Source organism: Streptomyces sp. NPDC096048 (assembly GCF_044763415.1).
Taxonomy (GTDB): Bacteria; Actinomycetota; Actinomycetes; order Streptomycetales; family Streptomycetaceae; genus Streptomyces.
Map to the genome: position 1 here is coordinate 1 of NZ_JBIWGG010000009.1, position 227787 is coordinate 227787.

Annotated in this window: 206 protein-coding genes, 1 tRNA gene, 1 rRNA gene and 4 pseudogenes (1 of these 212 only partly in view); 136 read left to right on the top strand and 76 right to left on the bottom strand. The window is 72.3% G+C overall.

Going from position 1 to position 227787, the window contains the following annotated elements; genetic code table 11:
• From rrf to ACIQ6R_RS24595, 3 genes and pseudogenes are all read left to right on the top strand, one after another.
• Positions 1-92, top strand: a 5S ribosomal RNA gene (rrf, locus tag ACIQ6R_RS24585); the annotation flags it as partial.
• 145 nt (positions 93-237) lie between these two features.
• Positions 238-1200, top strand: a pseudogene (locus ACIQ6R_RS24590) (hypothetical protein); the annotation flags it as partial.
• 150 nt (positions 1201-1350) lie between these two features.
• Positions 1351-2124: a hypothetical protein gene (locus tag ACIQ6R_RS24595; RefSeq protein ID WP_404223841.1), complete on the top strand. Its 774-nt coding sequence runs from the start codon at positions 1351-1353 to the stop codon at positions 2122-2124.
• A 67-nt stretch (positions 2125-2191) separates the two neighbouring features.
• Here the strand turns inward: ACIQ6R_RS24595 and ACIQ6R_RS24600 are convergent, their stop codons facing one another.
• On the bottom strand, positions 2192-3484 hold the full coding sequence (locus ACIQ6R_RS24600) for a DUF1015 domain-containing protein (protein WP_404223449.1): 1293 nt from the start codon (positions 3482-3484) through the stop codon (positions 2192-2194).
• Positions 3485-3556: 72 nt separating this feature from the next.
• On the opposite strand from ACIQ6R_RS24600, the gene ACIQ6R_RS24605 reads away from it, so the two are divergent.
• The 4 genes from ACIQ6R_RS24605 (at position 3557) to ACIQ6R_RS24620 (ending at position 7764) form a co-directional block, all read left to right on the top strand.
• Complete coding sequence (locus ACIQ6R_RS24605) at positions 3557-4594, top strand: HAD hydrolase-like protein (RefSeq protein ID WP_404223451.1); 1038 nt, start codon at positions 3557-3559, stop codon at positions 4592-4594.
• A gap of 91 nt (positions 4595-4685) precedes the next feature.
• On the top strand, positions 4686-5732 hold the full coding sequence (locus ACIQ6R_RS24610) for a FecCD family ABC transporter permease (RefSeq protein ID WP_404180103.1): 1047 nt from the start codon (positions 4686-4688) through the stop codon (positions 5730-5732).
• A gap of 98 nt (positions 5733-5830) precedes the next feature.
• Positions 5831-6874, top strand: a complete 1044-nt coding sequence (locus ACIQ6R_RS24615; RefSeq protein ID WP_404223843.1) for a FecCD family ABC transporter permease — start codon at positions 5831-5833, stop codon at positions 6872-6874.
• Positions 6871-7764: an ABC transporter ATP-binding protein gene (locus ACIQ6R_RS24620; RefSeq protein WP_404223453.1), complete on the top strand. Its 894-nt coding sequence runs from the start codon at positions 6871-6873 to the stop codon at positions 7762-7764. The genes ACIQ6R_RS24615 and ACIQ6R_RS24620 overlap by 4 nt, the downstream gene beginning before the upstream one ends.
• Here the strand turns inward: ACIQ6R_RS24620 and ACIQ6R_RS24625 are convergent.
• Entirely contained in the window at positions 7748-8095 is a 348-nt protein-coding gene (locus tag ACIQ6R_RS24625; protein ID WP_404223455.1) for an SCP2 sterol-binding domain-containing protein, read from the bottom strand. The genes ACIQ6R_RS24620 and ACIQ6R_RS24625 overlap by 17 nt on opposite strands.
• A gap of 42 nt (positions 8096-8137) precedes the next feature.
• Between ACIQ6R_RS24625 and ACIQ6R_RS24630 the strand changes: the two genes are divergently transcribed.
• The 6 genes from ACIQ6R_RS24630 (at position 8138) to ACIQ6R_RS24655 (ending at position 14291) form a co-directional block, all read left to right on the top strand.
• A complete protein-coding gene (locus tag ACIQ6R_RS24630; RefSeq protein WP_404223457.1) occupies positions 8138-8434 on the top strand; it encodes a hypothetical protein in 297 nt (98 codons plus the stop codon).
• A 7-nt stretch (positions 8435-8441) separates the two neighbouring features.
• On the top strand, positions 8442-9257 hold the full coding sequence (locus ACIQ6R_RS24635; RefSeq protein WP_404223459.1) for a hemolysin: 816 nt from the start codon (positions 8442-8444) through the stop codon (positions 9255-9257).
• Positions 9254-10159, top strand: a complete 906-nt coding sequence (locus ACIQ6R_RS24640) for an NAD kinase (protein ID WP_375924702.1) — start codon at positions 9254-9256, stop codon at positions 10157-10159. Before ACIQ6R_RS24635 ends, ACIQ6R_RS24640 begins: the two co-directional genes overlap by 4 nt.
• A 222-nt stretch (positions 10160-10381) precedes the next feature.
• Entirely contained in the window at positions 10382-12100 is a 1719-nt protein-coding gene (recN, locus tag ACIQ6R_RS24645; protein WP_404223845.1) for a DNA repair protein RecN, read from the top strand.
• Positions 12101-12195: 95 nt separating this feature from the next.
• Positions 12196-12957, top strand: coding sequence for a hypothetical protein (locus tag ACIQ6R_RS24650; protein WP_404223461.1), 762 nt, complete (start codon positions 12196-12198; stop codon positions 12955-12957).
• 188 nt (positions 12958-13145) lie between these two features.
• The gene (locus ACIQ6R_RS24655) at positions 13146-14291 is read left to right on the top strand and encodes a glycosyltransferase family 4 protein (RefSeq protein WP_404180082.1); all 1146 of its coding nucleotides are present in this window, start codon (positions 13146-13148) and stop codon (positions 14289-14291) included.
• A gap of 9 nt (positions 14292-14300) precedes the next feature.
• Here the strand turns inward: ACIQ6R_RS24655 and ACIQ6R_RS24660 are convergent, their stop codons facing one another.
• Positions 14301-15935 carry a PucR family transcriptional regulator gene (locus tag ACIQ6R_RS24660; RefSeq protein ID WP_404223463.1) on the bottom strand — a complete coding sequence of 545 codons (1635 nt, stop codon included), beginning with the start codon at positions 15933-15935 and terminating at the stop codon, positions 14301-14303.
• 322 nt (positions 15936-16257) lie between these two features.
• The gene (locus ACIQ6R_RS24665) at positions 16258-18060 is read right to left on the bottom strand and encodes a glycoside hydrolase family 15 protein (RefSeq protein WP_404223846.1); all 1803 of its coding nucleotides are present in this window, start codon (positions 18058-18060) and stop codon (positions 16258-16260) included.
• A 557-nt stretch (positions 18061-18617) separates the two neighbouring features.
• On the opposite strand from ACIQ6R_RS24665, the gene ACIQ6R_RS24670 reads away from it, so the two are divergent.
• From ACIQ6R_RS24670 to ACIQ6R_RS24720, 11 genes are all read left to right on the top strand, one after another.
• Positions 18618-20285 (top strand): CTP synthase, encoded by a 1668-nt coding sequence (locus tag ACIQ6R_RS24670; RefSeq protein ID WP_404223465.1) that lies wholly within the window; start codon positions 18618-18620, stop codon positions 20283-20285.
• 86 nt (positions 20286-20371) lie between these two features.
• The gene (locus ACIQ6R_RS24675) at positions 20372-21007 is read left to right on the top strand and encodes an NUDIX domain-containing protein (RefSeq protein WP_404223467.1); all 636 of its coding nucleotides are present in this window, start codon (positions 20372-20374) and stop codon (positions 21005-21007) included.
• A 163-nt stretch (positions 21008-21170) separates the two neighbouring features.
• Positions 21171-23198: a tetratricopeptide repeat protein gene (locus ACIQ6R_RS24680; RefSeq protein ID WP_404223468.1), complete on the top strand. Its 2028-nt coding sequence runs from the start codon at positions 21171-21173 to the stop codon at positions 23196-23198.
• 132 nt (positions 23199-23330) lie between these two features.
• Positions 23331-24455 (top strand): alanine dehydrogenase, encoded by a 1125-nt coding sequence (gene ald / locus ACIQ6R_RS24685; protein WP_404223470.1) that lies wholly within the window; start codon positions 23331-23333, stop codon positions 24453-24455.
• Positions 24456-24947: 492 nt separating this feature from the next.
• Positions 24948-25970: a ParA family protein gene (locus ACIQ6R_RS24690; protein ID WP_079160517.1), complete on the top strand. Its 1023-nt coding sequence runs from the start codon at positions 24948-24950 to the stop codon at positions 25968-25970.
• A gap of 41 nt (positions 25971-26011) precedes the next feature.
• Positions 26012-26524: a hypothetical protein gene (locus tag ACIQ6R_RS24695; protein ID WP_404223472.1), complete on the top strand. Its 513-nt coding sequence runs from the start codon at positions 26012-26014 to the stop codon at positions 26522-26524.
• Between the two features lie 342 nt (positions 26525-26866).
• Positions 26867-28027 carry a segregation/condensation protein A gene (locus tag ACIQ6R_RS24700; protein WP_404223847.1) on the top strand — a complete coding sequence of 387 codons (1161 nt, stop codon included), beginning with the start codon at positions 26867-26869 and terminating at the stop codon, positions 28025-28027.
• Positions 28024-28677, top strand: coding sequence for an SMC-Scp complex subunit ScpB (gene scpB, locus ACIQ6R_RS24705; protein ID WP_404223474.1), 654 nt, complete (start codon positions 28024-28026; stop codon positions 28675-28677). The genes ACIQ6R_RS24700 and scpB overlap by 4 nt, the downstream gene beginning before the upstream one ends.
• On the top strand, positions 28677-29792 hold the full coding sequence (locus ACIQ6R_RS24710) for a pseudouridine synthase (RefSeq protein WP_404180064.1): 1116 nt from the start codon (positions 28677-28679) through the stop codon (positions 29790-29792). Before scpB ends, ACIQ6R_RS24710 begins: the two co-directional genes overlap by 1 nt.
• A gap of 68 nt (positions 29793-29860) precedes the next feature.
• Positions 29861-30580: an NUDIX domain-containing protein gene (locus ACIQ6R_RS24715; RefSeq protein WP_404223476.1), complete on the top strand. Its 720-nt coding sequence runs from the start codon at positions 29861-29863 to the stop codon at positions 30578-30580.
• Positions 30577-31599, top strand: coding sequence for an ADP-ribosylglycohydrolase family protein (locus ACIQ6R_RS24720; protein WP_404223478.1), 1023 nt, complete (start codon positions 30577-30579; stop codon positions 31597-31599). Before ACIQ6R_RS24715 ends, ACIQ6R_RS24720 begins: the two co-directional genes overlap by 4 nt.
• A gap of 117 nt (positions 31600-31716) precedes the next feature.
• On the opposite strand, the gene ACIQ6R_RS24725 is transcribed toward ACIQ6R_RS24720, so the two are convergent.
• Positions 31717-32469: a DNA polymerase beta superfamily protein gene (locus tag ACIQ6R_RS24725; RefSeq protein ID WP_404223480.1), complete on the bottom strand. Its 753-nt coding sequence runs from the start codon at positions 32467-32469 to the stop codon at positions 31717-31719.
• A 22-nt stretch (positions 32470-32491) separates the two neighbouring features.
• Positions 32492-32896 (bottom strand): Rieske (2Fe-2S) protein, encoded by a 405-nt coding sequence (locus ACIQ6R_RS24730; RefSeq protein ID WP_404223482.1) that lies wholly within the window; start codon positions 32894-32896, stop codon positions 32492-32494.
• Between the two features lie 135 nt (positions 32897-33031).
• On the opposite strand from ACIQ6R_RS24730, the gene aroH reads away from it, so the two are divergent.
• From aroH to der, 5 genes are all read left to right on the top strand, one after another.
• A complete protein-coding gene (aroH, locus tag ACIQ6R_RS24735; RefSeq protein ID WP_121746120.1) occupies positions 33032-33394 on the top strand; it encodes a chorismate mutase in 363 nt (120 codons plus the stop codon).
• Positions 33391-34476, top strand: a complete 1086-nt coding sequence (locus tag ACIQ6R_RS24740; RefSeq protein WP_404223484.1) for a prephenate dehydrogenase — start codon at positions 33391-33393, stop codon at positions 34474-34476. Before aroH ends, ACIQ6R_RS24740 begins: the two co-directional genes overlap by 4 nt.
• A gap of 111 nt (positions 34477-34587) precedes the next feature.
• Positions 34588-35283: a (d)CMP kinase gene (cmk, locus tag ACIQ6R_RS24745; RefSeq protein ID WP_121746118.1), complete on the top strand. Its 696-nt coding sequence runs from the start codon at positions 34588-34590 to the stop codon at positions 35281-35283.
• Positions 35280-35987, top strand: coding sequence for a lysophospholipid acyltransferase family protein (locus tag ACIQ6R_RS24750; protein WP_404223486.1), 708 nt, complete (start codon positions 35280-35282; stop codon positions 35985-35987). The genes cmk and ACIQ6R_RS24750 overlap by 4 nt, the downstream gene beginning before the upstream one ends.
• 74 nt (positions 35988-36061) lie before the next feature.
• Positions 36062-37534 carry a ribosome biogenesis GTPase Der gene (gene der / locus ACIQ6R_RS24755; protein WP_404223488.1) on the top strand — a complete coding sequence of 491 codons (1473 nt, stop codon included), beginning with the start codon at positions 36062-36064 and terminating at the stop codon, positions 37532-37534.
• A gap of 68 nt (positions 37535-37602) precedes the next feature.
• On the opposite strand, the gene ACIQ6R_RS24760 is transcribed toward der, so the two are convergent.
• Both ACIQ6R_RS24760 and ACIQ6R_RS24765 read right to left on the bottom strand, forming a co-directional pair.
• A complete protein-coding gene (locus ACIQ6R_RS24760) occupies positions 37603-37890 on the bottom strand; it encodes a hypothetical protein (protein ID WP_404180039.1) in 288 nt (95 codons plus the stop codon).
• A 74-nt stretch (positions 37891-37964) separates the two neighbouring features.
• On the bottom strand, positions 37965-38762 hold the full coding sequence (locus tag ACIQ6R_RS24765) for a hypothetical protein (RefSeq protein WP_404180036.1): 798 nt from the start codon (positions 38760-38762) through the stop codon (positions 37965-37967).
• Between the two features lie 462 nt (positions 38763-39224).
• Here ACIQ6R_RS24765 and ACIQ6R_RS24770 point away from each other — a divergent pair, with 462 nt between their 5' ends.
• The 3 genes and pseudogenes from ACIQ6R_RS24770 to ACIQ6R_RS24780 all read left to right on the top strand — a co-directional run bounded on the left by ACIQ6R_RS24770 (position 39225) and on the right by ACIQ6R_RS24780 (position 41255).
• Positions 39225-40043 carry a hypothetical protein gene (locus ACIQ6R_RS24770; RefSeq protein ID WP_404180033.1) on the top strand — a complete coding sequence of 273 codons (819 nt, stop codon included), beginning with the start codon at positions 39225-39227 and terminating at the stop codon, positions 40041-40043.
• 46 nt (positions 40044-40089) lie between these two features.
• A pseudogene (locus ACIQ6R_RS24775) lies at positions 40090-40715 on the top strand (transcriptional regulator).
• Between the two features lie 324 nt (positions 40716-41039).
• On the top strand, positions 41040-41255 hold the full coding sequence (locus tag ACIQ6R_RS24780; RefSeq protein WP_404180030.1) for an I78 family peptidase inhibitor: 216 nt from the start codon (positions 41040-41042) through the stop codon (positions 41253-41255).
• 40 nt (positions 41256-41295) lie between these two features.
• Here the strand turns inward: ACIQ6R_RS24780 and ACIQ6R_RS24785 are convergent, their stop codons facing one another.
• The gene (locus ACIQ6R_RS24785) at positions 41296-42312 is read right to left on the bottom strand and encodes a phosphatase PAP2 family protein (protein ID WP_404180027.1); all 1017 of its coding nucleotides are present in this window, start codon (positions 42310-42312) and stop codon (positions 41296-41298) included.
• A 238-nt stretch (positions 42313-42550) separates the two neighbouring features.
• Positions 42551-43789 carry a mannosyltransferase family protein gene (locus tag ACIQ6R_RS24790; protein WP_404223490.1) on the bottom strand — a complete coding sequence of 413 codons (1239 nt, stop codon included), beginning with the start codon at positions 43787-43789 and terminating at the stop codon, positions 42551-42553.
• A gap of 259 nt (positions 43790-44048) precedes the next feature.
• Here ACIQ6R_RS24790 and ACIQ6R_RS24795 point away from each other — a divergent pair, with 259 nt between their 5' ends.
• Together ACIQ6R_RS24795 and ACIQ6R_RS24800 are read left to right on the top strand one after the other, a co-directional pair.
• Positions 44049-45647: an MFS transporter gene (locus ACIQ6R_RS24795; protein ID WP_404223492.1), complete on the top strand. Its 1599-nt coding sequence runs from the start codon at positions 44049-44051 to the stop codon at positions 45645-45647.
• Between the two features lie 182 nt (positions 45648-45829).
• On the top strand, positions 45830-47020 hold the full coding sequence (locus ACIQ6R_RS24800) for an acyl-CoA dehydrogenase family protein (protein ID WP_404180018.1): 1191 nt from the start codon (positions 45830-45832) through the stop codon (positions 47018-47020).
• Positions 47021-47069: 49 nt separating this feature from the next.
• On the opposite strand, the gene ACIQ6R_RS24805 is transcribed toward ACIQ6R_RS24800, so the two are convergent.
• Positions 47070-47507, bottom strand: coding sequence for a cell division protein SepF (locus ACIQ6R_RS24805; protein ID WP_121746110.1), 438 nt, complete (start codon positions 47505-47507; stop codon positions 47070-47072).
• A 288-nt stretch (positions 47508-47795) separates the two neighbouring features.
• Between ACIQ6R_RS24805 and ACIQ6R_RS24810 the strand changes: the two genes are divergently transcribed.
• From ACIQ6R_RS24810 to ACIQ6R_RS24825, 4 genes are all read left to right on the top strand, one after another.
• Positions 47796-48977, top strand: coding sequence for a DUF5685 family protein (locus ACIQ6R_RS24810; protein WP_404180015.1), 1182 nt, complete (start codon positions 47796-47798; stop codon positions 48975-48977).
• A 28-nt stretch (positions 48978-49005) separates the two neighbouring features.
• Positions 49006-49791 (top strand): DUF1684 domain-containing protein, encoded by a 786-nt coding sequence (locus ACIQ6R_RS24815; protein WP_404180012.1) that lies wholly within the window; start codon positions 49006-49008, stop codon positions 49789-49791.
• A 205-nt stretch (positions 49792-49996) separates the two neighbouring features.
• Entirely contained in the window at positions 49997-50902 is a 906-nt protein-coding gene (locus tag ACIQ6R_RS24820) for a S1 family peptidase (protein WP_404180009.1), read from the top strand.
• Between the two features lie 427 nt (positions 50903-51329).
• Complete coding sequence (locus ACIQ6R_RS24825) at positions 51330-52412, top strand: S1 family peptidase (RefSeq protein ID WP_404223494.1); 1083 nt, start codon at positions 51330-51332, stop codon at positions 52410-52412.
• A gap of 119 nt (positions 52413-52531) precedes the next feature.
• On the opposite strand, the gene ACIQ6R_RS24830 is transcribed toward ACIQ6R_RS24825, so the two are convergent.
• Positions 52532-53590 carry a DUF3533 domain-containing protein gene (locus ACIQ6R_RS24830; protein WP_404223496.1) on the bottom strand — a complete coding sequence of 353 codons (1059 nt, stop codon included), beginning with the start codon at positions 53588-53590 and terminating at the stop codon, positions 52532-52534.
• A gap of 154 nt (positions 53591-53744) precedes the next feature.
• On the opposite strand from ACIQ6R_RS24830, the gene ACIQ6R_RS24835 reads away from it, so the two are divergent.
• Both ACIQ6R_RS24835 and ACIQ6R_RS24840 read left to right on the top strand, forming a co-directional pair.
• On the top strand, positions 53745-57284 hold the full coding sequence (locus ACIQ6R_RS24835) for a DNA polymerase III subunit alpha (RefSeq protein WP_404180000.1): 3540 nt from the start codon (positions 53745-53747) through the stop codon (positions 57282-57284).
• On the top strand, positions 57281-58249 hold the full coding sequence (locus tag ACIQ6R_RS24840; RefSeq protein ID WP_404179997.1) for a DNA polymerase thumb domain-containing protein: 969 nt from the start codon (positions 57281-57283) through the stop codon (positions 58247-58249). The genes ACIQ6R_RS24835 and ACIQ6R_RS24840 overlap by 4 nt, the downstream gene beginning before the upstream one ends.
• Positions 58250-58261: 12 nt before the next feature.
• Here ACIQ6R_RS24840 and ACIQ6R_RS24845 read toward each other — a convergent pair whose 3' ends face one another.
• A complete protein-coding gene (locus ACIQ6R_RS24845) occupies positions 58262-58636 on the bottom strand; it encodes a cupin domain-containing protein (protein ID WP_310874113.1) in 375 nt (124 codons plus the stop codon).
• Positions 58637-58753: 117 nt separating this feature from the next.
• Here ACIQ6R_RS24845 and ACIQ6R_RS24850 point away from each other — a divergent pair, with 117 nt between their 5' ends.
• On the top strand, positions 58754-59200 hold the full coding sequence (locus tag ACIQ6R_RS24850; protein WP_404223497.1) for a MarR family winged helix-turn-helix transcriptional regulator: 447 nt from the start codon (positions 58754-58756) through the stop codon (positions 59198-59200).
• Positions 59201-59305: 105 nt separating this feature from the next.
• On the opposite strand, the gene ACIQ6R_RS24855 is transcribed toward ACIQ6R_RS24850, so the two are convergent.
• Entirely contained in the window at positions 59306-60409 is a 1104-nt protein-coding gene (locus tag ACIQ6R_RS24855) for a lytic polysaccharide monooxygenase (protein WP_404223499.1), read from the bottom strand.
• A 177-nt stretch (positions 60410-60586) separates the two neighbouring features.
• Between ACIQ6R_RS24855 and ACIQ6R_RS24860 the strand changes: the two genes are divergently transcribed.
• On the top strand, positions 60587-61072 hold the full coding sequence (locus tag ACIQ6R_RS24860; protein ID WP_404223501.1) for a GNAT family N-acetyltransferase: 486 nt from the start codon (positions 60587-60589) through the stop codon (positions 61070-61072).
• Between the two features lie 26 nt (positions 61073-61098).
• Here the strand turns inward: ACIQ6R_RS24860 and ACIQ6R_RS24865 are convergent, their stop codons facing one another.
• Positions 61099-61233 carry a hypothetical protein gene (locus ACIQ6R_RS24865; protein ID WP_404179986.1) on the bottom strand — a complete coding sequence of 45 codons (135 nt, stop codon included), beginning with the start codon at positions 61231-61233 and terminating at the stop codon, positions 61099-61101.
• Between the two features lie 152 nt (positions 61234-61385).
• Here ACIQ6R_RS24865 and ACIQ6R_RS24870 point away from each other — a divergent pair, with 152 nt between their 5' ends.
• A complete protein-coding gene (locus tag ACIQ6R_RS24870; protein ID WP_404223504.1) occupies positions 61386-62003 on the top strand; it encodes a class I SAM-dependent methyltransferase in 618 nt (205 codons plus the stop codon).
• 10 nt (positions 62004-62013) lie between these two features.
• Here ACIQ6R_RS24870 and ACIQ6R_RS24875 read toward each other — a convergent pair whose 3' ends face one another.
• Together ACIQ6R_RS24875 and ACIQ6R_RS24880 are read right to left on the bottom strand one after the other, a co-directional pair.
• On the bottom strand, positions 62014-62514 hold the full coding sequence (locus tag ACIQ6R_RS24875) for a DUF402 domain-containing protein (RefSeq protein ID WP_404179980.1): 501 nt from the start codon (positions 62512-62514) through the stop codon (positions 62014-62016).
• A complete protein-coding gene (locus ACIQ6R_RS24880) occupies positions 62495-63424 on the bottom strand; it encodes a GNAT family N-acetyltransferase (RefSeq protein WP_404179977.1) in 930 nt (309 codons plus the stop codon). The genes ACIQ6R_RS24875 and ACIQ6R_RS24880 overlap by 20 nt, the downstream gene beginning before the upstream one ends.
• 71 nt (positions 63425-63495) lie before the next feature.
• On the opposite strand from ACIQ6R_RS24880, the gene ACIQ6R_RS24885 reads away from it, so the two are divergent.
• Positions 63496-63864 carry a GntR family transcriptional regulator gene (locus ACIQ6R_RS24885; RefSeq protein ID WP_404223506.1) on the top strand — a complete coding sequence of 123 codons (369 nt, stop codon included), beginning with the start codon at positions 63496-63498 and terminating at the stop codon, positions 63862-63864.
• A 63-nt stretch (positions 63865-63927) separates the two neighbouring features.
• Here the strand turns inward: ACIQ6R_RS24885 and ACIQ6R_RS24890 are convergent, their stop codons facing one another.
• The 5 genes from ACIQ6R_RS24890 to ACIQ6R_RS24910 all read right to left on the bottom strand — a co-directional run bounded on the left by ACIQ6R_RS24890 (position 63928) and on the right by ACIQ6R_RS24910 (position 68598).
• Positions 63928-64695, bottom strand: a complete 768-nt coding sequence (locus ACIQ6R_RS24890) for a DUF72 domain-containing protein (RefSeq protein ID WP_404223508.1) — start codon at positions 64693-64695, stop codon at positions 63928-63930.
• A gap of 29 nt (positions 64696-64724) precedes the next feature.
• Positions 64725-65819 carry a DUF5925 domain-containing protein gene (locus ACIQ6R_RS24895; RefSeq protein WP_404179969.1) on the bottom strand — a complete coding sequence of 365 codons (1095 nt, stop codon included), beginning with the start codon at positions 65817-65819 and terminating at the stop codon, positions 64725-64727.
• A gap of 91 nt (positions 65820-65910) precedes the next feature.
• Positions 65911-66729 (bottom strand): polysaccharide deacetylase family protein, encoded by an 819-nt coding sequence (locus tag ACIQ6R_RS24900; RefSeq protein ID WP_404223510.1) that lies wholly within the window; start codon positions 66727-66729, stop codon positions 65911-65913.
• A complete protein-coding gene (locus ACIQ6R_RS24905) occupies positions 66722-67723 on the bottom strand; it encodes a glycosyltransferase family 2 protein (protein WP_404223512.1) in 1002 nt (333 codons plus the stop codon). The genes ACIQ6R_RS24900 and ACIQ6R_RS24905 overlap by 8 nt, the downstream gene beginning before the upstream one ends.
• Positions 67720-68598 carry a glycosyltransferase family 2 protein gene (locus ACIQ6R_RS24910; protein ID WP_404223514.1) on the bottom strand — a complete coding sequence of 293 codons (879 nt, stop codon included), beginning with the start codon at positions 68596-68598 and terminating at the stop codon, positions 67720-67722. The genes ACIQ6R_RS24905 and ACIQ6R_RS24910 overlap by 4 nt, the downstream gene beginning before the upstream one ends.
• A gap of 619 nt (positions 68599-69217) precedes the next feature.
• Here ACIQ6R_RS24910 and ACIQ6R_RS24915 point away from each other — a divergent pair.
• Positions 69218-70024: an SGNH/GDSL hydrolase family protein gene (locus ACIQ6R_RS24915; protein ID WP_404179957.1), complete on the top strand. Its 807-nt coding sequence runs from the start codon at positions 69218-69220 to the stop codon at positions 70022-70024.
• On the opposite strand, the gene ACIQ6R_RS24920 is transcribed toward ACIQ6R_RS24915, so the two are convergent.
• The 4 genes from ACIQ6R_RS24920 to ACIQ6R_RS24935 form a co-directional block, all read right to left on the bottom strand.
• Positions 69994-71628 (bottom strand): serine/threonine-protein kinase, encoded by a 1635-nt coding sequence (locus tag ACIQ6R_RS24920; protein ID WP_404223849.1) that lies wholly within the window; start codon positions 71626-71628, stop codon positions 69994-69996. The two genes, ACIQ6R_RS24915 and ACIQ6R_RS24920, sit on opposite strands and share 31 nt — an antisense overlap.
• Positions 71629-71733: 105 nt before the next feature.
• Positions 71734-73251 (bottom strand): nickel transporter, encoded by a 1518-nt coding sequence (locus tag ACIQ6R_RS24925; RefSeq protein WP_404223516.1) that lies wholly within the window; start codon positions 73249-73251, stop codon positions 71734-71736.
• Entirely contained in the window at positions 73248-74729 is a 1482-nt protein-coding gene (locus ACIQ6R_RS24930; protein WP_404223518.1) for a tetratricopeptide repeat protein, read from the bottom strand. Before ACIQ6R_RS24930 ends, ACIQ6R_RS24925 begins: the two co-directional genes overlap by 4 nt.
• Positions 74730-74879: 150 nt before the next feature.
• Complete coding sequence (locus tag ACIQ6R_RS24935) at positions 74880-76409, bottom strand: DUF4331 domain-containing protein (protein WP_404223520.1); 1530 nt, start codon at positions 76407-76409, stop codon at positions 74880-74882.
• Positions 76410-76602: 193 nt separating this feature from the next.
• Here ACIQ6R_RS24935 and ACIQ6R_RS24940 point away from each other — a divergent pair, with 193 nt between their 5' ends.
• From ACIQ6R_RS24940 to ACIQ6R_RS24955, 4 genes and pseudogenes are all read left to right on the top strand, one after another.
• Positions 76603-77193 (top strand): sigma-70 family RNA polymerase sigma factor, encoded by a 591-nt coding sequence (locus tag ACIQ6R_RS24940; protein ID WP_404179945.1) that lies wholly within the window; start codon positions 76603-76605, stop codon positions 77191-77193.
• Positions 77190-78002 (top strand): anti-sigma factor domain-containing protein, encoded by an 813-nt coding sequence (locus ACIQ6R_RS24945; RefSeq protein ID WP_404223522.1) that lies wholly within the window; start codon positions 77190-77192, stop codon positions 78000-78002. Before ACIQ6R_RS24940 ends, ACIQ6R_RS24945 begins: the two co-directional genes overlap by 4 nt.
• Before the next feature lie 115 nt (positions 78003-78117).
• A complete protein-coding gene (locus tag ACIQ6R_RS24950; protein ID WP_404223524.1) occupies positions 78118-78387 on the top strand; it encodes a hypothetical protein in 270 nt (89 codons plus the stop codon).
• A gap of 264 nt (positions 78388-78651) precedes the next feature.
• Positions 78652-78983, top strand: a pseudogene (locus ACIQ6R_RS24955) (TetR/AcrR family transcriptional regulator); the annotation flags it as partial.
• 79 nt (positions 78984-79062) lie between these two features.
• Here ACIQ6R_RS24955 and ACIQ6R_RS24960 read toward each other — a convergent pair.
• The 3 genes from ACIQ6R_RS24960 to hmgA are packed head-to-tail and all read right to left on the bottom strand — an operon-like array spanning position 79063 to position 82362.
• Positions 79063-80223 carry a type ISP restriction/modification enzyme gene (locus tag ACIQ6R_RS24960; RefSeq protein ID WP_404223525.1) on the bottom strand — a complete coding sequence of 387 codons (1161 nt, stop codon included), beginning with the start codon at positions 80221-80223 and terminating at the stop codon, positions 79063-79065.
• Between the two features lie 22 nt (positions 80224-80245).
• Positions 80246-80995, bottom strand: a complete 750-nt coding sequence (locus ACIQ6R_RS24965) for a GntR family transcriptional regulator (RefSeq protein ID WP_375909383.1) — start codon at positions 80993-80995, stop codon at positions 80246-80248.
• Positions 80996-81021: 26 nt separating this feature from the next.
• The gene (gene hmgA / locus ACIQ6R_RS24970; protein WP_404223527.1) at positions 81022-82362 is read right to left on the bottom strand and encodes a homogentisate 1,2-dioxygenase; all 1341 of its coding nucleotides are present in this window, start codon (positions 82360-82362) and stop codon (positions 81022-81024) included.
• A gap of 180 nt (positions 82363-82542) precedes the next feature.
• Between hmgA and ACIQ6R_RS24975 the strand changes: the two genes are divergently transcribed.
• The 8 genes from ACIQ6R_RS24975 (at position 82543) to ACIQ6R_RS25010 (ending at position 93580) form a co-directional block, all read left to right on the top strand.
• Positions 82543-83157 (top strand): hypothetical protein, encoded by a 615-nt coding sequence (locus ACIQ6R_RS24975; protein WP_404223528.1) that lies wholly within the window; start codon positions 82543-82545, stop codon positions 83155-83157.
• Between the two features lie 64 nt (positions 83158-83221).
• A complete protein-coding gene (locus ACIQ6R_RS24980) occupies positions 83222-83839 on the top strand; it encodes a TetR family transcriptional regulator (RefSeq protein ID WP_404223530.1) in 618 nt (205 codons plus the stop codon).
• A 342-nt stretch (positions 83840-84181) separates the two neighbouring features.
• Positions 84182-86446: a molybdopterin oxidoreductase family protein gene (locus tag ACIQ6R_RS24985; RefSeq protein WP_404223532.1), complete on the top strand. Its 2265-nt coding sequence runs from the start codon at positions 84182-84184 to the stop codon at positions 86444-86446.
• Positions 86447-86586: 140 nt separating this feature from the next.
• Positions 86587-88065: a CitMHS family transporter gene (locus ACIQ6R_RS24990; protein WP_404223534.1), complete on the top strand. Its 1479-nt coding sequence runs from the start codon at positions 86587-86589 to the stop codon at positions 88063-88065.
• A gap of 71 nt (positions 88066-88136) precedes the next feature.
• Positions 88137-89384 (top strand): MFS transporter, encoded by a 1248-nt coding sequence (locus tag ACIQ6R_RS24995; protein WP_404223536.1) that lies wholly within the window; start codon positions 88137-88139, stop codon positions 89382-89384.
• Positions 89385-89610: 226 nt separating this feature from the next.
• The gene (locus tag ACIQ6R_RS25000; RefSeq protein ID WP_404179917.1) at positions 89611-90948 is read left to right on the top strand and encodes an ABC transporter ATP-binding protein; all 1338 of its coding nucleotides are present in this window, start codon (positions 89611-89613) and stop codon (positions 90946-90948) included.
• A 123-nt stretch (positions 90949-91071) separates the two neighbouring features.
• A complete protein-coding gene (locus tag ACIQ6R_RS25005; protein ID WP_404223538.1) occupies positions 91072-92460 on the top strand; it encodes an aldehyde dehydrogenase family protein in 1389 nt (462 codons plus the stop codon).
• A gap of 22 nt (positions 92461-92482) precedes the next feature.
• On the top strand, positions 92483-93580 hold the full coding sequence (locus tag ACIQ6R_RS25010) for a zinc-binding dehydrogenase (protein ID WP_404223541.1): 1098 nt from the start codon (positions 92483-92485) through the stop codon (positions 93578-93580).
• Positions 93581-93927: 347 nt separating this feature from the next.
• Here the strand turns inward: ACIQ6R_RS25010 and ACIQ6R_RS25015 are convergent, their stop codons facing one another.
• The 3 genes from ACIQ6R_RS25015 to ACIQ6R_RS25025 all read right to left on the bottom strand — a co-directional run bounded on the left by ACIQ6R_RS25015 (position 93928) and on the right by ACIQ6R_RS25025 (position 96353).
• On the bottom strand, positions 93928-94887 hold the full coding sequence (locus ACIQ6R_RS25015; RefSeq protein ID WP_404223542.1) for a DMT family transporter: 960 nt from the start codon (positions 94885-94887) through the stop codon (positions 93928-93930).
• Positions 94888-94950: 63 nt separating this feature from the next.
• On the bottom strand, positions 94951-95664 hold the full coding sequence (locus tag ACIQ6R_RS25020; protein ID WP_404223545.1) for an ArsR/SmtB family transcription factor: 714 nt from the start codon (positions 95662-95664) through the stop codon (positions 94951-94953).
• A 47-nt stretch (positions 95665-95711) separates the two neighbouring features.
• The gene (locus ACIQ6R_RS25025; protein WP_404223547.1) at positions 95712-96353 is read right to left on the bottom strand and encodes a TetR/AcrR family transcriptional regulator; all 642 of its coding nucleotides are present in this window, start codon (positions 96351-96353) and stop codon (positions 95712-95714) included.
• Positions 96354-96480: 127 nt separating this feature from the next.
• Here ACIQ6R_RS25025 and ACIQ6R_RS25030 point away from each other — a divergent pair, with 127 nt between their 5' ends.
• From ACIQ6R_RS25030 to ACIQ6R_RS25040, 3 genes are all read left to right on the top strand, one after another.
• Complete coding sequence (locus ACIQ6R_RS25030; protein ID WP_404223550.1) at positions 96481-97632, top strand: acyl-CoA dehydrogenase family protein; 1152 nt, start codon at positions 96481-96483, stop codon at positions 97630-97632.
• 88 nt (positions 97633-97720) lie between these two features.
• Positions 97721-98011, top strand: a complete 291-nt coding sequence (locus ACIQ6R_RS25035) for a YiaA/YiaB family inner membrane protein (protein WP_404223552.1) — start codon at positions 97721-97723, stop codon at positions 98009-98011.
• A gap of 86 nt (positions 98012-98097) precedes the next feature.
• Complete coding sequence (locus ACIQ6R_RS25040) at positions 98098-98742, top strand: TetR/AcrR family transcriptional regulator (RefSeq protein ID WP_404223554.1); 645 nt, start codon at positions 98098-98100, stop codon at positions 98740-98742.
• Here ACIQ6R_RS25040 and ACIQ6R_RS25045 read toward each other — a convergent pair.
• The gene (locus ACIQ6R_RS25045) at positions 98733-99194 is read right to left on the bottom strand and encodes a MaoC family dehydratase (protein WP_404223556.1); all 462 of its coding nucleotides are present in this window, start codon (positions 99192-99194) and stop codon (positions 98733-98735) included. The genes ACIQ6R_RS25040 and ACIQ6R_RS25045 overlap by 10 nt on opposite strands.
• A 130-nt stretch (positions 99195-99324) precedes the next feature.
• Here ACIQ6R_RS25045 and soxR point away from each other — a divergent pair, with 130 nt between their 5' ends.
• Positions 99325-99852, top strand: coding sequence for a redox-sensitive transcriptional activator SoxR (soxR, locus tag ACIQ6R_RS25050; RefSeq protein ID WP_404223558.1), 528 nt, complete (start codon positions 99325-99327; stop codon positions 99850-99852).
• Positions 99853-99875: 23 nt separating this feature from the next.
• On the opposite strand, the gene ACIQ6R_RS25055 is transcribed toward soxR, so the two are convergent.
• Together ACIQ6R_RS25055 and ACIQ6R_RS25060 are read right to left on the bottom strand one after the other, a co-directional pair.
• Complete coding sequence (locus ACIQ6R_RS25055) at positions 99876-100613, bottom strand: 3-keto-5-aminohexanoate cleavage protein (RefSeq protein WP_404223560.1); 738 nt, start codon at positions 100611-100613, stop codon at positions 99876-99878.
• 97 nt (positions 100614-100710) lie between these two features.
• Complete coding sequence (locus ACIQ6R_RS25060; RefSeq protein ID WP_376675161.1) at positions 100711-101313, bottom strand: hypothetical protein; 603 nt, start codon at positions 101311-101313, stop codon at positions 100711-100713.
• 221 nt (positions 101314-101534) lie between these two features.
• Between ACIQ6R_RS25060 and ACIQ6R_RS25065 the strand changes: the two genes are divergently transcribed.
• The gene (locus tag ACIQ6R_RS25065; RefSeq protein WP_404223562.1) at positions 101535-104366 is read left to right on the top strand and encodes a penicillin acylase family protein; all 2832 of its coding nucleotides are present in this window, start codon (positions 101535-101537) and stop codon (positions 104364-104366) included.
• Between the two features lie 16 nt (positions 104367-104382).
• Here the strand turns inward: ACIQ6R_RS25065 and ACIQ6R_RS25070 are convergent, their stop codons facing one another.
• A complete protein-coding gene (locus ACIQ6R_RS25070) occupies positions 104383-105648 on the bottom strand; it encodes an exo-beta-N-acetylmuramidase NamZ domain-containing protein (protein ID WP_404223564.1) in 1266 nt (421 codons plus the stop codon).
• 172 nt (positions 105649-105820) lie between these two features.
• Here ACIQ6R_RS25070 and ACIQ6R_RS25075 point away from each other — a divergent pair, with 172 nt between their 5' ends.
• Genes ACIQ6R_RS25075 through ACIQ6R_RS25085 form a run of 3 tightly spaced genes read left to right on the top strand, consistent with a single transcriptional unit; the run spans position 105821 to position 108895 of the window.
• The gene (locus tag ACIQ6R_RS25075; protein WP_404179876.1) at positions 105821-106591 is read left to right on the top strand and encodes an SDR family oxidoreductase; all 771 of its coding nucleotides are present in this window, start codon (positions 105821-105823) and stop codon (positions 106589-106591) included.
• Positions 106588-108279 carry a class I adenylate-forming enzyme family protein gene (locus tag ACIQ6R_RS25080; RefSeq protein ID WP_404223566.1) on the top strand — a complete coding sequence of 564 codons (1692 nt, stop codon included), beginning with the start codon at positions 106588-106590 and terminating at the stop codon, positions 108277-108279. Before ACIQ6R_RS25075 ends, ACIQ6R_RS25080 begins: the two co-directional genes overlap by 4 nt.
• A 22-nt stretch (positions 108280-108301) precedes the next feature.
• Positions 108302-108895: a TetR/AcrR family transcriptional regulator gene (locus tag ACIQ6R_RS25085; RefSeq protein ID WP_404180138.1), complete on the top strand. Its 594-nt coding sequence runs from the start codon at positions 108302-108304 to the stop codon at positions 108893-108895.
• A 106-nt stretch (positions 108896-109001) separates the two neighbouring features.
• Here the strand turns inward: ACIQ6R_RS25085 and ACIQ6R_RS25090 are convergent, their stop codons facing one another.
• From ACIQ6R_RS25090 to ACIQ6R_RS25100, 3 genes are all read right to left on the bottom strand, one after another.
• Positions 109002-110216, bottom strand: coding sequence for an acyl-CoA dehydrogenase family protein (locus ACIQ6R_RS25090; RefSeq protein WP_404223568.1), 1215 nt, complete (start codon positions 110214-110216; stop codon positions 109002-109004).
• A 6-nt stretch (positions 110217-110222) separates the two neighbouring features.
• The gene (locus ACIQ6R_RS25095) at positions 110223-111248 is read right to left on the bottom strand and encodes a phosphotransferase family protein (protein ID WP_404223570.1); all 1026 of its coding nucleotides are present in this window, start codon (positions 111246-111248) and stop codon (positions 110223-110225) included.
• Between the two features lie 205 nt (positions 111249-111453).
• On the bottom strand, positions 111454-111750 hold the full coding sequence (locus tag ACIQ6R_RS25100; RefSeq protein WP_375909331.1) for a hypothetical protein: 297 nt from the start codon (positions 111748-111750) through the stop codon (positions 111454-111456).
• Between the two features lie 73 nt (positions 111751-111823).
• Here ACIQ6R_RS25100 and ACIQ6R_RS25105 point away from each other — a divergent pair, with 73 nt between their 5' ends.
• The gene (locus tag ACIQ6R_RS25105; RefSeq protein WP_404223572.1) at positions 111824-112756 is read left to right on the top strand and encodes an NADP-dependent oxidoreductase; all 933 of its coding nucleotides are present in this window, start codon (positions 111824-111826) and stop codon (positions 112754-112756) included.
• A 34-nt stretch (positions 112757-112790) separates the two neighbouring features.
• On the opposite strand, the gene ACIQ6R_RS25110 is transcribed toward ACIQ6R_RS25105, so the two are convergent.
• From ACIQ6R_RS25110 to ACIQ6R_RS25120, 3 genes are all read right to left on the bottom strand, one after another.
• Positions 112791-113114, bottom strand: a complete 324-nt coding sequence (locus tag ACIQ6R_RS25110) for a DUF202 domain-containing protein (protein ID WP_404179858.1) — start codon at positions 113112-113114, stop codon at positions 112791-112793.
• Between the two features lies 1 nt (position 113115).
• The gene (locus tag ACIQ6R_RS25115; protein ID WP_121746060.1) at positions 113116-113508 is read right to left on the bottom strand and encodes a YidH family protein; all 393 of its coding nucleotides are present in this window, start codon (positions 113506-113508) and stop codon (positions 113116-113118) included.
• Positions 113509-113847: 339 nt separating this feature from the next.
• Entirely contained in the window at positions 113848-114357 is a 510-nt protein-coding gene (locus ACIQ6R_RS25120; protein ID WP_404223573.1) for an NUDIX hydrolase, read from the bottom strand.
• A 219-nt stretch (positions 114358-114576) separates the two neighbouring features.
• Between ACIQ6R_RS25120 and ACIQ6R_RS25125 the strand changes: the two genes are divergently transcribed.
• Complete coding sequence (locus ACIQ6R_RS25125) at positions 114577-115527, top strand: hypothetical protein (RefSeq protein ID WP_404223575.1); 951 nt, start codon at positions 114577-114579, stop codon at positions 115525-115527.
• A gap of 33 nt (positions 115528-115560) precedes the next feature.
• On the top strand, positions 115561-117099 hold the full coding sequence (locus ACIQ6R_RS25130; RefSeq protein ID WP_404223577.1) for an APC family permease: 1539 nt from the start codon (positions 115561-115563) through the stop codon (positions 117097-117099).
• Positions 117100-117139: 40 nt separating this feature from the next.
• Here the strand turns inward: ACIQ6R_RS25130 and ACIQ6R_RS25135 are convergent.
• The 3 genes and pseudogenes from ACIQ6R_RS25135 to ACIQ6R_RS25145 form a co-directional block, all read right to left on the bottom strand.
• Positions 117140-117526 (bottom strand): annotated as a pseudogene (locus ACIQ6R_RS25135) (SDR family NAD(P)-dependent oxidoreductase); the annotation flags it as partial.
• 34 nt (positions 117527-117560) lie between these two features.
• Complete coding sequence (locus tag ACIQ6R_RS25140) at positions 117561-118958, bottom strand: GntP family permease (protein WP_404223578.1); 1398 nt, start codon at positions 118956-118958, stop codon at positions 117561-117563.
• 91 nt (positions 118959-119049) lie between these two features.
• Complete coding sequence (locus ACIQ6R_RS25145; RefSeq protein ID WP_404179844.1) at positions 119050-119577, bottom strand: gluconokinase; 528 nt, start codon at positions 119575-119577, stop codon at positions 119050-119052.
• 137 nt (positions 119578-119714) lie between these two features.
• On the opposite strand from ACIQ6R_RS25145, the gene ACIQ6R_RS25150 reads away from it, so the two are divergent.
• Positions 119715-120416 carry a FadR/GntR family transcriptional regulator gene (locus tag ACIQ6R_RS25150; protein ID WP_404179841.1) on the top strand — a complete coding sequence of 234 codons (702 nt, stop codon included), beginning with the start codon at positions 119715-119717 and terminating at the stop codon, positions 120414-120416.
• Positions 120417-120431: 15 nt separating this feature from the next.
• Here ACIQ6R_RS25150 and ACIQ6R_RS25155 read toward each other — a convergent pair whose 3' ends face one another.
• Together ACIQ6R_RS25155 and ACIQ6R_RS25160 are read right to left on the bottom strand one after the other, a co-directional pair.
• Complete coding sequence (locus ACIQ6R_RS25155) at positions 120432-120806, bottom strand: YchJ family protein (protein WP_404223580.1); 375 nt, start codon at positions 120804-120806, stop codon at positions 120432-120434.
• Positions 120807-120886: 80 nt separating this feature from the next.
• Positions 120887-120974 (bottom strand) — tRNA-Leu (locus ACIQ6R_RS25160).
• 195 nt (positions 120975-121169) lie between these two features.
• On the opposite strand from ACIQ6R_RS25160, the gene ACIQ6R_RS25165 reads away from it, so the two are divergent.
• The 3 genes from ACIQ6R_RS25165 to ACIQ6R_RS25175 all read left to right on the top strand — a co-directional run bounded on the left by ACIQ6R_RS25165 (position 121170) and on the right by ACIQ6R_RS25175 (position 123938).
• Positions 121170-122495 carry a M20/M25/M40 family metallo-hydrolase gene (locus tag ACIQ6R_RS25165; RefSeq protein ID WP_404223582.1) on the top strand — a complete coding sequence of 442 codons (1326 nt, stop codon included), beginning with the start codon at positions 121170-121172 and terminating at the stop codon, positions 122493-122495.
• A gap of 221 nt (positions 122496-122716) precedes the next feature.
• A complete protein-coding gene (gene chpH / locus ACIQ6R_RS25170) occupies positions 122717-122950 on the top strand; it encodes a chaplin ChpH (RefSeq protein ID WP_055416097.1) in 234 nt (77 codons plus the stop codon).
• A gap of 178 nt (positions 122951-123128) precedes the next feature.
• Positions 123129-123938, top strand: a complete 810-nt coding sequence (locus ACIQ6R_RS25175; RefSeq protein WP_404223584.1) for a chaplin — start codon at positions 123129-123131, stop codon at positions 123936-123938.
• Between the two features lie 94 nt (positions 123939-124032).
• Here ACIQ6R_RS25175 and ACIQ6R_RS25180 read toward each other — a convergent pair whose 3' ends face one another.
• A complete protein-coding gene (locus ACIQ6R_RS25180; protein WP_055416095.1) occupies positions 124033-124221 on the bottom strand; it encodes a DUF5703 family protein in 189 nt (62 codons plus the stop codon).
• A gap of 47 nt (positions 124222-124268) precedes the next feature.
• Here ACIQ6R_RS25180 and ACIQ6R_RS25185 point away from each other — a divergent pair, with 47 nt between their 5' ends.
• A complete protein-coding gene (locus ACIQ6R_RS25185) occupies positions 124269-125039 on the top strand; it encodes a hypothetical protein (RefSeq protein ID WP_404223587.1) in 771 nt (256 codons plus the stop codon).
• Between the two features lie 206 nt (positions 125040-125245).
• Here the strand turns inward: ACIQ6R_RS25185 and ACIQ6R_RS25190 are convergent, their stop codons facing one another.
• Positions 125246-127558, bottom strand: coding sequence for a helix-hairpin-helix domain-containing protein (locus ACIQ6R_RS25190; protein WP_404223851.1), 2313 nt, complete (start codon positions 127556-127558; stop codon positions 125246-125248).
• Between the two features lie 302 nt (positions 127559-127860).
• The gene (locus ACIQ6R_RS25195; RefSeq protein WP_404179823.1) at positions 127861-128847 is read right to left on the bottom strand and encodes an aldo/keto reductase; all 987 of its coding nucleotides are present in this window, start codon (positions 128845-128847) and stop codon (positions 127861-127863) included.
• 112 nt (positions 128848-128959) lie between these two features.
• Here ACIQ6R_RS25195 and ACIQ6R_RS25200 point away from each other — a divergent pair, with 112 nt between their 5' ends.
• Positions 128960-130015: an LLM class F420-dependent oxidoreductase gene (locus ACIQ6R_RS25200; protein ID WP_404179820.1), complete on the top strand. Its 1056-nt coding sequence runs from the start codon at positions 128960-128962 to the stop codon at positions 130013-130015.
• Between the two features lie 259 nt (positions 130016-130274).
• The gene (locus ACIQ6R_RS25205; protein WP_404223588.1) at positions 130275-131063 is read left to right on the top strand and encodes a ferritin-like domain-containing protein; all 789 of its coding nucleotides are present in this window, start codon (positions 130275-130277) and stop codon (positions 131061-131063) included.
• A 25-nt stretch (positions 131064-131088) separates the two neighbouring features.
• Here ACIQ6R_RS25205 and corA read toward each other — a convergent pair whose 3' ends face one another.
• Entirely contained in the window at positions 131089-132084 is a 996-nt protein-coding gene (gene corA / locus ACIQ6R_RS25210) for a magnesium/cobalt transporter CorA (protein WP_404223590.1), read from the bottom strand.
• A 61-nt stretch (positions 132085-132145) separates the two neighbouring features.
• On the opposite strand from corA, the gene ACIQ6R_RS25215 reads away from it, so the two are divergent.
• The 4 genes from ACIQ6R_RS25215 to mshC all read left to right on the top strand — a co-directional run bounded on the left by ACIQ6R_RS25215 (position 132146) and on the right by mshC (position 135635).
• The gene (locus ACIQ6R_RS25215; protein ID WP_404179811.1) at positions 132146-132832 is read left to right on the top strand and encodes a histidine phosphatase family protein; all 687 of its coding nucleotides are present in this window, start codon (positions 132146-132148) and stop codon (positions 132830-132832) included.
• A gap of 76 nt (positions 132833-132908) precedes the next feature.
• Entirely contained in the window at positions 132909-133499 is a 591-nt protein-coding gene (locus tag ACIQ6R_RS25220; protein ID WP_404179808.1) for a DUF3090 domain-containing protein, read from the top strand.
• Entirely contained in the window at positions 133463-134293 is an 831-nt protein-coding gene (locus ACIQ6R_RS25225; RefSeq protein WP_404223592.1) for an SCO1664 family protein, read from the top strand. The genes ACIQ6R_RS25220 and ACIQ6R_RS25225 overlap by 37 nt, the downstream gene beginning before the upstream one ends.
• A 112-nt stretch (positions 134294-134405) precedes the next feature.
• On the top strand, positions 134406-135635 hold the full coding sequence (gene mshC / locus ACIQ6R_RS25230) for a cysteine--1-D-myo-inosityl 2-amino-2-deoxy-alpha-D-glucopyranoside ligase (protein WP_404223594.1): 1230 nt from the start codon (positions 134406-134408) through the stop codon (positions 135633-135635).
• Positions 135636-135694: 59 nt separating this feature from the next.
• On the opposite strand, the gene parJ is transcribed toward mshC, so the two are convergent.
• The 6 genes from parJ to ACIQ6R_RS25260 all read right to left on the bottom strand — a co-directional run bounded on the left by parJ (position 135695) and on the right by ACIQ6R_RS25260 (position 142796).
• Positions 135695-136687 carry a filament polymerization regulator ParJ gene (gene parJ, locus ACIQ6R_RS25235; RefSeq protein WP_404179799.1) on the bottom strand — a complete coding sequence of 331 codons (993 nt, stop codon included), beginning with the start codon at positions 136685-136687 and terminating at the stop codon, positions 135695-135697.
• 153 nt (positions 136688-136840) lie between these two features.
• Complete coding sequence (locus tag ACIQ6R_RS25240; protein WP_404223596.1) at positions 136841-137512, bottom strand: FadR/GntR family transcriptional regulator; 672 nt, start codon at positions 137510-137512, stop codon at positions 136841-136843.
• 146 nt (positions 137513-137658) lie between these two features.
• Positions 137659-139275, bottom strand: coding sequence for an FAD-dependent oxidoreductase (locus tag ACIQ6R_RS25245; protein ID WP_386323113.1), 1617 nt, complete (start codon positions 139273-139275; stop codon positions 137659-137661).
• Positions 139276-139283: 8 nt separating this feature from the next.
• A complete protein-coding gene (glpK, locus tag ACIQ6R_RS25250; RefSeq protein WP_386323115.1) occupies positions 139284-140822 on the bottom strand; it encodes a glycerol kinase GlpK in 1539 nt (512 codons plus the stop codon).
• Between the two features lie 85 nt (positions 140823-140907).
• On the bottom strand, positions 140908-141702 hold the full coding sequence (locus tag ACIQ6R_RS25255) for an MIP/aquaporin family protein (protein ID WP_404223599.1): 795 nt from the start codon (positions 141700-141702) through the stop codon (positions 140908-140910).
• Between the two features lie 329 nt (positions 141703-142031).
• Entirely contained in the window at positions 142032-142796 is a 765-nt protein-coding gene (locus ACIQ6R_RS25260) for an IclR family transcriptional regulator (protein WP_404179787.1), read from the bottom strand.
• A 454-nt stretch (positions 142797-143250) separates the two neighbouring features.
• On the opposite strand from ACIQ6R_RS25260, the gene metH reads away from it, so the two are divergent.
• The 3 genes from metH (at position 143251) to ACIQ6R_RS25275 (ending at position 149649) form a co-directional block, all read left to right on the top strand.
• On the top strand, positions 143251-146763 hold the full coding sequence (metH, locus tag ACIQ6R_RS25265; protein ID WP_404223601.1) for a methionine synthase: 3513 nt from the start codon (positions 143251-143253) through the stop codon (positions 146761-146763).
• Positions 146764-146902: 139 nt separating this feature from the next.
• Positions 146903-147604, top strand: a complete 702-nt coding sequence (locus tag ACIQ6R_RS25270) for an HAD family hydrolase (protein WP_404179781.1) — start codon at positions 146903-146905, stop codon at positions 147602-147604.
• A gap of 443 nt (positions 147605-148047) precedes the next feature.
• Positions 148048-149649 (top strand): ABC transporter substrate-binding protein, encoded by a 1602-nt coding sequence (locus ACIQ6R_RS25275; RefSeq protein ID WP_404179778.1) that lies wholly within the window; start codon positions 148048-148050, stop codon positions 149647-149649.
• 114 nt (positions 149650-149763) lie between these two features.
• Here the strand turns inward: ACIQ6R_RS25275 and ACIQ6R_RS25280 are convergent, their stop codons facing one another.
• Together ACIQ6R_RS25280 and ACIQ6R_RS25285 are read right to left on the bottom strand one after the other, a co-directional pair.
• Complete coding sequence (locus tag ACIQ6R_RS25280) at positions 149764-150435, bottom strand: response regulator (RefSeq protein WP_404179775.1); 672 nt, start codon at positions 150433-150435, stop codon at positions 149764-149766.
• A gap of 14 nt (positions 150436-150449) precedes the next feature.
• A complete protein-coding gene (locus tag ACIQ6R_RS25285; RefSeq protein ID WP_404223602.1) occupies positions 150450-151427 on the bottom strand; it encodes a RecB family exonuclease in 978 nt (325 codons plus the stop codon).
• A gap of 174 nt (positions 151428-151601) precedes the next feature.
• Here ACIQ6R_RS25285 and ACIQ6R_RS25290 point away from each other — a divergent pair, with 174 nt between their 5' ends.
• The 3 genes from ACIQ6R_RS25290 to ACIQ6R_RS25300 all read left to right on the top strand — a co-directional run bounded on the left by ACIQ6R_RS25290 (position 151602) and on the right by ACIQ6R_RS25300 (position 155237).
• Positions 151602-153485: a site-2 protease family protein gene (locus ACIQ6R_RS25290; RefSeq protein ID WP_404223604.1), complete on the top strand. Its 1884-nt coding sequence runs from the start codon at positions 151602-151604 to the stop codon at positions 153483-153485.
• 58 nt (positions 153486-153543) lie between these two features.
• The gene (locus tag ACIQ6R_RS25295) at positions 153544-154446 is read left to right on the top strand and encodes a tRNA (adenine-N1)-methyltransferase (RefSeq protein ID WP_189230504.1); all 903 of its coding nucleotides are present in this window, start codon (positions 153544-153546) and stop codon (positions 154444-154446) included.
• 212 nt (positions 154447-154658) lie between these two features.
• Positions 154659-155237, top strand: coding sequence for a hypothetical protein (locus ACIQ6R_RS25300; RefSeq protein ID WP_404179765.1), 579 nt, complete (start codon positions 154659-154661; stop codon positions 155235-155237).
• Between the two features lie 73 nt (positions 155238-155310).
• Here the strand turns inward: ACIQ6R_RS25300 and ACIQ6R_RS25305 are convergent, their stop codons facing one another.
• On the bottom strand, positions 155311-155616 hold the full coding sequence (locus ACIQ6R_RS25305; protein WP_375915025.1) for a ferredoxin: 306 nt from the start codon (positions 155614-155616) through the stop codon (positions 155311-155313).
• A 245-nt stretch (positions 155617-155861) separates the two neighbouring features.
• On the opposite strand from ACIQ6R_RS25305, the gene arc reads away from it, so the two are divergent.
• From arc to prcA, 6 genes are all read left to right on the top strand, one after another.
• A complete protein-coding gene (arc, locus tag ACIQ6R_RS25310) occupies positions 155862-157628 on the top strand; it encodes a proteasome ATPase (RefSeq protein ID WP_310874198.1) in 1767 nt (588 codons plus the stop codon).
• 232 nt (positions 157629-157860) lie between these two features.
• A complete protein-coding gene (gene dop / locus ACIQ6R_RS25315; RefSeq protein ID WP_404223606.1) occupies positions 157861-159372 on the top strand; it encodes a depupylase/deamidase Dop in 1512 nt (503 codons plus the stop codon).
• A gap of 177 nt (positions 159373-159549) precedes the next feature.
• On the top strand, positions 159550-159768 hold the full coding sequence (locus tag ACIQ6R_RS25320) for a ubiquitin-like protein Pup (protein WP_043374843.1): 219 nt from the start codon (positions 159550-159552) through the stop codon (positions 159766-159768).
• 329 nt (positions 159769-160097) lie between these two features.
• The gene (locus tag ACIQ6R_RS25325; protein WP_404223853.1) at positions 160098-160331 is read left to right on the top strand and encodes an endonuclease VII domain-containing protein; all 234 of its coding nucleotides are present in this window, start codon (positions 160098-160100) and stop codon (positions 160329-160331) included.
• Positions 160283-161128, top strand: coding sequence for a proteasome subunit beta (prcB, locus tag ACIQ6R_RS25330; protein ID WP_404223608.1), 846 nt, complete (start codon positions 160283-160285; stop codon positions 161126-161128). The genes ACIQ6R_RS25325 and prcB overlap by 49 nt, the downstream gene beginning before the upstream one ends.
• 63 nt (positions 161129-161191) lie before the next feature.
• The gene (gene prcA, locus ACIQ6R_RS25335) at positions 161192-161968 is read left to right on the top strand and encodes a proteasome subunit alpha (protein ID WP_404223611.1); all 777 of its coding nucleotides are present in this window, start codon (positions 161192-161194) and stop codon (positions 161966-161968) included.
• 60 nt (positions 161969-162028) lie between these two features.
• Here prcA and ACIQ6R_RS25340 read toward each other — a convergent pair whose 3' ends face one another.
• Positions 162029-163051, bottom strand: a complete 1023-nt coding sequence (locus tag ACIQ6R_RS25340; protein WP_404223614.1) for a LacI family DNA-binding transcriptional regulator — start codon at positions 163049-163051, stop codon at positions 162029-162031.
• 123 nt (positions 163052-163174) lie between these two features.
• Here ACIQ6R_RS25340 and ACIQ6R_RS25345 point away from each other — a divergent pair, with 123 nt between their 5' ends.
• The 16 genes from ACIQ6R_RS25345 (at position 163175) to ACIQ6R_RS25420 (ending at position 179581) form a co-directional block, all read left to right on the top strand.
• Positions 163175-164434 (top strand): MFS transporter, encoded by a 1260-nt coding sequence (locus tag ACIQ6R_RS25345; protein WP_404179748.1) that lies wholly within the window; start codon positions 163175-163177, stop codon positions 164432-164434.
• A 9-nt stretch (positions 164435-164443) separates the two neighbouring features.
• Positions 164444-165805, top strand: a complete 1362-nt coding sequence (gene pafA, locus ACIQ6R_RS25350) for a Pup--protein ligase (protein WP_109033662.1) — start codon at positions 164444-164446, stop codon at positions 165803-165805.
• Positions 165806-165949: 144 nt separating this feature from the next.
• A complete protein-coding gene (locus tag ACIQ6R_RS25355; RefSeq protein ID WP_404179745.1) occupies positions 165950-166951 on the top strand; it encodes an FKBP-type peptidyl-prolyl cis-trans isomerase in 1002 nt (333 codons plus the stop codon).
• A gap of 60 nt (positions 166952-167011) precedes the next feature.
• A complete protein-coding gene (locus tag ACIQ6R_RS25360) occupies positions 167012-167383 on the top strand; it encodes an FKBP-type peptidyl-prolyl cis-trans isomerase (RefSeq protein ID WP_121746021.1) in 372 nt (123 codons plus the stop codon).
• A gap of 136 nt (positions 167384-167519) precedes the next feature.
• On the top strand, positions 167520-168497 hold the full coding sequence (locus tag ACIQ6R_RS25365) for a helix-turn-helix transcriptional regulator (RefSeq protein ID WP_404179742.1): 978 nt from the start codon (positions 167520-167522) through the stop codon (positions 168495-168497).
• An 18-nt stretch (positions 168498-168515) separates the two neighbouring features.
• Positions 168516-169568: a helix-turn-helix transcriptional regulator gene (locus tag ACIQ6R_RS25370; protein ID WP_404179739.1), complete on the top strand. Its 1053-nt coding sequence runs from the start codon at positions 168516-168518 to the stop codon at positions 169566-169568.
• Positions 169569-169597: 29 nt separating this feature from the next.
• Positions 169598-169858, top strand: a complete 261-nt coding sequence (locus ACIQ6R_RS25375; protein WP_404180135.1) for a hypothetical protein — start codon at positions 169598-169600, stop codon at positions 169856-169858.
• A gap of 10 nt (positions 169859-169868) precedes the next feature.
• Positions 169869-170063 (top strand): hypothetical protein, encoded by a 195-nt coding sequence (locus tag ACIQ6R_RS25380; RefSeq protein WP_375915063.1) that lies wholly within the window; start codon positions 169869-169871, stop codon positions 170061-170063.
• A gap of 278 nt (positions 170064-170341) precedes the next feature.
• A complete protein-coding gene (gene tatA, locus ACIQ6R_RS25385) occupies positions 170342-170629 on the top strand; it encodes a Sec-independent protein translocase subunit TatA (RefSeq protein ID WP_404179736.1) in 288 nt (95 codons plus the stop codon).
• A gap of 47 nt (positions 170630-170676) precedes the next feature.
• Positions 170677-171627: a twin-arginine translocase subunit TatC gene (tatC, locus tag ACIQ6R_RS25390; protein WP_404179733.1), complete on the top strand. Its 951-nt coding sequence runs from the start codon at positions 170677-170679 to the stop codon at positions 171625-171627.
• Positions 171628-171682: 55 nt separating this feature from the next.
• Positions 171683-174535: a DEAD/DEAH box helicase gene (locus ACIQ6R_RS25395; protein WP_404223616.1), complete on the top strand. Its 2853-nt coding sequence runs from the start codon at positions 171683-171685 to the stop codon at positions 174533-174535.
• Positions 174536-174918: 383 nt separating this feature from the next.
• Positions 174919-176541, top strand: coding sequence for a sensor histidine kinase (locus tag ACIQ6R_RS25400; protein WP_404179727.1), 1623 nt, complete (start codon positions 174919-174921; stop codon positions 176539-176541).
• A 26-nt stretch (positions 176542-176567) separates the two neighbouring features.
• On the top strand, positions 176568-176945 hold the full coding sequence (locus ACIQ6R_RS25405) for a roadblock/LC7 domain-containing protein (protein ID WP_247696687.1): 378 nt from the start codon (positions 176568-176570) through the stop codon (positions 176943-176945).
• A complete protein-coding gene (locus ACIQ6R_RS25410) occupies positions 176942-177358 on the top strand; it encodes a DUF742 domain-containing protein (RefSeq protein WP_404179724.1) in 417 nt (138 codons plus the stop codon). Before ACIQ6R_RS25405 ends, ACIQ6R_RS25410 begins: the two co-directional genes overlap by 4 nt.
• On the top strand, positions 177339-177959 hold the full coding sequence (locus ACIQ6R_RS25415) for an ATP/GTP-binding protein (protein ID WP_310874209.1): 621 nt from the start codon (positions 177339-177341) through the stop codon (positions 177957-177959). Before ACIQ6R_RS25410 ends, ACIQ6R_RS25415 begins: the two co-directional genes overlap by 20 nt.
• Positions 177960-178072: 113 nt before the next feature.
• A complete protein-coding gene (locus ACIQ6R_RS25420; protein WP_404223619.1) occupies positions 178073-179581 on the top strand; it encodes a cytochrome P450 in 1509 nt (502 codons plus the stop codon).
• Here ACIQ6R_RS25420 and ACIQ6R_RS25425 read toward each other — a convergent pair.
• Positions 179575-180540, bottom strand: coding sequence for an RluA family pseudouridine synthase (locus ACIQ6R_RS25425; RefSeq protein ID WP_404223620.1), 966 nt, complete (start codon positions 180538-180540; stop codon positions 179575-179577). The genes ACIQ6R_RS25420 and ACIQ6R_RS25425 overlap by 7 nt on opposite strands.
• A gap of 79 nt (positions 180541-180619) precedes the next feature.
• On the opposite strand from ACIQ6R_RS25425, the gene ACIQ6R_RS25430 reads away from it, so the two are divergent.
• A complete protein-coding gene (locus tag ACIQ6R_RS25430; RefSeq protein WP_404223622.1) occupies positions 180620-181201 on the top strand; it encodes a GNAT family N-acetyltransferase in 582 nt (193 codons plus the stop codon).
• Between the two features lie 478 nt (positions 181202-181679).
• Here ACIQ6R_RS25430 and ACIQ6R_RS25435 read toward each other — a convergent pair whose 3' ends face one another.
• Complete coding sequence (locus tag ACIQ6R_RS25435; protein WP_404223625.1) at positions 181680-182525, bottom strand: siderophore-interacting protein; 846 nt, start codon at positions 182523-182525, stop codon at positions 181680-181682.
• Between the two features lie 139 nt (positions 182526-182664).
• A complete protein-coding gene (locus ACIQ6R_RS25440; RefSeq protein WP_404223855.1) occupies positions 182665-183570 on the bottom strand; it encodes a 5'-3' exonuclease H3TH domain-containing protein in 906 nt (301 codons plus the stop codon).
• A 241-nt stretch (positions 183571-183811) separates the two neighbouring features.
• Here ACIQ6R_RS25440 and ACIQ6R_RS25445 point away from each other — a divergent pair, with 241 nt between their 5' ends.
• The 4 genes from ACIQ6R_RS25445 to ACIQ6R_RS25460 all read left to right on the top strand — a co-directional run bounded on the left by ACIQ6R_RS25445 (position 183812) and on the right by ACIQ6R_RS25460 (position 189256).
• A complete protein-coding gene (locus ACIQ6R_RS25445) occupies positions 183812-184903 on the top strand; it encodes a glycine betaine/L-proline ABC transporter ATP-binding protein (RefSeq protein WP_404179705.1) in 1092 nt (363 codons plus the stop codon).
• Positions 184896-187511: an ABC transporter permease/substrate binding protein gene (locus ACIQ6R_RS25450; RefSeq protein WP_404223627.1), complete on the top strand. Its 2616-nt coding sequence runs from the start codon at positions 184896-184898 to the stop codon at positions 187509-187511. The genes ACIQ6R_RS25445 and ACIQ6R_RS25450 overlap by 8 nt, the downstream gene beginning before the upstream one ends.
• A gap of 439 nt (positions 187512-187950) precedes the next feature.
• Entirely contained in the window at positions 187951-188520 is a 570-nt protein-coding gene (locus ACIQ6R_RS25455; protein ID WP_404179700.1) for a helix-turn-helix domain-containing protein, read from the top strand.
• A 10-nt stretch (positions 188521-188530) separates the two neighbouring features.
• Positions 188531-189256, top strand: a complete 726-nt coding sequence (locus ACIQ6R_RS25460) for a helical backbone metal receptor (protein ID WP_404223629.1) — start codon at positions 188531-188533, stop codon at positions 189254-189256.
• Here the strand turns inward: ACIQ6R_RS25460 and ACIQ6R_RS25465 are convergent.
• Entirely contained in the window at positions 189183-190340 is a 1158-nt protein-coding gene (locus ACIQ6R_RS25465) for a TDT family transporter (protein WP_404223631.1), read from the bottom strand. The two genes, ACIQ6R_RS25460 and ACIQ6R_RS25465, sit on opposite strands and share 74 nt — an antisense overlap.
• A gap of 70 nt (positions 190341-190410) precedes the next feature.
• Here ACIQ6R_RS25465 and ACIQ6R_RS25470 point away from each other — a divergent pair, with 70 nt between their 5' ends.
• Positions 190411-191364, top strand: a complete 954-nt coding sequence (locus tag ACIQ6R_RS25470) for a LysR family transcriptional regulator (RefSeq protein ID WP_404223633.1) — start codon at positions 190411-190413, stop codon at positions 191362-191364.
• A gap of 199 nt (positions 191365-191563) precedes the next feature.
• Here the strand turns inward: ACIQ6R_RS25470 and ACIQ6R_RS25475 are convergent, their stop codons facing one another.
• Positions 191564-192256 carry a gamma-glutamyl-gamma-aminobutyrate hydrolase family protein gene (locus tag ACIQ6R_RS25475; protein ID WP_404223634.1) on the bottom strand — a complete coding sequence of 231 codons (693 nt, stop codon included), beginning with the start codon at positions 192254-192256 and terminating at the stop codon, positions 191564-191566.
• Between the two features lie 79 nt (positions 192257-192335).
• Complete coding sequence (locus ACIQ6R_RS25480) at positions 192336-193070, bottom strand: FadR/GntR family transcriptional regulator (protein WP_404223636.1); 735 nt, start codon at positions 193068-193070, stop codon at positions 192336-192338.
• A gap of 74 nt (positions 193071-193144) precedes the next feature.
• On the opposite strand from ACIQ6R_RS25480, the gene ACIQ6R_RS25485 reads away from it, so the two are divergent.
• The 4 genes from ACIQ6R_RS25485 to ACIQ6R_RS25500 are packed head-to-tail and all read left to right on the top strand — an operon-like array spanning position 193145 to position 197727.
• Positions 193145-194509 (top strand): glutamine synthetase family protein, encoded by a 1365-nt coding sequence (locus ACIQ6R_RS25485; protein WP_404223637.1) that lies wholly within the window; start codon positions 193145-193147, stop codon positions 194507-194509.
• A gap of 7 nt (positions 194510-194516) precedes the next feature.
• On the top strand, positions 194517-195917 hold the full coding sequence (locus ACIQ6R_RS25490) for an aldehyde dehydrogenase family protein (RefSeq protein ID WP_404223639.1): 1401 nt from the start codon (positions 194517-194519) through the stop codon (positions 195915-195917).
• A gap of 6 nt (positions 195918-195923) precedes the next feature.
• The gene (locus ACIQ6R_RS25495; protein ID WP_404179677.1) at positions 195924-196706 is read left to right on the top strand and encodes a 3-oxoacyl-ACP reductase; all 783 of its coding nucleotides are present in this window, start codon (positions 195924-195926) and stop codon (positions 196704-196706) included.
• 37 nt (positions 196707-196743) lie between these two features.
• Positions 196744-197727, top strand: a complete 984-nt coding sequence (locus ACIQ6R_RS25500) for a DUF2510 domain-containing protein (RefSeq protein ID WP_404223856.1) — start codon at positions 196744-196746, stop codon at positions 197725-197727.
• Positions 197728-197758: 31 nt separating this feature from the next.
• Here the strand turns inward: ACIQ6R_RS25500 and ACIQ6R_RS25505 are convergent, their stop codons facing one another.
• Positions 197759-198961, bottom strand: coding sequence for an amino acid deaminase/aldolase (locus tag ACIQ6R_RS25505; RefSeq protein WP_404223641.1), 1203 nt, complete (start codon positions 198959-198961; stop codon positions 197759-197761).
• Between the two features lie 1230 nt (positions 198962-200191).
• On the opposite strand from ACIQ6R_RS25505, the gene ACIQ6R_RS25510 reads away from it, so the two are divergent.
• Together ACIQ6R_RS25510 and mycP are read left to right on the top strand one after the other, a co-directional pair.
• The gene (locus tag ACIQ6R_RS25510) at positions 200192-201004 is read left to right on the top strand and encodes a hypothetical protein (protein ID WP_404223858.1); all 813 of its coding nucleotides are present in this window, start codon (positions 200192-200194) and stop codon (positions 201002-201004) included.
• Between the two features lie 59 nt (positions 201005-201063).
• Positions 201064-202257: a type VII secretion-associated serine protease mycosin gene (gene mycP / locus ACIQ6R_RS25515; RefSeq protein ID WP_404180129.1), complete on the top strand. Its 1194-nt coding sequence runs from the start codon at positions 201064-201066 to the stop codon at positions 202255-202257.
• On the opposite strand, the gene ACIQ6R_RS25520 is transcribed toward mycP, so the two are convergent.
• Positions 202242-203045 carry a serine hydrolase gene (locus tag ACIQ6R_RS25520; RefSeq protein WP_404223642.1) on the bottom strand — a complete coding sequence of 268 codons (804 nt, stop codon included), beginning with the start codon at positions 203043-203045 and terminating at the stop codon, positions 202242-202244. The genes mycP and ACIQ6R_RS25520 overlap by 16 nt on opposite strands.
• A gap of 307 nt (positions 203046-203352) precedes the next feature.
• On the opposite strand from ACIQ6R_RS25520, the gene ACIQ6R_RS25525 reads away from it, so the two are divergent.
• Entirely contained in the window at positions 203353-204096 is a 744-nt protein-coding gene (locus ACIQ6R_RS25525) for an SseB family protein (protein ID WP_404223644.1), read from the top strand.
• Here the strand turns inward: ACIQ6R_RS25525 and ACIQ6R_RS25530 are convergent.
• Positions 204087-204443 carry a DUF1844 domain-containing protein gene (locus ACIQ6R_RS25530; protein ID WP_310874228.1) on the bottom strand — a complete coding sequence of 119 codons (357 nt, stop codon included), beginning with the start codon at positions 204441-204443 and terminating at the stop codon, positions 204087-204089. The genes ACIQ6R_RS25525 and ACIQ6R_RS25530 overlap by 10 nt on opposite strands.
• Positions 204444-204829: 386 nt before the next feature.
• On the opposite strand from ACIQ6R_RS25530, the gene infC reads away from it, so the two are divergent.
• The 9 genes from infC to ACIQ6R_RS25575 all read left to right on the top strand — a co-directional run bounded on the left by infC (position 204830) and on the right by ACIQ6R_RS25575 (position 214787).
• Entirely contained in the window at positions 204830-205483 is a 654-nt protein-coding gene (infC, locus tag ACIQ6R_RS25535; RefSeq protein WP_404180126.1) for a translation initiation factor IF-3, read from the top strand.
• A gap of 108 nt (positions 205484-205591) precedes the next feature.
• Positions 205592-205786 (top strand): 50S ribosomal protein L35, encoded by a 195-nt coding sequence (gene rpmI, locus ACIQ6R_RS25540; protein WP_003977225.1) that lies wholly within the window; start codon positions 205592-205594, stop codon positions 205784-205786.
• A gap of 96 nt (positions 205787-205882) precedes the next feature.
• On the top strand, positions 205883-206266 hold the full coding sequence (gene rplT / locus ACIQ6R_RS25545) for a 50S ribosomal protein L20 (RefSeq protein WP_003977226.1): 384 nt from the start codon (positions 205883-205885) through the stop codon (positions 206264-206266).
• A 181-nt stretch (positions 206267-206447) separates the two neighbouring features.
• On the top strand, positions 206448-207296 hold the full coding sequence (locus ACIQ6R_RS25550) for a TrmH family RNA methyltransferase (protein WP_404223646.1): 849 nt from the start codon (positions 206448-206450) through the stop codon (positions 207294-207296).
• Positions 207297-207346: 50 nt separating this feature from the next.
• Entirely contained in the window at positions 207347-208486 is a 1140-nt protein-coding gene (locus tag ACIQ6R_RS25555; RefSeq protein ID WP_404179659.1) for an ATP-binding protein, read from the top strand.
• A gap of 158 nt (positions 208487-208644) precedes the next feature.
• The gene (gene pheS, locus ACIQ6R_RS25560) at positions 208645-209790 is read left to right on the top strand and encodes a phenylalanine--tRNA ligase subunit alpha (protein ID WP_404179656.1); all 1146 of its coding nucleotides are present in this window, start codon (positions 208645-208647) and stop codon (positions 209788-209790) included.
• Complete coding sequence (pheT, locus tag ACIQ6R_RS25565) at positions 209790-212330, top strand: phenylalanine--tRNA ligase subunit beta (RefSeq protein WP_404223647.1); 2541 nt, start codon at positions 209790-209792, stop codon at positions 212328-212330. Before pheS ends, pheT begins: the two co-directional genes overlap by 1 nt.
• A gap of 470 nt (positions 212331-212800) precedes the next feature.
• A complete protein-coding gene (locus tag ACIQ6R_RS25570; protein ID WP_404223649.1) occupies positions 212801-214141 on the top strand; it encodes a transcriptional regulator in 1341 nt (446 codons plus the stop codon).
• Positions 214142-214259: 118 nt separating this feature from the next.
• Positions 214260-214787 carry an NUDIX hydrolase gene (locus tag ACIQ6R_RS25575; protein WP_404223651.1) on the top strand — a complete coding sequence of 176 codons (528 nt, stop codon included), beginning with the start codon at positions 214260-214262 and terminating at the stop codon, positions 214785-214787.
• Here the strand turns inward: ACIQ6R_RS25575 and ACIQ6R_RS25580 are convergent, their stop codons facing one another.
• On the bottom strand, positions 214788-215045 hold the full coding sequence (locus ACIQ6R_RS25580) for a hypothetical protein (protein ID WP_404179644.1): 258 nt from the start codon (positions 215043-215045) through the stop codon (positions 214788-214790).
• Between the two features lie 182 nt (positions 215046-215227).
• Positions 215228-216100 carry a 3-hydroxybutyryl-CoA dehydrogenase gene (locus ACIQ6R_RS25585; RefSeq protein ID WP_307852130.1) on the bottom strand — a complete coding sequence of 291 codons (873 nt, stop codon included), beginning with the start codon at positions 216098-216100 and terminating at the stop codon, positions 215228-215230.
• A gap of 178 nt (positions 216101-216278) precedes the next feature.
• Between ACIQ6R_RS25585 and ACIQ6R_RS25590 the strand changes: the two genes are divergently transcribed.
• Positions 216279-217568 (top strand): glycoside hydrolase family 10 protein, encoded by a 1290-nt coding sequence (locus ACIQ6R_RS25590; RefSeq protein WP_404223653.1) that lies wholly within the window; start codon positions 216279-216281, stop codon positions 217566-217568.
• A gap of 12 nt (positions 217569-217580) precedes the next feature.
• On the opposite strand, the gene ACIQ6R_RS25595 is transcribed toward ACIQ6R_RS25590, so the two are convergent.
• Both ACIQ6R_RS25595 and ACIQ6R_RS25600 read right to left on the bottom strand, forming a co-directional pair.
• On the bottom strand, positions 217581-217775 hold the full coding sequence (locus ACIQ6R_RS25595) for a DUF1918 domain-containing protein (RefSeq protein WP_404179638.1): 195 nt from the start codon (positions 217773-217775) through the stop codon (positions 217581-217583).
• 38 nt (positions 217776-217813) lie between these two features.
• Positions 217814-218770: a DMT family transporter gene (locus ACIQ6R_RS25600; RefSeq protein ID WP_404223656.1), complete on the bottom strand. Its 957-nt coding sequence runs from the start codon at positions 218768-218770 to the stop codon at positions 217814-217816.
• On the opposite strand from ACIQ6R_RS25600, the gene ACIQ6R_RS25605 reads away from it, so the two are divergent.
• Together ACIQ6R_RS25605 and ACIQ6R_RS25610 are read left to right on the top strand one after the other, a co-directional pair.
• Entirely contained in the window at positions 218769-220244 is a 1476-nt protein-coding gene (locus ACIQ6R_RS25605) for a PLP-dependent aminotransferase family protein (protein ID WP_404223657.1), read from the top strand. The genes ACIQ6R_RS25600 and ACIQ6R_RS25605 overlap by 2 nt on opposite strands.
• A gap of 228 nt (positions 220245-220472) precedes the next feature.
• Positions 220473-221051, top strand: coding sequence for a histidine phosphatase family protein (locus ACIQ6R_RS25610; RefSeq protein ID WP_404179629.1), 579 nt, complete (start codon positions 220473-220475; stop codon positions 221049-221051).
• Here the strand turns inward: ACIQ6R_RS25610 and ACIQ6R_RS25615 are convergent.
• Positions 221048-221524 (bottom strand): DUF6314 family protein, encoded by a 477-nt coding sequence (locus tag ACIQ6R_RS25615; RefSeq protein ID WP_404223660.1) that lies wholly within the window; start codon positions 221522-221524, stop codon positions 221048-221050. The two genes, ACIQ6R_RS25610 and ACIQ6R_RS25615, sit on opposite strands and share 4 nt — an antisense overlap.
• A gap of 139 nt (positions 221525-221663) precedes the next feature.
• Here ACIQ6R_RS25615 and ACIQ6R_RS25620 point away from each other — a divergent pair, with 139 nt between their 5' ends.
• A complete protein-coding gene (locus ACIQ6R_RS25620) occupies positions 221664-224138 on the top strand; it encodes an alpha-L-arabinofuranosidase C-terminal domain-containing protein (RefSeq protein ID WP_404223662.1) in 2475 nt (824 codons plus the stop codon).
• A 24-nt stretch (positions 224139-224162) separates the two neighbouring features.
• Here ACIQ6R_RS25620 and ACIQ6R_RS25625 read toward each other — a convergent pair whose 3' ends face one another.
• A complete protein-coding gene (locus ACIQ6R_RS25625) occupies positions 224163-225362 on the bottom strand; it encodes a hypothetical protein (RefSeq protein ID WP_404223664.1) in 1200 nt (399 codons plus the stop codon).
• 233 nt (positions 225363-225595) lie between these two features.
• On the opposite strand from ACIQ6R_RS25625, the gene argC reads away from it, so the two are divergent.
• The 3 genes in view from argC to argB are tightly spaced (each overlapping or abutting the next) and all read left to right on the top strand, a layout consistent with a single transcriptional unit that may run on beyond the window.
• The gene (gene argC / locus ACIQ6R_RS25630) at positions 225596-226624 is read left to right on the top strand and encodes an N-acetyl-gamma-glutamyl-phosphate reductase (RefSeq protein ID WP_404223665.1); all 1029 of its coding nucleotides are present in this window, start codon (positions 225596-225598) and stop codon (positions 226622-226624) included.
• A complete protein-coding gene (gene argJ, locus ACIQ6R_RS25635) occupies positions 226621-227772 on the top strand; it encodes a bifunctional glutamate N-acetyltransferase/amino-acid acetyltransferase ArgJ (protein WP_404223666.1) in 1152 nt (383 codons plus the stop codon). Before argC ends, argJ begins: the two co-directional genes overlap by 4 nt.
• Positions 227769-227787, top strand: partial view of an acetylglutamate kinase gene (gene argB, locus ACIQ6R_RS25640; RefSeq protein ID WP_404223667.1) — the start only. The gene runs 884 nt beyond the window's last position; 19 of the gene's 903 nt are visible here — the first part of the coding sequence; the start codon lies at positions 227769-227771; its stop codon lies off the right edge, out of view. The genes argJ and argB overlap by 4 nt, the downstream gene beginning before the upstream one ends.

A 227787-nucleotide genomic window follows, 5' to 3' on the forward strand; every position in this document is an offset into this window, starting at 1 on the left:
CGCCCGGTTACATTTCGAACCCGGAAGCTAAGCCTTACAGCGCCGATGGTACTGCAGGGGGGACCCTGTGGGAGAGTAGGACGCCGCCGAACAATCTTTGGAAAGGACCCCTGGTCCCCAGCGTTCAGCTGGGGACCAGGGGTCCTTTCGTTTTTCCAGGGCGCACCGGGTACCCGGTTGCGCGAGAATGACTTGCAGTACCGAAGACAGGAGTCACCGATGTCCCCCAACTCTCCCGACGACCGACCGGAGCGCGACCAGCGGCGACGGGACAGTGGTGACCGCGGTGACCGGAGCGGTCAGCGCGGGGACCGTGGCGGCTTCCGTCGTGACAACGACCGCGACCGCGGCGGATTCCGCCGTGACGACAGCCGTGGCAGTGACCGTGGCGGGCAGGGTGGTGGATTCCGTCGGGATGACCGTCGGGATGACAGCCGTGGTGGTGGGTTCGGGCGTCGTGACGACCGTGACCGCGGGCCGCGTCGTGACGACCGCGACCGTGGGCCGCGTCGTGATGACCGTGACCGCGGCGGGGACCGTGGTGGTTTCCGTCGCGACGACCGGAGCGGTGACCGTCCCCCCTTCCGTCGCGATGACCGCGGTGACCGTGGTGACCGTCCCTCCTTCCGTCGTGACGACCGCCGTGACGACCGAGGCGAGCGTGGTGGCTTCGGCCGGCGTGACGACAGCCGTGGCAGTGACCGTGGCGGGCAGGGTGGTGGATTCCGTCGGGATGACCGTCGGGATGACAGCCGTGGTGGTGGGTTCGGGCGTCGTGACGACCGCGACCGTGGGCCGCGTCGTGATGACCGTGACCGCGGCGGGGACCGTGGCGGTTTCCGTCGCGACGACCGGAGCGGTGACCGTCCCCCCTTCCGTCGCGATGACCGCGGTGACCGTGGTGACCGGCCGTCCTTCCGTCGTGACGACCGCGGTGACCGTGGTGACCGGCCCTCTTTCCGTCGGGACGACCGTCGTGACGACCGGGGTGACCGGCCCTCTTTCCGTCGGGACGACCGCGGTGACCGTGGTGACCGGCCGTCCTTCCGTCGGGACGACCGTCGTGATGACCGCGGTGAGCGCCCCCCTTACCGTCGTGACGACCGTGGCGATCGTGGTGGCTTCCGTCGTGACGACAATCGGGGCGAGCGCGGCGGCTTCGGTCGGCGTGATGACAGTCGCGGTGGTGAGCGTGGCGGGTACCGAGGTCGGGACGACCGTGGGAGCCGTGGGCCGCAGCGTGATGACCGAGGCGGGCGTCCCGGTGGTTTCCGTGGGCGGGACGACCGGCACGGCGGCGGTGGCCGTTTCCGTGAGGAGCGGGACCGGGACCGCGAGCCGATCAAGCGCCTGCCGATTCCCGAGGAGGTCACGGGCGACGAGATCGACAAGGACGTACGGCAGGAGCTTCAGAGTCTGCCCAAGACGCTTGCGGAGGACGTCGCCAGGAACCTGGTGATGGTCGCCCGGCTTCTCGACGAGGACCCGGAGACCGCGTACGCCTACTCCAAGATCGCTCTGCGTCTGGCGTCCCGTGTCGCCGCCGTACGGGAGGCGGGCGGGTTCGCCGCGTACGCCAACCAGAAGTACAGCGAGGCTCTGGCCGAGTTCCGGGCGGCGCGGCGGATGACCGGGTCCGTCGAGCTGTGGCCGGTCATGGCCGACTGCGAGCGCGGGCTCGGCCGGCCGGAGAAGGCGCTGGACATGGCCGGTGCCCCCGAGGTGCACAAGCTGGACAAGGCCGGTCAGGTCGAGATGCGGCTCGTCGCGGCCGGCGCCCGGCGTGACATGGGACAGCTGGACGCGGCCATCGTGACGCTGCAGAGCCCCGAGCTGGCCTCCAACTCCGTGCAGCCCTGGACCGCGCGACTGCGGTACGCCTACGCCGACGCGCTGCTGGCCGCCGGCCGGGAGCAGGAGGCGCGGGAGTGGTTCGCGAAGGCCGTGGAGGCCGACCGGGACGGCAGCACGGACGCCTCCGACCGTCTCGCCGAGCTGGACGGCGTCGAGTTCATGGACGCCCTTGACGAGGGCGAGGGCGAGGGCAACGTGGAGGGTCCCTCCGCCGAGGACAAGGGCACGGACGGGGACGCGGACGGGAACGAGGACGGCGAGAAGGACTGACGTCCGTGGCATGACGGCGAAGGGGCGGGACCGGCGTACGGTCCCGCCCCTTCGTCGTCGTGTCGACCTACAGGTCCAGCGTGCGCAGCACCAGGCCCGAGGCCGGTTTCGGGCCGAAGGACGTCGACTTGCGGGGCATAGTGACGCCTTGTTGGGCCAGCTCGCGGACGACCTCCTCACGGACCGGGTGCATCAGCACCGCCGTACCGCCGTCGCGTTCGGCCTTCTCGACGGTGGCCGCCGTGTCGTGGATGTAGGAGATGTGGGTGGCGGAGTCGTCCGGGACGCGCCAGACGTGGGCGAGGAGGGTGGCGTGCAGGACCGTGGCGTCCAGGGTGCGCCAGGCCTCCGGGCGGTCGGTGGGGACCGTGCGGGCCAGCAGCCCGGGGTCCGGCCGGTCGACGAGGTGGAAGGCGCCGTCGCCGGCGAGCAGGAAGGCGTTGCCCGCGTCGGCCGCCTTCGCCAGGGCGTCCATGGACTCGGCCCGCGGCGTGTCGAGGCGGCGGACGCGGAAGTGGCCGTCCAGGGCGGCCACGGCGTCGCTCACCGGGAGATCGTGCAGCAGGCGGTGGATGGCGCGGACCCGGAGCGGGTAGCGGGCCGTGTCGACCAGGAGGACCAGACCGTGGTCCCAGGGGCTGGGGGAAGGGTGCTCGGCGCGGAGCGTGCGATAGGTCGCCCAGCGGTGGTGGCCGTCGGCGATGAGGGCCTGGTGCCGCGCCAGCTCGGACCGGACGCGGGACAGGGCGTCGGGGTCCGTCACCGACCACAGGCGGTGGCAGAAGCCGTCCTCCGTGGTCGTCGAGAGAAGCGGCGGCTGTTCGGCGGTGCGTTCCACGACGGTGGTCGTGGCCGCGGTGGGGCCGTCGCCGCGGTAGGTGAGGAGCAGGGGCTCGAGGTTCGCCCAGGTGGTCCGCATGAGCGCCGCGCGGTCGGCGACGACGTGCGGCATGACGTCCTCGTGCGGCAGGACGACCTGCTCCGACGGGTCCGACACGCGCAGGGCGCCGATGATGCCGCGTTGCAGCATGCCCTCGCCGTCGCGCTGTTCGTAGACGTACAGGCCCGGTTCGGGGTCGGCGGTCAGGACGCCCTCGGCCATCCATCGCCGCAGGGTGTGGGCGGCCTGGTCGTTGCGCGCCTCGGGCGTGGCGGCCTGGGGCAGGATCAGCCGGACGATGTTGTACGGGTCTGCGGACTCGAGGTGGAGCAGGCCGTCGGGGCGGACCACGACGTCGTAGGGCGGGGACGTCACGGCGGCCAGGCTGCCGACCCGGTCGGGGTCGTAGCGGAGGCCTCGGAACGGGGTGAGTTCCAGGCCCCGGCGCGCCGTTGCTTCCGGGTGACCTGCTGAGTTCATCCCGGCATCGTACGTGTGTCAGTGGCATGGGGGATGATCGGGGGAAAGGCACCGAACGAGGAGCGATGTGCAATGAGCCGGAGCGTCAGGACGAGGCCCGAGGGCAGTGGGCGGGGCCTGAGCGAGGCGTACGACACGGCGCTGCTCGACCTGGACGGCGTGGTGTACGCCGGGGGGAACGCGATCGCTCACGCGGTCGACTCGCTCGCCACCGCCCGCGCGGGCGGCATGCGTCTGGCGTACGTCACGAACAACGCGCTCCGGACCCCCGACGCGGTCGCCGAGCATCTGACCGAGCTGGGCATACCGACGGGTGCCGACGACGTCATCACCTCGGCCCAGGCGGTGGCCCGGCTGATCGCCGAGCAGGTGCCGTCGGGTGCCCGGGTGCTGGTGATCGGCGGCGACGGGTTGCGGGTGGCGCTGCGGGAGCGCGGCCTGGAGCCCGTGGAGTCCGCGGAGGACGATCCGGCGGCCGTCGTGCAGGGATTCGGCGGACCCGAGCTGCCGTGGGGGCGGTTCGCGGAGGCCTGCTACGCCATCGCGCGCGGCGTGCCGTGGTACGCCTCCAACACCGACCTGACGATTCCGGGCGCCCGCGGCATCGCACCGGGCAACGGTGCGGCGGTGGAGGTCGTGCGGATCGCCACCGGGGCCGATCCGCAGGTGGCGGGGAAGCCGTTGCCTCCCATGCACCGGGAGACGATCCTGCGCACCGGCGCGCAGCGGCCGTTGGTGGTGGGCGACCGGCTGGACACGGACATCGAGGGCGCGTTCAACGGGGAGGTCGATTCGCTGCTCGTCCTGACCGGCGTGACCGACGGAGCGCAGCTGCTGGCGGCACCGCCGCAGCACCGGCCCACGTATGTCGACGCCGATCTGCGCGGGATGCTCACCGGGCAGCCGGAGGTCACGGGCGGCGCGGACGGGGGCGGCGGGTTCCATTGCGGCGGCTGGACGGCCACGGCCGGCGAGCAGCGTCTGGAGCTGGAGGGCGAGGGCGCGGCGCTGGACGGGTTGCGTGCGCTGTGCGCGGCGGCCTGGACAGCGGGCGGGGAGGCCGGGTGCGGACTGGACTCGGGGAAGGCGTTGGCGCGACTGGGGTGGTGAGCCGTCGTACGGGGAAGGCGCCCGGCCGAGGGCGGAGCGAGGAAGATCCTCGGGATCGTGAGCGGTTGGCAGGGTAGGCTAACCTAACCGGGTGTTGGTCGACAGTCCCCCCGAACAGCGCGCGGAGACCGCCCCCGCGCCGCCCCCCAAGCGCCGTGTCCTGCGTGCCGTCGGGCTGCCCGTCTCGGCGGCGGTCCTGGTGCTCATCGCGTTGACGAGTATCGCGATCGGCGCGAAGGACCTGTCCCTGGCGCAGGTCTGGCACGGCTTGTTCCACGACTCGGGCACGTACGGCGATGTCGTGGTGAGCGAGCGGCTGTCGCGAACCGTGCTCGGTCTGCTCGCCGGTGCCGCGCTCGGCCTCGCGGGAGCCGTACTGCAGGCGCTCACCCGCAATCCGCTGGCCGATCCCGGGCTGCTCGGCATCAACGCGGGCGCCTCGGCGGCGGTCGTCACGGCCATCACCTTCTTCGGCGTCACCTCGCTGACGGGATATGTGTGGTTCGCCTTCGCCGGTGCGGCGGGTGTGGGCGCGCTGGTCTGGTTCCTGGGCGGCAGCCGGGGGGCCACGCCGGTGCGGCTGGTGCTGGCCGGCACCGCGATCAGCGCGGCGCTCTTCGGCTACCTGCAGGCCGTGATGATCATGGACGACGCGGCGCTGGGCAGGATGCGTTTCTGGACGGTCGGTTCGCTCTCGTCGGCGACGAACGGCACCATCAAGGAGGTGCTCCCGTTCTTCGTGGCGGGCACGGTCCTGGCCCTCGCGCTCTCCCGGCCGCTCAACGCCATGGAGATGGGCGACGACACCGCCAAGGCCCTCGGTGCCAATCTCAACCGCACCCGGGCGCTGTCCATGCTCGCGGCGACCGTGCTGTGCGGGGCCGCGACCGCCGCCTGCGGGCCGATCGTGTTCGTCGGACTGATGGTCCCGCACATCGTCCGCTCCTTCACCGGGCCCGACATGCGCTGGATCCTGCCGTACGCCGCGATCCTGTCGCCCGTGCTGCTGCTGGGCGCGGACGTCCTCGGCCGGATCGTCGCACGGCCCTCGGAGCTTCAGGTCGGGATCGTCACCGCCGTCCTGGGCGGGCCGGTCTTCATCTATCTCGTACGACGGCGGAGGACGGCCCAGCTGTGAGGAACGGGAAAGTCGTGAAGACCGATAAGACCGGTAAGCCCGCCAAGACTGGTAAGACTGGTAAGACCGGTAAGGCAGGTAAGGCCGGTACGACCTCGATGGCCGGGAAGACCAACCGTGCGGTGCGGAGCCCGGGTGGGCTCTCGTTCCGGGTGGATGTCCGGGCCGTCGTCGTCGTCGCGCTGCTGATGGTCGTCGCGTTGGCGGCGAGCGTCGTACTCATCGGCACCGGCGACTTCGAGATACCGGCCGCCGACGTGCTCAGGACCCTGGTCGGCGAGGGCAACGCCAGCCAGGAGTTCATCGTCAACGAACTGCGGCTGCCGCGCGTCCTGGTCGGACTGCTGGTCGGCGCCGCGCTCGGGCTGGGCGGTGCGCTGTTCCAGGCCATCTCGCGCAACCCGCTCGGCAGCCCGGACGTGCTCGGCCTCGGGCAGGGCGCGACCGCCGGCGCCCTCACGATGATCGTCCTGTTCTCCGGCAGCTCGGCGCAGGTCACCGTCGGTGCGCTCGTGGGCGGCCTGGTGACCGGCCTGGCCATCTATCTGCTCGCCTGGAAACGGGGCGTGCACGGGTACCGGCTGGTCCTGGTCGGCATCGGCGTGTCCGCGATCGTCACGGCCGTCAACGGGTATCTGCTCACCCGCGCGGACATCGTCGACGCGTCCCGCGCCGTCGTCTGGATGACCGGCTCCCTCAACGGCCGCGACTGGGACCACGTCTGGCCCCTGCTCGCGCTGTGCGCCGTGCTCGTCCCGCTCGTCCTCACCAACGGACGGGCGCTGCGGATGATGGAGATGGGCGACGACGTCTCGTACGCCCTCGGAGTGCGCGTCGAGCGTGTGCGGGCGCTGCTGATGGTGGCGGCCGTGCTGCTCACCGCCGCGGCCACCGCCGCCGCGGGGCCGGTCAGCTTCGTCGCGCTCACCGCGCCGCAGCTCGCCCGGCGCCTCACCCGTTCGCCGGGCCCCAACCTGCTGCCGTCCCTGTGCATGGGCGCCGCCCTGCTGGTCAGCGCCGACTGGGTCTCGCAGCGGGCCTTCGGCGCCGACCAGCTGCCCGTGGGCGTGGTCACCGGTGTGCTCGGCGGCGTCTATCTGCTGTGGCTGCTGGTCACCGAACGCAAGGCGGGCCGGATATGAGCGCCGGCGCCGGTACCCGCAGCGGCCTGAACAACCGAAGGAGCAACGTGAGCCGCCTGACCGCCGAGAACGTCACCCTCGCCTACGACCAGCGGGTCATCGCGGAGAAGCTGTCGGTGGAGATACCCGACAACTCCTTCACCGTGATCGTCGGCCCGAACGCGTGCGGCAAGTCCACGCTGCTGCGGGCCCTGTCGCGGATGCTGAAGCCCACCCAGGGCCGGGTGCTGCTCGACGGATCGGTCATCCAGTCGATGCCCGCCAAGCACGTGGCACGGACCCTCGGCCTGTTGCCGCAGTCGTCCATCGCGCCCGACGGGATCACCGTCGGCGACCTCGTCGGCCGGGGCCGCTACCCGCACCAGGGCATCCTGCGCCAGTGGTCGGCCGAGGACGAGCGGGTGGTCCAGGAGTCGATGGCCCAGACCGGCATCTCGGAACTCGCCGAGCGCTACGTCGACGAGCTCTCCGGCGGTCAGCGCCAGCGCGTGTGGATCGCCATGGCGCTCGCCCAGCAGACCCCGCTGCTGCTGCTCGACGAGCCGACGACGTACCTGGACATCCAGCACCAGATCGACGTCCTCGACCTCTGTGCGGAACTCCACGAGGAGCAGGGCCGCACGCTCGTGGCCGTCCTGCACGACCTCAATCACGCCGCCCGGTACGCCACCCACCTCATCGCCCTGCGCGACGGGCAGGTCATCGCCGAGGGCGCGCCGAAGGACATCGTCACGGCCGAACTCGTCGAGCGGGTCTTCGGGCTGCGCTGCCAGGTCATCGACGACCCGGAGACGGGTACGCCGCTGGTGGTGCCGGCCGCGCGCAAGGCACGGGCCGGGGCCGGGGCCCGCGCGACGCTCGAGAAGGTGGCGGCTACAGAAGCTTCCTGAGGCGGAACAGGTCCCGCAGGCCTGCCTCCAGCTTCACCCGGCCCGAGCCCCAGGCCTTGGCGAAGTTCAGCTCGCCGCCGACCAGGGCCACCAGGTCGTCGCCGGCCATCGCCAGCCTGATCTCGGCCTTCTCCCGCGGCGGCCCCTCAAGGGTCTCGCGCACGTCGATCCGGCCGTCCGCCATGCGTCCGGCGAAGGTGACGTCCAGATCGGTGATGTGGCAGCTCACCGAGCGGTCCAGCTCGGCGGCCGACCGCACGTCCCCTTCGGCGCTGCGCATGTTGTCCGAGAGCTTGTCGAGTGCGGCGCGGCACTCCTCAGTCGTCGCCATCGGGACCGACCGTACCCCAGTGGTACGCGGTAGCGTCGGGGCATGAGCGACGCAGTACCGGAGCCGAGGGCACAGGCGACCGACGGGGAGCCGACCGAAGCGCGGGCGCCGGAGCACGACCCCGCCGCGCCCGCCCCCCTGGACGTCCCCCGCGCCCCCACCGGAAACGCCGAGGTGGACGCCCGGCTGGCGCGGCTGGCCGACGCCGACCACCTGGCCACGGACGGACATGTCGAGGTGTACGAGGATGTACACCGGGGGCTGCGCGACGCGCTCACCGCGCTCGACGCCCGCCCGGGACCTCCGGCGCCCCCATCGACGTACGTCCCTAGGAGCTGAACCGAACGTGGCAGGAGTCGCACGCCGCCGTCTCGACGCGGAGCTGGTCCGCCGCAAGCTGGCGCGCTCGCGCGAGCACGCCAGCCAGCTGATCGCCGCCGGGCGGGTCACCGTCGGCAAGGCCGTCGCGACCAAGCCCGCCACGCAGGTGGAGACCGCCGCCGCGATCGTGGTGACCGCCGACGACAGCGACCCCGACTACGTCTCGCGCGGCGGCCACAAGCTCGCCGGCGCCCTGGACGTCTTCGTACCGCAGGGGCTCGTCGTCGAGGGACGGCGGGCGCTGGACGCCGGCGCGTCCACCGGAGGCTTCACCGACGTACTGCTGCGGGCGGGGGCGGGGCACGTCGTCGCCGTCGACGTCGGGTACGGACAACTCGCCTGGTCTCTCCAGCAGGATGAACGCGTCACCGTCAAGGACCGTACGAACGTACGCGAGTTGACGCCGGAAGCGATCGATGGGGAGCCCGTGGACCTTGTCGTGGGGGATCTGTCCTTCATCCCGCTCGGACTGGTACTGCCCGCACTGGTGCGGTGCACGCGGCCGGACGCCGACCTGGTGATGATGGTGAAGCCGCAGTTCGAGGTGGGCAAGGAGCGGCTGGGCAGCGGGGGAGTGGTACGCAGTGAGCAGCTGCGGGCCGAGGCCGTACGGGGAGTCGCCCGCAGGGCCTGGGAACTGGGACTCGGGGTGAAGGGGGTCACCGCCAGTCCGCTGCCCGGTCCCTCCGGGAACGTCGAGTACTTTCTGTGGCTGCGGGCCGGGGCCGACGAACTGGACCCGGCCGACGTTGACCGTGCAGTGGCGGAGGGGCCGCGTTGACACAGAACCGAGCTCGTACTGTTTTCCTGCTCGCCCACACCGGGCGCCCGGCGGCCATCCGCAGCGCGGAGCTCGTGGTCAAGGGGCTGCTGAACGCCGGGCTGGGGGTGCGTGTCCTGGAGGCGGAGGCGTGCGACCTGCCGCTGCCGGGCGAGGTGGAGCTGGTCGGCGAGGCCACCCCGCAGTGCCTCGACGGCTGCGAGCTGCTGATCGTGCTGGGCGGTGACGGGACGCTGCTGCGCGGCGCCGAGTTCGCCCGCGCCTCCGGGGTGCCGATGCTCGGCGTCAACCTGGGCCGGGTCGGCTTCCTCGCGGAGGCCGAGCGCGACGACCTCGACAAGGTCGTCGACCGGGTGGTGAGCCGGGCGTACGAGGTCGAGGAGCGGATGACCGTCGACGTCGTCGTGCACCGCAACGGCGACATCGTGCACACCGACTGGGCGCTGAACGAGGCCGCCGTGCAGAAGGCCGGCGCGGAGAAGCTCCTGGAGGTCGTGCTGGAGATCGACGGGCGGCCGGTGACGGGGTTCGGCTGCGACGGCATCGTGCTGTCGACGCCGACCGGGTCGACGGCGTACGCCTTCTCGGCCGGGGGGCCGGTGGTGTGGCCCGAGGTCGAGGCGCTGCTGATGGTGCCGATCAGCGCCCACGCGCTGTTCGCGAAGCCGCTGGTGACCTCGCCGGACTCGGTGCTCGCGGTGGAGGTGCTGCCGCACATTCCGCCGGGGGTGCTGTGGTGCGACGGGCGGCGGACGGTGGAGCTGCCGCCGGGGGCGCGGGTGGAGGTGCGGCGGGGGGCGGTGCCGGTGCGGTTGGCTCGGCTGCACCACGCGTCGTTCACGGACCGGCTGGTGGCGAAGTTCGCTTTGCCGGTGTCCGGGTGGCGCGGGGCGCCGCACTAAGCCTGACCCGGCGCGGCGCCCGGATCCCCGCGTTTGCGGGGAGCGACGTATCCGGAACTCGCCGAGTACGGACACGACCGGACCATTCCTGCGGCAGCGGGGAGCAGTACCCGTGCAACGAGCGACCCGTCCGCAGGTGACGGCCTGCGGCTGCCCCGGTCGGGTGGGGTGGCGTCGCACACCGCGGGCGAAACCTCGTATGGTCGGTGCGTGCTTGAGGAGATGCGGATACGGTCGCTCGGAGTCATCGACGACGCCGTGGTCGAGCTGTCGCCCGGGTTCACCGCTGTCACCGGTGAGACGGGTGCCGGCAAGACCATGGTGGTCACCAGCCTGGGGCTGCTGCTGGGCGGACGCGCGGACGCGGCGCTCGTGCGGATCGGGGCGAAGAACGCGGTCGTCGAGGGGCGGATCGCCGTGCCCGAGGACGCCGCGGTCGCCGTCCGGGCCGAGGAGGCCGGGGCCGAGCTGGACGACGGAGCGCTGCTGATCAGCCGGACGGTGTCCGCCGAGGGGCGGTCGCGCGCGCACCTGGGCGGGCGGTCCGTGCCCGTGGGGATGCTCGCCGAGCTGGCCGACGAACTGGTGGCCGTGCACGGGCAGACCGACCAGCAGGGGCTGCTCAAACTGTCCCGGCAGCGGCAGGCCCTGGACCGGTACGCGGGTGACGCGGTCGCCGGACCGCTCGCCAAGTACGCCGAGGCCTACCGGCGGCTGCGGGCCGTCGCCACGGAGCTGGACGAGATCACCACGCGCGCGCGTGAGCGCGCCCAGGAAGCCGATCTGCTGCGCTACGGCCTCGACGAGGTGGCGGCCGTCGAGCCGCGCGCCGGTGAGGACGTGGAGCTGGCCGAGGAGGCGGAGCGGCTGGGCCACGCCGAGGCGCTCGCGTCGGCCGCCACGGCCGCTCACGCCGCCCTGGCGGGCAACCCGGAGGACCCCGAGGGCGTGGACGCGGCGACGCTCGTCGCGGGCGCGCAGCGGGCCCTGGACGCCGTGCGGTCGCACGACCCGGCGCTGGCCGCGCTCGCCGAGCGGATCGGCGAGGTCGGGATCCTGCTGCGCGACGTGGCCGGGGAACTGGCCGGGTACGCGGACGACCTCGACGCCGACCCGCTGCGGCTGGCGGCGGTCGAGGAGCGCCGGGCCGCGCTCACCGCGCTGACGCGGAAGTACGGCGAGGACGTCACCGCCGTCCTGAACTGGGCCGAGCGGAGCGCCGCGCGGGTGACCGAGCTGGACGGCGACGACGAGCGGATCGGCGAGCTGACCGCCGAGCGGGACGCGCTCCGGACGGAGCTGGGCGGGCTGGCACAGGCACTGACGGACGCGCGCACGGAGGCCGCCGAGCGGTTCGCCGCCGCGGTGACCGCGGAGCTGGCCTCGCTCGCCATGCCCCACGCGCGCGTGTCGTTCGAGATCCGGCAGACCGACGACCCGGAGGGCGTGGAGGTCGCCGGACGCACGGTCGCGTACGGGCCGTCGGGCGCCGACGAGGTCGAGCTGCTGCTCGCCCCGCATCCGGGCGCGCCGCCGCGGCCGATCGCCAAGGGCGCGTCCGGCGGTGAGCTGTCGCGCGTGATGCTGGCCGTGGAGGTCGTGTTCGCGGGCACGGATCCGGTGCCGACGTACCTCTTCGACGAGGTCGACGCCGGGGTCGGCGGCAAGGCGGCGGTGGAGATCGGGCGGCGCCTGGCGCGCCTCGCGAGGAGCGCGCAGGTCGTGGTCGTCACGCACCTGCCGCAGGTGGCCGCGTTCGCCGACCGGCAGCTGCTGGTGGAGAAGACGAACGACGGCTCGGTGACCCGCTCCGGAGTGAAGGTGCTGGAGGGTGAGGATCGGATCCGCGAACTGTCCCGGATGCTGGCCGGCCAGGAGGACTCGGAGACGGCCCGGGCCCACGCGGAGGAACTGCTCGCGACGGCACGGTCGGACGCGTAGGCCCGGCCGGACGCGCAGGCCCGGCCGGCGGGCCGCGTCGCGGGACGCCGTCGGCGCCCGCCGACGGCGCGGGAGGGGCCCCGTAGGGTGGCCCGATGATCGACCGCGCTCGCCGGACCGGCTCCTCCTTCGCCCTCGCCGCCGCTCTCGCGCGGACCGGCCTGTCCGCGCTGCGCGCCACGGCACCGGGCGGCCGGGAACGCTGGGAGCGGAAGAACCACGCCGGACGGGCCGTGGAGCTGTACGCCGGGCCCGCGTCCGCCGTGGCGGCGGCGGTGGGGACGGCGCGGGTGCGGCCCGCCGCCGGGTTCGCGGTGCTCGCCGCCGGGGCCTGCGGGGCCTACGACGACGTGGTGGGCGCCGGGGACTCCCGGCGCGGGTTCCGAGCGCATCTGTCGGCGTTGCGGGACGGCGAGGTCACCAGCGGGGCGGTGAAGCTGCTGGGGATCTCCGCGGCCGGGCTCGCCGCGGGTGCGGTGATGAAGGAACGGCCGCTGGACAAGGTGCTCGCGGGCGTCGTCATCGCGGGGGCCGCGCACTTCGTCAACCTCGTGGACGTACGCCCCGGGCGGGCCGGTGCGGCGGTCCTCGCGCTCGGTGCGCCGGGGCTGCTGAGGAAGGGGCCCGGAGCGGAGGCCGTCGCCGTCGCCATGGGAGCCGCCGCGGCTGTACTGCCCGACGACATCGCCGAGCGCACGATGCTCGGTGACACGGGAGCGCACGCGCTGGGCGCGGCCCTGGGGGTCGCGGTGGTGGCCGGGAACGGCCGGGCGGCGCTCGCCGCGCACGCCGTCGCACTCGTGGCCGCGGCGGCGTACGGGGAGAAGGTGAGCGAGGCGGCACGCTCACTCGTGTGAGTGAAGTGGCCCGTCCCGTTGCCCCCACGGTCGCCCGCGCGGGACGGTCGTCGTTCCCGGAACACCCGTACGGCCTGGCATCCTTGACGGAGCAGCGCGCTGGAAACCGCGAGGCGCGCCCCCTCCGCGGCATCCTTCTGTACGTTCTTCGTGACCGTCCCCCGCCGAAACCAGGAGTTCCCGGCCACGTGACCCCCGTGAGCAGCCACGCACCGCACGGCCAGACGTCGCTGCGCACCGTGCAGGTGCTGGGCGGCGGCAACGCCGGCAGCAGCACCCACGTGCGCTCCCTGGCCGCGGGGCTCGTCGCGAGGGGCGTGAAAGTGACGGTGTGCGCCCCCGCCCATGCGGAACGCACCTACGACTTCACGGGCGCCGGAGCCGACCACGTGCACGTGCCGCGCAGCAGTGATCCCGTGTCCGTTGCCGCGCTGCGGGCGGTGTGCGCGGAGGCCGACCTGGTGCACGCGCACGGGCTGCACGCCTCCTTCCGCGCCGCGCTGGCCCTCGGCGGACGCCGGGTGCGCACTCCGCTCGTCGTCACCTGGCACGACCGGGTCCACGCCGAAGGAGCCCGCGCCCAACTGCTGCGCGTGCTGGAACGACGGGTGATGAAGGCCGCCACCGTGGTGCTCGGCGCCACCTCGGAACTGGTCGACCGGGCACGGCGAACAGGCGCGCGGGACGCCCGGCTCGGCCCCGTCGCGCTCCCCGCCCGGCCGGGCCGGCCGGCCGACCCCGACGACCCCGACCGGCGGCGCCCGAAGGTCCGGGCCGAACTCGGCGCCATCGGCCGCCCGTTGCTGATCGCGGTCGGCTCCCTGGAGGGGCACCGGGGGTACGACGTCCTGCTCGACGCCGCCCGTGTCTGGCGCCGGCACGACCCCGTACCGTTGGTCGTCGTCGCCGGGGAAGGCCCGCTGCGCGCGGAGTTGCAGCGGCGGATCGAGGACGAGGGACTGCCGGTGGTGCTCATCGGCAGCCGCGAGGACGTCACCGACCTTCTCGCGGCGGCCGACCTGGCCCTGCTGCCGAGCCGCCGGGAGGCACGCTCCCTCCTCGCCCAGGAGGCCCTCCACGCGGGCGTGCCGCTCGTCGCGAGCGACGTCGGCGGCATCCCCGAACTCGTCGGCGACGCCGCCGAACTCGTCCCGGACGGGGACGCGGAGGCCCTCGCCGACGCCGTCGTCCGACTGCTCGCCGACCCGGGGCGGTGCGAGGAGCTGAGGGACAGGGGCGCACGGCAGGCGGCCACCTGGCCGACCGAGGACGAGACAGTCGCCCAGGTCCTCAGCGTCTACGACGAGTTGACGCAGCCCACGCCGCTGCTCTAGGCGTACTGCCTAGGGCACGTGCCGACGTGCGCGCAGCGCCAGGCTCAACGCCAGGACGGTCTGCGGGTCGTCGAGGTCCGTCCCCAGCAGCTCCCCGATCCTCGCCAGCCGGTTGTACAGCGTCTGCCGGTTGAGGTGGAGTTCGCGTGCCGTCTCCGCCTTGCGGCCGGCGTGCGCCAGGTACGCCTGGAGGGTGGGCAGCAGGGGCGGCTTGGAACGGTTGTCGTGGTCGCGGAGGGGGCCGATCGCCCGGTCCACGAAGGCCGCGAGGTCCGGTTGGTCACGCAGCCGCCACAGCAGCAGGTCGATGTCGAGGCGTCGGGCGTCGAACCAGGGCCGGTCGGGGAGACCCTGCGCCGCGGTGGCCGTCTCCGCCGCGTGCCTGAGGCCCGAGGCCGCCGCCGCCCAGCCGCCGGCCACGCCGACGACCACGACGGGCGGCTGCGCCCCCGGCGCCTGCATTCCGGCCCGCTCCACGCCCGCCCGCAGCGCCGCCGCGACCCGGTCCGCGACCGCCGCCCGCTCCGTCTCCAAGCGCAGGCCCAGCAGAAGCGGCACCCTGCCCTCCACCGGCCGTACGCCCAGCAGGACCGGCACCCCGACCGACGCGAGTTCCTCGGCGACCGCGCGCGCCAGCACCGCCCAGCCGCCACCGGCGGGGGACAGGGTGTCACCGAGCCGCATCACCACCGGGAGCAGCGGGCCGGCGCCCGGTTTGAAGCCCAGGACGCGGGCCTGTGCCGGGGCGTCCTCCGGGGCGATCCGGCCCTCGGCGAGGTCGGTGAGGAAGTCGCCGCGACCGCGCGCCGCCAGTTCCTCCTCCTGACGGGCCTGCATCAGCACCACGGCGAGGATGCCGGCCGCCCGCTCGGCCGCCATCCGGTGCACCGGCGCCAGCGGGGACCGTACGGGCAGCAGAACGAGCCGGGCGCGCACCGCCCCGGTGCCGGGCCCGCCGCCGGGCACGTCCACCAGGACCGAGCCCGCCGGGGGCGGGGCCTCCTTGTGCGGGCCGCGCAGCCCCTCCCACACCTGGAGCGGGTCGGCGCCCTCGGGGCCGGAGCCGGCGGCGTACAGCAGTCGGCCGTCGGGGGTCTCCAGGAAGACCGGGTTGTCGCCGAAGTCGGCCAGGATGCCGAGTACCTGCGGCACCCCGCCGCCGCCGAGGAGCGCCTCCGTGCAGCGGCGGTGCACCTCTTCGGCCCGCTGGAGCAGTGTGTAGTGGCCGTTGACGATCTCGGTGTGGATCTCCTCGGTGACCGTCACGAACGGCACCTCGCGGTGCAGCTGGACCAGCGGCAGTCCGGCCGCGCGGGCGGTGTCCACGAGGGCGGCCGGCAGGCGGCCGAAGCGCGGGCCGAGTTCCACGACGAGGGCCGCGATACCGCGCTCGGCGAGGGTGCGGACGAAGGCGCGCTGTTCGGCGGGGCGGGTGCCGAGGCCGTAGCCCGTGGTCAGGAGAAGCTCGCCGCCCTTGAGGAGGGAGGCGATGTTGGGTACCTCGCCGGCGTGGACCCAGCGCACGGTGCGGTGCAGACGGTCGGCGCCGGCGAGGATCTCCGGGAGGCCGCTGCGGAGGCCGGGGAGTTCCAGGGCCCGCTGCACGGTGATCCCCGAGGGCGGGGGTGCGCTGGGGGTGTTCATGGAGCGGACGGTACCTGGGGGCGCCGGGCGGGCACATCTTCGGAGGCCGGTGCCTCTGCCGTGAGCGGCTGGGGGCGGAGGGTGGGCCTGCCGCCCGGCGCTGGACGGCTGCCCGGCGTGGGAGTGGCCGGGGGGTGGGGCACGCGGCCCCCGGCGCTGGCGAGGCGCCGCTGCGCCCACCCGTGCCGCCCTGGGGCCTCCCAGGCCGTTCAGGCACTGGGGGAGGGGCGACTGAAGGGGCGACCGCCCGCGTGCGGCGACTGCCCGCGGCGGCGGCGCACGACTGCCCGCAGCTGAGCGGCTGCGGGCAGTCCGCTGTGCGTCAGCCCCCGTACGCCCCGCTCGCCGTCAGCCTCAGTGCCGTGTCGATCAGCGGGACGTGGCTGAAGGCCTGGGGGAAGTTGCCGACCTGGCGTTGGAGGCGGGGGTCCCATTCCTCGGCCAGGAGGCCCAGGTCGTTGCGGAGGGAGAGGAGCTTCTCGAAGAGCTTCCGCGCCTCGTCCACCCGGCCGATCATCGCCAGGTCGTCGGCCATCCAGAACGAGCAGGCCAGGAAGGCGCCCTCGTCGCCGGGCAGGCCGTCGACGCCCTCGCTGCCGCCCTCCGTCGGGTAGCGCAGGATGAAGCCGTCCGACGTGGACAGCTCACGCTGGATGGCCTCGATGGTGCCGATGACCCGCTTGTCGTCCGGCGGCAGGAAGCCCATCTGCGGGATCAGCAGCAGCGAGGCGTCCAGCTCCTGGGAGCCGTAGGACTGCGTGAAGGTGTTGCGTTCCTTGTCGTAGCCCTTCTCGCACACGTCCCGGTGGATGTCGTCGCGCAGCTGCTTCCAGCGCTCCAGGGGGCCGTCGGCGTCGCCGGACTCGATCAGCTTGATCGTGCGGTCGACGGCGACCCAGGCCATCACCTTGGAGTGCACGAAGTGCCGGCGCGGGCCGCGCACCTCCCAGATGCCCTCGTCCGGCTCCTGCCAGTGGTCCTCCAGGTAGCGGATCAGCTTGAGCTGGAGCAGCGAGGCGTAGTCGTTGCGGGACAGGCCCGTCATGTGGGCCAGGTGCAGGGCCTCGGTGACCTCGCCGTAGACGTCCAGCTGGAGCTGGTGCGCGGCGCCGTTGCCGACCCGGACCGGGGTGGAGTTCTCGTAGCCGGGCAGCCAGTCCAGCTCCGCCTCGCCCAGCTCGCGCTCGCCGGCGATGCCGTACATGATCTGCAGGTTCTCCGGGTCGCCGGCGACCGCGCGCAGCAGCCACTCGCGCCAGGCGCGGGCCTCCTCGCGGTAGCCGGTGCGCAGCAGCGAGGACAGGGTGATCGCCGCGTCGCGCAGCCAGGTGTAGCGGTAGTCCCAGTTGCGGACGCCGCCGATGTCCTCCGGCAGGGAGGTGGTGGGCGCGGCGACGATGCCGCCGGTGGGGGCGTAGGTGAGGGCCTTCAGGGTGATCAGGGAGCGGACCACGGCTTCGCGGTAGGGGCCGTGGTACGTGCAGTGCTCGACCCAGCCGCGCCAGAAGTCCTCGGTGGCCTCCAGCGACTGCTCGGGCTCCGGCAGCGCCGGCGGCTCCTTGTGCGAGGGCTCCCAGGAGATGGTGAAGGCGATCCGCTCACCCGGCGAGACGGTGAAGTCCGCGTACGTGGTGAGCGCCTTGCCGTAGGTCTCGGCCTCTGTGTCGAACCACACGGAGTCGGGGCCCGCGACGGCCACCGTGCGGCCCTCGTGCTTGTGCACCCACGGGACCACGCGGCCGTAGCTGAACCGCATCCGCAGCTCCGAGCGCATCGGCACCCGGCCGGAGACACCCTCCACGATCCGGATCACCTGCGGCGCGCCGTCGCGCGGCGGCATGAAATCGGTCACCCGGACCGTGCCGCGCGGGGTGTCCCACTCGGATTCCAGGATCAGCGAGTCGCCGCGGTAGGTCCGCCGGGCCGCGGTGGGCGGTTCGGCGCCGGGGGCGTAGGCGGGTCCGAGCCGCCAGAAGCCGTGTTCCCCGGTGCCCAGCAGACCGGCGAAGATGGCATGCGAGTCGAAGCGGGGCAGGCACAGCCAGTCGACTGTGCCGTCCCGGCAGACCAGGGCGGCGGTCTGCATGTCTCCGATGAGTGCGTAGTCTTCGATGCGCCCGGCCACGTGCAACTCCAGTCGAACGGCCACGTCACCCCGCGTGGGGGCGGTCGCTAGTGCGGTCAAGGGTGGGGTCAGGGGTGTGTGTCAGGGGATGTGTGTCATGCGTCGTTGAGCCATGAAGCAAAGCAGCCGTCCGGCCGTGAAGCCAAACGCTGTGCCGCAAACGACAATTGTTGCTCAACGAACTGACGAGCTCTCGTTGTTCCGGTGCTGACGGGCGAGGGGTGGTGCCGTGTCGCCGGGCTGGCTCGGCAGCGAACGTCCGAGCAGGATACGACGCACGTAGATGATCTGTGTGCCGCTCCGGGCAACCCGGGTCCGCCGAACGGGTGACCATCGGGTGAGGAAACGGTGAGCCGCGCGCCTGGGTGTCCGGGCGTACGCGGAGGGTGGCCGGAAGCCACCGCCCCGAGGCGCTGATACGCTGGTAGCCCGTGGACCGGTGGGAGAAAAACCCCGGAACCGCAGCGACGGCGCCGCCGACGGCAACCCGGGAACAACGGGTGGCACGACGAGCGCACCGCACCCCAGATCGCGACCACGGGAGCCCCCTCTTGGCCATGCCGCCCGCCGTTTTTCGAAACAGCACAGCCTCGACGACCAAGCACATCTTCGTCACCGGGGGTGTCGCCTCCTCGCTCGGCAAGGGGCTGACCGCCTCCAGCCTCGGCATGCTGCTCAAGGCACGGGGTCTGCGCGTCGTGATGCAGAAGCTCGACCCGTACCTCAATGTCGACCCTGGCACGATGAACCCCTTCCAGCACGGTGAGGTGTTCGTCACCAACGACGGCGCCGAGACCGACCTGGACATCGGCCACTACGAGCGTTTCCTCGACCGCGACCTCGACGGCTCCGCGAACGTCACCACCGGCCAGGTGTACTCGACGGTGATCGCCAAGGAGCGGCGCGGCGAGTACCTGGGCGACACGGTGCAGGTCATCCCGCACATCACCAACGAGATCAAGCACCGCATCCGCCGCATGGCGACGGACGAGGTGGACGTCGTGATCACCGAGGTCGGCGGCACGGTCGGCGACATCGAGTCGCTGCCGTTCCTGGAGACCGTCCGTCAGGTCCGGCACGAGGTCGGCCGCGACAACGTCTTCGTCGTCCACATCTCGCTCCTGCCGTACATCGGCCCCTCGGGTGAGCTGAAGACGAAGCCGACCCAGCACTCGGTCGCGGCGCTGCGCAACATCGGTATCCAGCCGGACGCGATCGTGCTGCGCTGCGACCGCGAGGTGCCGACCGCGATCAAGCGCAAGATCTCCCTGATGTGCGACGTCGACGAGGCCGCCGTGGTGGCCTGCCCCGACGCCCGCTCGATCTACGACATCCCCAAGGTCATCCACGCCGAGGGCCTGGACGCCTACGTCGTCCGCAAGATGGACCTGCCGTTCCGCGACGTGGACTGGACGACCTGGGACGACCTGCTCGACCGCGTCCACAAGCCCGAGCACGAGATCACCATGGCGCTGGTCGGCAAGTACATCGACCTGCCCGACGCCTACCTGTCGGTGACCGAGGCGCTGCGTGCGGGCGGCTTCGCCAACAAGGCCCGCGTGAAGATCAAGTGGGTCACGTCCGACGACTGCAAGACGGCGGCCGGCGCCAAGGCGCAGCTCGGTGACGTGGACGCCATCTGCATCCCGGGCGGCTTCGGCGACCGGGGCGTGCTCGGCAAGGTCGGCGCGATCCGCTACGCCCGCGAGAACAAGATCCCGCTGCTGGGCCTCTGCCTGGGCCTGCAGTGCATCGTGGTCGAGGCCGCGCGGAACCTGGCCGGCATCACGGACGCCAACTCCACCGAGTTCGACCCGGCCACCTCGCACCCGGTCATCTCGACCATGGCCGAGCAGCTGGACATCGTGGCCGGCGAGGGCGACATGGGCGGCACGATGCGGCTCGGCATGTACCCGGCGAAGCTGGCCGAGGGCTCCATCGTGCGTGAGGTCTACGACGGCAAGGAGTACGTCGAGGAGCGGCACCGTCACCGCTACGAGGTGAACAACACCTACCGCGCGGAGCTGGAGAAGAAGGCCGGCATCCTCTTCTCGGGCACCTCCCCGGACGGCAAGCTCGTCGAGTACGTCGAGTACCCCCGTGACGTCCACCCCTACCTGGTCGCCACGCAGGCGCACCCGGAGCTGCGCTCGCGCCCGACCCGCCCGCACCCGCTCTTCGCCGGGCTGGTCAAGGCCGCGGTCGAGCGGAAGACGTCGAAGTAACACACCAGTTGTACGGTGGCCGGGGCGCGCGCATTCAAACGCGCGGGCCCCGGCTTTTCGCGTACGTCTGGAAGGGCAGGTCAGGCATGACGGGCAGCACGATCAAGGACATCCCCGAGGAGTGGGAGGTCCGGGGCACCGAGACCCCCTTCCGGGGCAAGAAGACCTCCGTCCGCACGGACGACGTGGTCATGCCCGACGGCTCCGTGGTGACCCGCGACTACCAGGTCCACCCCGGCTCCGTGGCCGTCCTCGCCGTGGACGACGAGGGGCGGGTCCTGGTCATCCGGCAGTACCGGCACCCCGTGCGCGAGAAGCTGTGGGAGATCCCGGCCGGTCTGCTCGACGTCCCCGGCGAGAACCCGCTGCACGCCGCGCAGCGCGAGCTGTACGAGGAGGCGCACGTCAAGGCCGAGGACTGGCGGGTGCTGACCGACGTCTACACCACCCCCGGCGGCTGCGACGAGGCCGTACGGATCTTCCTCGCCCGGAACCTGTCGGAGGCCGAGGGGGAGCGCTTCGAGGTCGAGGACGAAGAGGCCGACATGGAACTGGCCCGGGTGCCCGTGGCGGACCTGGTCCGGGGTGTGCTCGCGGGCGAGCTGCACAACAACTGCCTGGTCGTGGGCGTGCTCTCGCTGGTCGCGGCGGAGCGGGGGGACGGGCTCGACGCGCTCCGCCCGGCGGAGGCGCCGTGGCCGGCGCGTCCGTTCGAGGCCTGAGGAACCCTCTCGCCCGTCGTGGTGTGACCATCGGTTGATCCGATCGGGGGATGTGCCCGCCGCGCTCCGCAGGGAACGTAGCAGAGCGTGAACTAGGCTCTGCAAACGCCCGAACCGGGGTTCCGGCGGGCGCCGGCGTGCGGTGGGATCGGGAGTGTGGCCCGTGACGGATCAGGCGGTGGACACGGACGGCGTACGGCTGTCGGAGGACCCTGCTGAGGAGAGTCGGTTCCTGGGCCGCACCCGGGAGTTGAAGGAGCTGCGCGCCGACATCGAGCGCGCGGGACTGGACACCCTCTCCGGCCGCAAGGCCCCCCGCGCGCGCGTGCTGCTGATCGCGGGCCGCCCCGGATCCGGCCGCACCGCACTCGCCGAGGAGCTGGCCGCCCAGGTCGCGGACGGTTACCCCGACGGCGTGCTGCGCGCCCGGCTGAGCGAACCGGACGGCATGCGCGTGCCCGTCGGGCGGCTCGCCCGGGAACTGCTGGGCGAGCTGGACCGCCCCGCCCCGCCGGGGGCCGACGAGGACGACCTCACCGAGGCGCTCCGCGCCGCCCTCGCCGACCGCAAGGTCCTGCTGCTGCTCGACGACGCGGCCGACGCCGAGCAGGTCGACGCCCTGCTGCCGGACACTCCGGAGTGCCTGGCCGTCGTCGTCGCCGAGGGCCCGCTCACCGGAATCGCCGACGTCCGCCCGTGCACGCTGGGCGGCCTGGACACCAAGACGGCCGTGGAGCTGCTCTCCCGGCACACCGGATCCGTGCGCATCACCGTCGACCCCCGGGCCGCCGAGCAGCTGGTCGAGGTCTGCCAGGCCCAGCCCGCCGCGCTGGCCCTGGCCGGCGGCTGGCTCGCCGCCCGTCCCCAGGCGGCCGTCGCCGACCTCGCCAAGCACGTGCACGCCGAGGGCGACGAAGGCACCGCCCTCAGCCGCGTCTTCCGCCTCGCCTACGCGTCCCTGCCCAGCCCCGCCGCCCGGATGCTGCGGCTGCTCTCCCTCGCCCCGGCCGGCCTGGTCGACCCGCACACGGCGTCCGCGCTCGCCGGCTGCTCGGTCAACGGCGCCCGCACCACCCTGGACGACTTCGTCGCCCTCGGCGTGCTGCGGGCGGTCGACTCGCCGCTGCCCGAGTACGAGGTTCCCGGGTGCCTGCACGACCTGCTGAGGGCTCTCGCCGAGACCCACGACCGCCCCGCCGAGCTCCAGCTCGCCCGCGCCCGCATGCTGGAGCGGACGGTGCGGCTGCTCCAGTCCTGCCGGGCGGTCACCGAGACCGACAGCCCGCAGGCCCGCGAAAAGCTTCTCGGCATGCCGCGCGCCCTGCGCTTCCCGCATCCGAGGGCCGCCGCCGACTGGCTGCGCGTCCGCCGGCCCGCCCTGCTGGCCGCGGCGCGGCTCGCGGTCGCCGACGGAGAGCTGGACACCCTCGCCCGGAGACTGATGTCCCAGCTGGTGCGGACCATGGTGGCCCACTTCGGCACCCAGGCGGCGGCCCCCGACCTGTACGGCATCCACCGCCTCGTCCTCGACGTGGCCGAGCGCCGCGAGCTGCCCCGGGAGAAGGCGGCGGCCCTGCTGAACCTGGCCGACCTGGACGCCCGTACCGGCCGCACCGCCGAGGCCCTGGTGCGCTACCGGGCGGCGCTGGACGCCGGTCGTGAGGCGAACGACCCGTACGCGACCGGCCGCGCGATGGAATCCGTAGGCGGCGCCCATCTGGAACTCGGCGACTACGACCGGGCCGCGGACTGGTTCGGCAGGGCGCTGGCCCAGCGGCTCGCCCGGGACGAGCGCGCCGACGCCTCCCGCGTCTACGGCCGCCTCGCCACCGCCCACACCTACGCCGGCCGCTACGGCGAGGCGCTGCGGGGCTGGCGCGCCGCGGCCGCCGGGTACCGCAAGGCGGGCGACGTGGCCGCGCACGCGCGGGCGTTGAGCGAGCTGGCCCGCGTCCAGGAGTACGCGGGACGCCCCGAGGAGTCGCTGCGCACCTGCCAGGAGGCCGTCGACTGGGCCCGCCGGGCCGAGGACGTCCGGCTCCAGGCCGCGCTGCACCTGCGGCTGGCCGACACGCTCGACCGCCTCGGCGATCCCACCGCTGCCGGGCTGCAGCGGAGCGCAGCAGATCGCATGCTGAGGGAAGATCCCGCCGAGGCCTGCGAAATCCGCAGCGCAGTGACTGAAGATTGATGCTTTGAAAGGCTGGACAGCGGGAACACCTTCATTAGACTGGCTCTGCCGCACGTTCTTGCGGACTCTCCCGTTGTGCCCACGTGTGCGCGGGTATGTGTAGATATAGCCCAACCCTCTGAGCCAAGGACCGTGATCGACGTGAAGGTCGGTATCCCCCGCGAGGTCAAGAACAACGAGTTCCGGGTGGCCATCACCCCCGCCGGCGTGCACGAGCTGGTGCGCCACGGTCACCAGGTCGTCATCGAGCGTGACGCCGGTGTCGGCTCCTCGATCCCCGACGAGGAGTACGTCGCCGCCGGCGCGCGGATACTCGACACCGCCGACGAGGTCTGGGCCACCGCCGACCTGCTGCTGAAGGTCAAGGAGCCCATCGCGGAGGAGTACCACCGCCTCCGCAAGGACCAGACGCTCTTCACCTACCTGCACCTGGCCGCCTCCAAGGAGTGCACGGACGCGCTCATCGAGTCCGGCACCACCGCCATCGCCTACGAGACGGTCGAGCTGCCGAACCGCGCGCTGCCGCTGCTCGCCCCGATGTCCGAGGTCGCGGGCCGGATCGCCCCGCAGGTCGGCGCCTACCACCTGATGGCCCCCAACGGCGGGCGCGGCGTGCTGCCCGGTGGCGTGCCCGGCGTGACCCCCGCCAAGGCCGTCGTCATCGGCGGTGGCGTCTCCGGCTGGAACGCCACCCAGATCGCCGTCGGCATGGGCTTCGACGTGACCCTGCTCGACCGCGACATCAACAAGCTGCGCGAGGCCGACAAGATCTTCGGCACCAAGGTCAAGGCCGTCATGTCCAACTCCTTCGAGCTGGAGAAGGCCGTCGTCGACGCCGACCTGGTCATCGGCGCGGTGCTCATCCCGGGCGCCAAGGCCCCGAAGCTCGTCACCAACGAACTGGTCTCCCGGATGAAGCCGGGAAGTGTTCTTGTCGACATCGCGATCGACCAGGGCGGCTGCTTCGAGGACTCGCACCCCACCACGCACGCCGAGCCGACCTTCAAGGTCCACAACTCGGTCTTCTACTGCGTCGCCAACATGCCGGGCGCGGTGCCCAACACCTCCACCAACGCGCTCACCAACGCCACGCTGCCGTACATCGTCGAACTGGCCGACCGCGGCTGGGCCGAGGCGCTGCGCCGTGACCCCGCGCTGGCCAAGGGCCTCAACACGCATGACGGCAAGGTCGTCTACCGCGAGGTCGCCGAGGCGCACGGTCTGGAGTACGTCGACCCGGCCACCCTGCTCGGCTAAGTCACCAACCGGAAAAGGCGATACGTCAACAGACGCCGTCAACCCCACACACCCGGCCGGACCTTGCCCGACAAGGTCCGGCCGGGTGTGTGTATGGTCACTTTGCGATTCTCGGCCAACTCGCCTCGAACGTAACGCTTCAACCGATTCGCGCACCGGTGAAACCTGCTGTGCGACGGCCGTACGCCCTTGACAGAGGGATGTTTCATTGCCGACACATCGGGCCGGGTCCGGCGGATTGTGTTGCTGCGGACGCCCGACACGCCATAGAGTCGCCGAACGTCGGCATGGTGCCACGCTGACCTGTCTAGAAGTTTCCTGGTCACCAAGGAGGTAAGACGACTTGTGAATGAGTCGACATTTACTCCCGGGGGTGGTCAACCAGGAACGCCTGCACGGGCCCACGGCCCCGGGCGTCTCGAGGCTGTCGGCTCCGTCGCTGTACGCACCTTCGCAGCCCACCAGAGTCCGCAGGCAACTCAGACAGCACACATGAGTATGGATGGCCAACACGTGAACGCCATGGCCGGCAACGGAAGTGGCGCGTCCCGCAACCACTTCGCCGACTACGACGAACTGCCCGAGGGGCACTTCTACGACCCGGACGCGGAGTACGAGCCCGATCCCGAGTACGCCGCCACGCTCGCGCCCGACGCGGCCCGCCAGCGCCGTGAGCGCATCGGTCCGACCGGACGCCCGCTGCCCTACTTCCCGATTCCGGGCCCGCTGACCGAGCACGGCCCCGCGAAGATCATCGCGATGTGCAACCAGAAGGGCGGCGTCGGCAAGACCACGTCGACCATCAACCTGGGTGCCGCGCTCGCCGAGTACGGGCGCCGGGTGCTGCTCGTCGACTTCGACCCGCAGGGCGCGCTCTCGGTCGGTCTCGGCGTCAACCCGATGGAGCTCGACCTCACCGTCTACAACCTGCTCATGGAGCGGGGCATGGCGGCCGACGAGGTGCTGCTGAAGACCGCGGTCCCCAACATGGACCTGCTGCCCAGCAACATCGACCTGTCGGCGGCCGAGGTGCAGCTGGTGAGCGAGGTCGCGCGCGAGTCCACGCTGCAGCGGGCGCTCAAGCCGCTGATGGACGACTACGACTACATCGTCATCGACTGCCAGCCCTCGCTCGGCCTGCTCACGGTCAACGCGCTGACGGCCGCGCACAAGGTGATCGTGCCGCTGGAGTGCGAGTTCTTCGCGCTGCGCGGTGTGGCGCTGCTGACCGAGACGATCGAGAAGGTCCAGGAGCGGCTCAACCCCGACCTGGAGCTGGACGGCATCCTCGCCACGATGTACGACTCGCGCACGGTGCACAGCCGTGAGGTGCTCGCGCGTGTCGTCGAGGCGTTCGACGATCACGTCTACCACACGGTCATCGGGCGTACGGTCCGCTTCCCGGAGACCACGGTCGCCGGTGAACCGATCACCACGTACGCCTCCAACTCCGTCGGTGCCGCCGCCTACCGCCAGCTCGCCAGGGAGGTGCTCGCCCGGTGTCACGCCGAGTGAGTCTGCCGGGGGCCGACGAACTCTTCCGTACGACAGGGGGGATGGGGCTCCAGGCGTCCTCCCCGCGGCGACCGGCCAACGGCGAAGCCCGGGTGCCGGCGCCGGCGGGGGAGAGTGACCAGGCCGCCGCCGAGGACGCACCGCAGTCGGTGCCCGCCCAGGGCGGTGACGGCGGGGGCGCGGAGCACGCCGCGGCGGACGCGGAGCCGGGCTCGGCGGGCGAGTCGCGCAGCCGGAGCGCGGAGCGCTCCGCGCGGGGCGCCGTGCCGAGCGTGGGCGCGCAGGAAGGTTCTGCCGCCGCCCAGCCGCGCAAGCGCGGGCGGTCCCCCTCGCGCCGGCCCAGCGGCCGGGAGCGCCACGACGAGAAGATCACCGTGTACGTCTCCGCCGAGGAACTGATGGACCTGGAGCATGCCCGCCTGGTGCTCCGGGGCGAGCACGGACTGGCCGTCGACCGCGGCCGCATCGTCCGCGAGGCGGTCGCCGTGGTCCTCGCCGACCTGGAGACCCGCGGGGACGCCAGCATCCTCGTACGACGGCTGCGCGGGCGGTAGCGGTAGCCTGCGGGGGCCATGACCTCGAACGACGCCCCCCGCCCCGGCGCCCGCGCCGGCCGCCGGCGTGCGCTGGGGCGCGGACCGACGCAGCCACGGGTGGTTCCGCCGGTGCCGTCGCTCCCCGGGGTGCCCCAGGCGCCCGAGGCGGTGCCGTCCGGCGCCGAGCCCCCCGAGCCCGCGGTCATGCGGGCGGCGCCGTCCGGGGAGCCGTCGGAGACCACGGCTTCGCCGGCTCCGCCGCCGACTGACGCGGCCTCTCCGGAGTTCTCCCGTGCGGCAACCGAGCCGGAGGCGGAGCGTGTCGGCCCGGACGCCGGGACACGTGGCGAGCCGGAAGCGGTGGCGGGCCCTCGGCCGGACGCCGCGCCGCGGCCGTCCGCCGTGGCACCGGAGGCCGCCGAGGCGGTGTCCCGGCTCACGCCGGGGACCGGGCCGCAGGCGCCCGCCGTCGCTCCGCAGGCCCCCGGGGCGGCGCACGGCCCCGCGGGCCGCGAGAGCGCGGCGCAGGGTGCCTCAGAGGCCGGCGGGGCGGTGGGAGAGGCCGGGACGGCGGGGGCGGGTTCCCTGTCCGCCGCGCCGGTGGCTCCGCAGGGGGCACCGGGGGTTCTGCCGCGAGGCGGGACCGAGCGCCCGCCTCAGGACGGAGCGGCGCCCCACGCGCTCCCCGAGGGCGCGCCCGACGACGGTCGCGACGGTGTCTTCAAGGTGCGGCTGGCCAACTTCGAGGGGCCGTTCGATCTGCTCCTCCAGTTGATCTCCCGGCACAAGATGGACGTCACCGAGGTCGCGCTCTCCAAGGTGACCGACGAGTTCATGGCGCACATCAGGGCGATGGGCCCGGACTGGGACCTCGACGAGACGACCGAGTTCCTGGTGGTCGCGGCCACGCTGCTCGACCTGAAGGCGGCCCGGCTGCTGCCCGCCGCCGAGGTCGAGGACGAGGCCGACCTGGCGCTGCTGGAGGCCCGCGACCTGCTCTTCGCGCGGCTGCTGCAGTACCGCGCGTACAAGCAGATCGCGGAGATCTTCAACGAGCGGCTCGAAGCCGAGGCCCGGCGCTACCCGCGTGCCGTCGGGCTGGAGCCCCACCACGCCGAGCTGCTGCCCGAGGTCGTCATCAGCATCGGGCCGGAGGGCTTCGCCAAGCTGGCCGTCAAGGCGATGCAGCCCAAGCCCAAGCCGCAGGTGTACGTCGAGCACATCCACGCGCCCCTGGTCAGCGTGCAGGAGCAGGCTGGGCTCGTCGTCGCCCGGCTCAAGGAGCTGGGTGAGGCCAGTTTCCGGGTGCTGGTCGAGGACACCGACGACACCCTGACCGTCGTCGCCCGCTTCCTCGCCCTGCTGGAGCTGTACCGCGAGAAGGCCGTCGAACTGGACCAGGAGACCGCGCTCGGCGACCTGCTGGTGCGCTGGACGGGCGGGGACGCGGACACCGAGCCGGTGGTGACCGACGAGTTCGACCGGCCGCCCGAGAAGACCGAGGAGGAGCGGAAGGCGTGAGTGAGGAGACCACGGAGGCCCTGGGCGGGCCGGGGGCCGTCGCCGACCTCGAACTGGGGCCCGCCCTCGAAGCCGTCCTCATGGTCGTCGACGAGCCCGCGACCGAGGAGCACCTCGCCCGGATACTCCAGCGGCCCCGGCGGCAGATCGCCGACGCGTTGCGCGAGCTGGCCGACGAGTACACCGTCCAGGGCCGCGGCTTCGAGCTGCGCCTGATCGCGGGCGGCTGGCGCTTCTACAGCCGTCCCGCCTACGCCGCGGCCGTCGAGGGCTTCGTCCTGGACGGTCAGCACGCCCGTCTCACCCAGGCCGCGCTGGAGACCCTCGCCGTGGTCGCCTACCGCCAGCCGGTCAGCCGCGGCCGCGTCTCCGCCGTGCGCGGCGTGAACTGCGACGGCGTGATGCGCACCCTCCTGCAACGGGGTCTGGTCGAGGAGGCGGGCACGGAACCCGAAACAGGTGCGATCCTGTACGTGACGACGAACTACTTCCTGGAGCGGATGGGCCTGCGCGGCCTGGACGAGCTCCCGGAGCTCGCGCCCTTCCTCCCGGAGGCGGCGGCGATCGAGGCCGACACACTGGAAGGGGTCCCGTCGTTCGATCCGGACGCCCCGGATTCCGAGGACGCAGACGACAAGACGGAACTTTGATGCGAAGCAGCAGCGGCAGGAACAGCAGCGGAAACAACGGCGGGAGCCGTGGTGGCAACAGCGGCGGCCGCGGCGGGAGCAGCGGTGGCCGCGGTAACCCCCGCGGTGCCGGTGGCAACCGCGACAACAAGCAGGGCGGCCGTCCGAAGAACCCGCGCCCCGAGGAGCGGCGCTACGACGTGGGGCCCGGCGCCACGCACGAGGGCCCGAAGTCGGGCCGCGGCCCGGCGGCCCGCGGCGGCGCCAAGGGCGGGCCGAAGAAGCCCCTGCAGCGGGGGCGCTCGGTCCCGGCCACGTCCCGCGAGTACGAGGCACGGGCCGAGGAGCGCAACCGCGAGCGGTACGCGGGCAAGAAGGACGTCAAGCCCCCCAAGACCTTCCCCGGCGCCGAGCAGGAGGGCGAGCGGCTGCAGAAGGTCCTCGCGCGCGCGGGCTACGGTTCCCGGCGTTCCTGCGAGGAGCTGATCGAGCAGGCGCGCGTCGAGATCAACGGCGAGATCGTCCTCGAGCAGGGCCGCCGCGTCGACCCGGAGAAGGACGAGGTCAAGGTCGACGGCCTGACCGTCGCCACGCAGTCGTACCAGTTCTTCTCGCTCAACAAGCCCGCCGGTGTCGTCTCCACCATGGAGGACCCGGACGGCCGGCAGTGCCTCGGTGACTACGTCACCAACCGCGAGACCCGGCTCTTCCACGTCGGCCGGCTCGACACCGAGACCGAGGGCGTCATCCTGCTCACCAACCACGGTGAGCTGGCGCACCGCCTGACCCACCCCCGGTACGGCGTGAAGAAGACCTACCTCGCGCACATCGTGGGCCCGATCCCGCGCGACCTCGGCAAGCGCCTCAAGGACGGCATCCAGCTGGAGGACGGGTACGCGCGCGCGGACCACTTCCGGGTCGTGGAGCAGACCGGCAAGAACTACCTGGTCGAGGTCACTCTCCACGAGGGCCGCAAGCACATCGTCCGCCGGATGCTGGCGGAGGCGGGCTTCCCCGTCGACAAGCTGGTGCGCACCGCCTTCGGCCCGATCACCCTGGGCGACCAGAAGTCGGGCTGGCTGCGCCGGCTGTCCAACACGGAGGTCGGGATGCTGATGCAGGAGGTCGAGCTCTAGCCCCGAGGGTTGTGAACGGTCGGCCACCCTCTTTATAGTCTCAGTGACTATTAAGGGGGTGGCCGCCTGTGCACGGCTACGACAAGTACGCCTTCGAACCCTTCGCCGTCACCGTTGACCTCGCCGTCCTCACGCTCCGCGCGGGCGCGCTGCACGTGCTGCTCGTCGAGCGGGGGCAGGAGCCGTACGCCGGCCGCTGGGCCCTGCCCGGCGGCTTCCTGCTGCCGGACGAGTCGGCGGAGGCGGCGGCCCGTCGGGAGCTGGCCGAGGAGACCGGTCTGGCCGACGTGAGCGCGCCGCACCTGGAGCAGCTGCGGACCTACAGCGAGCCCGGCCGCGATCCCCGGATGCGGGTCGTGTCGGTCGCGTTCGCCGCCCTGCTGCCCGACGCTCCCGAACCGCACGGCGGCGGTGACGCGGCCGAGGCCCGCTGGGTGCCGTACGACAAGGCCCGCGACCTCGCCTTCGACCACGACCGGATCCTGGCCGACGCCCGGGAACGCGTCGGCGCCAAGCTGGAGTACAGCTGCCTGGCCACCGCCTTCTGTCCGGCCGAGTTCACCCTCGGCGAGCTGCAACAGGTCTACGAGACCGTGTGGGGCACCGCCCTCGACCGGCCCAACTTCCGCCGCAAGGTCCTCGCCACCCCCGGCTTCGTCGAACCCGTCCCGGGCGCCGCCCGCCTCACCGGCGGCCGCGGCAAACCGGCCGCGCTCTACCGCGCCGGTCCGGCCACCACCCTGCACCCGCCGCTGCTCCGCACCCCTCGGGAAGGACGCCCCGCATGACCACGACCACCGTCACCAAGCGCGCCGCCACCGGGGCCCTCACCGGCCTCGCCCTCGGGGACGCGCTCGGCTTCCCGACCGAGTTCGAGGACGTCCCGTCGATCCTCGCCAAGTGCGGCCCCTGGCGGGAGATGGAACTGCCCCGGCCCGCGATCGTCACCGACGACACCCAGATGACGCTGGCGCTCGGGAAGGGGCTGCGGACCGCCATGGAGCGCGGGCTGCTCGGGCCCGAGCGCATGGAACGGCCGGTACGCGAGGAGTTCGTCGACTGGTACCAGTCGCCGGAGAACAACCGGGCTCCGGGCCACACCTGCCTCCGGGCCTGCGACCTCCTCAAGACCCCGGACCGCCCCTGGCAGGACGCCAGCCAGGTCCACTCCAAGGGCTGCGGCGCCAACATGCGCGTCGCCCCGGTCGGACTCGCCCCCGGCCTGAGTGACGAACAGCGGTCGGGCGCCGCCCAGTTGCAGTCCGCGCTCACCCACGGGCACCCGACCGCGCTCGCCGCCTCCGACCTCACCGCGCACGCCGTACGGCTGCTCGCGGAGGGAGCCGAGCCGACCGGACTGGTCGGGCTGCTGCGGTCGTACGCCTACGACAACCGCACCCGCTACCACGAGCGCTGGCTCGGCGACCTGTGGACCCGCGCCCAGGACCCCACGCCCGAGCACTTCATCGCCCGCGGCTGGGACGAGTGCCTGGCGGTACTCGACCGCCTCCAGCAGGCGGCGCGCACCGTCTCGCCGGAGACCGATCCCTGCCTCGCGGTCGGTGAGGGCTGGATCGCCGAGGAGGCCATGGCGGCCGGGCTGCTCTGCTTCCTGCTCTTCGTCGACGAGCCGCTGACCGCCCTGCGCCGCGGTGCCTGCACCTCGGGCGACTCCGACTCCATCGCGTGCCTCGCGGGCGCCTTCGCGGGCGCGTACCTGGGCGCCGACGCCTGGCCCGCCGAGTGGGCGGACCGTATCGAGTACCGGGGCGACCTGGTGGCCCTCGGGGCGCTCTGGGACGCTTGAGCCCGTGATCGACGCCCTGGAGGCGGAGCGCGAGCCCGGGGACGCCGGCGTCGACCACGCGCGCGTGCGCCCGACGTGGAGCGGCTGCACGGCGTACTGGACCAGGCGCGGGCGGCGTCAGCCCCGCCCGACGCCGCCACCTCGTACGACGCCCCGCACGACTTCGTCGTACGGATCCGGCTGGACCGCCCGGAGGGCTGAGGCGCGGCGCGTGCGGACGAGGAAGTCCTCGACGCGGCGCCGGTCCGGTTCCTCGGGCAGCGGACCGCGCCGCGCGGCCTCCTCGCCCTCCTCGGCCAGGCGGGTCATCCGGGACTCGACCTCCGGCCAGGGCACCTCGCCGCGCCTCACGGCGAGCAGCGACTCGCGCCGGTCGCCGACGTCGATGGTGAGGGTGCCCGTGCGCAGCAGGTCGCGGGCGGACATCAGCAGCCGCAACAGGTGCATCGCGTGCTTCCAGCGCGGGGCGCCGTGCGTGCGCACGTCGGCTTCGAGCTTGCGGCGTTGGCCGTGCGCGTACCCGGTGAACGTCGCGTGGACCCGGCGGGAGAGGAACGCCTCGCGCAGGGCGAGCAGTTCGCGGCCCGTGTCGTCGGCGTACTCCACGAGTGGGGAGTGCAGGCACTCCAGGATGTTCGGGTTCGCGCGCAGGGCCAGCTCGCAGAAGCGCTCCAGCTCCCAGCCGAACTGCTCCTCGGCCGGTCCCTCCACGTGCGTCGGCGGCTTCTCGAAGCGCCAGAACAGGGGGGTCGGGGCGAGGAACACGCCCCGGCGGTCGGTGTCGCTGCCCTCCGTCGCCAGACCGAAGGCGCGCGAACCCATGACACAGGCGTAGATCGTGTGGTCGCGTACCAGGGTCTCGGGGTGCATGCCGGGAGCGTACGCGGGCGCCTCACGCCAGGCGGACCGTATTTCCGTCCACCGCGATCCGCTCCTCGGGCAGCGGTCTCGTGGCCGGGCCCTGCTCCACCGCGCCGTCGGTGATGCTGAACCTGCTGCCGTGGCAGGCGCAGTCGATGGTGCCGTCCCGCACGTCCGACACCAGGCAGTTCTGGTGGGTGCAGACCGCCGAGAACGCCTTGAACTCGCCCTGCTCCGGCTGGGTCACCACGATCCTCCGGTCCGCGAGGATCTTGCCGCCGCCGACCGGGATGTCGCTCGTCGGCGCCAGCTCCTGACCGGGCGAGGCGGCCGAGGAGTCGCCGCCGCCGTCCTCGCCTCCGTCGCCGCAGCCCACGGAGAGCGCCGCGGCGCCCGTGCAGAGGAGGACCGTACGGCGGGTCGGGGTGTGGGTCATGTCGCAGCTCCGGGGGAGGGGAGGTTCCGGCCGGGGCCAGCGTCTCAGGAGACGGGCGCCCCGGGCCCGCACGCGCCGGGCTGACTAGGCTGGACGGACCAACAACCTTTACCCACGTCAGCAAGGAGCATCGCCGTGGCGGTACGAGCGGTCCGGGGCGCCGTCCAACTGGAGCGGGACGAGGCCGGGCACATGGACGAGCAGGTCGCGGCGCTGCTGACCGCCGTCCTGGAGCGCAACGACCTGACCGGCGACGACCTGATCAGCATCTGGTTCACGGCCACGCCCGACCTGCACAGCGACTTCCCGGCCGCCGCGGCCCGCAAGCTCGGCATCACCGACGTCCCGCTGATCTGCGCCCAGGAGCTGGACATCGAGGGCGCCATGCCCCGCGTCGTCCGGGTCCTCGCCCACATCGAGTCCGACCGGCCCCGTGCCGAGATCGCCCACGTCTACCTCGGCGCTGCCGCGGCCCTGCGCAAGGACATCGCCCAGTGAGAACCGCACTCGTCATCGGCACCGGTCTCATCGGTACCTCCGCCGCCCTCGCCCTGACCCAGCGGGGCGTCACCGTGCACCTGGCCGACCGCGACCCCGAGCAGGTCCGTACGGCCGCCGCACTGGGCGCCGGAACCGACGAGGCCCCGGACGGGCCGGTCGACCTCGCGATCGTGGCCGCCCCGCCGGCCCTGGTGGCCGACGTGCTCGCCGACGTCATGGGGCGCGGCGCCGCCCGCGGATACATCGACGTGGCCAGCGTCAAGGGCGGCCCCCGGCGCGAGCTGGAGGCGCGGGGGCTCGACCTCGCCGCGTACATCGGCACGCACCCCATGTCCGGCCGTGAGAAGTCCGGGCCGCTGGCCGCCACCGGCGACCTCTTCGAGGGCCGCCCGTGGGTGCTGACCCCGACCCGGGACACCGACACCGAGGTGCTGAACCTCGCCCTGGAGCTGGTCTCGCACTGCCGCGCGGTGCCGGTGGTGATGGACGCGGACGCCCACGACCGCGCCGTGGCCCTCGTCTCGCACATGCCCCACCTGGTCTCCAGCATGGTCGCCGCCCGGCTGGAGCACGCCGAGGAGGCCGCCGTACGGCTGTGCGGACAGGGCATCCGCGACGTGACCCGGATCGCCGCCTCCGACCCCCGGATGTGGATCGACATCCTCTCCGCCAACCCCGGGCCGGTCGCCGACCTGCTCACCGACGTCGCCGCCGACCTGGAGGAGACGGTACGGGCCCTGCGTGCCCTGCAGTCCTCCGACGAGGACAAGCGCCGCGCGGGCGGTACCGGCATCGCCGAGGTGCTGCGGCGGGGCAACGCCGGGCAGGTGCGGGTCCCGGGCAAGCACGGCAGCGCGCCCCGGGTCTACGAGACCGTGACGGTCCTCATCGACGACCAGCCCGGCCAGCTGGCCCGCATCTTCGCGGACGCGGGACGGGCCGGGGTCAACATCGAGGACGTACGGATCGAGCACGCGACCGGACAGCAGGCCGGCCTGATGCAGCTCATGGTCGAGCCGAAGGCCGCTCCGGTGCTGACGGCGGCCCTCCGGGAGAGGGGCTGGGCGCTCCGGCAGTGATCCCCGGGGCATACGCCTGTCGGAGGGGTCCCGGAGAGCCAGTAACCTTGTGCGGGACGCGTTCGCGTCCCGCACACCCTTCACCGCACCGCACCAGGAAGGTGTCCCCTCGTGGAAAACGGCGCCGCCCCGACCGTCCCGGCCGTGATTGTCGCCATCGACGGCCCCTCCGGCACGGGCAAGTCGAGCACGTCGAAGGCCGTCGCCGCACAGCTCGGCCTGAGCTACCTGGACACCGGCGCCCAGTACCGGGCGATCACGTGGTGGATGGTCAACAACGGCATCGACACCGACGACCCGCACGCCATCGCCGCGGCGGCCGGAAAGCCCGAGATCCTCTCCGGCACCGACCCGGCGGGCCCCACCATCACGGTGGACGGCGTGGACGTGGCCGGCCCGATCCGCACCCAGGAGGTCACCTCCAAGGTCAGCGCGGTCAGCGCCGTCCCCGAGGTGCGGACCCGGATCACCGAGCTGCAGCGCACCATCGCCGCCGCGGCGCCGCTCGGCATCGTGGTCGAGGGCCGGGACATCGGGACGACGGTGCTGCCGGACGCCGATCTGAAGATCTTCCTCACCGCCTCGGCGGAGGCCCGCGCCGCCCGCCGCAGCGGCGAGCTCAAGGGCGCCGACGTCAACGTCACCCGCGAGGCCCTGATCAAGCGGGACGCCGCCGACTCCAGCCGCAAGACGTCGCCGCTGGCCAAGGCGGACGACGCGGTCGAGGTGGACACCACCGAACTCACCCTCGCGCAGGTCATCGAGTGCGTCGTCACCCTCGTCGAGGAGAAGCGGGCGGGGAAGTGACCGCACCCTCCACCCCGCCGGTCCCCTCCGAGAAGGGTGCCGAGATCGGGCGGCGCATCGGCGTCGGCCTGATGTACGGGCTGTTCCGGCCGCGCGTGCTCGGCGCCTGGCGGGTGCCCGCGACCGGCCCGGTGATCTACGCTGTCAACCACTCGCACAACGTCGACGGTCCGATGGTCATGGGCGTGGCACCCCGGCCGACGCACTTCCTGATCAAGAAGGAAGCGTTCATCGGTCCGCTGGACCCCTTCCTGCTCGGCATCGGCCAGCTGAAGGTGGACCGCTCGACCGCCGACCGCGCCGCCATCACCCAGGCGCTGGGCGTCCTGGAGAACGGCGGCGTGCTGGGCATCTTCCCGGAGGGCACCCGGGGCGAGGGCGACTTCGCCGCGCTGCGCGCCGGGCTCGCGTACTTCGCCGTCCGAAGCGGCGCCCCGATTGTCCCCGTCGCGGTGCTGGGAAGTTCCGGCCGGCCCGGACGGTTGATAAAGGCGCTGCCCCCGCTGCGCTCCCGCATCGACGTCGTCTTCGGCGACCCCTTCGACGCAATCGAAGGGGTGCGAAGCTCCGGCACGGGTGGCGGTGGGCGACGGGCGGGCGGCAGCGGACGGCGCACCCGCAAGGCGCTGGACGAGGCGACCGAACGCATCCAGAAGCAGCTCACCGCGCACCTGGAAAACGCCAGGCGCCTCACCGGGCGCTAGGCGACACTGAGTAGTGGCCCGCCCGGTGAAACAGGGTGCGCCGCGATCACCACGATGAACGAGGTACGGACTTCATGAACGACCACATCCACTCCGAGGGCTCGGGCGAGGACCACGGGGCGCTCGGCGATGCCGAGTACGCGCAGTTCATGGAGCTGGCCACCGAAGAGGGCTTCGACATCGAGGAGGTCGAGGGCGCGATCGAGGAAGCCGGGCACGGCCCGCTGCCCGTCCTCGCCGTCGTCGGCCGCCCCAATGTCGGCAAGTCGACCCTGGTGAACCGGATCATCGGCCGCCGCGAGGCCGTCGTCGAGGACAAGCCCGGCGTCACCCGCGACCGCGTCACCTACGAGGCCGAGTGGGCCGGCCGCCGCTTCAAGGTCGTCGACACCGGCGGCTGGGAGCAGGACGTCCTCGGTATCGACGCCTCCGTGGCCGCTCAGGCCGAGTACGCGATCGAGGCCGCCGACGCGGTCGTCTTCGTCGTGGACGCCAAGGTCGGCGCCACCGACACCGACGAGGCGGTCGTGCGGCTGCTGCGCAAGGCCGGCAAGCCCGTCGTGCTGTGCGCCAACAAGGTCGACGGCCCGAGCGGCGAGGCCGACGCCGCCTACCTGTGGTCGCTGGGTCTGGGGGAGCCCCAGCCGGTCTCCGCGCTGCACGGCCGCGGCACCGGCGACATGCTGGACAAGGTCCTGGAGGCCCTTCCCGAGGCCCCGGCCCAGACCTTCGGCACCGCCGTCGGCGGCCCGCGCCGCATCGCCCTGATCGGCCGTCCCAACGTCGGCAAGTCCTCCCTGCTGAACAAGGTGGCGGGCGAGGAGCGCGTCGTCGTCAACGAGATGGCCGGCACCACCCGCGACCCGGTCGACGAGCTGATCGAGCTGGGCGGCGTGACCTGGAAGTTCGTCGACACGGCGGGCATCCGCAAGCGGGTCCACCTCCAGCAGGGCGCCGACTACTACGCCTCGCTGCGCACCGCCGCCGCCGTCGAGAAGGCGGAGGTCGCCGTCATCCTCATCGACGCCTCCGAGTCGATCTCGGTCCAGGACCAGCGGATCGTCACCATGGCCGTCGAGGCGGGCCGCGCGGTCGTCGTCGCCTACAACAAGTGGGACACCCTCGACGAGGAGCGCCGCTACTACCTGGAGCGGGAGATCGAGACCGAGCTCGGCCAGGTGGCGTGGGCGCCGCGGGTCAACGTCTCGGCGCAGACCGGACGGCACATGGAGAAGCTGGTCCCGGCGATCGAGACCGCGCTGGCCGGGTGGGAGACCCGCGTCCCGACGGGCCGGCTGAACGCCTTCCTGGGTGAGCTGGTCGCCGCCCATCCGCACCCGGTACGGGGCGGCAAGCAGCCCCGCATCCTGTTCGGCACGCAGGCGGGCACCAAGCCGCCGCGGTTCGTGCTCTTCGCCTCGGGCTTCATCGAGGCGGGCTACCGGCGCTTCATCGAGCGCCGACTGCGCGAGGAGTTCAGCTTCGACGGGACGCCGATCCACATCTCGGTGCGGGTGCGCGAGAAGCGCGGCGCGAAGAAGAAGTAGCGGCACCGGCGACGACGAGAGAGGGCGACCCCGGCCGGAGTCGCCCTCTCTCGACGTTCAGGTGGCTGTCAGGCACCTCTGCGCGGAGCCGGTGGCAGCGCGGCCGGGACGTGGTGCGTCCCGACGCGCTGCCACATCGACTGCTGGCCGACGCGGGCGCTGTGGGCTCCCGCGCTGTAGGCGCTGTACGAGCCCCTGCCGCGCGGGATGCTCCTGAAGGACGTGAACCCCAGCTCCTCCTCGCCGCTGCGATCGCCCGGCAGCGATCGGAAGGACCTGCCGTACTCGGCGTAGAGCGCGTCGTAGATCGGCGTGGCCGAGGGGCCCTGGCGGTGGAAGGCGTCGTATGCGTACACGTATGTCCAAACGACCTTGCACCGGAAGAGATGCGGCCCAGGCCGCAGGCGTCCGGCGCCCGCACGGAAAGCGCTCAGGTTCCCGCCAGCGGCAGCGCCGCCGCGACCAGCTGCCCGTTCGCCGCCGCCTTGTCCAGCGCGTCCCGCAGCAGGTCCTCGCGCGGCTGCCGTCCGATCGTCCCGACGGGCGCCGCGAACATCAGCACCTGCTGGTGCTTGTTGGCCGCCGTGCGCCAGCCCTCGGTGACCTGGAGGGGCTGGTGTGCCTGCCACCAGGCCACCGGCCGACCGCCGTTCGTCCCCGGCTGGAGCACCGCGTGCAGCTGGCCCATCGCGAGCAGTACCGACCAGCCGTGCAGCACGGCCGGGGTGGTGGACAGCTCGGTGACCGGCATGAAGCCCTGTTCGATGAGCAGCGGCAGGAAGTCGTCGCCCGCGCCGGCCGTGCCGGGCCGCGCGATGGGGGCGGTCGGCTCCACCACGAGGGCCGGGTGCAGCTCCCCGGCGATCAGGATCAGTCCGCTGGTGACGCCGAGCACGGCCTGCTCGGACGCGACCTTCTCGGGTGCGGCCTGCTCGGGCTCCGGGCGGGCGTTGTCGGCGTGGATGGACTTCACCGCCCCCTGGAGCTGCTCCTCGGTGACCTTGACGACCTGCGAGGGCAGACAGCCGGCGTGGGCGAAGGCGAGGACGGCGGTCTCGTCCCCGATGAAGAGAACGGTGCTGGTGCGCTCCTGCTCGCAGTCGCCCGGGGTGCGACAGGACGTGCAGTCGTAGCTGCCCGGGGCGGACTCCCCGGCGAGCAGGCGGTCGGCTTCTTCGTCGCCGATCTCGGCGCGTACGTCGTCGCTGACGTCGAGCATGCGCGGCACGGGTGGCTCCCTCGGGATGCGGTGCGTGACCGGACCGGGTGGGTCCCGGGCCGTGGTCCGGGCGGATCCCCGGCTCATGCTGATGACAACGGGCGATCTGTGGAGGGAGTCACGCCCCATGGCCAACGGAATCGAACCATCCGACGCGCACGGTCATCCGCCGGGCGGAGGCGCTCGGTCACCGCCAACTGGCAGGAAGCAAAAGGGTGTTGACCCGACGAGGCGTGTCCCGGATCGCCATGGCGGTTGGTCGACAAATCAGGAAATCAGCGAATGAAGCGGGTGTCCGGAAATAGCTGATACCCGAGGTAATGGCGGACTGGCCTGGAGTGACGGACCGTTGGCCGGTCCGGTCGGGGCCGCCTTCCGGTCGTGACCACATCGCAATCGGACACGGACAACCAGAAGGCGGGGTTCCGGGTCTAACCGGACGACGAGAAGCCCAGGGAGGAACCGCACCGCATGACGCCGCCGGCCCCACCGGCCGCCCCGCTGCGCGCCGACTGCATCGGCGACTCCGCGGGCGGTCTGACCTTCGACGTCGCCGCGCACGGGGATACCGGGGCGGCCCTCCTCATCCTGCGCCGCCGCGCCTCCGACGCCGCCGACGACACGGTCAGCCTGCCGCTGGCCCCCGCCGCCGAGGGCAGGCTGCGCGCCGCGCTGCCCAGCAGTGTGGCCCTGCCCGAGGGCCGCTGGGACGCCTACGCGCGCGTGTCCGCCGGCGAACCGCGGCGCCTGGTGCCCGGCGTCACCGACCTGCGCTCCCTGGCCGACCGCACCCCGGGCGGCCTGCTCGGCCACGTCGCCGTCCGCATTCCGTACGCCACCCGGCAGGGCAACCTCACCGTCCGCAGCTGGCTGCGCGCCCCGCACGCGGAGGCGGGGCAGCTCGCCTTCGCGGACGGCGGGCTGACCGTACGCGGGCGGGTGTACGGAACGCGGCTCGGCGCCGGCGCCCACGTCGAGCTGCGGGCCCGGCCCGGCACCGGTGAGGGGCCCGTACGCCGGCTGGACGTCGCGGCCGACCGGTCGGAGTTCGGCTTCACCGTGCCCTACGCCACCCTCGCGCCGGGCGAGTGGGACCTGTGGCTGCGGCCCGACGGTGAGCCCGGTCCGGTCGTGCGCCTCGCGCGGCTGCTGGACGACGTCGCCGACAAGCACCCCGTGTTCACCTATCCACGCGCGCGTGTGCGGACGCCGCACGGCCCCGTGGAGGCCGGGCCGTACTACACCCGGGACAACGACCTGTCGCTGTCCGTCACCCCGCTGGAGACCTGACGGCCGCGGACAGAGCCTGTCCGCGACCGCCGGCGGACTCGGCGCCGTGCTGGAGACCTCGGCACGACTCCCGCGCCTGCTCTCCCTGCTCCAGGCCCACCGCGAGTGGTCCGGCACCGTCCTGGCCGACCGCCTCGGCGACTCCCCGCGCACCGTGCGCCGGGACGTGGACCGGCTGGGCGAGCTGGGCTGCCCCGTCGGCGCCGGCCCGGGTACCGGCGGCGGCCACCAGCCGGGCGCGGGCGCCGAGCTGCCGCCGCTGCCGCTGGACGACGACGAGGCCGTCGCCGTCGCCGTCGGACCGCGCACGGCCCCCGCTTCGCCCCGCGCGAACCGCCCGCGGAGGACCTGGCCGCCTACGTCTCCGAGGGCGTCTGCCCGCGCGCGTACGCCACCCGCGCGGTCGTCCGGCTGCTGGTGCCGCTGGAGGAGGCCGCCGAGCGGATCTCGCCCACGGCGGGGGTCCTGGAGGCGGCGGGTCCGGGCAGCCGCCTCCCGCGCACCGGTGCCGGAAGCCTGGACGTCATGGTGGTGCGCCTGATGCTGCTCGGTTTCGACTTCGAAGTGCTGGAGCCGGCCGGGCTGAGGGAGGCGATCCGGACCGGACACGACCGGCTGATCCGCGCCCTGTCCCGGTCCGAACGCCCCGCGACCGGCGAGGAGAATCTGTGAGCGAGCGATGTACTTCCTGTGCTGATGTGCGGTCTCCGCAAGCCATCCGCAAGCCCGTTCGGGGGTGTTCGAACGTGAAATGCGGGGGGAGTGCCCGGGGCGCTTTGGAGGCCTTTCCGTCCGCCTATTCGAGGAGGCGATGCGACACGCGGCAATTCACCTGCCGTGACCCTGGAAGGCGTACAAAACCGTCCGTCCGTGTGACGGAGTTCGACCAAAACAGGGTCCGCGATCCTGTGACAGAAATGTGACCGTAGGTGCATGTGCGGCCCGTGTTACCGGGCTGGGCTTCCCCGGTCCCGGAGCAGGGCATAGCGTGGCGGCATGGCACCGAATCCGACACCACCGGCCGAACCCCAGGACAGTCCGGACGCATACGTCGGCCTCGAATCCGACGCGGCCGAACGGCTCGCGCGGGAGCGCGGCTGGTCGACGGTGCGGTCCCTGGCGCCGGGAACGGTCATCACCATGGAGTACCGCGTGGGCCGCCTCAACTTCGAGGTGAAGGACGGCCGCGTGGCACGGGCCTGGAAGGGCTGACACGCGGGGAGAGGCTGTGCGTACCGGCCCCCGCGCCGGGTCAGCCGCCCGACACGGGGCGTGCGGCCGGGGCCGCGCCTCGCGGATGGCGGTCGGCGTGCGGCGGCCTGCGGCTGCCGGCCGGGGTCACCGGCGTACGGTCCGAGCGGGCCGTGTGCGGGCCCGGAGCGAGGTAGACCGGAGCCCGGGTGCGCGGCGCGGCGACCGGCTCGCGGAGCGGGGTCTTCTCCGGGGCGCAGGCGGGTGGCGTGACGACCGCGGGCGGGCCGACCGGCGGCTTCGTCGCCGCCTTGCGGCCGAGGCGGGGGAACCAGCGGTCGCGCAGGCCGAGGATCCAGGCCTCGGACCGGGTGATCAGCGGCTCGAACCACGGCAGCGCCAGCAGGATCAGCAGCCCCGCGGCCCAGCCGAGGAGCACGTCGCTGAGCCAGTGCGTACCGAGGTAGACGGTGGACATGCCCACCCCGAGGGAAACGACCGCCGACAGGGCCGACAGCCAGCGCCGCGCCCTGGGCGTCGAGGCCAGATAGGCCAGGATGCCCCAGGTCACGACGGCGTTCGCGGTGTGACCGCTCGGAAATATATCGCCGCCGAGCCACATCTCGTTCGCGCCGACCGTGGTCGCGTAGTGCGGCCCGAGCCGGCCCATGCCGATCTTGGCGGCTCCCACCGTGACGTTCAGCAGGAGCAGGGAGACCCCGAGCGCGAGCAGGGGGCGCAGCGTGTGCTGCCGCCAGGAGCGCCAGCCGAGCCACGCCGCGACCATGACCGCGGTGGGGCCGCGCTGGCCCAGCACCACGTAGTAGTCGACGAACGCGTGGAGCTCCGGCCACTGCTGGTAGGGCCGGAAGAACATGACCTGCCAGTCGAGCCGGACCAGCCACGAGGTGATGACCACGGCCCACACGATCGCGATATAGAAGGCGAGAGTCCCGGCGAACAGCGCAATCCTGTGCCGGCTCATCGCCGGCACATCCAGGAGGGCCGGTCGTTCCGGCTCCCGGTCCAGTCTCGCGAACACCCGGTCCAGACGGGTGAGGTTCCGTTCGGTACGCACCCAATCGACGTTACAGCGAGTGAGGAGTGATCCCGGCCGAATCAACGGCTTTGTGATGACGATGTGATGTGGGATTCCTCTCAGGGAGTGGTTTATTTCCGAGGAATCCGCAATCCGGGGCGACCGCGGGCTTCATTTCCTTTGATCGGCCCGGTCGGCGGTTTTATCGTGCTTATGAATTCGTTAACCGAATGCTGGTACGGAATTCTCCCGGCGGCCATCGGACGGCCCGGGCCGGTCAGGGCGGGCCGGAGCCGTTCAGCCAGAACGCCCCGTACACCGCCGAAGCCACCGCGACACCGCCCACGATCAGCGCCGACCTGGGGGTTCGCAGCCGGGCGAGGGCGACGGCGAGGGGCAGCAGCAGCGGGAACGCGGGCATCAGCAGCCGGGGTTTCGAACCGAAGTAGCTCGACGCGCACAGGGCCAGGGCGATGACGATCCCCGTGTACACCAGCAGCGCGAGCGGCTGGCGCCGCCGTACGCACACGACGTACAGCCAGACCAGCAGCGCGACGCCGACGATCAGCCCGACGCCCGCCAGGGCCGACGGGAACGACGTGAACTTCCCGGCGACGAAACGGGCGAAGGCCACGCCTCCGTCGAAGCCGTTGCGCCAGCCGGCCTGGACGTCGAGGTAACCGAGCGGGCCCTTGCCGGTGCGGTGTCCGACCCAGAGCACGTACCCGGCGGCGCCCAGGGGCGCGAGGAGCATGCCGAGCACACGCCGCGCGCCGTCGCCGGGGGCGCGCTCCGGGCCGTGGGCGCCGTCCGGGACGGCCTCGCTCCGGCTTCGCACGAATGCCACGATCGCGGCCGCCCACACCGCCGCCGCCACCGCGAGCCCGACCGGACGGGTCAGCCCGGCCAGCGCGGCCAGCGCCCCCGCCGTCACCCAGCGCCCGGTCAGCACCGCGTACAGCGACCAGGCGGCCAGCGCCGTGAACAGGGACTCGCTGTACGCCATGGACTGCACGATCCCGACCGGCAGCACGGCCCACAGCAGCACCGCGCACACCCCGACCCGCCCGTCTCCCGCCGCCACCCTTCCAAGGCCGTGCTTCGCGCCTTCCGCAGTCCGGCCGTACACCTGCTCGGCCACCGCGAAGATCCCCCAGGCCGCGGCGAGCGAGGCGAGGAGGCTCACGGCGAACCCCGCGTCGGCGGGCGACAGGGGCGTCACCGCCGCGCCGAGCCGCTCCAGCCAAGGCAGCAGTGGGAAGAAGGCCAGGTTGGAGTGGACGTCGCCGTTGGGCAGTCGCACCTCGTAGCCGTAGCCCAGGTCGGCGACCCTGGTGTACCAGAGGGAGTCCCAGCGAGCGGTCAGCAGCGTGTACGCGCTCTTGTCGCGCGCCGCGCTCCACAGGGCCAGGGCGAGCAGGCCCAGGGCGCGTACGGCCGCGTAGCCGAGGAGCGCCGGGGCGGCCCGGCGCAGGGCTCCGGGGCGGCCCGCCGTGCGCGTTTCAAGATCGGTCACGGGCTCGATTATCTGCCGGGGCCGGCGGTGGCCGACGGGCCGGGTCGGGCGGGCCCGGGACGCAGTGGCGCATGCCACACGGGTGACGCGGGATGTGTGAGGCCCGCCACGTGTGCGGTGCGCTCTCTCGCGTACTCTGGCGAGTCACTCGCGTTCCGTTGCACGGCCCGGAGCCCCCGCTCCTCTCCGGCCGAGCCGCAGGGGAGTCCCCACCCCGCGCGGCCCGCCGGACGCGAGGGAACATCTTGGAGGTACGTACATGTCCGGGACGACCACGGCTGCCACCGCGCTGCGCCGCCGGGCGGCCGGGGCCGGTGCCAACCGCTGGGTGGTTCTGGTCGTCCTCTGCGTCAGCCTGCTGCTCGTCGCCGTCGACGCGACCGTGCTGCACGTGGCGGTCCCCGCCGTCACCGAGGACCTGAGGCCCGGCGCGATCGAACTGCTCTGGATCGTCGACGTCTACCCGCTCGTCTGCGCCTCGCTGCTGATCCTCTTCGGCACGCTGGGCGACCGGGTGGGCCGCAGACGGATCCTCCTGCTCGGCTACGCGCTCTTCGGCGTCGCCTCCGCTCTGGCCGCCCTCGCCGACAACGCCCAGCTGCTGATCATGGCCCGCGCGCTGCTCGGCGTCGGCGGCGCGATGATCATGCCGGCGACGCTGTCGATCCTGCGCCAGGTCTTTCCCGAGCGGCGGGAACGGGCGATGGCCATCGGCATCTGGAGCGCCGTGGCCGCGGTCGGCGCGGCGGTCGGCCCGCTGCTCGGCGGCTTCCTGCTGGAGCACTTCTGGTGGGGCTCGGTCTTCCTCGTCAACATCCCGCTGATGCTGGTCAGCCTGCCGGTGGGGCGGCTGCTGCTGCCCGAGTCGAAGGGCGACGGCCGCGGGCCCTGGGACGTGGCCGGCGCGCTGATGGCGGCGGGCGGTCTGTTCGGCGTCGTCCTGGGCGTGAAGCGGCTGGGCGGCGGCGAGCCGGTGGCGAGCGTGTTCACCGTGCTGCCGCTGGTGGTGGGCGCGGCCCTGCTGGTCGCCTTCGTACGACGGCAGCGGCGGCGTACGCATCCGCTGGTGGACCTGGAGATGTTCCGGCGGCCGGCGTTCAGCACGTCGGTGGGGTGCATCGTGCTGGCGATGCTGGCGCTGGTGGGTCTGGAGCTGATCGCGGCGCAGTATCTGCAGCTGGTGCTCGGGCTGTCCCCGCTGGAGACCGGGCTGCGGCTGGTGCCGCTGACCTTCGCGGCGATGGCGGCGGGGCTGGCGGGCGCCCGGATGCTGCGGCGGTTCGGGCCGCGGCGGATGGTGTGCGCCGGGTTCTGCCTGACCGCCTTCGCGGTGGTGCTGCTGACGGCGCTGGGCCGGGCCGACAACTGCGCGCTGATGCTGTCCGGGTTCGTGCTGCTCGGCTTCGGTCTGGAGACGACGCTGTTCGGGGCGTACGAGTCGATGCTGAGCGAGGCCCCGCAGGAGCAGGCCGGCGGGGCGGCGGCGATCGGGGAGACGTCGTACCAGCTGGGCGCCGGGATCGGGATCGCGCTGCTGGGCAGCGTGATGAACGCGGCGTACGCGCCCGGGCTGGCGAGGGGTGTGCCCGGGGTGCCGGCGTCGCAGTCGGCGGCGGCGGGGCATTCGCTGGGGGAGGCGTACGAGGTCGCCGCGCGGCTCGGCGGGCCCGCGGGGGGCGCGCTGCGGCGGGCTGCCGGGGACGCGTTCGTGCACGGGCTGCATGTGACGTTGGTGGTGAGTGCGGGGTTGTTGCTGTTGGGGGCGGTGATGGCGCTGCGGTTGCCGCGGGTGATGCAGTGCGAGGGGGTTTCCGTGCCGGGGCCTCGGGAGGCGGCGGAGTCACGCGTGTCGGTGTGAGCGACATGGTCTCTCACCCGCGCACCGCCCGTTTGCCGCCCGACGCTCACCTCCCGACGGGCGGTGAACGGGTGGCGCGGGGGCGGGAGGCGCATGGTGGACGTTCGCCACGGTGCACCGTAACGTCGGCAGGAGAACCGTAACTAGCAGCGCTAGTTTTCACAGTCCCGGAGGGTGTCCCCATGGCCTCGTCCCCCAAGTTGCCCGCGTTCGACCCCGCCGACCCGCTCGGCGTCGACGACCTCCTCGGACCGGAGGACCTGGCGATCCGGGACACCGTTCGCACCTGGGCCGCGGACCGCGTGCTGCCGCACATCGCTGAGTGGTACGAGAGCGGCGAGCTGCCCGGCGTCCGGGACCTCGCCCGCGAACTCGGCGCCGTCGGCGCGCTCGGCATGTCGCTCGACGGCTACGGCTGCGCCGGCGCGAGTGCCGTGCAGTACGGGCTCGCCTGCCTGGAGCTGGAGGCGGCCGACTCCGGCATCCGTTCCCTGGTCTCCGTCCAGGGCTCCCTCGCCATGTACGCCATCCACCGCTTCGGCAGCGAGGAGCAGAAGCAGGCCTGGCTGCCGCGCATGGCCGCGGGCGAGGTCATCGGCTGCTTCGGGCTGACCGAGCCCGACCACGGCTCCGACCCCGCGAACATGCGCACCCACGCCAAGCGCGACGGAGGGGACTGGGTCCTCAACGGCCGCAAGATGTGGATCACCAACGGGTCGGTGGCCGGTGTCGCCGTCGTCTGGGCGCAGACCGAGGACGGGATCCGCGGCTTCGTCGTGCCCACGGACCGCCCCGGCTTCTCGGCGCCGGAGATCAAGCACAAGTGGTCGCTGCGGGCGAGCGTCACCAGCGAGCTGGTGCTCGACGACGTACGGCTGCCCGCCGACGCCGTACTGCCGGAGGTCACCGGACTGCGCGGACCGCTCAGCTGTCTCTCCCACGCCCGCTACGGCATCGTCTGGGGCGCGATGGGCGCGGCCCGCAGCTCCTTCGAGGCGGCCGTGGAGTACGCGAAGTCGCGGGAGCAGTTCGGGCGGCCCATCGGCGGCTTCCAGCTCACCCAGGCCAAGCTCGCCGACATGGCGGTCGAACTGCACAAGGGGATTCTGCTCGCCCATCACCTCGGGCGGCGCATGGACGCCGGCCGCCTGCGTCCCGAGCAGGTCAGCTTCGGCAAGCTCAACAACGTACGCGAGGCCATCGACATCTGCCGTACGGCCCGCACGATCCTCGGTGCCAACGGGATCTCCCTCGAATACCCCGTGATGCGGCACGCGACGAACCTGGAATCGGTGCTCACCTACGAGGGCACCGTCGAGATGCACCAGTTGGTGCTGGGCAAGGCGCTCACCGGACTCGACGCCTTCCGGTAGGAGTCCGTAGGAGTCCGGCGGGGGCGGGGCCGTGGTGTGCGGCCCCGCCTCAGCTCTGGTTGAAGAAACCGTCGGAACGGTGCGCGGCGGGCTCGCCGCTGATGACCTGGGTGTCGGCCGGGCTCAGCAGGAACACCCGGGTGGACACCCGCTCGATCGAACCGCGCAGACCGAAGATCAGACCGGCCGCGAAGTCGACCACGCGCTTGGCGTCGGTGGCCTCCATGGCCGTCAGGTTCATGATGACCGGGACCCCGTCCCGGAACAGCTCGCCGATGGACCGTGCGTCCCGGAAGCTGTCCGGGGTGACGGTCGCGATGCGGCGGCCCTTCTCCTCCGCCACGTCCGAGGCCACCTTCACCCGCGGGTCCGTGACCCAGGCGTCCCCGGAATCGGAGCCCTCGGTGTAGTCGTCGTCGTAGTAACGCTCGTCATCGTTGTCGTCGACGAGGCCGAGCCACGCACTCGCCTTGCGTACCGATCCCATGGACGCCTCCTCTCACAGCGGTCTTTCGTGCTCCGCATCCCTATGGTCATCCATGATGCGGACGTCGCGCCAAGTGGATAGACGCCGCCCGGGGGGTTTGTGACGGTACTGGTGCACAGCGAATCCGTCGAGAGTCCTTGTGTCCCAAGGGTCCTTTCCCAAACGGATGCTGACTGTGAGTGAAATATGATTCTTCCCGGCACACGGGTGAGGGAGGGTGCGTACGGGTGAACGCGGCGATCGATACGATGCCGCAGCTCAACGTCGTACCAACCACGGGGGAATGTCGTGTTCGGAATCGTCAGACCGTGCAGGCACCGGCTCGGGGAGAGCCTCACGAGCCAGTGGATGGCGCATTTGTGCGGGTTGTGCCTCGCGCTGCGCAAGGACCACGGACAGTTCGCGCGGATCGTGACGAACTATGACGGGCTGCTCATATCTGTTTTGACGGAGGCTCAGGCCGGCGGGGCCGGTGCGGGCGCCGGGCGGCGTACGGCGGGACCGTGCCCGCTGCGCGGGATGCGCACCGCGTCCGTCGCGCACGGTGAGGGTGCCCGGCTCGCGGCGGCCGTCTCCCTGGTGCTGGCCTCGGCCAAGGTGCGCGACCATGTCGCCGACGGAGACGGGCTGCTGGCCCGTCGGCCGGTGGCGCTCGCCGCCCGCCGGGTCGCCACGGGCTGGGACGCGGCCGGCGCCCGCGGCGGAAGTGCCGTCGGGTTCGACACCGGCGTACTGGTCGACGCGGTTGACCGGCAGGGCGGCATCGAGGCGCTCGCCGGGCCCGGCACGCCCCTGCTCACCGTCACCGAGCCGACCGAGACCGCGACCGCCGCCGCGTTCGCGCACACCGCGCACCTCGCCGGGCGGCCGCACAACGCGGAGCCGCTCGCCGAGGCCGGACGCCTCTTCGGCCGGCTCGCCCACCTCCTCGACGCCGTGGAGGACAAGGAAGCTGACGCCGCGTCGGGTGCCTGGAACCCGCTCACCGCCACCGGGACCCCGCTCACGGAGGCCCGGCGGCTGGCGGACGACGCGGTGCACGGGGTGCGGCTCGCGCTGCGCGAGGCGGAGTTCCGCGACGGCCGGCTGGTGCACCGGCTGCTCGCGCACGAACTGGGCAACTCCGTCGACCGCGCCTTCGGCACCGTCTCCCGCGCGCACGGCAGCCACCCGTACGCACCGCCCGGGACCCCGGGTGCCCCGGGCGGGCCGACGCCCCCGGAGCCGCCGCGCCGCGACCGGCGCGGGCTGCTCGCGGGGTGCGCCGTGTGGCTCGGGCTGGCCTGTACGTGCCAGATGTGCTGCGGCACGTACCACGACCCCTGGAGCGGGGAGCGCAAGGAAGGGACGTGCGCCAACTGCGACTGCGGCGGGTGCGGTGACTGCTGCAGTTGCTGTGACTGCTGCGGGAACTGCTGCGGTGACGACGGGTGCGGGTGCGACGGGTGCGACTGCGGCTGCAGCTGCTGAGGCGGTCCGTTGTGCGAGGGTTGTCTCCATGACGACGGACGCATCCGACGAGTGGAAGCGGTGGCACGAGCAGCGCGTCGCGGCGGTGTCGGCGCCCTACGGGCCCCTCGCGCTGACCGGCACGTACTGGCTGGAGGACTATCCGGACGGGCAACTTCCGGACATCCCCGGTAACTGGTCGGCGGACGGCGACGCGGTACTGCTGACGGCCGCCAGGGCGGACGGGCTCACCGTGGACGGGCGGCCCCTCGACGGCGGTGTGCGGCTCACGGCCGACCCGGGACCGGCGAGCGCGGCCCGGGTGGCCTGCGGCGAGCGGCGGATCGTCGTCCTGCTGCGCGAGGGTGCCTGGGGCGTGCGCGACTTCGACCCGGCCGCCGGGGCGCGCCGGGCGTTCCGGGGCATCGCGGCCACGCCCTACGACCCGCGCTGGTCGGTGCCGGGGCGCTTCACCCCGTACGACAGCGGGCGGCGCAGCGTGCTGGTGCCGAACGCGGACGGGCGGGAGCGCGGGCTCGGTCTCGGCGGTGAGCTGGCCTTCACCCTGGACGGGCGGCACCTCACGCTCCAGGTGAGCGTCGAGGGGGACGGCTCGCTGTGGGCGGTCTTCGCCGACGCCACCAGTGGCAGCACCAGTTACCGCTTCCGGTTCCTGCGTCCGGCCGCCCCGGACGCCGAGGGCCGTACGACGGTCGACCTCAACCGCGCGCTGCTGCCGCCGTGCGCGTTCGCCGACCACTTCGTCTGCCCCTTCCCGCCGCCGGGGAACACCCTGGACGCCCGCATCGAGGCGGGGGAGCGCGAACCGCGCTGAGGCCCGCCGGGGGTCGGTGAAGGTCGTTCAATGGGTGACGGCCGAAAGGCACTCTTGCGCCGACCGGCCGTTCGGCCGAATACTCCAACCTCAGCGCTTGTCAGGGGCACGACGCATTCGGAACCCGGACGTCCACCCCTGACTGCGCCTCACGGGCCCCAACCCCACAAGAGGGCCCCCGACTTCCTTTGTGGAGGAACGAAAAGTGAGGATCAAGCGCACCACCCCCCGCAGCGGTATCACGAGACGGACCCGGCTGATCGCCGTGTCCTCCGGCCTCGTGGCCGCGGCAGCGATCGCGATCCCCAGCGCGAACGCGGCACCCACCCCGGCCACCTTCACCGCCGCCGAACTGGGCAGTGCCAGCGGCGCGGTACTCAAGGCCGACGTCCCGGGCACCGCCTGGGCCGTCGACAGCAAGAGCGGCCGGGTGCTTCTCACGGTCGACAGCACGGTCTCCCAGGCCGAGATCGCGAAGATCAAGGAGCAGGCAGGCGACAAGGCCGGCGCGCTCACGATCAAGCGCACTCCCGGCACGTTCAACAAGCTCATCCAGGGCGGTGACGCCATCTACGCGAGCAGCTGGCGCTGCTCCCTCGGCTTCAACGTCCGCAGCAGCAGCGGCGTCGACTACTTCCTGACCGCAGGTCACTGCACCGACGGCGCGGGCACCTGGTACTCCAACTCCGGGCGTACGTCGGTCATCGGCTCGACGGCCGGTTCCAGCTTCCCGGGCAACGACTACGGCATCGTGCGGTACTCGGGGTCGGTCAGCAGGCCCGGCACCGCGAACGGCGTGGACATCACCCGTGCGGCCACCCCGAGCGTGGGCACCACCGTCATCCGCGACGGTTCCACCACCGGCACCCACAGCGGTCGGGTCACCGCCCTGAACGCCACCGTCAACTACGGCGGCGGCGACGTCGTCGGCGGGCTGATCCAGACCACGGTCTGCGCCGAGCCCGGCGACTCGGGTGGCCCGCTCTACGGCAGCAACGGCACCGCGTACGGTCTCACCTCCGGCGGCAGCGGCAATTGCCGTTCCGGCGGTACGACGTTCTTCCAGCCGGTCACGGAGGCCCTGAGCGCCTACGGCGTCAGCGTCTACTAGTCCGTCGGTCCGTACACCGAAGCGCAGCCGGCAGCACGACGAGCCCCCGTACACCCACCGGTGTGCGGGGGTTCCTCCTTGCCCGGACCCCGGAGTCGGCCGATGGCGGCCGCGCGGCAACCACCGCGTGTAGACGCACACTCGAAGGCCGGGCGCAAGAGGCGAATTCGAGCCAGGGCCGGACCTCGCCGCCCGATCCTCGGTTACTCGCTCGTAGCGTTTGCTGGATTGTTCGCCGCGCGAATCCTGCTGGAAGGGACATGAAGGGTGAAGGACGTGTGTGCGCACTGAAGTTGTCGTGCGCACGTCCTGAAGTCGACCTTGTGTGCCCTCTGTGCGTTCGGAAGAGTTAGCGCTCGTCAACCAGCCTTCCGGCCCGTGAGGTCCCCACAATCTCCCGGGCCGACCCCCCACAGGAGGACGTGAGTTGAAGCACCGACGCATACCCAGGCGGCGTGCCGCGGTCGTAGGCGCGGGTATCACCGCACTGGTCGCAGCGGGAGTCACCTTCCAGAGTGCGAACGCCAGCGAGGCCCCGCAGGCCTCCGCCCCCGAGACCCTGTCGGTCACGGCGGCCGGAAAGCTCGCCTCCACGCTGCTCGGCGACCTCGGCACCGACGCGGCGGGTACGTACTACGACGCGCAGGCGAAGAGCCTCGTCGTCAACGTGCTCGACGAAGCCGCCGCGCAGACCGTCGAGGAGGCCGGCGCCAAGGCGAGAGTCGTCGAGAACTCGCTCGCCGAGCTGAAGAGCGCGCGCGCCACCCTCACCGAGGACGCCACCATCCCGGGCACCTCGTGGGCGACCGACCCGACCACCAACAAGGTCGTCGTCACCGCCGACCGCACGGTCTCGAAGGCCGAGTGGGCCAAGCTGACCAAGGTGGTCGACGGACTCGGCGCCAAGGCCGAGCTCAAGCGGACCAAGGGGGAGTACAAGCCCTTCATCGCGGGCGGTGACGCCATCACCGACGGCAGCGGCCGCTGCTCGCTCGGCTTCAACGTGACCAAGGGCGGGGAACCGCACTTCCTCACCGCGGGTCACTGCACCGAGGGCATCACCAGCTGGCAGGACTCCTCGGGCAACCAGCTCGGCGCCAACGTGGCGTCCAGCTTCCCCGACAACGACTACGGCCTGGTCAAGTACACCGGCCAGGTGGACCACCCGAGTGAGGTCAACCTCTACAACGGCTCCACCCAGGCCATCTCGGGTGCCGTCGAGGCCACCGTCGGCATGGAGGTGACCCGCAGCGGCTCCACCACGCAGGTGCACTCCGGTGCGGTCACCGGCCTGGACGCCACCGCGAACTACGGCAACGGCGACATCGTCAACGGCCTGATCCAGACCGATGTCTGCGCCGAGCCCGGCGACAGCGGCGGCTCGCTCTTCTCGGGAGACAAGGCCGTCGGCCTCACCTCCGGCGGCAGCGGCGACTGCACCTCGGGCGGCGAGACCTTCTTCCAGCCGGTGACGGAGGCCCTGTCGGCCACCGGTACGCAGATCGGCTGAGCCGCACCGCACCTGTGAAGTACCTCTGAGGTACCGCTGAAGTCCCGTCCCGCGCGCGAGGGGCGGGACTTCGGCGTTCTCGCGTGCGTACGGCAGTGTGCTCGCGTGCGTACGGCGGGTCAGCCGGCCTGCGTCGGCAGCTCCGCCTCCTGCCGCCTGCGGCGCAGCGCGGCCGCCAGAATCGTGATCACCGTCCCCGCGACCGCCCACGCCCACAGCACCAGCAGGGAGACGGTCGTGTCGTTGCCCTTGAAGTAGGCGATCGAGCGGGCCGCCCAGGTGCCCGCGCCCGGTGGCAGCCACGGGCCGATCTCCCTCCAGAACGGCGGCAGCATCGGCAGCGGGAAGGCGCCGCCCGCGCTCGGGTTGCCCGCGATCACCATCAGCAGGATCGCCAGCCCGATGCCGACGATCCCGAAGACGCCCTGGAGGGCGAGGGTGGCGGCGCCCACCGCGAAGGTGATCAGCGCGCCGAGCCCCCACAGGTCCACCACGCTGCCGGGCAGCGCGTCCAGGATCGGCCCGACGACCACCGCGCCGCCGAGGCCGCCGACGATCGACACCAGGGCCATCACGATCAGCCGGATCGCCGCGCGGCGCGGGTTGGCGGGCCGGGCGCCGGTGCTGATCGCCAGGATCGAGGCGCACAGATAGCCGCCGACGCACCAGCCCACGACCAGGTAGAAGGACGACAGCCCGTCGAAGTCCCGGGGCGAGGCCGGGGCCACGTCGACGGTCCGCACCGTGCGGCCCTCGGCCTTCTCCACCTTGGCGACCAGGCCCTCCAAGGTGGTGGCGAGCACGGTCCCGCCGCCGGAGGCGACCAGCAGGGTGTCCTCGGTGCCGCCCGGGTCCACGATCAGGGCGCCGTCGATCTCCCGGTTCTCGATCTGCCGCCGCGCGCTCTCCGCGTCGGCCACCGTGCGCGGATCCAGCGGCGACCCGGGCAGCCGCTCCAGCCTGCTCACCGTCCGCTCGGCGGCCGCCGGGGGCGCGGCCACCCCGAAGGGCACGTCCTTCGGTTTCGGGTCGTGCAGCGCCCCGACGTAGGAGGCGATGAAGAGCAGCTGGAGCGCGAGCACGCCGAGCACGAGCAGGGTGGCCCGCGGGGTGACGGCGTCTTTCACCTCACCGAGGAAGGAGCCGCTGCGACGGGGGGTGACCGGGGTGTGCGACATGTCCCCACGGTCCGGGCCGACGGGCGTTTGCGCAGGTGGGGCGGGGCCGAACGGATGTCGCACACACATTCGAAAATTGGTCTATGGTGGGGGTGAGGTAGTTGGGAACAGGCGTTCGATAAGTGCGTCGGGTTCATGGGATCGGGAGGTGCGTGTGCCGGGTTTCACGCATCTGCACACCGTCTCCGGATTCTCCGCACGCTACGGCGCCTCCCACCCGGAGCGGCTGGCCGAGCGTGCCTTCGAGCGGGACATGGACGCCCTCGCCCTCACCGACCGCGACACCCTCGCGGGCACGGTCCGCTTCGCCAAGGCCTGCGCGAAGGCGGGCGTCCGCCCGCTGTTCGGCGCGGACCTGGCGGTGGCCGCCCCCGAGCCCGAAGCGGACCGCACGGAGACCTCCGTACGCCGGGACCGACGCCGTGTCCCCGTGCGTGGAGGCGCCTTCGTCGACGAGTCGGCCCCGCGGGTGACCTTCCTCGCCCGGGACGGCGCCCGCGGCTGGGCAGACCTGTGCCGGCTGGTGTCCGCCGCCCATACCGCGCCGGACACACCCCTGCTCTCCTGGGCCGACAACCACGCCGACGGTCTGACCGTCCTGCTCGGCCCCGACTCCGACGTCGGCCGCGCCCTCGCCGCGGGCCGCCCCGACCGGGCCGCCCGGCTCCTCGTCCCCTGGCGGGAGGTCTACGGCGACGCCCTGCGCCTGGAGGCCGTCTGGCACGGCCGCGAGGGCACCGGCCCCGGCTCCCTGCGTCTGGCCGCCCGCACCGTCGGCTTCGCCGCCGAGCAGGGCGTCCGGCCGGTGCTCGCCAACGCCGTCCGCTACGCCGACCCCGGCCAGGGCCCGGTCGCCGACGTCCTGGACGCCGCCCGCCGCCTGGTCCCGATCGACGCCACCAGGGAACTGGACTCCGGCGAGGCCTGGCTCAAGGACGCGGGTGCCATGCGGCACGCCGCCGAGCGCGTCGTGGAGGCCGCGGGCTTCCGGCGCGACACGGCCCACCGCCTGCTGGAGCAGACCCGGGCGACGGCCGCCGAGTGCCTGGTCGATCCGGAGGACGACCTCGGCATGGGCGCCGTCCACTTCCCCGAGCCGCGTCTCGTGGGCGCCGGCCGCCGCACCGCCCAGCGCGCGCTCGCCTCCCGGGCGGCGGCGGGCATGGTACTGCGCGGCTACGACCGGCGGCCGGACCACCGGGAGTACTGGGAGCGGATGCACCACGAGCTGGACATCATCGCCCACCACGGCTTCGCCTCGTACTTCCTCACCGTCGCCCAGGTCGTGGACGACGTACGGGACATGGGTATCCGGGTCGCGGCGCGCGGCTCCGGCGCGGGCTCACTCGTCAACCACCTCCTCGGCATCGCGCACGCCGACCCGGTCGAGCACGGGCTGCTGATGGAGCGCTTCCTGTCCAAGGAGCGGGTCGTGCTGCCCGACATCGACATCGACGTGGAGTCCGCCCGCCGCCTGGAGGTCTACCGGGCGATCATCGGCCGCTTCGGCACCGAGCGGGTCGCCACCGTCGCCATGCCGGAGACATACCGCGTGCGCCACGCCATCCGCGACGTGGGCGCCGCCCTGTCGATGGACCCGGCCGAGATCGACCGCCTCGCCAAGTCCTTCCCGCACATCCGCGCCCGCGACGCCCGCGCGGCGCTCGAGGAACTGCCCGAGCTGAAGCGGCTGGCGGGGGAGAAGGAGCGGTACGGCAGGCTGTGGGAGCTGGTGGAGGGCCTCGACGCCCTCCCACGCGGTGTCGCCATGCACCCCTGCGGAGTGCTCCTCTCCGACGCCTCCCTGCTCTCCCGTACGCCGGTCATGCCGACCAGCGGCGAGGGCTTCCCCATGGCGCAGTTCGACAAGGACGACGTCGAGGACCTCGGGCTGCTCAAGCTGGACGTGCTCGGTGTGCGGATGCAGTCGGCGATGGCGCACGCGGTCGCCGAGGTGAAGCGGGCGTCGGGCACCGAGGTCGACCTGGACGCGGTGCCGGACGGCGATCCGGCGACGTACCGGATGATCCGCTCCGCCGAGACGCTGGGCTGCTTCCAGATCGAGTCGCCGGGGCAGCGGGACCTGGTCGGGAGGCTCCAGCCGGCGACCTTCCACGATCTCGTCGTCGACATCTCGCTCTTCAGGCCCGGCCCGGTCGCCGCCGACATGGTGCGGCCGTTCATCGAGGCCCGGCACGGGCGGGCGCCGGTGCGCTACCCGCACGAGGATCTGTCGGAGCCGCTGGAGGGTACGTACGGGGTCGTCGTCTTCCACGAGCAGATCATCGACATCGTGGACATCATGACCGGCTGCGGACGCGGCGAGGCGGACCGGGTGCGGCGCGGGCTGTCCGACCCGGATTCGCAGGGGCGGATCAGGGTGTGGTTCGCGCAGCACGCGACGGCGAACGGCTATGACGCGGAGACGATCCAGCGGACCTGGGAGATCGTCGAGGCCTTCGGCTCGTACGGCTTCTGCAAGGCGCACGCGGTCGCCTTCGCCGTCCCCACCTACCAGTCGGCGTGGCTGAAGGCCCATCACCCGGCCGCCTTCTACGCCGGTCTGCTCACGCACGACCCCGGCATGTACCCCAAGCGGCTGCTGCTGGCGGACGCGCGGCGGCGCGGGGTGCCGATCCTGCCGTTGGACGTGAACAAGTCGGGGGTCGCACACAGGATCGAACTGGTGTCTGAATCACGGGAGTCCCGTCGGCCGAAGGTGTGGGGCCTGCGCCTCGCCCTCTCGGACGTGCACGGCATCAGCGAGGCCGAGGCGGAGCGGGTCGCCGAGGGCCAGCCGTACACCTCCCTGCTCGACTTCTGGGAACGGGCCCGCCCCAGCAGGCCGCTGGCCGGACGGCTCGCCCAGGTCGGCGCGCTGGACGCGTTCGGCGCCAACCGCCGCGACCTGCAACTGCACCTGACCGAGCTGCACCGCGGCGCCCGGGGCGGACGCGGCGACCAACTCCCGCTGTCCGGCGGGCGGAAGACGGCGTCGGCCGGGCTGCCCGACCTCACCTCGGCGGAGAAGCTCAGCGCCGAACTGGGCGTGCTCTCCATGGACGCCTCGCGCAACCTGATGGACGACCACCGCACCTTCCTGAACGAGCTGGGCGTCATGTCGGCCAAGCGGCTGCGCGAGGCCCGGCACGGGGAGACGGTGCTGGTCGCGGGCGCCAAGGCGGCCACCCAGACACCGCCGGTCCGTTCCGGGCGCCGGGTCATCTTCTCCACCCTCGACGACGGCACCGGCCTGGTCGACCTCGCCTTCTTCGACGACTCCCACGACACCTGCGCCCACACCGTCTTCCACTCCTGGCTGCTGCTGGTGCGCGGGGTGGTGCAGCGGCGCGGCCCGCGCAGCCTCAGCGTGGTGGGCTCCGCCGCCTGGAACCTCGCCGACCTGCTGGAGGTGCGCCGGGAGGAGGGGCTGGAGGGCGTCGCGGCCCGGCTGGCCGGTACGGGCACAAGCCAAGGCGACGATCCCGAGGGCGGGCCGACGCGCAGACGCCTCGCCGGTTCGGACGGGCAGCCGGCGCCGACGGGTTCCGCGGCCCAGGACCCGATGGAGCGACGCCGCATCCGCATGTCCACGGGGTACGAGATGCATCCATGGGCCGATCTGCGCCCCGCGGGCGAAGGGCCCGCGGTGGGAAGGAAGTTGTGGCACCAGAGTCCGGGGAGTGCGGGATGACCATTCTCTGCGTACGTTTCCAGCTGCCGCCGATGTACGAGGCGGCCCTGCCCCGGTTGCTGGGGTTGTTGGAGGAGTTCACACCGGTCGTCGAGGCGCTGCCGCCGGACGGGGCGCTGGCCGATCTGCGGGGCGCCGAGCGGTACTTCGGGCGCGACGCCGTGGAACTGGCCTCGGTGATCCGCGTCCGCGCCCTCGCGCTGTACGGCGTCGACTGCGTGATCGGCGCCGGGCCGAGCCCGATGCCGGCCCGCATGGCGCTGCGGGACGCCCGGCCGGGGCTGACCCGCGTGGTAGCGGAGGGCGCGGTGGCGGAGTTCCTCGCCGGCAAGCCCGTCGCCGCGCTGCCCGGCGTCGGCACCGCGACCGCCCGCACGCTGTGCGAGTACGGCCTCGACACCCTCGGCCGGGTCGCCGCCGCGCCCCTGTCCACGCTCCAGCGCCTGGTCGGTGCGAAGACCGGCCGTGAGCTGCACGAGAAGGCGAACGGCGTCGACCGCGGCCGGGTCGTCCCCAACGGCGTCTCCCGGTCACTGGCCGCCGACCGCCCCTTCGACCGCGACGAACTGGATCCCGACCGCCACCGCCGAGCCCTGCTCTCGGCCGCCGAGGAGCTGGGCGCCCGGCTGCGCGCCGTGGACAAGGTGTGCCGCACCCTCACCCTCACCGTGCGCTACGCCGACAGGTCGGCGACGACTCGCAGCCGCACCCTGAAGGAGCCGACCGCGCATTCGGCGGCGCTGACGCGGACCGCGTACGACATGTACGAGGCGCTCGGCCTCCAGCGTGCCCGGGTCCGCTCGATCGCCCTGCGCGCCGAGGGTCTCGCCCCCGCCGAGCAGGCCTCCCACCAGCTCACCTTCGACCCCGTGGACGAGAAGGTCCGCCGGATCGAGGAGGTCGCGGACCGCGCGCGGGCGAAGTTCGGCCCGAGGGCGGTGATGCCGGGGTCGCTGGCGGCGTGAGACCCCCGCGGGTCAGTTGGCCCACGGGGGAGTGATCCGGGTGCCGTCGGCCAGCTCCGCCTCCAGGCCGACGGAGGTGGTGACCCAGGAGGTCGCGGTCCGGTCGGTGGGGTTCTCGACGGCGAGGGTCGCCCCCGGGTTGATGATCACGGTGTCGCCCGCGGTGACGCGCTCGGTGCGGCCGTCGAGGGTGATCAGCAGTTCGCCGGTGAGCAGGTGGAAGATCTCCTCCCGGTTGACGGTGTGCGCGGGGGCCTTCGTGCCCGCAGGGATCTCGCCCCGCCAGGCGCACAGCTCCTTGCTGCCGCTGCGCGGGGTGGCGTACGAGACGAAACGGGCGCCGTGGATCTCGTGGGTCACGGCTTCGGACGAGCGGACGACGGGCATGGCGGACTCCTGCCGGAGGGGTCTGGTCAAGCAATTATGGTCAAGTGGCTTGACTGTCTTGTCGGCCTCTATGGTCAAGCTGCTTGACCAATACGTCAAGGGTGTTTCAATGCCCCCGTGCAGAACTCCGATGCCATGGCCCTGTCCGCCGCCCTGCTGGCCGCTGCGGGCGTACTGACGCAGCGCATCCACGAGGGTGTCGTCGCTCGTGGCTTCGAAGGGCTGCGGCCCGCACACGGCTTCGCCTTCGCCCGGCTGGCCCCGGACGGCGCGACGGTCACCGACCTCGCCGCGCATCTCGGGATGACCAAGCAGGCCGCCAGCCAGCTCGTCGACGAGCTGGTCCGCAAGGGGTACGCCGAACGCCGGCCGCACCCCGCCGACGCGCGGGCCCGGCTGGTCGTGCTGACCGAGTCGGGGCAGGCCTGCACGCGGGCCGCGGAGGAGGCGGCGGCGGAGGCCGTGCGCGCGTGGGTCGACGTGCTCGGTGAGGGTGAGGTCCAGGCGCTGCGCGACCGTCTGCTGCGGGTCGCGCCCAACGGGCCGGTGCGGCCCGCCTGGTGAGCCGCTGCCTCCCGCGGTCCTCGGCCGGCGAGGCGCACGGCACGCCGAGCGGGGCCTGTCCGGCCTGAGCCGCCGGACAGACCCCGCGTTCCCCCGTGTCCTGGGTCAGCCGCTGTGCCGGCCGCCGGTCGTGGCCCGTCGGCGGACCGACGCGAACATGACGGCCGCGCCGACCGCCAGGGCGGCGGCGCCACCGACGGCGAGGTAGGGCGTGGTGCTGTCCCCGCCGGTCTCGGCGAGGTTCTCCGTGCCCGCGCCGGCGGCCTTGACCTGGTTGGGCTCCCCACCGGCGGCGGGCGTCGCGGTGTCCGTCGCCGTCCCTGCCCCTGCCCCTGCCGCAGCCTGGTCGGACGCCTCGTCCGGGGCGGCCGGGCCCGTCGGGTCCGTCGTCGTCCCGGCGTCCTGGTCGCCGTGGCCGTTGTGCTCGATCGTCGACTTGTCGGCCGCGGCCGCGATCTGCTCGTCCGACGGGGCGGAGGCCTCGGGGGCCGGTGCGGCACCGCCCGCGGAGTCGCCGCCCGGGGAGTCGCCGCCCGCGGAGTCGCCGCTCGCGGCGCCGTTGTCGCCGCCGAAGGAGACGTCGGAGCAGGAGTAGAACGCCTCCGGGCTGTCCGAACGCTGCCACACCGCGTACAGCAGGTGCTTGCCGGAACGCTCGGGGAGGGTCCCGGAGAAGGTGTAGAAACCGCCGGAGGCGGCCGGGTCGGTGACCGTGGCGACCGGGGCGGACAGGTCCAGGTCGCCCCAGCCCAGCGGCCCCGCCGGGTCGTAACCGGGCTTGGTGATGTACACCTTGAACGTGCCCTTGTGCGGGGCCGTCACGCGGTACTTGAAGGTGTACGAGCCGCTGTTCACGCTGGTCGCGGGCCAGTCGGCGCGGGCCAGGTCCATGCCCTTGAAGGCCGGGTCGTTGGCGCTGCACAGCTTGCCGTCCGGGATCAGCTCCTGGTGCTTCCCGGCGGCGTTGCCGATGCGGATGCCGTTCCAGTCGTAGAGCGCCTGGGTGCCGCCGGCCGCGACCGCCGCCTTGCACGCGTCCGACTTCGGGCTCTCCGGGCCCTCGGCGTGGCACTGCGACACCCGGCTGACCGGGTCGCCCATCGAACCGTGCGCGGCCGCGGGAGCGGCGGCCAGCGTGGTCAGGGCGAGCGGGGCGAGGCCGGCGACGGCGACGGCGGCGACCTTGCGGGACGCGGACGGTGCGGGCATGGGGAACTCCTCGAAACGGTCTCTGGGACGTGGGGACTTGGGCCGGGACCCCGTGGGGTGATCAGCAAACTAGCCCCAAGAAACCGTGGAATCGCCTGCTGGCGGCGGGCGAGGGAGATCCTTATGGTCGCGTTAAGGGAGTGCTCAGGCTGCGCTGAGGTAGCTACCGTTCGCGGCATGGCACAAGCACGAGAGGAGCGGGTCAGGCGGGCGGTCGCCGCCGACCTGCCGGCGGTGCGGGCCGTCACCGACGCCGCGTACCGCCCCTACGTCGAGCGCATCGGGGTGGTGCCGCAGCCGATGGAGGCCGATCACGCGGCGAACGTGGCCGCGGGGAAGGTGTTCGTCACGGAAGCCCCGGGCGAGCCCGTGGCGGGCCTCTTGGGCGTCGCGGGTCTCGTCGTCCTGGAGGCGTTCGCCGACCACCTCTTCCTCGACAGCATCGCCGTCCACCCCGACGCGCACGGCAGGGGCGTGGGGCGACGGCTGCTGATGTTCGTGGACGCACACGCGCGTGCGCTGGGCCTGCCCGAGATCAGGCTCTACACGAACGCGTCGATGTGGGAGAACCAGGAGATCTATCCGAAGTACGGGTACGAGATCGTGGAACGACGAGTGGACGGGCCCTACGACCGCGTCCACTACCGTAGGCGGCTGCTCTGACGCGTCTCATGACGTGACCGGTCCGGTCAGTTGTCCGGCCACCACGTGCGCGCGATGTCCTTGCGGACCTCCGGGCGCCCCGAGGGGCGCTGGTCGGCCTCCTCACGGACTCGGCGGGCGTCGGTCTTCTTCAGGGGCTTCTGCACGGTCAGACGGCGCATGGCTGCCTCCTTACGGATCCACCGGGTTCCGCGTTCTCACGGAGGTAGACCCCTTCCCCAAGAGTTACTCATCGAAGCATGGCTGTCAGTGGCGGTTGTCACGATCCGGTGTCCCGATCCCGTTGTCAGTGGCGGGTGTCACTCTTGGCGGCATGGCGAACCACAGTGACGAGACGACCGCGCCGCGTATCGACTGGGACGCGGAGGCCGCCGCCTTCGACGACGAGCCGGACCACGGTCTGCGCGACGCGGACGTGCGCCGGGCCTGGGCGGCCCGGCTGGCGTCCTGGCTGCCCGCGCGGCCCGGTGACGTCCTCGACCTGGGGTGCGGCACCGGCAGCCTGTCGCTCCTCGCGGCCGAGCGGGGACACCGCGTCACCGGCGTCGACCTGTCCCCGGCCATGGTGGCGCTGGCCAGGGCCAAACTCGCCGGCCGTGACGCGGTGTTCCTCACCGGTGACGCGGCGGCACCGCCGGTGGGCGAGCGGCGCTTCGACGCCGTCCTGGTCCGGCACGTGCTGTGGACGCTGCCCGACCCCGGCCGGGTCCTGCGGCACTGGCGGGAGTTGCTGCGTCCCGGAGGGCGGCTGGTCCTGGTCGAGGGCGTGTGGGGGACCGTCGACCCGGTCGGCGTGGCCGCCGACCGGCTCGCCTCCCTCCTCGCCCCGCTCGCCGGTGAGGTGCGCGTGGAGCGGTTGTCGGACGACCCGTCGCTGTGGGGGAGGGAGGTGGCGGACGAGCGGTACGCGGTGGTCGCGATACCCGGGTGAGCCGGCCGCGCTATGCCAACAGGTCCGTGAATCCGCTCCCGCGGGCCAGCCGCTCCAGTTCGTCCAGCGCGGCCACGGCGGCGGCAGCGGCCGCGGGATCCCGCTCCGCCAGACCGCTCTCGGCGAACTCGTCCTCGTCCAGCCGCAGTACGTCCGTGCCGCCCGCGGAGCGCCACAGGTCCAGGTCCAGGTCCTCCACGACCAGTTCCGTGCCGGTCAGTACGGCGGGACGGGTGATGTCGCAGTACCAGCCCTTGAGCAGGCCGGCCGCCGTGCGGACCTCTTTCACCGAGTACCACCGGTCGCGCCAGTAGTACTCGGTGAACACGTCGCCCGCCTCGAAGCGGACGAAGCCGAAGTCGCGGACGCCGGCGCCGGCCCAGGGGGCGCGTACCGCGAGGCGGGTGCCGTCGTCGTGCAGCAGCTCGCTCGCGTACCGGATCTTCGTACGGCCCGCCTTGACCAGGACGACGTCCACCTCGGTCGGTGACTCAGCCGAGTTCGCGGACATGACGCACCTCCGTCCCGCAGACCTCGTACCCGAGCCACTTGTTGATGGCGAGCATCGGGCCGTTGTCGGTGTCGTTGCCCGTGAACGCCTCCGTGTATCCGGCGGCACGGGCCCGGTACAGGGAGTCGGTCTTGGCGAGTTTGGCGAGACCCCGGCCGCGGTGGGTGCGGACGGTGCCGGTCATCGCGGTCGCATAGCGGGTGCCGCCGTCGGTGTAGGCGACGCTGAAGGCGACGGGGCGGCCGTCGACGACCGCGACCGTGGTCAGTTCACGGTTCAGCAGCGGGTGCCGCCAGGTCTCCGCGAGCCAGGCCTCGTAGTCCGTGAACTCGATGTCGACGTCGCTCGGTTCGTCCGCCAGCGTCTCCGCGTCCAGCTCGAACATCGGGCGGGGATCGTCGGCATAGTCCGCGGCGGTGCGCAGCTCCACACCGGGGGGAAGGGAGGGCAGGGGCGGGAGCGTGCCGTTCGCCAGATCGAAGCGGAGGAAGTGGGCGGAGCGCCGCCGTGCGTAGCCGTGCCGCTCGGCGAAGGCCAGGTTGGCGGGCTCGTCCAGCACCCAGGTGAACAGCTTCGTCGCTCCCTCGGTGGCGAGGTACTCCTCGGCCGTGCGCACCAGCAGCCCGCCGGCACCGCGCCGGAGCCGGTCCGGGTGGACGTAGATGTTGAGGTACGCCTGACCGGGCTCCGGGCTGTCGTGCACCAGCCCGACCTGGGCCGTGCCGATCATCTCCCCGTTCTCCTCCGCGACGAGGGACCGGCTCCGGGCGTCCGGGTGGGTGTGGAGGAGGTGGTGGACGACGGCCTCGGGCGTCCACAGGATGAACGGCAGGGCGACATGGCGGACATGGGCGAAGGCCGCGACGTCGGCCGGATCGTCGGGACGCAGGTCGCGCACAAGAACGGTCATGAGTGCGCACGCTACGGCGGGCGGGCGGGCGGGTGCCTCTCATTTTCCCGGGGATGCGGGACAATCGCCGCGTGACTCTGAAGATCCACATCGACGACGATGCCCCGCCCTACGAGCAGGTGCGCGCACAGATCTCCGAACAGGCGCGGTCGGGAGTGCTGCCGGTCGGGTACCGGCTGCCGACCGTGCGCGGACTGGCGGAGTCCCTGGGGCTCGCCGCGAACACGGTCGCCAAGGCGTACCGGGCGCTGGAGGGGGACGGGGTGATCGAGACGCGGGGGCGCAACGGAACGTTCGTCGCCGCCGCGGGCTCTGCCGCCGAGCGGGAGGTGGCGTCCGCCGCGCAGGAGTACGCCGCGCGGGCGCGGCGGCTGGGGCTCGGGGAAACGGATGCGCTGGGCGCGGTGCGGGATGCCCTGCGGGCGGCCTACGGGGACTGAGGTGCTCTTCCATCCGCGTGGGTGGTGGCCGGTCGCGCCCGCGCGGCGGAGCCGCACACTGTCTCAGCCCCGCGCTCTCGGGGGCGTGCGGGTGACCGTCAGGCGCGCCGCTTGCGCCAGCCTGGCGAACGCCGTCGCGTCCCGGACCGCCGCCCCCGTCGGGTCGTTGTTGAAGTACGCGTAGACGTCGTGGTCGTCCGGCCAGGTGCTCGCGATGCGGTCGACCCAGGTCGCCAGGGACCGGCGGCCGTAGTGCGGCCAGGGTGCCGCACGCCCCTGGTGGAAGCGGACGTAGCCCCAGTCGGTGGTGCGCCACAGCGGGGTGGCCGGGCGGGCCCGGACGTCCGCCCAGCACAGCGCCGCGCCCCGCGAGGTGAGGACGTCCCGCACCTCGGGTGCCCACCAGGACTCGTGCCGGGGTTCGACCGCGACCCGCGTGCCGGGCGGGAAGCAGGCGAGGCAGGTGTCCAGGAGGCCCGCGTCGGCGCGCAGTGTCGGCGGGAGTTGCAGCAGGATGGGGCCGAGGCGGTCGCCCAGCCCCGCCGCGTGGGTCACCAGGCGGTCGACCGGCTCCTCGGGCTCCCGCAGCCGCTTGATGTGGGTGAGGTAGCGGCTCGCCTTCACCGCGACCACGAAGTCCGCCGGCACCCGGTCCCGCCACGCCTCGAAGGTCTCCCGCGACGGCAGCCGGTAGAACGCGTTGTTGATCTCGACCGTCGCGAAGCCGGCCGCGTACCGCTCGAGCCACAACCGGACGGGCAGGCCGGGCGGGTACAGGACGTCCCGCCAGTCCCGGTACTGCCAGCCCGACGTGCCGACGAACAGGGTCATACACCCATCAAAACCCCCGGCTTCCCCCGCTACAGGTAGAGCCCGGCCTCCGCGCCGTCCCGGGGCTCCGGCAGCGCGGTGGGCGAGGTGCCCCGGCGCAGCGCGTACAGCTCCGCCAGCGTCGCGCCCTGGCGGCCCACCCCCTCCTCGGTGCCGAGCCAGTCCACCGCCTCCCGACGGGTCAGCGGGCCGACCTCGATGCGGGCCAGGCAGCGGCCGGGGCGGACGACGGCGGGGTGGAGGCGTTCCAGGTCCTCGTTGGTCGTGACGCCGACCAGGACGTTGCGGCCCTGCCCCAGGAGCCCGTCCGTGAGGTTCAGCAGCCGTGACAGCGCCTGGCCGGCGGTGTGCTTGGCCTCGCCGCGGATCAGCTCGTCGCAGTCCTCCAGCAACAGCAGCCGCCAGCGGCCCTTGCCCGCCGCGTCCTCCTCGCCGATGGCGATGTCCATCAGGTAGCCCACGTCGGAGAAGAGTCGCTCGGGGTCGAGGACGCAGTCCACCTGGCACCAGTCCCGCCAGGACCGGGCGAGCGTGCGCAGCGCCGACGTCTTGCCGGTGCCGGGCGGCCCGTGCAGGAGCAGCAGCCGGCCCGCGATGTCCTCGGGGGTCGTCTTCATCAGGCCGTCCATGGCGTCCGCGACCGGCGCCGTGTAGTTGGCCCGGACCTCGTCCCAGGTGCCCGCGGAGATCTGCCGGGTGGTGCGGTGCGGGCCGCGTCGCGGGGAGACGTACCAGAAGCCCATCGTCACGTTCTCCGGCTGCGGCTCGGGCTCGTCCGCCGCGCCGTCCGTCGCGTCCCCGAGCACTTTCTCGGCCAGGTCGGCGCTGGTCGCCGTCACCGTGACGTCGGCGCCCCGGCTCCAGCGCGAGATCAGCAGCGTCCAGCCGTCGCCCTCCGCCAGCGTCGCGCTGCGGTCGTCGTCGCGGGCGATCCGGAGCACCCGCGCGCCGGGCGGCAGCAGCGTCGCACCGGACCGCACGCGGTCGATGTTCGCCGCGTGCGAGTACGGCTGCTCGCCCGTGGCGAAACGCCCGAGGAACAGCGCGTCGACGACATCGGACGGGGAGTCGCTGTCGTCGACGTTGAGCCGGATCGGCAGGGCCTCGTGCGGGTTGACGGACATGCCGCCATGATCCGGCACCCGGCCGCCGCGTGCACCCGGTTTCCCGGGTACCCGCGGCACCCGTCACGCGGGGCGGCCGACGGCCGGCGGTTCAGGCACCGGCCCCCGACATCCGCCCCCGCGCCTGCCGTGCCCTGCGGAGTACGGCGTACCCCTTGGTGAGGGCCCGGTCCCGGACGAAGGTACGGGCGATGGCGCGGCCCTCGACCAGCCGGGCGAACTCGTCGGGCCCCGTGCCGCGGCGCACGGTGACCCGGCGCAGGGCGTACGGCCCCTGGGCGCGGCGCGCCAGGCCGTTGCCGACGGCGAGCGCCTGCGCGTACCCCGTCTCGCGCACCGCCCGCCGCACCCGGCGGTCGGAGTACCCGTAGGGGTAGGCGAACGAGGCCGGTACGCGGCCCAGTTGGTCGGCGACGATCTCCTTGCAGTGGATCAGCTCGAACCGCAACCGCTGTTCGCCGAGTCGGTCGAGCTGCGGGTGGGTGTGGCTGTGCCCGCCGATCTCCACGCCGGCGGCGGCCAGTTCGCGGACCTGGTCCCAGTCGAGCATGGTGTCCAGGGCGCCCCCGGTGTCGTACGGACCGCGCAGCCAGCCGGTCGTGACGAACAGGGTGGCCGGGAAGCCGTGTTCGGCGAGGGCGGGCAGGGCGTGCCGGTGCACCCCCTCGTAGCCGTCGTCGAAGGTGATGAGGACGGGCCGCTTCGGCAGCGGCCGGCCGGAGCGCCATGCGGCGGCCAGCTCCGCGGTGCCGATCGGGGTGCGGCCCCGGTCGGCGATCGCCGCCATCTGCTCGGCGAACGCCTCCGGGGTCACCGACAGCGCGCGGGTGGCGTCGTTCGGGTCGGCCGCGACCGCGTGGTACATGAGGACCGGCACGCGCGTGTCGTACTCCTCGGCCCGCTCAGCCATGCGCGCCCCCCTCGACCGGCGCCACGGAGAACGTAGCCCCGCCACGCCGTGCTCGTACGCTCCCCACCACGTAGCCGCCCGCCGCCGTGAGCACCCCGGCGACGATCGCGCCCGCCCGTCCCGCCCCGCCCGGCCGGGCCAGCACGGCGTCCCGCAGCCCGCGCACCACACCGGCGGGCAGGACCCGGGTGGCGTACCGGCGTTCGGACTCCAGGCCCTTGTCCGCGCCGACGCTGCGCGCCACCAGGGCCTTGGACAGGCCCTCGGCGTAGGCGCGGGTGCGGAAGTAGCCGAAGTGCTCGCGCACCTCGGGCACCCGGTGGTGGATCACCGCGCGGTCGTCGATCAGCAGCACCGCGTCGGGCCGGGCGCGGGAGAGCCGGATGCACAGCTCGGTCTCCTCGCAGCCCAGCGGGCGTTTGTCGCCGTCGCGTCCGATGCCGGTGGCGAAGCCGCCCGCCGCGTCGAACGCCTCGCGCCGGAAGGAGGCGTTCCCGCCCAGCACGTTGCGCACTCGGACCCGGCCGGGCGGCAGGCCCCGGTACGTGCAGCCCACCACCCAGTCGAACTCCTCCGGGAACCAGTCGGGCCGGCGCCCCGACGCCCAGACGGGCACCGTGCGCCCGCCGACGGCGACGACCGCCGGGTCGGCGTACCCCTCGGCGAAGTGCCGCAGCCAGTCGCGCTCGGCCACGGCGTCGTCGTCGAGGAAGGCGATCACCTCCCCGCGCGAGGCGGCGATGCCGGTGTTGCGGCCGGCGGACAGACCGCGGGGGCCCGCGTTGGCGAGCACCCGCACGTCCCGCGTCTCCTTGTACTCCGTCAGTAGCCGGTCCCGGAGCGCTTCGTTGTGGTCGACGACCAGCAGCGTCTCCCGGGCCGGGTGGGACTGCGCCCGCACCGAGGAGACCGCCGCGAGGATGTCCTCCCAGCGGCCCTCGGTGTAGACGCAGATCACGACGGAGATCGTGAGGGGGGCGTCGGTACCGCTCAAGACGCCTTCCTTCGGACCGGGACCACCGGGGCGACGGGGGCGGCCGAACCGACCGAGGCGAGCGTCGGCGCGTGCGTACGGCCGCGCAGCGCACGCCGGTTGGAGCGCTCGTCGAGGATGACTCTGAGTACCCGCAGCCCGTCCCGGACGGCGCGCAGGTTGCTGACGCCGTGGATGCGCAGGTACTCGTGGCTGGGTATCTCCTGGACCTTCAGGCCGGCCTTGACGACCCGGATGTTCATCAGGGTCTCGACCTCGAAGCCGGTGCAGTCGAGGTCGATCTTGTCCAGGCAGTGCCGCCAGAAGGCGTTGTAGCCGTAGCAGAGATCGGTGTAGCGGGCGCCGAACTTCCGGTTGACCACCGCGCACAGGGCGCGGTTGCCGAGCTTGCGGATGAAGGTCATGTCGTCGGTGCCGCCGCCGTTGGCGAAGCGGGAGCCCTTGGCGAAGTCGGCGCCGGAGACGAGGGCGGAGACGTAGGACACGATCTCCTGACCGTCGGCCGAACCGTCGGCGTCGACCATCACGATGATGTCGCCGGTGCACGCCTTGAAGCCGGTGATCAGCGCGTCCCCCTTGCCCTTGCCGCGCTGTTCGACGACCTTGACGTCCGGCCACAGCTCCCGGGCGACCTCGACGGTGTTGTCGGTGGAGTTGCCGTCCACGAGGACGACCTCGTGGACCCAGTCGGGCAGTGTCTTGAAGACGTAGGGAAGGTTCTCCGCCTCGTTCATGGCGGGTATCACCACGCTCACCGGCGGGGCTATCGCCAGATGCGAGGAGACGGGCCGGTACTTCTCGGCCGGTGACGGATCGGATGTCTGATCGGATGACGGATCGTTGCCCGTCGACGCCGGCTGCAGGACTGAGCTCATGAGTCTGTTCCCTCTCGTCCGGCGGACCGCCCGCCCCAGGGGCGGTCCGGCTCTGTATCCGGTTCGAAAGGGGGGTTATCACCCACGGCGCGACGGCATGGATCTCCGTGCGTGCCAGGTGAGCTGGCGAAGCCTGTCGACGCCGGAAGGAAACGGCAGCCGACTGCGCGGCACGGCCCGGTCACCGATGCGGTCACCGAGCACGGCACCCCCCTACCGCGCGTCCCGCCCCGGTCCGCCGCGGCCTCGAGCCCTCCCCTGAGCCGCTTGCCGACGTACCGATGCGGGAGATGTATGACGGTATTGACGATTGAACCCATATGGCAAGGCCTGGAACCAGGTCTCACGTTTTTGTTGGTTTGCCGTCATCCGTTCTTCTCGCGGGGCGTTTTCGCGCGGCGTTCGGTCCCCCGGACCGTTCCGCTTTGCCCCCCGAAGCCCAAGATGCCGGGCCTAAATGTGACGTAGCGCGCAGGAGAGCGTCAAGGGCGCACTGGCGTTCGCGCTGACTTTCGTCCGATATTGAATGACTGTCAGCCATTTCTTGGCATGGACACTTCCTGTCGACGCGCGTAGCCGCTACCACGGTTGTAGCGGAGATCCTGCTAAAGGAGGTTCCATGAGACGTTCCCGACTTGTCGGCTTCCTGAGTTCACTCCTCCTCGCCGCCGGCGCCGCCCTCACCGGGGCCGCGACCGCTCAGGGGGCCCAACTCGCCGCCGCCGACGGCTATGTGGCGCTCGGCGACTCCTACTCCTCCGGGGTCGGAGCGGGCAGCTACATCGCCTCCAGCGGCGACTGCAAGCGCAGCACGAAGGCCCATCCGTACCTGTGGGCCGCCGCCAACTCGCCATCGTCGTTCGACTTCACCGCCTGTTCCGGCGCCCGAACGGGTGATGTTCTCGCCGGACAGCTCGGCCCGCTCAGCTCCGCCACCGGCCTGGTCTCGATCAGCGTCGGCGGCAACGACGCCGGCTTCGCCGACGCCATGACGACGTGTGTGCTCCAGTCCGACAGCTCCTGCCTGTCGCGGATCGCCACCGCGAAGGCGTACGTCGACTCGACGCTGCCCGGCAAACTGGACAGCGTCTACTCGGCCATCCGCGACAAGGCGCCGGGCGCCCACGTCGTCGTCATCGGCTACCCGCGCTTCTACCGCCTCGGCACCTCCTGCATCGGCCTCTCCGAGACCAAGCGGAAGGCGATCAACGACGCCTCCGACCACCTCAACACCGCCATCGCCAAGCGCGCCGCCGACCACGGCTTCACCTTCGGCGACGTACGTCCCACCTTCACCGGCCACGAGATCTGCTCCGGCAGCTCCTGGCTGCACAGCGTGAACTGGCTCAACATCGGCGAGTCGTACCATCCGACCGCGGCCGGCCAGTCGGGCGGCTACCTGCCGGTCCTCAACGGCGCCGCCTGACCGGAAGCGGAAGGAGAAGGAGGAGAGGAGGGGGAGGCCCCGCCCGTCGGGGTCTCCCCCTCCGGCTCTGTCTCCGTCCCCGTCTCACAGGACACGGAGAACGCCACCGAGTTCGACGTGGCCTCCACCGGAGACCGCACCTCCACGCGGACGGCACTCTCGAACGTGCCGCTGTCGTCGTGCGTCGTCACGACGACCGTGTCCTGCCGTGAGCGGTCACCCCCCGCGGGGAAGGACAACGTCTTCCACCCCGGGTCGGAGACCGACCCGTCCTCCGTCACCCAGCGGTAGCCCACCCGCGCGGGCAGCCGCCCCACCGTGAACGTCGCCGTGAAGGCGGGCGCCCGGTCGTGCGGCGGCGGACAGACCCCCGAGTACTCGGTGTGCGAGCCCGCCACGGAGACCTTCACCGACTGCGGTGCCGGACTGCTCTCCTGGCTGTGGCTGCCGGAAGAGGCCGACGGGCTCGGCTTCTCGCTCGGCTCCGTCCGGCTCGGCACGCCCGAACTCGCCCCAGGGTCCCGGCTCCCGCCCGAACCCTCCGTACCGCCCTCACCGTCCGAGCGGTTCAGCAGCGCGTACGTCAGCCCGGCCAGTGCGAGCGCGAGCGCCACCAGCCCCACGACCAGCACCGCTCGCGCGCGCCGGTCCCGGCCCCCGTGCGAGGTGGGGGCGGGCCGGGCGGCCGTCGCAGCCGTCGGCACCGGCATCGGCACCGGCGGAGTCGGCGGGAACGGCTCCGGACCGGACGCGACGGTCGGGGCGTACGCGCCCGTCGGCATCGTGCCCGCGGGCGGCGCGCCTCCTCCGGCGCCCAGGCTCCGCAGCTCGCGCTCGGCACGCTCGGCCGGGAGCCGTTCGGCCGGCTCCTTGCGCAGCAGGCCCTCGATGACGGGCGCGAGCGCACCGGCCCGGTGCGGCGGCGGCAACTCCTCGTCGACGATCGCCCGCAGGGTGCTCAGCGGGGTGTCCTGACGGAAGGGCGAGGCGCCCTCGACCGCCGCGTAGAGCAGCACACCCAGCGACCAGAGGTCGGACTCGGGGCCGGGCGTGCGGCCCAGCGCCCGCTCCGGCGCGAGGAACTCGGGCGAGCCGATGACCTCGCCGGTCATGGTCAGCGCCGAGCTGCCCTCGACCATGGCGATCCCGAAGTCGGTGAGGACCACGCGGCCGTCGTTCGCCAGCAGCACATTGGCCGGCTTCACGTCCCGGTGCAGCACCCCCGCCCCGTGCGCGGCCCGCAGCGCGGCCAGCACCTCGGCACCGATCCGCGCGGCCCGCCGCGGCTCCATGGGGCCCTCGGCCTCCAACCGGTCGGACAGGGAGAGTCCGCGGACGAGTTCCATCACGATCCAGGGCCGGCCGCCGTCGGTGGCCACGTCGTACACCGTCACCACGTTGTGGTGGGCGACCCGGGCGGCGGCCCACGCCTCGCGCTCCAGCCGCGCGTACATCCGCCGCACATCGGTCTCCGGCAACCCGGCGGGCGCGCGTACCTCCTTGACGGCGACCTCGCGGTGCAGCAGCTCGTCGCGGGCGCGCCACACCGTGCCCATGCCGCCCTCGCCGAGGGGGGACAGGAGACGGTAGCGGCCGGCGATCACGCGCTCACTGCCGGGTTCCTGGAACACCGGCGCCCCCTATGACGTCTCGCGCGGACATCTCCCCGGAACGGGCCCGAACACTCCCGCATTCATCCCAAAAGTAGCTCAGCCGAGGGCGGATGCGGCCCCCCTGAACACCAATCCGGCCCCGAGGACCACCACCACGAACGCCGTCCCGAGGGGAGTGGCCCGGCGCACCAGACCGGCCAGCGGGCCCGACGCCCACCGGGGGCGCCGCCGCAGCAGGCGGCTCGCGCCACCGCCGAGCCGCACGACCGCGACACCGGCCGCGGTGAGGGTGAGGGCGAGCCCGACGCCGTACGCGACCACGAGGAGAAGGCCGAACCAGGCCTGGCCGAGGGCCGCCGCGCCGACGAGCACCACGACGGCGGACGGACTGGGCACCAGCCCGCCGGCGAAACCGAGGAGGATCGTGCCGCGGAGGGTGGGGGAGGTGGGGTGGGTGTGGGTGTGGGGGCCGTGACCGTGACTGTGGCCGTGACTGTGGTCGTGGTCGTGCTTGTGGTCGTGGTGGCTGTCGGCGTGCGCGTGCGGGTGTGCCTGATGGGCGTGCGCGTGGCCCCGGTCGCGGAGCGCGCGGCGTACGAGGCTCGCGCCCGCCAGGGTCACGAGGACGCCGCTGGCGATGCCGAGCCAGGCGACGACCGAGGGCGCGGCCGCCGAGCCCGCGGTGACCAGGAGGCCGAGGGCGACGACACCCAGGGTGTGCGTGACCGTCACGGAGGCGGCCATCGGCAGCACGTCCCTCAGCCGGGCCCCGCCTCCCCGGGCGGCGGCCGTCGCGGCCATCAGCGTCTTGCCGTGGCCCGGCGCCAGCGCGTGCATCGCGCCCAGGGCGACCGCGATGACGAGGGCGAGACCCGCGAAGCCGAGGGTGAGGTCGTGCCGGGCGACCAGGGAGTCGAGGGCGCGGGTCCAGCGGTCGGCGCCGCGGGGCAGGACGGAGGCGGCGGGGGCGGCGGGGGCGTCCTGCCGTTCCCGCTCCAGGGCGGGACCACCGGGCCTGACCCGCAGGGACGCGCTCGCGGTGTCGGCCGGGGAGGAGAGCGACTCCTCGGGGTATCGCGTCAGTTCGCGCGAGGTCGAGGTCGTCGGCACGTCCGACGCGGCGAGTGTCGTGCGGTCGCCGCGCGCGGTGATCTCCCGCCAGCCGGGACCGGAGGAGGCACCTGCGGCCCGGAAACCGACGGTCGCCTCGGCGGCCTCGGGCAGCGGCGCGACGAGCCGGCACTCCAGGCGCAGGGTGTCGAGCCCGGCCTGACCGGGCCGCACGCGCGCGTGGCTGCGCTGCGCGGTGAGGCCGATCGCACGGCCGTCGACGGTCAGCCCGCTGTCCCGGGCGGCCTTCTCGCAGCGTTGCCGGGCCCACTCCGCGATGCCGAGCCGTTCGACGTCGGGGCCGGCCTGGGTGGCCGGGATCTCCGCGAGGTCCTCGACGTGGTCGACGCGCAGTTCGCCGGGGGTGGCGACCAGACCGTCGTAGCGGTTGACGGTGAAGTTGCCGAGCGGATGCGCGCTCGCGCCGGCGGAGGGGAACAGGGCGAGGGCGCAGGCCGCGGTGAGGACGGCGGCGCCGCGCGTCAGGAGACGGCGGGGGTTCAACGGGCGGTCTCCAGGTCCTTCAGCGCCGTACGGGCCTCGCGGGCGCCGAGGGGGGAGAAGCCGGGGTTCAGGTCCAGCGCCGCCGTCAGATGGCGGCGGGCGTCCGCCTTCCGCCCCACGGCCCGCTCGATGACGCCCAGGTGGTGGAGGAAGGCGGCGTCGCGGTACCCCGTGGCCGTGGCCCGGCGGGCGTACGGCAACGCCTCCGCGTCGCGGCCGCTCACGTGCAGCGCCCAGGCGAGGGCGTCCGCGGTGTGCACGGTGCGGCGGCGGTCCCACTCGGCGCGGGCCGCGCGCAAGGCCGCTGCCTCGTCGCCGTGGTCGGCGGCGGCGAGGGCGGTGTCCAGGTCGACGTTGACGCCGCCGGACCGGGCGAGCGCCGTCCAGGCGTCGACGAGGGCGTACTGCTCACGGGCCTTCGCCTTCTCGCCCCGCACCTCGTACAGCTCGCCGAGCGCGACGAGCGGTCCGGGCAGCGGCGAGCGGGCGACGACGTCCTCCAGGTCCCGGACCGCGCCCGCCTGGTCGCCGCTCGCGGCCTTCGCCCGGGCGCGGCCCTCCAGGGCGGGCAGGTGGGTGTCGTCGGCGGCGAGGGCACGGGCGTAGTGGCGCAGGGCGGCCGAGTGGTCGCCCTGGTTCCAGGCGAGCCGGCCCAGCTGGGTGGCGACGTACGCCACGTCGGCGGGGGCGGAGGCACCCGCGAGGGCCTGCTCCAGGACCCGCCGCGCGGCGTCCGCCTCGCCGCGCAGCTCCCGGACGTAGGCGTACCGCGTGAAGACCGGGATGCCCGGCCGCCGGGTGTCGGCGGTGTCGGCGGCCCGTGCCGCGTCGTCGTAGCGGCCGAGTTCGACGAGGGCGTCGACACGGGAGCACAGGGCGCGTTCGTTGTAGGGGTTCGCCTTCAGGGCCCGGTCGGCGTACGCCAGCGCGTCCGCGAAGTCGTGCCGGGCGGCGGCGAGGGCGGCGCGGCCGGCGAGGGCCTGGTCGTTGCCCGGTTCGAGCTCCAGGGAGCGCTCCAGGGCCTTCTCGGCCCGGGGGTAGCGGGAGGGGTCGCCGTCGGTGCGGGCCTGTTCCACGTAGGCCAGCCCGAGGGTGGCCCAGCCGCCGAAGTCCCGCGGCTGGGAACGGAGCCGGGCCTGCAGCGCCGGGACACCCGCGTCCAGGCCGACGCCGTTCGCCATCCCCGGCCCGTCCCGCGGCACACCGGCCGCCACGACGCCGCGACCGTCCCGTGCTCCGTCGACGGCGACGGCCCCGGCGGTCAGGGCCACGGCCAGTAGCGCGGCACACCCGACGAAGCGCGAGCCCCGCCGGCGCCGCGCGGCCGCGGCGAAGCGCCGCATGGCGGCCAGGCGCCGGTCGGCACCGCCGGTGACCTCGGCCTCGGCGTCTCCCGGACCGGGCGGGCGGCCGGGCGCCTCGGCCGGTTCGCTGTCCGGTTTGCTGTCCGGTTCGCTGTCGTTGCGGTGCGGGGCCATGCCTCTCCTCAAGCGATCAAGGGGTGCGAGCGGTGCGAGGGGTGCGAGCGGCGCGAGCGACGTACGGGAGACGTGCGTGGGAAACGCGAGGCGGCGCGGCCCGCCGTGGGGGAGGGGAAGGGAGCGGGCCGCGCCAGTCGGTGGGGCCGGTCAGTAGGCACGGCCTCGCGTGCGGCGCCACCACGCCAGGGCGCCGCCGATCAGCAGGATGCCGACGGCCCCGGCGCCCGCGGAGGCGGCGATGAGGGTCGTGTCGTCGGAACCGGCCGGCCGCAGCGCGTCGCCCAGCTGGTTGCGCACGTCGTTGCCCTCGCCCGTGCCGTCGGCGAGCGGTCCACGGGAACCCTCCGTGGGGTTCGCCACGTACGGGAAGGCCTTCCCGAACTCCTTGTCGTTGGCGTCGACCGCGTCGCCCAGATCGTTCGCGGCGCCGACCAGCTCGCCCTCGACCACCTGGAGGGCGGCGTCGATCACGTCGTCGGTCAGCCGGCGCCCGTTGGGGAAGCCCGCGTTGTCGCCGTCGAGAACGCCGAGGCGCTTCGGCTCGGCGGCCGGTGCGATCGAGGTGTTGAGGCGCAGCTGCTCCGAGGGCGTGACGTGGGGCGGTTGGTTGAGGTCCTTGACGCCCTTGAGGAACACGTCGACGAGGTCGTCGCGCGGCTCGGCGGGCGCCTCGATCCTGTAGATCGCCTCGATGAGCTTCGGCAGCTCGGGGTTGGTGACGTTCGGCAGGAACCGCGCGTCGTCGGCCGGCGCGGACGCGTTGAACGTGTCCTTGTCCTTGAGCGGGTTGACGACCTCGTTCACCAGCGGGTTGCCGAGCCGCGAGACCTGGGTGAACTCCCCCTGCGCGTTCTTGCGCCGCGTCGTCGACCAGATGCCCACGACCGGCTGCTCGGCCGACTCCACGACCATGTCGGTGGGGACCTGGAGGGCGATCGAGTTGACGTTGTAGCCCTTGAGGGTGTCGTTGCCGACCTCGGACAGGTTCCCGCCGTACAGCAGGTCGAAGACGCGCAGGTCCAGGAAGAACGGGTCGTCGGCCTGCCCGGCGAACGTCCGCGCCCCGCCGGCCAGCTCGTGCACCGCCTGGTCGCGCAGCGCGCCGTAGTCCGGCATCGACGCCTTGCCGACGTTCGACGGCGCCACCGGCACCTCGTGGGCGATCGTCGTCCGGGACGCCTCCTTCCCTTCGTGGAGCTTGATCAGCTCGATGTCGTAGGTCTGGGTGATGTTGAGGTCCGGGTCGTCGAGGCTGGTGACGGGGCCCGTGTTGTAGAGGAACGTCTTGTCGTTCTTCGTGTGCGTGGTGAACGTGTACCGGAAGAGCAGGTCGCCCTGCGCGTCGCCGTTGTTGTCGACGTGGAGGTCGTACTGGGCGTCCTCCGCGAAGGTGAAGAAGTTCGGCCCGCCGGCCGGTTCCTCGAACGGGATCCAGTTGGCGACGAGCGTCGTCGTGTCCGGCCGGTCCGGGCTCACGAAGGCGTACAGGTCCGTGTTGTCGTACTGCGGGGTCCCCGATATCAGCGGGGCCTCCCGATGGCTGGAGGCGGCCGCCGCCCCCGGTTCCAGCGCGGTCACGCCGGCGGCCGCGAGACCTCCGGCGGCCAGCGCGCCGCAGACCAGCGTGGCGACGCCCCTGCGGCGCCCCGTGCGGCCGCTTCCGGAGATAGGTGTCATGCCGTCCGTCCTCTGTGCCGATGAGCCGACTTCCCTGACGCACCGGCATTCGGAGCGCTCCCGGACCCGGATTGGTCGAACCGGGAAAGAGCCCGGAATCCGGTCCGCGGCCAACACGTGCCCGGCCGACCCGCGTTTTCCGCCCGCCGATCCGTAACTCCTGCGGAGGGCGTGCCACCGCGCGCGCCCGGCGGTGACGTGGACGGGCCGGGCGCGGCCCGCGGGGCGAGAGGGGGAACGGGTGGAGGCGGACGAGCTGCTGATGCTCGTGGCGGACGGCGACCAGAAGGCCTTCGAGGAGCTGTACGGACTGGTCTCCGGCCCGGTGTTCGGACTCGTACGGCGCGTGGTGCGCGACCCCGCCCAGTCGGAGGAGGTGGCGCAGGAGGTGCTGCTCGAACTCTGGCGGTCCGCGGCGCGGTTCGACCCGCGCCGCGGAAGCGCCCTGTCCTGGATCCTCACCGTCGCCCACCGCCGCGCCGTCGACCGGGTGCGCAGCGCCCGCGCGGCCGGTGAACGCGACCAGCGCGAGGCCCGCCGCGCCCACCACCCCGCCTTCGACCAGGTCTCCGAGGAGGTCGAGGCCGGCCTCGAACGCGAGTGGGTGCGCCGCTGCCTGGACCGCCTGACCGCACTGCAGCGCCAGTCGGTCACCCTCGCCTACTACGACGGCTACACCTACCGGGAGGTGGCCGAGCGCCTCTCCCTCCCGCTGGGCACGGTGAAGACACGGATGAGAGACGGACTCAACCGCCTGCGCGACTGCCTGGGAGGTGCCGCATGAGCCTCTTCGGCCGGCTGCCGCGCCGCGGCGACCTCCACTCGCTCGCCGCCCCCTACGCCCTGGACGCCCTCGAAGGCGCCGAACGGGTCCGCTTCGAACGGCACCTGGAGCGCTGCGAGCGCTGCGCCGCCGAGGTGCGGGCCCTGTCCGAGGACGCCGTCCGGCTGGCCTGGTCCACGGCCGCCCCGGCTCCGGCCGCCCTGCGCGACCGCGTCCTGGCCGCCGTACGCACCACCGCGCAGGAGCCCGCGCCCGGGAGCGGGCCCGTGCGCCGGCTGCCGCCCCACGTGTGGGGCGTCCAGCCGCCGCCGAAACGCTCCCGCGCGTCCCGGCCGCGCCCCCTGCTCGTGCCCTTCGCCACGGCGACGGCGGCCGCGGCGCTCGTGGTCGCCTCGCTCTTCGCCGTCCAGGCCAACCGGACACAGGGCGAACTGGACACCGCGCGGGACCGGGCACGTGAGATCGCCCACGTTCTGGCCGCGCCGGACGCCCGCGCGACGAGCGGCGAGGACAGCCGGGGCCGCAGGATCGGAGTGGTCGCCTCCGCATCGGAGGGGCGCGCGGTCGTCACCCTGAGCGGGTACGGCGAGCCGTCCGGCGACCGCGTGCACCAACTCTGGCTCATGCGCCCCGGCGCCGTGCCGCGCTCCCTCGGGCTCCTGGACGGCGACACGCCCCTGATCGCCTCCGGCCTGGACCGGAGCGCCTCCTCACTGGCGGTGACGATCGAGCCCGACGGGGGCTCGGCCCGCCCGACGAGCAGGCCGGTTGTCCAACTCACCCTGGAATCTGTTGGATTCGGAGAGTAATCGTCAACCCCCTTACGGGGAAGGTGAATCCTGTGACCGCGATACACGCATGCCGTACCGGGGCGATAGGGTTACTCTGCCCGGGCCGGGTGGACTCGTACGGGTGGGGAGTGACATGGAACAGATAACGGTGCGCAGCAGGGCAAGGGTCCCTGCCATCACCTGCGGAAGCAGCGCGACCAGCTCGCGTCTCGACCGTCATCTCGCGGTGCTCGGAGGGCCTGCCCTCCCGCAACGGGAGACGGTGGAGGCGATGTCGCTGATGCGTGAGCTGACCGCGCGTGAGCCCGCGCACAAGCGCAGCAGCAGGGGCGCCAGGGTGCGCCGGGTCTCGCTGTTCGCGCCACTGCGCCGACTGCGCCGCTCGCTGTTCGGCGGCAACTGAGGCCCGCGCGCCGGCGGTCACACCGACCCGGCGCGGCGCCGCACACTCGTCCGCCATCCCCACGGCAGGCAGCGGCGCCCCGGTGTGCTCCCGAGCGCGGGTAATCCTCCGTACGCCCGTACCCGTTCGTACGCCCGCGTCTTCCGTACGCCTTCTCGGTACGTCTTCGTCCGTACGTCTTCTTCCGTACGTCCGTCTCCCCCGTACGTCCGTCCCACCTCCGTCCCGCCGACTCCCACCCGGCGGTGACGCCCACCGGCCTGCTCAGCCCTGCGTTATCCGGAGCACTGCCTGGCCTGCCTCGACCCCTTCGACGCGCCCTACGGCACGAAGATGAAGCTGGTCGCCATGGTGAACGGCGTCGTGACGCCCTACGTCACCAACGAGACCTCCACCGCCGAGCGCACCCGCTCGCTGTCCTGGTCCGAGGAGCAGGAGAACGCCATGCGCATCGCCTACCTGGGCCGGCAGGTCGCGAGCGGCGCCTGTCCGCGGCTGGCGGCGTCCTCGCCGAGGGCGCCGGTCCGATCGACCTGGATGCGGTCTTCGAGCGGGCCCTGGCGCGGGTGCTGGACGAGTTCGCCTGCGGGGCCTGAGCGGGGTTGGGTGGGGCCTGAGCGAGGCTTGGGCGGGGCCTGGGCGGAAAGACCCCGGCGGCCCCGAGTCGGGGCGGGTCTACAGCAGCGCCAGCTGCCCCTCCGGCCCCTCCTCCCGGCCGTCCAGGACGGAGGCCGGCCGCCGGGCCGCCGGGGGCACGGGCAGCACGCCCGCCTCGCGCAGCTCGGCCGACGTGATCGCGTCCGTCACGGTCAACTCCCGGCACCGCGACCGCACTTCGGCGAGCAGGGCGAGGACCGTGATCAGTTCCAGCAGCTCGGACGTCCAGGTCTGCGGCCAGGTGGCCGGGCGGATCGCCGCCAGCGTGCCCGGCTCGCCCTCGGCGGTACGGGCCGCGAACCACTGCTCCAGCACGCGCACCCCGCCCGCCTCGAAGTCCCAGGCACCGGGCGGCACGGGGGAGACCCGGCCCTCGTCCAGGTACAGGGCCTCCTCGTCCCGGTCGTAGCGCAGGGTCAGCGGGCGCGCGGGCAGAGGCGCGCGGACGTACGGGCGACGGCCGCCGGGCAGCTTGGGGCGCTCGCCGTCGCGGCGCATCAGCCACAGCGCGCGCCGGCCCAGGCCGACACCGTGCTCCCACAGCGCCGGGTCCGCGGTGAGCGGGACCAGGGAGCCCTCCCGCACCGTCGCCACCGCCCAGGCCAGCACGTCCCCCGGCTCGGGGCGCCGGCCGAGCCGGGCGCCCAGGTGGTCGAGGAGACCGGGGGCCAGGTTCGGCTCCGCCCCGCCGGGACGCCGGTACAGCGGGCGCACCCGGGCCCCACCGAGCAGCGGCAGCCGCGAGGTCGCGACGAGCAGGGGAGGGCCGGCGGCGTCGGGCGCCTCCACCACGAAGACCTGTCGCTCGTCCGCCACCCGCCACAGCTCCGGACGGGCCGCGTCGATCAGCCGGTGGTCGGGAACGAGCCACTGCTCGTCGAAGGGCGCGCGCAGCACGCGGACCGGTTCCGGACACGGCCCGGAGGCGCGCAGCAGCCTCTCCGTGCCGCCGGACGTGCCCGGCAGCCGGCCGACCGCCGTGTGCAGCGTCCGTGCGCGCGTCGGCTCGAACAGGGCCTCGCGGTCGGGTCCCGCGGCCTTCACCAGGGTGTCCCAACGGGACTTCAGGGATGCCGGGTCGGGAGCCGTCGGCCACCCCCGGCCGAGCCGCGGCGGTGCGACGGACCACGGCATGAGGTCCGCCAGCGGCGGAGCGTCGTCGTGCGTCACGCTGGGCATCGTACGACGGGGTGCCCGGGCCTCACGTGGCATCCAGGGTCACCGTGAACGAGAAACGGTCCCCCCGGTAGTGGATGACCGCCACGTCCAGGACCCGCCCCGCCGTGTCGTACGTGATGCCCGTGTAGTGCAGGATCGGGCTGAGCAGCGGGACTTCGAGCAGCCGCGCCGTCTCCGGGTCCGCGAGCCGGGCCTCCACGGTGTCCGTGATCCGGCTGATGTCCATGCCCACCACGTCCCGCAGCACCTTGGTCATCGGCCAACGGGCCAGGTCGTCCACGTCGATGCGGGCGGCGACCTCGGGACGGACGTAGTTGCGGGCGTGGTTGGTGGGCTCACCCGTCTTCTCGTCGCAGCGCAGCCGGTGGTACGTCGCCGTCTCCGCCAGGTCCGGGAAGAACTCGGCGAGTTCGGGCGGCACGGGTCCGGTGCCGTGGCCCAGCAGCTCGGCCTTCATGCCGGACTGCTGGGCCACGATCGCGTCCACCGAGCCCAGCAGCCGCACCGGGGCGCCCCGCCGGGCGTCGGGCTCGATGAACGTGCCGCGCCTGCGGTGACGCGTGATCAGCCCCTCGTCCTCCAGTTCCTTCAGCGCCTGCCGCATGGTCAGCACGCTCACCCCGTAGTGACCGGCCAGCTGCTCCTCCGTGGGCAGGCGCAGCGGGTCCCGGGGCGAGCGGCCGAGTATCGAGGCGCGCAGCGACTGCGACACCTGGTACCACAGCGGCAGCTTGCGGTTCAGGACGATGGAGTCCGGGGCGAAGGAGGTCACGGGCCATCCGTACCGGTAGGGAATCCTCAGTGCAAGGGGCGGAAGTGACGCTCCAGGCCCTGCCAGACGTCGTCGTAGCGTGGTTGCAGGTGCTCGGCGCGGGCCGCGTGGGGCGTGAGGGTCACCGGCCACCGCGTCTCGAACATGAACGCCAGCCCGTCGTCGATCCGCTGCGGCTTCAGCTCGGCCGCGCTCGCCCGGTCGAAGGTCTCCCGGTCCGGACCGTGCGCCGACATCATGTTGTGCAGCGAGCCGCCGCCCGGCACGAAGCCCTCCGCCTTGGCGTCGTAGGCGCCCTCGATCAGGCCCATGTACTCGCTCATCACGTTCCGGTGGAAGTACGGCGGCCGGAAGGTGTCCTCGCCCACCAGCCAGCGCGGCGCGAAGACCACGAAGTCGACGCCCGCGAGGCCGGGGGTGTCCGACGGGGAGGTCAGCACCGTGAAGATCGACGGGTCCGGGTGGTCGTACGAGATCGTGCCGATGACGTTGAAGCGGCGCAGGTCGTAGACGTACGGCACATGGTTGCCGTGCCAGGCGACCACGTCGAGCGGGGAGTGGTCGTAGGTCGCCGTCCAGAGGTTGCCGCAGAACTTGTTGACCACCTCCACCGGGCCCTCGACGTCCTCGTAGGCGGCGACCGGCGCCATGAAGTCCCGCACGTTCGCCAGGCCGTTGGCGCCGATCGGGCCGAGGTCGGGGAGGCGGAAGGGGGCGCCGTAGTTCTCGCAGACGTAGCCGCGGGCGGTCGGGCTCTGCCCGCCATTCGATGCAGTGTCCAGCAGTTCCACGCGGAAGCGGACGCCGCGCGGGATCAGCGCCACATGGCCCGGCTCGGCGTGCAGCAGACCGAACTCGGTGCGCAGCAGCAGGCCGCCGCGCTCCGGGACGATCAGCAGCTCGCCGTCGGCGTCGCTGAAGACGCGCTCCATGGAGGCCGTGGCGTGGTACAGGTGCACGGCCATGCCGGTGCGCTGGGTGACGTCGCCGTTGCCGCCGAGCGTCCACAGGCCCGCCAGGAAGTCGGTCCCCGCCTTCGGCTCGGGCAGCGGGTTCCACCGCAGCCGGTTCGGGTCCGGTACGGCCTGGGTGAAGGGCGCCGTGCGGATCGCGCCGTTGCCCGTGCGGGTGAACGCCGGGTGCGCGGCCGACGGGCGGATCCGGTACAGCCACGAACGCCGGTTGTCCGCCCTCGGCTCCGTGAACGCCGTGCCGCTCAGCTGCTCCGCGTACAGACCCAGCGGGGCCCGCTGCGGGGAGTTCCGGCCCTCGGGCAGTGCGCCCGGAACGGCCTGCGAGCTGTGCTCGTTGCCGAAACCGGACAGGTAGGCCAGCCCCTCCGCGGTCTTCCGCGCGTCCCCGCTCATTGATCGCTCCCTCGCAACCCGATTCCCACCCGATTCCTATGGGACACCGTAGGATTGCGGTTTCCCGTGCGCAAGAGGTCGTACGGGGTTCGGGTCCACGCGGGTCATACCGAGGGAGGATGACCGGAACCAGACCCCCGGGGGATCCGGACTGTCGGACCGGTGTTCTAGTCTCCCGTCATGTCGTGGATACGGGGAGTGCTTGCCGTGCTCGCGGTCTGTGTCCTGCTGCTGACCGGACCCGCCGGCTGCGGCTCCAGTGACGGGGACGGTAAGGGCGAACCGGAGGCCCGGGATTCGGCCACGCCGGTGGGCAGGCTGCTCGACGCCACCGACGAGGAGGGCCGGCGCTACCGGGAGGTGGACGGCGAGGAGGCTCCCGAGGTCGGTATCGAGGTGCAGCCCGAGAACGACGACAGCTGGGACGTACGCCTGACCGTCCGCGACTTCAGGTTCTCGCCGGCCGGGACGGAGGCGAAGGCGGTGGCCGGCCGCGGTATCGCCCACGTCTTCCTCGACGGTGACCTCCTCACCCGCCTGCGCGGACCGGAGTACCGCCTCGCCGCCGACCTCGTGCCCCGCGGCACCCACCAGCTCACGGTCCGCCTGTACGCCGACGACGGCACCGTCTGGGCCGTCGACGGCGAACCCGTCGAGAGCACGGCGGACATCACGGCGTCGGACGCGGAGCCGTCGGAGGCGACGGAGCCGGAGGGGACAACGGGGCCGGAGGGGACAACGGAGCCGGAGGGGCTGGAGGAGCAGGCGCTTCCCGCCCGCACGGCGGCGCGGTGAGCGAAGCCGGTGGCCACCGCCGTACTGAAGGTCACAGTTCACCGGACCGCGGCGGAAGGGCATCATGAAGACCGTGTCCCACGCGACCTCGCTCCGCCGTGCCCCCGTGCAGCGGCGCAGCGCCGAACGGCTGACCCGGATCCTCGACGCCTGCGCGGACCTCCTCGACGAGGTCGGCTACGACGCCCTGAGCACCCGGGCCGTGGCGCTGCGCGCGGACGTCCCCATCGGCTCCGTGTACCGCTTCTTCGGCAACAAGCGGCAGATGGCCGACGCGCTGGCCCAGCGCAACCTGGAGCGCTACGCGGAGCGCGTGACCGAACGGCTGACGGAGGTGGGCGACGGCGGCTGGCGCGGGGCGCTGGACGCGGTGCTCGACGAGTACCTGGCGATGAAGCGGACCGCGCCCGGTTTCTCCCTGATCGACTTCGGCAACCAGATACCGGTCGGCGGCCGCCACGCCGTCCCCAACCACCGCGTCGCCGACCGGCTCACCGAGTTGCTCTCCGGCTACCTCGGCCGCCGCCCCGACGACGATCTGCGCCGCGCCTTCCTCGTCGCCGTGGAGACGGCCGACACCCTCGTACAGCTCGCCTTCCGGGTCGCGCCGGACGGGGACGAGAAGATCATCGAGGAGGCCCGGGAACTGCTGCGGGCGTATCTGGGGCGGGTGCTCGACTGACGGGGCGCTCGTGGTCGTGATCGACCGACGGGCCCGGTCGTGATCGACCAGTGGGCGGTCCGTGTCTGAGCGGCGGGTGGTCCGTGCGCGACCGGCGGGTGGTCCGGTGCCTGACCGGGAGTGTCCGTGCCTGTCCGGCGGGTGGTCCGGTGCCTGACCGGGAGTGTCCGTGCCTGTCCGGCGGGTGGTCCGGTGCCTGTCCGGCGGGCGGTCTGTGCTCGACCGGCAGGCCGGTGTCGTACCGCTGTTCACACAACCGTCGGCGCGAAACCTCCCCTACATGCCTACCGGTCGGTATGCTCACCCGTCAGAGAGCGCCACCGTCGCCTTCCGGGAGGACTCGTGTCCCGCACCGCCCTGCGTATCTGTCCCCTGTGCGAGGCCACCTGCGGCCTGGCGCTCACCATCGACGGCACCACGGTCACCGCGGCCCGAGGGGACCGCGACGACGTCTTCAGCCGCGGGTTCATCTGCCCCAAGGGCGCCTCCTTCGGGGCCGTCGACTCCGACCCCGACCGGCTGCGCGCGCCCCTGGTGCGCAGGGACGGCGAGCTGCGCGAGGCCACCTGGGAGGAGGCGTTCGACGCGGTCGCCGCCGGTATCCGGCCTGTCGTCGAGCGGTACGGGCCGCACTCCGTCGGCGTCGTCCTCGGCAACCCCAACGTGCACACCATGGCCGGTGCCCTCTACCCGACCGTCCTGATCGGTGCCCTCGGCACCCGCAGCCTCTTCACCGCGTCGACGGTCGACCAGATGCCCAAGCACGTCTCCAGCGGGCTGCTCTTCGGCGACGCCAACGCCATCCCGGTGCCCGACCTCGACCGCACCGACCACCTGCTCCTCATCGGCGCCAACCCGCTGGAGTCCAACGGCAGTCTGTGCACGGCCCCCGATTTCCCCGGCCGGCTCAAGGCGCTCAGGGCCCGCGGCGGCACCCTCACCGTCATCGACCCGCGCCGCACCCGCACCGCGAAGCTCGCCGACCGGCACGTGGCGATCCGCCCCGGCACCGACGCCCTGCTCCTCGCCGCGATGGCCCACGTACTGTTCGAAGAGGACCTGGTGGACCTCGGCGCGCTCGCCCCGCACGTCGAAGGGGTCGCGGAACTCGCCGACGCCGTGGGCGACTTCACGCCGGAGTCCGTCGCCGCCGCCTGCGACGTGGACGCCGAGGTGACGCGGGCCCTCGCCCGCGAACTCGCCGCCGCCCCCACCGCCGCCGTGTACGGCCGCATCGGCAGCTGCACCGTCCCGCACGGCACGCTCGCCAGCTGGCTCGTGGACGTCCTCAACATCCTCACCGGCAACCTCGACCGGCCCGGCGGCGCCCTCTTCCCGCAGGCGGCCACCGACCGGACGCCCCGCCCCGCCGGGCCCGGACACGGGTTCGCGCTCGGCCGCTGGCACTCCCGGGTGAGCGGGCGCCCCGAGGCCAAGGGCGAACTGCCGCTGTCCGCCCTCGCCGAGGAGATCGACACCGCCACCGCCGCCGAGGAGATCGACGCCGCCGTCGAGGCGGGCGAGCCGCTCCGAGCGCTGGTCACCGTCGCCGCCAACCCCGTACTGTCCGCACCCGACGGCGACCGGCTCGACAAGGCGCTGGCCTCGCTCGACTTCATGGTGAGCGTCGACCCCTACCTCAACGAGACCTCGCGCCACGCCCACGTCGTCCTGCCGCCGCCCCCGCCGGCGCAGAGCCCGCACCACGACTTCGCCCTCAACACCCTCGCCGTGCGCAACCAGGTCCGCTACACCCGCCCCGCCGTCCCGCTGGAACCCGGCCGCATGGCCGAGACCGAGATCCTGGCCCGGCTGATCCTGGCCGCCACCGGAAGGCACGGCGCCGACCCGGCCGCCGTCGACGCCATGGTGATCGAACAGACCCTCGGCAAGGCCGTACGGGAGCCGCACTCACCCGTGCACGGACGCGACCCGGGCGAACTGACCGCCCGGCTCACCGGCGAGAGCGGCCCCGAGCGGCGGCTCGACATGATGCTGCGCCTCGGCCCCTACGGCGACGGCTTCGGCGTACGGCCCGACGGGCTGTCCCTCCAGCGGCTGCTCGCCCACCCGCACGGCATCGACCTCGGCCCGCTGCGCCCGCGGCTGCCGCAGCCGCTGAAGACCCGCAGCGGCAAGGTGGAGCTGCTGCCGGAGCCGATCGCCGACGATCTGCCGCGCCTGCGGCAGGCCCTGGCCGAACGGCCCGAGGGGCTCGTCCTCGTCGGACGGCGCCACCTCAGGTCCAACAACAGCTGGATGCACAACATCCCGGCCCTCACCGGCGGCTCCAACCGCTGCACCCTGCACCTCCACCCCGACGACGCCGAACGGCTCGGCGTGCGCAGCGGAGAGTCCGTGCGCGTGAAGGCGGCCGGGGGAGAGGTGACCGCCCCCGCGGAGGTCACCGACACGGTGCGGCCGGGCGTGGTCAGCCTCCCGCACGGCTGGGGCCACCATCGCCCCGGCACCCGTCTGACCCACGCCGCCACCGAGCCCGGCGTCAACGTCAACCAGCTCCTCGACGGCAGCCTGCTCGACCCGCTCTCGGGCAACGCGGTCCTCAACGGCGTACCCGTCGCGATCACCCCCGCGCCCCAGCCCTGACCGGCGCAAAGCTGTGACCTGGAGTTTTGCGCTTATTGCTCGCATGTCAACGTCTTGTTAACGCCGCTTTGCGGCACCTAACGTCGCTCGCACCGCCTGCCCCGGTGGAATGTTCAAGGGCGAACGTTAGGTACTCATACATGCTGACCATCCTCGGCTTCGCCATGATCGCGACCTTCCTGGTCCTGATCATGACGAAGAAGATGTCGCCGATCGCGGCGCTCGTGCTGATCCCCGCGCTGTTCTGCGTGTTCGTCGGCAAGGGCGCCCACCTCGGTGACTACGTCATCGACGGCGTGTCCAGCCTCGCCCCCACCGCGGCGATGCTCATGTTCGCGATCGTCTATTTCGGGGTGATGATCGACGTCGGGCTCTTCGACCCGATCGTCCGGGCCATCCTGAAGTTCTGCAAGGCCGATCCGATGCGGATCGTCGTCGGTACGGCCCTGCTCGCCGCCATCGTCTCGCTGGACGGCGACGGCTCCACCACCTTCATGATCACGGTCTCGGCGATGTACCCGCTGTACAAGCGCCTGAAGATGAGCCTGGTCGTGATGACCGGCGTCGCCGCGATGGCCAACGGTGTGATGAACACGCTGCCCTGGGGCGGTCCCACCGCCCGCGCCGCCACCGCCCTGAAGGTCGACGCCACCGACATCTTCGTCCCGATGATCCCGGCCCTGGCCGTCGGTCTGCTCGCGGTCATCACCCTGTCGTACGTGCTGGGTCTGCGCGAGCGCAGGCGGCTGGGCACGCTGACGCTGGACGAGGCGCTGGTGCGGGAGCCGGAGAGCGAGACGGTGCTGGTCGGCGCGGGTTCGGGCACGGCGTCCGGTGCGGGTGCCAGTGCCGGTGCCGGTGCGGGTGCCGGCATGGGTAAGGCGTCCGGCACGTCCGCCGCGGGCTCCGGCGGCTCGGGGGACGCCGCCGCTGCCGGGGACGGCGAGTCCGACGTGTCCGACGAGCCCGAGGACGACTTCAAGGGCCTCGACCCGGACCGCCCCACCCTGCGCCCCAAGCTGTACTGGTTCAACGCGCTGCTCACGGTCGGGCTGCTCACCGCCATGATCATGGAGCTGCTGCCGATCCCGGTGCTCTTCCTGCTCGGCGCCGCGCTCGCGCTCACCGTCAACTTCCCGCACATCCCCGACCAGAAGGCCCGGATCGCGGCCCACGCCGACAACGTCCTCAACGTCTCCGGGATGGTCTTCGCCGCCGCCGTCTTCACCGGCGTCCTCACCGGCACCGGCATGGTCGACCACATGGCCAACTGGCTCGTGGACACCATCCCCGACGGCATGGGCCCGCAGATGGGCCTGGTCACCGGGCTGCTGAGCCTGCCGCTGACCTACTTCATGTCGAACGACGGCTTCTACTTCGGCGTCCTGCCGGTGCTCGCCGAGGCCGGTCAGGCGCACGGTGTGTCGACGCTGGAGATCGCCCGCGCCTCGATCGTCGGCCAGCCGCTGCACATGTCCAGCCCGCTCGTCCCGGCCGTCTACGTCCTGGTCGGCATGGCCAAGGTCGAGTTCGGCGACCACACGCGGTTCGTGGTGAAGTGGGCGGTCATGACGAGCCTGGTCATTCTCGCGGCGGGCATTCTGTTCGGCATCATCTGATCATCGGCCCGGCTCCCCCGGGGACTCGTCCTGGGAGCCGGAGGTCCGGGGTTGCGGGAAGGAACACGATCATGGCGCCCGGTGGGAACCGCGGCTGGCTGCTCCGCCTCGTCATCGCCTTCGGCTTCGCGCAGGGGGCGGTGTCGATGGCCCGGCCCGCCGTCTCCTACCGGGCCCTCGCGCTGGGCGCGGACGAGCAGGCGGTCGGCGTCATCGCGGGGGTGTACGCGCTGCTGCCGCTGTTCGCCGCCGTCCCGCTCGGCCGCCGCACCGACCACGGCCGCTGCGCGCCCTTGCTGCCCGTCGGCGTGGTGCTCATCGCCGGCGGCTGCGCGCTGAGCGGGGTCGCGGGCTCCCTGTGGGCGATGGCCCTCTGGAGCGGCGTCATGGGCCTCGGCCACCTCTGCTTCGTCATCGGCGCCCAGTCGCTGGTCGCCCGCCAGTCCGCGCCGCACGAACAGGACCGCAACTTCGGCCACTTCACCATCGGCGCCTCGCTCGGCCAACTCGTCGGGCCCATCGCGGCGGGCGCGCTGATCGGCGGCCACGACATGGCCGGCAGCAGCGCGCTGGCCCTGGTGGTGGCGGGGGCGGGCGCGGCGGTCGCGTTCACGTCGTTGTGGCGCATAGAGCACCCGGCGGCCGCCAAGCCCCGTACGGCACAGGGCGCGCGTGTCCCGGTGGGGGGCATCCTGCGCGCCCGGGGCGTGCCCGCGGGCATCCTGATCAGCCTGTCCGTCCTGTCCGCGACCGACATCCTCACCGCCTACCTGCCGGTCGTCGGCGAGCACCGGGGCATCTCCCCGGCCGTGATCGGCGTCCTGCTCAGCCTGCGTGCGGCGGCCACCATCGCCTGCCGGCTGGTACTGACGCCCCTGCTGCGGCTGCTCGGCCGCACCGCGCTGCTCACGGTCACGTGTCTGCTGGCCGCCCTGCTGTGCGCCGGTGTCGCGCTGCCGGTGCCGGTCTGGGGGCTCGCGCTGATTCTGGTCGTCCTCGGTTTCTGCCTCGGCGTCGGCCAGCCGCTGTCCATGACGACCGTCGTCCAGGCGGCCCCCGACGGAGCCCGTTCCACCGCCCTCGCCCTGCGCCTGACCGGCAACCGCCTCGGCCAGGTCGCCGCGCCCGCCGCGGCGGGCCTGATCGCCGGCGTCGCGGGCGTGGCCGCGCCGTTCGTGATGCTCGGCGCCCTGCTGTTCCTGTCCTCCGGCGTCGCCCTGCGCGCCCCGTCCACCGGACCGACCGCGGATCCCCCGCCCACCGACGACGACCCCGAGGACACGCCCCGGCGCCGGCCCTTGCGCCGGACGACCCGTTAGGGCGCCCGGGGGCCCGCAGACCGGCCGCCCACCGGAGAGGTGGTACGCCTGAATCCGGTCGTCCGCTTTCTCACCAGATGGACGGTGGCACCGAGATATGGTCCAGCGTCTTCCCCCGGCCGCGTACATTCCGTTAACTTCCGTGACTCAAACGCCCCGTACGACCCGCACGAGGGCGTCCGACCGCGGAGCACCAGCGCTCAGTGAGCCCCCGGGGGCACCTCCCATGACACGCGCCATCTCTCTGCACGACGTGAGCAAGACCTACGCGCGAGGCGACCGCGTGGTGGACCGGCTGTCGCTGGACATCGCGCCCGGCGAGTTCCTCGTCCTGCTCGGCCCCTCCGGCTGCGGCAAGTCCACCGTGCTGCGCATGATCGCCGGGCTGGAGGAGATCAGCGACGGGCGGTTGCTGCTGGACGGCGCCTACGCCAACGACCTGCTCCCCTCCGAGCGGAGCATGGCGATGGTCTTCCAGAACTTCGCCCTGTACCCGAACATGACCAGCCGCGGGAACATCGGCTTCCCGCTGCGCGTCGAGGCACCCCAGACCGACCCCGGCCCCCGCGTGGACGCCACCGCCCGCATGCTGGGCATCGAGGACCTCCTCGACCGCTTTCCCGCCCAGCTCTCCGGCGGCGAACGCCAGCGCGTCGCCATGGGCCGGGCCATCGCCCGCCACCCCAGCGCCTTCCTGATGGACGAGCCGCTGTCCAACCTCGACGCCAAGCTCCGCAACCACCTGCGCGCCGAGATCACCAAACTGACCCGGGAACTGGGCGTCACCACGATCTACGTCACCCACGACCAGTCCGAGGCCATGTCCCTCGGCGACCGCGTCGCCGTCCTGCGCGGCGGCGTGCTCCAGCAGGTGGACAGCCCGCGCGCCGTGTACGCCCTGCCGCGCAACGTCTTCGTCGCCGCCTTCATCGGCACCCCGCGCATCAACCTGCTGCGCGGCCTCGTACGGGCGCCGCTCGACGGCGCGATGACCATCAGTCTGGGCAAGCAGTTCCTGCGCCTGCCCGAACCGCTCTCCCTGGACCACCAGTTGCTCCGCGTCCAGCAGGGCCGCGAGGTCATCGTGGGCCTGCGCTCGGAGGCCGTACGGATCGCGAAGCCCGCCTCCGCCCGTCCCGGCGAGGTGCTGCTCACCGGCCTGGTGGAGCACGTCGAGTTCCAGGGCCACGAGGTCCTCGTCCACTTCAACACCGGCTCGCGGCCCGCCGTCGTGCCCGACCTGGAGGCGCCGCGCCCCGCCCCCCGCCCGGCCAGGCGCCGCCGCCGCGACGGCACGGTCCTGGACCGGCTGAAGGAGCGGGCGGGCGCCCTGCGCGCCGGACCGGTGGTGGTCATGGACGACGAGGAGGACGGGCGACCCGCGGTCGCCGCCCCCGACGGCCGCCTGCCCGGTGACCTGATCGTCCGGACCACCCCCGACATCGACCTGCGCCACGGCATGCAGGTCCCCCTCCTCGTCGACCTCGCCCACCTGTTCGTCTTCGACCAGCACGGCGACCGGATCTGCCCCGCCCCGGCGCGACTGCCGGACCTGGAGGAATGATCCCGTCGGGACCGGGCCTGCCGGAAGGGTGAGCCGCGCCACCATGGTGGCCGCCCCTGGTGCCGTAAAACTATCGGCGCTAGTTTGGGGTGCGGACGACGAGGCCCGCCCGGAAGGAACGCGATGAAGGCACATGACGGCATGTACATCGACGGAGCCTGGCGGCCCGCCGACGGCCGGGACACGATCGAGGTCGTGAACCCGGTCGACGAGCAGGTGATCGGCACGGTCCCCGCCGGCACCGCCCTGGACGTCGACACCGCCGTACGGGCCGCCCGCGCCGCCCTGCCGGCCTGGGCCGCCACCCCGCCCGCCGAGCGGGCCGCCCGCCTGGCCGCCCTGCGGGACGTACTGGTGGCACGCAAGGACGAGGTCGCCGAGACGGTCACCGCCGAGCTGGGTTCCCCGCTGAAGTTCTCGCAGGCCGTGCACGCCGCCGCCCCGATCGCGGTCGCGGGCTCCTACGCCGAGCTGGCGGCGACGTACGCCTTCGAGGAGAAGGTCGGCAACTCCGTGGTCCACCACGAGCCGATCGGCGTGGTCGGCGCCATCACCCCCTGGAACTACCCCCTCCACCAGATCGTCGCCAAGGTCGCCCCGGCGCTCGCGGCCGGCTGCACGATCGTGCTGAAGCCCGCCGAGGACACCCCGCTCACCGCCCAGCTCTTCGCGGAGGCGGTGCACGAGGCCGGCGTCCCCGCGGGCGTCTTCAACCTGGTCACCGGCCTCGGCCCGGTCGCCGGGCAGGCCCTCGCCGAGCACCCCGGCGTCGACCTGGTCTCCTTCACGGGCTCCACGGCCGTGGGCCGGCGGATCGGCGCCCTCGCCGGTGCCGCCGTCAAGCCGGTCGCGCTCGAACTCGGCGGCAAGTCCGCCAACGTCATCCTCCCGAGCGCCGACCTGGCCAAGGCGGTGAACGTGGGCGTCGCCAACGTCATGTCCAACTCCGGTCAGACGTGCAGCGCCTGGACCCGCATGCTCGTGCCCGCCGACCGGTACGACGAGGCCGTGGAGCTGGCCGCCGAGGCCGCCGCGAAGTACGGGGACCGGATCGGCCCGGTCGTCAACGCCAAGCAGCAGGAGCGCGTGCGCGGTTACATCGAGAAGGGCGTCGCCGAGGGCGCGCGCCTGGTCGCGGGCGGCCCCGAGGCCCCGCGCGAGGAGGGCTACTTCGTCAGTCCGACGGTCTTCGCCGACGTGACCGAGGAGATGACCATCGCCCAGGAGGAGATCTTCGGGCCGGTCCTGTCCATCCTCCGGTACGAAGACGAGGAGGAGGCCCTGCGGATCGCCAACGGCACGGTCTACGGCCTCGCCGGCGCCGTCTGGGCCGGCGACGAGGCGGAGGCCGTCGCCTTCGCCCGCCGCATGGACACCGGCCAGGTCGACATCAACGGCGGCCGGTTCAACCCGCTGGCGCCCTTCGGCGGCTACAAGCAGTCGGGCGTGGGCCGCGAACTGGGCACGCACGGCCTGTCCGAGTACCTCCAGACCAAGTCCCTCCAGTTCTGACTCCAGGGGAGTAGTCCACGTCATGGCCGTCCGTACCGCTGTCCGTGCCGCCGTCGTACCCGCCGTAGGCGCCCCGCTGGAGGTCACCGGGATCGAGCTGCCCGAGCCCGGCCCGGGGCAGGTCCGGGTGAAGCTCACCGCCGCCGGGGTCTGCCACTCCGACCTGTCCCTGTCCAACGGCACCATGCGCGTGCCTGTCCCCGCGGTCCTGGGCCACGAGGGCGCCGGCACGGTCCTCGCCGTCGGCGAGGACGTCACCCGCGTCGCGCCCGGCGACGACGTGGTCCTCAACTGGGCCCCGTCCTGCGGCGCCTGCCACGCCTGCTCGCTCGGCGAGGTCTGGCTGTGCGCCAACGCCCTGGCCGGCGCGGCCAACGTGCACGCCCGCCGCGCCGACGACGGCACCGACCTGCACCCCGGCCTGAACGTCGCCGCGTTCGCCGAGGAGACCGTCGTGGACGCCGGCTGCGTCCTGCCCGTCCCGGACGGCATCCCGCTCACCGACGCCGCCCTGCTCGGCTGCGCGGTCCTCACCGGCTACGGCGCCGTCCACCACTCGGCGAAGGTGCGCGAGGGCGAGACGGTCGCGGTGTTCGGCGTCGGGGGAGTGGGCCTCGCCGCGCTCCAGGCGGCCCGCATCGCGGGCGCGTCGAAGATCGTCGCGGTGGACGTGTCACCCGAGAAGGAGGAGCTGGCCCGCGCCGCCGGAGCCGGCGACTACCTGATCGCCTCCGACACCACCGCCCGCGAGATCCGCGCCCTCACCGGCAAGCAGGGCGTGGACGTCGCCGTCGAGTGCGTCGGCCGGGCCACCACCATCCGCACCGCCTGGGAGTCCACCCGGCGCGGCGGCCGCACCACGGTCGTCGGCATCGGCGGCAAGGACCAGCAGGTCACCTTCAACGCCCTGGAGATCTTCCACTGGGGCCGGACCCTCTCCGGCTGCGTCTACGGCAACGCCGACCCGGCCCGGGACCTCCCGGTACTGGCCGAACACGTCCGCGCCGGACGCCTGGACCTCGGCGCCCTGGTGACCGAGCGCATCGCCCTGGACGGCATCCCGGCGGCCTTCGAGAACATGCTGGCGGGCAAGGGCGGGCGGGCGCTGGTGGTGTTCTAGCCGCCCGCACCGCGAGCACGCGGGGGCACGGGGCGCCCACCGTCGCCCCCCCCGTGCCCCCGTTCGCGCACGTCTCGGCCCCCTGCGTGCCGTTGGGACCGCCAGGGTCGCCGTTCCATGAACATCCCGCACGACCGTCGACCACATACCGTCCGGTCAGCACGTTCCCGGGACGTCCCACACGTCCCCGACATCCCCCCGCACCACCCGGAGCGTGCACGTATGGTCACCACCCCCCTCCGCTCAGCCTCACCCAGCTGGTGCTGATCCCGGCCGCCGCAGCCCTGTCCCTCCCCGCAGCGCACCGCGCCCTGGCGTCCATCAAGGTGCTGTCCGACAGAGCGCGTTCACGCCGACCGCGAGGCGCTCTCGGGCCGCGACTGCGTGACCTCGTCCGGGGCCGCGGCCCGCACCCGCCTCCGGGACCGCGACACCGCGACGCCCGCCAGGCACAGCGCGCCGCCCGCCAGCGTGAGCGGCCCCGGCACCTCGCCCAGCGCCAGCCACGACATCAGGACGACGAGCGCGGGCACGGCGTACGTGGTCGCGCCCATGCGGCCCGCGGTCGTACGGGCCAGCGCGTACGCCCACGTCGTGAACGCCAGCGCGGTCGGGAACACGCCCAGGTACACCATGTTGAGCGTCGCGGAGACGGGCGCGTCGGCCGCCTCGGCCACCAACTGCCCCGTGAACGGCAGGCAGAGCACCGCCCCGACCAGGCACCCGAACGTCGTCACCTGAAGCGCGCTCGCGTGCCCCAGCGCGGGCTTCTGCGCCACCACCCCGCCCGCGTACGCCACGGCGGCCAGCAGGCACAGCACCACCCCGAACAGCGAGGAACCGCCCTCGCCGGACATCGACAGGCCCACGGTCACCGCACCGGCGAACGACACCGCCATCCCCGCCAGCAGCCGCGGCGGCAGTGCGTCCCCGAGCAGGCGGGCGCCGAGCAGCGCGATGAGGATCGGGCCGACGTTCACCACGAGGGCGGCCGTACCGGCGTCCACCTGCTGCTCGCCCCAGTTCAGGACGACCATGTAGAGGCCGAACCAGAGCAGCCCCGATATCGCGATGCCCCGCCAGGCGGGCCGCGGCGGCAGCCCCTCCCGGCGCAGCAGACAGATCACCCCGAGCGCCAGCACGCCCGACAGCAGCCGCCCGAGTGCCAGCGCGCCCGGCGAGTAGGCCTCGCCCGCGCTGCGGATCGACACGAAGGCGGAGGCCCACAGCACGACGGTGACCGTGGCGGCGCCTGCCGCGAGGACTTCCGGACGGCGGAGAGGGGCGGGGCGGTTGGTGCTCATCATGCTCCAGAGGCTAGGCGGCGGGAGATCGCTCCCGCTGGCGGATTTCGGACCGGGAACCAGTGCTCAGCGCAGTCCCGCCGGGTCGATGCCCAGCAGCTCGGACAGCGCGTCCTCGCCCGTGGGCGTCACCTTCACCGCCCGCTCCGAGCCGACGCGTACGCACCAGCCCGTGTCCAGGGCGTGCCGGCACAGGGCCGCGCCCGCGACGCCCGCGAGGTGCGGACGGCGCTCGGTCCAGTCGAGGCAGGCGCGGGCCAGCGGCCGGCGGCCGGTGGGCTTCAGGGCGATCCCGGCGGCCTCGAACCAGCCGAGCCCGGCGTCCGTGAGCGCGAAGCCGGTGTCCTGGCGCAGCAGACCGCGCCCGGTCAGCGCGTCGGTGACCGCGATGCCGAGCCGCCCGGCGAGGTGGTCGTAGCAGGTACGCCCCCGGGCCATCGCCGACCCGGCGCTCGACGCCCGCAGCGTACGCGGACGCCGCGCCGCGGCCTCGGGCGCGACCTGTGCGGCCAGGTCCTCCACCAGTTGCGCGACCCGCTCGTCGGCCAGCCGCACGTACCGGTGCCGCCCCTGCCGCTCCTCGGCGAGCAGCCCGCCTCCGACGAGCTTGCCCAGGTGCTCGCTCAGCGTCGAGGCGGCGACCCCCGCGTGCCGGGCCAGCTCACCGGCGGTCCACGCCCGCCCGTCGAGCAGCGCCAGCAGACAGGCGGCCCTGGTCTCGTCGGCGATCAGCCCGGCCAGCCGCGCGAGCCCCGGCGCTCCGGCGTCCTTCTCGGTCATGCGTCCCAGGATGCGGTATGCACGGTTCGGTGAGCGCCGAAGTGTCCTCAGGCGTCCCGCGCCACCTGCGCGTACTGCTGCGCCAGCCCGTCCAGCAGTGCCGTCAGCCCGGTCTCGAAGGCCCGCTCGTCGATCTTCTCCTGCTGCTCGGCCAGGAGGTGGGCCTGCTGGAGGTGCGGGTAGTCGGCGGGGTCGTAGGCGCCGGCGTCGTCCACGAAGCCGCCGGCGAAGGAACCCAGCGCCGAGCCCATGATGAAGTACCGCATCAGCGCGCCGATGGACGTGGCCTGGGCCGGGGGCCAGCCCGCCGCGACCATCGCGCCGTAGACGGCGTCCGCGAGGTGCAGCGCGGCCGGGCGGCGGCCGGGGCCGTGGGCCAGAACGGGGACGATGTTGGGGTGATCGCGCAGCGCCGCCCGGTAGGAGACGGCCCAGTCGTGCAGCGCCGTCCGCCACTCCCGGCCGTCCTCGAACATCGACAGGTCGACCTGCGCGCTCACCGAGTCGGCGACCGCCTCCAGGATCTCGTCCTTGGTGCGGAAGTGGTTGTAGAGCGAGGGCCCGCTGACTCCCAGCTCCGCGGCGAGCCGGCGCGTGGAGACGGCCGCGAGGCCCTCCGCGTCCACCAGGGCGCGGGCCGTCTCGACGATCCGGTCGGTGCTGAGCAGGGGCTTGCGCGGTCGGGCCATGGCGCACATAGTAGGGCTGCGGCTATAAACTAGCAGTGCTAATTTAAAGGTCCGGCTTTCAAGATCCGTTTTCGCGGCCCGTTTTCGCGGTCCGTCATTCAGTCCGTCTTCTGTGGGGTGACTCGGCATGAACCTGGAGCTCAGCGAGGAGCAGAGCGCCGTACGGCAGCTCGCGCGGGACTTCGTGGAGCGCGAGATAGCCCCGCACGTCGTCGCCTGGGACCGCGCCGAGGAGGTGGACCGGTCCATCGTGAAGAAGCTCGGTGAGGTCGGCTTCCTCGGGCTGACCGTCGACGAGGAGTACGGCGGCTCCGGCGGCGACCACCTCGCGTACTGCCTGGTGACGGAGGAACTGGGCCGCGGCGACAGCTCCGTGCGCGGGATCGTGTCCGTCTCCCTCGGCCTGGTCGCCAAGACGATCGCCGCCTGGGGCGACGAGGAGCAGAAGCGGCGCTGGCTGCCGGGGCTCACCTCCGGCGAGTACGTCGGCTGCTTCGGCCTCACGGAGCCCGGCACGGGCTCGGACGCCGGGAACCTCTCCACGCGCGCGGTCCGCGACGGCGACGACTACGTCATCAACGGCACGAAGATGTTCATCACCAACGGCACCTGGGCCGACATCGTGCTGCTCTTCGCCCGCTCCACGGACGCCCCCGGCCACAAGGGCGTCTCCGCCTTCCTCGTGCCCACCGACACCCCCGGGCTGACCCGCCGCACCATCCACGGCAAGCTCGGGCTGCGCGGCCAGGCCACCGCCGAGCTGGTGCTGGAGGACGTCCGCGTGCCCGCCTCCGCCATGCTGGCCCCCGAGGGCAAGGGCTTCACGGTCGCCATGTCGGCCCTCGCCAAGGGGCGGATGTCGGTCGCGGCCGGCTGCGTCGGCATAGCCCAGGCCGCACTGGACGCCGCTGTGCGGTACGCGGGCGAGCGCGAGCAGTTCGGGAAGACCATCGCCCACCACCAGCTGGTGCAGGAGCTGATCAGCGACATCGCCCTCGACGTGGACGCGGCCCGGCTGCTGACCTGGCGGGTCGCCGACCTGATCGACCGCGGGCAGCCGTTCACCGTGGAGTCCTCCAAGGCCAAACTGTTCGCCTCGGAGGCGGCCGTGCGCGCCGCGAACAACGCGCTGCAGGTCTTCGGCGGCTACGGCTACATCGACGAGTACCCGGCCGGCAAGCTGCTGCGCGACGCACGCGTGATGACCCTCTACGAGGGCACCAGCCAGATTCAGAAGCTGGTCATCGGGCGCGCGCTGACCGGGGTTTCGGCCTTCTGAGCCCCTGCCGGAACCGGAGGCCGTCTGAGTACGGGAACTGAGTACGTCGGCGGATGTGGCCCGGGCCACATCCGCCGATCCTTTTCCCATGAGTGACACAGCGGTCAAGCAGCAGAGCACGGCGGCCTTCTACGGGCAGGCCGTGGTTTCGTTCGCGGTGGCGATGATCGCCACCGCCGTCGGTATCTACAACCTCCAGGCCGACGCCTGGGTGCGTGCCTTCCTCGCCGTCGCCGTCCTGTACCTCGTCACCTCGGCCTTCACGCTGGCCAAGATCATCCGTGACCGTCAGGAGGCCGGGCAGATAGTGAGCCGTGTCGACCAGGCCCGGCTGGACAAGCTCCTCGCCGAGCACGACCCGTTCGAGAAGCTCGGGTGACGCGTCCGCCCGACGACTGCCGCTAAGCGATCGCTCAGATCCGGCGGTATGGTGGTGCTCCTGTCACCGAGAGGGGCGAACAAGCGATGAGTACGGCGGCCGAGACGACGGGCGGCGACATCGAGCCGTGGGAAGAGGTCACCCCGGACGCGGCCCGGCGGCTCCTGGTCGCCGCGGTGGAGGCCTTCGCCGAGCGCGGGTACCACGCGACCACGACCCGCGACATCGCCGGGCGCGCCGGCATGAGCCCGGCCGCGCTCTACATCCACTACAAGACCAAGGAAGAGCTGCTCCACCGCATCAGCCGGATCGGCCACGACCGGGCGGTCGCCATCCTGCGGGCCGCGGCCCAGGGGGAGGGCAGTGCCGCCGAGCGGCTCGCCGACGCCGTGGGCTCCTTCGTGCGCTGGCACGCCGGGCGGCGCACGACCGCGCGGGTGGTGCAGTACGAGCTGGACGCGCTCGGCCCCGAGGCCCGCGACGAGATCCTCACGCTGCGCCGGCAGTGCGATGCCGCAGTGCGCGGCATCATCGACGACGGTGTGGCGTCGGGCGAGTTCGACGTGCCGGACGTGAAGGGCACGACGCTCGCCGTGCTGTCGCTCTGCATCGACGTGGCCCGCTGGTTCAACGTGAACGGCCCCCGGACGCCCGACGAGGTCGGCGCGCTCTACGCCGACCTCGTGCTGCGGATGGTGGGAGCCGAACCCTCCGGCGTCGCTCAGAGGTAATAGCGCGAGACCGACTCGGCGACACACACCGGCTTGTCGCCGCCCTCGCGCTCCACGGTGAAGGCGACGGCCACCTGGATCCCTCCCTTGACGTCCTCGACGCCGGTGATCGTCGCCGTGGCGCGCAGCCGCGAGCCGACCGGGACGGGGGAGGGGAAGCGGACCTTGTTGGTGCCGTAGTTGACGCCCATCTTCACGCCCTCGACGGCGATCAGCTGCGGTCCGAAGAGCGGGAGCAGTGACAGGGTCAGATAGCCGTGCGCGATGGTGGTGCCGAACGGGCCCGTGGCCGCCTTCTCCGGGTCCACGTGGATCCACTGATGGTCGCCGGTCGCCTCCGCGAACAGGTCGATCCGCTTCTGGTCGACGTCCACCCAGTCGGTGTATCCCAGCTGCTCGCCCACCGCCGCCTTCACCTCGTCGGCGGATGTGAAGATCCTCGGCTCTGCCATGTCCCGGCCTCTCTGCTCGCTCGACCTACGCACGCGACTCTAAGCGACTGCTTAGCATGGTCGCCGGCGAAGCTCATGTCAACGGGCCGGGGGGCACCGCGGGGGTGACGGGATCGGTAGGGTTCGAGGAGTGCCTCAGATTCCCGAGAAGATTCAAGAGCTCACGGTCGGCCAGCTCGCCGCGCGCAGCGGCGCCGCCGTCTCCGCCCTGCACTTCTACGAGTCCAAAGGGCTGATCAGCAGTCGCCGCACCTCGGGCAACCAGCGCCGCTACAGCCGCGACGCGCTGCGCCGGGTCGCGTTCGTGCGCGCGGCGCAGCGCGTCGGCATCCCGCTCGCCACGGTCCGCGAGGCGCTCACCGAGCTGCCGGAGGAGCGCACGCCCACCGAGGACGACTGGGCCCGGCTCTCCGAGGCCTGGCGCTCCGAACTGGACGAGCGGATCAAGCAGCTGAACCGGCTGCGCGACCACCTCACCGACTGCATCGGCTGCGGCTGCCTGTCCCTGGACACCTGTGTCCTGTCCAACCCCGACGACGTCTTCGGCGAACGCCTCACCGGCTCCCGCCTGCTGGTGGAGCGCCGCGACTCCGCGGCCACCCGTCGCGAGACCGCGGCCGCGGGCCATGGCGGAACCGAGGTGGAGCGCGGCGACTGACGGTCCGGTGACCCGGCCCCGCGTCAGACGCCGCCCTGCCGTGCCGAGGCCCACTCGGCCAGCCCCGCGGTGACCAGCTCGGCGTTGGACGCGGCCCGGCGGCCGTCCGGCAGGAGCAGGGTGTCCTCCAGGCCGATGCGGGCCGGGAGACCCAGCCGGCCGGCCAGACGCAGGACCGGCCAGGCACCGGCGTCCTCGCCGTGCAACAGGACGGGGCGGCCGTGGGCCGCACCGAGTGCGGTCAGCAGGGTGTGCGCGGAGTCCTCCGCGGTCGCCGGGCCGGTGTCCGTGACCTCCGCCAGCACCCGCAGCACCTTCGGCCCGAGCGGTGAGCGCAGGAACAGGGCCGCGCCGTCCGTGCCCGACCAGACGCCGGCCTCCACGCCCACCCCGCGCTCGATCAACGCGGCGGCGACCTCCTCGGCGCCCGGCTCGTGCCAGTTGACCGAGGCGTGGTCGGGCAGGGTCGTCCAGCTCCGTACCCGGGCCGCCCGGGCGGCGGGATCGGGCTCGGCCCAGGCACCCGTCGTCACGCCGACCGGCACCGGCGCCGGCAGCCGTGCGCGTATCGCCTCCAGCGTGGCCGCGAGTACGCGCGGCGACAACGTGTCCTGTCCGCAGGGTGTCTTGGGATGGACGTGGACATCCGTGGCTCCGGCGGCCACCGCCGCGGCCACGGAATCGGCGATCACCTCCGGCGACAGCGGCACCACCGCGCCGTCGCCGCTCCCGCGGGCTCCGTTCACACACACCTGGATCATTCCCCCATGGTGCGGGTCACCACTGACAACGCCCGCCTGCCGCGACCCCGTACGGGCCGTCGGGGGTGCGGCATCCCCGGCACACCCCCGCGGTCGGCTACGCCGACATCAGCAACCGTCCCCGCCGGGCGTCCGCCAGCGCGTCGGGGGTGAGGACGGGCCGCGGGACGAGGATTCCGCAGTCCGTGCAGACGGGACCCGTGGAGGGTTCGTGGTCCAGGTCGTACTTCCAGACGAGGCGCTCCCCGTCGCAGACCGGGCACACGGACCCCGGTTCACGCTCCAGCGCGGAGATCAGACCGCGCAGCACCTCCGCCAGCGGCCCGTCGGGATGGACACGGGGGTCGTCGCACCAGGCGACCCCGAAACCGCCCCAGGTCAGCCGGTGCCAGTCGTCCACGCTGCCCGGCCTGCGCAGCCCGTCGTGCTTCTCCTTCCTGCGCCGCTCGGCGAACCCGACCTCGTAGGCCAGCCACACCGAACGCGCCGCCTCCAGCTCCTCCAGTGCGGCCACGAGCCGCGCCGGTTCGGGGGAGCGGTCCTCGGGACCGAACCCGGCCCGCGAGCACAGATGGTCCCAGGTCGCCCTGTGCCCGTAAGGGGCGAACCGCTCAAGGCACTTGCGCAGCGAATAGCGCCGTAGCGCCAGGTCGCACCGTGGATCGCGGACCTGTCTCGCCAGACTCCGGAAACCGGCCATCGCCCTGCACCTCCGTCACACCTGCACCTGTACTTCGGTTACTTCGGCGTCGTCGTACGGACGTCGCCGAATAGACGTATCGACACGCGATTCGGCTCCATCCGATTTCCGATGCCCCTCATAAGCCGATCCACCCGCTCAAAAAAGTGACGCGTGTTCATCTTCCAACTCGGGGATACCGGCGGTAACGTCCGGCCCACCCCACGTCGGGAGGAGCTGCCATGCCACGGCGCACCCCACGCAACGCCCTCGACAGACTGAGAACTCCCCGCGGCTTCCACGGGTTCCTGAAGGGCGCGTCCGTATGCGCCCTTATCGCCGGCCTTTTGTCGCCGCTTTCCCCCGCGATGGCCGTCGGAACGGCTCCCACCTCGGAGAAGACCGCACCGGCGACAGCCGAAACGATCTCGAAAGCAGCGGCCAACGACCATTGCGGCGGCCAGTGTTCCGACATCCTGCCGCCCGGTCAGAACGGCAACGCCACCCTGGCCCAGATCCTCCTCAACCAGGCCTTCGGCACCCAGCCCGCCCACGCCGAGGACCAGCTGGGGCCCTACGCCGGCCTCGCCACCGGCTACTCCGGCCTCACCAACGACAAGATCAACACCTTCTTCAACGACGCCTCCTTCGGCGTCCCCGCCGGACAGGTCGCCTCCACCGTCCGCCCGGCCGGCCGCACGGACGTGACCATCGTCCGCGACAAGAAGACCGGTGTGCCGCACATCACCGGCACCACCCGCTACGGCACCGAGTTCGGCGCCGGCTACGCCGCGGCCCAGGACCGGCTGTGGCTGATGGACCTCTTCCGGCACGTCGGACGAGGCCAGTTGACCCCCTTCGCCGGCGGCGCCCCCGCCAACCAGGGACTCGAGCAGCAGTTCTGGCGCAGCGCCCCGTACACCGAGGCCGACCTCGCCGCGCAGATCGAGAGCGCCGCCGCCGAGGCCGGCGAGCGCGGCGAGCTGGCCCTGGCCGACGTGGACGCCTACGTCGCCGGCGTCAACGCCTACATCGACGCCTCCGACAAGGGCCGCTACTTCCCCGGCGAGTACGTCCTGACCGGCCACAAGAACGCCGTCACCAACGCCGGCACCATCGAGCACTTCAAGCGCACCGACCTGATCGCGCTGGCCTCCGTCATCGGTTCCCTCTTCGGCGCGGGCGGCGGCGGCGAGGTCACCAACGCGCTCTCGCTGCTCGCCGCCCAGGAGAAGTACGGCGTGGCCGAGGGCACCGAGGTCTGGGAGTCCTTCCGCCAGCGCAACGACCCCGAGGCGGTCCTCACCCAGCACGCCGGCAGCTTCCCGTACCTGCCCGCACCGGACGACCCCCAGGGCCGCGCCCTGCCCGACGCCGGCTCGGTCGAGGCGGAACCGCTGGTGTACGACCGTATGGGCAGCGCCGCCGCGTCGAGCGCGACCGGTGCCTCCGCCGCGGCGGCGGACGCGGCCGTGACCTCGGCCCGGCGCGGCATGTCCAACGCCCTCGTCGTCAGCGGCGAGCACACCGCGAGTGGCCACCCGGTCGCCGTCTTCGGCCCGCAGACCGGCTACTTCGCGCCGCAGCTCCTCATGCTCCAGGAGATCCAGGGTCCGGGCATCAGCGCCCGCGGCGCCTCCTTCGCGGGCCTGAGCATGTACGTCGAACTCGGCCGCGGCCAGGACTACGCGTGGAGCGCGACCACCTCCGGTCAGGACATCATCGACACCTACGCCGTCGAACTGTGCCAGGACGACTACCACTACCTGTACCGCGGCACCTGCACGCCGATGGAGAAGATCGAGCGGAAGAACGCCTGGAAGCCGACCGTCGCCGACTCCACCGCGGCCGGCTCCTACACGATGCGGGTCTGGCGCACCGAGTACGGTCCGGTCGAGTACCGCGCCACGGTCGGCGGCAAGAAGGTCGCCTACACCACCCTGCGCTCCTCGTTCATGCACGAGGCCGACTCGATCATCGGCTTCCAGATGCTGAACGACCCGGACTACCTGAACAGCCCCGAGCGCTTCCGGAGCGCCGTCCAGAACATCAACTACACCTTCAACTGGTTCTACGCCGACTCCGAGCACACCGCGTACTACAACAGCGGCGACAACCCGGTACGGGCGAACGGCGTCGACGCCGACTTCCCGGTCTGGGCGCGAGCGGCGTACGAGTGGAAGGACTGGGCCCCGGGCGTCAACACGGCCCGGTACACACCGGCATCCGCCCACCCCCAGTCCGTCGACCAGGACTACTACGTCTCCTGGAACAACAAGCAGGCCAGGGACTACACCACCGCCCCCTGGGGCAACGGCTCCGTCCACCGCGGCAACCTGCTCGACGACCGGGTGAAGCAGCTGGTCGCCGACGGCGGCGTCACCCGCGCCGCCCTGGTGAAGGCCATGGCCGAGGCGGGCCTGGCCGACCTGCGGGCCGAGGACGTACTGCCCGGCCTGCTGAAGGTGATCGACTCGGCGCCGGTGACCGACCCCGCGGCCCGGGCGGCCGTGGACCGGCTCCAGGCGTGGCTCGCGGCGGGCTCCCTGCGCACGGAGACCTCGGCCGGTGCCAAGAAGTACGCGCACGCCGACGCGATCCGCACCCTGGACGCCTGGTGGCCGCTGCTGGTGAGGGCCGAGTTCGAACCGGGCCTCGGCAGCGACCTGTACACCGCCTTCACCCGCAACCTGCCCGTCGACGAGTCCCCGTCCGCCGCGCACGGCCCGACCGGCGCACACGCCGGCAGCGCCTTCCAGTACGGCTGGTGGAGCTACGTCGACAAGGACATCCGATCCGTGCTCGGCGAGTCCGTCGAGGGGCCGCTCGCGCGCGCGTACTGCGGCGACGGCGACCTCGCCGCCTGCCGGGACACCCTGCTCTCCACCCTGAAGGAGGCGGCGGGCCGGACGCCCGCCCAGGTCTATCCCGGCGACGACAACTGCTCGGCGGGCGACCAGTGGTGCGCCGACTCGGTGATCCACCGCACCCTCGGCGGCATCGGGCACGGCGGGATCGGCTGGCAGAACCGGCCGACCTACCAGCAGGTCGTGGAGTTCACGTCCCACCGGTGACCGGCCGGTCCCGCGGTCACCTGTAGAGGAGGTACTGGCGGCGCGTCCTGCGGAACGCCGCCAGTTCCTCCTCCCAGCCGCCCACCACCTCGTCGGTGTCCGCGCCCGCGTCGATCATCGTGCGCACCTGCGTGGAGCCGGTGAGCTTGTCGATCCAGTTGTCCGACCGCCAGGCGAAGCCGTCCCAGGTCCGCTTGGCGGTCACCAGGAGGGCGATTCCGGTGCGCACCGGGTCGAAGGCGGCCCGGTCGTGCACGTGGAGCTGCACGCCGCCGACGGTCTTCCCCTGGAACTTGGAGAAGGTGGGCGCGAAGTACGCCTCCCTGAAGCGCACGCCGGGCAGGCCGAGACCGTTCGCGGCGGCGGCCCAGCTCCCGTCGATGCCCTCCGCTCCGATCAGCTCGAACGGACGGGTGGTGCCGCGCCCCTCCGACAGGTTCGTGCCCTCGAACAGACACGTGCCCGAGTAGACGAGGGCGCACTCCGGCGTCGGCATGTTGGGGCTCGGCGGCACCCAGGGCAGCCCGGAGGCGTCGTAGAACTCCGAGCGCTTCCAGCCCGACATCGCGACCGTCTCCAGCGGCACCGGCGACGTCAGGAACTCGCCGTTGAAGAGCCGCGCCAGCTCGGCGACCGTCATGCCGTGCGCCTGGGCGATCGGTTGCCGGCCGACGAAGGTCGCGAACTCCTTGTGCAGGATAGGGCCCAGCGCCGCCCGCCCGGTCACCGGGTTCGGCCGGTCCAGGACCACGAACCGCTTGCCCGCGAGCCGGGCCGACTCCATGCAGTCGAACAGCGTCCAGATGTACGTGTAGAAGCGCGCGCCGACGTCCTGGATGTCGAAGACGACGGTGTCCACACCGGACGCCGTGAAGATGTCCGCGAGCGGCTGTCCGCTCTTCAGGTACGTGTCGTAGACCGGCAGGCCGGTCGCGGGGTCGTCGTAGCGGCCCTCGGAGCCGCCCGCCTGCGCGGTGCCGCGGAAGCCGTGCTCGGGGCCGAAGACGGCGGTCAGGTTCACGCGGTCGTCGGCGTGCATGACGTCGACGATGTGGCGTACGTCCCGGGTGATGCCGGTCGGATTGGTGACGACGCCGACCTTCTGTCCGTCGAGGAGGGCGTAACCGTCGTCGGCGAGGCGCTCGAAACCGGTGCGCGGCCGGCGGCCGCCGTGGCCTCCGGGCGCGGCCTGTGCCGTTCCCGTCGTGGCGGCCGCGGCCGCCGTGGTGGTGGCCGCCACCGCGGCCGTCGTGGCGAGCAGGGACCGTCTGGACAGCGTCATGCGGTGACCTCCGTGATCGCGGCGGGTGTCATGCGCACGCACGCTAACCCGCGCCGCGTGCCGCACGGAATGGAGTAGACCGCGCTTCGCCTCTTCCGTCGCACATACCGACTGGTTAGTCTGACGCTGCAACGGGGAGCGAGCAGTGCCCGAGCCGTGTCGAAGGAGACCGATGGTGGAAGCCGTGCAGGATGCCGGAGTCGTCGTCACCGGGGCGGGAGGCGGCATCGGCGCCGCGCTGGCCCGCCGCTTCGCCGCCGAGGGTGCCCGGGTCGTCGTCAATGACCTGGACGCCGACCGGGCCGAAGCCGTCGCCGACGAGATCGGCGGCATCGCGGTCCCGGGCGACGCCTCCACGATCGTCACCGAGGCCCGCGAGGCGCTGGGCGGCACGGTCGACGTGTACTGCGCCAACGCGGGCGTCGGCTGCGGGGGAACGGAGGCCGCCGAGGAGACCGTCTGGGCACTCGCCTGGGACGTCAACGTCATGGCCCACGTGCGGGCGGCCCACGAACTGATCCCCGACTGGCTGGAGCGCGGCAGCGGCCGCTTCGTCTCCACCGTCTCGGCCGCCGGACTGCTCACCATGATCGGTGCCGCGCCCTACAGCGTCACCAAGCACGGCGCGTACGCCTTCGCCGAGTGGCTGTCCCTGACGTACCGCCACCGCGGGATCAAGGTGCACGCCATCTGCCCGCAGGGCGTGCGCACCGACATGCTCACCGCGAGCGGCAGCGCGGGGCAACTGGTGCTCCAGCCCACCGCGATCGAGCCGCAGGACGTCGCGGACGCCCTCTTCAAGGGCATCGAGGAGGACCGCTTCCTGATCCTGCCGCACCCCGAGGTCGCCGAGTACTACCAGGCCCGCGCCGCCGAGCCCGACCGCTGGCTGCACGGCATGAACCGGCTCCAGCGGCAGTGGGAGGAGGCGACGGCCCGATGACCGGCTCCCGGTACGCGGCCAAACCGTGGCTGGACCTGCTGACCGACGTCCAGAAGGCCCCGCTCGACCCGGACGCCTCCCTGGTGCACGCCCTGCGCCGGGCCGCCGCCGAGGCACCCGACCGCGCCTTCCTCGCCTACTTCGACGGCCGCCTCACCTACCGCGAGGTGGACGAACTGAGCGACTCCGTCGCCGGGCACCTCGCCGCGCGCGGCCTGGAGCGCGGCGACCGGGTGGCGGTCCTGCTGCAGAACTCCCCGCACTTCGTGCTCGCCGTCCTCGGCGCCTGGAAGGCGGGAGCGGTGGTCGTGCCCGTCAACCCCATGTACAAGGCGGGGGAGGTCGGCCACGTCCTGCGGGACGGCGAGGTGGCCGCCCTGATCTGCTCCGACCGGGCCTGGGAGTCGTACCTGCGCGAGACGGCGGCCGACTCGCCGGTGCGGATCGTGCTCACCGGGTGCGAGTTGGACTTCCAGACCCGCCAGGACGCACGCGTGCTGGCCTTCGAGCGGCTGCCGGGCGCCACCGACGCCGACGACCTCGCGGACGTGGCCCGCGCCGGACACCGGGCACCGGAGGGCCGCGACCCGGAGCCCGGCGACACCGCGCTCATCAGCTACACCTCGGGCACCAGCGGCACGCCCAAGGGCGCCACCAACACACACCGCAACATCATGTACAACGCGGAGCGGCAGCGCACCGGGCTCGGTCTGCCCGAGGCCCCGGTCTACTTCGCGCTGGCGCCGCTGTTCCACATCACCGGCATGGTCTGCGAGTTCGGGGCCTGCCTGAACAGCGTGGGCACGCTCGTCCTGGCGTACCGCTTCGAGGCGGGTGTCGTGCTGGACGCCTTCGCCGAGCACCGGCCGCACTACACGGTCGGCCCGTCCACCGCCTTCATGGCGCTGGCCGCCCACCCGTCCGTCACCCGCGAGCACTTCGCCTCCTTCGCGAACATCTCCTCCGGCGGCGCCCCGCTGCCGCCCGCCCTGGTGGAGAAGTTCCGCGCGGGCTTCGGGCCGTACATCCGCAACGGCTACGGGCTCACCGAGTGCACCGCTCCCTGCGCCTCCGTACCGCCCCACCTGGAGGCGCCCGTCGACCCGGTCTCCGGGACCCTCGCCGTCGGCGTCCCCGGCCCCGAGACCGACGTCCGGATCGTCGACGAGCAGGGCGCGGAGGTGCCCTTCGGGGAGCAGGGCGAGATCGTGGTCAGCGGTCCGCAGGTCGTTCCCGGCTACTGGCGGCGCCCCGACGCCACCGCCGAGACCTTCCCCGGCGGCGAGCTGCGCACCGGTGACATCGGCTTCATGGACGCCCAGGGGTGGCTCTACGTCGTCGACCGCAAGAAGGACATGATCAACGCCTCCGGCTTCAAGGTCTGGCCGCGCGAGGTCGAGGATGTCCTCTACACCCATCCGGCGGTGCGCGAGGCGGCCGTCGTCGGCGTGCCCGACGGGTACCGCGGGGAGACCGTCAAGGCGTACATCAGCCTCCGTCCGGGTGCCGAGACGGCTCCGGACGCACTCGCCGCGTACTGCGAGGAGAGACTGGCCGCGTACAAGTACCCGCGCCAGGTGGAGATCCTGCCCGACCTGCCGAAGACGGCGAGTGGGAAGATCCTCCGTCGGGAACTGCGTTCCCGTACCCGACAGGACGAACAGAAACGGCCACTGAACGGCCGCTGAAAAGGAAAGGCAGGTGACGGCAGTGCCCAGGACCACGGACGGGGACGGCACTCCGGTGCCGCAGCGGCTCCTGGCCGCCGCCACCCGGCTCTTCGCTGAGCAGGGCTACGACCGCACCTCGGTACAGGAGATCGTGGAGGCGGCCGGCGTCACCAAGGGAGCGCTGTACCACTACTTCGGCTCCAAGGACGACCTCCTGCACGAGGTGTACGCCCGAGTGCTGCGTCTGCAGCAGGAACGCCTGGACGCCTTCGCGGACTCCGACGAGCCGGTCGAGACGCGGGTGCGGGACGCGGCGGCCGACGTCGTCGTCACCACCATCGACAACCTCGACGACGCGTCGATCTTCTTCCGCTCCATGCACCAGCTGAGCCCGGAGAAGAACAAGCAGGTGCGCGCGGAGCGCCGGCGCTACCACGAACGCTTCCGCGCGCTCATCGAGGAGGGCCAGCAGGCCGGCGTCTTCACCAAGGAGACACCGGCCGACCTGGTGGTGGACTACCACTTCGGCTCCATCCACCACCTGTCCACCTGGTACCGGCCCGACGGCCCGCTCAGCCCCCAGGAGGTCGCCGACCACCTGGCCGACCTGCTGCTGCGGGCACTGCGCCCCTGAGACGGCGCCCCCCGGGCCGCGGGGGGCGCCGCTTCGTTCCCGGGTTTCTCGTTCCCGGGTACTTCTCGGTCTACAGGTGCTTCTCGATCTACAGGTGCCTCTTGATCTACAGGTACTTCTTGATCTCCCGGCGCGCCAGCGAGCGCTGGTGGACCTCGTCCGGGCCGTCGGCGATCATCAGCGTCCGGGCGCCCGCGTAGAGCTCGGCCAGCGGGAAGTCCTGGCTCACGCCGCCCGCGCCGTGCAACTGGATGGCCCGGTCGATGATGTCGACCACCGCGCGGGGCGTGGCGATCTTGATGGCCTGGATCTCGGCGTGGGCGCCCCGGTTGCCCACGGTGTCCATCAGCCAGGCGGTCTTGAGCACCAGGAGCCGCAGTTGCTCGACGGTGACGCGCGCGTCCGCGATCCAGTTGTGGACCACGCCCTGCTGGGCCAGCGGCTTGCCGAAGGCCTCGCGGGACACCGCGCGGCGGCACATCAGCTCGATCGCCCGCTCGGCCATGCCGATCAGCCGCATGCAGTGGTGGATGCGGCCCGGACCGAGGCGGGCCTGGGCGATGGCGAAGCCGCCGCCCTCCTCGCCGATCAGGTTCGACACCGGCACGCGCGCGTGGTCGAAGGTCACCTCGGCGTGGCCGCCGTGGTAGTGGTCCTCGTAGCCGAAGACCTGCATCGCGCGGTCGACGGTCACGCCGGGCGTGTCGCGCGGAACCAGCACCATGGACTGCTGGCGGCGGATGTCCTCGCCGTCCGGGTCGGTCTTGCCCATCACGATGAAGATCCGGCAGTCCGGGTTCATCGCCCCGGAGATGTACCACTTGCGGCCGGTGATGACGTACTCGTCGCCGTCGCGCTCGATGTGCGTGGTGATGTTCGTGGCGTCCGAGGAGGCCACGTCCGGCTCGGTCATCGCGAACGCCGAGCGGATCTCACCGGCGAGCAGGGGCTGGAGCCACTGCTTCTTCTGCGCCTCGTCGGCGAACTGGGCCAGCACCTCCATGTTCCCGGTGTCCGGCGCCGCGCAGTTCGTCGCCGTCGGGGCCAGCTGCGGGCTGCGGCCGGTGATCTCGGCGAGCGGCGCGTACTGGAGGTTGGTGAGGCCGGCGCCGTGCTCGGCGTCGGGGAGGAAGAGGTTCCACAGGCCCTGACGGCGGGCCTCGGCCTTCAGCTCCTCCACGACCCGCGGGGTGTCCCAGGGAGAGGCGAGCCGGGCTCGCTGCTCGTGGGCGACCCGCTCGGCCGGGTAGACGTGCTCGTCCATGAAGGCGAGCAGCTTGGCGCGGAGTTCCTCGGTGCGTGCGTCGAACGCGAAGTCCATGACGGGTCAGCCTTCCTGAAGGGTGGTCAGGCCGTGCTCGATGAAGACGGGGACGAGGTCGCCGATGCGGTCGAAGCCGCGGCCGACCGTCTGGCCCAGCGTGTAGCGGTAGTGGATGCCCTCCAGGATCACGGCGAGCTTGAACCAGGCGAACGCCGTGTACCAGGCGACGGCGGACACGTCGCGCCCCGAGCGCGCGGCGTACCGCTCGATCAGCTCGGCGGGGGCCGGGTGGCCGGGCGCCTGGGCCGTGGTGGAGACGGGGGAGTCGGGCATGCCGAGCGGCATGCTGTACATCACCAGCAGGCCGAGGTCGGTGAGCGGGTCGCCGAGGGTGGACATCTCCCAGTCGAGGATCGCGTTGATCTCGTCGCGGTCGCCGCCGATCAGGACGTTGTCCAGGCGGTAGTCGCCGTGCACGACGGTCGGGGCGGGGGAGCGGGGCAGTTCCCGGCCGAGGGTGGCGTGCAGCTCGTCGATGCCGGCGAGGTCGCGGTCGCGGGAGGCGTCCAGCTGCTTGGCCCAGCGGCGCAGCTGGCGGTCCAGGAAACCCTCGGGGCGGCCGAAGTCGCCCAGGCCCACGGCGGCGGGGTCCACCGCGTGCAGCTCGACGAGCGTGTCGACCAGGTTCAGCACGGCGGCCCGGGTGCGCTCGGGGCCGAGCGGGGCGAGCTGGTCGGCGGTGCGGTACGGGGTGCCCTCGACGAACTCCATGACGTAGAAGGGCGACCCGAGGACCTCCTCGTCCTCGCACAGGAGCACCGGGCGCGGCACCGGCACGTCCGTCGGGTGCAGGGCGCTGATGACACGGTGCTCGCGCTTCATGTCGTGCGCGGTGGCCAGGACGTGGCCGAGCGGGGGTCGTCGTACGACCCAGCGCGCGGTACCGTCCGAGACCGCGTAGGTGAGGTTCGACCGTCCGCCCTCGATCAGCCGGCCGGACAGCGGGCCGGTCACCAGGCCGGGCCGCTCGCGGTCGAGCAGGCCGCGCAACCGGTCGAGATCGAGTCCGGGCGGGTGGTCGGGGCTCATCGTCGCTCCTACGGGCAGGTGAACAGTACCCGACTCATGATGCCGACCGGTCGGTATGCCGTCCAGTAGGGGAGCGTAACGTGATCGGCGCCACGATAGAACGGCAGCTCCCCGCGCGGAGTGCGGGGAGCTGCCGGGTGGGGCCGTGGGGTGTCGGTCGGGGGCGTGGGACGGGGTGCGGGTCCGGGGCGCGGGCCGCCGTTGGTCAGTGGTCGTCCCAGTGGCCGTCGTGGGCGGCGTGGCGGTGACCGTCGTGGAGGTAGTCGTCGTGGTCGCCGTGGCGCACGCGCGCGTGCCCGCAGTCCTCGCTGTGCCGGTGCTCGTGGCTCTCGTGCGCGGTGTGCCCGGAGGGCTCGCACTCGTCCCAGTGGCCGCCGTGCTCGCGGTGCAGGTGCCCGTCGTGCGCGTAGTCGACGTGATCGCCGTGGGGCACCTCGGTGTGGCCGCAGTGCGGGCCGTGGGCGTGGTCGTGGGCGGTGTGCTCTTGGTGAAGAGTGGTCATGGCGCTCACCTTAACGGTGCATATCCGGACATTCAGCTTGCGTGATGTCCGGGTACCCCGGAGGGTCGGAGCCATGAAGGCGATCAGTTACGCACGGTACGGCGGTCCCGAGGCGCTGGAGTACGGGGAGGTCCAGGACCCGCGGGTCGGGCCCGACTCGGTGCTCGTGAAGGTGCGGGCCGCCGCCGTCAATCCCGTCGACTGGAAGTGCCGCGACGGCCATCTCGACGCCATCCTCCAGCCCGTCTTCCCCGTGATTCCCGGGTGGGACGTCTCGGGGGTCGTCGTGCGGCCCGGGGCCTCCGTCACGGAGTTCGCCGTCGGGGACGAGGTCATCGGCTACGTCCGTGAGGACTTCCTCTCCCGCGGGACCTTCGCCGAGTACGTGGCGGCGCCCGTACGCACCCTCGCGCGCAAGCCGCGCAACCTCTCCTACGAGGAGGCGGCCGGGCTGCCGCTGACCGGGCTGACCGCGTACCAGGTGCTGGTGAAGGCACTGGGGGTGAAGCGGGGCGAGACCGTCCTCGTGCACGCGGCCGCGGGCGGGGTCGGCTCGATCGCCGTGCAGCTGGGGCGTCATCTGGGGGCGCGGGTCATCGGTACGGCGAGCGAGCGCAACCACGACTTCGTGCGCGGGCTGGGCGGGGAGCCGGTGACGTACGGGGAGGGGCTGGCCGAACGGGTGCGGGGCCTGGCGCCCGAGGGTGTGGACGCGGTGTTCGACACGGTCGGCGGCGAGACGCTGAAGGACTCGGCGAACCTGCTGGCGACCGAAGGCCGCCTCGTGTCGATCGCCGACGCGGACGTCGTCGACTACGGCGGGCGGTACTACTTCGTGCGCCCCGACGCCGATGACCTGCTGCGGCTGACCGAGCTGGCGGAGCAGGGGGTGGTGTCCGTGCACGTGTCCGAGACGTTCCCCCTGGATCGGGCGGCGGACGCGCACCGGCGGAACCAGGAGGGGCGGACGCGGGGGAAGATCGTGGTGACGGTGGACTGGGAGTAGGGAAGCCGGGCGTCGGGCGTCCTCCCGAGGCGCCTCAGACGACGAGGAACGCGCCGCACACCGCCAGCGCCACCGTGCACAGGGCGGCCGCCGTGGCGAACGGCGGGGTCAGGGCGCGGGGTCTGTTCGTCGCGGCGAGGGTGCGGATGCGGCCGTGGGCGATGCGCAGGAAGGCCAGCCAGAGAGCGCAGCACAGGGCGGCGGCGACGACCGTGGCGGGGGTCGCGCCGCCGTGCAGCGCGGTCTTCGCGGCGAGTACGGCTACGACGGTGCCGGACAGGGTCGTGCGGCGCCAGGCGAGCCGGGTGCGCTCGGGCTGGAGCCCGGGGTCGCGGGCGGGGCCGGGGTCGGCGCTCACCTCAGCCCTCCCAGCCGACGAGGACCACGAGGACCATCGCCACGGCGACCACGGCGACGACCAGGCTGAGCAGGGCCGGGAAGCGCGAGACGGGGAGGTCGTCGCCGCGGCGCATGGCCCGCTCGCAGCGCACCCAGTGGTTCACCGCGCGCAGCGAGCACAGTACGCCGGCCGCGAGCAGCGCGAGTGCGAGGCCCACCCGCCAGCCCCAGCGCAGGTCGGGCAGGAACTGGTCCACCGCGAACCCGCCGCCGACCAGGGCGAGAGCGGTGCGCAGCCAGGCCAGGAAGGTGCGCTCGTTCGCCAGCGAGAACCGGTAGTCGGGGGTGCCGCCCTCCCGCCGGATCTCCTCGGGCGCGAACCAGAGCCGGGCGTTCCGCACGAATTCGATCACGCGGGGACCCTATCGGGCGGCCACGGAATACCTGCGGCGACCTGCACGGGTTCGGCGGGGGCGCGGGCCGGCCCCGTACAGCTGCGGGCAGGCGTGCCGCGGGGACGGCACGGGACGGGTGGGCGGTGGGGGCACCTCCCGCTCGAGCGAAGCCGAGAGTGGGGGAGGCACCCCGACAGCGCCGGGCCGCGCCACCCACCCCGGCCCACCACCACGCGGGGCACCCCGACAGCGCCGGGCCGCGCCCCCCACCCCCGCCAGGCGCCCCCGGACGCGCCGGGAACGAACGACACGTCACCCCTCGCCAAGCCCGCAGCCGCGCCGGGAACGAACGACACGTCACCCCCGCCAAGCCCGCAGCCGCGCATACGCGTCCGACCCGTCCGGCGCCCACTCCCACTCCCCGAGCCGCCGTTCCACCTCCACCTCCGTGAGGAACCCGTGCCAGGCCACCTCCTCCACCTGCGGAGCGACCGGCCCCTCGCAGCGCACCTCGTACACCGCCGACCACCAGGTCCGTCCGGCGCCGTCGTCGTACAGGAACTTGAAGAGGTACTCCGGGCGCGGCAGCCCCGTCACCCCGAGTTCCTCCTCCGCCTCCCGCAGCGCCGCGTCGTCGTAGGACTCGCCCGCGCCCACCACCCCGCCGACGAACATGTCGTAAAGGGACGGAAACACCAGCTTCGTCGCCGTGCGGCGGTGGACGAAGACGCGTCCGTCCGGGTCCCGGGCGAACACGAACACGCAGCGGTGGCGCAGCCCCTGGGCGTACGCGTCACCCCGCCGGGCCTGTCCGGTGACGCGGTCGTTCTCGTCGACGATGTCGAGGATCTCGTCAGCAGCGCTCATCCGCCCATCCAAGCAGCGGCCGTCCCCTCGTCGGATGGTCAGGAGGGGGGAGGGCGTGGTTGCCGTAAGGTCAAGTCGCTTTGTTTTCAGGCCAGTTGACGCGTGTAACGCGCTGCCGGGCCTTGACGGAAAGCGTTGGCTGCCGCTTTGCTGTGTGTGATCACTTCATGGCAAACCGGCTACGACGACCTACCGCGTCGCGTGAGGAAGTTTCCCGCGGTGTCCCCACCTCCGCCTCCCCTCGGTCGCGGCCGCAAACGCGCGGCCCAGGCCTTCGACGACGCCCTCGACGACGCCGAACTCATCTCCGCCCGTGCCGCGTTGGCCCAGGGGCGATGGCAGTCCGCCCGGTCGCTGCTGGTTCACACGGGTGACGACTGGGACCGCCGCGGGCACCGGATCACCGTGCTCGCCAAGGAGCCCCACAGCGCCCCCTGGGCCCGTGAGTGGCTGCTGGCCGAACCCGATTCCACCGACGCCTCGATACTGCTTGCCCTCGCGCTGGTCCACCGGGCCCTGCGCGGCAAGGAGAAGCCCGCCCGGGCCCGGGAGGCGTGCCGGGACGCCGCCGCGCTGGTCCCGCACGACCCCACGCCCTGGCTCGGGCTGCTCATGCTGGAGCGTTCGCTCGGCGCGGTGGACGAGGTCGTCCGGGTCTTCGAGGCGGTGCGGGCTCGATACGCCGATCACCACCACGCCCATCACCTGATGGTGGCCCGGCTCGCCGAACGCGGCGGCGCCGACGGTCCCGACCCTCTGCACGAGGTGTACGACTTCGCCAACTGGGCCGCCGAGCAGGCCCCCGCCGACTCCCCGCTGGCCATCCTCCCGGTCGTCGCGCACGCCGAGCGCTACCGCGTGCTCGCCGCCGCCGGCCACGAGTCCGCCGACCCGAAAGCCTGCGGTCACTGGGTCGGCCGCCGCGCCCGGCTGGTGATGAAGGCGGCCTTCGACTGGTGGCTGGAATGGGAGCAGGACGGTCACCCGCGTCGGCTGATCGACCTCAACTTCCTCGCCCACGCCAAATCCTGCGAGGGCCGCGGCGCCGAGGCCGCCGCCCTGTTCCACCGCATCGGCGAACACGTCACGCCCGCCCCCTGGTCGTACCCGGACCGCGACCCGCACGCCGCCTTCCGAGCCGCCCGCGCGAGTGCGCTCGGCACGGCCTGACACCCCCGACGAACGAGAGAAGGACGTCCTCCGATGACCACGGGCAGTTCGAGCAGGAGCAGATCCGCGAGCGGTGGCGCCATCAGCACCTTCAAGGGGCAGGAGCGGGCGCTGCGCGCCGACCGCCTCGGTACCGGCGGCCTGCTCCTCTCCGTGCTGGCCGCCACCGCCCCGCTGATGGTGGTCGCCGGGGTCATGCCCACCACGTTCGCCGTGATGGGCATTGTCGGGCAGCCGCTCCTCTTCGTGCTGCTGGGCGTGGTACTGATCCTGTTCAGCATCGGATACGCCGAGATGAGCCGGCACGTCCACAACGCGGGCGCCTTCTACGCGTACATCTCCCGCGGACTCGGCGGCACCGCCGGCGCGAGCGCCGCCATGGTCGCGCTGGTCGCCTACAACGCCCTCCAGGTCGGCATCTACGGCATCTTCGGCTTCGAGGTCTCCGGGCTCCTGGCCACCTACGCCGACCTGGAGGTCGCCTGGTGGATACCGGCGCTGCTGGCCGTGCTCGCGGTCGGCACGCTGGGCTGGCTGAAGATCGACGTCAACGCGCGCGTGCTGGGCGTTCTGCTGCTCATCGAGGTCGTGCTCGTAGTGGTGTTCGACATCGCCGCCGTCGCCGATCCGGGTGCGCAGGGGTTGTCGCTGCACGCCTTCGACCCCGACACCCTGACGGGGGCGGGCGTGGGGACCGCGCTGTGCTTCTGCATCGCCGCCTTCCTCGGCTTCGAGCAGGCGCCCGTGTACGCCGAGGAGACCAGCCGGCCGCACGTGCTCGTGCCGCGTGTCATGTTCCTCGCGGTGGGCGGGGTCGCGGTCTTCTTCGCGCTCAGCAGCTGGGCCCTGACCGTCGCCACCGGGCCCGACAGGATCGTCGGCACCGCGCGGGAGCAGAGCGCCGGGCTCCTGTTCTTCCTCACCGAGGACCGGCTCGGCGGCACCTTCACCGACGTCCTGCACGTGCTGTTCGTGACCGGCATGTTCGCGGCCCTGCTCAGCTTCCACAACGTCGTCGCCCGCTACGCCTTCGCCATGGGGCGGGAGGGGCTGCTGCCCGCCGCCTTCGGCCGGACCAGCGGCTCCAGCGGCGCCCCGGGCACCGGCTCGCTGCTCCAGAGCGCCGTGTCCGCGGTCGTGGTCATCGGCTTCGCGATCGCCGACGACAAGCCGAAGGGCGACCCGACCCAGCCCGTGCTGCACCTGTTCACCTGGGGCGGCAACATCGGCGCCCTCGGCGTGATCCTGCTGATGGCCGCGGCGTCGTTCTCCGTCGTCGCCTTCTTCGTCCGCCGTGGCGCCGCCGGCGCCCAGGGCGTGCGGCTGGCGACCTCCACCGTCGCCGGCGTGGCCCTTGTGGTGATCGCCGGTTACACGGTCAAGGACTTCGACGTCCTCGTCGGCGCGGGTCCCGACTCCTCGCTGAGCTGGATGCTGCCCGGCATCATCGGCCTCGCCGCGATCGCGGGCCTCGTGCAGGGCACGGTCCTGCGTTCCCGCGCGCCCGAGCGGCACGCCCGCATCGGCCAGGGCAACGAGGCGTTCCAGCTGGACAAGGCGGCGTCCTCCTGACCCTCATGAGGACGCCGAGGGCGTGAGCGGGTCCGGAGCGGCGAGCGCGAAGGCGCCCTCCTGGGCCACCTCCGTACCGCCGTACCGGACGCGTGCGGTACCAGTCGGCGTCGGCGAACTCCAGCAGGGGCGCCCGGAGTCGCATGCCCGCGCTGTTGACCAGGATGTCGAGCGGGCCCACCCGCTCCTCCGCCTCCGCGATCCCGGCCGCCACGGACGGACCGTCGGTCACGTCGAACACGGCCGTGTGGACGTCGCCGGGAAGGCCGGCGGCGGCCTCGGTGAGGCGGTCGGCGTCGCGTCCGTCGAGGACCACGCGGCAGCCGGCCTCCGCGAGGCCCCGGGCGAGGGCCGGCCCGATGCCCCGGCTGGAACCGGCCACCAGGGCCGTGCGCCCGTCGATGTCGAAGAGGGGGTGAGCCGTCATCGTCGTACTCCTGGACGACCGTCGGGTCGTGCGGCTATATGACCAGTGACAGGAGCAGGACCAGAGCGCCCGCGACCACCGAGATGATCGTCTCCATGACGGACCAGGTCTTGACGGTCTGGCCGACGTTCAGGCCGAAGTACTCCTTCACCAGCCAGAAACCGGCGTCGTTGACGTGGCTGAAGAAGAGCGAACCGGCGCCGATGGCCAGGACCAGCAGGGCCGCGTGCGTCGTCGACATGTCGGCCGCCAGCGGCGCGACCAGACCGGCCGCCGAGACGGTCGCCACGGTCGCCGAACCGGTCGCCAGCCGGATAGCCACCGCGATCAGCCAGGCCAGCAGCAGGGCCGGGATCGACCAGTCCTCGGAGATCTCCAGGACCATCCGGCCCACACCGGAGTCGATCAGCGTCTGCTTGAAGCCGCCGCCCGCGCCGACGATCAGCAGGATGCCCGCGATGGGCGCGAGTCCCTTCTCGACCAGGCCCGACAGGCGGTCCTTGCCGAAACCGGCCGGGCGCAGCAGCGTGAAGATGCCGACGATCACGGAGGCGAGCAGGGCGATCAGCGGGTTGCCGATCACGTCGAAGGCGCGCTGCACCAGGTTCTCCGGATCGTCGACGATGATGTCGACGAGTGCCTTGGCCAGCATCAGCACGACCGGCAGCAGGATCGTGGCCAGGGTGGCGCCGAAGCCGGGGCGCTTCTCCAGCTCCTCCGAGGCGCGCTGCGGGATCATGCGGTCGGGGGCCGGGACGTCCACCCAGCGGGCCGCGTACTTCGAGAACACCGGACCGGCGATGATCACCGTCGGGATGGCGATCAGAACACCCAGCGCGAGCGTCACACCGAGGTTGGCGCCGACCGCGTCGATCGCGACCAGCGGACCGGGGTGCGGCGGGACCAGACCGTGCATCACGGACAGACCGGCCAGCGCCGGGATGCCGATGCGCATCAGGGAGTAGTTGCCGCGCTTGGCGACCATCAGGACGACCGGGATCAGCAGGACGATGCCGACCTCGAAGAACAGGGGCAGTCCGATGACGGAGGCGATCAGCACCATCGTCCACGGCATCGAACGCGGGCTCGCCTTGTCGAGGAGGGTGTCCACGATCTGGTCGGCACCGCCGGAGTCGGCGAGCATCTTGCCGAGGATCGCGCCGAGGGCGATCAGGACGCCGACGCCCGCGACAGTGGCGCCGAGCCCGGCGGTGAAGCTGGTGATGACCTTGTCCAGCGGCGCCCCGGCGAACGCGCCGAGCGCCAGTGACCCGATGGTCAGCGACAGGAAGGCATGCAGCTTGAACTTGGTGATGAGCAGGACGATGACGGCGATGCCCAGGAGCACGGCGATGCCCAGCTGGGCATGGCCGGCCGAGGTGATCGGCTCGACGGTGTCCGCTGCCAGCATCTCGACGCTGAGTCTGGTCACGGTGGATCCCTTGCGGTGATGGGGGTTCGGGGGAGGTCGGGGCCGTGCCGGCAGGTGGCGGCACGACCCCGAGGGAGGGTGTGGGGGAGGGCTACCGGACCGGCCCGGGCAGGTCCGTCAGGGCGTTCATCGCCCGTTCGGCGATCTCCTCCGGGGTGCCGGCGACGTCCACCGCGACTCCCGCCTCGTCCGGCTCCAGGGGCTGGAGCGTGGCGAACTGGGAGTCCAGCAGGGCCGTGGGCATGAAGTGCCCCTGCCGTTGCGACATCCGGTCCTCGATCAGCTCGCGGCTGCCCGTGAGGTGCACGAAGACGACACCGGGAGCGCCGGCCCGCAGCCGGTCGCGGTACGACCGCTTCAGCGCCGAACTGCTCACCACCCCGCCGAGCCCCGCCCGCCCGTGCGCCCAGTCGCCGATGGCGTCCAGCCAGGGCCACCGGTCCTCGTCGGTGAGCGGGGTGCCGGCCGTCATCTTGGCGATGTTGGCCGGCGGGTGGAAGTCGTCGCCCTCGGCGTAGGGAACGCCGAGCCGGGCCGCGAGCAGGGGGCCGATGGTGGTCTTCCCGGTGCCCGCTACGCCCATGACCACGACGACATGGGGGGTGTGCAGTCGCTGCATCGCACTCTCGCTGTCTGCTGTCTTCGTCGACACGTGATGTCGACGTAACTGAAACCCATTAGGTAGGACTAATTCAAGAGTCTGTGACATATAAGTCTGACTTTTTATCCCCGTGATCTGCCCCGTACGCTGAGTGCATGAGCACACCGGGCCGGGGGCTGCACGGCCGCGTACTGGACACCCTCGGTCCCGCGATCACAGCGGGCGAGTACCCTGCGGGCAGCGTTCTGCGCACGGACGAACTGGCACAGCGTTTCGAGGTGTCGCGTTCCGTGATGCGGGAGGCCGTGCGGGTGCTGGAGTCCATGCACCTGGTCGAGTCACGCCGCCGTGTCGGCGTCACCGTCCTGCCCGAGTGCGAGTGGAACGTCTACGACCCGCAGGTCATCCGCTGGCGTCTGGCCGGCTCCGAACGCCCTCGGCAACTGCGCTCCCTGACCGTGCTGCGCTCGGCCGTCGAACCGGTGGCGGCCGGCCTGGCGGCGCGGCTCGCCACGCCGGAGCAGTGCGCCGAACTGACCGAGTGCGCGCTCGGCATGGTCGCCAACTCGCGCGGCCACCGACTGGAGCAGTACCTCTTCCACGACGTGGCCTTCCACCGCGTCATCCTCACCGCCTCCGGCAACGAGATGTTCGCCCGCCTCGGCGGCGTCGTCGCCGAGGTGCTGGCCGGCCGCACGCACCACGACGTGATGTTCGAGGACCCCGACCCGGCCGCCGTCACCCTGCACGTCCAGGTCGCCGAGGCGGTGCGGGCACGGGACGCCGAGCGCGCCGAGCGGCTGACCCGGGAGATCACGGTCGGCGCGCTGCAGGAGCTGGACATCCTGGCGCCGTAGCGCGCGGACGGGGGCCTACGCGAGGAACTCCCCGTCGACGTACACCCACGCCCCGTCGACCCGCTCGAACCGGCTCCGCTCGTGCAGCGAGCCACCGCGGTAGGACGCCCGGAAGGTCACGGTCCCGGTGGAGTGGAAGGCCGACCCGTCGCTCGTGCCCAGGATCTCCAGTCCGGTCCACCGCATCGCCGGGTCGAGGTCGAGGCGCTCGGGACGCGTCCTCGGGTGCCAGGTCCGCAGCAGGTAGCCCGCGTCCACGCGTACGAAGGCGCTGTAGCGCGAACGCATCAGGGCCTCGGCGGTCGGCGCGGAGGCGGTCCCCGCGTGGAAGCGGCCGCAGCACTTCTCGTACGGCTCGGACAGCCCGCACGGGCAGGAAGGCGTGGTCATGGCGGCCATTGTGCCCGGTCCGCGCAGTGTCCGCGGTGTCCCGAAAAGCAGAAGACCCCTGCCGCGGCAGGGGTCTCAACTGGTGTCCGAGGGGGGACTTGAACCCCCACGCCCGATAAAGGGCACTAGCACCTCAAGCTAGCGCGTCTGCCATTCCGCCACCCGGACAAGGTGTCTGTCGTGCGGGGCGTTGCCCGCGGCGACGACGTAAACATTACCAGGCTTTCCGGGGTGGCCGATCACCCCCTCCTTGGGCACGGACGGCCCGAGGAGGAGGATGAGGGGGACCCACCAGCAGTGACATCAGCGGTGCATCAGCAGTGACATCGGCATGACGTCAGCAGTGACAGCGGGAGGAACCACGTGAGCGACTCGGGCACGGCCAGGAGCGTCACCGGCGAGGACGAGGTCGTCGACCTCTGCCGCGAGCTGATCCGGATCGACACCAGCAACTACGGCGACCACTCGGGTCCGGGCGAGCGCAAGGCGGCCGAGTACGTCGCCGAGAAGCTCGCCGAGGTGGGACTCGAACCGCGGATCTTCGAGTCCCACCCCGGACGCGCCTCCACGGTGGCCCGGATCGAGGGCGAGGACCCGTCCCGGCCCGCGCTGCTCATCCACGGCCACACCGACATCGTCCCGGCCAACGCGGACGACTGGACCCACCACCCCTTCTCCGGCGAGATCGCGGACGGGTGCGTGTGGGGGCGCGGCGCGGTCGACATGAAGGACATGGACGCGATGACCCTCGCGGTCGTCCGCGACCGGCTGCGCACCGGGCGCAAGCCCCCGCGCGACATCGTGCTGGCGTTCCTCGCGGACGAGGAGGCCGGCGGTACGTACGGCGCCAAGCACCTGGTGCGCGAGCACCCGGAGCTGTTCGAGGGCGTCAGCGAGGCGATCGGCGAGGTCGGCGGGTTCTCCTTCACGGTCAACGAGAAACTGCGGCTCTACCTCGTCGAGACCGCCGAGAAGGGCATGCACTGGATGCGGCTCACCGTCGACGGCACGGCCGGCCACGGCTCGATGACCAACGACGACAACGCGATCACCGAGCTGTGCGAGGCCGTGGCACGCCTCGGTCGGCACAAGTGGCCGGTCAGGGTCACCAAGACCGTACGGGCCTTCCTGGACGAGCTGTCCGACGCGCTCGGCACCGAACTCGACCCGGAGAACATGGAGGAGACCCTCGCCAAGCTCGGCGGCATCGCCCGGATGATCGGCACGACCCTGCGCAACTCGGCGGCGCCCACCCAGCTCGGCGCCGGCTACAAGGTCAACGTCATCCCCGGGCAGGCCACCGCGCACGTCGACGGGCGCTTCCTGCCCGGCTACGAGGAGGAGTTCCTCGCCGATCTCGACCGCATCCTCGGGCCGCGCGTGCGGCGCGAGGACGTGCACGCCGACAAGGCGCTGGAGACCGACTTCGACGGCCGCCTCGTCGACGCCATGCAGACCGCCCTGCGCGCCGAGGACCCGATCGCGCGCGCGGTGCCCTACATGCTCTCCGGCGGCACCGACGCCAAGTCCTTCGACGACCTCGGCATCCGCTGCTTCGGCTTCGCGCCGCTCAAGCTGCCGCCGGAGCTGGACTTCGCGGGCATGTTCCACGGGGTGGACGAGCGGGTGCCGGTGGAGGGGCTGCAGTTCGGCGTGCGGGTGCTCGACCGCTTCATCGACGCGTCCTGACGCACCGACGAGTCCTGACGCACCGACGCGTCCTGATGCGCCGACGGGTCCGGATTCGCCCGCTGAAACGTGACTTCCGCACGCGACGGTATTCGTCCGCGCGTGCGGGAGTCGACCGGGAAGAGTGAATGCGCTCATAAGCTCGTAGCCTCATTAGTTCCTCCTCGTTACAGGTGATGCGATCAGCAATCTGGGATCGCGTTTGCCAACTAGGAGGAATAATGCTCAAGAAGGTCGTCGCCGCCGCGGCTGCCACCGGTGGTCTGGTTCTCGCGGGTGCGGGCATGGCCGTCGCCGACTCCGGTGCCCAGGGTGCCGCCGTGCACTCGCCCGGCGTCCTTTCCGGCAACGTCGTGCAGGTGCCCGTGCACGTCCCGGTGAACGTCTGCGGCAACACGGTCTCCGTGATCGGTCTGCTGAACCCCGCCTTCGGCAACGTCTGCATCAACAAGTGACGTTGTGCCTCGCCCTGTGAGGGTCTGAGTCCGGCGGCCCCGGAGCGCGCGCCACGCGCTCCGGGGCCGCCGGCCTTTGGAGCCCTTCGAAGGGCGGGGAACGACGGCGACGTCGGGATTCCCGGCGTTCTCGGCATTCTCGGTACCACGGGACTAGGGCAAGGCAGGGATTCAGGAAATGCGACAGGTCACCCGCAAGGGCCTGATGACGATGGCGGCCGCCACCGGCGTGTTCGCCGCCGCGGGCGGCACCGCCCACGCGGACTCGGGGGCGCACGGCTCGAGTTCCGGTTCGCCCGGCGTACTGTCCGGCAACACGGTGCAGGCACCGGTGCACGTGCCGGTGAACGTCTGCGGCAACACGGTCGATGTCGTCGGTGTCCTCAACCCGGCGATGGGCAACTCGTGTGCCAACCAGGGCGGCGGCACGTCCGGCGGCTACGGCGACTCCGAGGGGCAGGACGGCTCGCACGGGGGCTCGCACGCCGGCGGACACGCGACCGACTCGCCCGGCGTCGGCTCCGGCAACCACGTGCAGGCGCCGATCCATGTGCCGGTGAACGTCTGCGGCAACAGCGCCGACGTCGTCGGCGCCCTCAACCCGACCACCGGCAACGACTGCGGCAACGGCGGTGGCGGGGATCACTCGACGCCGCCCGGCGGTGATCACGAGACGCCCCCCGGGGACCCGGGCGACCCCGGGGAGCCTGGCAACCCCGGAGACCCGGGCAACCCCGGAGACCCGGGCGACCCTGGCGACCCGGGGGAGCCCGGCACTCCGGGCAACCCGCCCGACTCGGGCGACGAGACGCCGGGGGGTTCCTCGCACGTCAACCAGCCGGACACCCAGACCGTCGCCCAGCCGCAGGGCGACGCGCGGCTCGCCGAGACCGGCAGCGACCTGCCGCTGGGCCTCGCCCTGCCGGTGGGTGCGGGCGCGCTGCTCGCGGGCACGGTGCTCTACCGCAAGGCGCGCGCCTCGGCGTGACGCGCCGGACCGGCACGCACAGCGGGCCCCGCACCGGCGGGGCCCGCTCCGTCTCCGGCTCCGTCACCCGCGCCTGATCGAGCCCGGTCGCGGCTCACCAGGTCGCGCGTACCTGGCGGATGATCCGCCGCCGCAGCCGCACCTTGCGGCTGCCGTCGCGCAGCAGGCTCAGACGGTACAACTCCCAGTGTCCGTACTCGGCGTGGTCGGTCAGCAGACGTGTCGTCTCCTTGCGGGAAACCCCGCGCGGCAGGTACACGTCGACAAATTCGTATTCCGGCATCGCATCTATTGTGCGGGCTGGGCCCCGGTACGGATAGCGTCTGCACTATGTCTGATGCTGCGCAGCCCACCGCTGCCGAGGTACGCGCCGCCGCCGAGGCGGTCAAGACCGCGCTCGACCGCCACCTGGCCGCGGTCGAACGCCGGTCGGGGGAGGACGACCCGGCCGTCTACGACGCGTTCAACCAGCTGGCCGCGGCCGCGGAGGCGTACGACGAACTGCTCTACGACCGTTACGACGAGGTCACCCCCTTCGAGATCCCCGGCGCGGAGGACTCGCTGCCGCCGTACACGGGTCCCGAGGAGCCGAACGCGCTGAGCGTCCTGATCCGCCGTGACTACGCCGTGGCGGAGCCGCAGCGGCTGATGGCCCAGGCCCGGCGGATCGAGGCGGCGGACGACGAGGGGGCGGGCGTGGCCTCCTCCGGCACGGTCCACGGGGCGCTCGGCCTCCTGTTCGGCGAGTTCGAGCCGGACGAGATCGCCTCCCGGCACAAGGAGTTCGGTCTGGAGGAGGGCGACTCCACGCTCTGGGTCACGGCCGCGGACGAGGCCGCCGAGCCCGGCGAGTGGCTGGAGGCCCCGTTCGAACAGGCCGATCCGCAACGAGTGATCTGTCGCTTCGACGTCAGCGCGGTGTTCGACGACGAGTTCGACGACGGCCTCGACGACGACGTGGACGACCGGGACGACGAGGCCGGCGACGACGGCGTGCGGGAGCTTGAGGAGGGCCTCGACACGGATCTCGACACGGATCTGGACGAGGATCTGGACGCGGACGAGGACCTGGACGAGGACGGTGAGCGGGCGCGGTTGTAGCGGATCGCGTAACGGCGGATCGCTGAGCGGCTGGAGCCGCGACGGGTCGGCTGGCCCGACGACGGCGGCGGTCACGGGGGTTGCCCCGGTGACCGCCGCCGTCGCGTTCGCCAGAACGTCCGGCGGGGCGGCGGAGCGGCGGGCCGGCGGGTGGTGGCGGGCTGGGCGAGGCGTCCGGGCTCACGTGGCCGGACGCGCTCCCCGGGTCAGCCGGCCACCGGTACCTGCGGCGCGAGGAGCACCGGCAGACGGGTCGTGCGCGGCTTCGCCGGAACCTCGGCCACGGCGCGGGGCAGCGCCTGCTCCACGCCGTGCACCACGGAGAGGTGGCGGGCGGCCCGGCCGAACGCCGTGTAGATCCAGGGGCGGCTGAGGGCCTGCGCGGCATCACCGGGCAGGACCACGACCACCGCCGGCCACCGGCCGCCCACCGCCTGGTGCGCGGTCAGCGCCCATCCGTGCCGTACGGACTGCTCCACCCGCTCCTTCGGTACGACGACGGCCTCGCCCGCGCACGACAGGTGCAGCCCGTCTGCGTCGGCCTTCACCACCCGGCCCGGCAGCGTACGGCCCGGCACGGGGGAGTAGGCGACCCGGTCGCCGGGGTCGAAGCCGCCGAAGCGGCCGGGGCCCGGGTTCAGCCGCTCCTTCAGTGCGGCGTTGAGCGCCCGTGTGCCCGCCGCGCCGCCGTGGCCCGGTGTGATCACCTGGGTCTCCTCGGCGGGGACGCCGATCGCCCGCGGTACCGAGTCCGCGACGAGCTGGACGGTGCGGTGCACGGCCTCGCCCGCGTCCCGCACCGGCACGATGACGACCTCCTTGCCGGGCGCCTCGACCTGACCCAGCTCGCCGATGCCGATGCCGGAGACCAGCTCGCCGAGCGGGCCCGGGTCCGGACGCCGCGAGGCGATCTGCGGGCAGAGCCGCGCCGCCAGCAGATCCGCGAAGATCCGTCCGGGACCCACGGACCCCAGCACCGCCGGGTCCCCGGCCAGCACCAGCCGCGCACCGTCCGGCAGCGACTCCGCCAGCAGGGCGCCCGCCTCGACGTCCAGCTGCGGTGCGTCGAGCACGATCAGCAGATCGAGGTCCAGGGCACCGTCCGCGTCCCGCCCCGGCCCCTCGGCCCCGGCCAGCAACCCGGCCAGGGTGACGACGGCGGGACCGGCCGGGACGGGAACGTCCGGGGCGGTGAGGCCGGGAGGCTGTGGCACGGACGACGGGTCGCCCAGCAGGGCGGCGAAGCGGTCGCGGCCGAGCGGTCCGGGCGCGGCGGCCCAGGTGCGCAGGCCCAGGGCGCGCGCGGCGTGCAGCAGGGCCGCCGGTTCGGCCAGGGCCGCCTCCCCGCCGGTGTGCAGGACCAGCCCGTGGTCCGCGACGGCGCGGATGAGGTCGGCGGCGGACCCCCGCGCGGACGCGGCGGCGCGCTCCCAGTCCGCCGCGGAACCGTCCTGCTTCGGCGCCGAGTTGGCCAGCCGGGCCAGGCCGTCGGCGAGGCTCTCCTCGGCGAGCGCGTACCGCTCCAGACCGACCAGGACCCGGACCGGGCGCTCCTCGTCCTCGTCCGCCGCCTCCGCCCCGCCCGTGGTGTCGTCCTGGCGGGCTCCGGACTCCTCCAGGGCGTCCTGGAAGGCCAGCGCCTCGCCCTCCGCGAGTGTGCTCTGTACGGCGGCGTCGGGATCCGGCACGCCGCGCTGGGCCAGCGTGGCCGTGAGCCGGGGCAGCTCCAGCGCCGTGTGCCCGGCCAGGGCCGCCTGCTCCAGCAGCCACACCGTGACCGCGCGGCCACGGCGCTCGTCGTCCGGGCCGCACTCGGCGCCCAGCAGCGCCCGGGCGAACCCGTCGGCCTGCTCCGGCCGCACTCCGCCGACCCGGAGCAGCTGCCAGGGGTCGGCGCGCAGCGCCTCCTCCGCGCCCTCACCGAGGAGCGCGGCGGTCTGCGGTGCGAGCGTCTCGGGAGCGCCGCCCTCGGCCAGTACGCGCCGCACGGACTGGACTGTCTCCGGCGCGGGTCCCATGGGCCCCGCGGGTGTCTCGGCCGGCACCGGCCGAGGCCGTCGTACCGGTTCCGGGGCGGGACGGCGCGGGGCGGGCTCGGGGTCGTCGAAGACCGTGGCCGCGGGCTTCTCGCCGCTCTCCACGGCCCTCACCGCCGCGAGCAGATCGGCCGCCGTGCCGCTGAGCTTGCCCCCGGCGTCGATCGGGGCCTGCTTCTCGGCCTTCCGCCGCTCGATCCGCTCCCGCACCAGCCGCTGAGCGGCCAGCTCGGCCTCGGCCTCGGAGACCTGAGCCGCCGCGCCGTCGCCGTCCGCACTCGCGCCCCCCGGCCGCCCGTCGGGCGTCTCGTCCCCCACGTCGTCGGTCTCCTCCGCGCGCGGAGGAGCGGCGGCCGCTCCGACGGCCCGGTCGCCCGCGGCCTCCCCGGCCGTCTCGGCTTCAGCCGAATCGCCGATGTCCGTGCCGTCGTCAGCGTCGATGTCCGCGCCGTCGTCGGTCGGCTGCTCGGCCGCCCCGGCCATCGCCTGGGCGCCGGTGTCCCGGGCCTCCCGATCGAGCGGCTCCGACACTGTCTCGGCGGCCCGGTCGCCCGCGGTCACGCCGGGCCTCCCGATCTCGCCGTCGCCCGCCGAACCGGCGGCGCCCCCGCCCTGCTCGCCCGGCCGACCGGCCTCCCCGCCAGCGGCCTCGACGTCGGGAGCCAGGCCGTCGGCCGGTGCCCCGCCGTCGGTGCCCGGCTCGGCCCCGTGCGCGGTGCCCGGGGTCTCCGGCCCGGCGTCCACGGCGTCCGCGGTGTCCTCAGAGGCGGGCTCGGGCTCCGTGCTCACAGCGTGCTCCAGTCGTGATCGGGATAGCGGTGCACGGGCGCCGACACGTCGTCGAGGGCCCGGCAGATCTCGTCAGGAAGACTAAGGGTCTCCACTGACAACGCCGCCGTGAGCTGCTGCGCGTTGCGCGCGCCGACGATCGGCGCGACCACGCCGGGCCGGTCCCGAACCCACGCCAGCGCCACCTGGAGCGGCGTCACCGCGAGCCCGTCGGCGGCCGTCGCCACCGCGTCCACGATGTGACCGGCCGTGTCGTCGAGGTAGGGGGCGACGAAGGGAGCCAGGTGGTCCGAGGCGCCCCGCGAGTCCGGCGGGGTCGCGTCCTTGCGGTACTTGCCGGTGAGGACTCCGCGGCCCAGCGGGGAGGAGGGCAGCAGCCCGATGCCCAGGTCCAGCGCGGCCGGCAGTACCTCGCGCTCGATGCCCCGCTGGAGCAGCGAGTACTCCATCTGGGTGCTCGCCAGCCGGTTCCGCACGCCAGGCGCCGCCAGCTGCCAGGTCGCCGCCTTGGCCAGCTGCCAGCCGCAGAAGTTCGACACGCCCGCGTACCGGGCCCGGCCGCTGCTCACCGCCACGTCGAGGGCGTGCAGCGTCTCCTCCAGCGGCGTGTGCGGATCGAAGGCGTGCAGGTGCCACACGTCGACGTGGTCCGCGCCGAGGCGGGCCAGCGAGGCGTCCAGCGCGGAGAGCAGGTGGGCGCGCGAACCGTCGAAGCGGCGGTCGGGGTCCGGCACGCTGCCCGCCTTGGTCGAGATCACCAGGTCCCGGCGTGGAACAAGCCCCTCCATGAGCCGTCCGAGCAGGTACTCGGCCTCCCCGTCCCCGTACACGTCCGCCGTGTCGACGAGGGTCCCGCCCGCTTCCCAGAAGGTCTTCAAGAGGTCCGCGGCGTCATGCTCGTCGGTGTCCCGGCCCCAGGTCAGGGTGCCGAGACCGATGCGGGACACGCGCAGGCCGGTGCGGCCGAGATGCCTCTGCTCCATGAACGCCGACATTACTGGCCACGGCTTGCGCTGTGGGGGCCTGTGGACAACCGAATTCCCGCGCTAAGGTCGGGGCACAGAAGACGTTACTGATCGGTAAGGGGAATCGGCCATGCAGCTCGGGATCAACCTCGGCTACTGGGGTGCCGGAATGGACGCGGACAACCTGGCCGTCGCCCAGGAGGCCGACCGGCTCGGCTACGCCGTCTGCTGGGCCGCCGAGGCCTACGGCTCCGACGCGGCCACCGTGCTCACCTGGGTCGCCGCCCAGACCGAGCGCATCGACGTGGGTTCGGCCATCTTCCAGATCCCGGCCCGCCAGCCCGCGATGACCGCGATGACGGCCGCCACCCTGGACTCGCTCTCGAAGGGCCGTTTCCGCCTCGGCCTCGGCGTCTCGGGGCCTCAGGTCTCCGAGGGCTGGTACGGCGTCAAGTTCGACAAGCCGCTGGCCCGCACCCGCGAGTACGTCGAGATCGTGCGCAAGGCGATGACCCGGGAGCGGCTGTCGTACGAGGGACAGCACTGGACGTTGCCGCTGCCCGGCGGTCCCGGCAAGCCGATCAAGCTGACCGTGCACCCGCAGCGCGAGCACATCCCGCTCTACATCGCCGCGATCGGCCCGAAGAACCTGGAGCAGACCGGCGAGATCGCCGACGGCGCCCTGCTCATCTTCCCGTCCGCCGACCACCTGGAGGACACCGCGATCCGGCACCTGCGCGCCGGGCGCGAGAAGGCGGGCAAGACCCTCGACGGCTTCGACGTCTGCCCGACCCTGCCGCTCGCCCTCGGCGACGACAAGGACGTCGCCGCGCTCGCCGACACATTCCGCCCCTACACCGCGCTCTACGTCGGCGGCATGGGCAGCCGCAAGCAGAACTTCTACAACCAGCTCGCCCAGCGCATGGGGTACGAGCGGGAGGCGGCCGAGATCCAGGACAAGTACCTGTCCGGCGACAAGCAGGACGCGGCAGCGGCCGTACCGCACGACCTGATCGACCAGACGACGCTGCTCGGTTCCGTCGACCGCATCGCGGACCGGATGAAGGCCTACGCCGCCGCCGGTGTCACCACGCTGACCCTCGCGCCCGCGGGCTTCACCCTGGACGAGCGGATCGCCGCGCTCCGCGCCGGCACGGAGGCCCTGGAGCGCGCCGGACTGGCCTGAGGTCCGCCGGACCGGCCTGAGGTCCGGCGGTAGGTTCCGCGGCCGTGGTGGGGGCTCGGGGGGTCTTCCCCGCCACGGCCGTCACGGAGAACAACGCGCCCACGCGCGTGTGGTTACGCCTCCTCGTGTTCCCGGCCGTCCTTCTTTTGGCTGAGTCGCCCGCCGCACCTGTTGCCGCGCCTCATCTCCCGCACTTGACTCGGTCTTCGCGGAGTCTGCGGAACCTGCGCAACCTTGCAGAGGCAGAGAGGTGCCACCGATGCTTTCGGCCAAGAGCCTGTTCCAGGAGATCCTCGACAACGACGAGTCGTTCCGTCTCTTCTGCTCCATCGCGGCCAGCGGCGAGACCCAGGGCGGCTGGGAGAACGCGCGCATCGCGGCGCTCGTACCGGAGAGCGAGCGCGCCCTCGCCCCGAAGATCACCCGGCACGGCGCGGACGAGGACAAGCACGGACGGATCTTCAACGCCCTGCTGAAGAAGCGCGGCCTCGAACCCGTCAAAGTGCCCCCCGAGACCGACTACACCATGCTCCTGGAACGGCACGGCATCGGCCTCGCCCACGAGAAGCTCAAGGCCGACGAGCCCCTCACGGAACGGGACATCATCACCTACCTCGCGCACAGCAGGGTCACCGAGCAGCGCGCGGCCGAGCAGATGGCGCTGCTCCTCAAGTACTTCGCGGACCACCCGGACCTGGGCCGGGCCGTCCGGATGATCTCGGCCGACGAGGACGACCACCTCGCCTACTCCCACGAGGAACTGCTGCGCTTCGCCGCCGCCGGGCACGGCCGGTACATCCAGCGGACGCTGCGCGCGTGCGCGCTCGCCGAGATCCGCGTCCACCGGGACGTCAGCCTCGCGGTGATGGACCGCATGGGGCGCCTCCTCGGGTGGTCGCGGGCCAAGGCGGCGATGCTCGCGGCGGGCATCCACGCGATGTACGCCTACGAGCGGCTGGCCGGCTGGCGCCGCATGGTGACGCTGCGGACACCCGCACGGCGCGACGCGCTCGGCGGTCCCGCCGCCGCGGCCCCGGAGGTCGCCTGACGGCCCACCGCGGGCGCCCCGGGCCCTACAGCCAGCCCCGGCGCTTGAACAGCCGGAACAGCAGCACCTCCAGAGCGGCCATCAGCACGATCACCGCCGGGTAGCCCCACTCCCAGTGCAGTTCCGGCATGTGGTCGAAGTTCATGCCGTAGACCCCCGCGAGCATCGTGGGGACCGCCGCCATGGCCGCCCACGCGGAGATCTTCCGCATGTCGTCGTTCTGCCGGACGCTCGTCTGCGCCAGATGCGCCGACAGGATGTCCGAGACCAGCCGGTCCAGGCCCTCCACCGACTCGTTCACGCGCGTGAGGTGGTCGCTCACGTCCCGGAAGAACGGCCGCGCCCTGTCGTTCACGAACGGCACCCCGGCGCCGAACGCCTCCGTCCCGGCCAGCCGGGCCAGCGGCGGCGCCAGCGGGCCCGTCGCCCGGCGGAACTCCAGGATCTGCCGCTTGAAGGTGTAGATCCGGGACGCGGTGTGCCGCGAGCCGCCGCCGTCCGGTGAGAAGACCTCGGCCTCCAGCTCCTCCAGGTCGTTCTGCAGCTCGACCGCGACGTCCAGGTAGTGGTCGACGGCGGCGTCCGCTATCGCGTACAGCACCGCGGTGGGCCCCTTGCCGAGCAGCTCGGGCTCGTGTTCCAGCCGCTGCCGTACGGTCTTCAGCGGGGCGCCCTCGCCGTGCCGGACGACGACCACGAACGCGTCGCCCAGGAAGATCATGAGCTCGTCGGTGGAGACGGCGTCGCTCTCCGGCTCGTACTCCACCGCCTTGAGGACGGCGAAGAGCGAGTCCTCGTACACCTCCAGCTTGGGCCGCTGGTGCGCCTTCAGGGCGTCCTCCACCGCCAGCGGATGCAGCCCGAACTCCTGGGTGACCAGGTCGAACTCGTCCTCCGTCGGTTCGTGCAGCCCGATCCAGACGAAACCGCCCGCGGTCCGCGCCTCGTCGAGGGCGTCGGAGAAGTCCTCGGGTCCGTCCGTGCGGTGCCCGTCCCGGTAGATGGCGCAGTCGACGATCACCGAACACATTCTCCCTTCGCCCCGGCGCCCGAGCACCGTGCTGTATGCCTACCCTGTCCGCATGCCCACGCTGATCCTGGTCAGGCACGGACGTTCCACCGCCAACACCGAGGGGCTGCTCGCCGGCTGGACGCCCGGCGTCGCCCTCGACGAACGCGGGGCCGCACAGGCCGCCGCGCTGCCCGGTCGGCTCGCCGCCCTGCCGCTCTCAGAGATCGTCACCAGCCCGCTGCAGCGCTGCCAGGAGACGATCCGCCCCCTGCTCGACGCCCGGCCCGGGCTGAGGGCGCACACCGACGAACGGATCGGGGAGTGCCACTACGGCGACTGGTCCGGCCGCAAGCTCGCGGAGCTCAAGGACGAGCCCCTGATGGAGGTGGTGCAGGCGCACCCCTCCGCCGCGGCCTTCCCCGGCGGCGAGTCGATGCGCGCGATGCAGACCCGAGCCGCCGAGGCGGTGCGCGAGTGGAACGCGCGCGTGGAGCGCGACCACGGCGCCGACGCCGTATACCTCATGTGCTCCCACGGCGACATCATCAAGTCCCTCGTCGCGGAGGCGCTCGGCCTCCATCTCGACCTCTTCCAGCGGATCTCCGTCGAGCCCTGTTCCGTCACCGCGATCCGCTACACCCGGCTGCGTCCGTTCCTCGTCCGGCTCGGCGACACCGGTGACTTCGCCTCCCTGGCCCCGCACGAGGAGCCCCCCGGCGACCAGGCCCCGGTCGGTGGTGGTGCGGGCGCACCGTGATCGTCGGCCGCAGTAGGGTGAAGCGGTCGCAGCAGTGCCTCCGCTTTCCTTCCCCCGACTTCCATGGAGACAGGACGTGTCCCGTCAGGTGTTCCTCTACGACCCACCGGAACGTTTCGTGGCCGGTACGGTCGGGCTGCCCGGGCGCCGTACGTTCTTCCTCCAGGCCACCGCCGGCTCCCGGGTGACCAGCGTGGCCCTGGAGAAGACCCAGGTCGCCGCTCTCGCCGAGCGCATGGACGAACTCCTCGACGAGGTCGTGCGGCGCAGCGGCGGCAGCACCGTCGTCCCCGCCATGGCGCCCACGGAACCCGCCGACACCGCCCCGCTGGACACTCCCGTCGAGGAGGAGTTCAGGGTCGGCACCATGGCGCTGGCCTGGGACGGCGAGGACCAGCGCATGATCGTCGAGGCGCAGGCACTCGTGGAGCTGGACGCCGAGTCCGAGGAGGACCTGGCGGAGGCCGAGGAGCGGCTGCTCCAGGACGAGGAGAACGGTCCGCCGATGCTCCGGGTCCGCCTCACCGGCGCGCAGGCCAGGGCCTTCGCCAAGCGCGCCCTCGACGTCGTCAACGCCGGGCGGCCGCCGTGCCCGCTGTGCAGCCTCCCGCTCGACCCGGAAGGACACGTATGTCCGCGCCAGAACGGATACCGCCGCGGAGCGTGACCACCGACGCGGCGACCGCCGAGTTGCTCGCCCAGGGCGAGCTGACCGTGCGCGGACGCATCCGTGACGCCTCCAACGCGGCGCTGTACTGCACGGTGACGCACGAGGGACGCGAGGCGGCCTGCGTCTACAAGCCGGTCGCCGGGGAGCGGCCCCTGTGGGACTTCCCCGACGGCGACCTCGCCCGGCGCGAGGTCGCCGCGTACGAGGTCTCCGAGGCGACCGGCTGGGGCCTCGTACCACCCACCGTGCTGCGCGACGGTCCGTACGGCGAGGGCATGTGCCAGCTCTGGATCGAGGCGGTGCCGGAGACGGAGCTGCTCGCCCTGGTGGAGGACGAGGAGCCCGGCGCCGGCTGGAAGGCGATCGCCCTCGCCGAGGTCGCCGAGGGCCGCACCGCGCTGCTCGTGCACGCCGACGACGAGCGGCTGCGCCGGCTCGCCGTCCTGGACGCCGTGATCAACAACGCCGACCGCAAGGGCGGGCATCTGCTGCCCGCGGACGGGGAACGGCTGTTCGGCATCGACCACGGGGTGACCTTCCACACCGAGAACAAGCTGCGGACCCTGCTGTGGGGCTGGGCGGGGGATCCGCTCACCGGGGAGGCCCTGGTGGTGCTCGACGCCCTCAGGGAGGCCCTGAAGGACGGCGGGGCCCTGGCGATCCGGCTCGGCGCGCTGATCACCCCCGCCGAACTCGACGCCACGCGCGCGCGTGTGGACGCGCTGCTGGCCTCCGGGAAGCACCCGGAACCGAGCGGCGAGTGGCCGGCCATCCCCTGGCCGCCGGTCTAGAGAGCCGGCAGCCCCCACCCGCACACCGGCCGGTTTCGCGCAAGAGCGCCTTACCGGCCATCCGGCCCGGTCCGGTTCGTGTACGGAACACCCGTCCGGTTACGCTCATGACATGCATGCCTGGCCCGCTTCCGAGGTCCCCGCCCTGCCTGGTCAGGGTCGCGACCTGAGGATCCACGACACCGCGACCGGCGGCCTGGTCACCCTCGACCCCGGTCCCGTCGCCCGCATCTATGTCTGCGGCATCACGCCGTACGACGCCACCCACATGGGGCACGCGGCGACCTACAACGCGTTCGACCTCGTACAGCGCGTGTGGCTCGACAACAAGCGGCAGGTCCACTACGTCCAGAACGTCACCGATGTCGACGACCCGCTGCTGGAGCGGGCCGTGCGCGACGGCGTCGACTGGACCGCCCTCGCCGAGAAGGAGACCGCCCTCTTCCGCGAGGACATGACGGCGCTGCGGATGCTGCCGCCGCGGCACTACATAGGCGCCGTGGAGGCCATACCCGGCATCGTCCCGCTCGTCGAGCGGCTGCGGGACGCGGGCGCGGCGTACGAGCTGGAGGGCGACACCTACTTCTCCGTCGAGTCCGACCCCCACTTCGGCGGCGTCTCCCACCTCGACGCCGCCGCCATGCGACTGCTCTCCGCCGAGCGGGGCGGCGACCCGGACCGGCCGGGCAAGAAGAACCCGCTCGACCCGATGTTGTGGATGGCCGCCCGCGAGGGCGAGCCCAGCTGGGACGGCGGCTCCCTCGGCCGCGGGCGCCCCGGCTGGCACATCGAGTGCGTGGCCATCGCCCTCGACCACCTCGGCATGGGCTTCGACGTCCAGGGCGGCGGCTCCGACCTCGCCTTCCCGCACCACGAGATGGGCGCCTCGCACGCCCAGGCGCTCACCGGCGAGTTCCCCATGGCCAAGGCGTACGTGCACGCCGGCATGGTCGGCCTCGACGGCGAGAAGATGTCCAAGTCCAAGGGCAATCTGGTCTTCGTCTCGCGGCTGCGCCGCGAGGGCGTCGACCCGGCGGCCGTCCGGCTCACCCTGCTCGCCCACCACTACCGCTCCGACTGGGAGTGGACCGACCAGGTGCTTCAGGACGCCCTCGCCCGGCTGGAGCGCTGGCGCGCCGCCGTCTCCCGGCCCGACGGCCCGCCCGCCGAGACACTCGTCGAGGAGATCCGCGAGGCCCTCGCGAACGACCTGGACTCCCCGGCCGCGCTCGACGCCGTCGACCGCTGGGCCGCGCTCCAGCAGGAGAGCGGCGGCACGGACATCGGCGCCCCCGGCGTCGTCTCCCGCGCGGTGGACGCGCTGCTGGGCGTCGCTCTGTAAGCAGGCGCACACGGAAACAGGGGCGCTTCCCGCCGGGAAGCGCCCCTGTTTCCGTATGTTCAGTCCTCCGACGATTCCTCGTCGTCCCCGCTCGCCTTCGGCGGCCTCGGCGGGCGCGTACGGCCGCTGGGGTTGTCCCGCAGATACGGCGTCCCGGAGGTGCCGTCGCCGCCGTCCGCCGTGGCGTGGCCCCCCGGCCCGCCCGGTCCGGAGCCGTCCCGGCGCCGCAGATACCGCTCGAACTCGCGGGCGATCGCCTCGCCCGACGCCTCCGGCAGCTCCGCGGTGTCCCGGGCCTCCTCCAGCGACTGGACGTACTCGGCGACCTCGCTGTCCTCGGCGGCCAGCTGGTCCACACCCACCTGCCAGGCACGCGCGTCCTCGGGCAGCTCGCCCAGCGGGACCCGCACGCCGATCAGGTCTTCCAGCCGGTTCAACAAGGCCAGCGTGGCCTTCGGGTTCGGCGGCTGCGACACGTAGTGCGGCACCGCCGCCCACAGTGACACGGCCGGAACGCCCGCGTGCGTGCACGCCTCCTGGAGGATGCCGACGATGCCCGTGGGGCCCTCGTACTTGGTCTCCTCCAGGTCCATGCGCCGGGCCAGGTCGGCGTCCGACGTGGTCCCGCTGATCGGGACCGGACGCGTGTGCGGCGTGTCGCCCAGCAGGGCGCCCAGGACGACCACCAGCTCGACGCCCAGCTCGTGGGCGAAGCCCAGCAGCTCGTTGCAGAACGACCGCCAGCGCATGGACGGTTCGATGCCGCGGACGAGGACCAGGTCGCGCGGTTTGTCGCCGCCGACCCGGACCACCGAGAGTCTGGTCGTCGGCCACGTGATCTTGCGGACGCCCGCTTCCACGAACACCGTGGGACGGTTGACCTGGAAGTCGTAGTAGTCCTCGGCGTCCAGCGCCGCGAACACCTCGCCCTTCCACTCCCTGTCGAGATGCGCGACCGCGGTGGAGGCGGCGTCGCCGGCGTCGTTCCAGCCCTCGAACGCGGCCACCATGACCGGGTCGACCAGCTCGGGAACCCCCTCGAGCTCGATCACCCAGCGCCTCCTTCCGACGTGCCCTCGCGTACCCCCCAACCTTACGGCGTGCCGAGGGACCGCCCGCAGCCCCCTCGCACGGGGGAGTGAACGCATCACTGCCCCGTTCCCGGCGGCCGGACACCCGACCGCCCCCGCTTGATCGGAGCCGGGTCAGAGGGTGGTGCGCAGCCACTGCTCCACGGACGCGATGTGCACCGTCGCCCAGGAGCGCGCCGCCTCCGCGTCCCGGTCGCGCAGCGCGGCGAGGATCGCTCGGTGCTCGCGCAGGGTGCGACTGACCGCGTCCTCCTGGGTGAGCCCGCGCCAGACGCGGGCCCGGGTGGTGGGCCCGGACAGACCGTCGAGGACGGAGCAGAGCACCGAGTTGCCCGAGGCCCCCACGATGACCCGGTGGAACTCCAGGTCGCAGGCGACCAGTTCCTCCACCGACGGTTCGTCGCCGAGCGCGTCGAGCCGGCTCTCCAGCGCGTCCAGTTCCCGGTCGGTGATCCGGGAGGCCGCCGACGCGGTCGCGGCCGGCTCCAGGATGCGGCGCACGGCGAGGAACTCCAGGACGGTGTCGTCGCGGTGGAAGTCGACCACGAAACCGATGGCCTCCAGCAGGAGCTGCGGATCCAGGCTGCTGACGTACGTGCCGTCGCCCTGCCGCACGTCCAGGATCCGGATCAGGGACAGGGCGCGTACGGCCTCGCGCAGGGAGTTGCGGGACAGGCCGAGGTCGGCGGCGAGCTCGCTCTCCTTGGGGAGCCGGTCGCCGGGCCGCAGCGCGCCGGAGACGATCATGCCCTTGATCTTCTCGATCGCCTCGTCGGTGACCGCCACGGCCGACCTCCCTGTGTCTCCGGATGCCGCTCAGACATCCGATGTCTCCCGACATTATGGGGGCCGGTGCGGCCTGCGACGCGCGCGCGTGAGGCGGCGGCTCCATCGGCGCGGAGCCGCCGCCTCACGCAGAGTGCGGCCGGGTCCTACTTCTTGTCGAGCAGGTCCTGGACCTTCGCGCGGACGTCGTCCGTGGCCAGGCCGCGGATCGTCAGCGTGGTCCGCCGGCGCAGCACGTCGTCCTGCGTCTCGGCCCACTCGTGGTCCCGGGCCCACACGACCTGCGCCCAGATCTCCGGGGCGTCGGGGTGGACCCGTTCGGCCAGCTCCGGGTTGTCGTTGGCCAGGCGGGCGATGTCGAAGGCCAGCGAGCCGTAGTGCGTGGCCAGGTGCCTGGCGGTGTCCGCCGCCATGCGCGGGCCGGGTGCCGGGCCGTCCACCAGCAGCCGGTGCGCGACCGCGCGCGGGTTGGCCACGCCGGGCAGCGGCAGCTTCTTCGGCAGCGAGGCGATCGGCTCGAAGTCGTCGCCCAGCGGGTGGCCCGGCAGCGCCTCCAGCTTCTTCATGACCGTACGGCCGATGTGGCGGAAGGTGGTCCACTTGCCGCCCGCGACCGACAGCATGCCGCCCCGGCCCTCGCTGACGACCGTCTCGCGCTTGGCCTTCGCGGTGTCACCGGGGCCGCCCGGCAGCACGCGCAGACCCGCGAAGGAGTACGTGATCAGGTCCCGGTCGAGCTGCTGGTCGCGGATGGAGAACGCGGCCTCGTCGAGGATCTGGGCTATGTCCTTGTCGTTGACCGCGACGTCCGCCGGGTCGCCCTCGAACTCCTCGTCGGTCGTGCCGAGCAGCAGCATGTCCTCCCAGGGGAGGGCGAAGGTGATCCGGTACTTGTCGATCGGGGTCGCCAGCGCGGCCTTCCACGGCGCGGTGCGCTTGAGCACCAGGTGCGCGCCCTTCGACAGGCGGATGGACGGGGCCGCGTTCGGGTCCTCCATCCGGCGCAGGTGGTCGACCCAGGGGCCGGTGGCGTTGAGCACCAGGCGGGCGCTGACCCCGAACTCGTCGCCGGTCAGCCGGTCCTTCAGCTCGGCACCGGTCACCCGGCCCTTGGTGAAGCGCAGTCCGGTGACCTCGGCGTGGTTCAGGACGACCGCACCGGAATCGACCGCCGCGCGGACGGTCATCAGCGCCATGCGGGCGTCGTTCATCTGGTCGTCGCCGTACACGGCCACGGCCTTCAGGTTGTCGGTGCGCAGCTCCGGCACGTCCTGCGCGGCCTTGGCCGGGGAGAGCAGGTGGCCGACGCCGTCACCGAAGGCGGACAGCGCCGAGTACGCGAAGACACCGGCGCCGAGCTTCGCCGCGCCGTGCGGCCCGCCCTTGTACACGGGGAGGTAGAAGGTGAGCGGGTTCGCCAGGTGGGGGGCCACCTGGCGGGAGACCGCACGGCGCTCGAAGTGGTTCTCCGCCACCAGCTTCACCGCGCCGGTCTGCAGGTAGCGCAGACCGCCGTGGAGCAGCTTGGAGGAGGCGGAGGAGGTGGCGCCGGCGAAGTCGCCGGCGTCGACCACGGCCACCCTGAGGCCGGACTGCGCGGCGTGCCAGGCGGTGGAGATGCCCAGGATGCCGCCGCCGATCACGAGAAGGTCGTACGACGCCTTGGAGAGCTGCTCCCGGGTCTCGGCCCGGCTCGGGTTCGAGCCGGAGGCCGGGTGCGTCCCCAGGGCAGGCACGGACTGCAGGGTGGACTGAGTGGTCATTGCGGTTCTTACTCCTCGTCCTCGAGCCAGCCCATGGTCCGCTCGACGGCCTTGAGCCAGCTCTTGTACTCACGGTCGCGGATCTCCGCGTCCATGCGGGGGGTCCACTCGGCGGCCCGCCGCCAGTTGGCGCGCAGGTCGTCGGTGCTGTTCCAGAAGCCGACGGCCAGACCGGCGGCGTAGGCGGCGCCGAGGCAGGTGGTCTCGGCGACCATCGGGCGCACCACGGGGGCGTCCACGAAGTCGGCGAGGGTCTGCATCAGCAGGTTGTTGGAGGTCATGCCGCCGTCGACCTTGAGGGCGGTCAGCTCCACACCGGAGTCCTTCGTCATGGCGTCCGCGATCTCCCGCGTCTGCCAGGCGGTGGCCTCCAGGACGGCGCGCGCGAGGTGCGCCTTGGTGACGTACCGGGTGAGACCGGCGATCACACCGCGGGCGTCGGAGCGCCAGTACGGGGCGAAGAGGCCGGAGAAGGCCGGCACGAAGTAGGCGCCGCCGTTGTCCTCGACCGTCAGGGCGAGGGTCTCGATCTCGGCGGCGGTGGAGATCAGGCCCATCTGGTCGCGCATCCACTGCACCAGCGAACCGGTGACGGCGATCGAGCCCTCCAGGGCGTAGACCGTGTCCTGGTCGCCGATCTTGTAGCCGACCGTGGTCAGCAGGCCCGAGTACGAGTTGATGAGCTTGTCACCGGTGTTCATCACCATGAAGGTGCCGGTGCCGTACGTCGACTTGGTCTCGCCCTCGGAGAAGCAGGTCTGGCCGAACAGGGCCGCCTGCTGGTCGCCGAGCGCGGAGGCGACGGGGATGCCGCCGAGCAGCTCGCCCAGCCTGCCGCCCGTGATCTCGCCGTAGACCTCGGCGGAGGAGCGGATCTCGGGGAGCATCTGTGTCGGCACGCCGATGGACTCGGCGATCTTCTCGTCCCACTGCATGGTGTGCAGGTTCATCAGCATGGTGCGCGAGGCGTTGGTGACGTCGGTGACGTGCTTGCCGCCGTTCACCCCGCCGGTCAGGTTCCAGATGACCCAGGTGTCCATGGTGCCGAAGAGCAGGTCGCCCGCCTCGGCGCGCTCCCGCAGACCGTCGACGTTGTCGAGCAGCCAGCGGGCCTTGGGGCCGGCGAAGTAGGAGGCGAGGGGAAGGCCCGTCTCGCGGCGGAAACGGTCCTGGCCGACGTTGCGGCCCAGCTCCCGGCAGAGGGCGTCGGTGCGGGTGTCCTGCCAGACGATGGCGTTGTGGACGGGCTCACCGGTGTTCTTGTCCCAGACCAGCGTGGTCTCGCGCTGGTTGGTGATGCCGATGGCCTTGATGTCGTCGCGGGTGATGCCGGCCTTCTCGACCGCCCCGGCGACGACCTCCTGGACGTTGGTCCAGATCTCGGTGGCGTCGTGCTCGACCCAGCCCGGCTTGGGGAAGATCTGCTCGTGCTCCTTCTGGTCGACGGAGACGATGCGTCCGTCGCGGTCGAAGACGATGCAGCGGGACGAGGTGGTGCCCTGGTCGATCGCGGCGATGAAGGGGCCTGCGGTGTGGGCGTCGGTCACTGTGTGCTCCTGGGATTCCGTGGTGTGGTGGCCGGTGCGTACGGCGGGTGTTCTGCGACTCGATGATGGCCGAGCGGATGCCCGCTCAGGCGAACGCGACGTTGTAGACACCTGCGGCGAGCGCACCGCCGATCAGCGGACCGACGATCGGGACCCAGGCGTAGGACCAGTCGGAGCCGCCCTTGTTGGGCAGGGGCAGCAGGGCGTGCACGATGCGCGGACCGAGGTCACGGGCCGGGTTGATCGCGTAGCCGGTCGGGCCGCCGAGGGACAGACCGATCGAGACGACCACCAGCGCGGTGATCAGGCCGCCCAGGATGTTGAGGCCGTTGCCCGCGTCGTTCAGACCCTGGGTGAGGACGGCGAGCACCAGGACGAAGGTGCCGATGATCTCGGTGGAGAGGTTCTGCACCGCGTGGCGGATCTCGGGGCCGGTGGAGAAGATGCCCAGCACGGGGCCGGCGCCCTTCTCCTGGGCCTCCACGGCCTTGGCCGTGGTGTCCTGCGCGCCCGGCCCGCCGACGATCTCGCAGTCGGTGAGGTGGGCGAGGAACTGGCCGTAGTAGGCGGCCCAGACCAGCACCGCGCCGATCATGGCGCCGAGCATCTGTCCGGCGAAGTAGGTGGGGACGTTGCCCCACTCGCCGTCCTTGACGGCGATGCCGACGGTGACGGCCGGGTTCAGGTGGGCGCCGGAGAGCGGGCCCGAGATGTACACGGCCGTCATGACGGCGAAGCCCCACCCGAAGGCGATGGCGAGCCAGCCGGCGTTGCGGGCCTTGGAGGCCTTGAGCGTCACGGCGGCACACACGCCGCCGCCGAGCAGGATGAGTATGGCGGTACCGATGGTCTCGCCGATGAAGATGTCGGAGCTGGACACCCGCGACTCCTTTGTCCTTCGTCCAGGGGAAGCCGAACCCCCGGGTCCCTCCGGGTGTTCCGGCGCCCTCGGTATGAGAGCGATGGCGGCCCTTGGCGTTGTCACACTCTAACGCGTATTGCCGGTAGGTGTTCGACAATGCCGACCGATGGACGCGAGTCTCGCTTCGGCGTCGCGCATGCGTCAAGAGCTCTGTAATCGAAAGCACGATCGTTATTGATCGTTGTGGGCTATCGGTCTTCGGGCGCGGCGTGTGCCGCCGGGAACGCGGAAGGCCGGAACGCCTTCGGCGTCCCGGCCTTCGGCTTCCCGGCCCGTGCCCGCGGGCCCTAGAACCGCCCGGCGCCCAGGTCCCGCGACACCGCGCGGGCGCAGTCCCGCACCGCCGCGACCAGCTCGGTGCGCAGCTCGCCGTCCCGGCACAGCCGTTCCACGGCCCCGGTGATGCCGACCGCGCCCACCGGCATGCGCCTGCGGTCGTGGATCGGGGCGGCGATGGAGGCGATGCCCTCCCAGGTCTCCTCGACGTCCGCCGCGTAGCCACGCGCGCGCGTGATGTCCAGGATGTGCTCGAACCTGTCCGGCTCGCAGACGGTCCGGTCCGTGTACGCCTTGCGGTCGGCCTCCAGGGCCTCGCTGTGCGCCACCGGGTCGTAGGCCGACAGCACCTTGCCCAGCGCCGTGGAGTGCAGCGGCTGCATGGCCCCGATCTCCAGCACCTGCCGGCTGTCGTCGGGCCGGAAGACGTGGTGCACGATCAGGACGCCCTGCTGGTGCAGGACGCCGAGGTGGACGCTCTCACCGCTGGAGCGCGCCAGGTCGTCCGTCCACACCAGGGCGCGTGCCCGCAGCTCGTGCACGTCGAGGTAGGTCGTGCCCAGGCGCAGCAGCTCGGCGCCCAGCTGGTAGCGCCCGGAGGTGTCGTCCTGCTCGACGAAGCCCTCCTGCTGGAGGGTGCGCAGGATGCCGTGCGCGGTGCCCTTGGCCAGGCCCAGCGACGAGGCGATGTCCGACAGGCCGAGCCGCCGCTCGCCGCCCGCGAGCAGGCGCAGCATCGCGGCCGCCCGTTCGAGCGACTGGATGTTCCGTGCCATCGACGTACTGCCTCCGTCCCCTTCGACTGCCGACCTCGGCGTCGCTGACGTCGTTCGGCAATGCCGAACACTACCGGTCGATGCCGACCTCCCGCTAATGGTCGGCGGGCAACTGTTGCACTCCGGCCACGTCCTGATGGCCCGGACCCGCGTCCCGGACCCGCGTCCCGGCCGACCCTCCAGCGGCCCACCGGCCGTCTCCGGACCGTCCCCGGACCGTCCCGGGCTCACCTCAGGACCGCCCCGGGGGCGTCCCCGGCCCGTTCCGGGGCCGCCATGTTCACCCCCATGGCGGGCATCCGGCCCCGCCATACTCGTCCGTCTCGTGGACGCCCCGACCATCAGCCCCCGGTCCCGGCTACCCTGGCGGCGTGCGTTCTCCCCCGGGACGTTCCCTGCGGACGGCACCGGGCAGCGCAAAGCCGACAGCCGTCGCATCCTAGGGAGCCCTTTCATGGCCTCGTCGCCGTCCACCCCGTCCGCCGACACCCGGACCCGTGTGTCCGCCCTCCGCGAGGCACTCGCCACCCGCGTGGTGGTGGCCGACGGTGCGATGGGCACCATGTTGCAGGCGCAGAACCCGACGCTGGACGACTTCCAGCAGCTCGAGGGCTGCAACGAGATCCTGAACCTGACCCGGCCCGACATCGTGCGTTCGGTGCACGAGGAGTACTACGCGGCCGGCGTGGACTGCGTGGAGACGAACACCTTCGGCGCGAACCACTCGGCGCTCGGTGAGTACGACATTCCCGAGCGTGTGCACGAGCTGTCGGAGGCAGGCGCCCGGGTGGCCCGTGAGGTCGCCGACGAGTTCGCCGCCCGCGACGGCCGGCAGCGCTGGGTCCTCGGCTCCATGGGCCCGGGCACGAAGCTGCCCACCTTGGGCCACGCCCCGTACACCGTCCTGCGCGACGCCTATCAGCGCAACGCCGAGGGCCTGGTCGCCGGCGGCGCGGACGCGCTGCTCGTGGAGACGACGCAGGACCTGCTGCAGACGAAGGCGTCGGTGCTGGGTGCCCGGCGCGCGCTGGACGCCCTGGGGCTGGACGTGCCGGTGATCTGCTCGGTGACGGTGGAGACGACCGGCACGATGCTCCTCGGCTCCGAGATCGGTGCGGCGCTGACCGCGCTGGAACCGCTGGGCATCGACATGATCGGCCTGAACTGCGCGACCGGCCCGGCGGAGATGAGCGAGCACCTGCGCTACCTCGCCCGCCACTCCCGCGTCCCGCTGTCGTGCATGCCCAACGCCGGTCTGCCGGTCCTGGGCAAGGACGGCGCGCACTATCCGCTGACCGCGCCGGAGCTGGCGGACGCGCAGGAGACGTTCGTGCGCGAGTACGGCCTGTCCCTGGTCGGCGGCTGCTGCGGCACCACGCCCGAGCACCTGCGCCAGGTCGTGGAGCGGGTCCGCGACACCGCTCCGACCGCCCGCGACCCACGCCCCGAACCCGGCGCGGCCTCCCTCTACCAGAGTGTGCCGTTCCGGCAGGACACCTCCTACCTCGCGATCGGCGAGCGGACCAACGCCAACGGGTCGAAGAAGTTCCGTGAGGCGATGCTGGAGGGCCGCTGGGACGACTGCGTGGAGATGGCCCGGGACCAGATCCGCGAGGGCGCGCACATGCTGGACCTGTGCGTGGACTACGTGGGCCGCGACGGTGTGGCGGACATGGAGGAGCTGGCGGGGCGGTTCGCGACCGCGTCGACGCTGCCGGTCGTGCTGGACTCCACCGAGGTCGACGTCATCCGGGCCGGGCTGGAGAAGCTCGGTGGCCGGGCGGTGATCAACTCGGTCAACTACGAGGACGGCGCGGGTCCCGACTCCCGCTTCGCGAAGGTGACCCGGCTGGCGCGGGAGCACGGGGCGGCGCTGATCGCGCTGACCATCGACGAGGTGGGCCAGGCCCGCACCGCGGAGAAGAAGGTCGAGATCGCCGAACGGCTGATCGACGACCTGACCGGCAACTGGGGCATTCACGAGTCGGACATCCTCGTCGACTGCCTGACCTTCACGATCTGCACCGGCCAGGAGGAGTCCCGCGGCGACGGTGTCGCCACCATCGAGGGCATCCGGGAGCTCAAGCGCCGCCACCCGGACGTGCAGACCACGCTCGGCCTGTCGAACATCTCCTTCGGGCTCAACCCGGCCGCCCGGATCCTGCTCAACTCCGTGTTCCTGGACGAGTGCGTGAAGGCGGGCCTGGACTCGGCGATCGTGCACGCCTCGAAGATCCTGCCGATCGCGCGGTTCGACGAGGAGCAGGTCACCACCGCCCTGGACCTGATCTACGACCGCCGCCGCGAAGGCTATGACCCGCTGCAGAAGCTGATGGCGCTGTTCGAGGGCGCGACGGCCAAGTCGCTGCGGGCTTCCAAGGCCGACGAGCTGGCCGCCCTCCCGCTGGATGAGCGCCTCAAGCGCCGCATCATCGACGGCGAGAAGAACGGCCTGGAGGCCGACCTGGACGAGGCGCTGACGGAGCGTCCGGCGTTGGACATCGTCAACGAGACGCTGCTGGACGGCATGAAGGTGGTCGGTGAGCTGTTCGGCTCCGGCCAGATGCAGCTGCCGTTCGTGCTCCAGTCCGCCGAGGTCATGAAGACCGCGGTGGCCCACCTGGAGCCGCACATGGAGAAGACCGACGACGACGGCAAGGGCACCATCGTGCTGGCCACCGTCCGGGGCGACGTCCATGACATCGGCAAGAACCTCGTGGACATCATCCTGTCCAACAACGGCTACAACGTCGTCAATCTCGGTATCAAGCAGCCGGTCTCCGCGATCCTGGAGGCGGCCAACGAGCACCGTGCCGACGTCATCGGCATGTCCGGGCTCCTGGTCAAGTCCACGGTGATCATGAAGGAGAACCTGGAGGAGCTCAACCAGCGCAAGCTGGCCGCCGACTACCCCGTCATCCTCGGCGGCGCGGCCCTCACCCGCGCCTACGTCGAACAGGACCTCCACGAGATCTACGACGGCGAGGTCCGCTACGCCCGCGACGCGTTCGAGGGCCTGCGGCTGATGGACGCCCTGATCGGCATCAAGCGCGGTGTGCCCGGCGCGAAACTGCCCGAGCTGCGCCAGCGCCGGGTCCGCGCCGCCACGGTGGAGGTCGAGGAGCGTCCCGAGGAGGGCCACGTCCGCTCCGACGTCGCCACCGACAACCCGGTCCCCGAGCCGCCCTTCCGGGGCACGCGCGTCGTCAAGGGCATCCAGCTCAAGGAGTACGCCTCCTGGCTCGACGAGGGCGCCCTGTTCAAGGGCCAGTGGGGTCTGAAGCAGGCCCGCACCGGCGAGGGACCCTCGTACGAGGAACTGGTCGAGTCCGAGGGCCGGCCGCGACTGCGCGGGCTGCTGGACCGGCTCCAGACGGAGAACCTGCTGGAGGCGGCCGTGGTCTACGGCTACTTCCCGTGCGTCTCCAAGGACGACGACCTGATCGTCCTCGACGAGGCGGGCAACGAGCGCACCCGCTTCACGTTCCCGCGCCAGCGGCGCGGCCGGCGCCTGTGCCTGGCCGACTTCTTCCGCCCGGAGGAGTCCGGCGAGATCGACGTCGTCGGCTTCCAGGTCGTCACCGTCGGCTCCCGGATCGGCGAGGAGACGGCCCGGATGTTCCAGGCCAACGCCTACCGCGACTACCTCGAACTGCACGGCCTGTCCGTGCAGCTCGCCGAGGCCCTCGCCGAGTACTGGCACGCCCGCGTCCGCTCCGAACTCGGTTTCGCCGGGGAGGACCCCGCCGAGATGGAGGACATGTTCGCCCTGAAGTACCGGGGCGCCCGTTTCTCCCTCGGCTACGGCGCCTGCCCGGACCTGGAGGACCGCGCCAAGATCGCCGACCTGCTCCAGCCGGAGCGCATCGGCGTGCACCTGTCGGAGGAGTTCCAGCTCCACCCCGAGCAGTCCACCGACGCCATCGTGATCCACCACCCCGAGGCGAAGTACTTCAACGCCCGCTGAGGCCGCCGGGAGCGCCTCCGTACCGCTTCCGCGGCCACACCAGGCGTTCCTGTCCCGCACGACGTACACTGGTCGGTCCACCGCAGGCCGGTTCCCTTCGTGGGAACCGGCCTGATCGTCCCTTCAAGGAGGTACGTGGATGACCAGTACGGTCCCCGCGCTCGGAACCCGTACGGCCGAAGGCTCAGCCCTCCAGGCCGTGCTCCTCGACATGGACGGCACCCTGGTGGACACCGAGGGCTTCTGGTGGGACGTCGAAGCCGAGGTCTTCGCCTCCCTCGGCCACACCCTCGACGACTCCTGGCGCCACGTGGTCGTCGGCGGTCCCATGAGCCGCAGCGCCGGCTTCCTGATCGAGGCCACCGGAGCCGACATCACGCTGGCCGAACTCAGCGTGCTGCTCAACGACGGCTTCGAGAAGCGCATCGGCCGCAGCCTGCCGCTCATGCCGGGAGCCGCCCGTCTGCTGGCGGAGCTCTCCGCGCACGAGATCCCGACGGCCCTGGTCTCCGCCTCGCACCGGCGCATCATCGACCGCGTGCTGACCTCGCTGGGCCCCCAGCACTTCGCCCTCACCGTCGCGGGCGACGAGGTGCCGCGCACCAAGCCCCACCCGGACCCGTACCTGGCCGCCGCGGCCGGCCTCGGCGTGGAGCCGGCCCGGTGCGCCGTCGTCGAGGACACCGCGACCGGGGTCGCCGCCGCGGAGGCCGCCGGCTGCCACGTCGTGGCCGTGCCCTCGGCCGCTCCCATCACCCCGGCCGCGCGCCGCACGGTGGTCGACTCGTTGGAAGAGGTCGACCTGACATTTCTGCGCGGCCTGATGACACAAATGCGCTAGGCGTTCACCCAGCGTGCGGCGGCGTTAACGCGGTAATTCCGACAACGTCCGCGCGAGACGACGAGGGGCGCGCGGAGGGAGAATTCCGCCGCTCCGGATGGCTGAATTCAGGCGCCCGTCGGCAGAAGCTCCTGTGTGACGTTCGCCACGCTGTCAGAGGTCGACAGGGTGGCGCGGGTGTGCTGGCTCGCGTCTGGCGAACGTTGTCGAGGCGCCCTTGTGTCCTGATTGGTGAAACCCTGCACTAATCCTTCCACTGTCGGGTTTTCGGTGTGTCCGCGACCGGTTTCGCTCCGTGATGAGTCCTCAACTCCGGTGGCTGCGAGCCCCCGTGCGGGCGCGGACTAATCTCGTCGCGAGAACATCGGCCACTACCCCCGTGATCCGCCGCGACACCCCTGCATGCCGGATACACGGACCGACAGCTCTGGAGAAACTCGAGCATGAACCGCAAGACTTTGGTGCTGCCGGCCGTCGTGGGCCTGCTCGCGCCGGTGCTCGCCGCCTGCGGCGGGTCCGACAGCGGCAGCGGCGGGGACGCGATCGTCGTCGGCACCACGGACCGGTTCACCGCCTCGGAGGAGGCGCCCGCGCCCCTCGACCCGGCGTACGCCTACGATGTCGGCTCCTGGAACATCCTGCGTCAGACCACGCAGACCCTGATGATCCAGCCCCGCGGCGACGGTGAACCCGTACCCGAGGCCGCCGAGAAGTGCGGGTTCACCGATACCGGCAACGAACGCTATGCCTGCACCCTGCGCGACGGCCTGAAGTTCGCCAACGGTGACGCCGTCACCGCGGAGGACGTGAAGTTCTCCATCGAGCGCGCCCTGTCCATCAAGGCCGACAGCCAGGTGTACGGCCTGCTGTCGACCGTCGACACCGTCGAGACCCAGGGCGACCGCGAGGTCATCTTCCACCTCAACACCGCCGACGCCACCTTCCCGTTCAAGCTGTCGACCCCGGTCGCGGGCATCGTCAACCCGGACGACTACGAGAAGGGCAAGCTGCGCGAGGGCTTCGAGCTGGACGGCTCCGGCCCGTACACCATGAAGGCCGAGGTCAAGAACGACGAGATGACCAAGGCCGTGTTCACCAAGAACCCCGATTACAAGGGGACCCTGAAGGTGAACAACGACAAGGTCGAGATGGTGTCGTTCAACGACGCCGAGGCCATGGGCGCCGCGCTCGACAAGGGCGACATCGACGTGATGACCCGTGCGATGACGCCCGACCAGATCCGGAAGCTCTCCAACGCCACGGACGGCGACGTCGACCTGGTCGAGGTGGCCGGTCTCGAGATCCGCTACCTGGGCTTCAACACGGACGCGTCGACGGTGAAGGACAAGGCCGTCCGCCAGGCGATGGCCCAGCTCATCAACCGCAGCGAACTCGTCTCCGAGGTCTACGGCTCCCAGGCCGAGCCGCTGTACTCGATGGTCCCGGCCAGCATCACCGGTCACTCCAACTCGTTCTTCAACAAGTACGGCGACCCCAGCGTGGACAAGGCCAAGGGGATGCTGGAGGACGCGGGCATCAAGACGCCGGTGAAGCTGACCATGCACTACACGACGGACCACTACGGTGCCGCGACCAAGCAGGAGTTCGAGCAGCTGCAGAAGCAGCTGAACGACAGCGGTCTCTTCGACATCGACATCAAGGGCGCGCCCTGGGACAAGTTCCGCCCGGCGGAGCTGAAGGGCGAGTACGACGTCTTCGGCATGGGCTGGTTCCCCGACTTCCCGGACGCGGACAGCTTCATCGCGCCGTTCCTCGACAAGGACAACACCCTCAACTCGCCGTACGCGAACGCGGAGATCAGGAACACCCTGATCCCCGAGTCCCGTCGCGAGGCCGACCGGCTCTCCGCCGTGGACAGCCTCACCGAGATCCAGGACATCACCGCCGCCGACGTCCCGGTGATCCCGCTGTGGCAGGGCAAGCAGTACGTCGCCGCCCGGGACGACGTCACGGGCACGGCCTACGTCCTCAACTCCTCCTCGACGCTCCAGCTCTGGGAGCTCGGCCGGGGTGTGAGCGGCTGACGTCCCGCCGGACACAACCCGAAGGGCGCCCTCTTCCCGCGAGAAGAGGGCGCCCTTCGGGTTTCGTACCGCCGGTGTCACGCGTACGGACGCGCAGGACGCGGGTGAAGCGGTCTACTGCGCGCCGGGGCGGACCAGGCCGCTCTCGTACGCGTACACCGCGGCCTGCACGCGGTCACGCAGGCCCAGCTTGGTCAGCACATGACCCACGTGGGTCTTGACGGTGGTCTCACTGACGAAGAGGTCGGCGGCGATCTCCGCGTTGGACAGGCCGCGGGCCACCAGCTTCAGCACCTCCACCTCACGCTCGGTCAGCGTGTGCAGCGCGTCCGGCACCGGCTCGTCGCCGGAGGGCAGGTGCGTGGCGTACTTGTCGAGCAGCCGCCTGGTGATGCTCGGCGCGAGCATCGCCTCGCCGCTCGCCACCACGCGGATCGCCTGTACCAGTTCGTTGGCCGGGGCGTCCTTCAGCAGGAAACCGCTGGCGCCCGCCTTCAACGCCTCCACGACGTACTCGTCGAGGTCGAAGGTGGTCAGCACCAGCACCTTCGCCGGGCCGTCCCGCTCGGGCCCGGTGATCTGCCGGGTCGCTTCCACACCGTCCATCCGCGGCATGCGGATGTCCATCAGGACCACATCGGGCTGCAGGGCCCGCACCTGGTCGAGTGCTTGGAGGCCGTCTCCGGCCTCGCCGACGACCGCGATCTCCTGCTCGGCCTCGAGAATCATCCGGAAGCCGGTGCGCAGCAGCGGCTGGTCGTCGACCAGTAGGACGCGGATGGCCACGTAAGTCTCCTTCGCTAGTCCGGCCCCATTCTGCCCTGCTCGGTGCCGCCGGAGTCGGCCGCCCTCACCGGCAGCGGATAGGGCGGGGGAGTGCCGCCGAACTCCGGGCAGTGCGCCTGGTGGTCGCACCAGCCGCACAGCTTGGTGGGACGCGGCCGCCAGTCGCCCGTCTCGGTCGCCAGCCGGATGGCCTCCCACAGCGCCAGCAGCTTGCGCTCGACCCGCTCCAGGTCGGCGAGGACCGGGTCGTACGTGAGCACGTCACCGCTGCCGAGATAGACGAGCTGCAGGCGCCGCGGGACGACCTTCTTCAACCGCCACACCACCAGCGCGTAGAACTTCATCTGGAACAGCGCGCCCTCCGCGTACTGCGGCCGGGGTGCCTTGCCCGTCTTGTAGTCGACGATCCGCACCTCGCCGGTGGGCGCCACGTCGACCCGGTCGATGATGCCGCGCAGGCGCAGCCCTGAGTCCAGCTCGGCCTCGACGAACAGCTCGCGCTCGGCGGGCTCCAGGCGGCTCGGGTCCTCTAGCGTGAACCAGCGCTCGACGAGCTGCTCCGCCTCGCCGAGCCACCGAGTCAGCCGCTCGCCCTCCGGGTCGTCCGCGAACAGCTCGTCCACCTCCGGCCTGCTCTCGCGGAGCCGGTCCCACTGGCCCGGGACCAGCGCCTTCGCCTGCGGTGCCGTGCGCTCGGCCGCCGGGGCGTCGAAGAGCCGCTCCAGCACCGCGTGGACCAGGGTGCCCCTCGTCGCCGCCTCGCTCGGCTTCTCCGGCAGGCGGTCGATGACCCGGAACCGGTACAGCAACGGGCACTGCATGAAGTCGCCGGCCCGGGAGGGCGAGAGCGAGGCCGGCGCTATGGCCACGGGCGCGGGTGAGGGGGCGGCGGCCGCCGGTCCCACCGTCGCGTCTCCGTGGTCCGCCACCGTCGCCGCCGGTCGGGCGGGTCCGCCGGCGTCCTCCGCGACATCCTCGATGCTCGTCTCCATGCCCACAGACCTTACGGCCCGCCACTGACAGTGCCCCAGCCCGCGGCCGTTACCCGTGCGACGGAAGGGAAAGACAGGGGTGCCGGGGCGGAACGGACCGGGACGGACGCATACCATCGACACGAGACCCTCTCGCCCGGCAGGCGCGGGAGACGCTTCGAACGAGGGGACACCGTGGACGTGAGCGGCGGGAGCGGGCAGCCGCGGTCCGGCAACGACGAGTCGGCCGAGCCCCAGGCAGAACCCACGGCCCCGGCCGCCGAGTCCGCGCAGCCGGACCCCGCGGACGCCGGCCCGCCCGAGCACCGACCCGCGGACCGGCCCCGGACGACCGTGCACGGCCCGGGCGACCCGCCCCGAACGGCGACCGACCCCGCCGAGGAACACCCGCCGCCCCCGGAACCCGGGACGTCGGGCCGACCGACCCCGGCTCCCGAGACCCCGAGTTCCACGACGGCGGGCCGTTCGACGCCGGATCCCGCGACGCCCGGTCCCGCGACGCCGGGCCGTCCGTCGCCGGCTCCCGAGACGCCGCGGAAGAACACCGCGGGAGCCGCCGCGGCCGCCGCGCGGAACGAGAACGGACCGCACACCCCGCAGGACGCCGCCGCGGACCCGGACCCGAACTCGCAGACCCCGTTCCGCGAGGCCGGCCCCGGCTCCGCGCAGGGCCCGGCGCCCGAGCGTGCCGGCGCGGGCGACCCGCGGGGCGGGCAGACCTCGGGTGGGGACGACGCCGTCCCACCGTCGGCCGAGCCGTCCGAGAGCGGCGCGGGCACCGGAGGCCGCCGCCCCGAGCCGTCCTCCGGCGGAGGCCGCCCCGCCCACGCGCCCGCGGAACCCGGCCACGGCGGCCGTGAGGCCCACACCCCTGTCGGACCCGGTCCCGGCCGGCCCCCGCAGCGAAAGCCGGAGCCCGGGGGCGGCCTGCTGATGGGCAGGCCCTTCGGTGTGCCCGTGTACGTCGCGCCGAGCTGGTTCCTGGTCGCCGCCCTGATCACCTGGGTGTTCGGCGGCCAGCTCGACCGCGTGCTGCCCGAGCTGGGCGCCGCCCGCTATCTGGTCTCCCTCTTCTTCGCGGTCGCCTTCTACGCCTCCGTCCTCGTCCACGAACTGGCCCACACCGTCGCCGCCCTCCGCTTCAAGCTCCCGGTCCGCCGTATCCAGCTCCAGTTCTTCGGCGGCGTCTCGGAGATCGAGAAGGAGGCCGAGACCCCCGGCCGCGAGTTCGTGCTGGCCTTCGTCGGCCCCCTGCTCTCCCTCGTCCTCGCCGGCGTCTTCTACGCCGCCCTGCTGCCCGTCGAGCCCGACAGCGTCCCCGGCGTCCTGCTGGCCGGCCTGATGGTCTCCAACCTCCTCGTGGCCGCCTTCAACCTGCTGCCCGGCCTCCCCCTCGACGGCGGCCGGATGCTCCGCGCCGTCGTCTGGAAGATCACCGGCAAGCCGATGCACGGCACGATCGCCGCCGCCTGGGTCGGCCGGGCCCTCGCCATCGCCGTGCTGGTCGGCCTGCCGCTGCTCACCCGCTCCCTCGGTTCCGGCGCCGCGGACGACGTCGGCATGGACACCGTCCTGGACGCCCTGCTCGCCGCGATCCTCGCCGCGATCATCTGGACCGGCGCCGGAAACAGCCTGCGCATGGCCCGCCTGCGCGAACACCTCCCGGAGCTGCGCGCCCGCGCCCTCACCAGGCGCGCCGTCCCCACCCCGGCCGACACCCCGCTCTCCGAGGCCCTGCGCCGCGCCAACGCCTCCGGAGCCCGCGCCCTGGTCGTCGTCGACGGCGACGGCACCCCCGTCTCGCTGGTCCGTGAGGCCGCCATCGTCGGCGTGCCCGAGCACCGGCGCCCCTGGGTGGCGGTCAGCACCCTCGCCCAGGACCTCACCGACGGCATGCGCCTGTCGGCCGAGCTGTCGGGCGAGGAACTCCTGGACGCCCTGCGCGCCAGCCCGGCCACCGAGTACCTGGTGGTCGAGGAGACCGGCGAGATCTACGGCGTCCTGTCCGCGGCCGACGTCGAGCGGGCCTTCGTCAAGGCCATGGCCCGGCCCTCCTGACCACCGGTCCCCTGAAGCGGTGGTCGGCGGCCCCGCCGTGGACCGGTAGGCTGGTCACATGTCCGAACCGACCGGTGCCGCCCGCAGGCGCGGGCCCTTCAAGGTCGGGGACCAGGTTCAGCTGACCGACCCCAAGGGCCGCCACTACACGTTCACGCTCGAGGCCGGGAAGAACTTCCACACCCACAAGGGTTCCTTCCCCCACGACGAACTGATCGGTGCTCCCGAGGGCAGCGTTGTCCGCACCACCGGGAACGTCGCCTACCTCGCGCTGCGCCCCCTGCTCCCCGACTACGTCCTGTCCATGCCCCGCGGGGCAGCCGTCGTCTACCCGAAGGACGCGGGGCAGATCCTCGCCTTCGCCGACATCTTCCCCGGCGCACGCGTCGTGGAGGCCGGTGTGGGCTCCGGCTCCCTCAGCAGCTTCCTGCTGCGCGCCATCGGCGACCAGGGCATGCTGCACTCCTACGAGCGCCGCGAGGACTTCGCCGAGATCGCCCAGCAGAACGTGGAGCGCTACTTCGGCGGTCCGCACCCCGCCTGGCAGCTCACCGTCGGCGACCTCCAGGACAACCTGTCCGACACCGACGTCGACCGCGTCATCCTCGACATGCTCGCGCCCTGGGAGTGCCTGGAAGCCGTCTCCAAGGCGCTCGTGCCCGGCGGCATCCTGTGCTGCTACGTCGCGACGACCACCCAGCTCGCCCGGACCGTCGAGTCCATCCGCGAGATCGGCTGCTTCAACGAGCCGACCTCGTGGGAGACCATGATCCGCAACTGGCACGTCGAGGGCCTGGCCGTCCGCCCGGACCACCGGATGATCGGCCACACCGGCTTCCTGCTGACCGCCCGCCGCCTCGCGGACGGCGTCGAGCCGCCCATGCGCCGCCGCCGCCCCGCCAAGGGCGCCTACGGCGAGGACTACGACGGCCCCAACGCCGGCGGAGGCTCCGGCCGCTGAGGCGGCCCGTGCCGCGATCAACGTACAGGCGCCGTGGTGGAGTTCCGAGACCGCTCGGGAACTCCACCACGGCGCCTTCGTGTTGACCTGACGGCGCGGCACGCGCCGGCGCAGCCCGGCCGAGTACCCACCCCGCCGTTCCCTCGCACTGTGACGTGTGGCACGATGCTGGCCACCCCCCGCCGGTACAGCCCTCACAGGAGACACTCCTCGTGCAGCACCCCGCCGTTCCGGATCTGTCACACACGCACACCCGCCCGATCCACTGGGTCGCCACCGCCACGGCGCTCGCCGCCGTGGTGGCCCTCTCCTCGGTCCTCCAGCCCGACGCCGCGACGGCGGCGCAGACCGCCGCCCCCGAGACGAAGAACGCACCGGCGCACGGCACCCCGCCCGATCCGGCGCGCGTCGCCTTTCCCCTGGAGTGCGGTCCGGTCGAGGCAGTCGTGCAGAAGAAGGCGTCCGGCGACCTCGACGGCGACGGACGGCCCGAGACGGTGGCCGTCGTGCACTGCGACGCGCCCATGGGAACCCCGCCCGACGGGGTGTACGTCATCACGCGGGACGCCGACGGCGGCAAGCCCCGCGTCGTGGCCACCCTCGTGAACCCCGGGGACCGGCGGACGGTCACCGACTTCGCGGTGCGCGGCGGCGCCGTCCACGCGACGCTTCTCGGCTACTCGTCGCCCGACGTGCCCAGTTGCTGCCCCGACGTCACGGACGACGTGAAGTGGCAGTGGAGGAACGGCGCGTTCGTCCGCGACACGCCGTCCCAGGCGCGGACCGTATGACCCACGCCTTGCGGCAGATGGAGTGACACACCAGACTGCGGTCACGGAGCGTGCGGATTAAGTCACGGTTCGGTCACTCTGCGTCCGGACCGTACACCTCGGCCCTGTCCGAAACGCGACGTACGTGGATGCACTCGCCCGGACACTCCTTCGCGGAATCGACCACGTCCGTGAGAAGCGGCAACGGCACGGGCGTTGTCGCTCCCGCGGTCTGCAGAAGCTCGTCGTCCGCGCCCTTGACGTAGGCCAGACCGTCGATGTCCAGCTCGAACACCTCGGGCGCGTACTGGGCGCAGATGCCGTCACCGGTACACAGGTCCTGGTCGATCCAGACCTCCAGGGCCTCGCCGTCGACTCCGGCCTCCTGCTGCACGCTCATGTCTCCTGCCGTTTCCTGCGTCGAGCCGTTCGGGAATCCGGCCAGCTCTGACGGGTGTTGAACGCTTCGACCCTACCTCCGGCTGGGTTCCACTCACGTTCCGTGGGTATTCCCCTGGCGTGAGGGAGAGCGCAAGGGTGAAGATCGGACACACCCCGACAGTCTTTGTGATCTAGGGGTTTCAATCGACACCCACCCAGGTAGGGTCTGGAAGCGTCCAGCTCCCCATGGAGGAGGTGAGGACCGTGGCAGCCCACGACGACGACATGAACCGCGGCATCCGCCCGGGACGCGGGTCCGAGGACCCGGCCGGGCAGGTGGCCTACCTTGAGCAGGAGATCGCCGTCCTGCGACGCAAGCTCGCCGAATCTCCGCGGCACACGAGAATTCTCGAAGAGCGGATTGTCGAGCTGCAGACCAACCTGGCCGGCGTGTCCGCCCAGAACGAGCGACTCGCCGGAACACTGCGCGAGGCCCGAGACCAGATCGTGGCCCTCAAGGAAGAGGTCGACCGGCTGGCCCAGCCACCGGCCGGCTTCGGTGTCTTCCTGCAGGCGAACGAGGACGGTACCGCCGACATCTTCACCGGCGGCCGCAAACTCCGGGTGAACGTCAGCCCGAGCGTCGAGCTCGACGAGCTCCGGCGCGGCCAGGAAGTGATGCTCAACGAAGCACTCAACGTGGTCGAGGCCATGGAGTACGAGAGCGTCGGCGACATCGTCACCCTCAAGGAGATCCTCGAGGACGGCGAGCGAGCCCTGGTGCTGGGGCACACCGACGAGGAGCGGGTGGTGCGCCTCGCGGAGCCGCTGCGCGGCATCAACATCCGCCCCGGCGACGCGCTCCTGCTCGAACCCCGCTCCGGCTACGTCTACGAGGTCGTTCCCAAGAGCGAGGTCGAGGAACTCGTCCTCGAAGAGGTCCCCGACATCGGCTACGAGCAGATCGGCGGCCTCGGCGGACAGATCGAGGCCATCCGCGACGCGGTCGAGCTCCCCTATCTCTATCCCGACCTGTTCCGGGAGCACGAGCTGCGTCCGCCCAAGGGCGTCCTGCTCTACGGCCCTCCCGGATGCGGCAAGACGCTCATCGCCAAGGCGGTCGCCAATTCGTTGGCCAAGAAGGTCGCCGAGGTGACCGGCCAGGCCGCCGGCAAGAGCTTCTTCCTCAACATCAAGGGCCCCGAGCTGCTCAACAAGTACGTCGGTGAGACCGAGCGGCAGATCCGCCTGGTCTTCCAGCGGGCCCGGGAGAAGGCCAGCGAGGGCACCCCCGTCATCGTCTTCTTCGACGAGATGGAGTCCCTCTTCCGCACCCGCGGTTCCGGTGTCAGCTCGGACGTGGAGAACACCATCGTCCCGCAGCTGCTCGCCGAGATCGACGGCGTGGAGGGCCTGCAGAACGTGGTCGTGATCGGTGCCTCCAACCGTGAGGACATGATCGACCCCGCCATCCTGCGGCCCGGCCGACTCGACGTGAAGATCAAGATCGAGCGTCCGGACGCCGAGGCGGCCAAGGACATCTTCGGCAAGTACCTCACCGAGCGCCTCCCGCTCCACGTGGACGACCTCACGGAGCACGAGAAGGACAGGGCGGCCACCGTCCAGAGCATGATCCAGACCGCGGTGGAACAGATGTACGCCGAATCCGAGGAGAACCGCTTCCTGGAGGTCACCTACGCCAATGGCGACAAGGAAGTCCTCTACTTCAAGGACTTCAATTCCGGTGCCATGATCGAGAACATCGTGGGCCGCGCCAAGAAAATGGCGATCAAGGACTTCCTGGAAGCGAACCAGAAGGGCCTTCGCGTCTCCCACCTCCTCCAGGCCTGCGTGGACGAGTTCAAGGAGAACGAGGACCTGCCCAACACCACCAACCCGGACGACTGGGCCCGGATCTCCGGAAAGAAGGGCGAGCGGATCGTGTACATCCGTACGCTCGTCACCGGAAAGCAGGGCGCGGACACCGGACGCTCCATCGACACGGTGGCGAACACCGGTCAGTACCTGTAAAAGGCGGGGCGGCTGCGGGTGCCCTCAGCGGGTACCCGCAGCCGACTGTTTTCCGGAGCCCCGACTGGAGCAAGGCAATGCCGCAAATGATCTCCCCACCAGCGCAAAGGCGTTCTAGGCTCTTCCATACCGCCGAGTCGCGCAGTGCGGGGACGGGCACCGCACACGCATCGGAGCGCCAGCGGTACTTGAGCGGCGCCCACTACGGGCGCCGCCGGGCAAGGAGGGCCGCATGACCGTACGGCGAGTAATGGGCATCGAGACGGAGTACGGAATCTCCGTCCCGGGCCACCCGAACGCCAATGCCATGCTCACCTCGTCCCAGATCGTCAACGCCTACGCGGCGGCGATGCACCGGGCCCGCCGGGCCCGCTGGGACTTCGAGGAGGAGAATCCGCTGCGGGACGCGCGGGGCTTCGACCTCGCCCGCGAGGCCGCCGACTCCAGCCAGCTCACCGACGAGGACATCGGCCTGGCCAATGTCATCCTCACCAACGGGGCACGGCTCTACGTCGACCACGCCCACCCCGAGTACAGCGCTCCGGAGGTCACCAATCCGAGGGACGCCGTGCTGTGGGACAAGGCCGGCGAACGGATCATGGCCGAGGCCGCGGAGCGGGCCGCCCAGCTGCCCGGTGCCCAGCCGATCCACCTCTACAAGAACAACACCGACAACAAGGGCGCCTCCTACGGCACGCACGAGAACTACCTGATGAAGCGGGAGACCGCCTTCTCGGACATCGTGCGCCACCTGACGCCCTTCTTCGTCTCCCGCCAGGTCTTCACCGGCGCCGGCCGCGTCGGCATCGGCCAGGACGGCCACGAGCACGGCTTCCAGCTCAGCCAGCGCGCCGACTACTTCGAGGTCGAGGTCGGCCTGGAGACGACGCTGAAGCGGCCCATCATCAACACGCGCGACGAACCGCACGCGGACGCCGAGAAGTACCGGCGACTGCACGTGATCATCGGCGACGCGAATCTGTCGGAGATCTCGACCTACCTGAAGCTGGGTACGACGGCTCTGGTCCTGTCGATGATCGAGGACGGGTTCATCGCCGTCGACCTGGCCGTGGACCAGCCGGTGCGCACCCTCCACCAGGTCTCGCACGACCCGTCGCTGAAGCGCCTGGTCACGCTGCGCAGCGGCCGGACACTGACCGCGGTGCAGCTCCAGATGGAGTACTACGAGCTGGCCCGCAAGTACGTCGAGGAACGGTACGGCGCGGACGTCGACGACCAGACCAAGGACGTCCTGGGGCGCTGGGAGGACACCCTCAACAGGCTCGAGAACGATCCGATGAGCCTGGCCGGCGAGCTGGACTGGGTGGCCAAGCGGGAGCTCATGGAGGGCTACCGCCGCCGGGACGACCTGGACTGGGACGCGGCCCGGCTGCACCTGGTGGACCTCCAGTACGCCGACGTACGGCCCGACAAGGGCCTGTACAACCGGCTCGTGGACCGTGGCCGCATCAAGCGGCTCCTGGACGAGACGGAGGTCGAGCGGGCCCGTACGAAGCCGCCGGAGGACACCCGCGCGTACTTCCGAGGGCGCTGTCTGGAGCAGTACGCGGACGACGTCGCGGCGGCCTCATGGGACTCGGTGATCTTCGATCTGCCCGGCCGGGACTCGCTCCAGCGGGTGCCAACCCTGGAACCGCTTCGCGGAACGCGTAATCACGTCAAGGAGCTCCTGGACCGCTGCCGCACCGCGGAAGACCTGGTCAAGGTCCTGGCCGGCGGGTAGGCGGGCCGAGCGGGTACACGGAGGAGACCGCCGGACAGGGTGGAAAACCACCCGGTCCGGGAACCATCGAGATGGCCCCCGTTCGTTGGAGAAACGCGGGGCCGATGTCGGACCCGGCTTGTAGGGTCTGATCTTGACCGAGCAACTGTGTCGGGCGAACCGAGCGGGGTGAGGGTTATGGCGACCAAGGACACCGGCGGCGGCCAGCAGAAGGCCACACGTTCCACCGAGGAGGTCGAGGAGCAGGCGCAGGACGCGCAGGCTTCCGAAGACCTCAAGGAGCGCCAGGAGAAGCTGAACGACGACGTGGACTCCGTCCTGGACGAGATCGACGACGTCTTGGAGGAGAACGCAGAGGATTTCGTTCGCTCGTTCGTTCAGAAGGGCGGCGAGTAGCCTTCGAGATGAAGGTCGCAACGGGGGGTTCGCTTGTCGGTCGAAGAAGCTGCTAAGCGTTGCTCGCGGTGCAAGGAGCACAAGCCGCGGGCAGCGTTTGCACGGAACAAGGCGATGCGGGACGGGCTGCGGGCCTACTGCCGAGAGTGTGCCGCGACCTATCACCAGCAGCGCCAGGTGGCCAAGGGACGCACCGTTCGACCGAGAGTGGATGTGCCGGAGGGCAACAAGCCTCGCCGGACGTGCGGCGAGATCAAACCACACAGCGAGTGGACACGGAACCGCACGGCTTCCGTCACCATGGCCTCACCGAGGTCGAGCGTGATGCCATGGTCGCCTCCCAAAAGGGCCTCTGTGTGATTGGTCTGAAGGCTCCGGCCGTACACGTGGATCACCGCCACAAGACGGGTAAGGTCCGTGGCGTACTGTGCTTCAACTGCAATTCGGCCATCGGCAAGTTGGGAGACGAGCCCGACGCTGTTCGTCGGGCTGCCGCCTACCTGGAGGGAACTTCGTGGAAGCCAACACTCGTAGCACCGGGCGTCTACCAGCTGCCTTCCTGACGCCTGGCTCCTCCTCCTTCATGGACTTCCTCGGTGAGCACCAGCCGGAGATGCTCCCGGGCAACCGGCAGCTGCCGCCGGTGCAGGGTGTCGTCGAGGCGCCGCACGGCACCACGATCGTGGCGGTGACGTTCCCCGGCGGTGTCGTCCTCGCCGGTGACCGGCGGGCCACCATGGGCAACATGATCGCCCAGCGGGACATCGAGAAGGTCTTCCCGGCCGACGAGTACTCGGCGGTGGGCATCGCCGGTACGGCGGGACTGGCCGTGGAGATGGTGAAGCTGTTCCAGCTGGAGCTGGAGCACTTCGAGAAGGTCGAGGGGGCCCAGCTGTCCCTGGAGGGCAAGGCGAACCGCCTGTCCACGATGATCCGGTCCAACCTGGGCATGGCGATGCAGGGTCTGGCCGTGGTGCCGCTGTTCGCCGGTTACGACGTGGATCGGGGCAGGGGCCGGATCTTCTCGTACGACGTGACGGGCGGGCGGTCGGAGGAGCAGAGCTACGCGACCACCGGGTCGGGGTCGATCTTCGCCCGTGGAGCGATGAAGAAGCTGTTCCGCGAGGACCTGACCGAGGAAGAGGCCACGACGCTCGTGGTCCAGGCACTGTACGACGCGGCGGACGACGACTCGGCGACCGGTGGTCCCGATGTCGCGCGCCGGATCTACCCGATCATCACTGTGATCACCGAGGACGGCTTCCGCCGGCTGAGCGACGACGAGGGTGCGGAGCTCGCCCGCGCGGTGCTGGAGCGGCGGCTCGAGCAGCCCGAGGGCCCGCGGGCCGCGCTGCTGTAGCGGGCGCGGACGGTCGTGTTGTCAGGTGGTTCAGTGACTTCTCCAGAAAGGGACGGATAACCGGTGTCGACGCCGTTCTATGTCTCACCCCAGCAGGCGATGGCGGACCGGGCGGAGTACGCCCGCAAGGGCATCGCCCGTGGCCGCAGCCTGGTCGTGCTGCAGTACGCCGACGGCATCGTGTTCGTCGGCGAGAATCCGTCCCGTGCGCTGCACAAGTTCAGTGAGATCTACGACCGGATCGGCTTCGCGGCCGCCGGCAAGTACAACGAGTACGAGAACCTGCGGATCGGCGGGGTGCGCTACGCCGACCTGCGCGGTTACACGTACGACCGTGACGACGTGACGGCGCGTGGCCTTGCCAACGTGTACGCCCAGACGCTGGGCACGATCTTCTCCAGCCAGGCCGAGAAGCCGTACGAGGTGGAGCTGGTCGTCGCCGAGGTCGGTGACAATCCCGAGAGTGACCAGATCTACCGGCTGCCGCACGACGGCTCGATCGTGGACGAGCACGGCTCGGTCGCGGTCGGCGGCAACGCCGAGCAGATCAGCGGGTACCTGGACCAGCGACACCGGGACGGCATGACGCTGGCCGAGGCGCTGAAGCTGGCGGTGCAGTCGCTGTCCCGGGACACGAACGGCAGCGAACGGGAGATTCCGGCGGAGCGGCTGGAGGTCGCGGTGCTGGACCGTACGCGTCCGCAGAAGCGGAAGTTCAAGCGGATCGTGGGGGCGCAGCTGTCGCGACTGCTGGATTCGGGAGCGGCGGCGGGAGCCGGCGGCACCGACGACCTGCCCCTGCCGGACGAGGACGAGGGCGGGGACAAGGGCGAGGAGTAGCGGACAGCCGCTGCACGGAAGCCTTCGCGCGGCGCCGGGTGCCATGTGCCCCGGCGCCGCTCAGTCTCGCGGTGGCGGGGGCGGCGCCGTGGAGCCCCGTACGACCAGGTGCACGGGGATGTCGCCCTCCTCGGGCGTCTGTCCCTCCATGACCGCCAGCAGGGCCCGCATGCCGCGTTCGCCGAAGAGTTCCGCGTCGAGGCGGACGGTCGTCAGCTCGGGGTCGATGGCCGTGGCCAGGCCGAGGTCGTCCAGGCCGGTGATCGAGAGGTCGTCGGGGATGCGGAGACCGGCCCGCCGGGCGGCCTTGTACGCGCCGGCCGCGAGTTTGTCGTCGTCGCAGACCAGTGCCGTGGGCCGGGGTCCCGGAGCGGCGAGCGCGGCCTCCGTGGCGGACAGGGCGCCCTCGATGGAGATGGGGGCGCGGACGGTACGGAGGTCGGTGCCGGGGGCGTCGGCCAGCCGTGCGGCCAGTTCGCGGGCGCGTACCTCGAAGGTCCAGGACGGGACGTCCGCCGCGAGGTGGAGGAAGCGGTGGTGGCCCAGGGACAGGAGGTGCTCCGCGACCTGGCGGATGCCGTCGGCGATGTCCAGGTTGACCGTCGCGGCGCCGAGGCTGCCCTCCGGGTCGCTGTCCAGCATGACCAGGGGGAGCTGGTCGCCCCGGATCGCGCTGAGCGCGTCGGCCGCCATGGAGGACGCGATGACGCCGTCCAGGGCGGCCTGGGCGGAGGCGAACGGGTCCCGGGCCGGGCCGACGCCCTCGGGGGAGGGGTAGAGGACCACTCCGAAGCCGTGCTCGGCGGCGACCCGCGCGGCGCCCGTGTACACCTCCGCGAAGAACTCCGTGGTCAGCGCGGGGACGACCAGCAGCACCGTGCGGGTGCGGCCGAGGCGGAGGTTGCGGGCGGCGAGGTTCGGGCGGTATCCCAGCTCCTGCGCCGCCTCCCGGACCCGTTGGGCCGTGGGCTCCGAGACCCGGCCCCGCCACTTGTCGCCGAGGACCAGGGACACCGCTGCCTGGGAGACGCCCGCGGCCTGGGCGACGTCCCGGCTCGTGGGGCGGGTGCTGCCTCGTGCCACCGTTCGCCTGCGCTTTCGTATGGACTCGTGAACAGGCGACATGGTACGTATGACGGAGGAAGTTATACGTAAAACCTCATCGGTCGGCCGTTCGGTCGGTCGTGGCGGAGGAAGGGGTGGGCCGTGGTCGCCGGGTACCTGGACATTCTTCGGGCGCGGCATGCCGTCCGGCTGCTCGTCGGCACGCTCGTGGGACGGCTGCCCAACGCCACCGCGGCGATCGCGATCGTGCTGTTCGTGCGGGCCGAGGGCGGTTCTTACAGCCTCGCGGGAGCGCTGGCCGCCGTGTACGGGGTCGCCAACGCCGTGGGGCAGCCCGTGCTCGGGCGGCTCGTGGACCTGCGCGGGCAGCCGCGGGTGCAGTTGCCGGCCGCGGTGCTGTCGGGGCTGGCCATGGCCGTGTTCGCCTTCGCGGGCACCGGAACGGTCGCGCTCGCGTACGCCGCCGTGGGAGCCGCGGGGCTGTTCACGCCCCCGCTGGAGGGCGGGCTGCGGGCGCTGTGGCCGAGCGTGCTCCGCAAGGAGGACCAGGTGCACACGGCGTACGCCATGGACGCCGTGGCGCAGGAGGTCATGTTCACCGTCGGGCCGCTGCTCGTGACGGTGTGCGTGTCGCTGTGGTCGCCGCTGGTCGCCCTGCTCGTGCTGAACGCGGTGGGTGTACTGGGTGCCCTGTCGGTGGTGGTGTCGCCCCCCTCGCGCGCGTGGCGGTCGGCGCCGCGCGAGGCGCACTGGCTGGGCGCGCTGCGCTCGTCCGGGCTGCTCGCGCTGCTGGGCGCCTTCCTGTTCGTCGGGATGGCGCTCGGGTCCATCACCGTCGCCTCCGTGCCGTACGCGGACGAGCACGGCGGTGACGCCGTCTACGGCTGGCTGATGGCAGCCCTGGGGCTCGGGGCGCTGATCGGCGGAGCCGTCTACGGGGCCCGGCAGTGGACCGGCGATCCCGCCCGTCGACTGCGGGTGCTGGTGGCCCTGCTGGCGGTGTGTTACCTGCCCCTGCTGCTGACGCCCGGCGCCGTCGCCATGGTGCTGCTCACGGTGGTCGCGGGCGTCTTCCTCGCACCGTGCATCGCCTGTGCGTTCGTCCTCGTCGACCTGCACGCGCCGCGCGGCACGGTGACGGAGGCGTTCTCGTGGCTGGTGACGACGTTCACCGTGGGTGCCTCGATGGGTACGGGCCTCGCGGGGCCCGTCGTGGAGCACGGCGGGGCGCTGTGGGGCTTCGCGGTGCCCGGGGCGGCCGGGGCCGTGTCCCTGCTCGTGCTGGCGTGCACGGGGCGGGTCCTCGCAGCTCCCGCCAGGGGAGCGGTGGTTGCGGCTTCATCGGAAAATGATCCGAACCGTGCCCTCGAACCCCGTTTCAGTTCGGGTCATCAGGCGTAATGTTCAGTCATGGACCGCCGCATTTTCGGGCTGGAGAACGAGTACGGCGTCACGTGCACGTTCAGGGGACAGCGCCGCCTGTCGCCTGACGAGGTGGCGCGGTACCTCTTCCGCCGTGTCGTGTCATGGGGCCGCAGCAGCAATGTCTTTCTGCGCAACGGGGCCCGCCTCTATCTCGACGTGGGATCGCATCCGGAATACGCCACACCCGAATGTGACAACGTGACCGAACTCGTCACCCACGACAAAGCGGGCGAGCGCATTCTCGAAGGACTCCTGGTGGACGCCGAACGACGCCTGCACGAGGAGGGAATCGCGGGCGACGTCTACCTCTTCAAGAACAACACCGACTCCGCCGGCAACTCCTACGGCTGCCACGAGAATTACCTCGTGGCCCGGCACGGGGAGTTCTCACGGCTCGCGGACATCCTCATTCCGTTCCTGGTGACCAGGCAGTTGCTGTGCGGTGCCGGCAAGGTGCTGCAGACACCGCGCGGTGCCGTGTACTGCGTCAGCCAGCGGGCCGAGCACATCTGGGAGGGCGTCTCCTCGGCGACCACCCGCTCCCGGCCCATCATCAACACACGCGACGAGCCGCACGCCGACGCCGAGCGCTACCGGCGCCTGCACGTCATCGTGGGCGACTCGAACATGTCCGAGACGACCATGCTGCTCAAGGTCGGCGCCACCGACCTGGTGCTGCGCATGATCGAGGCGGGCACGGTGATGCGCGACCTCACCCTGGAGAACCCGATCCGGGCGATCCGCGAGGTCAGCCACGACATCACCGGGCGGCGCAAGGTGCGCCTGGCCAGTGGCCGGGAGGCGTCCGCGCTGGAGGTGCAGCGGGAGTACTACGAGAAGGCCGTGGACTTCTGCGAGCGCCGCGGCATCCGCACCGGCACCGTCGAGCGCGTGCTGGAGCTGTGGGGCCGCACCCTGGACGCGATCGAGGCCGAGGACCTCGACCGCATCGACACCGAGATCGACTGGGTCATGAAGTACAAGCTCCTGGAGCGGTACCGGGCCAAGCACAACATGACCATGTCGCACCCGCGGGTCGCGCAGATAGACCTCGCCTACCACGACATTCACCGCCGCCGCGGGCTGTACTACCTGCTCGAGAAGAAGGGCCAGGCCGCCCGGGTCGCCAACGACCTGAAGATCTTCGAGGGCAAGTCCGTTCCGCCGCAGACCACCCGGGCCCGCCTGCGCGGCGACTTCATCCGACGGGCCCAGGAGCAGCGCCGGGACTTCACCGTCGACTGGGTCCATCTCAAGCTCAACGACCAGGCGCAGCGCACCGTGTTGTGCAAGGATCCGTTCCGTTCGGTGGACGACCGGGTGGAGAAGCTGATCGCCGGAATGTGAGCCGGACGGGCTAGACACGCGTTTCCGCACGAAAGGGCGGAACGCCACACGGGCACCGTACGTTAGCCGTACGGTGCCCTTCTCACGCCGTAGAGTTGCGCGCACTTCAACCGGACCGACCGATACCGATACGAGGCCCCCACCGTGCGCCGACGCTCACTCCTCATCGCCGTCCCCGCCGGACTGGTCACGCTCGCCGCATGCGGTGACGAAGACTCCGGCTCGAGCAACGCCGGCGACAGTGCGACGCCCGAGGCGTCGGGCACGTCGGCACCGCCGCCGCCGAAGATCGTCGACGGCCCGCTGCCGGCGATCACCGCGGGGACGAAGTTCGGCGAGAAGCCGACCGTCGCCAAGGGCAGCGGCGAGCCCTCCAAGGACCTCGCGGTCAAGACGGTCATCGCCGGAGGCGGCAAGGCCATCGCCGAGAACGACTTCGTGGCGGCGAACTACCTGGGCCAGATCTGGCAGAGCGCGAAGGTCTTCGACAACTCCTACGACCGCAAGACCCCGCTGGTCATCCAGCTCGCCCAGGGCAGCATCATCGACGGCTGGCGGTACGCGCTCGCCGGCAAGAAGACCGGCAGCCGCGTCGAGTTCTCCGTGCCGCCCACCTGGGGGTACGGCGAGCAGGGCAACGAGCAGGCGGGCATCAAGGGTTCCGACACGCTGGTGTTCGTGGTCGACGTGCAGGACACCTTCAACGCCAAGAGCTCCGCCAAGGGCAAGGAAGTCCCGCAGGACGACGCCGCCCTGCCCAAGGTCGGCACCAACACCGACGGCAAGGCGCCCTCCATCGAGCTGCCGAAGGCCGACGCGCCGAAGAAGCTGGTGGCGGAGTACGTCCTGGAGGGCGACGGTGCCGAGGTCGGCGCCCAGGACAGCGTGCTCGTGCAGTACAAGGGCGTGGTCTGGGACGGCGGCAAGGAGTTCGACTCGACGTACGGCAGGAAGCAGCTGACGTCGTTCTCGCTCCAGCAGGTCGTCAAGGGCTGGTCACAGGGCCTGACCGGCAAGAAGGTCGGCAGCCGCGTCCTCATCGTCATCCCGCCGGACCTGGGGTACGGCGACAGCCCGCCGGAGGGCAGCGGCATCGAGAAGGACTCCACGCTGGTCTTCTCCGTCGACATCCTGGCGAAGATGTGACGCCTTCGAGATGTAAGACTTGGGCCGTTGCCTTTTCGCAGACAAGCAGGAGCTGAACACGTGAGCATCGACAAGCCCGAGGTCGACTTCCCGGGCGGCGAGCCCCCGGCGGACCTCGAGATCAAGGACATCTGGGAGGGCGACGGCCCGGTCGCGCAGGCCGGTCAGACCGTGACCGTCCACTACGTGGGCGTGACCTTCAGCACGGGCGAGGAGTTCGACGCCAGCTGGAACCGCGGCACGCCGTTCCGCTTCCCGCTCGGTGGCGGGCGCGTCATCGCGGGCTGGGACCAGGGCGTGCAGGGCATGAAGGTCGGTGGCCGTCGTCAGCTGACCATCCCGGCTCACCTCGCCTACGGCGACCAGAGCCCGACCCCGGCGATCCCGCCCGGCTCGACGCTGATCTTCGTGGTCGATCTGCTCGGAGTCTGATCGACGTCCGAACGGACGCGATCAGAGCCGGTCATCCGGGGTCCATGCCTGCCCGGGCATGGGCCCTCGGCTTTTGCCGGGCCACCGCGGAGCGGTACGGTCATCCGTCGTAAGCACCATAGGGAGAAGGGCGTCGATGGCCATTGCCAAGGCCGAGCGGCTGATGAACCTGGCGTTGTGTCTGCTCGGGACGCGGCGGCCACTCAGCAAGCGCGAGCTGCGCGACTCCATCGAGGCTTATGTCGAGGCCTCCAGGCCCGGGCAGGGCGCGGCGGGCTCCGACGACTCCTTCAACCGCATGTTCGAGCGGGACAAGGACGACCTGCGGGAACTCGGGCTGGTCATCGAGACCGTCGAGAGCCTCGACGGCGAGGTCGGCTACCTGGCCCGCCGCGACAGCAACCGCCTGCCCCCGATCACCCTGGACGCCGAGGAGGCCGCCGCCCTCGGGCTCGCCGCCAAGGTGTGGCAGCAGGCCCGGCTGGCCGGTGCCGCGAGCGGCGCGCTGCAGAAACTGCGCGCGGCGGGGCTGCCCGAGGACGTCGACCCGTACGAGGCGCACAGCGCGCTGGAGCCGCGCATCCCCGTGCACGAGGCCGCGTTCGAGCCGCTGATGCTGGCCTGCCGTGACCGCCGTCCGGTCGTCTTCGACTACCGCAAGGCCAACGCCGCCCAGCCCGAGCCCCGGCATGTGGAGCCCTGGGCGCTGGAGTGCTGGCGCGGCCACTGGTACCTGGCCGGCTTCGACCGCGACCGCGGTGCCGAGCGGGTCTTCCGGCTGTCCCGGATCACGGGTCGGGTGCGCTCGCGCGGCGCGCGGTTCACCGCCCCCGTGCCCGACGTCGTCACGGTCCGTGAGACGGTCGCGAGCTGGGCGGGGGAGACCGCCGACCGCTCCGCGCTGATCCGGCTGCGTACGGGCGCGGGCTACCCCCTTCGTGCGAAGGCCACCGAGGTCCGGGAACTCGGTGACGGCTGGGACGAGTTGGAGATTCCGTACGGGCACGGCCTGGACGCCTGGCTGGTCGAGTTCGGGCCGGACGTGGTGGTGCTGGAGCCCGCGGAGTTGCGTGCGGACGTGGTGGACCGGCTGCGTGCCGTCGCCAAGGGCTGAGGGGGAGCGGACAACACAGTGGCAGGCAAACCGGTCAGGCCAGTGAACGCCATCGACCAGACCCGACGGATGCTGTCCCTGGTGACGTATCTGCGGGAGCGCCCCGGTGCCAGGGTCGAGGACGTCGCGCGCGCCTTCGGCATCACCGAGGACGAGCTGGTCTCCGACCTCGACGTGCTGCCCATGTGCGGCACCAGCTTCCGCGGCGGCGATCTGCTCGACATCGACACCGACGGCGAGCGCATCTGGTGGCACAACCCGGCCGCCCTCGGCGCGGACGCCGCCGAGCCGCTGCGGCTGGCCGCCGACGAGGCCACCGCGCTGCTCGTCGCGGCCCGGGCCGTGGCGACCCTGCCCGGCCTGCGGGAGAGCGACCGGCAGGCGCTGCTGCGGGCGACCGCCAAGGTGGAGACGTCGGCCGGCGAGGCCGCGGGCGCCAGCTCGCGCCTGTCCGTCACCTTCGAGTCCGAGGGCGGCGTCTTCGCCGACGTCGACCGGGCGATCTCGGAGCGCCGCCGGCTGTGGATCCGCTACTACTCACCGGCCCGCGACGAGGTCACCGAACGCGAGATCGACCCTATCCGCCTGGTCAGCGTCGGACACACCTACGTGGAGGCCTGGTGCCGCCGCTCCGAGGCCCGGCGCACCTTCCGGCTCGACCGGGTCGCCGAGATCCGCATCCTGGACGAGCCGTCCGCGCCGCCCGAGGTGGAGCTGCGGGACCTGTCGGAAGGCCTGGTGCAGCCCGCCGCCGAGGATCCGGAGGTCGTCGTGGAGGTCGGCCCGGGCGGGCGCTGGGTCGCCGAGTACTACCCGCACGACAGCGCCGAGGAACTCGCCGACGGCGGGCTGCGCATCACGCTGCGCACCCCGGACCCCGCGTCCCTGCGGCGGCTGGCGCTGCGGCTCGGGCGTGACGGCCGCATCGTCTCCCCGGCCGAGCTGGCCGACAGCGCCCGGCGGGCGGCCCGCGAGGCGCTGGCGGCGTACGACGGCGTCGAGGCGGTCGCGGCGCACGGCGGGCCGGGCGAGGGACAGCGCGGGCACGACAGGCAGGAGCGAGGACTGTGAGCGAGCCCGTGGGGCCAGGTGCGCCGGGCATGACGGCGGCGTCCGCGTTCGCCGGCATGAGACGCGTGCCCCCGGTCGTGTTCAAGGCGGGCTGCCCGGACTGCCGGGGCCGCTTCGAGCTCGCCGCGAGCGCCCTGCGCCTCGCCATCGGCGCCACGAGCCGCACCACGTTCTACTCCTTCACCTGCCCCGAGTGCGGGTCCGCCGTGCGCAAGCCGGCGGGGGAGCGGGTCGTGGAACTGCTCACCGGCGGCGGGGTCAGCACCCTGCGGCTGCACTCCACCGTCTAGGCTCTGTGTCATGTTCTGGCCGATGTTCGCGGTTGCCGTGGGTTTTCTGGGTCTTGCCGTTCTCGCGGTGTTCGCCGTGAAGGTGTTCGTGGAGGCACAGCGCCTGGGCCGGCAGGTGACGGACTCCGCCGACCGGATCAGCCGGGCGGCGGAGGACCTGGAGCGGGCGACCGGGAGCGCCGCACGCGCGGTGGACGCCCTGTGAAGGTCTGAACGCCCGGCTCGGATGCCCGGCCGGCACCCGATGGGCCCAGGCGAGTTGCGTATGGGGACACTTTGCCCTGTCACCCCGCAGGTCCCTGAAGGTACGCTGCTGGTCGCGGCCCGGAAAACGAGGCCCGGTCGCGGACGGGAGTACGCACGGGGATTGCCTCACGTTCACCCCTGAGCGTTACGATCGCTGCACAAGACGATCGATCGGGCACATGTCCGACCGGTCGGACAGCACCCCCACCAGCCGCCTCGGTGAGAAGGTAAAGACTTATGTTCGGAAGGCTCGGAGCCCCCGAGATCATTCTCATCCTCGTCGTCATCATCCTGCTGTTCGGCGCGAAGAAGCTTCCGGACATGGCGCGGTCGCTCGGCAAGTCGGCGCGCATCCTCAAGAGCGAGGCCAAGGCGATGAAGAGCGAGAGCAAGTCCGACGACTCCGCTCCCGCCGACCCGCCGAACCCCGAGCAGGCCGCGGCGCAGCGCACCATCCAGGCCGCTCCCGGCGATGTGACCAGTTCCCGCCCGGTCAGCGAGCCGACGGACACGACCAAGCGCTGACGCAGGGCCGGTGACCTCCGGCCCGCCGCACGAGATGGGAACGTGGGTTGCTGAAGTCTGCCCGCAACATGGAGAAGGATCCCGAGGGGCGGATGCCCCTCGCGGAGCACCTTCGTGAGCTCCGCAACCGGCTCGCGAAGGCGCTGCTGGCCATCGTCGCCGTCACCGTGGCCGCCGCATTCTTCTACCAGGAGATCATCAACGTCCTCACCGAGCCGATCCTCGATTCGATCGGCTGTGAGAAGTCGTTCGCGGAGCTGGCCCAGGCGGAGGCCGGAGCGGAGCCGTGCGCGCAGATCACCATCAACGGTCTGCTCGGCCCCTTCACCCTGGCTCTGAAGGTGTCCCTGACGGCCGGCATCGTGCTGGCCTCCCCGGTCTGGCTCTACCAACTGTGGGCGTTCGTCGCCCCGGGCCTGCACAAGAGCGAGAAGAAGTACGCCTACGCGTTCGTCGCCACCGGCGCGCCGCTCTTCCTCATCGGCGCCTACTTCGCCTACGCGGTGCTGCCCACCTCGGCGAAGGTGCTGATCGAGTTCACGCCGAGCGATGTCGACAACCTGCTGCCGTTGGACGAGCTGCTCGACCTCGTCACACGCATGGTGATCGTCTTCGGTCTCTCCTTCGAGCTGCCCCTGCTGCTGGTCATGCTCAACCTCACCGGAGTGCTGACCGGCAAGCGGATGCTCGGCTGGTGGCGCGCCATGATCATGGGCATCACGCTGTTCGCGGCCATCGCCACGCCGAGCACCGACCCCCTGACGATGATCATGCTGGCCGGGCCGATCTGGGTGCTGTACTTCGCCGCGGTCACCATCTCCCTGCTGAACGACCGGCGCAGAGCCCGCCGCGAGGCTCTGGAACCCGACGACGACGAGGCGTCCGAGCTGGACCTCACGCCCGACGACATCGGCGAGATCGAACCCGTCACCACGGCCCGCGCTCTGCCCGAGCAGGCGACGAAGGACCGGGTCAACGGCTACGACGACGTGACCTGAGGACCGGCGGGGCGGCGGAAGCCCCGCACGGTCCCTCACGGGACCGATCCCGATAATGATCGTCCTGTTGTCAGTGCGGCCCGGTACGCTCGAAAGCACGATGACAGAGGATCTCTCTCCGGCCGAGCGGTATGCGGCAGCCCGCCAGCGCGCTGCCGAGCAGGCCACCGCGCTCGCCTCCTTCCGCGAGATGTACGACTTCGGCCTCGACCCTTTCCAGATCGAGGCCTGCCAGGCACTCGAGGCGGGCAAGGGCGTGCTGGTGGCCGCGCCCACCGGCTCCGGCAAGACGATCGTCGGCGAGTTCGCCGTCCACCTGGCCCTCCAGCACGGCAAGAAGTGCTTCTACACGACGCCCATCAAGGCGCTGTCGAACCAGAAGTACGCCGACCTGTGCCGCCGTTACGGCGCGGACAAGGTGGGCCTGCTCACCGGCGACAACAGCGTGAACTCCGACGCCCCGGTGGTCGTGATGACCACCGAGGTCCTGCGGAACATGCTGTACGCCGGCTCCCAGACCCTCCTCGGCCTCGGCCACGTGGTCATGGACGAGGTGCACTACCTCTCCGACCGCTTCCGCGGCGCCGTGTGGGAGGAGGTGATCATCCACCTCCCCGAGTCCGTGACCCTGGTGTCACTGTCGGCCACGGTGTCGAACGCGGAGGAGTTCGGCGACTGGCTCGACACCGTGCGCGGCGACACCCAGGTGATCGTCTCGGAGCACCGGCCCGTGCCGCTGTTCCAGCACGTGCTGGCCGGGCGCCGGATGTACGACCTCTTCGAGGAGGGCGAGGGCCACAAGAGGGCCGTCAATCCCGACCTCACGCGCATGGCGCGCATGGAGGCGAGCCGCCCGTCCTACCAGGACCGCAGACGCGGCCGTGCCATGAAGGAGGCCGACCGGGAGCGCGAGCGCCGGCAGCGCTCCCGCATGTGGACGCCGGGCCGGCCCGAGGTCATCGAGCGGCTCGACGCCGAGGGACTGCTGCCCGCGATCACCTTCATCTTCAGCCGCGCCGCCTGCGAGGCCGCCGTCCAGCAGTGCCTGCACGCCGGGCTGCGGCTCAACGACGAGGACGCGCGGGAGCGGGTGCGCTCCCTGGTCGAGGAGCGCACGTCCTCCATCCCGACCGAGGACCTGCACGTCCTGGGCTACTACGAGTGGCTGGAGGGCCTGGAGCGCGGCATCGCCGCCCACCACGCGGGCATGCTGCCGACGTTCAAGGAGGTCGTCGAGGAGCTCTTCGTACGCGGACTGGTCAAGGCCGTCTTCGCGACCGAGACCCTCGCCCTCGGCATCAACATGCCCGCCCGCTCGGTGGTGCTGGAGAAGCTCGTCAAGTGGAACGGCGAGCAGCACGCCGACATCACCCCCGGCGAGTACACCCAGCTCACCGGCCGGGCCGGGCGGCGCGGCATCGACGTCGAGGGCCATGCCGTCGTGCTCTGGCAGCGCGGTATGAACCCCGAGCACCTCGCGGGTCTGGCCGGTACGCGCACGTATCCGCTGCGCTCCAGCTTCAGGCCGTCGTACAACATGGCGGTCAACCTGGTCGAGCAGTTCGGCCGGCACCGTTCGCGGGAGCTGCTGGAGACCTCCTTCGCGCAGTTCCAGGCGGACAAGTCGGTCGTCGGCATCTCCCGGCAGGTGCAGCGCAACGAGGAAGGGCTGGAGGGCTACAAGGCCTCCATGACCTGCCACCTCGGCGACTTCGAGGAGTACGCGCGGCTGCGCCGCGAGCTGAAGGACCGGGAGACCGAGCTGGCCCGGCAGGGCGCCAACCAGCGCCGCGCCGAGGCCGCCGTGGCGCTGGAGAAGCTCAAGCCGGGCGACGTCATCCACGTGCCGACGGGCAAGTACGCGGGCCTGGCCCTGGTGCTGGACCCGGGCCTGCCCGCCGGCCGGTCCAACGGCCACCGCGGCTTCGAGCACCACGACGGGCCCCGGCCGCTGGTGCTGACCGCCGAGCGGCAGGTCAAGCGGCTGGCGTCGATGGACTTCCCGGTGCCGGTAGAGGCGTTGGAGCGGATGCGCATCCCGAAGTCCTTCAACCCGCGCTCACCCCAGTCCCGCCGCGACCTCGCCTCCGCGCTGCGCACCAAGGCCGGGCACATCCCGCCGGAGCGAGCCCGCAAGAAGCGCTCGCAGGCCGCCGACGACCGGGAGATCGCCCGGCTGCGCAAGGACATCCGCGCCCATCCGTGCCACGGCTGCGACGACCGCGAGGACCACGCCCGCTGGGCCGAGCGCTACCACCGGCTGCTGCGTGACACCTCGCAGCTGGAGCGTCGGATCGAGGGCCGGACGAACACCATCGCCCGTACCTTCGACCGGATCGTCGCCCTGCTGACGGAGATGGACTACCTGCGCGGCGACGAGGTCACCGAGCACGGCAAGCGTCTCGCCCGGCTCTACGGCGAACTGGACCTGCTCGCCAGCGAGTGCCTGCGCGAGGGCGTCTGGGAGGGCCTCTCCTCGGCCGAGCTGGCCGCCTGCGTCTCCGCGCTGGTCTTCGAGTCCCGGGCCGCCGACGACGCGATGGCGCCGAAGCTGCCCTCCGGCAAGGCCAAGGCCGCGCTCGGTGAGACGGTCCGCATCTGGGGCCGTCTCGACGCCCTGGAGGAGGACTTCCGGATCAGCCAGACCGAGGGCGTCGGCCAGCGCGAGCCCGACCTCGGCTTCGCCTGGGCCGCGTACATGTGGGCGTCCGGCAAGGGCCTCGACGAGGTGCTGCGCGAGGTGGAGATGCCCGCCGGCGACTTCGTGCGCTGGTGCAAGCAGGTCATCGACGTGCTCGGCCAGATCTCGGCGGCCGCGCCCGCCGCGGGCTCGACGGTCCCGAAGAACGCGCGCAAGGCGGTCGACGAACTGCTGCGCGGGGTGGTCGCCTACTCGTCCGTGGGCTAGCCCCCGTATCCCGGAGGCCCGGCGGTGTTCCGCCGGGCCTCCGGGCGTTTCGCGGTGCCCTCGGCGCCGGTTTCCCCGCTTTCCCTCATCTTTCCCTCATCACGGTGAGTGATTTTCGCCTGCCCACTCGCCATTACACACTGTGTTCGATTGGCTCCTCGGCGTGCAAATGGGCCCGAGACTACTGCAGTCCCGGTGCCCGTTTCAGGTGCTTGCTGAATATGACACGGCGATGATCCCCTCGGACTAAGCTCGCCCGCAGCGCACCGAGTTGAGGTGTAATCGCGCGCTTGTTCCCAATGCGCCGAAGATCCCGACAACTTCCAGAGATACCCCGCCGCAAGCTCCCCCATCCCAGCCGATTCGTTTCTCAGAGGGCCTACATGGTGAGTGTTGATTCCCCTCCAGGTCGCCGTGAACTTCCGTACGCGCGAACGCTGTTGCTGCCGGCCATACTGATGGCCGCGGCCACCGGGGCCGCCGTCGCCCTGGTGACGGAACCGGCCCGGCTCGCCGTCGGCCTGTGCGGTGCCGTCGCCACCCTGCTGGTGATCGCCGCGGCTGCCGAAGCGGTACGCCGCGGCCGTGCGCTACGGGTCCTGCGTGCCGAGCACGCCCGTCACAGCGCGTATCTGGAACGCCGGGCCGCGAGCCACCACGAGGAGATGGTCCGTCTCGGCGGCGAAGTGCTGCCCAACGTCCTGGACTTCATGCGCCGGGGGAGCACGCCCCATGAGGTGATGCGCCGTCTCGGCGAGATCGACCCCTCCTACGCCGAACTCGGCGAACCCCAGCGCAAGATGATCCGCATGGTGTGCGACATCGTCGACCACCAGGACTCCATGCGCGAGTCCGCCGAGCGCTCCTTCGTCGACATCGCCCGCCGCGTCCAGGCGATCGTGCACCAGCAGAACAAGGAACTCCGCGAGATGGAGGAGGACCACGGGCGCAACCCCGAGGTCTTCGACGACCTCCTGCGCATCGACCACGGCACCGCCCTGATCGGCCGCCTCGCCGACTCGATCTCCGTCATCGGAGGCGGCCGGCCCGGACGCCAGTGGCCCAAGCCGGTGGCGCTCTACAGCGTGCTGCGCGGCGCCATGTCCCGGATCCTGGAGTACCGCCGGATCAACCTGGCCTCCATCGCCAAGGTCAACATCAAGGGCACCGCGGTCGAACAGGTCATCCACGCCGCGGCGGAACTCCTCGACAACGCCACCCGCTACTCGCCGCCGGGGTCCAAGGTGCATGTCACCGCGACCGAGGTGCAGAGCGGTGTCTGCATCGAGATCGAGGACGCCGGCGTCAGCCTCAGCGAGGAGTCCCGCGCCCGCATCGAGGGACTGCTGGAGCACGCCAAGCGCGGCACCGACGTGCAGGACCTCGCCCACCACCCGCGGCTGGGCCTGTCGGTCGTCGGCCGCCTGTGCACGCAGTACGGCATGGACGTGTCCCTGCGGGCCTCCGCGTACGGCGGCGTCCGGGCCATCCTCATCGTGCCGAGCAAGATGATGACCACCGAGCCCGGAGTCGGCCTCGCCCACGGCATCGGCGCGGCGTCCATCCCCCAGCCGGGCCCGGACGCCCTCCCCGGCCCCAACCGCCCGCCCAAGAAGCGCCGTCCCACCAGCCCCCGTATCCCCGACACGGTCTCCTTGGAGGACGACGTTCCCGAGGTGACCGAGTGGACGGCGGGCGGCCTTCCGCAGCGCCGCAGCCGGGTCAAGATGCCGCTCAGCCAGCGCCTCGCCGAACAGGCGATCTGGGAGCGGGAGGACGCCGAGCGCGAGGCCCGCCAGGCCGCCGAGCGCGCCCGCAACGGGTTCCCGGTGGCCGCGGACCCGGAGCCCGAGCCGGTGAAGGACGAGGGGCTCCCACCGGGGCACTTCATCGGGGCCTTCTGGGAGGGCCTCAAGCAGCACACGGGCAGCACCCAGGCCCACCAGCAGTCCAGCAGCAGCGAGCCGGCCCACGCCCCGGCAGACGACGAGGGGAACCTCAAGTGATCGAGCAGCAAGGCAAGTTCGACTGGATGCTCCGGGACCTCTACGACGGCGTCCCGGGCATCGAGATGATCGTGGTGCTCTCCGCCGACGGCCTGCGCATCGCCCGCTACTCCGGGGACCCGGACGCCGCCGACCGGGTCGCCGCGGCCTGCGCGGGCCTGCAGAGCCTGGCGAGCGCCGTCAGCCAGGAGATCCCGACCAGCGACGGCGACATGAAGATGGTCCTCATCGAGATGAACGGCGGCTACTTCTACCTGATGGCCGCCGGCCCCAACGCCTACCTCGCCGTGCTCTCCGACGTCTGCTGCGAGCCCGGCCGGATGGGTCTCAGCATGGCCGACCTGGTCGCCCGTATCGGGCCCCACCTCACCAGTCCGGCCCGGCGCAACGGGCAGACCGTATGACTCCTCCCCAACGCCAGAGGCGATCTCCCGGGCAGGAGCCGTCCGCCGCGTCCTCCGCAGCCGGACCGCCCCGCAAGGACGACGGGACACCCAACCCCGAACGGCTCTTCGTCATCGGCGGGGAGGGCGGCGGCGAGCGTGCCGACATCGATCTGGTCACCCTGATCGTGGCCCGCGCCGACCCTCCGGTGTCCGCCACACCCGAACAGGCGGCGCTGCTGCGGCTGTGCGCCGCGCCCCTGTCCGTAGCCGAGCTGTCGGCCTACCTGGGCCTGCCGTTCAGTGTGGTGACCGTGTTGCTCACCGACTTGCTGGCGGCGGAACTGGTGCAGGCCCGCGCCCCGATCGTCCGCCAGAAGGTCGCCGACCGAAACCTCCTCGAAGCGGTGATGCATGGACTTCAAAAACTCTGACACGATCCCGGGCCCACGGACCGAGGACCGTCTCCCGCACACGGCCGAGGCCGCCGTGAAGATCGTCATCGTGGGCGGCTTCGGGGTCGGCAAGACCACCATGGTCGGCTCGGTCAGCGAGATCAGACCGCTGACCACCGAGGAGACGATGACCCAGGCCGGCATCGGGGTCGACGACAACTACGGTTCCGCCTCCAAGACGGCCACCACCGTGGCCATGGACTTCGGCCGCATCAGCATCACCGACCAACTGGTGCTGTACCTCTTCGGCACGCCCGGCCAGGAGCGCTTCTGGTTCCTGTGGAACGGTCTGTTCGAGGGCGCGCTCGGCGCGGTGGTACTCGTCGACACCCGCCGCCTCGACGTCAGCTTCGACGTCATGGGACGCCTGGAGGAGCGCGGTGTGCCGTTCGTGGTCGCCGTCAACACCTTCCCCGACGCACCCCGTTACCCCGTGGAGGAACTGCGGGCCGCGCTCGACCTGACCGAGGAGATCCCCATCCTCGACTGCGACGTGCGGCGCCGGGCCTCCAGCCGGGACGTCCTGCTGACCCTGACGCGCTTCCTGCACTCCATCGCCATGAAGGGCGCGCTCGGCTGACCCGGCACGGCCGACCGACCTCCTCGAATACACGAACCCCCACTTCTGACCCACCTCTGACCCCCACTCCTGACCCCCACTTCTGACCCACACTTCTGTTGCGGAGCGACACTGTGACGCCTGAACGCCACTCCCTGACCGGAACGGGCGACCCCCTGCTCGAACCGCCGCCCGGCTGCCCCGCGCACGGCCTCGGACCGGGCGGCCTGCACCGGCTGCACGAGACGGAGGACCTGGAAGAGCTGTACGAGAAGCTGCGCGAGCGGCACGGGCCGGTGGCGCCGGCGCTGCTCCACGACGACGTACCGGTGTGGGTGGTCCTCGGGCACGCCGAGAACCTGCACATGGTGAGCACGCCCGCCCAGTTCTGCCGCGACAGCCGAATCTGGACGCCGCTCAACGAGGGCATGGTCAAGCCGGACCACCCCCTCATGCCGCACATCGCCTGGCAGCCCATCTGCTCCCACGCCGAGGGCGACGAGCACAAGCGGCTGCGCGGCGCGGTCACCAGCGCCATGTCCGACATCGACTACCGGGAACTGCGCCGCCACATCAAGCGGTACACCCAGCGCAACGTCAACCGGTTCTGCGAGGAGGGCCGCGCCGACCTCGTCAGCCAGTTCGCCGAGCACCTGCCCATGGGTGTGATGTGCCATCTCCTCGGTATGCCGGACGAGTACAACGACCGGATGGTCGAGGCCGCCCGCGACACGCTCAAGGGCACCGAGACGGCGATCGCCAGCCACGCCTACGTCATGGACGCCCTGGACCGCCTCACCACCGCCCGCCGGGCCGACCCCAGGGACGACATCGCCGGCCGGCTCGTCGCCCACCCGGCCGGGCTCAGCGACGACGAGGTCAGGGAGCACCTGCGGGTGGTCCTGCTGGCCGCCTACGAGGCGACCGTGAACCTCATCAGCAACGTGCTGCGCGTGGTGCTCACCGACCCGGGCTTCCGCGCCCAGCTCAGCGGCGGCCAGATGACGGTCCCCGAGGCGGTCGAGCAGTCCCTGTGGGACGAGCCGCCGTTCAGTACCGTCTTCGCCTACTTCGCCAAGCAGGAGACCGAACTGGGCGGTCAGCGCATCCGCGCGGGCGACGGGCTGCTGCTCGGCATCGCGCCGGGCAACGTCGACCCGCGCATCCGCCCCGACCTGGACGCGAGCATGCAGGGCAACCGCGCCCACCTCGCCTTCGGCGGCGGCCCGCACGAGTGCCCCGGCCAGGACATCGGGCGTGCCATCGCCGACGCCGGGATCGACGCGCTGCTGATGCGGCTGCCGGACGTCCAGCTCGCCTGCGACGAGGACGAACTGCGGTGGCGGTCGTCGATCGCGTCGCGGCACCTGGTGGAGCTGCCGGTGTACTTCGAGCCCAAGGCGCAGCAGGACATCAGGCAGCAGCCGAGCCACGCCCCGGCCCCGGCCCAGCGCACCGCCTGGCACGTCGGCATCCCCCGGCCGGAACAGCGGCCCGAGCCGCAGGTACCGTCGCACCCGCAGGTGCCGTCGCACCCGCCGATGCCCGCGTCGATGACGGCCGCGCAGCCCCAGCCGGTGCCGGAGCAGCCACGTCCCCGCGGTGCCTGGCAGCGCTTCCTGCTCTGGTGGCGCGGCTACTGACGGCCGTCGGCCCAGTCCTCGTACGCGGTCCAGGCGGCGAGGGACCGGCCGCTGCGGAAGCGGTGCTCCCGCCCGGTGACCGGATCGGTGAACCCCAGCTCCCGCGCCAGCAGTTGCAGCGGGCGCCGGAAGTCGCCGGCCGGCACGGGGTCGGTCACCTCGGGGTAGAGGGGGTCGCCGAGGATCGGCACGCCGAGCGCGGTCATGTGGACGCGCAGCTGGTGGGTCTGGCCGGTGCCGGGCACCAGCCGGTACCGGCCCAGCTCGCGCTCCGGGCCCGGGCGGCGCTCGATCAGCTCAACGCGGCTCACGGCGTTCGGCTCGCCCTCGATCTCCTGGGCGGCCAGCACCCCGCGTTCCTTGAGGATCCGGCTGCGCACGGTCCGGGGGAGGACGAGTTCCGGGTCGTACGGGGCGACGGCCTCGTACTCCTTGCGCACCAGCCGGTCGCGGAACAGGCCCTGGTACGCGCCGCGCTCCTCGGGGCGGACCGTGAACAGGACCAGTCCGGCGGTGAGCCGGTCCAGGCGGTGCGCGGCGCCCAGTGCCGGGACGTCCAGCTCCCGGCGCAGCCGTGCGAGCGCGGTCTCGGTGACGTGGCCGCCGCGCGGGGTGGTGGCCAGGAAGTGCGGCTTGTCGGCGACGACGATGTGCTCGTCGCGGTACACGATCTCCACGGGGAAGGGCACCGGCACCTCGGCGGGCAGCTCGCGGTGGAACCACACGAACATCCCGGGCTTGTACGGAGCGTCTTCCGGTACGGCCCGTCCGTCCGCCCCGACGAACAGCCCGGCGTCGAACATGCCGTCGACCATGTCGGCGCCCGCGCGGGCCAGCCGCTCCGTCAGGTGTTCACGCACCGTGGACCACGGCCCGTCGGCGGGCAGCCGCACCCGCACCGCGTCGATCCCGTCGCGCTGCGGGAGGGGCGAGGGCGGGGGAGGGGGACGGCGTCTCATCGCCTGCCAGCGTACGAGGCGGTGGCCGGTGCCGGAAAACCGCTGGGCCCCGAACGGCGGAGTCGGCAGGATGCGGCCCATGCCCTACCTGACGCGCCCGGTCCTTCCCGCGGGCTCTCTCTCCCGTACCCCGCAGCCCACGTTCCCCACCGGCGACGGGCTGGTGCTGCGGCCCTGGCGCACCGAGGACGCGTCCGCCGTGCACGCGGCCTTCCAGGACCCGGTGATGCACCAGTGGCACATCCGCGCCGCCGACTCCGAGGAGGAGGTGCGCGGCTGGATCACCGAGTGGCAGCGGGGCTGGGCCGATGAGCGCGACGCCCAGTGGGCCGTCGCCGACGAGGGAGACGACCGGCTCCTCGGCAGGGTCGCCCTCCGCGAGGTCGTGCTCGGCGACGGGGTGGCCGAGGTCGCCTACTGGACCACGGCGGCGGCTCGCGGCCGGGGCGTCGCCGCCCGCGCCACGAACGCGCTCGCCCGCTGGGCCCTGGACGAGATCGGCTTCCAGCGACTGGAACTCTCCCACTCCGTCGCCAACGCGGCCTCCTGCCGGGTCGCCCTCAAGGCACGCTTCGCCGTGGAGGGCACCAAGCGCAGCGCCCTGCTCCACTCCGACGGCTGGCACGACATGCACCTGCACGCACGCGTACGCGGCGACTGAGGCCCGGCCTCGCCGGCGCCGATGCGGGCGGCACGCGGTGGGCGTGGCGCGGCCGGCGCGTCGCCGCCTCGTACGCGGGGAGCGCGGTGGCCCGGGCCGTCGCCCGCGCCCGCGCGTGTGCGCACGCCGAGTCGGTGCGCCGGGGCGCCACCGGCGGGTTCCGAGGCTGGATGCCGCTGGGCGTGGGCACTGGCCGGGTCCCGCGACCGGGCGGTGGTCTCGGGGGCTGGGTCACGTCGCCGGGCGGTGGGCACCGGCCGGGTCCCGCGACCGGACTGTGGTCTCGGGGGCTGGGTCACGTCGCCGGGCGGTGGGCACTGGCCGGGTCCCGCGACCGGACTGTGGTCTCGGGGGCTGGGTCACGTCGCCGGGCGGTGGACACTGGCCCGGTCACGCGACCGGGCGGTGGTCTCGGGCTGGGGCGTTCCGCCGGCCGCGGGCGCGGGCCCGGGCGCGCGGCGGGGTGGCGCGGGCTGGGTCACGCGGCCGGGGCGGTGCCCTCCTGCTCTGCCTCGATGCGTGCGTTCCACTCCCGCTTCGAGGCCTGCCAGCCGTCCTCGTTGTGGCCGAGGCGCCAGTACCCGGAGATGGAGAGGTCCTCGCGGGGGATCTCGCGCTCCACCCGGAGGAGCCTGCGCAGTTCCTTCACGCAGGCCGCCTCGCCGTGCACGAAGGCGTGCACCCGGCCCTCGGGGAACTCCAGGCCGCGCAGGGCCTCGACCAGGGCCTGGCCCACCGGACGGTCGCCGCGGTGCAGCCAGACGACCTCCACGTCGGAGTCGATCTTCTGCTCCTCCTCGGGCCCGTCGACCTCGATGAACGCGAAGGCGCGGGCGCCGTCGGGCAGGGCCTCCAGGGACCGGGCGATGGCGGGCAGCGCGCTCTCGTCACCGGCGAGCAGGTGCCAGTCGGCGGCGGGGTCGGGGGCGTAGGCGCCGCCGGGGCCCATGAAGCGGACGGTCTCGCCCGGCTGGACGCGCTGCGCCCAGGGGCCGGCCAGCCCCTCGTCGCCGTGGATCACGAAGTCCAGGGTCAGCTCGCGGAGCTCGGCGTCCCAGTGGCGCACCGTGTACGTGCGGGTCACCGGCCACTGTTCGCGGGGGAACTCCTCGCGGATCCGTTCCACGTCGAAGGGCTCCGGGTAGGTCGCGCCCCCGGCGGGGAACAGCAGCTTCACGTAGTGGTCGGTGCAGGTGTCCGCCGGTAGGCCGGCGAGTTCCTCGCCGCCGAGCACCACACGCTGCATGTGCGGGGTCAGCCGCTCGGTGCGGACGACCTGTGCGGTGTGCGGCTTGCGCGGCTTGCGTCCCGGACGGTCTGCCATGTCGGCCTCCCTGCTCCCTGCGTGAGGGTTCCCTGACTTAGGTATACCTAAGTTAGCATCCTCGTGTACGCCCAGTACGGCTTCCCCTCGGCAGGGCTCCGATGCGCCGGGAAGGCAACGCCTGCCCGGGCCGCACGACTCAGCCGGTGAGTGTCGCCAGCAGCCGCTGCAGTGATCCGCCCAGACCCCAGCGGGCCGCCAGTCCGTCCAGCGCCGCGGCGTCGCGCGGTGCGTGCGGCAGCGCGGTGTCGACGTCCGGCAGCGGGACGTCGTCGGCCACCCGGACGACCTTCGGGGCGACCGCGAGGTACGGCGCGGCCTCGGTCAGCCGCTTGCGCTGCGAGGGCGTGAGCTTCGCGCGCGGGTCGTCGACGGCGGCCAGGATCCCGGCCAGGTCCCCGAACTCGGCGAGCAGCTTCGCCGCCGTCTTCTCGCCGATGCCCGCCACGCCCGGCAGGCCGTCGCTCGGGTCGCCCCGCAGGAGCGCCAGATCGGCGTACCCGCGGCCGTCGACGCCGTACTTCTCGCGCAGTGCCGCCTCGTCGGTGAGGGCGAGGGTGCCGACGCCCTTGATCGGATAGAGGACGCGCACGCCACGGGCGTCGTCGACGAGCTGGTAGAGGTCCCGGTCGCCGGTGACGATGTCGACCGGGCCCGTCGCCCGCGCCGTGTACGTGCCGATGACGTCGTCCGCCTCGTACCCGGCCACGCCGACGCGGGCGATGCCGAGCGCGTCGAGGACGGCCTCGATGACCGGCACCTGCGGTGAGAGCGTGTCGGGCACCTCCTCGGCGTCCGGACCCGCCGGGCGCTCCTCGGCGACCCGGTGCGCTTTGTAGGAGGGGATCAGCTCCACGCGCCAGTGCGGGCGCCAGTCGGCGTCCATGCAGGCCACGAGATGGTCGGGCCGGTGGTCCTTCACCAGGCGGTCGATGAAGTCGAGGAGTCCGCGCACGGCGTTCACCGGCGTGCCGTCGGGGGCCTTCACGGAGTCCGGCACGCCGAAGTAGGCGCGGAAGTAGAGGGAGGCGGTGTCGAGAAGCATCAGTCGTCCGGTCACGCCTCGCATCATGCCGCAGGCGATGTGGCGAGGGAGTGGAGGGCGTGTGAACTGGGTCACTCATATGTTTGGGTCGGGGTGATCAGGGCAGGCGCGCACCCGGGTCAAAGCTGGTTGAAGCATTCAACTGTTAGCGAGTCTTCGAATCCACGACTGCTCGTCTCAGCGGGTCTGCGCTCGGCGAGTCTTCACGGCCCTGTCCCTGCCCCCGATGCAAGAGGTAAGCGTGTCAGCCAGGCTAGAGGCCGAAAACCTGTACAAGGTCTTCGGCAAAAAACCGGACCAGGCAGTCGCACGGCTGCGCCAGGGAACCGACCGGGAGGAGCTGCGGGCCGCCGGCACCACGGCCGCCGTCATCGACGCGTCCTTCACCGTGGAACCCGGCGAGATCTTCGTGGTCATGGGCCTGTCCGGGTCCGGCAAGTCCACGCTCCTGCGCATGCTCAACGGTCTGTCGGAGCCGACCGCCGGGCGCGTCCGATTCGGCGGACAGGACCTGACCGAACTCAGCGACCGCGGACTGCGCGAGGTCCGCTCCAAGCGGATCAGCATGGTCTTCCAGCACTTCGCGCTCTTCCCGCACCGCAGCGTCCGTGACAACGCCGCCTACGGTCTTGAAGTGCAGGGCGTGCCCCGCGCCGAGCGCGAACGCCGCGCCGACGAGGCGCTCGCCCTGTGCGGCCTGGCCGGCTGGGAGAAGTCCTGGCCCGACGAGCTGTCCGGCGGTATGCAGCAGCGTGTGGGCCTGGCCCGGGCGCTCGCCACCGACGCCGACCTGCTGCTGATGGACGAGTCCTTCAGCGCCCTCGACCCGCTGATCCGCCGCGACATGCAGGACCAGCTGCTCGATCTGCAGAAGACCCTGAAGAAGACCATCGTCTTCATCACCCACGACCTGAACGAGGCCATGCGCCTGGGCGACCGCATCGCCGTGATGCGCGACGGCCGGATCGTGCAGATAGGCACCGCGCAGGACATCCTGATACGCCCCGCCAACGAGTACGTCGCCTCCTTCACCCGGGACGTCGACCGCTCCCGGGTGCTCACCGCGGGCTCCGTCATGGAGACGGAGCTGCGCGGCGACGAGGCCGAGTGCGGTTGCGAGACCGCCACGCCCGACACGTCGTTCGCGGAGCTGTGCGCGATCAGCGCCCGCGTGTCCCACTCGGTGGCGGTGCTCGACGCCGACCGCCGGCTCGTCGGCGTCGTCCCGGCCCGGCGGCTCGTCGGCTTCCTCGGCGACGACGAGGACACGGTCCCCGGTGTCTGCGACACCCCGCGGGACAAGGGCGGCGAGAAGGTGATGACCCGTGCCTAGAATCCCCCTCGGCGACTGGGTCAACAGCGCCGTCGACTGGCTGCTCGACAACGTCTCCTGGCTCTTCACCTTCCTGGAGAGCATCTTCACCGGCGCCTACGACGGCATCAACGCCGTCCTCCAGGCCCCCGAGCCGCTGCTGCTCGCCGGCATCTTCGCCGTCGTGGCCTTCTGGCTGCGCGGTGCGCTCGCCGGTGTCCTCGCCTTCGCCGGGTTCGCCTTCATCGACTCCATGGGTCTGTGGGAGCACGCGATGATGACCCTGGCGCTCCTGCTGGTCGCCACGATCATCGCCCTGGTGGTCTCGGTGCCGGTGGGCATCTGGGCGGCCCGCTCCGACCGGGTGAGCGCCGTCGTCCGGCCGGTCCTGGACTTCATGCAGACGCTGCCCGCGATGGTCTACCTCATCCCGGCGATCCTGTTCTTCGGAACCGGCTCCGCCCCGGGCATCGTGGCCACCCTGATCTTCGCGCTCGCCCCCGGCGTGCGCATGACCGAGCTGGGCATCCGCCAGGTCGACAAGGAACTGGTCGAGGCCGCCGAGGCCTTCGGCACCACCCCCCGCAACACCCTGCTGCGGGTCCAGCTCCCGCTGGCGCTGCCCACGGTGATGGCGGGCGTCAACCAGGTCATCATGCTCGGCCTGTCGATGGCCGCCATCGCCGGCATGGTCGGTACCGGCGGCCTGGGCGGCGACGTCATGGCGGGCATTGGTCAGCTCGACGTCGGCCTCGGCGCCGAGGCCGGTGTCGCCATCGTGATCCTGGCGATCTACCTGGACCGCATGACCAGCGCGCTGGGCACGCACGTCTCGCCGCTGGGCCGCCGCGCCGCCGCCAAGGCCCGCGCCGCCAAGGGCCTGAAGATCTGGTCCTACCGGCCGCAGCCGCAGGTCGCCGTGATCGGCATCGTGATCCTCGGCCTGGTGGCCGGCGGCATGGGCGTCTTCGGCGGCAAGGCCGACGACTCCCAGACGGTCGCCGGCGGCAAGAACATCGGCGAGGGCAAGAAGGTCTCCATCGGCTACATCCCCTGGGACGAGGGCGTCGCCTCCACGTTCCTGTGGAAGGAGATCCTCGAACAGCGCGGCTTCGAGGTCGAGGCCAAGCAGTTCGAGGCGGGCCCGCTCTACACCGCGCTCGCGCAGGGCAACATCGACTTCCAGACCGACTCCTGGCTGCCGACCACTCACGAGCAGTACTGGAAGAAGTACGGCAAGCAGCTCGAGGACCTCGGCCCTTGGTACGAGGAGACGTCGCTGGAGCTCACCGTCCCGGCGTACATGAAGGACATCAACACCCTCGCGGACCTCAAGGGCAAGGCCGGTCTCTTCGACGGGAAGATCACCGGCATCGAGTCCAGCGCCGGTGAGACGCGCCTGCTCAAGACCAAGATCCTCAAGGAGTACGGTCTCGACAAGGAGTACAAGGTCGTCGACAGCTCCACGCCGGCGATGCTGGCCGAGCTGAAGCGGGCCTACAGCAAGCAGGAACCGATCGTCGTCCCGCTGTGGTCCCCGCACTGGGCGTACAACGACTACGACCTGAAGAAGCTGAAGGACCCCAAGGGCGCCTGGGGCAAGGGCGACGGCGTGCACACGCTGTCGCGCAAGGGCTTCTCGGACGACAACCCGGTCGTCACCAAGTGGCTGAAGAACTTCTCCATGACCGAGAAGCAGCTCACCAGCCTCGAGGCCGAGATCAACAAGGCCGGCAAGGGGAAGCAGCAGGACGCCGTCCGCACCTGGCTCAAGGCCAACCCGGGCGTCGTGGACAAGCTCGCCCCGGTCGAGGGCGGCGCCGGCGCCACCCCGGCCGAGGCGAAGCGCACACTGGACGTCGCCTGGTTCCCCTGGGAAGAGGACGTCGCCGTCACCTACCTGTGGAAGAACGTCCTGGAGCGGCGCGGCTACAAGCTGAACCTGAAGCAGATGGACGTCGGCCCGGTCTACACCGGTCTGGCCTCCGGCGACCTGGACCTCAACTTCGACGCCTGGCTGCCGCACGCCCAGAAGAACTACTGGGACAAGCACAAGAACAATCTGACCGACCTGGGCACGTGGTACGAGCCGACCTCGCTGGAGATCGCCGTCCCCTCGTACGTGAAGGACGTCAAGTCCCTCGCGGACCTCAAGGGCAAGGCCGACCTCTTCGACGGGAAGATCATCGGCATCGAGCCCGGCACCGGTGAGATGCAGCTGCTCAAGAACGAGGTCCTGCCGGGTTACGGCCTGGAGGACGAGTACGAGGTCGTCGACGGCTCCACGCCGGCGATGCTCGCCGAACTCAAGCGCGCGCTGGCCAAGAAGGAGCCGGTCGCGGTCACGCTCTGGTCCCCGCACTGGGCGTACAGCGACTACGAGCTGACCAAGCTGAAGGACCCGAAGAAGGCCTTCGGCGAGGGCAACACGATCCGCACCATCTCCAGCAAGGCGTTCCCCGAGCAGTACCCGCAGCTCACCGAGTGGATCAAGGACTTCCACATGACCGAGGACGAGCTCGGCACCCTGGAAGCCGAGATCAAGGACCGCGGTCAGGGGCACGAGGAGGAAGCCGTGGCGGCCTGGCTGGAGGAGCACCCGGGCATGGTCGAGCGGATGGCCCCGTAGTAGCGGTAGCGGTCGAGTAGAAGTACCGGCCAAGCAGCAGTACCGGCCACCCCGAGGGGTGGGCCCGGCGGCGCCTCCTGACAGTGCGCGGCCGGGCCCACCCCTCGGGCCGTCCGGAGCCCGGACACGGTAAGGATTTGGACAACCACGGAGCGCCAAGCCCCCGCCTGAGCATCGCCTCAGTGGGGCGGGAGGGGCTGGCGGGAACATGCGGGGCCCGCCACGCCTTGAACCGGTAAGGCGTCCGGCGTGGCGCGCGAAGGTCCCTTTCGATGGCGAGAAATGTGAGGTCGCGGCCACCGCACCGTGACGTCGATGTGACGGCCGCATGAAACGGTTTGCCGAACATGCGTAGGGTGCAGAGAACTCATCAGGAGTACGGCGCGCGGACCGGGGCGCCGTAGCGGTACGGCGACGAGTGAAGGAGGGAGCCGGAGCGATGGGCGACCACAAAGATCAGCACCTACGGGTGGGCGCTGCCGTACGGCGGCGGCGCCGGGCCCTCGAACTCACCCTCGCCGTCGTCTCCGAGCGCAGCGGCCTGTCCGTGCCCTTCCTGAGCCAGATCGAGAACGACCGGGCACGGCCCAGTCAGAGTTCCCTGGAGAAGGTGGCCGACGCCCTGCGCACCACCGCCGTGGAACTGCTCGCCGCCGCCGACCCCGCGTGCAGCGTCGACGTCGTCCGGGCCGAGGAACCCGATCCCGAGCTGGCACCCAAGGTGCGCTCGCTGGTGCGCGGGCACCACCAGATGCACGCCTCCGAGTTCACCGGCGACCACGACGCGGGCCGGGAACTGCAGTACCGCAACGACCAGTTGATGTTCGTCACCGAGGGCGCCGTGGAGATCGAGGCGGAGGGCCGTGCCTACCGGCTGGGACGCGGCGACACGCTCTACCTCACCGGCGGGGTGCGGCACCGGTGGCGGGCCACGGTGCCCGACACCCGGCTGATCGTGGTCGCCGTCGCCGAGCACATCGAGGCGGTCCGGGAAGGGCCGCGCCGGTGAGGGCGCGCCGGTGAGGGTGGTCTCCCTGGTGCCGTCGCTGACCGAGGCGGTGGCCCGTACGGTTCCGGGTGCCCTCGTGGGCGCCACCGACTGGTGCACCCACCCGGCCGGCCTCGACGTGGCACGCGTCGGCGGCACGAAGAACCCGAAGACCGAGCGGATCGTCGCCCTCGCCCCGGACCTGGTGGTCGCCAACGAGGAGGAGAACCGCGCCCCCGACCTGGACGCCCTGCGCGCGGCGGGCGTCGAGGTGCTGGTGACCGACGTGCGTACGGTGCCGCGGGCCTTCACCGAGCTCGACCGGGTACTGACCGCCTGCGGCGCGCCGTCCCGGCCCCGGTGGCTGGACGCCGCGGAGTCGGCCTGGTCGGCCCTGCCGCCCCCGTCCTCCGAGCGGCGCCGTACGGCCGTGGTGCCGATCTGGCGCAGGCCGTGGATGGTGCTGGGGCGGGACACCTTCGCGGGCGACGTACTCGCCCGCCTCGGCGTCGACCACCTGTACGCCGGTCACGCCGAGCGCTACCCGAAGGTTCCGGTCGAGGAACTGCGGGCGGCCCGCCCGGACGTCGTGGTCCTGCCGGACGAGCCGTACCGCTTCACCGCCGACGACGGCCCGGAGGCCTTCCCGGGCCTGCCCTGCGCTCTCGTCGACGGGCGCTGCCTCACGTGGTACGGGCCGTCACTGACCGATGCGCCCCGGGTACTGGGCGCGGCCCTGCGAGCAGCGCGCCGCTGACCACGCCGCGCGCGGTGTGCACGGCGGCGACCGCCCAGGCGGCGACGAGGACGGCGTACAGGACGACGGTGAGCCCGTCGTACACGGCGAGCCCCGTGTGCCGGGCCAACGCCTCGGAGCCGGTGACGCAGGTGCCCACCGGGAAGGTGAACGACCACCACGTCATCGAGAAGCCCATGCCCTCCCGGCGGGCCCGCACGACGTGCGCGGTGGCGAGACACAGCCACATCAGCGCGAAGCCCATCACCGGCACGCCGTACAGGACGGCGAGCACCCCGAAACCCTCGGCGTACGGGCCCGGGACGACTCCCGGGGCCACGTCCGCGAACTTCCCCGCCGCGGTGGTCGACTGCCCGAGTGGTCCCAGCACCAGGAACAGCGACGGGGTGAGCGCGAGCGGCAACGGGCCGCCGGTGAGCAGCCGGCCGAAGATCACCGGCAGGGTCACCAGGGTCGCGAGCAGACTCACGCCGAACATCGCCACACAGGCGAGCAGCAGCGTCTCCCGGGGCTGGCCCGCCGGGAGGTGGGGGACCAGCAGCGGTCCGACGGCCGCGGACACCATCGGCGCGACGAGCGGCAGCAGCCACACGGGACTGGCCTGCCCCGGCTCTATCCGGTGCCGTACGGCCATCAGGTACGGCACGGCCACCGCCGCCGCGAGCCCGATGACCGTACCGGCGGTGAACAGCACGGTGTCCAGGGCGACCGCGGCGGAGGTGCCGATCCAGTCCCGCCCGACGGTCAGGGCGCCGCCGCCCACGGCCAGCAGGGCCATCGACAGACAGCCGTAGAAGGGAGCCGCCGCCGGGTCGAGCAGATGGGCGCGGGCCTGGTCGCGGTGGTGGGTCCAGTGCAGGGCCCGGGCCACCAGCAGGACCACCAGCAGGAGGAGGGACAGCGCCCAGACCGTGGTGCAGACGGCGCGCAGTCCGGGCACGTGCCAGGGGAGCGCGGCTCCCGCGGTACCGACGATGGCGGTGCCCATGACGCAGGCGTACCAGTTGGGCCCGAGGTGACGAACGGCCGGGACACGCCGGTTCGGGGTGGCGGGAGGCGACAGGGGCTGGGCTGCGGTGACCATGCGTCCACGGTCTCGGTGGCCGAAGTCCCTGACCAGGGACCATGTCTCTATGAGGACATAAGCTGGGGTTATGAGCAGCAGCGGTACGGGTGGTACGGAGGACGGGCAGGACGCACCTGGGCGGCACGGGGCGGGCTCCCTGGCACACCGGGTGCCGGATCTCGGGGCGATGGAGCTGCTGCTGGCGGTGGCGCGCCTGGGCAGCCTCGGCGGGGCGGCGCGCGAGCTGGGCATCACACAGCCCGCCGCCAGCAGCCGCATCCGCTCGATGGAACGTCAGCTGGGTGTCGCCCTGGTGGACCGTTCGCCGCGAGGTTCCCGGCTCACCGACGCGGGCGCGCTGGTCACGGACTGGGCGCGCCGCATCGTCGAGGCCGCCGAGGCCTTCGACGCCGGCGCCCAGGCGCTGCGGGACCGGCGGGACTCGCGGCTGCGGGTGGCGGCGAGCATGACGATCGCCGAGTACCTGCTGCCGGGGTGGCTGGTCGCGCTGCGCGCCCAGTTGCCGGACACGGCGGTGTCGCTGCTCGCCGGGAACTCGACGGTGGTGGCGGAGCGCCTGCTGGCCGGTGAGGCCGACCTGGGTTTCGTGGAAGGAGTGAGCGTCCCGGCGGGCCTCGACTCGGCCGTCATCGCCCGTGACCGGCTGGTCGTCGTGACCGCACCGGGCCACCCCTGGGCCCGTCGCCGGCGCCCGCTCGCGGGGGCGGAACTGGCGGCGACGCCGCTGATCCTGCGGGAGAAGGGCTCGGGCACCCGGCAGGTTCTGGACGCGGCGCTGGGCGGTCTGGCCCGCCCCCTGATCGAGTTGTCGTCGACCACCGCGGTGAAGGCGGCGGCCGTGAGCGGCGCCGGCCCGTCCGTCCTCAGCGAACTCGCCGTCGGCGAGGAGCTCACCACCCGGCGCCTGGTGAGCGTGCCCGTGGCGGACGTCGCCCTGGCCCGTGACCTACGAGCGGTATGGCCCACAGGCCACCGCCCGACGGGCCCGGCCCGGCAACTGCTGTCACTGACACGGGCGTAGGCCTGCCGACGGGGGCGGGGCGGGGCCGGCCCGTCCTCGGGGTGGAGCACGCCCGGCACGCCCGGCAGGCCGCAGGCCAGGCAGCTAGGTACGGCCGGTGCGAGGCGGTGCGGGCGGGCACGCCCGGTGTCGGGTCCGGCGCGCTCGCGTACGCCGCTCCCCCCGGGTGTCCACGCCCCGCCGTCCCCGGAGCGGCGGGTCAGAGCGGCCTCGACGCCTCCACCAGCGCCCGCATCACCCGTACGTCCTCGCCCATCTCCGGATGCCACTGCACGCCGAGGACCCAGCCCGGTCCGGACGGCAGCTCCAGGGCCTCCACCGTGCCGTCCGCCGCGTGGGCCGACGGGACGAGCCCCGTGCCGATCCGGTCCACCGCCTGGTGGTGGTACGTCGGCACGAACATCTCCTCGGGTACGACGGAGGCGTACAGCGTCCCCGGCACCGGCTTGACCGGGTGCCCGCCGAACACGCCCACCGCCTCGGCGTGGCCCTCGATGTGCTGGACGAGGGTTCCGCCCAGGGCGACGTTGAGCAGCTGCATGCCCCGGCAGACGCCCAGCAGCGGGACGCGCGCGGCCAGGGCCGCCTCGATGAGCGCCAGCTCCCACGTGTCCCGGGCCCGAGCGGGCGGTCCGGTGCGCGGGCCGGGCTCCGCGCCGTAGCGGACCGGCTCCACGTCCGGGCCGCCCGCGATCACCAGCCCGTCGAGGCGGGCGACGGTCGCGGCGGCGTGCTCCGGCGCGTCCGGCGGAAGCATCGCGGCCAGTCCGCCCGCCCGCTGCACGAGCCGCGGATACCCGGCCGGCAACAGCGCCGCCTCCAGCTCCCACACACCCCAGCGCGCCCCGGACTCCAGGTACGTGCTGACGCCGATCAGCGGTCTGCCCGCCATCCGACCTCCAGACAATGGCTTGCCCTCATACCTTTGTACCTTCGCACCTTCGCCGGGGGACGTCCCCGGGGCAGGACACTCACGCCAGGAAGCCGCGCAGCAGCGCCGCCGTCCCCGCGCAGTGCTCCCGCGTGATCTCCCGCGCCCCGTCCGCGTCCCCGTCGAGCACGGCATCCACCAGGGCGGTGTGCTGCCGCTGGGAGTGTTCCAGGTTGCGCACCAGCAGCGGGATGCAGTCCAGCAGGTCGTTCAGGGTGGCCCGGACGGCCGCGTACTGCGCGGCCAGGGCGGGGGAACCGCACAGTTCGGCGAGGGTGAGGTGCAGCATCGTGTCCAGTCGGCGGTACTCCGCCAGCGGCGCGTCCCGCGTGCCGGCCAGCGCCTCGCGCAGCCGCGCCGCCTGCCCGTCCGTCAGCCCGTGCGCCGCGCACAGCCCGGCCGCGCCCACCTCCAGCACCTCCCGGAAGCGCAGCACGTCCTCGATGTCGATCCCGGCGACCCGGCGCCGTAGTTCGTCCTCGCCGACCGCGTCCGCCCGAGGCAGCACAAACGTTCCGCCGTAGCGGCCGCGCCGGGCCTCCACCAGCCCCTGGTCCTGGAGCACCCGCAGCACCTCGCGCAGCGTCACCCGGCTGATCCCGAGCCGCTCCGCCAGCTCCCGCTCGGCCGGCAGCCGCTCGCCCCCCGACACCAGGCCCAGCCGGACGACCTGGAGGATCTGCTCCAGCGCCTCCTCGAAGCCGTTGCCGGCCCGCACCGTCCGCAGCACCGGTGCGAGCCGGTCCGTCACACTCCCGCCGGTTTCCTCCGGCATGCGGCCGCGCCCCCTTCCCAAGCAATGGTTCCCGGCAATACCTTATGGCTCCCGGCCACAAGGAGGCTCTCCCCGTGCCAGACCGCACACCCCCGTTCGGGGTCGAGGAACTGCACGCCCTCGTCGCCGCCGGTGACATCGACACCGTCGTCCTGGCCTTCCCCGACATGCAGGGCCGTCTCCAGGGCAAGCGGTTCGCCGCGCGCTTCTTCCTCGACGAGGTCCTCCGGCACGGCACCGAGGGCTGCAACTACCTCCTCGCCGTCGACGCCGACATGAACACCGTCGACGGGTACGCGATGTCCTCCTGGGACCGCGGCTACGGCGACTTCGCCATGCACGCCGACTTGGCCACCCTGCGCCGCCTGCCGTGGAACGAGGGCACCGCGATGGTCGTCGCCGACCTCGCGTGGGAGGACGGCTCCCCGGTGCTCGCCGCGCCCCGCCAGATCCTGCGCCGCCAACTGGAGCGCCTCGCCGGGCACGGCTGGACGGCGCAGGCCGGCACCGAGCTGGAGTTCATCGTCTTCCGGGACACCTACGAACAGGCCTGGGACGCGAACTACCGCGGCCTGACCCCGGCCAACCAGTACAACATCGACTACTCCGTGCTCGGCACCGGCCGCATCGAGCCCCTGCTGCGCCGCATCCGCAACGAGATGGCCGGCGCCGGCCTCACCGTCGAGTCCGCCAAGGGCGAGTGCAACCCCGGCCAGCACGAGATCGTCTTCCGCTACGACGAGGCCCTGGTCACCTGCGACCAGCACGCGGTCTACAAGACCGGCGCCAAGGAGATCGCGGCCCAGGAGGGCATGTCCCTCACCTTCATGGCCAAGTACAACGAGCGCGAGGGCAACTCCTGCCACATCCACCTCTCCCTCACCGACGCCGACGGCAACAGCGCCATGGCCGGCGAGGGGGAGGGCGGCATGTCCGAGGTCATGCGGCACTTCCTCGCCGGACAACTGGTGGCGCTGCGCGAGTTCTCCCTCCTCTACGCCCCCCACATCAACTCCTACAAGCGGTTCCAGCCGGGCTCCTTCGCCCCGACCGCCGTCGCCTGGGGCCGCGACAACCGCACCTGCGCCCTGCGCGTCGTCGGCCACGGCCGCTCCCTCCGCTTCGAGAACCGGCTCCCGGGCGGTGACGTCAACCCGTACCTCGCGGTGGCGGGCATGGTGGCGGCCGGCCTGTACGGCGTCGAGCAGCGGCTCGAACTGCCCCAGCCGTGCCAGGGCAACGCCTACACCGCCGGTTTCGAACACGTCCCCACCACCCTGCGCGAGGCCGCCGAGCTCTGGGAGAACAGCACCCTCGCCAAGGCCGCCTTCGGGGACGAGGTCGTCGCCCACTACCGCAACATGGCGCGCGTCGAACTGGACGCCTACGACGCCGCCGTCACGGACTGGGAGCTGCGCCGCTCCTTCGAACGCATGTGAGGCCCCGTTGTCCGACCTGCCCGACCCGCCCGACCTGCTGCGGGTACTGAACCCCGCCACCGAAGAGGTCCTCGCCACCGTCCCCGCCGCCTCCGCGGCCGACGTCGACGCCGCCGTCGTACGGGCCGCCCGGGCGCAGACGGCCTGGGCCGCCCTCGCCCCCGGCGACCGCGCCCGGCTGCTGCGCCGCTTCGCCGCCGCGGTCGACGAGCACCTGGAGGAGCTGGCCCGGCTGGAGGTCCGCGAGGCCGGGCACACCATCGGCAACGCCCGCTGGGAGGCCGGCAACGTCCGCGACCTGCTCGACTACGCCGCCGGGGGAGTGGAGCGGCTCACCGGACGGCAGATCCCGGTCGCCGGCGGCCTGGACGTGACGATCCTCGAACCGCTCGGCGTCGTCGGCGTCATCGCGCCCTGGAACTTCCCGATGCCGATCGCCGCCTGGGGCACCGCGCCGGCGCTGGCGGCGGGCAACGCGGTCCTCCTCAAACCCGCCGAGACGACCCCGCTGACCGCGCTGCGCCTGGCCGAACTGGCCCTGGCGGCCGGGCTGCCCGAGGGCCTGTTCCAGGTGCTGCCCGGCCGCGGGCCGGTCGCGGGCGACGCGCTCGTCGAGCATCCGGGCGTGGCGAAGGTCGTCTTCACCGGGTCGACGGCCGTGGGCCGGCGGGTGGCGGCCAAAGGCGCGGCGCTCCTCAAGCCCGTCACCCTCGAACTGGGCGGCAAGAGCCCCAACATCGTCTTCGCCGACGCGGACATCGAGGCCGCCGCGGCCGCCACGCCCATGTCCTTCCTCGACAACTCCGGCCAGGACTGCTGCGCCCGCACCCGCGTCCTCGTGCAGCGCGCGGTGTACGACCGTTTCCTCGCCCTCCTCGCCCCGGCGATCGAGTCCGTCCTCGTCGGCGACCCGGCCGACGAGCGCACCGACATGGGCCCGCTGATCTCCCGGGCCCAACTGGACCGCGTCCGCTCCTACGTCCCCGCCGACGCCGACGGCATCCGCGGCAAGGCCCCCGAGGGCGGCCCCGGCTTCTGGTTCCCGCCCACCGTCCTCACCGGCGTCGACGCGCACGCGCGCGTGGCCGTCGAGGAGGTCTTCGGGCCCGTCGCCGTCGTCCTGCCCTTCGAGGACGAGGCCGACGCGATCCGCCTGGCCAACGCCACCGACTACGGCCTCTCCGGCTCGCTGTGGACCCGGGACGTCGGCCGTGCCCTGCGCGTGTCGCACGCGGTACGCGCGGGGAACCTGTCCGTCAACTCCCACTCGAGCGTCCGCTACTGGACGCCGTTCGGCGGGTTCAAGCAGTCCGGCCTCGGCCGTGAACTCGGCCCGGACGCGCTGACCGCCTTCACCGAGACCAAGAACGTCTTCATCAGCAACGTCTCGCCGAGCACGGAGGCCTAGCCACTCATGACCGAGGACATCATCTGCCGCCGTCTGGTCGGCCGTACCGCCGTCGTCACCGGGGCCGGCAGCGGCATCGGCCTCGCGTCCGCCCGCCGGCTCGCCTCCGAGGGCGCGCACGTCGTCTGCGGCGACGTGGACGAGACCCGGGGCAAGGCGGCGGCCGAGGAGATCGGCGGAACCTTCGTCAAGGTCGAGGTCACCGACCCCGAGCAGGTCGAAGCGCTGTTCAGGACGGCCTACGACACCTACGGCAGCGTGGACGTCGCGTTCAACAACGCCGGTATCTCGCCGCCCGACGACGACTCCATCCTGGAGACCGGCCTGGAGGCGTGGAAGCGTGTCCAGGAGGTCAACCTCACCTCCGTCTACCTGTGCTGCAAGGCCGCCATCCCCTACATGCGACGCCAGGGCAGGGGGTCCGTCATCAACACCGCGTCCTTCGTGGCCCGGATGGGCGCGGCCACCTCGCAGATCTCGTACACCGCGTCCAAGGGCGGCGTCCTCGCGATGTCCCGGGAACTGGGCGTGCAGTTCGCGCGGGAGGGCATCCGGGTCAACGCGCTCTGCCCCGGCCCGGTCAACACCCCGCTCCTCCAGGAGCTGTTCGCCAAGGACCCGGAGCGGGCCGCGCGCCGTCTCGTCCACATCCCGCTCGGGCGGTTCGCCGAGGCCGAGGAGATCGCCGCCGCCGTCGCGTTCCTGGCCAGCGACGACTCCTCCTTCGTGAACGCCACCGACTTCCTGGTGGACGGCGGGATCTCCGGGGCGTACGTCACACCGCTGTAGATCACCCCGGGCGGCGTCCTACAGTGCCGGAATGAGCATGACGCCGCCACCCGGCTGGTATCGCGACCCGTCGGCCCCGCCCCAGGAACGCTGGTGGGACGGCACGGCCTGGACGGAGCACCGTCGCGCCCCCGAGCCCACCGGGTTCGGCGCGCCCCCGCCCTCGCGGCAGCAGCCGGTGCAGCACCAGCACCAGCCGATGCAGCACCAGCACCAGCCGATGCAACCCCAGCAGCAGGCGGGTGTCGGCGGGCGCGGAAAGGCCGTCGCCCTCACCACCGCGGCGGCCGTGCTGGTCGCGGCGATCGTCACCGGCGTGTTCTTCCTCGGCGAGGACGACGGCGGCCCCGTGGCGCAGCCCCCGCCGGCCACCGCGACGTCCGCCGTCCCGGAACCGACGAGTGCGCCCCCGACCCCCTCGCCGACGTCCTCCGGACCCTCCGCCGACGCCCCGGCCGTCGTCGAGGACCAGCTCAACGGCATCACCTTCCCGCTGCCGACGGGCTGGGTGCTGCCCAAGTACGTCACCGAGGACGACGTCATGATGACCACGGACGGCACCTACGACTGCCCCGGCGACGGCGGCGTGTGCCGGCACGGCCTCGTCATCTCCCGCACCGTCACCGCGAACGCCGAGTCCTCCCCGAAGGCCCTCGCCCGGCAGGACATCGAGGACGCGGCCGACGACGCCTACGACCGCGACCTGATCGGCAACAAGCCCTTCGGCGGCATCGAGTCCCACGAGGAGGTGGCCTCCGGGCCGGTCGCGGTCGCCGGACGCGCCGGGTACTACGTGCGCTGGCGGGTGAAGACGGCCAAGGGCCCCGGCGGCTACGTGCAGTCGCTGGTCTTCCCCTCCACCGTCGGCACCGAGTCCCCGATCCTCGTCCGCTACGTCTTCGACGCGGGCGAGGACGGACCGCCGCTCGACGACATGGACCGGATCACCAAGGGCATCCGGCCCGTCGGCGACGCGGACACGGGCGGCGGCGTGGGCAGCGGCATCGGCCCGTCGAGCTGACCCGGCCGACTGCGAAACCGCGCCCCTCTCCCTACAGGAACGTCTGTCCCTCGCCCCGGTACGTCGGCACCGTCGCCGTCACCGCGTCCCCCTCCACCAGATGCAGCGCGTCGAACCGCTCGCACAGCTCACCCGCCTTGGCGTGCCGGAACCACACCTTGTCGCCGATGAGGAGGTCGTCGGCGGGCGAGCCGAGCAGCGGCGTCTGCACCTCACCGGCGCCCTCCTGGGAGTCGTAGCGCAGGCCCTCGGGCAGGTACGGCACCGGCAGCCGGTCGGCGCCGGGCGCACCGGAGGCCGGATAGCCGCCGCCGAGGACGGCCACGGCCCCGACCCCCGGCCGCCGTACGACGGGCTGGGCGAACAGCGCCGCCGGACGGCCCCGGAACGACGTGTAGTTGTCGAACAGCCGCGGCACATAGAGCCCGGACCCGGCGGCGATCTCCGTGACCGCGTCCTCCGCTGCGGTGTGCTGCACGCTGCCCGTGCCGCCGCCGTTGACGAACTCGAGGCCGGGCACCACGGCCCGCACCGCCCGCACGACGGCGGCACGCCGCTCGGCGAGTTCCCGGCGGGCGGCGGCCTGCATCAGCCGTACCGCCCGGGACCGCAGCGGCCGGCCGGCCACCGCGTCCCCGACACCGGCGACATGACCCTCGTACGCCATGAGCCCCACGACCTCGAACCCCGGCCGGCGGGCCACCGCGCGGGCCAGGTCGGCGACCTGGGCGGGGGAGTGCAGCGGGGAGCGCCGGGCCCCCACCCGCACCCGTCCGCCGAGCAGCTTCAGCGAAGTGTCCAACTCCAGGCAGACCCGCACGACTTCGCCGCCTCCGTCGCGCGCGGCGTCGATGAGGTCCAGCTGCGCCGGGTCGTCGATCATCACGGTCACGGCGGAGGCGAGCTTGGGGTCGGCGGTCAGCTCGGCGTACCGGGCGCGGTCCGCCGACGGATAGGCGAGGAGCACGTCCTCGAAACCGGAGCGCGCCAGCCACAGGGACTCGGCCAGCGTGAACGACATGACGCCCGCGAAACCGTCCCTCGCCAGGGCGCGTTCGAGCAGCGCACGGCAGCGTACGGACTTGCTGGCGACCCGGATCGGTTTGCCGCCGGCCCGGCGGACCAGGTCGTCCGCGTTGGCGTCGAAGGCCTCCAGATCCACGATCGCCACGGGGGCGTCGAGATGGGCGGTGGCCCGGTCGTAACGGGCCCGGTCAGCGGCGCGCGCAGTCATGGACGCAGCCTGCCAGACAGGATTACCGCAGGGTAGGGGGACGTTCCGGGCCAATGCCACGGGCGCGCGGACTGGTTCCCCGCCGGGCGGGGTCACGCCGTAGAGTGACGCGCACGCACGGCCCGACGGCCCGGGCGGCAGGACCCGAGGTCCGCGCCGGGATGGCGGTCGACCCGTGCGGGTATGCGTGCCCGGGACGGATCGGTCCGCACCGGGCCGGGGCGGGAAACCACATCACCGGCCCGCGTCGGAGAAACGGCCCGGGCCCGAGCAAGAGGAAGCGGGGGGCGCATGAGCACGGAAGCACGCCGCGCCTCCGTCCCCCCGCGCCCCGAGACCTCGCCCCATCCGGACACGCCGCCCCATCCGGACACGCCGCCCCACTCGGGCACGGCGCCCCACCCGGCCACTCCGCCCCGCCCCGGCACGCCGCCTCCCCCGGAGGCACCGCCTCGTCCGGGCACCCCGCCTCGCCCCGCACAGGCACCGGCGGCGCGCGGCGGTGACGTGCACCTCCCGCACTCCGCCTCCCACCGGGGCACCGACGCGGCCACGGCACCGGAGGGCGACGACACCCCGGGGCGTCGTACGGCGGCGGGGGAAGACCGTACGGACGGAACCGCCTCCTCGGGCGACGGCCGGGACCTCGGCCCGTCCACGCCGGGCAGGGACGGCGACCCCGAGGGCCCCGGCCCCGGCACCGGTGCCCGGCCCCGCTACCCGCGCTTCCGGCTCACCGATTCCCGAGCCACCGACCCCGCGCCCCCGCCGCCCCGCGCTTCCGCCCGCTTTCCCGACGGCCCGCCGAACGTCGTCCGCCAGACCCCGGACGGGAGCGGGACGCCCGAGGCGCGGCCCCGCCGGTCCCCCGCTCCCGCGGAGTCCCCGACGGAGACGACGACCCGCCTGCGTCCGATCCCGGCAGAACCGGCGCCGGCGCCGGAGTCAGCACCGGCACCGGCACCCACTCCGGACCCGGAAGCCCGAGCGGCATCGGGAACCCGAGCGAACCCGGGAACCCAAGCGAACCCGGGAATCCGAGCGACCCCGGAACCCCGAGCGACCCCGGAAGCCCGAGCGGAATCGGGAGTCCGAGCCGAACCGTATCCGCGGCGACGACCGGCGCTCACCCCGTTGTCCGACCCGACGGCCCCGTCTCCGGGCGCCGCCACCCCCGACCCGGCCTTCTCCTGGAGCACGCCGGCGGCGCCCGGCGGCGGGCGGCCGCGTGTGTCGTTCGGGGAGCCCGAGGGCTACGACGAGCCGGCCCGGCCGCGTCCGCTCGGTGGGCGGCTGCGGCCCCAGGCCGTCGCCGCGGCCGTCTGTCTCGTGCTCGGGCTGGGACTCGTCACCGGCGCCGTCACCGGCAGCTGGCTCGCCGGGGATTCCGGGGACGGTGGCGCCCGCAGCGCGTTCGCCGAGGCCGGGGAGTTGTGGCACAGCGTGCCGGTCGACCAGCTGTTCCCGGCCACCGTGCGGGGACAGGGCGCGGGCCCCGGCGGCGCCGACCGCACCTGGACGCGTGTCGCCGTCGCCCCGGACAGCGACTGCGCGGGTGCCTTCGAGCCGCTGCTGGCCAAGGCCCTCGACCCGATCGGCTGCCGGCGCCTGCTGCGCGCCACCTACACCGACGCCACCCAGAGCCACGTCACCACCGTCGGCCTGCTCTTCGCCAAGGCCGACGCCGCCGCCATGACGTCACTGGCGGGCCGGTTCGAGAAGGAGGGCCTGGGCCGCCGAGAGGACCTCATGCCGTTGCCGTACGCCGAGAAGGACACCGTCGCCGCGGGCTTCGGCGCGCGGCAGCGGGCCTCGTGGACCGTCTCCGTCCTCACCGACGCCCCCGTCGTCGTCTACGCCGTGTCCGGCTGGGCCGACGCCCGCACCGTCGACGAGCCGGAGCCCGCCGAGGAGGCCATGGAGTCCGATGCCACGTCGGCCCCCGCCCAGGCCGGCCTCGGCCACGAGGCGCAGGGCCTCGCCGACCGCGTCGAACGCGCCCTGCGCAAGAACGTCGGCCCGGCCACGGAGCATCCGTCGTGAACCCCGTCGGCCCCGTCGCGAACCCCGCCGGCCCCGCCGGGAACCCCGCCGACACCGCCGTGCCCCCCGCCGACACGGCCGCGCCCCGGACCCGCGGGACAGGCGTCCTGAGCCTCCTCCTCGCCGCCGCCCTCGTCCTCGTACCGGCACCCGCCGCGCACGCCGACGGCATCCGCGCCCAGCAGTGGGCCCTGGACGCCATGCACACCCAGGAGGCGTGGGAGACCACCAGGGGCGCGGGCGTCACCGTCGCTGTCCTGGACACCGGCGTCGAGGCCGACCACCCCGACCTGACCGGCAACGTGCTCACCGGCAAGGACCTGGTCGGCTTCGGCGCGAGCGAGGGCGACCGCGCCTGGGCCCGGCACGGCACCGCCATGGCCGGGATCATCGCCGGGCACGGACACGGCGCCGGCAACGCCGAGGGCGTCATGGGCATCGCCCCGGAGGCGAAGATCCTGCCCCTGCGCGTGATCCTGGAGGACGGTGACCCGGCGCGCGCCAAGGCCCGCAAGACCCGCGGAAACGCCCTCGCCGAGGGCATCCGCTGGGCCGCCGACCACGGCGCCGACATCATCAACCTCTCCCTCGGCGACGACTCGGCCTCCGCCCACCCCGAACCCGCCGAGGACGAGGCCATCCAGTACGCCCTGGGGAAAGGCGTGGTCGTCGTCGCCTCGGCCGGCAACGGCGGCGAGAAGGGCGACCACATCTCCTACCCGGCCGCCTACCCGGGCGTGATCGCCGCGACCGCCGTCGACCGCTACGGCACCCGCGCCTCCTTCTCCACCCGCCGCTGGTACGCCACGGTCAGCGCCCCCGGCGTCGACGTGATCATCGCCGACCCCGACCACCGGTACTACGAGGGCTGGGGCACCAGCGCCGCCTCCGCCTTCGTCTCCGGCGCCGCCGCCCTCGTGAAGTCGGCCCACCCGGATCTCACGCCGGCCCAGGTCAAGTCCCTGCTGGAGGACACGGCCCGCAACGCCCCCGCCGAGGGCCGCGACGACTCCCGCGGCCACGGCTTCGTCGACCCCGCTGCGGCCATCGAGGCGGCCGGACGGCTGAAGCCGGAAGGGCTGAAGTCGGCGGCGTACGGCGAGAAGTACTTCGGCTCCGGCCCGGACGCCCCGGCCTCCGACGACGACACCTCGGCCTGGGCGGCCCCACTGGCCGGCAGCGCGGGCGGCGTCATGATCGTCGCGGCCGTCGTCCTGTGGCGGGGCCGCCGCGAACGCTACGACGACTTCTGACCCGGGGCGGCGTCGTCGGCCGTGCCGCCCTCACCGGCGAACACGGACACCGCCGCACGTGCTGCCGCCTCGATGAGCGAGATCCCCTCCGCCAGGGTCGCGCTGCCCCGCGACACCACCGCCACCATGTGGTCGTGGCCACCCGATGTGACCCGCCCGATGCTGTTGACCACCCACAGTCCGGTGGTGCCGCGCCGCAGCCAGCCGTTCTTCAGCGCCCACCCGGCCCCCTCGACACCGCTGCCACCGTCGGCCGCGGCCGAGACACCCCACCGCTGGCCGTCGGCGATCCGGCCCATCAGCCCCCGCACATACGCCCGTGAGGCCTCGCTCAGTTCCGAGCCGTCCGCCACGAACACCTGCCGCAGCAGCGCGACCTGGTCGGCGGCCGTGGTCCGGGTCAGCCCCCACAGCGGGCCGTCGCCGCCGTCCGTCCCCGTCAGGCCGAAGCGCTCGTTCGCGGCGTCGAGCCCGTCCGCCGTCCCGATCGCCCGCCACAGCGCCGACGCCGAGTCGTTGTCGCTGTCCTCGATCATGGCGACGGCGTACGCCTTCTCGGCCGCGGTCAGCGCCCGCCCGGCGTCCTGCGCCTGGAGCAGCAGCGCCGCCAGGATGTCCACCTTGACGATGCTCGCCGTCTCGAAGACACCCGTGCCGTACGAGGCGCTCTCGCCGGAGTCCGCGTCGAGCACCGCCACGGACACCTCGGCGCCGTCCGCCACGGTCACCGACGCCATGGCCGAGGCCAGCAGCGCGTCACGGTCCACGACCGGCTCGACCGTCTCCACCGATGCCTCCCGCCCGAGGGTGCCGAGGCCGACGACGATACGGCGCCGCCCGCACCGGGGCGCCCGTCGCCCGCGGCTCGGCCGAAGTCGCTCGGGAAGCGGGCCCCGGGCCGCCGGGACGGAACCGCTCCGCCCCCACGATGTGCCGCACCTTGACCGGGCGCACGACCACCGCGATCCGTCGAGAGCGGACGGCGTCGTCAAAGGTCGCGGTCATCCGGCGAGGCTACCCACCATGATCGTCACCGCCGCCGGGCAGGGGAGGCCGCGGCAAGCGGTCAGCCCCGCTCGACTAGGGTCGGGAACCGTGGCCGACAAGAACATCCCCGACTCCGCATTTTCCGACGACGACGGCTCCGCCGACCCCCGGCTGAGCGCGGCGCTCGCCGCCTGGGCCGAGGACCGCACCGCCCTGGGGCCCGTGCTGGAGACGCTCAAGGGCGCCCGGCTGCTCGTGCCCGTGGTGGCCGTCCTCGGGGAGGTGGAGGAGGACGAGAACGGGCTGCGCCGCGAGAAGAGCAGCGACATGGCCGTTCCCACGCTGAAGGCCGGCGACCGCACCGCCCTGCCCGCGTTCACCTCCACGGACTCGCTCGCCCGCTGGGACGCCGGGGCCCGTCCCGTCGCCGTACCCGTGCACCAGGCGTTGCGGGCCGCCGCGCACGAGAAGGCGGACACGGTCGTACTGGACCTGGCCGGGCCGGTGCCGTTCGAACTGACCGGAGCGGTGCTGCTGGCGCTGGCCGAGGGCCGTACGACGACCGATCCACTGCAGGACCCGGCCGTCGCCGAGGCCGTACGCGCCGCTGTGGCGGCCGAGCCGGCCGTGCTCCGGGCGCATCTCGGGCCGGGACGGGCCGACGGCACCCTGGCGCTGCAACTGGAGTCCGGTGCCGACCCGGCGAGGGCCGCCCGCGCCGTCGCTGAGCGCCTTGCCGCCGACGAAACACTGAGGGCCCGCCTGGTGCGGGGCCTCGACCTGGCACTGCTGCCGGCCGGGGCGACGCCGCCGGGCGAGCCCTTGTACGTGAGGGAACAGGGTCAGCCGTAGATCGGCCCCGTGTACTTCTCGCCCGGTCCCTGACCGGGCTCGTCCGGAACCAGGGAGGCCTCGCGGAAGGCCAGCTGGAGCGACTTGAGGCCGTCGCGCAGCGGGGCCGCGTGGAACGAGCTGATCTCGGTCGCGGTCGCGTCCAGCAGACCGGCCAGCGCGTGCACCAGCTTGCGGGCCTCGTCCAGGTCCTTGTGGGCCTCGCCCTCCTCGGTCAGTCCCAGCTTCACGGCGGCGGCGCTCATCAGGTTGACGGCGACCGTCACGATCACCTCGACCGCGGGAACCTCGGCGATGTCGCGGGTCATGGCATCGAAGTCGGGCGTCTCAGGAGGGGTGTCACTCATGCCGCACACGATAGGCGCAGGGCGGTGGGCGGCCCCACTCGGTCTCGGTTAGCCCTTCCCCTGCCGAGCTGCTAACCTTGTGTAACGACCGGTCGGACACGCACGCCCCACGGCGGCGCGCCCGGCCCACAAGTGGAGGCTTTCGAACTCCCACCTGGCCGTCCCACGGACGGCGGGTCACCGGTCAGGCGGTCCCGTCCCAGCGGCGGCGACCAGCCCGAAATCGCGCCCCGCGACCATCGCGGCGGTGCTCCGGTAGTAGTTCGAGGAGCCCCGCGTGTGATCGTCCGGGGCATTTTTGTTGCGCCGGCGCGGTCAGGTCTATCGAACACAGACGTTACGCGGCTGTCCGCCAGACCGTCGCGTGGTGCTACCGAGGAGGATCCATCAGCGCCGAGCCCCGCATCAACGACCGGATTCGCGTTCCCGAGGTGCGACTTGTCGGTCCCAGCGGCGAGCAGGTCGGGATTGTCCCGCTTGCCAAGGCCCTGGAGCTTGCGCAGGAGTACGACCTCGATCTCGTCGAGGTCGCGGCGAACGCCCGTCCGCCCGTGTGCAAGCTCATGGACTACGGGAAGTTCAAGTACGAGTCGGCCATGAAGGCACGTGAGGCGCGCAAGAACCAGGCGCACACGGTCATCAAGGAGATGAAGCTCCGGCCGAAGATCGACCCGCACGACTATGACACCAAGAAGGGTCACGTCGTCCGGTTCCTCAAGCAGGGCGACAAGGTCAAGATCACGATCATGTTCCGTGGTCGCGAGCAGTCCCGGCCCGAGCTGGGCTACCGACTGCTGCAGCGTCTCGCGGAGGACGTGGCCGACCTCGGGTTCGTGGAGTCGAACCCGAAGCAGGACGGCCGAAACATGATCATGGTCCTCGGTCCGCACAAGAAGAAGACCGAGGCGATGGCCGAGGCTCGCCAGGCGCAGGAAGCCCGCAAGGCGGACGCGAAGGCCAACCCCGGCAAGTCGCAGAACGCCGCGGAGTCCGACGATGCGGACGCCGAGGCTCCGGCCGAGGCACCCGCCGAGGCGTGACCCCGGGGGACGCCAGTCCCCAGGACGTAACCGATACAAGCGACGCTCCACCGTGCCCGGTTTCACGACCGGGCATCGGAGCGCCACCGACGAGGAGAGAACGGCGCTATGCCGAAGAACAAGTCGCACAGCGGTGCCAGCAAGCGCTTCAAGATCACCGGCTCCGGCAAGGTGCTCCGTGAGCGCGCCGGCAAGCGCCACCTGCTCGAGCACAAGTCGTCCCGCGTGACGCGTCGCCTCACCGGCAACGCCGAGATGGCCCCGGGCGACGCCGCGAAGATCAAGAAGCTTCTCGGCAAGTGACGTACGGGCGCCGCTGAGCGCCGTACGGCAGGACCGGGACCCAATCGATACCGGGCCGCGTGAGTATCACCGCGGCCCCGCTACAAGGAGTTAAAAGTGGCACGCGTCAAGCGGGCAGTCAACGCCCACAAGAAGCGCCGGGCGATCCTCGAGCAGGCCTCCGGCTACCGCGGTCAGCGTTCGCGCCTGTACCGCAAGGCCAAGGAGCAGGTCACCCACTCGCTGGTCTACAACTACAACGACCGCAAGAAGCGCAAGGGTGACTTCCGCCAGCTGTGGATCCAGCGCATCAACGCCGCTGCCCGCGCCAACGGCATCACGTACAACCGCTTCATCCAGGGCCTGAAGGCCGCCAACGTCGAGGTCGACCGCAAGATCCTCGCCGAGCTGGCCGTCAACGACCCGAACGCGTTCGCCGCGCTCGTCGAGGTCGCCCAGAAGGCGCTGCCGAGCGACGTCAACGCGCCGAAGGCCGCGTGACGCCGCGCTGGCTCTGAGCCATCGTCGAAGGGACCCGCAGGCTTCAAGCCTGCGGGTCCCTTCGATTGCCGTCGTTCGGTTCGTTGTCCACCGCGGGCGCGTTGTGGCTGGTCGCGCAGTTCCCCGCGCCCCTGGGGGCGCGTTGCAGTTCCCGTCGATCAAAACGTGAAGGTGAGCAAGAGTGCGACCCGCCAGCCCCGAGCTGATCTCTCCCCGTTCCCCCAGGGTCCTCGCCGCGCGGCGGCTGGCGAAGCGGAACTTCCGGGGCAAGGAGCGGCTGTTCCTGGCCGAGGGGCCGCAGGCCGTGCGGGAGGCCGCCGGCTATGGGGACACGCTCGTCGAGGTGTTCGCCACCGTCGAGGCCGCCGAGCGCTACGCCGACATCATCGGCGCGGCCCGTGACGCCGGTGCGCGCGTCCACCTCGCCGCCGAGCAGGTGATCGAGGACATCTCCACCACCGTCACCCCGCAGGGCCTGGTCGGGGTGTGCCGGTTCGTGGACACCCCCTTCGACGACATCCTCGCCGCCCGCCCGGCGCTCGTCGCCGTCCTCGCCCACGTCCGCGACCCCGGCAACGCCGGAACCGTGCTGCGCTGCGCCGACGCCGCGGGCGCCGAGGCCGTCGTGCTCACCGACGCCTCCGTCGACCTGTACAACCCCAAGGCCGTACGCGCCTCCGTGGGCTCACTGTTCCACCTGCCGGTCGCCGTCGGCGTACCCGTCGAGCGGGCCGTCGCCGGGCTCAGGGACGCCGGGGTCCGGGTCCTCGCCGCCGACGGGGCGGGGGAGCACGACCTCGACGCCGAGCTGGACGCCGGCACCATGGGCGGCCCCACCGCCTGGGTGTTCGGCAACGAGGCCTGGGGGCTCCCGGAGGAGACCCGCACCCTCGCCGACGCCGTCCTGCGCGTCCCGATCCACGGGAAGGCGGAGAGTCTGAACCTCGCCACCGCCGCCGCCGTATGTCTCTACGCGTCGGCGCGTGCACAGCGTGCCGCCGGAGGGTGCCGCAGCGTCACCGAGAGCTAGTAGGGTGACCAGCTCAAGGCCCCTGCGCGGTTGAGAGGTGGGGTACGGGAATGAGCGTCGGCACGAGCAGCGCACCGGGTGCACGGGAGGCGCCGCGTCCGCCCGCGCCCCGCACACCCGGTGATCTCGCCGACCTCGGCATCGACCCCGACGAGCTGCCCGACGGCCTCGTCGTCGCGGACGAGCGGGGCCGGGTCGTCTGCTTCAACGCGGCCGCCGCCCGCATCAGCGCCGTCCCCGCCGCCGAAGCCCTCGGCGAGCAGCTGGAGAAGGCGCTTCCCCTGGAGGACATCGAGGGGCGGCGCTGGTGGCAGCTGACCGATCCCTACGGCGGGCTGGCCATCCGCGTCGGCCAGCCCGAGCGCAACCTGCTGCTCCCCGGCGGACGGGAGGTCCTCGTCTCCGCCCGCTACGTCCGCACCCGGCCCACCGGCCCCGTCCACCGCGTCGTCGTGACCCTGCGCGACACCGAGGCCCGCCGCCGCACCGAACGCAGCCACGCCGAACTGATCGCCACCGTCGCCCACGAACTGCGCTCCCCGCTCACCTCCGTCAAGGGCTTCACGGCCACCCTGCTGGCCAAGTGGGAGAGGTTCACCGACGACCAGAAGCGGCTGATGCTGGAGACCGTCGACGCCGACGCCGACCGGGTCACCCGGCTCATCGCCGAGCTGCTGGACATCTCGCGGATCGACTCGGGCAGGCTGGAGGTCCGCCGCCAGCCCGTCGACATCGGCGCCGCCGTCGGCCGCCACATCCAGGCGTACGTCGCCGCCGGCCAGGAGGCCGACCGCTTCCTGCTCCGCCTCGCGCAGCCCCTGCCGGACCTGTGGGCCGACCCCGACAAGGTCGACCAGGTGCTGAGCAACCTGCTGGAAAATGCCGTGCGGCACGGCGAGGGAACCGTCACCATCGACGTCACGCCCACGGCGTCGCCCCGCGAAGGGGAGGACGTCGGCACGTCGGTCACGGTGAGCGACGAGGGGGCCGGCATCCCGGAGGAGTCCATGAACCGCGTCTTCACCCGCTTCTGGCGGGGCAGCAAGCGCGGCGGCACCGGCCTCGGGCTGTACATCGTCAAGGGCATCGTCGAAGCCCACGGCGGCACCATCACCGTCGGCCGCGCCCCCGGGGGCGGCGCCGAGTTCCGATTTACGTTGCCCGTGGCGGCTCCGGCGTATCTCACCTGAGACGGCCGACGCCCCCACGGGCGTAATCCGCGTTCCACAGCCCCGTTAGACTCGGTCTTTGGCACCTTTGCGTCCAGTTCCGCAGACGAAGCGTCCCAGCCCCGTCTCCGGACCGTAGACGGGGCGTCCCAGCCAGCCAATCGGAAGCACGGGAAGAGATGTCGGCACCGAATAAGTCGTACGACCCTGTCGAGGTCGAGGCGTTGAAACCGGAAGAGATCGAGCGCATGCGGGACGAGGCGCTCGCCGCCTTCGCCGCCGCGGACTCCCTCGACGCGCTCCAGGAGGCCAAGGTCGCCCACACCGGCGGCACCTCGCCGCTGGCGCTGGCCAACCGCGAGATCGGCGCCCTGCCCCCGCAGGCCAAGGCCGAGGCCGGCAAGCGCGTCGGCATGGCCCGCGGCGCCGTGAACAAGGCGCTGGCCGCCCGCCAGGCCGAGCTGGAGGCCGAGCGCGACGCGCGCGTCCTGGTCGAGGAGGCCGTGGACGTCACGCTGCCCTACGACCGCGTACCGGCCGGCGCCCGCCACCCGCTCACCACCCTCTCCGAGCGCATCGAGGACGTCTTCGTGGCCATGGGCTACGAGGTCGCCGAGGGCCCCGAGGCCGAGGCCGAGTGGTTCAACTTCGACGCCCTGAACATCGGCCCGGACCACCCGGCCCGCGGCGAGGCCGACACCTTCTTCGTCCAGACCGCATCCGACAGCGGCTCCGCCGCGGGGTCCGGCGGCACCGAGTCCGGTGTCGTGCTGCGCACCCACACCTCGCCCGTGCAGATCCGCTCCGCGCTGGAGCGCGAGCTGCCGGTCTACGTGATCTGCCCCGGCCGCGTGTACCGCACCGACGAGCTGGACGCCACGCACACCCCCGTCTTCCACCAGGTCGAGCTGCTCGCGATCGACGAGGGCCTGACCATGGCGGACCTCAAGGGCACCCTGGACCACATGGTCCAGTCGCTGTTCGGCGCGGAGATGAAGACCCGGCTGCGGCCGAACTTCTTCCCCTTCACCGAGCCGTCCGCCGAGATGGACATGCTCTGCTACGTCTGCAAGGGCGCGTCCGTCGGCAACCCCGACCGGCCCTGCCGCACCTGCTCCAGCGAAGGCTGGATCGAGCTCGGCGGCTGCGGCATGGTCAACCCGCGGGTGCTCACCGCCTGCGGCGTCGACCCGGAGAAGTACAGCGGTTTCGCCTTCGGGTTCGGCATCGAGCGGATGCTGATGTTCCGCCACAACGTCGAGGACATGCGAGACATGGTCGAGGGTGACGTGCGCTTCACCCGGCCTTTCGGGATGGAGATCTGATGCGGGTCCCGCTTTCTTGGCTGCGGGAGTACGTCGACCTGCCTGCCACGCAGACCGGCCGTGACGTCCAGGCCAAGCTCATTTCGGCCGGGCTCGAGGTCGAGACCGTCGAGCACCTCGGTGCCGACCTCAAGGGCCCCCTGGTCGTCGGCCAGGTGCTGACCATCGAGGAGCTGGAGGGCTTCAAGAAGCCGATCCGCTTCTGCACCGTGAACGTCGGCCGGGCCAACGGCACCGGTGAGCCCCAGGAGATCGTCTGCGGCGCCCGGAACTTCGCCGTCGGCGACAAGGTCGTCGTGGTCCTCCCCGGCGCCACGCTGCCCGGCGGCTTCTCGATCAGCGCCCGCAAGACGTACGGCAAGACCTCCCACGGCATGATCTGCTCCGGCGACGAGCTGGGCATGGGCGACTGGGGGCCCCCCCGGACGGAGTCTGGGGGAGGCTCGCACGGCATCATCGTGCTGCCGCCGGAGACCGAGGTCGGCAAGGACGCCATCGAGCTGCTCGAACTGGTCGACGAGGTCCTGGACATCGCCGTCACCGCCAACCGCGGCGACTGCCTGTCCATCCGCGGCGTCGCCCGCGAGACCGCCATCGCCTACGGCCTGCCGCTGCGCGACCCGGCCCTGCTCGACGTGCCCGCCCCGAACGCCTACGGCTACCCGGTGAAGATCGCCGATCCCACCGGCTGCGACCGTTTCACCGCCCGCACGGTGACCGGCCTCAGCGCCGAGGCGCGGTCCCCGATCTGGCTCCAGCGCCGGCTCCAGAAGGTCGGCATGCGCCCGATCTCCCTCGCCGTGGACGTCGCGAACTACGTGATGATGGAGCTGGGCCAGCCGCTGCACACCTACGACCGTTCCCTGGTCCAGGGCACCATCGGCGTGCGCCGGGCCGAGGCGGGCGAGAAGATCGTCACCCTCGACGGCGTCGAGCGGAAGCTGCACGCCGAGGACCTGGTCATCACCGACGACCGCGGCCCGATCGGCCTCGCCGGCGTCATGGGCGCCGCCAACACGGAGATCGCCGACCACGGCGACGCCGAGAACGCGACGAGTGACGTGGTCGTCGAGGCCGCCCACTTCAACCAGGTGTCCGTCGCGCGCACCGCCCGCCGCCACAAGCTGTCCTCCGAGGCGTCCCGGCGTTTCGAGCGCGGCGTCGACCCCCAGGCCGCGGCGGCCGCCGCCCAGCGGACCGTCGACCTGCTCGTGCTGCTCGCGGGCGGCACCGCCGAGGCCGGCGTCACCGAGATCAGCGCCCCCTCCGCGCCGCACACGATCAGGGTGCCCGCCGACCACCCGGACCGGGTCGCGGGCGTGGAGTACGGCCGCGAGACCGTCGTACGCCGCCTCCAGCAGGTCGGCTGCGACGTGTACGGACAGGACGAGCTGATCGTCACCGTGCCGTCCTGGCGGCCCGACCTCACCGACCCGAACGACCTGGCCGAAGAGGTCATCCGCCTGGAGGGCTACGAGAACCTGCCCTCCACGCTGCCCAGGCCCCCCGCGGGCCGCGGCCTGACCGCCCGGCAGCGGCTGCACCGCCGCGTCGGCCGGGTGCTGGCCGGCGCCGGTTACGTCGAGGCGCCGAACTACCCGTTCGTCAGCGAGCAGGTCTTCGACCAGCTCGGGCTGGACGCCGACGACCCGGCCCGCCGCGTCGTCAAACTGGTCAACCCGCTCAGCGACGAGGAGCCCGCGCTGCGGACCACGCTGCTGCCGGGTCTGCTGAGCGCGCTGCGCCGCAACGACGGCCGGGGCTCACACGACCTGGCGCTGTTCGAGACCGGCCTGGTCTTCCACCCTCGCGACGAGCGGAAGACCGCCGCCAACCTGCCCGTCGACCGGCGCCCCAGCGAGGACGACCTCGCCGCGCTGGACGCCGCGCTGCCCGACCAGCCGCGGCACGTCGCCGTCGTCATGACCGGCGCCCGCGAACAGGCCGGCTGGTGGGGCAAGGGCCGTCCGGCCGACTGGGCCGACGCCATCGAGGCCGCCCGGTCCGTCGCCCGCGAGGCCGGCGCCGAACTGGGCTCCCGCAAGGGCCAGTACGGTCCGTGGCACCCGGGCCGCTGCGCCGAGCTGACGGTCACCGTCGACGGCACCGAGCGGGTCGTCGGACACGCCGGTGAGCTGCACCCGCGCGTCCTGAAGACGCTGGGCCTGCCCGCGCGCAGCTGCGCGATGGAGCTGGACCTCGACGCGGTGGAGCGGGTCGGCGACGACACCCCTCAGGCGCCGGGCATCTCCACCTTCCCGGTCGCCACGCAGGACGTCGCGCTGGTCGTCGACGCGTTCGTCCCGGCGGCGGAGGTCGAGGCCGCGCTGCGCGAGGGCGCCGGTGAACTGCTGGAGTCCATCCGGCTGTTCGACGTCTACGACAACGCGGAGCAGCTGGGCGAGGGGCGCAAGTCCCTGGCGTACGCGCTGCGCTTCCGCGCGGGGGACCGGACGCTGACGGTCGACGAGGCCTCCGCGGCCCGCGACGCGGCGGTTGCCCTCGCGGGCGAGCGGGTCGGAGCGGTGCTGCGTAGTTAGGGGTTCGCCCCAGGGGCGTGGGGTTTCCGCCGGGTCGGCGACTGCGGGCAGTCGGTGACCGGTCGCGCGGTTCCCCGCGCCCCCTGAGGTATGTCACCCTGACGCCGATGAGGGGCGCGGGGCTGTGACATGTACGGCTCCGCCGCGCGGGCGCGACCAGCCATCGCGCATCCGCGGCCGGGAACGCACCCGCACACTGAACGGCGATCAGTCGCCCCGCGAAGCCGGCGGAGCCGTCCGCCCCGCCACGGAGTGTCGGGCAGGCAGCCGGGCGGACGGCGTGGAAACGGGCCGCCGCACTGTACGAGGGGGAGCCGGCGGCCCGGCCGGCCTCTTTCGAGGGAGTCAAGTCAACCGGCCCGGAACTCTCCGCGACAGCGTGCACACGGTGCGGATGCGCGTACTCCGATCACACCCCGTGTGAAGTCCGACGCACTACGCTGTCGGCACCGAGTCACCGGGGGGCACCCATGCAGCCCAACACCCTGCTCGACGCGATCCTCGACGAGGCCGGGGTCTCGCACGCGGGACTGGCCGCGCACGTCAACCAGGCGGGGAGAGCGCGCGGGCTCGCGCTGAGGTACGAACACACCGCCGTCGCACGGTGGTTGAAGGGGCAGCGACCGCGCGGTCAGGTGCCCGACCTGATCTGCGAGGTCCTCGCGTCCCGACTGCACCGCCCCGTCACCCTCGACGACATCGGCCTCGGCGTACCCGGTGAGCCGGCCGCCCCGCACACCGGTTCACTGTCCGGGTTCGTGGAGCGCGCGACCGCCCTGTGGCGCTCCGACCAGCAGCAGCGCCCGCACATCCTCGGCGCGCCCGCGCTCACCGGCACGCCCGCCGTGATGCCGGTGTGGGAGTGGGAGAACCCGCCCGAGGACGTGGACGTCTCCCGGGGCGGCCGGCACCGGGTCACCGCGGGCGACCTGGAGACGCTGCGCTGCGCCCGTGCCCACTACGAGCAGATGTACCGCAAGGCCGGCGGCGTGGCGACCCGCGCCCGCATCGTCGGGTTCCTCAACTCCGAGGCCGCCCCGCTGCTGCGCGGCGGCTACACGGACGCCACCGGCCGCCAGCTCCACCGGGCCACCGGCGGCCTGGTCGCCGTCGCCGGTATCTGCGCGTACGACTCCGACGCGCACGGCCTCGCGCAGCGCTACTTCCACCAGGCTCTGCGGCTCGCGAAGGCCAGCGGGGACCGGGGGCTCGGCGCCTACGTCATCGCCCTGCTGGTCAACCAGGCGCTGTTCATGCGGGAGAACCGGCAGGCCGTCGCCTTCGCCGAGGCCGCCCTGCGCACCGCCGGACGGCACATCACCCCGGCCCTCGCCTCCGACCTGTACGCGATGCAGGCGAAGGCGTACGCCCACCTCGGCGACGGCACCAGCGCGCTGTCCTGCATCCGGCGGGCCGAGCAGGCCGCCGAGCGCATCCGGCGCGGATACGAACCCGACGAGACCGGCTATGTCCAGCCCGGCCTGGTCAACGTCCAGGTGGCGGAGGCGTTGCTGAGCCTCGGTGATCTGGCGGCGGCGGGGGAGCACGCCGCGGCGGCCGTCGACAACCCCGCGCACGACCGGGGCCGCGTGCACCGGCTCGCCATGCTCAGCACGATCGAACTGCGCCAGGGCAACGCCGACAAGGCGGTGGCGACCGCGGTGCAGATGGCCGAACAGGCCCGCGGTATGGAGTCCCAGCGCCTGCGCGACAGACTCCGCGCGGTCCGCGAGCACCTGGTGCGCAGCGGTTGCGCGGGCACCGCGGAGGCCGCCGAACTCATCGACGGGGCGCTGCGCGTACCCCTGTGACCGCCAGGTCCCCGGGCACCCCGCGCCCGCCGCTGCGCCGTGTGCGGCCACCGTGCGCCTGCTACCGGGACGCCAGGGCTGCGATATTGCCACCTACTCCAGGAAAGGTGGCAGAACAGTGCAGTGGACGAAAGAGAACGAACAAACCGTGTACTCGAACCGCTGGTTCAGCGTCAATCTCGCCGATGTCGGGCTGCCGGACGGCCGGCATCTCGACCACTTCCTCATACGGATGCGCCCCGTGGCCGTGGCCACGGTCGTGAACGCGGCGGGCGAGGTCCTTCTGCTGTGGCGGCACCGTTTCATCACCGACAGCTGGGGCTGGGAACTCGCGGCGGGTGTCGTCGAGGACGGTGAGGACGTGGCGGTGGCCGCGGCCAGGGAACTGGAGGAGGAGACCGGCTGGCGGCCGGGACCGCTGCGCCACCTCATGAGCGTGGAGCCGTCCAACGGCCTCACCGACGCCCGGCACCACATCTACTGGGCCGACGAGGGCGCGTACGTCGGACACCCCGTGGACGACTTCGAGTCGGACCGCCGGGAATGGGTCCCCCTCAAGCTCGTTCCCGACATGGTCGCCCGTGGGGAGGTCCCGGCCGCCAATATGGCGGCCGCGTTACTCCTGCTGCACCATCTCCGGTCCTAGCTAGTGCCCGAGGGCCTGCCACACCGCCACGACCAGGGCACCCAGGGCGGTGAGGACCGCGACCGAGGGAAGAGGCCAGCGGGCGTGCTCCAGGGCGGTGAGCCGGGCGTTCAGCTCTTCCAGCTCCTTGGCGCTCTCCTCGGTGCGATGGGCGAGCAGGGCCAGCCCGCCCTCGACGCGGGCGTACGCCACATCGAGCCGGCGCCGTAACTCCGCGAGTTCTCCTTGATGGACGGAATGCTCGGGATCGGCGGTCACGAACCGCTCCTTTCCGTAGTCGTCTCACGTCCCTTGCATGTGCATGGTGAGTCAACCCGCCTGGTGGGCGCATGGGGAGAGTGTGCGAGCGGCATATGCGGGCCCGATGCGCACACGCCGTGTGAATGCCGTGGGCCCGGCACCTCGTCAGGTGCCGGGCCCACGGATCGTCACTCTTCGTGTCAGCCGTACGAGTAGAAGCCCGAGCCGCTCTTGCGGCCGAGCCGGCCCGCGTCGACCATGCGCTGGAGCAGCGGGGGAGCGGCGTACAGCGGCTCCTTGTACTCCTCGTACATCGAGTACGCGACCGAGGAGACCGTGTCCAGGCCGATCAGGTCGGACAGCTTCAGCGGGCCCATCGGGTGGGCGCAGCCCATCTCCATGCCGTTGTCGATGTCCTCGCGGCTGGCGATGCCCGACTCGAACATCCGGATCGCGGAGAGCAGGTACGGGATCAGCAGCGCGTTGACCACGAAGCCGGAGCGGTCCTGGGCGCGGATGGAGTGCTTGCCGAGCACCTTCTCGGTGAACAGCTGCGCCCGGCTGAGCGTGCCCTCGGAGGTGGTGAGCGCCGGGATCAGCTCGACCAGCTGCTGCACCGGGGCCGGATTGAAGAAGTGGATGCCGATGACGTGGTCGGGCCGCGAGGTGGCGACCGCCAGCTTCACCAGCGGGATCGAGGAGGTGTTGGAGGCCAGGATCGCGTCCGGCCGGGTCACGACCTGGTCGAGCACCTGGAAGATCTCGGTCTTGACCTGCTCGTTCTCGACGACGGCCTCGATCACCAGATCACGGTCGGCGAACTCGCCGAGATCGGTGGTGAAGCTCAGGCGCGCCTGCGTCGCGTCCCGCTCCTCCTCGGTGATCTTGCCGCGCTCGGCCGCCTTGCTCAGCGAGTTGTACAGCCGGGTGCGGCCGATCTCCAGGGCCTCGCCGGTGGTCTCGGCGACCATCACCTCCAGACCGGAGCGGGCGCACACCTCGGCGATGCCCGCCCCCATCTGACCGCAGCCCACCACGCCGACGCGTGTGATATCTCCCGAGATGCCGGTCACATCGTCCCTTTCGCTGACTTCACGGCTGTGGCAGCAGGCGTACCGGGGTCCCCGGTGCCTGCTCCGATCGAGCACGTTACCCCCGAATGGTCACGGATCCGTCTCCCGGGTCGGGCATGCTGGGTTCCCCCTCACGATCCGTGACCGTGCGGATCCGAAGCGTTCAGGAGGTCTTCCCATGGGCCGTGTCTCGCGTCGTGCCTTCACGGTGGCGGCGTTGTCGGCGTTCACCATGGCGCCCCGGGCGTCGGCGGCGCCGATCCCGTCGGGCGCACCGACCCCGCCGACAGCCCCGGGAGGCCCCGCGGCGGGGCCTCCCGCCCGCCGTGCCGTCACCGGGATGCGGGGCATGTGGCTGGCCACGGTGGCCAACCGCGACTGGCCCACCCGCGCGGGGCTGCGCGCGGCGGAGCAGCGCGCGGAACTGATCGAGCACCTCGACAACGCGGTCCGGCACCGCCTCAACACGGTGATCTTCCAGGTGCGTCCGACGGCCGACGCGCTGTGGCCGTCGGCGTACGAGCCGTGGTCGGAGTACCTCTCCGGCAGCCAGGGCCGCGACCCGGGCTGGGACCCGCTGGGCACCGCCGTGCAGGAGGCCCACGCCCGCGGCCTGGAGCTGCACGCCTGGTTCAATCCGTACCGCGTCGCCACGCACGACGACCCGGCCCGCCTGGTGCCCTCGCACCCCGGGCGCAGGAACCCCGCGTGGGTGGTGCCGTACGGCGGGAAGCTGTACTACAACCCGGGGCTGCCCGAGGTCCGGGCGTTCGTCCAGGACGCGATGATGGACGCGGTGGAGAAGTACGCCGTGGACGGTGTCCACTTCGACGACTACTTCTACCCCTACCCGGTGGCGGGCCAGAGCTTCGACGACGGCGGCACCTACAGCACCTTCGGCAGCGGCTTCGCCACCAAGGCCGCCTGGCGGCGGGAGAACATCGACCTGCTGGTGCGCGAGACCGCGGAACGGGTCAGGAAGGTCCGGCCGGCCGCCCGCTTCGGCGTCAGCCCGTTCGGGGTGTGGCGCAACGCGGCCACCGACGCGAAGGGCTCGGACACCAGGGCGGGCGTGCAGACCTACGACGACCTGCACGCGGACACCCGCAAGTGGGTGCGCGAGGGCTGGCTCGACTACATCGTGCCGCAGCTGTACTGGAACATCGGCCTGGACGCCGCCGACTACGCGAAGCTGCTGCCCTGGTGGGCGGAGGTGGCCAAGGGCAGCCGGACGCAGCTGTACGCCGGTGAGGCCCTGTACAAGGCCGGCGACCCGGCGCAGCCCGCCGCGTGGCAGGACCCCGCCGAGCTGTCCCGGCACCTCGCGCTGGCCCAGCAGCACCCCGAGGTGCGCGGGCACGTCTTCTTCTCCGCGAAGGAGGTGGCGGACGACCGGATCGGGGCGATGGCGCGGGTGAGTGCCGACCACTACGCGCGGGCGGCCGGCACCTCCCGCCACAACGGGTAGGGCCGGCGCCGGCTAGAGCTGGATCTCCCTGTGCCGGATCTCGGAATCGGGGCCGGGCGAGCACACCGCCTCGTGCCCGTCCTCGAACCGGACCCGGTACGGGGGTGCGCCCTCCTCGCCCATGACTTCGACGATTTCCGCGACCTTGTCGTGCTCACCGACAACCCGGCCGTGCTGGATCAGCTGGTCGCCCTTGGTTGCTCGCATGCGTGAGGCCTCCTCACCTGTGTGCCGCAGGGCAGGCCCTACCCCCGGGCCCGCTGGGTGACCGCGATGCACACGAGTACCGCCGCGGCCGTCAGCGGAGCGGCCACCGTCAGGTGCTCACCCAGGAGAAGTACCGACCACACCAGTGTGAGCAGCGGCTGGGCCAGTTGCAACTGGCTGGCCTTGGGGATGCCGATGGCGGCCATGCCCCGGTACCAGACGACCAGGCCCAGGAACTGCGAGCCCGCCGCCACCCACAGCAACCCGGTCACGCTGTGCGCCGTCAGGTGCACCGGCTCGAAGGACAGGGCCACGGCGGCCATCGGCACGGTCAGCGGCACGCACAGCACCAGCGCCCAGCCGATGACCTGCCAGCCCGGCATCACCCGGGCCAGCCGGCCGCCCTCGGTGTAACCGGCCGCGCACACCAGCAACGCCGCGAAGAGACAGGCGTCGGCCGTGGTCAGGGCGCCGCCGCTCTGCCGCACCGTGAAGGCGAGTACGGCCGCCGCACCCGCCAGGGCCGCGATCCAGAAGGTGCGCGAGGGGCGGGTGCCGAGACGCAGCGCGGACAGCAGCGCGGTGGTCAGCGGAAGCAGGCCGACCACGACGGCGGCGTGTGCGGTGGTCGAGGTCTGCAGCGCGAGCGTGGTCAGCAGCGGGAAGCCGAGGACGACGCCACCACCCACCACCGCGAGCCCGAACCAGTGCCGCCGCTCGGGCAGCGCCACCCGCAGCATGAGCAGACAGCCACCCGCGATCACCGCGGCGAGGATGCTGCGCACGGCGATCAGGGACCAGGGGCCGAAGCCCTCCAGACCCCATGCGGTGGCGGGGAAGGTGAGGGAGAAGGCGACGACACCGAGGGCGGCCTGCAGGGTGCCGAGCGAGCCGGTGCCGGACGACCCGCCGCCCGGCGAGCCGGTGCCGGCTGTGGTGGCCGGGCCGCCGACCGCTATCGCCGTCGATCCAGTAGCGCTACTCTGTGCTCTCATGCACGAGCGTAGCAGTGTCGCTGAACTGGCCGACCAGTTGCGGCGGGAACTCGACCGCTACTCACCCGGCGGAAAGCTCCCGTCCAGCCGGGCCCTCGTCGACCGGTTCCGGGTGAGCCCGGTGACCGTCTCCCGCGCTCTGGCGCAGCTGTCCGCCGAAGGGCTGGTGGTCACCCGGCCCGGCGCCGGGGCCTTCCGTGCCCGGCAACGCGAGTCGGCCGCGCCCTCCGGGGACACCTCGTGGCAGGAGGTCGCGCTCAGCGCCGACGGTGCCGCCGACCTCGTACCGCGCTCGGTGGACGCTTCCGGAGTCCTGGTCTCGCTGGCCGCGCCGCCGCCCGGCGTCGTGGAGTTCAACGGCGGCTATCTGCACCCGTCGCTCCAGCCGGAGCGGGCGATGGCGGCGGCCCTGTCCCGGGCCGGGCGGCGGCCCGGTGCGTGGGGCAGGCCGCCGATGGAAGGGCTGCCGGAACTGCGGGAGTGGTTCGCGCGCAGCATCGGCGGGGCCATCACGGCGGCGGAGGTGCTGATCACCTCGGGCGGCCAGTCCGCGCTCACCACCGCCCTGCGCGCCCTCGCCCCGCCCGGCACCCCCGTCCTCGTCGAGTCCCCGACTTACCCCGGCATGCTGGCCATCGCGCGGGCGGCCGGCCTGCGCCCGGTGCCGGTCCCCGTGGACGCGGACGGTGTGCGCCCCGCCCTGCTCGCCGACGCCTTCCGGGCGACCGGTGCCCGCGTCTTCGTCTGCCAGCCCTTGTTCCAGAACCCGACCGGTGCCGTGCTCGCCCCCGAGCGGCGCGGTGAGGTGCTGCGCATCGCCCGCGCGGCCGGCGCCTTCGTCGTCGAGGACGACTTCGTACGGCGGCTGGTGCACGAGGACTCGGGGCCGCTGCCCGCCCCGCTCGCCGCCGACGACCCGGACGGCGTCGTCGTCCACGTCTGCTCGCTGACCAAGGCGACCTCGCCCAGCTTCCGGGTCAGCGCCCTGGCCGCGCGCGGACCGGTGCTGGAGCGGCTGCGGGCCATCCAGGTCGTCGACACCTTCTTCGTGCCCCGCCCCCTCCAGGAGGCGGCGCTGGAACTCGTCGGCTCCCCCGCGTGGCCCCGCCATCTGCGCGCGGTCTCGGCGGAGTTGAAGGCCCGCAGGGACGCGATGACGTCCGCACTGCGCCTGCACCTGCCCGAGGCGTCCCTGCCGCACATCCCCTCCGGCGGCTACCACCTGTGGCTGCGCCTGCCCGACGGTACTGGGGGCACCTCCCAGGCTTTCGGCTCCGGGGGAGAGTCGGCGCTCACCTCGGCGGCCCTGCGGGCGGGCGTCGCGATCACCCCGGGCCGCCCGTACTTCAGCGCCGAACCCCCGGCCGCCCATCTCCGGCTCAGTTTCGCGGCGGTCGGGGGCGTCGGAGAGATCGCGGAAGGGGTGCGGCGCCTGCGCACGGCCTGCGCGGAGGTGCGCGGCGAACGTCCGTGAAGGGTCGACGCGGGCGGCCTTCGCCTGGCGGTGCGACGTGTGGGTCGCCCCCGCGGTACGCGTCGTGGGCCTCGGTACGGCGCTGGTCGCGGCCGTGCGCGCGTACCTGCTGCCGGGCATCCCGACCAGTGGATGACGCTCGCCTTCGGCCGGTGAGCCGTGGCGCACCCTGGGTAACTCACAGGAACACCTCTTGACCTGCGTACCTGCGCGCAGCACCATCACCGCATGGCGCTTCGGGTCACGTTTGTCGCGGCCGCACGCAGCTCACCGCTGCTCGCGGAGCGCTTCGACGACGACCGGCCGCTGGACCAGGCCGGCTGGGACGAGGTGCTGCGCGCCGCCGGTGATCTGCTGCCACTCGCGGCGTCCGAGTTGCGGTACTGCTCGCCCACGCCCCGCAGCCGTGCCACCGGGGACGCCATCGGCTTCGCGCCGCTGGTGCAACTCGCCCTGCGGGAGTGCGACATGGGCCGCTGGCGCGGGCTGACCCTCGGCGAGGCCATGGCCCGGGAGCCGGCGGCCGTGGACGCCTGGCTCGCCGACCCGCGCACCGCCCCGCACGGCGGGGAGACGCTGCTGGCCTTCATCACCCGGGTCGGCGGCTGGCTCGACACCCGTCCCGGCGGGGACGGCGACCGCATCGTCGCCGTGGCCGAGCCGTCCGTGATCCGGGCCGCGCTGGTGTACGCGTTGAAGGCGCCGCCCGCGACGTACTGGAACCTGGACGTCCGCCCCCTGTCGACGACCACCGTCACGGGCCGCGCGGGCCGCTGGAACCTCCGCTTCGAAGGCGCGCCCGCCTAGGGCCTGTCGTTGGGCGGCCCCTGGGTGTCCAGCGCTTCCCGGGTGTAGTCCGTGGTGAGCAGCAGGTCCTTCGCCGGGCCACCCACGCGCCACACGGTCCGCCAGTGGTTCCCGTCCCGGACGGTGAACTCGCCGCGGTAGAGGTCGGCGGCGCACGGATGGTCGGCGACGTGGTGCCCCGAGGTCAGGTCCAGGCCGTGGAAGGGCCTGCCGTCCGCGAAACGCACGTCGGCGGTGCCCGGCGCGGCCCCCGGTTCGTACCGCAGCGTCCGCTCGGCGGGGCGGGCCACCCCCTGCCAGGTGAAGGCCCCGCACTCCCGGCTCAGCAGCCCGCCGCCCGCGAGCGCGTCGAAGGCCGTGGTCCCCTCGAAGCGGCCCTCCGCGCCGCTCGCCAGATCCCGCACCGACCGGCGGGTGCGCCACCGGCCGGCGAGATACGCCAGCACATCCGGCACCGGCCACAACCCGCCCATTTCCACCCGCTTTCAGCCCCCGGCCCACTGGTTGCCGCGCGACCCATTGACGCGCCTCCGCCCCCTCCCTATCTTGCCGTTCGAAGTGCTGACCAACGTCCGATATTTCGAACGACCTAGTGAGAGCCGCGGAGTATCCATGTCACGCACCCGCTGGAGACTCGGTCTCAGCGTCACCGCCCTCCTGACGGCTTCCGCCCTGCTGCCGTCCCCGGCGCACGCGGAGGCCGTCACCGACTACGCGATCACCGTCGACCCGTCCGCCGCGGGCGCCGCGATCGACGACACGATGTACGGCGTCTTCTACGAGGACATCAACCGGGCCGCCGACGGCGGCCTGTACGCCGAACTCGTGCAGAACCGGTCCTTCGAGTACTCCACCGCCGACAACGCCTCGTACACCCCGCTCACCTCCTGGGCGGCCGAGGGCGAGGCGCGGGTCGTGAACGACGACGGCCGCCTCAACGAGCGCAACCGCAACTACCTCTCCCTGGGAGCCGGTTCGTCCGTCGCCAACGCCGGCTACAACACCGGCGTCAGGGTGGAGAAGGGCGAGAGGTACGACTTCTCCGTGTGGGCCCGCGCCGAGAGCGGCACCACCCTCACCGTCACCCTCCGGGACGCCGCGGGCACGCTCGCGAAGGTCCGCCAGGTCGCCGCGAAGGGGAAGTGGCGCAAGTACACCGCCACCTTCACGGCGACCCGCACCAGCAACCGCGGCCGCCTCGCCGTCGCCACCACCGCCCCCGCCGCCCTCGACATGGTGTCCCTCTTCCCCCGCGACACCTACAAGCAGCAGCCCAACGGCTTGCGCAAGGACCTGGCCGAGAAGATCGAGGCCCTCGACCCCGGCTTCCTGCGCTTCCCCGGCGGCTGCCTGGTCAACACCGGCTCCATGGAGGACTACAGCGAGGCGAGCGGCTGGCAGCGCGAGCGCAGCTACCAGTGGAAGGACACCATCGGCCCGGTCGAGGAGCGCGCCACCAACGCCAACTTCTGGGGCTACAACCAGAGCTACGGCCTCGGCTACTACGAGTACTTCCGTTTCGCCGAGGACATCGGCGCCATGCCGCTGCCCGTCGTGCCCGCCCTGGTCACCGGCTGCGGTCAGAACCAGGCCACCGACGACGACGCGCTGCTGAAGCGGCACATCCAGGACACCCTGGACCTCATCGAGTTCGCCAACGGCCCCCGCACCAGCGAGTGGGGAGCCAAGCGCGCCGAGATGGGCCACCCGAAGCCCTTCCGCCTCACCCACATCGGTGTCGGCAACGAGGAGAACCTCCCCCGGGAGTTCATGGCCCGCTTCACGCGGTTCCGCACCGCCATCGAAGCGAAGTACCCGGACATCACCGTCGTCTCCAACTCCGGCCCGGACGACTCCGGCACCACCTTCGACACCGCCTGGCAGCTGAACCGCGAGGCCGGCGTCGACATGGTCGACGAGCACTACTACAACAGTCCGCAGTGGTTCCTCCAGAACAACGACCGCTACGACTCGTACGACCGCGGCGGCCCGAAGGTCTTCCTCGGCGAGTACGCCTCCCAGGGCAACGCCTGGAAGAACGCGCTGTCCGAGGCCGCGTTCATGACCGGCCTGGAACGCAACGCGGACATCGTCAAGCTCGCCTCCTACGCCCCGCTGCTCGCCAACGAGGACTACGTGCAGTGGAGCCCGGACATGATCTGGTTCAACAACCACGCGTCCTGGAACTCGGCCAACTACGAGGTCCAGAAGCTCTTCATGAACAACACCGGCGACCGTGTCGTCCCGTCCACGGCGACCGGCACACCGACCGTCAGCGGCCCCATCACCGGCGCCGTGGGCCTGTCGACCTGGGCGACCAGCGCGGCCTACGACGACGTGCGGGTGACGGCGGCCGACGGGAAGACCCTCCTGACCGACGACTTCTCCGGTAACGCCTCGCAGTGGACCCACTCGGGCGCCGGCAGCTGGACCGTCCAGGACGGCCAGTACGTCCAGACCGACGCCGCCGCCGAGAACACCCTGGTCACGGCGGGCGACCCGGCGTGGAAGGACTACGACCTGCACGTGAAGGCCACCAAGAAGTCCGGCAAGGAGGGCTTCCTCGTCGCCTTCGGCGTCAAGGACACCGGCAACTACTACTGGTGGAACCTGGGCGGCTGGAACAACACCCAGTCCGCCGTCGAACAGGCCTCGGACGGCGGCAAGTCGACGCTCCTGTCCAAGGCCGGCTCGATCGAGACGGGCCGCGCCTACGACATCGACATCAAGGTGCGGGGCCGCCAGGTCACCCTCTACCTCGACGGCGAGGAGTGGGGCAGCTTCACCGACGACAAGCCGGCCGAGCCGTTCCGCCAGATCGTCACCGAGGACGCGCGGACCGGCGAGCTGATCGTCAAGGTCGTCAACGCCCAGGACACGGCCGCTCGCACCGCCGTCGACCTCGGCGGCGCCAAGGTCGCCTCCAAGGCCCGCGTCACCACGCTGGCCGCCGACCCGGACGCGGTCAACACCGAGACGGACACGCCGGTCACCCCGGTGCGGTCGACCTTCTCGGGAGTGGCGGGCGAGTTCACGTACACCTTCCCGGCGAACTCGGTGACGTTCCTGCGGATCAGGCAGCGGTAGCCGACGGACCGGCCTGGGGCGGCCTCACCAGTACGCGCGGTCGTCCCAGGCCTCGAACCCGGCGAACTCCAGCGGGTCGTCCTCCTCGTCCAGACCGGCCAGCCCGGTGGCGGCGAGTTCGCCGCGCTGCCAGGCGACGAGCGTGTCGACCAGACCGCCCTCCAGTGGCGCACCCTGAGGGGCGTGGCGCGGCCACACCACAAGGGGCCAGGCGTCGGGGTCGTCGCCCTCGGTGAGCCAGCCGAGGTGGTCGGCGTCGATGGAGTTGGCGAAGGGGAGGAAACCGCCCGGCTCGGGCCAGGGTGCGAGGGGGTACCACTCGGGGTGGTCGTCCTTGTGGGTCCGGTACGCGTCGAGGACCGTCTCGACATGGGTGACGAAGCGCCGCTCGCCGGTCCGCAGGGGCGTCAGGAAGCGCAGCCACTCGCTCCAGCAGCCGGCGCCGTAGGCGTCCATCAGCCGCGTGTACTCGCCCGGCAGCCGGGTGCCCAGTTCGGCGAACAGTCCCTCCCATGTGCCGCCACCGAGATACGGGCGCTCGGGCGGTGGCGACAGCAGGCGAAGGGCGTCCAGGCCGGTGCCGGTCTCCAGCGCGACGCGCCGGTCCTCGTCGGTCAGCCGGGGAGGGACGGGCTCGGGCGGCGTCCAGGGAGCGGCCGTCCGCAGGAAGGCGGTCCGGGCGATGCCGCCGGGCAACGGGCCCATCAGCGGGCCGGGCGGAGAAGGCGGCTCCCAGCCTTCGCGGACCGCGTGCCGCAGGTACTCGGTGAGCGTGAGGTCGTACGTGTGCCAGTCCCGCAGCCCACTGCCCGGCACCGGGCCCTGGTGCCGCACGACCACGGTCCACTCGTCCGGGTCGCTGGAGACGGACGTGTCCCAGAAGAGGACGTCGGAGCCCCGGGTGCATCCCCAGGCCAGGAGCCCGCCCGGCTCGGGGTGGACCGCGAACCGCTCCTCCTGCGGCAGGTCCCGCAGGTCGATCCGCGCCTCGCGGTGCGTCTCGCGCAGCCACTCGCCGTAGTCGAACCGGCCGTCCTCCACGCAGGGCACGTGGATCCAGACGAATTCGCCGAAGTCCAGCGGCCCGTACCGGTCGGCGAGCCGTTTGTACTCACCCGGCAGCGGAACCCCGAGCCACTCCTCGACGGCGGCCCAGTCCACGGGGACGGGAGCGGGCGGCCGCTCGCCGTCGGCTTCGGCGAAGTCGACGAGGTCGACGGCCACGGGGTCCTCCGGTGCACTCTGGTGATCGGTCGGCAGCCCGCCGATTCTCCCGGACGCTCACCGGTGGCGTGACGGGCACCCCTACCCGGCACGTCTCCCCGGCACCCCTCCCGGCACGTCTCCCCCCGGGCACCCCCTCCCGGGCGCTGTGCCAGGGCATCACCGCCCCGCGAAAGCGGATTGCATAAACGTGCAGCGATACGTATAGTCATGCCATCAAGGAGGAGGATGTCATGGCGGTACGTGCGGCGGTGGCCGGAGCGAGTGGGTATGTGGGCGGTGAGCTGCTGCGTCTGCTCCTCGCGCACCCCGAGGTCGAGATCGGCGCCCTGACCGGCAACTCCAACGCGGGACAGCGGCTCGGCGCGCTGCAGCCCCATCTGCTGCCGCTGGCCGACCGGGTCCTGGAGGCGACGGTGCCCGAGGTCCTCGCCGGACACGACGTCGTGTTCCTCGCGCTGCCGCACGGGCAGTCCGCCGCCGTCGCCGAGCAGCTCGGGCCGGACGTGCTGGTCGTGGACATGGGCGCCGACTTCCGGCTCGGGAACGCGGCCGACTGGGAGCGGTTCTACGGCTCCCCGCACGCCGGCACCTGGCCCTACGGCCTGCCCGAGCTGCCGGGCGCCCGCGCCGCGCTGGAGGGGTCCAGGCGCGTCGCGGTGCCCGGCTGCTACCCGACCGCCGTGTCGCTGGCGCTCTTTCCGGCCTACGCCGCCTCGCTCGCCGAGCCCGAGGCCGTGATCGTCGCCGCCTCCGGCACCTCCGGCGCGGGCAAGGCGGCCAAGCCCCACCTCCTGGGCAGCGAGGTCATGGGGTCCATGGCGCCGTACGGAGTCGGGGGCCTGCACCGGCACACCCCCGAGATGATCCAGAACCTCGGCGCGGTGGCGGGAGAGCCGGTCACCGTCTCGTTCACGCCGACCCTCGCGCCGATGCCCCGCGGCATCCTCGCCACCTGCACCGCCAAGGCGAAGCCCGGGGTCACCGCCGAGTCCGTCCGCGCCGCCTACGAGAAGGCCTTCGCCGACGAGCCCTTCGTGCACCTGCTGCCCGAGGGCCAGTGGCCGGCGACCGCGTCCGTCTACGGTTCCAACGCCGTATCGGTGCAGGTCGCGTACGACGCCGCCGCGGGCCGCATCATCGCCATCAGCGCCATCGACAACCTGGCCAAGGGCACCGCCGGCGGTGCCGTCCAGAGCATGAACATCGCCCTTGGTCTCGACGAGACCACCGGACTGACGACGATCGGAGTCGCGCCGTGAGTGTGACGGCAGCAAAGGGGTTCACGGCGGCCGGTGTCGCCGCCGGGATCAAGGAGAGCGGTGGCCCCGACCTGGCCCTCGTGGTCAACACCGGCCCCCGCCACGCCGCCGCGGGCGTCTTCACCTCCAACCGCGTCAAGGCCGCGCCGGTCCTGTGGTCCGAGCAGGTCCTGAAGAGCGGGCAGGTGTCCGCCGTCGTCCTGAACTCGGGCGGCGCCAACGCCTGCACCGGCCCCAAGGGCTTCCAGGACACCCACGCCACCGCCGAGAAGGTCGCGGAGGTGCTCGGCACGGGCGCCGGAGAGGTCGCCGTCTGCTCCACCGGGCTCATCGGCGTGCTGCTGCCCATGGACAAGCTGCTCCCGGGCGTCGAGACCGCCGCCGGTCAGCTCTCCGAGCACGGCGGCGAGAAGGCCGCCATCGCCATCAAGACCACCGACACCGTGCACAAGATGTCCGTCGTCACCAAGGACGGCTGGACCGTCGGCGGCATGGCCAAGGGCGCCGGCATGCTCGCCCCCGGCCTCGCCACCATGCTCGTCGTCCTCACCACCGACGCCGACCTGGAGACCGAGGTGCTCGACCGCGCCCTGCGCGACGCCACCCGGGTCACCTTCGACCGCGTCGACTCCGACGGCTGCATGTCCACCAACGACACGGTGCTGCTGCTCGCCTCCGGTGCCTCCGGCGTCACCCCGGGGTACGACGGGTTCGCCGAGGCCGTCCGCACCGTCTGCGACGACCTCGGCCAGCAGCTCATCCGGGACGCCGAGGGCGCCAGCAAGGACATCAAGGTCGAGGTCGTGAACGCCGCGACCGAGGACGACGCCGTCCAGGTGGGCCGCACCATCGCCCGCAACAACCTCCTCAAGTGCGCCATCCACGGCGAGGACCCCAACTGGGGCCGCGTGCTCTCCGCGATCGGCACCACCTCCGCCGCCTTCGAGCCCGACCGCCTCAACGTCGCCATCAACGGCGTCTGGGTCTGCAAGAACGGCGGCGTCGGCGAGGACCGCGAGCTGGTCGACATGCGCTACCGGGAGGTCCACGTCATCGCCGACCTCGCCGCCGGTGACGCCACCGCCACCATCTGGACCAACGACCTCACCGCCGACTACGTCCACGAGAACAGCGCGTACAGCTCATGAGCACGACGAGGAAGC

What these genes read in the sequence shown, in the direction of transcription:
- ACIQ6R_RS24860 (WP_404223501.1), top strand. Translation starts at nt 60,587, where the DNA reads ATGGCACAAGCACGAGAGGAGCGGGTCAGGCGGGCGGTCGCCGCCGAC.
- pafA (WP_109033662.1), top strand. Translation starts at nt 164,444, where the DNA reads ATGGACCGCCGCATTTTCGGGCTGGAGAACGAGTACGGCGTCACGTGC.
- ACIQ6R_RS24975 (WP_404223528.1), top strand. Translation starts at nt 82,543, where the DNA reads ATGTCGTGGATACGGGGAGTGCTTGCCGTGCTCGCGGTCTGTGTCCTG.
- ACIQ6R_RS25455 (WP_404179700.1), top strand. Translation starts at nt 187,951, where the DNA reads ATGGGCGACCACAAAGATCAGCACCTACGGGTGGGCGCTGCCGTACGG.
- ACIQ6R_RS24880 (WP_404179977.1), bottom strand. Translation starts at nt 63,424, where the DNA reads ATGACCGTTCTTGTGCGCGACCTGCGTCCCGACGATCCGGCCGACGTC.
- ACIQ6R_RS25245 (WP_386323113.1), bottom strand. Translation starts at nt 139,275, where the DNA reads ATGACCACTCAGTCCACCCTGCAGTCCGTGCCTGCCCTGGGGACGCAC.
- ACIQ6R_RS24930 (WP_404223518.1), bottom strand. Translation starts at nt 74,729, where the DNA reads ATGGCCCCGCACCGCAACGACAGCGAACCGGACAGCAAACCGGACAGC.
- ACIQ6R_RS24795 (WP_404223492.1), top strand. Translation starts at nt 44,049, where the DNA reads ATGTCCGGGACGACCACGGCTGCCACCGCGCTGCGCCGCCGGGCGGCC.
- ACIQ6R_RS24625 (WP_404223455.1), bottom strand. Translation starts at nt 8,095, where the DNA reads ATGGCGACGACTGAGGAGTGCCGCGCCGCACTCGACAAGCTCTCGGAC.
- ACIQ6R_RS25020 (WP_404223545.1), bottom strand. Translation starts at nt 95,664, where the DNA reads ATGACCGAGAAGGACGCCGGAGCGCCGGGGCTCGCGCGGCTGGCCGGG.
- pheT (WP_404223647.1), top strand. Translation starts at nt 209,790, where the DNA reads ATGCGGGTCCCGCTTTCTTGGCTGCGGGAGTACGTCGACCTGCCTGCC.
- ACIQ6R_RS25225 (WP_404223592.1), top strand. Translation starts at nt 133,463, where the DNA reads ATGTCCGCGCCAGAACGGATACCGCCGCGGAGCGTGACCACCGACGCG.
- ACIQ6R_RS25440 (WP_404223855.1), bottom strand. Translation starts at nt 183,570, where the DNA reads ATGCTTCTCGACACCGCCTCCCTCTACTTCCGCGCCTACTTCGGCGTG.
- ACIQ6R_RS25200 (WP_404179820.1), top strand. Translation starts at nt 128,960, where the DNA reads ATGCAGCTCGGGATCAACCTCGGCTACTGGGGTGCCGGAATGGACGCG.
- ACIQ6R_RS24600 (WP_404223449.1), bottom strand. Translation starts at nt 3,484, where the DNA reads ATGAACTCAGCAGGTCACCCGGAAGCAACGGCGCGCCGGGGCCTGGAA.
- ACIQ6R_RS25195 (WP_404179823.1), bottom strand. Translation starts at nt 128,847, where the DNA reads ATGGAGCAGAGGCATCTCGGCCGCACCGGCCTGCGCGTGTCCCGCATC.
- ACIQ6R_RS25325 (WP_404223853.1), top strand. Translation starts at nt 160,098, where the DNA reads ATGGTCGCCTCCCAAAAGGGCCTCTGTGTGATTGGTCTGAAGGCTCCG.
- ACIQ6R_RS25470 (WP_404223633.1), top strand. Translation starts at nt 190,411, where the DNA reads ATGAGCAGCAGCGGTACGGGTGGTACGGAGGACGGGCAGGACGCACCT.
- ACIQ6R_RS25495 (WP_404179677.1), top strand. Translation starts at nt 195,924, where the DNA reads ATGACCGAGGACATCATCTGCCGCCGTCTGGTCGGCCGTACCGCCGTC.
- ACIQ6R_RS25465 (WP_404223631.1), bottom strand. Translation starts at nt 190,340, where the DNA reads ATGGTCACCGCAGCCCAGCCCCTGTCGCCTCCCGCCACCCCGAACCGG.
- ACIQ6R_RS25410 (WP_404179724.1), top strand. Translation starts at nt 176,942, where the DNA reads ATGACTCCTCCCCAACGCCAGAGGCGATCTCCCGGGCAGGAGCCGTCC.
- ACIQ6R_RS25155 (WP_404223580.1), bottom strand. Translation starts at nt 120,806, where the DNA reads ATGACCACGCCTTCCTGCCCGTGCGGGCTGTCCGAGCCGTACGAGAAG.
- ACIQ6R_RS25500 (WP_404223856.1), top strand. Translation starts at nt 196,744, where the DNA reads ATGACGCCGCCACCCGGCTGGTATCGCGACCCGTCGGCCCCGCCCCAG.
- ACIQ6R_RS25000 (WP_404179917.1), top strand. Translation starts at nt 89,611, where the DNA reads ATGACACGCGCCATCTCTCTGCACGACGTGAGCAAGACCTACGCGCGA.
- ACIQ6R_RS24895 (WP_404179969.1), bottom strand. Translation starts at nt 65,819, where the DNA reads ATGTCCGTCAACCCGCACGAGGCCCTGCCGATCCGGCTCAACGTCGAC.
- ACIQ6R_RS24630 (WP_404223457.1), top strand. Translation starts at nt 8,138, where the DNA reads ATGAGCGACGCAGTACCGGAGCCGAGGGCACAGGCGACCGACGGGGAG.
- ACIQ6R_RS24995 (WP_404223536.1), top strand. Translation starts at nt 88,137, where the DNA reads ATGGCGCCCGGTGGGAACCGCGGCTGGCTGCTCCGCCTCGTCATCGCC.
- ACIQ6R_RS25620 (WP_404223662.1), top strand. Translation starts at nt 221,664, where the DNA reads ATGTCACGCACCCGCTGGAGACTCGGTCTCAGCGTCACCGCCCTCCTG.
- ACIQ6R_RS25175 (WP_404223584.1), top strand. Translation starts at nt 123,129, where the DNA reads ATGCGACAGGTCACCCGCAAGGGCCTGATGACGATGGCGGCCGCCACC.
- ACIQ6R_RS25275 (WP_404179778.1), top strand. Translation starts at nt 148,048, where the DNA reads ATGAACCGCAAGACTTTGGTGCTGCCGGCCGTCGTGGGCCTGCTCGCG.
- ACIQ6R_RS25395 (WP_404223616.1), top strand. Translation starts at nt 171,683, where the DNA reads ATGATCGTCCTGTTGTCAGTGCGGCCCGGTACGCTCGAAAGCACGATG.
- ACIQ6R_RS25215 (WP_404179811.1), top strand. Translation starts at nt 132,146, where the DNA reads ATGCCCACGCTGATCCTGGTCAGGCACGGACGTTCCACCGCCAACACC.
- ACIQ6R_RS24660 (WP_404223463.1), bottom strand. Translation starts at nt 15,935, where the DNA reads ATGAACACCCCCAGCGCACCCCCGCCCTCGGGGATCACCGTGCAGCGG.
- ACIQ6R_RS24815 (WP_404180012.1), top strand. Translation starts at nt 49,006, where the DNA reads ATGACGACGGACGCATCCGACGAGTGGAAGCGGTGGCACGAGCAGCGC.
- ACIQ6R_RS25590 (WP_404223653.1), top strand. Translation starts at nt 216,279, where the DNA reads ATGGGCCGTGTCTCGCGTCGTGCCTTCACGGTGGCGGCGTTGTCGGCG.
- ACIQ6R_RS24845 (WP_310874113.1), bottom strand. Translation starts at nt 58,636, where the DNA reads ATGCCCGTCGTCCGCTCGTCCGAAGCCGTGACCCACGAGATCCACGGC.
- ACIQ6R_RS24605 (WP_404223451.1), top strand. Translation starts at nt 3,557, where the DNA reads ATGAGCCGGAGCGTCAGGACGAGGCCCGAGGGCAGTGGGCGGGGCCTG.
- ACIQ6R_RS25400 (WP_404179727.1), top strand. Translation starts at nt 174,919, where the DNA reads ATGGTGAGTGTTGATTCCCCTCCAGGTCGCCGTGAACTTCCGTACGCG.
- metH (WP_404223601.1), top strand. Translation starts at nt 143,251, where the DNA reads ATGGCCTCGTCGCCGTCCACCCCGTCCGCCGACACCCGGACCCGTGTG.
- ACIQ6R_RS25270 (WP_404179781.1), top strand. Translation starts at nt 146,903, where the DNA reads ATGACCAGTACGGTCCCCGCGCTCGGAACCCGTACGGCCGAAGGCTCA.
- ACIQ6R_RS24805 (WP_121746110.1), bottom strand. Translation starts at nt 47,507, where the DNA reads ATGGGATCGGTACGCAAGGCGAGTGCGTGGCTCGGCCTCGTCGACGAC.
- ACIQ6R_RS25205 (WP_404223588.1), top strand. Translation starts at nt 130,275, where the DNA reads ATGCTTTCGGCCAAGAGCCTGTTCCAGGAGATCCTCGACAACGACGAG.
- ACIQ6R_RS25025 (WP_404223547.1), bottom strand. Translation starts at nt 96,353, where the DNA reads ATGGCCCGACCGCGCAAGCCCCTGCTCAGCACCGACCGGATCGTCGAG.
- ACIQ6R_RS24650 (WP_404223461.1), top strand. Translation starts at nt 12,196, where the DNA reads ATGATCGACCGCGCTCGCCGGACCGGCTCCTCCTTCGCCCTCGCCGCC.
- chpH (WP_055416097.1), top strand. Translation starts at nt 122,717, where the DNA reads ATGCTCAAGAAGGTCGTCGCCGCCGCGGCTGCCACCGGTGGTCTGGTT.
- ACIQ6R_RS24915 (WP_404179957.1), top strand. Translation starts at nt 69,218, where the DNA reads ATGAGACGTTCCCGACTTGTCGGCTTCCTGAGTTCACTCCTCCTCGCC.
- ACIQ6R_RS24710 (WP_404180064.1), top strand. Translation starts at nt 28,677, where the DNA reads ATGCGAAGCAGCAGCGGCAGGAACAGCAGCGGAAACAACGGCGGGAGC.
- ACIQ6R_RS25475 (WP_404223634.1), bottom strand. Translation starts at nt 192,256, where the DNA reads ATGGCGGGCAGACCGCTGATCGGCGTCAGCACGTACCTGGAGTCCGGG.
- der (WP_404223488.1), top strand. Translation starts at nt 36,062, where the DNA reads ATGAACGACCACATCCACTCCGAGGGCTCGGGCGAGGACCACGGGGCG.
- ACIQ6R_RS24870 (WP_404223504.1), top strand. Translation starts at nt 61,386, where the DNA reads ATGGCGAACCACAGTGACGAGACGACCGCGCCGCGTATCGACTGGGAC.
- ACIQ6R_RS25380 (WP_375915063.1), top strand. Translation starts at nt 169,869, where the DNA reads ATGTTCTGGCCGATGTTCGCGGTTGCCGTGGGTTTTCTGGGTCTTGCC.
- ACIQ6R_RS25075 (WP_404179876.1), top strand. Translation starts at nt 105,821, where the DNA reads ATGGTGGAAGCCGTGCAGGATGCCGGAGTCGTCGTCACCGGGGCGGGA.
- ACIQ6R_RS24890 (WP_404223508.1), bottom strand. Translation starts at nt 64,695, where the DNA reads ATGACCCTGTTCGTCGGCACGTCGGGCTGGCAGTACCGGGACTGGCGG.
- ACIQ6R_RS25415 (WP_310874209.1), top strand. Translation starts at nt 177,339, where the DNA reads ATGGACTTCAAAAACTCTGACACGATCCCGGGCCCACGGACCGAGGAC.
- ACIQ6R_RS25105 (WP_404223572.1), top strand. Translation starts at nt 111,824, where the DNA reads ATGAAGGCGATCAGTTACGCACGGTACGGCGGTCCCGAGGCGCTGGAG.
- ACIQ6R_RS25070 (WP_404223564.1), bottom strand. Translation starts at nt 105,648, where the DNA reads ATGACGCTGTCCAGACGGTCCCTGCTCGCCACGACGGCCGCGGTGGCG.
- ACIQ6R_RS25320 (WP_043374843.1), top strand. Translation starts at nt 159,550, where the DNA reads ATGGCGACCAAGGACACCGGCGGCGGCCAGCAGAAGGCCACACGTTCC.
- ACIQ6R_RS24900 (WP_404223510.1), bottom strand. Translation starts at nt 66,729, where the DNA reads ATGGCTGAGCGGGCCGAGGAGTACGACACGCGCGTGCCGGTCCTCATG.
- ACIQ6R_RS25090 (WP_404223568.1), bottom strand. Translation starts at nt 110,216, where the DNA reads ATGGACTTCGCGTTCGACGCACGCACCGAGGAACTCCGCGCCAAGCTG.
- ACIQ6R_RS25530 (WP_310874228.1), bottom strand. Translation starts at nt 204,443, where the DNA reads ATGAGTGACACCCCTCCTGAGACGCCCGACTTCGATGCCATGACCCGC.
- ACIQ6R_RS24675 (WP_404223467.1), top strand. Translation starts at nt 20,372, where the DNA reads ATGACGGGCAGCACGATCAAGGACATCCCCGAGGAGTGGGAGGTCCGG.
- ACIQ6R_RS25570 (WP_404223649.1), top strand. Translation starts at nt 212,801, where the DNA reads ATGCAGCCCAACACCCTGCTCGACGCGATCCTCGACGAGGCCGGGGTC.
- ACIQ6R_RS25295 (WP_189230504.1), top strand. Translation starts at nt 153,544, where the DNA reads ATGTCCGAACCGACCGGTGCCGCCCGCAGGCGCGGGCCCTTCAAGGTC.
- ACIQ6R_RS24980 (WP_404223530.1), top strand. Translation starts at nt 83,222, where the DNA reads ATGAAGACCGTGTCCCACGCGACCTCGCTCCGCCGTGCCCCCGTGCAG.
- ACIQ6R_RS25610 (WP_404179629.1), top strand. Translation starts at nt 220,473, where the DNA reads ATGGCGCTTCGGGTCACGTTTGTCGCGGCCGCACGCAGCTCACCGCTG.
- ACIQ6R_RS24990 (WP_404223534.1), top strand. Translation starts at nt 86,587, where the DNA reads ATGCTGACCATCCTCGGCTTCGCCATGATCGCGACCTTCCTGGTCCTG.
- ACIQ6R_RS24615 (WP_404223843.1), top strand. Translation starts at nt 5,831, where the DNA reads ATGGCCGGGAAGACCAACCGTGCGGTGCGGAGCCCGGGTGGGCTCTCG.
- hmgA (WP_404223527.1), bottom strand. Translation starts at nt 82,362, where the DNA reads ATGAGCGGGGACGCGCGGAAGACCGCGGAGGGGCTGGCCTACCTGTCC.
- ACIQ6R_RS24620 (WP_404223453.1), top strand. Translation starts at nt 6,871, where the DNA reads ATGAGCGCCGGCGCCGGTACCCGCAGCGGCCTGAACAACCGAAGGAGC.
- ACIQ6R_RS25045 (WP_404223556.1), bottom strand. Translation starts at nt 99,194, where the DNA reads ATGGCAGAGCCGAGGATCTTCACATCCGCCGACGAGGTGAAGGCGGCG.
- ACIQ6R_RS25260 (WP_404179787.1), bottom strand. Translation starts at nt 142,796, where the DNA reads ATGGCACGGAACATCCAGTCGCTCGAACGGGCGGCCGCGATGCTGCGC.
- ACIQ6R_RS25035 (WP_404223552.1), top strand. Translation starts at nt 97,721, where the DNA reads ATGAGTGACACAGCGGTCAAGCAGCAGAGCACGGCGGCCTTCTACGGG.
- pheS (WP_404179656.1), top strand. Translation starts at nt 208,645, where the DNA reads ATGTCGGCACCGAATAAGTCGTACGACCCTGTCGAGGTCGAGGCGTTG.
- ACIQ6R_RS25505 (WP_404223641.1), bottom strand. Translation starts at nt 198,961, where the DNA reads ATGACTGCGCGCGCCGCTGACCGGGCCCGTTACGACCGGGCCACCGCC.
- ACIQ6R_RS25405 (WP_247696687.1), top strand. Translation starts at nt 176,568, where the DNA reads ATGCTCCGGGACCTCTACGACGGCGTCCCGGGCATCGAGATGATCGTG.
- ACIQ6R_RS25180 (WP_055416095.1), bottom strand. Translation starts at nt 124,221, where the DNA reads ATGCCGGAATACGAATTTGTCGACGTGTACCTGCCGCGCGGGGTTTCC.
- ACIQ6R_RS25145 (WP_404179844.1), bottom strand. Translation starts at nt 119,577, where the DNA reads ATGCAGCGACTGCACACCCCCCATGTCGTCGTGGTCATGGGCGTAGCG.
- ACIQ6R_RS25425 (WP_404223620.1), bottom strand. Translation starts at nt 180,540, where the DNA reads ATGAGACGCCGTCCCCCTCCCCCGCCCTCGCCCCTCCCGCAGCGCGAC.
- ACIQ6R_RS25600 (WP_404223656.1), bottom strand. Translation starts at nt 218,770, where the DNA reads ATGAGAGCACAGAGTAGCGCTACTGGATCGACGGCGATAGCGGTCGGC.
- recN (WP_404223845.1), top strand. Translation starts at nt 10,382, where the DNA reads ATGCGGATACGGTCGCTCGGAGTCATCGACGACGCCGTGGTCGAGCTG.
- ACIQ6R_RS24770 (WP_404180033.1), top strand. Translation starts at nt 39,225, where the DNA reads ATGACGCCGCCGGCCCCACCGGCCGCCCCGCTGCGCGCCGACTGCATC.
- ACIQ6R_RS24910 (WP_404223514.1), bottom strand. Translation starts at nt 68,598, where the DNA reads ATGAGCTCAGTCCTGCAGCCGGCGTCGACGGGCAACGATCCGTCATCC.
- ACIQ6R_RS24720 (WP_404223478.1), top strand. Translation starts at nt 30,577, where the DNA reads ATGACCACGACCACCGTCACCAAGCGCGCCGCCACCGGGGCCCTCACC.
- ACIQ6R_RS25190 (WP_404223851.1), bottom strand. Translation starts at nt 127,558, where the DNA reads ATGGCCGGGGCGGCCGAGCAGCCGACCGACGACGGCGCGGACATCGAC.
- ACIQ6R_RS24935 (WP_404223520.1), bottom strand. Translation starts at nt 76,409, where the DNA reads ATGACACCTATCTCCGGAAGCGGCCGCACGGGGCGCCGCAGGGGCGTC.
- ACIQ6R_RS24950 (WP_404223524.1), top strand. Translation starts at nt 78,118, where the DNA reads ATGGAACAGATAACGGTGCGCAGCAGGGCAAGGGTCCCTGCCATCACC.
- ACIQ6R_RS25605 (WP_404223657.1), top strand. Translation starts at nt 218,769, where the DNA reads ATGCACGAGCGTAGCAGTGTCGCTGAACTGGCCGACCAGTTGCGGCGG.
- argC (WP_404223665.1), top strand. Translation starts at nt 225,596, where the DNA reads ATGGCGGTACGTGCGGCGGTGGCCGGAGCGAGTGGGTATGTGGGCGGT.
- ACIQ6R_RS25010 (WP_404223541.1), top strand. Translation starts at nt 92,483, where the DNA reads ATGGCCGTCCGTACCGCTGTCCGTGCCGCCGTCGTACCCGCCGTAGGC.
- ACIQ6R_RS24855 (WP_404223499.1), bottom strand. Translation starts at nt 60,409, where the DNA reads ATGCCCGCACCGTCCGCGTCCCGCAAGGTCGCCGCCGTCGCCGTCGCC.
- rpmI (WP_003977225.1), top strand. Translation starts at nt 205,592, where the DNA reads ATGCCGAAGAACAAGTCGCACAGCGGTGCCAGCAAGCGCTTCAAGATC.
- dop (WP_404223606.1), top strand. Translation starts at nt 157,861, where the DNA reads ATGACCGTACGGCGAGTAATGGGCATCGAGACGGAGTACGGAATCTCC.
- ACIQ6R_RS24865 (WP_404179986.1), bottom strand. Translation starts at nt 61,233, where the DNA reads ATGCGCCGTCTGACCGTGCAGAAGCCCCTGAAGAAGACCGACGCCCGC.
- ACIQ6R_RS24725 (WP_404223480.1), bottom strand. Translation starts at nt 32,469, where the DNA reads ATGCACCCCGAGACCCTGGTACGCGACCACACGATCTACGCCTGTGTC.
- ACIQ6R_RS24830 (WP_404223496.1), bottom strand. Translation starts at nt 53,590, where the DNA reads ATGTCGCACACCCCGGTCACCCCCCGTCGCAGCGGCTCCTTCCTCGGT.
- ACIQ6R_RS25595 (WP_404179638.1), bottom strand. Translation starts at nt 217,775, where the DNA reads ATGCGAGCAACCAAGGGCGACCAGCTGATCCAGCACGGCCGGGTTGTC.
- ACIQ6R_RS24780 (WP_404180030.1), top strand. Translation starts at nt 41,040, where the DNA reads ATGGCACCGAATCCGACACCACCGGCCGAACCCCAGGACAGTCCGGAC.
- ACIQ6R_RS25080 (WP_404223566.1), top strand. Translation starts at nt 106,588, where the DNA reads ATGACCGGCTCCCGGTACGCGGCCAAACCGTGGCTGGACCTGCTGACC.
- ACIQ6R_RS25615 (WP_404223660.1), bottom strand. Translation starts at nt 221,524, where the DNA reads ATGGGCGGGTTGTGGCCGGTGCCGGATGTGCTGGCGTATCTCGCCGGC.
- ACIQ6R_RS25555 (WP_404179659.1), top strand. Translation starts at nt 207,347, where the DNA reads ATGAGCGTCGGCACGAGCAGCGCACCGGGTGCACGGGAGGCGCCGCGT.
- ACIQ6R_RS25100 (WP_375909331.1), bottom strand. Translation starts at nt 111,750, where the DNA reads ATGACCACTCTTCACCAAGAGCACACCGCCCACGACCACGCCCACGGC.
- ACIQ6R_RS25015 (WP_404223542.1), bottom strand. Translation starts at nt 94,887, where the DNA reads ATGATGAGCACCAACCGCCCCGCCCCTCTCCGCCGTCCGGAAGTCCTC.
- tatA (WP_404179736.1), top strand. Translation starts at nt 170,342, where the DNA reads ATGTTCGGAAGGCTCGGAGCCCCCGAGATCATTCTCATCCTCGTCGTC.
- ACIQ6R_RS25005 (WP_404223538.1), top strand. Translation starts at nt 91,072, where the DNA reads ATGAAGGCACATGACGGCATGTACATCGACGGAGCCTGGCGGCCCGCC.
- ACIQ6R_RS25365 (WP_404179742.1), top strand. Translation starts at nt 167,520, where the DNA reads ATGGCCATTGCCAAGGCCGAGCGGCTGATGAACCTGGCGTTGTGTCTG.
- ACIQ6R_RS24695 (WP_404223472.1), top strand. Translation starts at nt 26,012, where the DNA reads ATGGGGCTCCAGGCGTCCTCCCCGCGGCGACCGGCCAACGGCGAAGCC.
- ACIQ6R_RS24840 (WP_404179997.1), top strand. Translation starts at nt 57,281, where the DNA reads ATGACCATTCTCTGCGTACGTTTCCAGCTGCCGCCGATGTACGAGGCG.
- ACIQ6R_RS24945 (WP_404223522.1), top strand. Translation starts at nt 77,190, where the DNA reads ATGAGCCTCTTCGGCCGGCTGCCGCGCCGCGGCGACCTCCACTCGCTC.
- ACIQ6R_RS25030 (WP_404223550.1), top strand. Translation starts at nt 96,481, where the DNA reads ATGAACCTGGAGCTCAGCGAGGAGCAGAGCGCCGTACGGCAGCTCGCG.
- ACIQ6R_RS24690 (WP_079160517.1), top strand. Translation starts at nt 24,948, where the DNA reads ATGAGTATGGATGGCCAACACGTGAACGCCATGGCCGGCAACGGAAGT.
- ACIQ6R_RS25055 (WP_404223560.1), bottom strand. Translation starts at nt 100,613, where the DNA reads ATGATCCAGGTGTGTGTGAACGGAGCCCGCGGGAGCGGCGACGGCGCG.
- ACIQ6R_RS25375 (WP_404180135.1), top strand. Translation starts at nt 169,598, where the DNA reads ATGACGGCGGCGTCCGCGTTCGCCGGCATGAGACGCGTGCCCCCGGTC.
- ACIQ6R_RS25130 (WP_404223577.1), top strand. Translation starts at nt 115,561, where the DNA reads ATGACCACGGGCAGTTCGAGCAGGAGCAGATCCGCGAGCGGTGGCGCC.
- ACIQ6R_RS24670 (WP_404223465.1), top strand. Translation starts at nt 18,618, where the DNA reads ATGCCGCCCGCCGTTTTTCGAAACAGCACAGCCTCGACGACCAAGCAC.
- mshC (WP_404223594.1), top strand. Translation starts at nt 134,406, where the DNA reads ATGCATGCCTGGCCCGCTTCCGAGGTCCCCGCCCTGCCTGGTCAGGGT.
- ACIQ6R_RS25305 (WP_375915025.1), bottom strand. Translation starts at nt 155,616, where the DNA reads ATGAGCGTGCAGCAGGAGGCCGGAGTCGACGGCGAGGCCCTGGAGGTC.
- ACIQ6R_RS25040 (WP_404223554.1), top strand. Translation starts at nt 98,098, where the DNA reads ATGAGTACGGCGGCCGAGACGACGGGCGGCGACATCGAGCCGTGGGAA.
- ACIQ6R_RS25150 (WP_404179841.1), top strand. Translation starts at nt 119,715, where the DNA reads ATGAGCACACCGGGCCGGGGGCTGCACGGCCGCGTACTGGACACCCTC.
- ACIQ6R_RS25480 (WP_404223636.1), bottom strand. Translation starts at nt 193,070, where the DNA reads ATGCCGGAGGAAACCGGCGGGAGTGTGACGGACCGGCTCGCACCGGTG.
- ACIQ6R_RS24800 (WP_404180018.1), top strand. Translation starts at nt 45,830, where the DNA reads ATGGCCTCGTCCCCCAAGTTGCCCGCGTTCGACCCCGCCGACCCGCTC.
- ACIQ6R_RS25435 (WP_404223625.1), bottom strand. Translation starts at nt 182,525, where the DNA reads ATGGCAGACCGTCCGGGACGCAAGCCGCGCAAGCCGCACACCGCACAG.
- ACIQ6R_RS25285 (WP_404223602.1), bottom strand. Translation starts at nt 151,427, where the DNA reads ATGGAGACGAGCATCGAGGATGTCGCGGAGGACGCCGGCGGACCCGCC.
- ACIQ6R_RS25185 (WP_404223587.1), top strand. Translation starts at nt 124,269, where the DNA reads ATGTCTGATGCTGCGCAGCCCACCGCTGCCGAGGTACGCGCCGCCGCC.
- ACIQ6R_RS25120 (WP_404223573.1), bottom strand. Translation starts at nt 114,357, where the DNA reads ATGAGCGCTGCTGACGAGATCCTCGACATCGTCGACGAGAACGACCGC.
- ACIQ6R_RS25430 (WP_404223622.1), top strand. Translation starts at nt 180,620, where the DNA reads ATGCCCTACCTGACGCGCCCGGTCCTTCCCGCGGGCTCTCTCTCCCGT.
- ACIQ6R_RS24960 (WP_404223525.1), bottom strand. Translation starts at nt 80,223, where the DNA reads ATGCCCAGCGTGACGCACGACGACGCTCCGCCGCTGGCGGACCTCATG.
- ACIQ6R_RS25060 (WP_376675161.1), bottom strand. Translation starts at nt 101,313, where the DNA reads ATGGCCGGTTTCCGGAGTCTGGCGAGACAGGTCCGCGATCCACGGTGC.
- ACIQ6R_RS24875 (WP_404179980.1), bottom strand. Translation starts at nt 62,514, where the DNA reads ATGTCCGCGAACTCGGCTGAGTCACCGACCGAGGTGGACGTCGTCCTG.
- ACIQ6R_RS24730 (WP_404223482.1), bottom strand. Translation starts at nt 32,896, where the DNA reads ATGACCCACACCCCGACCCGCCGTACGGTCCTCCTCTGCACGGGCGCC.
- ACIQ6R_RS25065 (WP_404223562.1), top strand. Translation starts at nt 101,535, where the DNA reads ATGCCACGGCGCACCCCACGCAACGCCCTCGACAGACTGAGAACTCCC.
- ACIQ6R_RS25095 (WP_404223570.1), bottom strand. Translation starts at nt 111,248, where the DNA reads ATGAGCCCCGACCACCCGCCCGGACTCGATCTCGACCGGTTGCGCGGC.